The sequence below is a fragment of the Pseudomonas sp. SCA2728.1_7 genome (assembly GCF_018138145.1).
Classification (GTDB): Bacteria; Pseudomonadota; Gammaproteobacteria; order Pseudomonadales; family Pseudomonadaceae; genus Aquipseudomonas; species Aquipseudomonas koreensis_A.
Genome location: NZ_CP073104.1, coordinates 1482714 through 1713399, shown reverse-complemented (window position 1 = coordinate 1713399; position 230686 = coordinate 1482714). Strand labels below are relative to the sequence as shown.

At 59.9% G+C, this 230686-nt stretch carries 204 protein-coding genes and 3 pseudogenes (1 of these 207 running past the window's edge); 101 read left to right on the top strand and 106 right to left on the bottom strand.

What is annotated here, in order from left to right:
- On the top strand, positions 1-1080 hold the 3' portion of the coding sequence (gene gspF, locus KBP52_RS07590) for a type II secretion system inner membrane protein GspF (protein WP_016985711.1). 132 nt of this gene lie to the left of the window's left edge; the window shows 1080 of its 1212 coding nt (coding positions 133-1212); the start codon falls outside the window, past its left edge; the stop codon is at positions 1078-1080.
- 213 nt (positions 1081-1293) lie between these two features.
- Here the strand turns inward: gspF and KBP52_RS07585 are convergent, their stop codons facing one another.
- On the bottom strand, positions 1294-2436 hold the full coding sequence (locus tag KBP52_RS07585; protein WP_212622530.1) for a pectate lyase: 1143 nt from the start codon (positions 2434-2436) through the stop codon (positions 1294-1296).
- A gap of 198 nt (positions 2437-2634) precedes the next feature.
- On the opposite strand from KBP52_RS07585, the gene KBP52_RS07580 reads away from it, so the two are divergent.
- Positions 2635-3390, top strand: coding sequence for a FadR/GntR family transcriptional regulator (locus KBP52_RS07580; protein ID WP_038364752.1), 756 nt, complete (start codon positions 2635-2637; stop codon positions 3388-3390).
- Between the two features lie 4 nt (positions 3391-3394).
- On the opposite strand, the gene KBP52_RS07575 is transcribed toward KBP52_RS07580, so the two are convergent.
- From KBP52_RS07575 to KBP52_RS07565, 3 genes are all read right to left on the bottom strand, one after another.
- Positions 3395-4288: an SMP-30/gluconolactonase/LRE family protein gene (locus KBP52_RS07575; RefSeq protein ID WP_212622529.1), complete on the bottom strand. Its 894-nt coding sequence runs from the start codon at positions 4286-4288 to the stop codon at positions 3395-3397.
- Positions 4285-5127: an NAD(P)-dependent oxidoreductase gene (locus KBP52_RS07570; protein ID WP_212622528.1), complete on the bottom strand. Its 843-nt coding sequence runs from the start codon at positions 5125-5127 to the stop codon at positions 4285-4287. The genes KBP52_RS07575 and KBP52_RS07570 overlap by 4 nt, the downstream gene beginning before the upstream one ends.
- A 95-nt stretch (positions 5128-5222) precedes the next feature.
- A complete protein-coding gene (locus KBP52_RS07565; protein WP_212622527.1) occupies positions 5223-5948 on the bottom strand; it encodes an oligogalacturonate-specific porin KdgM family protein in 726 nt (241 codons plus the stop codon).
- Positions 5949-6309: 361 nt separating this feature from the next.
- On the opposite strand from KBP52_RS07565, the gene KBP52_RS07560 reads away from it, so the two are divergent.
- From KBP52_RS07560 to KBP52_RS07520, 9 genes are all read left to right on the top strand, one after another.
- On the top strand, positions 6310-7464 hold the full coding sequence (locus tag KBP52_RS07560; protein ID WP_008079679.1) for a mandelate racemase family protein: 1155 nt from the start codon (positions 6310-6312) through the stop codon (positions 7462-7464).
- A 72-nt stretch (positions 7465-7536) separates the two neighbouring features.
- Positions 7537-9147, top strand: coding sequence for an ABC transporter substrate-binding protein (locus KBP52_RS07555; RefSeq protein ID WP_212622526.1), 1611 nt, complete (start codon positions 7537-7539; stop codon positions 9145-9147).
- Positions 9148-9207: 60 nt separating this feature from the next.
- The gene (locus KBP52_RS07550) at positions 9208-10245 is read left to right on the top strand and encodes an ABC transporter permease (protein ID WP_212622525.1); all 1038 of its coding nucleotides are present in this window, start codon (positions 9208-9210) and stop codon (positions 10243-10245) included.
- A 45-nt stretch (positions 10246-10290) separates the two neighbouring features.
- Positions 10291-11901, top strand: a complete 1611-nt coding sequence (locus KBP52_RS07545; RefSeq protein ID WP_212622524.1) for an ABC transporter substrate-binding protein — start codon at positions 10291-10293, stop codon at positions 11899-11901.
- Positions 11902-11963: 62 nt separating this feature from the next.
- Positions 11964-12881 (top strand): ABC transporter permease, encoded by a 918-nt coding sequence (locus tag KBP52_RS07540; RefSeq protein WP_034152645.1) that lies wholly within the window; start codon positions 11964-11966, stop codon positions 12879-12881.
- Between the two features lie 11 nt (positions 12882-12892).
- Positions 12893-13732, top strand: coding sequence for an ABC transporter ATP-binding protein (locus tag KBP52_RS07535; protein WP_026000816.1), 840 nt, complete (start codon positions 12893-12895; stop codon positions 13730-13732).
- Positions 13733-13742: 10 nt separating this feature from the next.
- Positions 13743-14519 carry an ABC transporter ATP-binding protein gene (locus KBP52_RS07530; RefSeq protein ID WP_102902870.1) on the top strand — a complete coding sequence of 259 codons (777 nt, stop codon included), beginning with the start codon at positions 13743-13745 and terminating at the stop codon, positions 14517-14519.
- Positions 14520-14542: 23 nt separating this feature from the next.
- Entirely contained in the window at positions 14543-14911 is a 369-nt protein-coding gene (locus KBP52_RS07525; RefSeq protein ID WP_123595920.1) for a 5-carboxymethyl-2-hydroxymuconate Delta-isomerase, read from the top strand.
- 13 nt (positions 14912-14924) lie between these two features.
- Positions 14925-16742, top strand: a complete 1818-nt coding sequence (locus tag KBP52_RS07520; protein ID WP_212622523.1) for a glycoside hydrolase family 28 protein — start codon at positions 14925-14927, stop codon at positions 16740-16742.
- A gap of 8 nt (positions 16743-16750) precedes the next feature.
- On the opposite strand, the gene KBP52_RS07515 is transcribed toward KBP52_RS07520, so the two are convergent.
- On the bottom strand, positions 16751-17029 hold the full coding sequence (locus KBP52_RS07515; protein WP_212623114.1) for a hypothetical protein: 279 nt from the start codon (positions 17027-17029) through the stop codon (positions 16751-16753).
- A 100-nt stretch (positions 17030-17129) separates the two neighbouring features.
- On the bottom strand, positions 17130-18734 hold the full coding sequence (rtcR, locus tag KBP52_RS07510) for an RNA repair transcriptional activator RtcR (RefSeq protein ID WP_212622522.1): 1605 nt from the start codon (positions 18732-18734) through the stop codon (positions 17130-17132).
- Between the two features lie 204 nt (positions 18735-18938).
- Between rtcR and KBP52_RS07505 the strand changes: the two genes are divergently transcribed.
- The 5 genes from KBP52_RS07505 (at position 18939) to KBP52_RS07485 (ending at position 24368) form a co-directional block, all read left to right on the top strand.
- Positions 18939-20486, top strand: a complete 1548-nt coding sequence (locus KBP52_RS07505; protein WP_212622521.1) for an RNA-binding protein — start codon at positions 18939-18941, stop codon at positions 20484-20486.
- Between the two features lie 336 nt (positions 20487-20822).
- Positions 20823-22049: an RtcB family protein gene (locus KBP52_RS07500; protein WP_212622520.1), complete on the top strand. Its 1227-nt coding sequence runs from the start codon at positions 20823-20825 to the stop codon at positions 22047-22049.
- Positions 22050-22064: 15 nt separating this feature from the next.
- Positions 22065-22853: a nucleotidyltransferase domain-containing protein gene (locus KBP52_RS07495; protein ID WP_212622519.1), complete on the top strand. Its 789-nt coding sequence runs from the start codon at positions 22065-22067 to the stop codon at positions 22851-22853.
- An 8-nt stretch (positions 22854-22861) separates the two neighbouring features.
- Positions 22862-23887 (top strand): RNA 3'-terminal phosphate cyclase, encoded by a 1026-nt coding sequence (rtcA, locus tag KBP52_RS07490; protein WP_212622518.1) that lies wholly within the window; start codon positions 22862-22864, stop codon positions 23885-23887.
- Between the two features lie 151 nt (positions 23888-24038).
- A complete protein-coding gene (locus KBP52_RS07485) occupies positions 24039-24368 on the top strand; it encodes a hypothetical protein (protein ID WP_016987808.1) in 330 nt (109 codons plus the stop codon).
- A gap of 51 nt (positions 24369-24419) precedes the next feature.
- Here the strand turns inward: KBP52_RS07485 and KBP52_RS07480 are convergent, their stop codons facing one another.
- Both KBP52_RS07480 and KBP52_RS07475 read right to left on the bottom strand, forming a co-directional pair.
- Complete coding sequence (locus tag KBP52_RS07480) at positions 24420-24839, bottom strand: VOC family protein (RefSeq protein ID WP_212622517.1); 420 nt, start codon at positions 24837-24839, stop codon at positions 24420-24422.
- Positions 24840-24998: 159 nt separating this feature from the next.
- On the bottom strand, positions 24999-25691 hold the full coding sequence (locus KBP52_RS07475) for a hypothetical protein (protein WP_139353588.1): 693 nt from the start codon (positions 25689-25691) through the stop codon (positions 24999-25001).
- 19 nt (positions 25692-25710) lie between these two features.
- Between KBP52_RS07475 and KBP52_RS07470 the strand changes: the two genes are divergently transcribed.
- Positions 25711-27522 carry an ABC transporter ATP-binding protein gene (locus KBP52_RS07470; RefSeq protein WP_212622516.1) on the top strand — a complete coding sequence of 604 codons (1812 nt, stop codon included), beginning with the start codon at positions 25711-25713 and terminating at the stop codon, positions 27520-27522.
- Here KBP52_RS07470 and KBP52_RS07465 read toward each other — a convergent pair.
- From KBP52_RS07465 to KBP52_RS07455, 3 genes are all read right to left on the bottom strand, one after another.
- Positions 27519-28463, bottom strand: a complete 945-nt coding sequence (locus tag KBP52_RS07465; protein ID WP_077572049.1) for an alpha/beta fold hydrolase — start codon at positions 28461-28463, stop codon at positions 27519-27521. The genes KBP52_RS07470 and KBP52_RS07465 overlap by 4 nt on opposite strands.
- 112 nt (positions 28464-28575) lie before the next feature.
- Positions 28576-29574, bottom strand: a complete 999-nt coding sequence (locus KBP52_RS07460; protein ID WP_212622515.1) for an NAD(P)H-quinone oxidoreductase — start codon at positions 29572-29574, stop codon at positions 28576-28578.
- 61 nt (positions 29575-29635) lie between these two features.
- On the bottom strand, positions 29636-30835 hold the full coding sequence (locus KBP52_RS07455) for a YbfB/YjiJ family MFS transporter (RefSeq protein WP_212622514.1): 1200 nt from the start codon (positions 30833-30835) through the stop codon (positions 29636-29638).
- Positions 30836-30946: 111 nt separating this feature from the next.
- Here KBP52_RS07455 and KBP52_RS07450 point away from each other — a divergent pair, with 111 nt between their 5' ends.
- A complete protein-coding gene (locus KBP52_RS07450; RefSeq protein ID WP_123595900.1) occupies positions 30947-31822 on the top strand; it encodes a LysR family transcriptional regulator in 876 nt (291 codons plus the stop codon).
- A gap of 180 nt (positions 31823-32002) precedes the next feature.
- On the top strand, positions 32003-32488 hold the full coding sequence (locus tag KBP52_RS07445; protein WP_249122265.1) for a hypothetical protein: 486 nt from the start codon (positions 32003-32005) through the stop codon (positions 32486-32488).
- A gap of 48 nt (positions 32489-32536) precedes the next feature.
- Here KBP52_RS07445 and KBP52_RS07440 read toward each other — a convergent pair whose 3' ends face one another.
- Positions 32537-33259, bottom strand: coding sequence for a pirin family protein (locus KBP52_RS07440; RefSeq protein ID WP_212622513.1), 723 nt, complete (start codon positions 33257-33259; stop codon positions 32537-32539).
- Between the two features lie 215 nt (positions 33260-33474).
- Here KBP52_RS07440 and KBP52_RS07435 point away from each other — a divergent pair, with 215 nt between their 5' ends.
- Both KBP52_RS07435 and KBP52_RS07430 read left to right on the top strand, forming a co-directional pair.
- Positions 33475-34425, top strand: a complete 951-nt coding sequence (locus KBP52_RS07435) for a GlxA family transcriptional regulator (RefSeq protein ID WP_077572055.1) — start codon at positions 33475-33477, stop codon at positions 34423-34425.
- Between the two features lie 90 nt (positions 34426-34515).
- Positions 34516-35973 carry a winged helix-turn-helix domain-containing protein gene (locus tag KBP52_RS07430; RefSeq protein WP_212622512.1) on the top strand — a complete coding sequence of 486 codons (1458 nt, stop codon included), beginning with the start codon at positions 34516-34518 and terminating at the stop codon, positions 35971-35973.
- Here the strand turns inward: KBP52_RS07430 and KBP52_RS07425 are convergent.
- Positions 35950-38856 (bottom strand): winged helix-turn-helix domain-containing protein, encoded by a 2907-nt coding sequence (locus tag KBP52_RS07425; RefSeq protein WP_212622511.1) that lies wholly within the window; start codon positions 38854-38856, stop codon positions 35950-35952. The genes KBP52_RS07430 and KBP52_RS07425 overlap by 24 nt on opposite strands.
- A 125-nt stretch (positions 38857-38981) precedes the next feature.
- Positions 38982-39413 carry an AraC family transcriptional regulator gene (locus KBP52_RS07420; RefSeq protein ID WP_212622510.1) on the bottom strand — a complete coding sequence of 144 codons (432 nt, stop codon included), beginning with the start codon at positions 39411-39413 and terminating at the stop codon, positions 38982-38984.
- A 212-nt stretch (positions 39414-39625) separates the two neighbouring features.
- Between KBP52_RS07420 and KBP52_RS07415 the strand changes: the two genes are divergently transcribed.
- The 6 genes from KBP52_RS07415 to ycaC all read left to right on the top strand — a co-directional run bounded on the left by KBP52_RS07415 (position 39626) and on the right by ycaC (position 45250).
- Positions 39626-40549, top strand: coding sequence for a LysR family transcriptional regulator (locus KBP52_RS07415; RefSeq protein ID WP_077572059.1), 924 nt, complete (start codon positions 39626-39628; stop codon positions 40547-40549).
- 519 nt (positions 40550-41068) lie between these two features.
- Positions 41069-41428, top strand: coding sequence for a DUF6124 family protein (locus KBP52_RS07410; protein ID WP_016987821.1), 360 nt, complete (start codon positions 41069-41071; stop codon positions 41426-41428).
- A gap of 213 nt (positions 41429-41641) precedes the next feature.
- Entirely contained in the window at positions 41642-42055 is a 414-nt protein-coding gene (locus KBP52_RS07405; protein WP_212622509.1) for a DoxX family protein, read from the top strand.
- On the top strand, positions 42048-42674 hold the full coding sequence (locus KBP52_RS07400) for an antibiotic biosynthesis monooxygenase (RefSeq protein ID WP_212622508.1): 627 nt from the start codon (positions 42048-42050) through the stop codon (positions 42672-42674). The genes KBP52_RS07405 and KBP52_RS07400 overlap by 8 nt, the downstream gene beginning before the upstream one ends.
- A 43-nt stretch (positions 42675-42717) precedes the next feature.
- A complete protein-coding gene (locus KBP52_RS07395) occupies positions 42718-44556 on the top strand; it encodes an amidohydrolase (RefSeq protein WP_212622507.1) in 1839 nt (612 codons plus the stop codon).
- A 70-nt stretch (positions 44557-44626) separates the two neighbouring features.
- Entirely contained in the window at positions 44627-45250 is a 624-nt protein-coding gene (gene ycaC, locus KBP52_RS07390; RefSeq protein WP_007913541.1) for an isochorismate family cysteine hydrolase YcaC, read from the top strand.
- A gap of 207 nt (positions 45251-45457) precedes the next feature.
- Here the strand turns inward: ycaC and KBP52_RS07385 are convergent, their stop codons facing one another.
- Both KBP52_RS07385 and KBP52_RS07380 read right to left on the bottom strand, forming a co-directional pair.
- On the bottom strand, positions 45458-46885 hold the full coding sequence (locus KBP52_RS07385) for a mechanosensitive ion channel family protein (protein WP_212622506.1): 1428 nt from the start codon (positions 46883-46885) through the stop codon (positions 45458-45460).
- Positions 46886-46993: 108 nt separating this feature from the next.
- Complete coding sequence (locus tag KBP52_RS07380) at positions 46994-48013, bottom strand: alpha/beta hydrolase (protein WP_212622505.1); 1020 nt, start codon at positions 48011-48013, stop codon at positions 46994-46996.
- 129 nt (positions 48014-48142) lie between these two features.
- Between KBP52_RS07380 and KBP52_RS07375 the strand changes: the two genes are divergently transcribed.
- Positions 48143-49042, top strand: coding sequence for a LysR family transcriptional regulator (locus KBP52_RS07375; protein ID WP_212622504.1), 900 nt, complete (start codon positions 48143-48145; stop codon positions 49040-49042).
- Positions 49043-50369: 1327 nt separating this feature from the next.
- On the opposite strand, the gene KBP52_RS30655 is transcribed toward KBP52_RS07375, so the two are convergent.
- The 3 genes from KBP52_RS30655 to gspG form a co-directional block, all read right to left on the bottom strand.
- Entirely contained in the window at positions 50370-50990 is a 621-nt protein-coding gene (locus KBP52_RS30655) for a hypothetical protein (RefSeq protein ID WP_212622503.1), read from the bottom strand.
- Between the two features lie 76 nt (positions 50991-51066).
- Positions 51067-52254: a type II secretion system F family protein gene (locus KBP52_RS07365; protein ID WP_077572067.1), complete on the bottom strand. Its 1188-nt coding sequence runs from the start codon at positions 52252-52254 to the stop codon at positions 51067-51069.
- Positions 52255-52268: 14 nt separating this feature from the next.
- The gene (gspG, locus tag KBP52_RS07360) at positions 52269-52697 is read right to left on the bottom strand and encodes a type II secretion system major pseudopilin GspG (RefSeq protein ID WP_034152611.1); all 429 of its coding nucleotides are present in this window, start codon (positions 52695-52697) and stop codon (positions 52269-52271) included.
- Between the two features lie 206 nt (positions 52698-52903).
- On the opposite strand from gspG, the gene KBP52_RS07355 reads away from it, so the two are divergent.
- From KBP52_RS07355 to KBP52_RS07260, 20 genes are all read left to right on the top strand, one after another.
- Positions 52904-53512: a lytic transglycosylase domain-containing protein gene (locus KBP52_RS07355; RefSeq protein ID WP_077572069.1), complete on the top strand. Its 609-nt coding sequence runs from the start codon at positions 52904-52906 to the stop codon at positions 53510-53512.
- Positions 53513-53712: 200 nt separating this feature from the next.
- Positions 53713-59538, top strand: a complete 5826-nt coding sequence (gene mnxG, locus KBP52_RS07350; protein WP_212622502.1) for a manganese-oxidizing multicopper oxidase MnxG — start codon at positions 53713-53715, stop codon at positions 59536-59538.
- A 431-nt stretch (positions 59539-59969) separates the two neighbouring features.
- On the top strand, positions 59970-61892 hold the full coding sequence (locus KBP52_RS07345; protein ID WP_212622501.1) for a cytochrome D1 domain-containing protein: 1923 nt from the start codon (positions 59970-59972) through the stop codon (positions 61890-61892).
- Between the two features lie 14 nt (positions 61893-61906).
- Positions 61907-62557, top strand: coding sequence for an SCO family protein (locus KBP52_RS07340; RefSeq protein ID WP_116031129.1), 651 nt, complete (start codon positions 61907-61909; stop codon positions 62555-62557).
- Positions 62554-63174, top strand: coding sequence for an SCO family protein (locus KBP52_RS07335; protein ID WP_034152605.1), 621 nt, complete (start codon positions 62554-62556; stop codon positions 63172-63174). The genes KBP52_RS07340 and KBP52_RS07335 overlap by 4 nt, the downstream gene beginning before the upstream one ends.
- Before the next feature lie 9 nt (positions 63175-63183).
- A complete protein-coding gene (locus KBP52_RS07330; RefSeq protein ID WP_212622500.1) occupies positions 63184-64734 on the top strand; it encodes an ABC transporter substrate-binding protein in 1551 nt (516 codons plus the stop codon).
- A gap of 15 nt (positions 64735-64749) precedes the next feature.
- On the top strand, positions 64750-65511 hold the full coding sequence (locus tag KBP52_RS07325; RefSeq protein WP_212622499.1) for a SurA N-terminal domain-containing protein: 762 nt from the start codon (positions 64750-64752) through the stop codon (positions 65509-65511).
- A 219-nt stretch (positions 65512-65730) separates the two neighbouring features.
- Positions 65731-66261, top strand: a complete 531-nt coding sequence (locus KBP52_RS07320) for a response regulator (protein ID WP_034152602.1) — start codon at positions 65731-65733, stop codon at positions 66259-66261.
- An 81-nt stretch (positions 66262-66342) separates the two neighbouring features.
- On the top strand, positions 66343-68049 hold the full coding sequence (locus tag KBP52_RS07315; RefSeq protein ID WP_212622498.1) for a GspE/PulE family protein: 1707 nt from the start codon (positions 66343-66345) through the stop codon (positions 68047-68049).
- Positions 68030-68833 (top strand): hypothetical protein, encoded by an 804-nt coding sequence (locus KBP52_RS07310; protein ID WP_077572077.1) that lies wholly within the window; start codon positions 68030-68032, stop codon positions 68831-68833. The genes KBP52_RS07315 and KBP52_RS07310 overlap by 20 nt, the downstream gene beginning before the upstream one ends.
- A 1-nt stretch (position 68834) precedes the next feature.
- Positions 68835-69380 (top strand): PilN domain-containing protein, encoded by a 546-nt coding sequence (locus tag KBP52_RS07305; protein ID WP_212622497.1) that lies wholly within the window; start codon positions 68835-68837, stop codon positions 69378-69380.
- Positions 69367-69915 carry a GspMb/PilO family protein gene (locus KBP52_RS07300; RefSeq protein ID WP_212622496.1) on the top strand — a complete coding sequence of 183 codons (549 nt, stop codon included), beginning with the start codon at positions 69367-69369 and terminating at the stop codon, positions 69913-69915. Before KBP52_RS07305 ends, KBP52_RS07300 begins: the two co-directional genes overlap by 14 nt.
- Positions 69915-70427, top strand: a complete 513-nt coding sequence (locus KBP52_RS07295; protein WP_212622495.1) for a hypothetical protein — start codon at positions 69915-69917, stop codon at positions 70425-70427. Before KBP52_RS07300 ends, KBP52_RS07295 begins: the two co-directional genes overlap by 1 nt.
- A complete protein-coding gene (locus KBP52_RS07290; protein WP_212622494.1) occupies positions 70424-72271 on the top strand; it encodes a secretin N-terminal domain-containing protein in 1848 nt (615 codons plus the stop codon). Before KBP52_RS07295 ends, KBP52_RS07290 begins: the two co-directional genes overlap by 4 nt.
- Positions 72272-72273: 2 nt before the next feature.
- A complete protein-coding gene (locus tag KBP52_RS07285; RefSeq protein ID WP_212622493.1) occupies positions 72274-72747 on the top strand; it encodes a type II secretion system protein in 474 nt (157 codons plus the stop codon).
- Between the two features lie 5 nt (positions 72748-72752).
- On the top strand, positions 72753-73127 hold the full coding sequence (locus KBP52_RS07280; protein WP_007919395.1) for a type II secretion system protein: 375 nt from the start codon (positions 72753-72755) through the stop codon (positions 73125-73127).
- Complete coding sequence (locus KBP52_RS07275; protein ID WP_212622492.1) at positions 73102-73641, top strand: type II secretion system GspH family protein; 540 nt, start codon at positions 73102-73104, stop codon at positions 73639-73641. The genes KBP52_RS07280 and KBP52_RS07275 overlap by 26 nt, the downstream gene beginning before the upstream one ends.
- On the top strand, positions 73638-74030 hold the full coding sequence (gene csgE / locus KBP52_RS07270) for a curli production assembly/transport protein CsgE (RefSeq protein ID WP_008086660.1): 393 nt from the start codon (positions 73638-73640) through the stop codon (positions 74028-74030). Before KBP52_RS07275 ends, csgE begins: the two co-directional genes overlap by 4 nt.
- Positions 74027-74458 carry a curli assembly protein CsgF gene (locus KBP52_RS07265; protein WP_077572084.1) on the top strand — a complete coding sequence of 144 codons (432 nt, stop codon included), beginning with the start codon at positions 74027-74029 and terminating at the stop codon, positions 74456-74458. Before csgE ends, KBP52_RS07265 begins: the two co-directional genes overlap by 4 nt.
- Positions 74459-74487: 29 nt before the next feature.
- Complete coding sequence (locus tag KBP52_RS07260) at positions 74488-75348, top strand: CsgG/HfaB family protein (RefSeq protein WP_212622491.1); 861 nt, start codon at positions 74488-74490, stop codon at positions 75346-75348.
- Positions 75349-75678: 330 nt separating this feature from the next.
- On the opposite strand, the gene KBP52_RS07255 is transcribed toward KBP52_RS07260, so the two are convergent.
- Positions 75679-76980 (bottom strand): IS4 family transposase, encoded by a 1302-nt coding sequence (locus KBP52_RS07255; protein WP_077571455.1) that lies wholly within the window; start codon positions 76978-76980, stop codon positions 75679-75681.
- Positions 76981-77904: 924 nt separating this feature from the next.
- Between KBP52_RS07255 and KBP52_RS07250 the strand changes: the two genes are divergently transcribed.
- The 6 genes from KBP52_RS07250 (at position 77905) to KBP52_RS07225 (ending at position 80751) form a co-directional block, all read left to right on the top strand.
- Positions 77905-78276 (top strand): DUF6124 family protein, encoded by a 372-nt coding sequence (locus KBP52_RS07250; protein ID WP_212622490.1) that lies wholly within the window; start codon positions 77905-77907, stop codon positions 78274-78276.
- Between the two features lie 158 nt (positions 78277-78434).
- Positions 78435-78662 carry an antitoxin gene (locus KBP52_RS07245; protein WP_212622489.1) on the top strand — a complete coding sequence of 76 codons (228 nt, stop codon included), beginning with the start codon at positions 78435-78437 and terminating at the stop codon, positions 78660-78662.
- A 152-nt stretch (positions 78663-78814) separates the two neighbouring features.
- Positions 78815-79060: an antitoxin gene (locus tag KBP52_RS07240; protein ID WP_122610255.1), complete on the top strand. Its 246-nt coding sequence runs from the start codon at positions 78815-78817 to the stop codon at positions 79058-79060.
- A 35-nt stretch (positions 79061-79095) separates the two neighbouring features.
- Positions 79096-79602, top strand: a complete 507-nt coding sequence (locus KBP52_RS07235; RefSeq protein ID WP_095120174.1) for a PAAR domain-containing protein — start codon at positions 79096-79098, stop codon at positions 79600-79602.
- Positions 79602-80300 carry a hypothetical protein gene (locus tag KBP52_RS07230; protein ID WP_134667717.1) on the top strand — a complete coding sequence of 233 codons (699 nt, stop codon included), beginning with the start codon at positions 79602-79604 and terminating at the stop codon, positions 80298-80300. Before KBP52_RS07235 ends, KBP52_RS07230 begins: the two co-directional genes overlap by 1 nt.
- Before the next feature lie 91 nt (positions 80301-80391).
- Positions 80392-80751, top strand: coding sequence for a hypothetical protein (locus KBP52_RS07225; protein WP_224795170.1), 360 nt, complete (start codon positions 80392-80394; stop codon positions 80749-80751).
- A gap of 142 nt (positions 80752-80893) precedes the next feature.
- Here the strand turns inward: KBP52_RS07225 and KBP52_RS07220 are convergent, their stop codons facing one another.
- The 4 genes from KBP52_RS07220 to KBP52_RS07205 all read right to left on the bottom strand — a co-directional run bounded on the left by KBP52_RS07220 (position 80894) and on the right by KBP52_RS07205 (position 86527).
- On the bottom strand, positions 80894-82345 hold the full coding sequence (locus tag KBP52_RS07220; RefSeq protein WP_212622487.1) for a curlin: 1452 nt from the start codon (positions 82343-82345) through the stop codon (positions 80894-80896).
- A gap of 28 nt (positions 82346-82373) precedes the next feature.
- On the bottom strand, positions 82374-82838 hold the full coding sequence (locus KBP52_RS07215) for a curlin (RefSeq protein WP_077572090.1): 465 nt from the start codon (positions 82836-82838) through the stop codon (positions 82374-82376).
- A 72-nt stretch (positions 82839-82910) separates the two neighbouring features.
- Complete coding sequence (locus tag KBP52_RS07210) at positions 82911-85145, bottom strand: Ig-like domain-containing protein (RefSeq protein WP_212622486.1); 2235 nt, start codon at positions 85143-85145, stop codon at positions 82911-82913.
- Between the two features lie 35 nt (positions 85146-85180).
- A complete protein-coding gene (locus KBP52_RS07205; protein WP_212622485.1) occupies positions 85181-86527 on the bottom strand; it encodes a hypothetical protein in 1347 nt (448 codons plus the stop codon).
- 683 nt (positions 86528-87210) lie between these two features.
- On the opposite strand from KBP52_RS07205, the gene KBP52_RS07200 reads away from it, so the two are divergent.
- From KBP52_RS07200 to KBP52_RS07180, 5 genes are all read left to right on the top strand, one after another.
- Positions 87211-88659: an ATP-binding protein gene (locus KBP52_RS07200; RefSeq protein ID WP_212622484.1), complete on the top strand. Its 1449-nt coding sequence runs from the start codon at positions 87211-87213 to the stop codon at positions 88657-88659.
- A 370-nt stretch (positions 88660-89029) separates the two neighbouring features.
- Positions 89030-91837 (top strand): multicopper oxidase domain-containing protein, encoded by a 2808-nt coding sequence (locus KBP52_RS07195; RefSeq protein WP_212622483.1) that lies wholly within the window; start codon positions 89030-89032, stop codon positions 91835-91837.
- A complete protein-coding gene (locus KBP52_RS07190) occupies positions 91834-92934 on the top strand; it encodes an SCO family protein (RefSeq protein ID WP_077572097.1) in 1101 nt (366 codons plus the stop codon). Before KBP52_RS07195 ends, KBP52_RS07190 begins: the two co-directional genes overlap by 4 nt.
- 94 nt (positions 92935-93028) lie before the next feature.
- Positions 93029-94522 (top strand): ATP-binding protein, encoded by a 1494-nt coding sequence (locus tag KBP52_RS07185; RefSeq protein ID WP_116031395.1) that lies wholly within the window; start codon positions 93029-93031, stop codon positions 94520-94522.
- The gene (locus tag KBP52_RS07180; protein WP_212622482.1) at positions 94491-95921 is read left to right on the top strand and encodes a sigma-54 dependent transcriptional regulator; all 1431 of its coding nucleotides are present in this window, start codon (positions 94491-94493) and stop codon (positions 95919-95921) included. Before KBP52_RS07185 ends, KBP52_RS07180 begins: the two co-directional genes overlap by 32 nt.
- 124 nt (positions 95922-96045) lie before the next feature.
- On the opposite strand, the gene KBP52_RS07175 is transcribed toward KBP52_RS07180, so the two are convergent.
- Entirely contained in the window at positions 96046-96393 is a 348-nt protein-coding gene (locus KBP52_RS07175; RefSeq protein ID WP_034152578.1) for a hypothetical protein, read from the bottom strand.
- A 98-nt stretch (positions 96394-96491) separates the two neighbouring features.
- A pseudogene (locus KBP52_RS07170) lies at positions 96492-96629 on the bottom strand (transcriptional regulator); the annotation flags it as partial.
- Positions 96630-96878: 249 nt separating this feature from the next.
- On the opposite strand from KBP52_RS07170, the gene KBP52_RS07165 reads away from it, so the two are divergent.
- Positions 96879-97676, top strand: a complete 798-nt coding sequence (locus tag KBP52_RS07165; RefSeq protein ID WP_212622480.1) for a class I SAM-dependent methyltransferase — start codon at positions 96879-96881, stop codon at positions 97674-97676.
- A gap of 127 nt (positions 97677-97803) precedes the next feature.
- Here the strand turns inward: KBP52_RS07165 and KBP52_RS07160 are convergent, their stop codons facing one another.
- The 17 genes from KBP52_RS07160 to KBP52_RS07080 form a co-directional block, all read right to left on the bottom strand.
- Positions 97804-98496 carry an N-acetyltransferase gene (locus tag KBP52_RS07160; protein WP_212622479.1) on the bottom strand — a complete coding sequence of 231 codons (693 nt, stop codon included), beginning with the start codon at positions 98494-98496 and terminating at the stop codon, positions 97804-97806.
- Positions 98497-98610: 114 nt separating this feature from the next.
- Complete coding sequence (locus tag KBP52_RS07155) at positions 98611-99402, bottom strand: ChbG/HpnK family deacetylase (protein WP_212622478.1); 792 nt, start codon at positions 99400-99402, stop codon at positions 98611-98613.
- Positions 99374-100558, bottom strand: coding sequence for a GNAT family N-acetyltransferase (locus KBP52_RS07150; protein ID WP_116031385.1), 1185 nt, complete (start codon positions 100556-100558; stop codon positions 99374-99376). Before KBP52_RS07150 ends, KBP52_RS07155 begins: the two co-directional genes overlap by 29 nt.
- Before the next feature lie 4 nt (positions 100559-100562).
- Entirely contained in the window at positions 100563-101252 is a 690-nt protein-coding gene (locus tag KBP52_RS07145) for an N-acetyltransferase (protein ID WP_212623113.1), read from the bottom strand.
- A 68-nt stretch (positions 101253-101320) separates the two neighbouring features.
- A complete protein-coding gene (locus tag KBP52_RS07140; protein ID WP_212622477.1) occupies positions 101321-103240 on the bottom strand; it encodes a hypothetical protein in 1920 nt (639 codons plus the stop codon).
- Positions 103237-104544: an oligosaccharide flippase family protein gene (locus tag KBP52_RS07135; RefSeq protein WP_212622476.1), complete on the bottom strand. Its 1308-nt coding sequence runs from the start codon at positions 104542-104544 to the stop codon at positions 103237-103239. The genes KBP52_RS07140 and KBP52_RS07135 overlap by 4 nt, the downstream gene beginning before the upstream one ends.
- Positions 104541-105542, bottom strand: a complete 1002-nt coding sequence (locus KBP52_RS07130) for a polysaccharide deacetylase family protein (protein ID WP_212622475.1) — start codon at positions 105540-105542, stop codon at positions 104541-104543. The genes KBP52_RS07135 and KBP52_RS07130 overlap by 4 nt, the downstream gene beginning before the upstream one ends.
- Before the next feature lie 13 nt (positions 105543-105555).
- Positions 105556-106692 (bottom strand): glycosyltransferase, encoded by a 1137-nt coding sequence (locus tag KBP52_RS07125; protein ID WP_077572105.1) that lies wholly within the window; start codon positions 106690-106692, stop codon positions 105556-105558.
- On the bottom strand, positions 106685-107653 hold the full coding sequence (locus KBP52_RS07120; protein WP_077572106.1) for a glycosyltransferase: 969 nt from the start codon (positions 107651-107653) through the stop codon (positions 106685-106687). Before KBP52_RS07120 ends, KBP52_RS07125 begins: the two co-directional genes overlap by 8 nt.
- The gene (locus KBP52_RS07115) at positions 107650-109023 is read right to left on the bottom strand and encodes an O-antigen ligase family protein (RefSeq protein WP_077572107.1); all 1374 of its coding nucleotides are present in this window, start codon (positions 109021-109023) and stop codon (positions 107650-107652) included. The genes KBP52_RS07120 and KBP52_RS07115 overlap by 4 nt, the downstream gene beginning before the upstream one ends.
- Complete coding sequence (locus KBP52_RS07110) at positions 109020-110111, bottom strand: glycosyltransferase family 4 protein (RefSeq protein WP_212622474.1); 1092 nt, start codon at positions 110109-110111, stop codon at positions 109020-109022. The genes KBP52_RS07115 and KBP52_RS07110 overlap by 4 nt, the downstream gene beginning before the upstream one ends.
- Positions 110108-111700 (bottom strand): Wzz/FepE/Etk N-terminal domain-containing protein, encoded by a 1593-nt coding sequence (locus tag KBP52_RS07105; protein WP_212622473.1) that lies wholly within the window; start codon positions 111698-111700, stop codon positions 110108-110110. The genes KBP52_RS07110 and KBP52_RS07105 overlap by 4 nt, the downstream gene beginning before the upstream one ends.
- 16 nt (positions 111701-111716) lie before the next feature.
- The gene (locus KBP52_RS07100) at positions 111717-112742 is read right to left on the bottom strand and encodes a polysaccharide biosynthesis/export family protein (protein WP_034152566.1); all 1026 of its coding nucleotides are present in this window, start codon (positions 112740-112742) and stop codon (positions 111717-111719) included.
- A 21-nt stretch (positions 112743-112763) separates the two neighbouring features.
- On the bottom strand, positions 112764-113411 hold the full coding sequence (locus tag KBP52_RS07095; protein ID WP_077572110.1) for a CpsD/CapB family tyrosine-protein kinase: 648 nt from the start codon (positions 113409-113411) through the stop codon (positions 112764-112766).
- Entirely contained in the window at positions 113411-114157 is a 747-nt protein-coding gene (locus KBP52_RS07090) for a sugar transferase (RefSeq protein ID WP_034152564.1), read from the bottom strand. The genes KBP52_RS07095 and KBP52_RS07090 overlap by 1 nt, the downstream gene beginning before the upstream one ends.
- Positions 114158-114175: 18 nt before the next feature.
- Entirely contained in the window at positions 114176-115213 is a 1038-nt protein-coding gene (locus tag KBP52_RS07085) for an NAD-dependent epimerase (protein ID WP_212622472.1), read from the bottom strand.
- Complete coding sequence (locus KBP52_RS07080) at positions 115210-116562, bottom strand: UDP-glucose/GDP-mannose dehydrogenase family protein (protein ID WP_116031352.1); 1353 nt, start codon at positions 116560-116562, stop codon at positions 115210-115212. The genes KBP52_RS07085 and KBP52_RS07080 overlap by 4 nt, the downstream gene beginning before the upstream one ends.
- A 389-nt stretch (positions 116563-116951) precedes the next feature.
- On the opposite strand from KBP52_RS07080, the gene KBP52_RS07075 reads away from it, so the two are divergent.
- The 7 genes from KBP52_RS07075 to KBP52_RS07045 all read left to right on the top strand — a co-directional run bounded on the left by KBP52_RS07075 (position 116952) and on the right by KBP52_RS07045 (position 124302).
- A complete protein-coding gene (locus KBP52_RS07075; protein ID WP_212622471.1) occupies positions 116952-118649 on the top strand; it encodes a sulfatase-like hydrolase/transferase in 1698 nt (565 codons plus the stop codon).
- 174 nt (positions 118650-118823) lie between these two features.
- The gene (locus KBP52_RS07070; protein WP_212622470.1) at positions 118824-119477 is read left to right on the top strand and encodes an ABC transporter ATP-binding protein; all 654 of its coding nucleotides are present in this window, start codon (positions 118824-118826) and stop codon (positions 119475-119477) included.
- The gene (locus KBP52_RS07065; protein WP_212622469.1) at positions 119474-121945 is read left to right on the top strand and encodes an FtsX-like permease family protein; all 2472 of its coding nucleotides are present in this window, start codon (positions 119474-119476) and stop codon (positions 121943-121945) included. The genes KBP52_RS07070 and KBP52_RS07065 overlap by 4 nt, the downstream gene beginning before the upstream one ends.
- Positions 121935-123002: a lipocalin-like domain-containing protein gene (locus KBP52_RS07060; protein ID WP_212622468.1), complete on the top strand. Its 1068-nt coding sequence runs from the start codon at positions 121935-121937 to the stop codon at positions 123000-123002. Before KBP52_RS07065 ends, KBP52_RS07060 begins: the two co-directional genes overlap by 11 nt.
- Before the next feature lie 194 nt (positions 123003-123196).
- Positions 123197-123439, top strand: coding sequence for a hypothetical protein (locus tag KBP52_RS07055; RefSeq protein ID WP_116031342.1), 243 nt, complete (start codon positions 123197-123199; stop codon positions 123437-123439).
- Between the two features lie 10 nt (positions 123440-123449).
- The gene (locus KBP52_RS07050; RefSeq protein ID WP_212622467.1) at positions 123450-123632 is read left to right on the top strand and encodes a hypothetical protein; all 183 of its coding nucleotides are present in this window, start codon (positions 123450-123452) and stop codon (positions 123630-123632) included.
- A gap of 85 nt (positions 123633-123717) precedes the next feature.
- The gene (locus KBP52_RS07045; protein ID WP_077572119.1) at positions 123718-124302 is read left to right on the top strand and encodes a hypothetical protein; all 585 of its coding nucleotides are present in this window, start codon (positions 123718-123720) and stop codon (positions 124300-124302) included.
- 354 nt (positions 124303-124656) lie between these two features.
- Here the strand turns inward: KBP52_RS07045 and KBP52_RS07040 are convergent, their stop codons facing one another.
- Positions 124657-125460 carry a glycosyltransferase gene (locus tag KBP52_RS07040; protein WP_077572120.1) on the bottom strand — a complete coding sequence of 268 codons (804 nt, stop codon included), beginning with the start codon at positions 125458-125460 and terminating at the stop codon, positions 124657-124659.
- Positions 125461-125684: 224 nt separating this feature from the next.
- Between KBP52_RS07040 and KBP52_RS07035 the strand changes: the two genes are divergently transcribed.
- Together KBP52_RS07035 and KBP52_RS07030 are read left to right on the top strand one after the other, a co-directional pair.
- Positions 125685-126503, top strand: coding sequence for a VanW family protein (locus tag KBP52_RS07035; protein WP_212623112.1), 819 nt, complete (start codon positions 125685-125687; stop codon positions 126501-126503).
- 50 nt (positions 126504-126553) lie between these two features.
- Positions 126554-127528 (top strand): tetratricopeptide repeat protein, encoded by a 975-nt coding sequence (locus KBP52_RS07030; RefSeq protein ID WP_212622466.1) that lies wholly within the window; start codon positions 126554-126556, stop codon positions 127526-127528.
- Between the two features lie 70 nt (positions 127529-127598).
- Here the strand turns inward: KBP52_RS07030 and KBP52_RS07025 are convergent, their stop codons facing one another.
- The 16 genes and pseudogenes from KBP52_RS07025 to KBP52_RS06950 all read right to left on the bottom strand — a co-directional run bounded on the left by KBP52_RS07025 (position 127599) and on the right by KBP52_RS06950 (position 149148).
- Complete coding sequence (locus KBP52_RS07025) at positions 127599-128624, bottom strand: hypothetical protein (RefSeq protein WP_212622465.1); 1026 nt, start codon at positions 128622-128624, stop codon at positions 127599-127601.
- A gap of 319 nt (positions 128625-128943) precedes the next feature.
- Complete coding sequence (locus KBP52_RS07020; protein ID WP_212622464.1) at positions 128944-130329, bottom strand: IS4 family transposase; 1386 nt, start codon at positions 130327-130329, stop codon at positions 128944-128946.
- 270 nt (positions 130330-130599) lie between these two features.
- The gene (locus tag KBP52_RS07015; protein WP_150752176.1) at positions 130600-131001 is read right to left on the bottom strand and encodes a hypothetical protein; all 402 of its coding nucleotides are present in this window, start codon (positions 130999-131001) and stop codon (positions 130600-130602) included.
- 163 nt (positions 131002-131164) lie between these two features.
- Positions 131165-131596: a hypothetical protein gene (locus KBP52_RS07010; RefSeq protein WP_212622463.1), complete on the bottom strand. Its 432-nt coding sequence runs from the start codon at positions 131594-131596 to the stop codon at positions 131165-131167.
- Positions 131593-132522, bottom strand: a pseudogene (locus KBP52_RS07005) (RHS repeat-associated core domain-containing protein); the annotation flags it as partial. The pseudogene KBP52_RS07005 and the gene KBP52_RS07010, both read right to left, overlap by 4 nt.
- Positions 132523-132586: 64 nt before the next feature.
- On the bottom strand, positions 132587-132874 hold the full coding sequence (locus KBP52_RS07000) for a barstar family protein (protein ID WP_175554716.1): 288 nt from the start codon (positions 132872-132874) through the stop codon (positions 132587-132589).
- 6 nt (positions 132875-132880) lie between these two features.
- Complete coding sequence (locus KBP52_RS06995; RefSeq protein ID WP_212622462.1) at positions 132881-137566, bottom strand: RHS repeat-associated core domain-containing protein; 4686 nt, start codon at positions 137564-137566, stop codon at positions 132881-132883.
- Complete coding sequence (locus KBP52_RS06990) at positions 137566-138303, bottom strand: DUF4123 domain-containing protein (RefSeq protein ID WP_175554714.1); 738 nt, start codon at positions 138301-138303, stop codon at positions 137566-137568. The genes KBP52_RS06995 and KBP52_RS06990 overlap by 1 nt, the downstream gene beginning before the upstream one ends.
- Positions 138293-140335, bottom strand: coding sequence for a type VI secretion system tip protein TssI/VgrG (gene tssI, locus KBP52_RS06985; protein ID WP_212622461.1), 2043 nt, complete (start codon positions 140333-140335; stop codon positions 138293-138295). The genes KBP52_RS06990 and tssI (KBP52_RS06985) overlap by 11 nt, the downstream gene beginning before the upstream one ends.
- A gap of 91 nt (positions 140336-140426) precedes the next feature.
- Positions 140427-140942 carry an Hcp family type VI secretion system effector gene (locus tag KBP52_RS06980; RefSeq protein ID WP_007919523.1) on the bottom strand — a complete coding sequence of 172 codons (516 nt, stop codon included), beginning with the start codon at positions 140940-140942 and terminating at the stop codon, positions 140427-140429.
- Between the two features lie 431 nt (positions 140943-141373).
- Entirely contained in the window at positions 141374-142753 is a 1380-nt protein-coding gene (locus KBP52_RS06975) for a VOC family protein (RefSeq protein ID WP_212622460.1), read from the bottom strand.
- 88 nt (positions 142754-142841) lie between these two features.
- A complete protein-coding gene (glcF, locus tag KBP52_RS06970) occupies positions 142842-144062 on the bottom strand; it encodes a glycolate oxidase subunit GlcF (protein WP_212622459.1) in 1221 nt (406 codons plus the stop codon).
- Positions 144063-144064: 2 nt separating this feature from the next.
- Entirely contained in the window at positions 144065-145114 is a 1050-nt protein-coding gene (gene glcE / locus KBP52_RS06965; protein WP_212622458.1) for a glycolate oxidase subunit GlcE, read from the bottom strand.
- Positions 145114-146613, bottom strand: coding sequence for a glycolate oxidase subunit GlcD (gene glcD / locus KBP52_RS06960; RefSeq protein ID WP_212622457.1), 1500 nt, complete (start codon positions 146611-146613; stop codon positions 145114-145116). Before glcD ends, glcE begins: the two co-directional genes overlap by 1 nt.
- Before the next feature lie 132 nt (positions 146614-146745).
- Positions 146746-147672: an alpha/beta fold hydrolase gene (locus tag KBP52_RS06955; protein ID WP_123593962.1), complete on the bottom strand. Its 927-nt coding sequence runs from the start codon at positions 147670-147672 to the stop codon at positions 146746-146748.
- Positions 147673-147693: 21 nt separating this feature from the next.
- The gene (locus KBP52_RS06950) at positions 147694-149148 is read right to left on the bottom strand and encodes an NAD(P)/FAD-dependent oxidoreductase (protein ID WP_212622456.1); all 1455 of its coding nucleotides are present in this window, start codon (positions 149146-149148) and stop codon (positions 147694-147696) included.
- Positions 149149-149325: 177 nt separating this feature from the next.
- Between KBP52_RS06950 and KBP52_RS06945 the strand changes: the two genes are divergently transcribed.
- The 3 genes from KBP52_RS06945 to KBP52_RS06935 all read left to right on the top strand — a co-directional run bounded on the left by KBP52_RS06945 (position 149326) and on the right by KBP52_RS06935 (position 152825).
- Positions 149326-150399, top strand: a complete 1074-nt coding sequence (locus KBP52_RS06945) for a diguanylate cyclase (RefSeq protein WP_077572152.1) — start codon at positions 149326-149328, stop codon at positions 150397-150399.
- 214 nt (positions 150400-150613) lie between these two features.
- Entirely contained in the window at positions 150614-151852 is a 1239-nt protein-coding gene (locus tag KBP52_RS06940; protein ID WP_212622455.1) for a M20/M25/M40 family metallo-hydrolase, read from the top strand.
- A gap of 670 nt (positions 151853-152522) precedes the next feature.
- A complete protein-coding gene (locus tag KBP52_RS06935) occupies positions 152523-152825 on the top strand; it encodes a hypothetical protein (protein ID WP_212622454.1) in 303 nt (100 codons plus the stop codon).
- A gap of 133 nt (positions 152826-152958) precedes the next feature.
- Here KBP52_RS06935 and KBP52_RS06930 read toward each other — a convergent pair whose 3' ends face one another.
- From KBP52_RS06930 to KBP52_RS06895, 8 genes are all read right to left on the bottom strand, one after another.
- Positions 152959-153828 carry an oxaloacetate decarboxylase gene (locus tag KBP52_RS06930; RefSeq protein WP_212622453.1) on the bottom strand — a complete coding sequence of 290 codons (870 nt, stop codon included), beginning with the start codon at positions 153826-153828 and terminating at the stop codon, positions 152959-152961.
- 167 nt (positions 153829-153995) lie between these two features.
- On the bottom strand, positions 153996-155030 hold the full coding sequence (gene astA, locus KBP52_RS06925) for an arginine N-succinyltransferase (RefSeq protein ID WP_077572158.1): 1035 nt from the start codon (positions 155028-155030) through the stop codon (positions 153996-153998).
- Positions 155031-155091: 61 nt separating this feature from the next.
- Complete coding sequence (locus tag KBP52_RS06920) at positions 155092-156108, bottom strand: arginine N-succinyltransferase (RefSeq protein ID WP_212622452.1); 1017 nt, start codon at positions 156106-156108, stop codon at positions 155092-155094.
- Between the two features lie 118 nt (positions 156109-156226).
- A complete protein-coding gene (locus KBP52_RS06915) occupies positions 156227-157576 on the bottom strand; it encodes an APC family permease (protein ID WP_212622451.1) in 1350 nt (449 codons plus the stop codon).
- An 81-nt stretch (positions 157577-157657) separates the two neighbouring features.
- A complete protein-coding gene (locus KBP52_RS06910) occupies positions 157658-158410 on the bottom strand; it encodes an N-formylglutamate amidohydrolase (protein WP_212622450.1) in 753 nt (250 codons plus the stop codon).
- Entirely contained in the window at positions 158394-159725 is a 1332-nt protein-coding gene (locus KBP52_RS06905) for a glutamine synthetase family protein (protein ID WP_212622449.1), read from the bottom strand. The genes KBP52_RS06910 and KBP52_RS06905 overlap by 17 nt, the downstream gene beginning before the upstream one ends.
- On the bottom strand, positions 159722-160366 hold the full coding sequence (locus KBP52_RS06900; RefSeq protein WP_212622448.1) for an isochorismatase family cysteine hydrolase: 645 nt from the start codon (positions 160364-160366) through the stop codon (positions 159722-159724). Before KBP52_RS06900 ends, KBP52_RS06905 begins: the two co-directional genes overlap by 4 nt.
- Before the next feature lie 2 nt (positions 160367-160368).
- Complete coding sequence (locus tag KBP52_RS06895; RefSeq protein ID WP_212622447.1) at positions 160369-161223, bottom strand: MurR/RpiR family transcriptional regulator; 855 nt, start codon at positions 161221-161223, stop codon at positions 160369-160371.
- Between the two features lie 329 nt (positions 161224-161552).
- Between KBP52_RS06895 and KBP52_RS06890 the strand changes: the two genes are divergently transcribed.
- Complete coding sequence (locus tag KBP52_RS06890) at positions 161553-162107, top strand: histidine phosphatase family protein (protein WP_212622446.1); 555 nt, start codon at positions 161553-161555, stop codon at positions 162105-162107.
- Complete coding sequence (gene cobF, locus KBP52_RS06885) at positions 162107-162862, top strand: precorrin-6A synthase (deacetylating) (protein WP_212622445.1); 756 nt, start codon at positions 162107-162109, stop codon at positions 162860-162862. The genes KBP52_RS06890 and cobF overlap by 1 nt, the downstream gene beginning before the upstream one ends.
- 223 nt (positions 162863-163085) lie before the next feature.
- Here the strand turns inward: cobF and KBP52_RS06880 are convergent, their stop codons facing one another.
- From KBP52_RS06880 to KBP52_RS06870, 3 genes are read right to left on the bottom strand one after another with little or no spacing between them, the layout of a single operon-like run.
- Positions 163086-164267, bottom strand: a complete 1182-nt coding sequence (locus KBP52_RS06880; RefSeq protein ID WP_212622444.1) for an acetyl-CoA C-acetyltransferase — start codon at positions 164265-164267, stop codon at positions 163086-163088.
- 11 nt (positions 164268-164278) lie between these two features.
- Positions 164279-164944 (bottom strand): CoA transferase subunit B, encoded by a 666-nt coding sequence (locus KBP52_RS06875; protein ID WP_007919566.1) that lies wholly within the window; start codon positions 164942-164944, stop codon positions 164279-164281.
- A gap of 24 nt (positions 164945-164968) precedes the next feature.
- The gene (locus KBP52_RS06870; protein WP_007919568.1) at positions 164969-165667 is read right to left on the bottom strand and encodes a CoA transferase subunit A; all 699 of its coding nucleotides are present in this window, start codon (positions 165665-165667) and stop codon (positions 164969-164971) included.
- Positions 165668-165958: 291 nt separating this feature from the next.
- On the opposite strand from KBP52_RS06870, the gene KBP52_RS06865 reads away from it, so the two are divergent.
- A complete protein-coding gene (locus tag KBP52_RS06865) occupies positions 165959-166846 on the top strand; it encodes a LysR family transcriptional regulator (protein ID WP_116031283.1) in 888 nt (295 codons plus the stop codon).
- A gap of 925 nt (positions 166847-167771) precedes the next feature.
- Here the strand turns inward: KBP52_RS06865 and KBP52_RS06860 are convergent.
- A complete protein-coding gene (locus tag KBP52_RS06860; RefSeq protein ID WP_212622443.1) occupies positions 167772-168614 on the bottom strand; it encodes an NAD-dependent protein deacetylase in 843 nt (280 codons plus the stop codon).
- Positions 168615-168669: 55 nt separating this feature from the next.
- The gene (locus KBP52_RS06855; RefSeq protein ID WP_212623111.1) at positions 168670-169716 is read right to left on the bottom strand and encodes a class I SAM-dependent methyltransferase; all 1047 of its coding nucleotides are present in this window, start codon (positions 169714-169716) and stop codon (positions 168670-168672) included.
- A 407-nt stretch (positions 169717-170123) separates the two neighbouring features.
- Between KBP52_RS06855 and KBP52_RS06850 the strand changes: the two genes are divergently transcribed.
- Both KBP52_RS06850 and KBP52_RS06845 read left to right on the top strand, forming a co-directional pair.
- A complete protein-coding gene (locus KBP52_RS06850) occupies positions 170124-170963 on the top strand; it encodes a DUF692 domain-containing protein (protein WP_123593949.1) in 840 nt (279 codons plus the stop codon).
- Entirely contained in the window at positions 170956-171705 is a 750-nt protein-coding gene (locus KBP52_RS06845; RefSeq protein ID WP_212622442.1) for a putative DNA-binding domain-containing protein, read from the top strand. The genes KBP52_RS06850 and KBP52_RS06845 overlap by 8 nt, the downstream gene beginning before the upstream one ends.
- Before the next feature lie 102 nt (positions 171706-171807).
- On the opposite strand, the gene KBP52_RS06840 is transcribed toward KBP52_RS06845, so the two are convergent.
- Positions 171808-173115, bottom strand: a complete 1308-nt coding sequence (locus KBP52_RS06840) for an ATP-binding protein (protein WP_212622441.1) — start codon at positions 173113-173115, stop codon at positions 171808-171810.
- Complete coding sequence (locus tag KBP52_RS06835) at positions 173112-173852, bottom strand: response regulator (protein ID WP_007919579.1); 741 nt, start codon at positions 173850-173852, stop codon at positions 173112-173114. Before KBP52_RS06835 ends, KBP52_RS06840 begins: the two co-directional genes overlap by 4 nt.
- A gap of 296 nt (positions 173853-174148) precedes the next feature.
- Here KBP52_RS06835 and KBP52_RS06830 point away from each other — a divergent pair, with 296 nt between their 5' ends.
- The 3 genes from KBP52_RS06830 to KBP52_RS06820 are packed head-to-tail and all read left to right on the top strand — an operon-like array spanning position 174149 to position 175944.
- A complete protein-coding gene (locus KBP52_RS06830; protein ID WP_123593946.1) occupies positions 174149-174412 on the top strand; it encodes a DUF2790 domain-containing protein in 264 nt (87 codons plus the stop codon).
- 29 nt (positions 174413-174441) lie between these two features.
- Positions 174442-174696, top strand: a complete 255-nt coding sequence (locus KBP52_RS06825; RefSeq protein ID WP_077572184.1) for a hypothetical protein — start codon at positions 174442-174444, stop codon at positions 174694-174696.
- Between the two features lie 36 nt (positions 174697-174732).
- Positions 174733-175944 (top strand): cytochrome c biogenesis protein DipZ, encoded by a 1212-nt coding sequence (locus tag KBP52_RS06820; protein WP_212622440.1) that lies wholly within the window; start codon positions 174733-174735, stop codon positions 175942-175944.
- A 17-nt stretch (positions 175945-175961) separates the two neighbouring features.
- Here KBP52_RS06820 and KBP52_RS06815 read toward each other — a convergent pair whose 3' ends face one another.
- Positions 175962-176423, bottom strand: a complete 462-nt coding sequence (locus tag KBP52_RS06815; protein WP_212622439.1) for a GNAT family N-acetyltransferase — start codon at positions 176421-176423, stop codon at positions 175962-175964.
- Between the two features lie 225 nt (positions 176424-176648).
- Between KBP52_RS06815 and KBP52_RS06810 the strand changes: the two genes are divergently transcribed.
- Positions 176649-176921 carry a DUF4242 domain-containing protein gene (locus KBP52_RS06810; RefSeq protein WP_095047497.1) on the top strand — a complete coding sequence of 91 codons (273 nt, stop codon included), beginning with the start codon at positions 176649-176651 and terminating at the stop codon, positions 176919-176921.
- Positions 176922-176954: 33 nt separating this feature from the next.
- Positions 176955-177767, top strand: a complete 813-nt coding sequence (locus KBP52_RS06805; protein WP_116031269.1) for a class I SAM-dependent methyltransferase — start codon at positions 176955-176957, stop codon at positions 177765-177767.
- 124 nt (positions 177768-177891) lie between these two features.
- Here the strand turns inward: KBP52_RS06805 and pcsA are convergent, their stop codons facing one another.
- Positions 177892-178614 carry a phosphatidylcholine synthase gene (pcsA, locus tag KBP52_RS06800; RefSeq protein WP_007919592.1) on the bottom strand — a complete coding sequence of 241 codons (723 nt, stop codon included), beginning with the start codon at positions 178612-178614 and terminating at the stop codon, positions 177892-177894.
- A gap of 260 nt (positions 178615-178874) precedes the next feature.
- Between pcsA and KBP52_RS06795 the strand changes: the two genes are divergently transcribed.
- From KBP52_RS06795 to ligD, 4 genes are all read left to right on the top strand, one after another.
- Complete coding sequence (locus KBP52_RS06795; RefSeq protein WP_077572191.1) at positions 178875-179645, top strand: tellurite resistance TerB family protein; 771 nt, start codon at positions 178875-178877, stop codon at positions 179643-179645.
- 162 nt (positions 179646-179807) lie between these two features.
- A complete protein-coding gene (locus tag KBP52_RS06790; protein WP_212622438.1) occupies positions 179808-181184 on the top strand; it encodes an iron-containing redox enzyme family protein in 1377 nt (458 codons plus the stop codon).
- Positions 181185-181195: 11 nt separating this feature from the next.
- Complete coding sequence (locus tag KBP52_RS06785) at positions 181196-182149, top strand: class I SAM-dependent methyltransferase (RefSeq protein WP_212622437.1); 954 nt, start codon at positions 181196-181198, stop codon at positions 182147-182149.
- Between the two features lie 17 nt (positions 182150-182166).
- Positions 182167-184758 carry a DNA ligase D gene (gene ligD / locus KBP52_RS06780; RefSeq protein WP_212622436.1) on the top strand — a complete coding sequence of 864 codons (2592 nt, stop codon included), beginning with the start codon at positions 182167-182169 and terminating at the stop codon, positions 184756-184758.
- Here ligD and KBP52_RS06775 read toward each other — a convergent pair whose 3' ends face one another.
- The 3 genes from KBP52_RS06775 to sodC all read right to left on the bottom strand — a co-directional run bounded on the left by KBP52_RS06775 (position 184759) and on the right by sodC (position 186237).
- Positions 184759-185160 carry a hypothetical protein gene (locus KBP52_RS06775; protein ID WP_176091710.1) on the bottom strand — a complete coding sequence of 134 codons (402 nt, stop codon included), beginning with the start codon at positions 185158-185160 and terminating at the stop codon, positions 184759-184761.
- 80 nt (positions 185161-185240) lie between these two features.
- Entirely contained in the window at positions 185241-185555 is a 315-nt protein-coding gene (locus tag KBP52_RS06770; RefSeq protein ID WP_016983279.1) for a DUF2388 domain-containing protein, read from the bottom strand.
- Positions 185556-185715: 160 nt separating this feature from the next.
- Complete coding sequence (gene sodC / locus KBP52_RS06765) at positions 185716-186237, bottom strand: superoxide dismutase family protein (RefSeq protein WP_212622435.1); 522 nt, start codon at positions 186235-186237, stop codon at positions 185716-185718.
- A 245-nt stretch (positions 186238-186482) separates the two neighbouring features.
- Between sodC and KBP52_RS06760 the strand changes: the two are divergent.
- Positions 186483-188095 (top strand): annotated as a pseudogene (locus tag KBP52_RS06760) (methyl-accepting chemotaxis protein).
- Positions 188096-188236: 141 nt separating this feature from the next.
- Here KBP52_RS06760 and KBP52_RS06755 read toward each other — a convergent pair.
- The gene (locus tag KBP52_RS06755; RefSeq protein WP_038369331.1) at positions 188237-188668 is read right to left on the bottom strand and encodes a nuclear transport factor 2 family protein; all 432 of its coding nucleotides are present in this window, start codon (positions 188666-188668) and stop codon (positions 188237-188239) included.
- Between the two features lie 470 nt (positions 188669-189138).
- Here KBP52_RS06755 and mqo point away from each other — a divergent pair, with 470 nt between their 5' ends.
- Positions 189139-190785, top strand: coding sequence for a malate dehydrogenase (quinone) (gene mqo, locus KBP52_RS06750; RefSeq protein ID WP_212622434.1), 1647 nt, complete (start codon positions 189139-189141; stop codon positions 190783-190785).
- A gap of 164 nt (positions 190786-190949) precedes the next feature.
- Here mqo and KBP52_RS06745 read toward each other — a convergent pair whose 3' ends face one another.
- Positions 190950-191381 (bottom strand): nuclear transport factor 2 family protein, encoded by a 432-nt coding sequence (locus KBP52_RS06745; protein WP_007919607.1) that lies wholly within the window; start codon positions 191379-191381, stop codon positions 190950-190952.
- Positions 191382-191500: 119 nt separating this feature from the next.
- Here KBP52_RS06745 and KBP52_RS06740 point away from each other — a divergent pair, with 119 nt between their 5' ends.
- The 4 genes from KBP52_RS06740 to KBP52_RS06725 all read left to right on the top strand — a co-directional run bounded on the left by KBP52_RS06740 (position 191501) and on the right by KBP52_RS06725 (position 194265).
- Positions 191501-191731 (top strand): hypothetical protein, encoded by a 231-nt coding sequence (locus tag KBP52_RS06740; protein WP_249122264.1) that lies wholly within the window; start codon positions 191501-191503, stop codon positions 191729-191731.
- An 87-nt stretch (positions 191732-191818) separates the two neighbouring features.
- Entirely contained in the window at positions 191819-192265 is a 447-nt protein-coding gene (locus KBP52_RS06735; protein WP_212622433.1) for an NUDIX hydrolase, read from the top strand.
- Between the two features lie 121 nt (positions 192266-192386).
- Positions 192387-193598: a helix-turn-helix domain-containing protein gene (locus tag KBP52_RS06730; protein ID WP_212622432.1), complete on the top strand. Its 1212-nt coding sequence runs from the start codon at positions 192387-192389 to the stop codon at positions 193596-193598.
- Between the two features lie 31 nt (positions 193599-193629).
- Positions 193630-194265, top strand: coding sequence for a PQQ-binding-like beta-propeller repeat protein (locus KBP52_RS06725; protein WP_077572214.1), 636 nt, complete (start codon positions 193630-193632; stop codon positions 194263-194265).
- Positions 194266-194384: 119 nt separating this feature from the next.
- Here the strand turns inward: KBP52_RS06725 and KBP52_RS06720 are convergent, their stop codons facing one another.
- From KBP52_RS06720 to KBP52_RS06680, 9 genes are all read right to left on the bottom strand, one after another.
- Positions 194385-194576 carry a hypothetical protein gene (locus KBP52_RS06720; RefSeq protein ID WP_077572215.1) on the bottom strand — a complete coding sequence of 64 codons (192 nt, stop codon included), beginning with the start codon at positions 194574-194576 and terminating at the stop codon, positions 194385-194387.
- A gap of 216 nt (positions 194577-194792) precedes the next feature.
- A complete protein-coding gene (locus KBP52_RS06715; RefSeq protein ID WP_212622431.1) occupies positions 194793-196181 on the bottom strand; it encodes an amidohydrolase family protein in 1389 nt (462 codons plus the stop codon).
- A gap of 13 nt (positions 196182-196194) precedes the next feature.
- Positions 196195-197562, bottom strand: coding sequence for a nucleobase:cation symporter-2 family protein (locus KBP52_RS06710; protein WP_116031247.1), 1368 nt, complete (start codon positions 197560-197562; stop codon positions 196195-196197).
- Positions 197563-197795: 233 nt separating this feature from the next.
- A complete protein-coding gene (locus KBP52_RS06705; RefSeq protein WP_212622430.1) occupies positions 197796-198857 on the bottom strand; it encodes a GTP-binding protein in 1062 nt (353 codons plus the stop codon).
- 99 nt (positions 198858-198956) lie between these two features.
- Positions 198957-199574 (bottom strand): UbiX family flavin prenyltransferase, encoded by a 618-nt coding sequence (locus KBP52_RS06700; RefSeq protein ID WP_116031245.1) that lies wholly within the window; start codon positions 199572-199574, stop codon positions 198957-198959.
- Complete coding sequence (locus tag KBP52_RS06695; RefSeq protein WP_212622429.1) at positions 199571-200956, bottom strand: UbiD family decarboxylase; 1386 nt, start codon at positions 200954-200956, stop codon at positions 199571-199573. The genes KBP52_RS06700 and KBP52_RS06695 overlap by 4 nt, the downstream gene beginning before the upstream one ends.
- A 247-nt stretch (positions 200957-201203) precedes the next feature.
- On the bottom strand, positions 201204-202109 hold the full coding sequence (locus tag KBP52_RS06690) for an amidohydrolase family protein (protein WP_034152486.1): 906 nt from the start codon (positions 202107-202109) through the stop codon (positions 201204-201206).
- Between the two features lie 4 nt (positions 202110-202113).
- Entirely contained in the window at positions 202114-203043 is a 930-nt protein-coding gene (locus KBP52_RS06685; protein WP_077572225.1) for an amidohydrolase family protein, read from the bottom strand.
- A 374-nt stretch (positions 203044-203417) separates the two neighbouring features.
- Positions 203418-204341, bottom strand: a complete 924-nt coding sequence (locus tag KBP52_RS06680; RefSeq protein WP_212622428.1) for a LysR substrate-binding domain-containing protein — start codon at positions 204339-204341, stop codon at positions 203418-203420.
- 117 nt (positions 204342-204458) lie between these two features.
- On the opposite strand from KBP52_RS06680, the gene KBP52_RS06675 reads away from it, so the two are divergent.
- From KBP52_RS06675 to KBP52_RS06655, 5 genes are all read left to right on the top strand, one after another.
- Positions 204459-204923, top strand: coding sequence for a (2Fe-2S)-binding protein (locus tag KBP52_RS06675; RefSeq protein ID WP_212622427.1), 465 nt, complete (start codon positions 204459-204461; stop codon positions 204921-204923).
- Complete coding sequence (locus KBP52_RS06670) at positions 204923-207136, top strand: molybdopterin cofactor-binding domain-containing protein (RefSeq protein WP_212622426.1); 2214 nt, start codon at positions 204923-204925, stop codon at positions 207134-207136. Before KBP52_RS06675 ends, KBP52_RS06670 begins: the two co-directional genes overlap by 1 nt.
- A 6-nt stretch (positions 207137-207142) precedes the next feature.
- Entirely contained in the window at positions 207143-208033 is an 891-nt protein-coding gene (locus tag KBP52_RS06665) for a LysR substrate-binding domain-containing protein (RefSeq protein ID WP_212622425.1), read from the top strand.
- Positions 208034-208225: 192 nt separating this feature from the next.
- On the top strand, positions 208226-209722 hold the full coding sequence (locus KBP52_RS06660; protein WP_212622424.1) for a helix-turn-helix transcriptional regulator: 1497 nt from the start codon (positions 208226-208228) through the stop codon (positions 209720-209722).
- Between the two features lie 137 nt (positions 209723-209859).
- Positions 209860-210117, top strand: coding sequence for a DUF1652 domain-containing protein (locus tag KBP52_RS06655; protein WP_212622423.1), 258 nt, complete (start codon positions 209860-209862; stop codon positions 210115-210117).
- A gap of 141 nt (positions 210118-210258) precedes the next feature.
- Here the strand turns inward: KBP52_RS06655 and KBP52_RS06650 are convergent, their stop codons facing one another.
- On the bottom strand, positions 210259-211560 hold the full coding sequence (locus tag KBP52_RS06650) for an IS4 family transposase (protein ID WP_077573192.1): 1302 nt from the start codon (positions 211558-211560) through the stop codon (positions 210259-210261).
- 67 nt (positions 211561-211627) lie between these two features.
- Here KBP52_RS06650 and KBP52_RS06645 point away from each other — a divergent pair, with 67 nt between their 5' ends.
- Positions 211628-212110, top strand: coding sequence for a hypothetical protein (locus tag KBP52_RS06645; protein WP_212622422.1), 483 nt, complete (start codon positions 211628-211630; stop codon positions 212108-212110).
- A 211-nt stretch (positions 212111-212321) separates the two neighbouring features.
- On the opposite strand, the gene KBP52_RS06640 is transcribed toward KBP52_RS06645, so the two are convergent.
- Entirely contained in the window at positions 212322-213269 is a 948-nt protein-coding gene (locus KBP52_RS06640) for an IS110 family transposase (RefSeq protein ID WP_116033343.1), read from the bottom strand.
- Positions 213270-214113: 844 nt separating this feature from the next.
- On the opposite strand from KBP52_RS06640, the gene KBP52_RS06635 reads away from it, so the two are divergent.
- Both KBP52_RS06635 and KBP52_RS06630 read left to right on the top strand, forming a co-directional pair.
- A complete protein-coding gene (locus KBP52_RS06635; RefSeq protein WP_212622421.1) occupies positions 214114-214326 on the top strand; it encodes a hypothetical protein in 213 nt (70 codons plus the stop codon).
- A 5-nt stretch (positions 214327-214331) separates the two neighbouring features.
- Positions 214332-214961: a trimeric intracellular cation channel family protein gene (locus tag KBP52_RS06630; protein ID WP_249122263.1), complete on the top strand. Its 630-nt coding sequence runs from the start codon at positions 214332-214334 to the stop codon at positions 214959-214961.
- Positions 214962-215084: 123 nt separating this feature from the next.
- On the opposite strand, the gene KBP52_RS06625 is transcribed toward KBP52_RS06630, so the two are convergent.
- Positions 215085-215852, bottom strand: a complete 768-nt coding sequence (locus KBP52_RS06625) for an SDR family oxidoreductase (protein WP_034152479.1) — start codon at positions 215850-215852, stop codon at positions 215085-215087.
- Positions 215853-215874: 22 nt separating this feature from the next.
- Entirely contained in the window at positions 215875-216942 is a 1068-nt protein-coding gene (locus tag KBP52_RS06620) for a phosphotransferase family protein (protein WP_212622420.1), read from the bottom strand.
- A gap of 190 nt (positions 216943-217132) precedes the next feature.
- Between KBP52_RS06620 and KBP52_RS06615 the strand changes: the two genes are divergently transcribed.
- On the top strand, positions 217133-217528 hold the full coding sequence (locus KBP52_RS06615; RefSeq protein ID WP_007911072.1) for a DUF4280 domain-containing protein: 396 nt from the start codon (positions 217133-217135) through the stop codon (positions 217526-217528).
- A 391-nt stretch (positions 217529-217919) separates the two neighbouring features.
- Here KBP52_RS06615 and KBP52_RS06610 read toward each other — a convergent pair whose 3' ends face one another.
- From KBP52_RS06610 to tssB, 11 genes are all read right to left on the bottom strand, one after another.
- On the bottom strand, positions 217920-218462 hold the full coding sequence (locus KBP52_RS06610) for a toxin-antitoxin system YwqK family antitoxin (protein WP_212622419.1): 543 nt from the start codon (positions 218460-218462) through the stop codon (positions 217920-217922).
- Between the two features lie 12 nt (positions 218463-218474).
- Positions 218475-220484: a type VI secretion system tip protein VgrG gene (gene tssI, locus KBP52_RS06605; RefSeq protein WP_212622418.1), complete on the bottom strand. Its 2010-nt coding sequence runs from the start codon at positions 220482-220484 to the stop codon at positions 218475-218477.
- A gap of 91 nt (positions 220485-220575) precedes the next feature.
- Positions 220576-221487, bottom strand: coding sequence for a hypothetical protein (locus KBP52_RS06600; RefSeq protein WP_212622417.1), 912 nt, complete (start codon positions 221485-221487; stop codon positions 220576-220578).
- A 24-nt stretch (positions 221488-221511) separates the two neighbouring features.
- Positions 221512-222084 (bottom strand): hypothetical protein, encoded by a 573-nt coding sequence (locus tag KBP52_RS06595; RefSeq protein WP_212622416.1) that lies wholly within the window; start codon positions 222082-222084, stop codon positions 221512-221514.
- A gap of 25 nt (positions 222085-222109) precedes the next feature.
- Positions 222110-224650: a type VI secretion system ATPase TssH gene (gene tssH / locus KBP52_RS06590; RefSeq protein ID WP_212622415.1), complete on the bottom strand. Its 2541-nt coding sequence runs from the start codon at positions 224648-224650 to the stop codon at positions 222110-222112.
- Positions 224651-224652: 2 nt separating this feature from the next.
- The gene (tssG, locus tag KBP52_RS06585) at positions 224653-225678 is read right to left on the bottom strand and encodes a type VI secretion system baseplate subunit TssG (protein ID WP_212622414.1); all 1026 of its coding nucleotides are present in this window, start codon (positions 225676-225678) and stop codon (positions 224653-224655) included.
- Entirely contained in the window at positions 225642-227435 is a 1794-nt protein-coding gene (gene tssF / locus KBP52_RS06580; protein ID WP_077573414.1) for a type VI secretion system baseplate subunit TssF, read from the bottom strand. Before tssF ends, tssG begins: the two co-directional genes overlap by 37 nt.
- Positions 227419-227862, bottom strand: coding sequence for a type VI secretion system baseplate subunit TssE (gene tssE / locus KBP52_RS06575; RefSeq protein WP_123593913.1), 444 nt, complete (start codon positions 227860-227862; stop codon positions 227419-227421). Before tssE ends, tssF begins: the two co-directional genes overlap by 17 nt.
- A gap of 15 nt (positions 227863-227877) precedes the next feature.
- The gene (locus KBP52_RS06570; protein WP_007911046.1) at positions 227878-228375 is read right to left on the bottom strand and encodes an Hcp family type VI secretion system effector; all 498 of its coding nucleotides are present in this window, start codon (positions 228373-228375) and stop codon (positions 227878-227880) included.
- A 74-nt stretch (positions 228376-228449) separates the two neighbouring features.
- Positions 228450-229931 (bottom strand): type VI secretion system contractile sheath large subunit, encoded by a 1482-nt coding sequence (gene tssC, locus KBP52_RS06565; protein ID WP_212622413.1) that lies wholly within the window; start codon positions 229929-229931, stop codon positions 228450-228452.
- 30 nt (positions 229932-229961) lie between these two features.
- Positions 229962-230504 (bottom strand): type VI secretion system contractile sheath small subunit, encoded by a 543-nt coding sequence (gene tssB / locus KBP52_RS06560; protein WP_064390536.1) that lies wholly within the window; start codon positions 230502-230504, stop codon positions 229962-229964.
- Between the last annotated feature and the right edge of the window lie 182 nt (positions 230505-230686).

Genomic DNA, 230686 nt, shown 5'->3' with positions numbered 1-230686 from the left:
GAAAGCAACGTTGCCCAGCACGGTGGCGGTGGGTTGTTCAGCGCCAAGCTCTCGGACAACGACCTGGCCTGGGCCACGCGGCAATTGGCGAGCCTGCTCGGCGCCAGCCTGCCGTTGGAAGCGGCGCTGAGTGCCACGGTCGAACAGGCCGAGAAAAAACACATCGCCCACACCCTCAGCGCCGTTCGTGCGGATGTGCGCAGTGGCATGCGTCTGGCGGAATCGCTGGCTGCGCGGCCAAGGGATTTTCCCGAGATCTATCGCGCGTTGATTGCGGCGGGTGAAGAATCCGGCGATCTGGCGCAAGTGATGGAGCGGCTGGCGGATTACATCGAGGAACGCAACAACCTGCGCGGCAAGATTCTCACCGCGTTTATCTATCCGGGCGTGGTTGGATTGGTCTCGATCGGCATTGTGATTTTCCTGCTCAGTTACGTGGTGCCGCAGGTGGTCAGCGCGTTTTCTCAGGCGCGGCAGGACTTGCCGGGGCTGACCTTGGCGATGCTCAATGCGAGTGATTTCATCCGCAGTTGGGGCTGGCTGTGCGCGGGGATCATGGCCGGCGCGTTTTGGAGCTGGCGTTTGTATCTGCGTAACCCGGCGGCGCGTTTGAGTTGGCATCATCGGGTGCTGAAGTTGCCGTTGTTCGGGCGTTTCATCCTCGGTCTGAACACCGCACGTTTCGCCTCGACGTTGGCGATTCTCGGCGGCGCCGGTGTGCCATTGTTACGCGCACTGGAGGCGGCGCGGCAGACGCTGTCCAATGACCGCTTGAGCCTGAGCGTCACTGAGGCCACGGCCAAGGTGCGCGAGGGCGTGAACCTGGCGGCAGCGTTGCGGGTGGAAAATGTGTTTCCTCCGGTGCTAATTCACCTGATCGCCAGCGGCGAAAAAACCGGATCGCTACCACCGATGCTTGAGCGTGCGGCCCAAACCCTGTCGCGCGATATCGAACGGCGGGCAATGGGCATGACCGCGTTGCTCGAGCCGCTGATGATTGTGGTGATGGGCGGGGTGGTGCTGGTGATTGTGATGGCGGTGTTGTTGCCGATCATTGAGATTAATCAACTGGTCCAGTAGTGGTGTTGTTGCGCAGGGCCTCATCGCGAGCAGGCTCACTCCTACAGGGGTACGCATTTCAAATGTAGGAGTGAGCCTGCTCGCGATGGGGCCCGTCAGGGCAATAAATAATTCGGATTCTGTTTCAGAACTCCACCCCCGCACCATCTTCAAGCAGACATGAAAAAGCCCTCGTCACCGAGGGCTTTTCATTAACACGGTTACATCGACCAATCAGATCTTGCCAGCGCCAGCCTTGGCCTTAACGTCGGCCGCGACTTTGTCTGCGTTCAGCGGGGTGTAGCTGTAAGGCGGGGTCCAGCCGATGTTGGTGCCCCACTTGCAGGTCAGCAAGGTGCCATTGAGCGTAGAACCCTGATCAAGGTAAGTGCTGCCACCGTAGTCGCCGGCGATTTTGTCGCAGCCGCTGATGCCGGAGATTTCGAAGGCGTTTTTCTCGGAGAAAATCTTCGAGTTTTTGCCCACACCGTGCGCGTAGCTGAACGGGTAGACCTTATGGCTGGTGCTGCCCACGTGATAGTTGTTATACAGGTGCACCTGGCCGAAGCGAACGCGTGGCGCGCGGGCGGAGATGTTTTCGAACAGGGTATTGTGGATCGTGACCTTGAGCTTGCCATCATCGGTGGTGCGGCTGTCGCTGGAACCGATCAGGTTGTTCTTCTCGTGCGATTTGAACGCCGAGTAGGAAATGGTCACGTAGTTGGCACCGTTTTTCACGTCCAGTGCGCCGTCGTGGTGTTGCTTGGGACGACCGTTGGCGGTGCCGTTCTGGTCATCGGTGCGGCGGCCATCGGTGAAGGTGACATGGTCGACCCACACATTGTTGGCGCCTTCGATGGTCAGCCCGTCGTACTCGGAGTTCCAGTTGCCGGCGCTGCCGTCATTGGCATCCCAGATCGGCTCGGGATCCCACGGGTTTTCGATGGTGATGTTGCGGATGATCACATCGTTTTCCTTGGCATAGAAGAAACCCTCGCGGATCTCCGCCGTGCTGCTCGTACCGACGATGGTCGTCTTGCCCGGGATATCCAGACGACCGCGCTTTTTCATATCAGCGGTCGTCGTATAAGCTTTGCCTTCGCTGATGTCGATCGGCCCGGTAATCTTGATGATGCGACCGTTGGTGCCGACCGAAGCGCTGAGTGCGGTCTTCAGTTCGGCGGCGTTCTTCACGGTGTAGATGTTGTTGGCTGCCGCTCTGGAGCCACCCTTGGTGCCACCGTTTTGCGTGGCCCAGCCAGTCGTTGCAACATCCAGCCAGATATCGGCCGCTTGTGCGGGCAGGCTGGAAAACAGCAGGCTGCCGACGATGGCGCTGGCCAATTTGCAGGCCGTGAAGGTTGTTGGTTTTGTCATGAGTAATCAGATCCTTGATTAACTTGAGTGTTTTACACGCGATGTCTCCACGTGTTTCTCGAGCGGACGTCCTTATCGCCAGTGCAGCGAATCGAACGTCCGCTGCATGAGAAATCCTATCATTGAACTGGTGCGTTGTCGTACAACTGAATGGGCTATGATGCGTAATTATTCGAAAATTCGAGATTTTTGTTGCTGATGGACAGATCCAACGCCACACCCAATGTTCGTCGTCGGCATCGCAGCCTGGCGGAGGACCTGGTCACCGAGCTGTCCCGACGCATTTGCAGTGGCGAACTCGCGCGCGCGACGAAGCTGCCGACTGAATCTCAGGTCATGGCCGAGCACGGCGTCAGTCGCACAGTGGTGCGCGAGGCGATATCGCGTCTGCAGGCAGCAGGCCTGGTGGAGACCCGTCACGGTATCGGCACCTTTGTTCAGGACATTCCCAGCCCGAGCGGTTTTCGCATTGATCCAGACAGCATCGTCACGCTTCAGGATGTCTTGGCGGTGCTTGAATTGCGCATCACCCTTGAGGTCGAGGCCGCAGGCCTGGCGTGTGCGCGGCGTACCGATGAGCAGCTGCAACTGATGCGTGATTCGCTGGACGCCATCAATTCCCGCGCCGTCAGTGTCGACTACGCCGTGTCGGCGGATTTCCAGTTCCACCAGCAAATCGCGCTGGCCACCGGCAACCGCTATTTCACCGACATCATGCTGCACCTGGGCGCGAACATTCTGCCGCGCACACGCCTGCATTCCAAACGCCTGGAGAATGACCGCAAGGAGCCCTATCTGGAGCGCCTCAGTCGCGAGCATGAAGACATTTACATTGCGATTGTCCGGCGTGATTCCGACGCCGCGCGCGCAGCCATGCGTTTGCATCTGTCCAACAGCCGCGAGCGTCTGCGCCGTGCCTACGAAGCTGCAGACGCGGCGGCGTTGAACGTCTGAAGCCTCAGGCGCGGGCCTTGGGTTCGGGCAGGCCTTGAACGCCCGGGTTGAGGGCAAAGACTCCGCCCGCCAGTGGCTGATCGGCGAGGTCGATGCCTTGCGGGCGAATCGAGGTGACAAACAGGGTGTCGAGCCGAGGGCCGCCAAAGGCACACATCGTCGGTTTCTTTACCGGTACCGGCAGCGCGCGATCCAGTTTCCCCTGCGGGGTAAAGCGCAGCACCAGGCCGGCATCAATCGCGCAGATCCAGTAACAACCGTGTGAATCGACGGCGGCACCGTCCGGTCGACCGGGGTGATTGTTCATGTCGACAAACAAGCGGCGGTTGTGCGGCGTGCCGCTGTCGATGTCGTAATCGAAGGCCCAGATCAGTTGCCGGCTCGGGTGCGAGTCGGACAGGTACAGGGTGCGCCCGTCGGGACTGAACGCCAGGCCATTGGGCACCACAAGGTCCTCCAGTTGCGGCGCCAGCATCGATGCATCGTTTGGGTTTTGCGCGTCGTAGCGATACAGCGCGCCGACCGCGTCGGCGCCCATGGCGGTTGGCATCGAGCTGGCCCAGAAGCGTCCCTGACGATCGCAGCGACCATCATTGAAACGCATGCGCGGGCGGGCGTGCTCGACGCCGATGAGCTTTTCCGCAGCCAGACGTCCGTCAGCCTGCGGGCGCAATTTGAACAGGCCACTTTCCTGCGCGCCCAGCCAATGTCCCGCTTCACTGCGGGCGATACAGGCGAGCATTTCGTCCGCCTGCCAGCAGTCGGTCTGGCCATCGAGTTGCCAGCGATGCAAGCGGCCGGCCGGAATATCCACCCAATACAAGGCATTTTCGTCGGCTTGCCAGACCGGGCTTTCACCGGTGGCGTTGCGCGCATCGACAATCAGTTCGGCACTCATGAGCGCGTCTGCGCCGGCATTTCAAACGGACCTGCTGCGGTAAAGGCGCCGCCCTGATACAAGCGGTCGGGATGGTCGGCGGCGAGTGCCGGTTGTTGTTCGACCTTTGCGCGAAAGGCTTCGGAGCTGTCCTGCGGCGCAAAGCCCAGGTGCGCGGCGTGACGGTTGCTCCACCACTGATCACGGTTGGCGGACACACCGTAAATCACGCTGTGCCCGACATCGCTGGCCAGCAGTGCGCGGGCGATCAGGTGCTCCAGATCGGTATAGCTCAGCCAGGTCGCCAGCATGCGCAGGTTGCGCGGTTCGGGGAACGAAGAACCGATGCGCAGGCTCACTGTTTCGATGCCATAGCGGTGGAAATAGAACGTTGCCAAGTCCTCGCCGTAAGCCTTCGACAAACCGTAATAACCGTCCGGGCGACGCGGCGAATGGGCGTCGATCTGTTCGTCCTGCGGGTAGAAACCGGTGACGTGGTTGGAGCTGGCGAAGACGATGCGCTTGACCCCGTGCAGACGCGCGGCCTCATAAACATGAAAGGTGCCGCGAATATTCGCCTCGAGGATTTCTTCGAAGGATCGCTCTACCGAGATCCCGCCCAAATGCACGATGGCATCGACGCCCTCGACCAGCGCGGCGACAGCGGCCTTGTCGCTCAGATTGCAGTTGATCACTTCATCATGCGCGCCGCGGCTCGGCGCCATCACACTGATGTCCGAGGAGCGGACGATGTCGGCGTGAACCTGCAGGGTTTCGCGCAGAATCTGGCCGAGCCCACCGGCGGCGCCGGTCAGCAGAATACGGTTGAAGGGTTTGGCCTGCGTGGTTTGTGTGGTCATGGTCGGGTCTTCCATTACGCGGTGGTGAAAGGGGGAGCGGCGGGGTGTCTGCCCGACAAGCGATGCGCGCTCGCCAGGCAAAACCAGTGCGCGGCTTACATGAAGTTGTACTGCACGCCCAGACGCCAGCGAGCCTGGCGGTCGGGTGAGGTGGAGTCGACTTTGATGTCGCCGATTTCCATGAAGGGCGCCCATTGTTTGGTGAGCTTGTATTTGACGATCAGGTTCTGTTCGTAGTCGCTCTTCTTGTTGTCGTAGCGGATGTAGTCGGTCTTGAAATAGATGAACTGATATTCGTAGGCCCACTTGTTGGCGGGCGTATAGCCGAGCCAGCCTTCGAAGCGGTGGGTGGTCTGGTCATCCTTGTAGTGATCGGGCATGTCTTTGTTGACCTGATCGCGATCGAGTTTGCGCAGATCCAGGCGATAGCGCGTCGCTACGTAAAAGGCGTCGTCGATTTTGTAGTTGTACTTGAGGCCGAACTTGTAGGCGGTCGCATCCTTCGAGCTGTCCATCTGAAACGCCGGGGTCAGCGTCGACTGCGCGCTGAGCTTGTAGTTGTAGCTCACCGTGAACTCATGGCCGTTGTTGACCATGTTGTCGTAGGCGACATCTTTGCGGTCACCGGCCGTGCGGTATTTCATCTCCGCCTCAAACCCCAATCCACTGTCCAGGCGGTAGTTGAGCTTGATTCGGTCGGCGTGGGCGCTGTCCTCCTCGGTGTACTGATGGCGGTAGTTGAGGCTGGCAGAGTCAGCGTGGACAGCGAAGGGCAGGCCGAGGGCCGCGACAGTGACGAGCGTGCGTAGGGTGGTGTTCATACGGTCTTCTTTTTTTGTTTTTGTTAGGGTCGTTTGACGAGTACTACAGGCACCGCGATGTTGCGTATGGCTCTCATTTGAGGCGCAGATATAAGTTATCGTACGACAAGATGACTCGTCTACGTGATTTTGCTAGTTTAGAAACATATTGATACATATATGCCATATGAATAGGGTTCTAAAGCAAGTCCTGTTATTCTGTAGTCATCTTTAAATATGGCGCTTTGCTGGACGTTTAGCCGCAAAGGCTTCGATTCGAAGAGGTGTTATTGGGTCTTTTCAAGTGTTGTACGATGACCTATGATCGGTCGCAACCGACGACACTCCTGTCACAAATCCAATAAGAAGGCTCAAGACGTCCATGAGAATCACAGCAGTCAACGTCCAGGTTTTTTCCTATCCCACCCGCCGCGCAGTCGACAGCGCCGGTCATGCTCATCCCGGTGATGTCAGTCAGGCGCAAATGGCGTTGCTGCGCATCCAGACCGAAGACGGCAAGGAGGGTTACGCCCTCGGTGCACCCGAGCTGATTCGTCCTTATGTGCTGGATGGTTTTGTGCGCAAGGTGCTGGTCGGGCAGAACGCCTTTGATCGCGAAAAGATCTGGCATGACCTGGCGCACTGGCAGCGCGGCAGCGCCAGCCAGTTGACTGATCGCGCGCTGGCGTTGGTCGAGCAGGCGTTGTGGGATTGGGCAGGGCGCAAACTCGGCGTGCCGGTGCACAAGTTGATCGGCGGTTTTCGCGACAAGGTGCCGGCGTACGGCTCAACCATGTGCGGCGATGAACTGCCTGAGGGCCTGGCGACGCCGGAGGACTACGGACGCTTTGCCGAAACGCTGGTCAAGCGCGGCTACAAGGCGATCAAGTTGCACACCTGGATGCCGCCGGTCTCGTTCGCGCCGAGCCCGCGCATTGACGTCAAAGCCTGCGCGGCAGTGCGCGAAGCGGTGGGCCCGGACATCGCCTTGATGCTCGACGGTTATCACTGGTACAGCCGCACCGAAGCGCTGTACATCGGACGCGAACTGGAAAAACTCGACTTCGCCTGGTTCGAAGAACCGATGATGGAAGAGTCTGCCGAATCCTATGCCTGGCTGGCAGGGCAACTGGACATTCCGGTACTTGGGCCGGAAACCCTGTCCGGCAAACACCTGAGCCGGGCCAGTTGGGTCAAGCACGACGTTTGCGACATCCTGCGTGCCGGCGTCGCCGGGGTCGGCGGGATCGGGCCTTGCCTGAAAGTCGCGCACATGGCCGAGTCGTTTGGCATGGACTGCGAAATCCACGGCAACGGCGCAGCCAACCTGACGGTGGTCGGCGCGATCAAGAACTGCACCTGGTACGAGCGCGGCTTGCTGCACCCGTACCTGGATTACGACGAGGTGCCGGCGTACCTCAAGCGCCTGGTCGACCCGATGGACAGCGACGGTTTTGTGCATTTGTCCGACCTGCCGGGTCTGGGCGAAGACATCGACTTCAACTTCATCGAGATGAACACGCTTAAAAGCTTCTGACGTGTACGCGGGCTGCCCGGTGCATGCCGGGCTGTCCGAGAGCCCTATAAATATAAGAAAGGCACTCTCGCTATGAACATTCTTCCTTCGCTGTGGGCGCGGGTTCTGGCGGCTACCCTGACGGTGACCGCGCTACCTGTCGTCCATGCCAAAACCCCGGCCGATCAATTGATCGTCGGCATGAGCATGATCAATCTGCTGTCCCTCGACCCGGCGGCGGCCACCGGCCTGGACGTGTCGGAGATCAATGCCAATCTCTATGACATGTTGCTGGTGCAAGACGTCGCTGCGCCGGATCGGCTGTTGCCGGCACTCGCCGAGCGCTGGCAAGTCAGCGACGACCGCAAGACCCTGACCTTCAATCTGCGTCAGGGCGTGCAATTTCAATCGGGCAACCCGTTGAGCGCCGAAGACGTCGCCTGGTCGTTGCAGCGCGTGCTCAAACTCAATCTCGCACTGGCGTCGACCTGGAAGGCTTACGGTTTTACCGCCGACAATGTCGAGCGTTCGATGCGCGCGACCGATGCCAATACCTTCGTCATTGAATTGCCGCGACCCACCGATCCGCAGTTGGTGCTCAACACGCTGGCAACGTCACCAAGTGCCTTCATTCTCGACCGCAAAAAAGTCCTCGAACACCAGAAGAACAATGACCTGGGCGCCGCCTGGCTGGTGACGCACGCCGCCGGCAGTGGTGCCTTCGTGCTCAATGACTGGCGGGCCAACGACGTGATTCTGATGAGCCGTTTCGACGGCTACTGGGGCGGCCCGGCCAAGCTCAAGCGCATTGTCATGCGCAACATGACCGAGTCGCAGTCGTTGCGTCTGATGATTGAGCGCGGTGACCTCGACATCGCCAAAGGCATGTCGGCGCCGGACATCCAGGCCTTGCAGAGCAGCGACAAGGTCCGCACGCAAACTCTGCAACGCGGCACGCTGTATTACGTCGCACTGAGTGTGAAGCAGCCGATGTTCGCCGACGCGCGCGTGCGCAAAGCCGTGCGCTCGTTGATCGACTACCAAGGCATCAACCAGACTGTCATGCCGCACTACGGCGTGATCAATCAGCGGCCGATGCCGTTGGGATTGGCCGCGCGCCTGCCGGATCCCGGTTATCGACTGAATGTCGATGAGGCAAAAAAACTCCTCGCCGACGCCGGTTACCCCAACGGGTTCAAGACCAGTATTCGCGTGCTGGCCGAGCCACCGTTCATCAATATTGCCTCCAACCTGCAATCGACGCTGGCGCAGGCCGGGATCGAAGCCAGCATCATCACCGGCACCGGTAACCAGATCTACGGCGCCATGCGTGAGCGCAGTTTCGACATCATCGTCGGCCGTGGCGGTGGTGGCGCCGAGCGTCATCCCCATTCGAGCCTGCGCACGCTGGTGTACAACCCGGATAACCGTGACGAAGCCAAGCTGAGCAACTTCCAGGGCTGGCGCACTTCGTTTTACAGTCCCGAGTTGAATCAGTTGATCGAGAGTGCCGAAGTCGAGCCCGATGCGCAGAAACAGCAGGCGCAGTATCAGGACATCCAGCAGCAACTCGATCAGCAAGTCGGCGCGATTCTGCCGGTCTCGCAGATGACCGACACAGTGCTGGTCTACGCCGATGTTGCCGATTTCCAAGGGCACACGGCCGCGACCACGCGCTACAAAGACGTCTACAAAAAACGCTGAAATGCACGGATGAACTTCGCGTGCCGGGTGCACCGGTGACCGTTTTATCAGGAGCTGACTATGTTTGTTATGACTGCCTCTGCCATGGGAGCCCGCGCCTCCAATACTGCGCGGCGTGCCAGCACGGTACTGGTGACATTACTGGGCCTGCTGGCGCTGACGTTTATCATCGGTCGGGTGATGCCGATCGATCCGGTGCTGGCGGTTGTCGGGCCGGATGCCGACAGTTCGACCTACGATCAGGTGTACCGGGCGATGGGGCTGGACAAGCCGATCTGGACCCAGTTCGGCCTGTACCTCAACGACTTGTTGCACGGCAATTTCGGCAACGCGCTGTTGACCGGGCACCCGGTGCTCGATGACATCCGCCGGGTGTTCCCGGCCACCATCGAACTGGCGACCCTGGCCATCCTTTTCGGTGTGCTGATCGGTTTGCCGCTGGGCGTCTGCGCGGCGAGCAATCAAGGGCGACTGGGCGATCATGTCGCGCGAGTGATTACCCTGTTCGGCTATTCCACGCCGATTTTCTGGCTGGGCATGATGGGCCTGCTGGTGTTCTACGCCTGGCTCGGCTGGGCCGGGGGCGCTGGTCGCATCGACCTGGCGTACGACGGCATGGTGCCCGAAGTCACCGGGCTGTTGCTGATCGATTCAAGCCTTGCGGGTGATTGGGAAGCCTTCGCCAGCGCCTTGCGCCACATCGTTTTGCCGGCGCTGATTCTCGGGCTGAACTCGGTGGCTTACATCAGTCGGATGACGCGCAGCTTCATGCTCGAGCAACTGTCTCAGGAATACATCATCACCGCTCGGGTCAAGGGGTTGTCGCGCCGCCAGGTGGTCTGGGGTCACGCGTTTCGCAACATCCTCGTGCAACTGCTCACAGTGGTGGCGCTGGCTTACGGCTCGCTGCTCGAAGGCGCGGTGCTGATCGAAACGGTCTTTGCCTGGCCGGGTTTCGGCCAGTACCTGACCAGCAGTCTGATGCTCGGCGACATGAACGCGGTGATGGGCTGTGTGCTGGTGATCGGTTTGATTTTTGTCGCGCTCAACCTGATCAGCGATGCCTTGTACAAGGTCTTCGATCCGCGCACCCGTTAACACGCCTGGCGGCGGCACCAAAACTATAAAAACAAGGATTTTTCAATGACGACTGCATTTACCAAACTGCACGCTGGCCTGCTGGCGGCGATCCTGGCGCTGGTGCCGATGACCCAGGCCAGCGCCAAGACGCCGGCCGATCAACTGATCGTCGGCATGAGCATGGTTAACCTGTTTTCAATCGATCCAGCCAACGCACCGGGCCTCGACGCTTCCGGCGTCAATGCCAATCTTTATGACACTCTGGTCAAGCGTGATCAGGGCAATCCGGAACAGCATCTGCCGCAACTGGCCGAGCGCTGGACGATCAGCGACGACGGCAAGCAGATAACCTTTCATTTGCGTCAGGACGTGAAGTTTCACTCCGGCAATCCGCTGACCGCTGAAGACGTGGCCTGGTCGCTGTACCGGGTGATGAAGCTCAACTTCGGCCTGGCCACGACCTGGAAAGCCTACGGTTATAACGTCGACAACATTCAGTCACTGATCCGCGCCGGCGATGCCCATACGCTGGTCATCGACTTGCCGCAAACCATGGATCCGCTGTTGTTGATCGACTCGCTGGCGATCTCGCCGAGCGCGGTGGTGATCGATCGCAAAACAGCGTTGGCGCATGAGAAAAACGCTGACCTCGGTGCTAACTGGCTGGTGACCAACGAGGCCGGCAGCGGCCCCTTTGTGCTGAGCAAATGGACCGCGAACGACTCGCTGTTGCTGACCCGCTTCGACGGTTATTGGGGCGGTGCTGCCAAGCTCAAACGGGTGGTGGTGCGGCACATGACCGAATCGCAGTCGCTGCGCCTGATGCTGGAACGCGGAGACCTCGATCTGGCGTATGGCATGGCCGCGCCGGACATCCGCGCCATCGACGGTTCGGAAAAAATCCACGTGCAGTCACTGCCGCGCGGCACCATGTACTACGTCGCGCTGAGCATGAAACAGCCTGAATTTGCCAATCCCAAAGTGCGCGAAGCGGTGCGCAACCTGATCGACTACAAGGGCCTCGACGAGCAGGTGATGCCGTATTACGGCAAGCTGAATCAGCAGCCGATGCAACTCGGTCTGGCGGCGCGCCTGCCGGATCCGGGTTATCACATGGACGTCGCCAAGGCGAAAAAACTCCTCGCCGAAGCGGGTTATCCGGACGGCTTCACCACGACCATTCGCACATTGTCAGAGCCGCCCTTCATCGACATCGCCGCGCGTCTGCAAGCGACGCTGGCCGAGGGCGGGATCAAGGCCAGCATTGTCAACGGCACTGGCAACCAGGTGTACGGCGCCATGCGCGCGCGCAACTTCGACATCATCGTTGCGCGCGGGGCCGAGCGCTATCCGCATCCGTATTTCAGCCTGCGTACGTTTGCCTACAACCCCAACAACAGCGATGACGCCGGCCTGCCGAATTTCCAGGGCTGGCGCGCGTCGTTTTTCAGCCCGCAGCTCAATAGCCTGATAGATCAGGCCGGGGTCGAACGCGATGCCGGCCAGCGCCTGAACCTGTATCACCAGGCACAGAAAATCTACGACGAGCAGGTCGGCCCGATCATGATGATTTCGCAGATGACCGACACCGTGGTCAGCGCCGCCGACGTCAAGGGTTTCGCTGACGATGATGCCGAGGCGACGCGTTATCTGGGTGTCTACAAACAACGCTGAACGCTGCCCGGTGCGTCGGCGTATGCGCCGGGTGATCCTGAATTCAATCTGAGAACATGCCCATGATTGCCAACATGTCTTCTACTGATTCGAGCGCCAAGCGGCGGTCGGATCGTACCCCCGGATCCAGCTTCGACGCCTTCTGCAAAAGTGCCCTGAAAGTCTTGCGGCACCTGCTGCGCAACCCGATGACCCTGGCCGGATTGCTGGTCGCGCTGGTGCTGGTGGTGGTGGCGCTGTTTGCGCCGTGGATCGCCACCCATGATCCGGTGGCGCAGAACCTCGCCAATGCCCTGCAGGCGCCGGGCGCCGCGCACTGGTTCGGCACCGATGAATACGGCCGGGATATCTTCAGTCGGCTGGTCTACGGCTCGCGCATCACGCTGTACATCATCACCCTGGTGACCGTGATCGTCGGCCCGATCGGGCTGTTTATCGGCACCGTCTCCGGCTACTACGGTGGTGTCGTCGACACGGTGTTCATGCGCCTGACCGACATCTTCATCTCCTTTCCCAGCCTGGTGCTGGCGCTGGCATTTATCGCTGCGCTCGGTCCGGGCCTGGAACACGCGGTGGTAGCGATTGCGCTGACGTCGTGGCCGCCGATCGCGCGATTGGCGCGCGCCGAAACCCTGTCGTTGCGCAAGGCCGACTTCGTCGTGGCGGTCGAGCTGCAAGGGGCTTCGTCCACGCGAATCATCCTGCGGCACATTGTGCCGATGTGCATGTCGTCGGTGATCATCCGCCTGACCATGAACATGGCCGGGATCATCCTCACCGCAGCGGCTTTGGGCTTCCTCGGCCTCGGTGCGCAAGCGCCGTCGCCGGAGTGGGGCGCGATGATTTCCACCGGACGTCGCTACATGCTCGAGTGCTGGTGGCTGGTGGCTGTTCCGGGGGCCGCAATCATGTTGGTCAGCCTGGCTTTCAACCTGTTGGGCGACGGCCTGCGGGACATTCTTGATCCGCGCAGCGAGTAATCGGAGGCTGTATGTCTGCAATCAAATTGAACGTCGAAGGGCTCAATGTGCGCTTCGTCAATGCTCAGAAAGAAACCCACGCCGTGCGCGACGTGTCCTTCACCCTCGGGCGGGAAAAACTCGCCATTGTCGGTGAGTCGGGCTCGGGCAAATCGACGGTCGGTCGCAGCCTGCTCAAGCTGCACCCGGCCAGCGCGCGGATCACTGCCAAGGCCATGCAGTTCGGTGAAGTCGATCTGCTGTCGGCCGGCGAAAAGGTCATGCAGAAGATTCGTGGCCAGCGCATTTCGATGATCATGCAGGACCCGAAATACTCGCTGAACCCGGTGGTCAAGGTCGGCGATCAGATTGCCGAGGCGTATCTGGCGCACCACAAGGCCAGCCGCAGCGAGGCCCGCGAGCGGGTGCTGGAAATGCTCGAAAAAGTGCATATCCGTGATCCGCAACGGGTCTACAACCTGTACCCGCATGAGGTCTCCGGTGGTATGGGCCAGCGCATCATGATCGCGATGATGGTCATTACCCGTCCGCAAGTGATCATCGCCGACGAGCCGACCTCGGCCCTTGATGTGTCGGTGCGTCAGCAAGTGCTCAACGTGCTGGAAGAACTGGTCGAGCAGCAGGAAATGGGTCTGATTTTCGTCAGCCATGACCTCAACCTTGTGCGCAATTACTGCGACCGCGTGTTGGTGATGTACGCCGGCAGGGTGGTCGAATCGCTCGCCGCCGGTGACCTGCAACATGCGCAACATCCCTATACCCGCGGCCTGATGGCGGCGTTGCCGAGCATGGACAACCGTCGCGAGCGGTTGCCGGTGTTGCAACGCGATCCACTCTGGCTGACTTGCTGAGGAATCGACCATGTCCATGATCCAAGCACACGCGCTGAACCTGAGTTTCGGCGCCGGCCCGGCCCTCAATCAGGTGCTGCATGACGTCAGCCTCAGTGTCGCCGACGGCGAATCCTTCGGCCTGGTGGGGGAGTCCGGCTCCGGCAAGACCACCGTATTGCGCTGCCTGGCCGGGCAATACCGGCACTGGACCGGCGAGTTGAGCATTGCCGGCGCGCCGCTGCAGCACAAGATTCCCAAGGAACATTTCCGTCAGGTGCAGATGGTGTTTCAGGACCCTTACGGCTCGCTGCATCCGCGCCACACCGTCGACACGGCCCTGCGTGAGCCGCTGATTATTCACGGCGTGCGCGACAAGGACGACCGGATCAACGAGATCCTGCTCAAGGTCGGTCTGAACGACAGTTACCGTTTTCGCTATCCGCACCAGTTGTCCGGTGGCCAGCGCCAGCGCGTGGCGATTGCCCGTGCGCTGATTCTCGAGCCGCGCGTGTTACTGCTCGATGAGCCGACCTCGGCGCTGGATGTCTCGGTGCAGGCGGAGATTCTCAATCTGCTGGCGGATTTGCGCCGGCGCGAGAAACTCACCTACCTGATGGTCACTCACGATCTCGGTGTGGTCACGCACCTGTGTGATCGGGTAGCGGTGATGCAGCAGGGCAAGATCGTCGAGCTGCTCGACAGTCAGGCGCTCAGCCAGGATCTGGCAAGCCACGCCTACACGCGGATGCTGGTGCAGGCCAGTCGTGATTTCAGCCAGGAGTCGGTGCGCCAGCTCGCTGGTTAAGCCGATCCAACAAGGAGCGCGACATGCCGCATTGCCTTATCGATTGCCCGCAAACCCTGGCCCGACGTGTCGGCGAGCAAACCCTGCTCGCTGCCGTGCATGACGCTCTCGATGCCTTCGGCCTGTTCAAGGCCGGGGACATCAAGGTGCGCCTCAACATGTTCGAGCATTACCGCTGCGGTGCGGGCGAGGACGATTTTGTCCACGTCGTGCTGTCGGTGTTGTCCGGGCGCAGTGCTGAACAGCGCCGGCGTCTGGCCTCGGCCACCGTGGCGGCGCTGGTCGCTTTATTGCCAGACGTCGAGTCATTGTCGATGGAGGTTGTGGAAATGCCCCGCGAGACGTTCGTCAACCGCAGCCAATATCTGCAAGAAGCCGGATTGTCGGCCTGAACAAGGAGTGCTCATGCCTTATCGATATGTTGTTCCGACGCAGCGCAAACAGCCTTTGGCCTTGTCGCTGGCAGCCACGTTAACACTGGTTTGCAGTGCGCCGTCGTGGGCGCTGGAGGCGCCGGCAAAACTGCAGGTGCCGACCCTGGCCTACGATGATCAGCAGATTATCCTGGTCTGGGAAAAGCCCGCCGATCACGCCGACATCAGCGACTACCGGGTTTATGCCAACGGTGTGTTGCTGGGTGGCAGCAACGCCAACAATGACCGCGTCTCGCCGGCCAAACCTTACATCGACCGCTTCTACGAACAGGATGTTGCCGGTTTTCATCATCGCATCGGCATTCACAGTTACACCGCGCAAGGCTTGAAAGCGGATACGGCCTATCGGTTCACCGTGCGTTCGGTGGGCACCGATGGCAAGGAGTCGGCCGACAGCCCGCCCGTTGTGCAACGGACGAGCAAGGTCGCCGCCGTGTTCGATGTAAGGAAATATGGCGCCAAGGGCGATGGCAAAAGCCTCGATACCCTGGCGATCCAGAACGCCATCGACGCCTGCACCCCCGGCTGCAAAGTATGGTTGCCCAAGGGTACTTACAAAAGCGGGGCGCTTTACCTGAAGAGCAACATCACCCTGGAAATCGCCGAGGGTGCAACGCTGTTGGGTTCCGAGCGTGCCGAAGACTATCCGCTGGCCGGCTACATCCAGTATCCCTATTCGAGCACCGTGCGCCCGGCGTCGCTGATCAATGCCTTGCCGCGCGATCCGCGGCAGCACCAGTCGTTCGAAAACATCCGCATCGTCGGCAAAGGCACGATTGACGGCAACGGCTGGAAGCGCCGCGCCGACGTCGTCGACGAACGCGGTCAGCCATTGCCGTTCTACCTGCCCAGCGACAACATTCGCTACCAGCAGGATGGCATTCTGGCCAAGGCGCAAGTCGAGCAAGCGGTGGCGCGCGGCATGAACGTCAAGGACGCCTACGGACAAATGCGTTCGTCGTTGATCACCCTGCGCAACGTGAAAAACGTCTTCTACGGCGGTTTCACCGTGGTGAATCCGGCCTTCCACGGGATCATGAACCTGGAAACCGAGAACGTGGTGCTGGCCAATACCACGCATAAAACCTACGACGCCAACAACGGCGACGGCATCGAATTCGCCAATAGCAAGGGCGCGATGGTCTTCAACAACTTCTTTGATACCGGCGATGACTGCGTCAATTTTGCTGCAGGCACCGGGGCGGAGGCCGTGCAGCAAAAGCCGCAGGAAGATGCCTGGATCTTCAATAACTACTTCCGCAAGGGCCACGGCATGGTGGTTGCCGGCAGCCATACCGGCGCATGGATTCAAAACATTCTGGCCGAAGACAACGTTTCCGATGGCACCGATGCCGGCCTGCGCATGAAGAGCACCAACTTCATGGGCGGCGGCGCGCGTAACGTGATCTTCCGCGATTCGGCAATCCGCAATACGCTCAAGCAGGCGTTCATTTTTACCCTCGACTACAACGATCCGAACGCCAAGCTGGATTACCAGCGCTCAACCATTCCCGGACAGTTCCGCGATATTCGCGTCGCCGACGTGAGCATCGAAAATGCCCAGGGCAAGGCGATCGAGGTGAAGGGCGACAGTCAGCACAATGCCTGGCATCAGGGATTGGTGTTCGAGCGCGTGCGCTTCAGTGGCCCGGCCAAAGCGCAGATCGACGGGTTGAAGGATTCGCTGTTCGACCATGTGTCGTTCAGCGGGCACGGCGCTGCCAACCCGTGGCAAATCACCGGGAGTGTCGGGCTGACGTTCACGGAGGTGCAGCCACCACCTCCGTAGAACCCTGATCAAGGTTTCGGCGCTTTACCGAGGTCTTCCGAGTCGCTTGAAGTGGCTGCATCTTTTGCCGTTTCATGCGACTCGGCGCCGGAGTTCGAGCCCGACGCCTCTTCACCTTTCTTGTCGGCCTTGTCTGCGTTGGATTGAGCTTTGCCGGCCTGATTCACGCCGGGAAGCGCGGTGGGCGGCGCGGCAGATTCGTCAGCGGTCTTCGCGGCTGCCGAAGCGAAAAGCGGGCAGGCCGCGAGCAGGCCTGCGAGGGTGAACGCTGCAATTTTGCTGTTCATGATGGTCGTCTTCCGGTCGAAGCGGATGGTGATCATTGGAAGCGCCCGGCAAGCGAAGGTGCCGGCTGCTGGACGAGCGGTTAGCCGCCTGTCGTTCGCATCACGTGAGGTCGACGATCTGGCTCCACTCAAGCCCGAACCGGGCAAGGTATTTCCTCAGTCGATCGGCGTCGTTGGGTTGAGCCTTGGCCTGGCGCGAAATTCCGAACAGCCGGCGGCCGGCATCGGACAAGCTGTCCGCCTGCCGGCACACCTCGATCACTGCCTTCAATTGCAAGCGGTCAAACAGATCCATGCTTTCGGCGTCTCCCGGTAACTCTCCTGAAATCGCCTGCGGTTGCGCCAGGCCCCAGGCGTAGCGCAGCCGATCAATTTCTTCCTGCACCTGTGCCTCGTCGATACGTCCGCTGTCAGCAAGGGTCGCCATGCGCGTAATCGACGCCGACAATTCGCGGAAGTTGCCCAACCACGCCGCCTCGCGAGCGCTGGCGAACGCCAGATAACTGCGCCGGGCCTCGAGGTTGAAACGCACCAGTTGCCCGTGTTCGCGGGCGTGGCGTTCCAGCTCGAAGTCAATGTTCGGTTCGATGTCCTCGCGGCGGCCGGCGAGGCCGGGCAGGTCGAACGTCCACAGGTTGATGCGCGCGTACAAATCTTCGCGGAACAAGCCGTCAGCGACTCGGCTGCGCAGGTCGCGGTGGGTGCCGGCGATGATCAGGAAATCGCTTTCGACTTCCTTGTCCGAGCCCAGCGGAAAGAAGCGTTTTTCTTCAATCGCCTTGAGCAGCATCGCCTGTTCGTCTGCGCCCAACTCGCCGATTTCATCAAGGAACAGCATGCCGCCATCGGCGGCGCGCAACAGGCCGTCGCGAGCATTCTGTGCGCCGGTGAAGGCGCCTTTGACATGGCCGAACAACGCCGACATTGCGCCATCGCCACGCAAGGTGGCGCAGTTCACCTCGACGAAACGCCCATGCATCTGATGACGATTGCGTTTGAGTTCGTAGATGCGTCGGGCGAGGAAGGATTTGCCGGCGCCGGTCGGGCCGATCAGCAACATCGGTGCCTTCGAGCGCACGGCCACGCGCTCGATCTGTTCGATCGAGCGGTTGAAGGCGGCGTTGCGAGTAGCGATGCCGGACTTCAAGAACTCCAAGCCTTCGAGGCGTTTGTTGGCGAAGCGCGAAGCGATGCGATCGTAGCGCGACAGGTCGAGATCGATCAGGGCATGCGTGCCGATGGCGTGATCGCTTTCGCTGTTGCGCTTGGCGGGGGAGGTCTGGATCAGCCGCGCCGGCAAGTAGCGCGCCTCGGTCAGCAGGAACCAGCAAATCTGCGCGACGTGGGTGCCGGTGGTGATGTGGACGAGGTAGTCCTCGCGCTCGGTATCGAAGGTGTAGGCGGTGGTGAAGTCGTGCAGCGCACCGTAGACCTCTTCGAAATCCCACGGGTTACGCAGTGCCATCGGGTGCAAGCGCACCTCGGTCTCCGGCGAAACCTGCTGGATGTCGATGCGCACCCGCTCGGCGAGGCTGACGTCGCGGGCGTCGATGCCGTGAATCAGCTCGAGCCGGTTGATCAGCACGTCTTGCTGTTGGCACAAGCCAACACTGGGGCGCCAATGGCCCCAGCGATTGGCACCTTTGCCGACGCGATCGAGGGTGGCGCCGATAAATCCGATGGCGACGGTTTGCTTGTTTGGCATGTTTATCTCAAAAGATAAAAGACGATATCCAATGATAAATATTCGTTGAGCGGTTTGTCCTCAATTCATTCGATGAAAAATGCATTAGTAAATAAAAGCGATATAAATCAATAAGATAAAAATATTATTTGAGGGGAATCAAAAGCTGGCACGGCCGCTGCAGTAGCTATCGCAACGAACAGGACAACACAGCGAGACGCCAAGATGGCCAACTCAAATCTCTTCAACACGCAATCGAATCACCTGCCGGCCTGCGATACCTTGAATGCCTCCGGTGCCAGCGCTTATGCCTACAGCCCGAAGCACCAACTAGCGCAATTGGCCGTCACCGGTTGCCTGAACCAGACCTTTTACGCCTCCGCAGAAAGTCAGCTGGATCAAGTGCTGAAGCTGGTGGCCGAACTGGACAGTCGCTTCGTGGCGAAAGCTGCGATCTACGCTCGCAAGAAAGGTCACATGAAAGACATGCCGGCATTGTTGCTGGCGGCATTGACCGCGCAGCGTTCAAGTCTGGTGCCAGAGGTTTTCGAGCAAGTCATAGACAGCGGCAAGATGCTGCGCAACTTTGTACAGATCCTCCGTAGCGGTGCCACCGGGCGTAAATCCCTTGGCTCGCAACCCAAGCGTCTGGTGCAGAACTGGCTGAACAGCGCGACCGAGCGGCAACTGCTGCAAGCGTCGATTGGCAATCAACCGTCGTTGGCGGACGTGGTGAAGATGGTTCACCCGAAACCTGCCGAAGCGTGGCGCGAAGCGTTTTTCGCCTGGTTGATCGGCAAACCGGTGGAGGCAAAAGCCTTGCCGGAGTTGACTCGTGATTTGCTGGCGTTTCGCAGCGGCGCGAGTGACGAAGTGCCGGCGGTGCCGTTTCAGTTGCTCGGCAACGAAACACTGAGCAAGGAGCAATGGGCCAATCAAGCCCGCAACATGGGCTGGCAGGGACTGCGCATCAACCTCAACACCCTGGCGCGGCACGGTGCATTTGAAGTGCCGGGTTGCATCGAATATGTCGCGGCGCGGTTGGCCGATCCACAGGAAGTGGCGAAGGCGCGGGTGTATCCGTACCAGTTGTTGTCGGCTTATCGGATGATCGGCGAAAACACCCCGGCAGCGATCCGCGACGCCTTGCAGGAGGCGCTGGAGTTGTCGCTGGCCAACGTGCCCATGCTTGAGGGCGCGGTGGTGGTTTGCCCGGATGTCTCGGGTTCGATGGGCAGCCCGGTGACCGGTTATCGCCCTGGTGCGACCTCGCAGGTGCGCTGCATCGACGTGGCGGCACTGGTCGCCGCAGCGGTGTTGCGCAAACAGCCGGCTGCGCGGGTCATGCCGTTCGAGGTCGATGTGGTGGATATCCAGCTCAACCCGCGTGACAGTGTGATCAGCAACGCCGAGAAGCTCGCCGGGATTTTTGGCGGCGGCACCAACTGCTCGGCACCGCTGAAGAGATTGGCGAACAGCAAGGCCAGGGTCGATACGTTGATCATGGTCTCGGACAACGAATCGTGGATCGATTCGCAGCGTCGCGGCGCCAGCGAGACGATGCGCCAATGGGAGCGGATCAAGAAGCTCAACCCACAGGCCCGACTGGTGTGCATCGACATCCAGCCAGGCCATGCAACACAGGCGGCGGATCGCGATGACATCTTGAATGTCGGCGGTTTCAGCGATGCGGTGTTCGATGTGATCGAGCAGTTCACCAGCGGCCAATACAGCGCGCAGCACTGGGTCGAGGCGATCGAAAGCGCGTCATGAATTGATTGATCACCGGCGCTGAATGCCGATGGGACTACATCCAAGACGTCTCATCAAGCCCTTGTCAGCGCCAGTGACGGCACGAATGCCTGATGGCTGTACATCTTAGGCCGGTTAAGTCCGGAGCGCGGCAACGCGCAACAGTCATCAACTTTTGTCGTGCCACCTTTTTTGCGGTTATTGGCAGCGAATGCGACAGGTACTCCATCGGAACGCGGGTTCGACTCCCGCCCCGGCAACGGGGGCTCAACTGGCAGAGCCACAGTGCCTGTGTTTTTGTCGCTGCGACTTACAGAACAACGCCGAATCATCGGCCAATGAATAAAGAATGAAGACATGAAAGAACACACTTACCAACTGCTCGAAGTCGCCAACGGCAAACCGATCAAACTCTGGACCGAAGGCGTCCCGGTGGAAAACGAAGCTCGCGAGCAGTTGATGAACACCGCGAAAATGCCGTTCATCTTCAAACATCTGGCGGTCATGCCGGATGTGCACCTGGGCAAGGGCTCGACCATCGGCAGCGTGATCCCGACCGTCGGCGCGATCATTCCGGCAGCGGTCGGCGTCGACATCGGCTGCGGCATGATCGCCGCGCGCACGTCGCTGACCGCCGCTGATTTGCCGGACAACCTGCTCGGTTTGCGCAGCGCCATCGAGCAAGCGGTGCCGCATGGCCGCAGTTCAAACCGTTCGCGACGCGACAAGGGCGCCTGGGATGAAATCCCGCAGCAAGCCGATCAGGCCTGGGCGGGGCTGCAGCCTCGGTTCAAATTGATTACCGACAAGTACCCGAAACTCGCCAACACCAACAACCGTGGGCACCTCGGCACGCTCGGCAGCGGCAACCACTTCATCGAAGTGTGCCTCGACGAAGCCAATCGGGTCTGGTTCATGTTGCACAGTGGCTCGCGCGGTGTCGGCAACGCCATCGGCAACCTGTTCATCCAGATGGCTCAGGCGGATATGCGTCAGCACATCGCCAACCTGCCGGATCGTGACCTGGCCTACTTCGAAGAGGGCAGCCAGCACTTTGATGATTATGTGGAGGCGGTGGGTTGGGCGCAGGACTTCGCCAGGCAAAACCGTGAGCTGATGATGCGCGCGGTGATTCAGGCGACGCGGCAGATTATTCGCAAGCCGTTTGAAGTGGCGCTGGAAGCGGTCAACTGCCACCACAACTACGTGCAGAAAGAGCGGCATTTTGGTGAGGACGTTCTGGTTACCCGCAAAGGCGCGGTGTCGGCGAAGAAGGGCGAGCTGGGGATTATTCCGGGCTCGATGGGCGCCAAGAGTTTCATCGTTCGCGGTCTGGGCAACGAAGAGTCGTTCAGCTCCTGCAGCCACGGCGCCGGCCGCACCATGAGCCGCACCAAGGCCAAGAACACCTTCACCGTCGAAGATCAGATTCGCGCCACTGCCCATGTGGAGTGCCGCAAGGACGAAGCGGTGATCGACGAAATTCCGATGGCCTACAAGGACATCGACAAAGTCATGCACGCCCAGCGTGAGCTGGTGGAAGTGCTGCACACCTTGCGTCAGGTGGTGTGCGTCAAAGGATAAAAGGGAAAGCAAGTCATGGAACTGCAAGAGCGTCATCCGCTGTGCGCCACGATGCGTGCGCGGGTACTGGAAGAGCTGGCGCGCATAGAGCGTGAACGCAATGTCACCGTTTTGTATGCCTGTGAGTCCGGCAGCCGGGCTTGGGGTTTTGCCTCGACCGACAGCGATTACGACGTGCGGTTTGTCTATGTGGAAAAGCCTGAGTGGTTCGTCCAGGTCGATGCGCCGCGTGATGTGATCGAACGTCCGCTGGACGATGAGCTCGACGTCAGTGGCTGGGAACTGCGCAAGACCCTCGGGTTGTTGCGCAAATCCAATCCGACCTTGCTTGAGTGGCTCGACTCGCCGCTGGTTTATCGCAGTGAAACCGCTCAAGTAACACAACTGCGCGAACTCGCCGAAGCGTTCTACAGCCCGCCCGCCGCGCGCAATCACTATCTGTCGATGGCGAAGAAGAACTTTCGCGGTTACCTGCAAGGTGAAACCGTACGGTTCAAGAAGTACTTCTACGTGCTGCGGCCGCTGCTGGCGGTGCGCTGGATCGACCAGGGGCGAGGGCGGCCACCGATGACGTTCGCCGACCTGCTGACCACCGTCGACGACCGCGCGCTGCTCGCTGAAGTCGACGAATTGCTGGCCCTCAAACGCAATGCCGACGAGAGCGCCTACGGACCGCGTCGTCCGGCGTTGCACGGGTTCATCGCCGCCGAGCTTGAACGCGAAGTGCCCACATTACTCAGAACTCAGGAAGACTCGCGACGCCTGGATCGGTACCTCAGGGATACCGTCGGGCGGTACGCGTAAGGAATGCAATGAAACAGGAAGTGATAGAACTGGACGGTGCCATCGGTGGCGGCCAGGTGTTGCGCAGTGCCTTGAGCCTGTCGATGGTGACAGGCCGGGCGTTTCACATTAAACAGATTCGTGCCAAACGCAGCCGTCCGGGATTGCTCAGGCAACATTTGACGGCGGTCATGGCGGCGGCCGAGGTCTGTGGCGCGACGGTTTCCGGTGAGCACTTGGGCTCGCAAGCGTTGAGCTTTGAACCCGGCGCGATTCGCTCCGGCGATTACCAGTTCGCCATCGGCACGGCCGGCAGTTGCACGCTGGTGTTGCAGACCTTGTTGCCGGCACTGTTGCGGGCTCCGCAGGCGAGCCGGGTGCGCATCTCGGGTGGCACGCATAACCCGCTGGCGCCGCCGACCGATTTCCTCACGCGCAGTTGGCTGCCGCTGCTGCGGCGTATGGGCGCCAACGTTGAGCTGGACTTGTTGCGACATGGATTTGTCCCGGCAGGCGGTGGCGAGATTGAAGTGAGCGTGCAGCCGTCGAACCTGACGCGGTTGGACCTGTGTGAACGCGGCGAGGCGATTTCGCAACAGGCATCGGCGCTGACTGCCGGGCTGGCACCGACGGTGGCCGAACGTGAGTTGAGACAGGTGGCCAAGCGTTTGAGTCTGCCGCCTGCGGCGCTGCAACATGTCACGCTCGATCCGGCGCGGGGACCGGGCAATGTGTTGCTGTTGGAGTACGCATTCGAGCACGTCACCGAGGTGTTCAGCGCGTTTGGCCAAGTGTCGCTACGGGCTGAAAAAGTGGCCGACACCGCGATCAATCAGGCTGCCGACTGGTTGCGCAGTGGTGCTGCGGTGGCCGAGCACCTTGCCGATCAGTTGCTGCTGCCAATGGCGCTGGCCGGTGGCGGCTCCTTCACTACGCCGCGCATGACCGAGCATCTGCACAGCAATATCGCAGTAATAGAGTTGTTTTTGCCGGTTCGCATTGATTGTCGGGAGGAGGGCGCTGATCGATTGCGCGTTGAGGTCAGCGCCAATTGATAGTCCGCCTAGGGGCGGTGGAATTTCATCAGGAAATCCCATCGCCCTTTTTTACGTCCGTAAAAAACTCGCGAAAGGCGGCAAATTGCTGGCCCCCGGATTTTTGCTTCCCCGGCAAAATCGCCTTTTTTCAAAAGGTTAGGTTGGCTCTATGCGGACGATTGTCATCACCGTTGCAACGCTTTCCCTGGCTGTTTTCGCGGTGGGAGTGCAGGCAAAAGAACTGAGCAAAAGCCATCGCTTTGCCTGCACCTGGGGCTCGGACATTGCTGCCGGTGCCCAGCAATCGAAGTTGTCGGGCGTCTCGCTGTACGGCGCACGCAAACAATTGCAGGTGCGCCGCTTCCAGCAACCGTGGATGCGCATGACCGCGATGGGGATTACCGAGCAAACCTACAACAGCACGTCGAAGCTCAAGCCGGCGGCGGTCAAGCAGACGTATTACGAACAATGCGTACGCCACGAATTGGCCCAGCGATAACGCAAAAAGCCCAATCTTTTCAGGTTGGGCTTTTTCATGCCTGAGGAAATGTCAGGGTTGCTTTTCGCTCTCGCAATTGACCATCCACGACACGCCGAAGCGATCCACCAGCATGCCAAAACGTACCGCCCAGAAAGTCGCTTCCAGCGGCATCTCGATGCGCCCGTCCTTGGCCAGAGCGTTAAACACCTGTTCAGCTTCAGCAATGCTGTCGACATTCAGCGAAATCGAGCAGCCGCTCATACCTTGAGTCGGGCGGTCGGGCGTGGTGTCCGAGGCCATGATCATCTGGTCTCCGACCTTCAGACAGGTATGGATGATCAGAGAGTGATGCTCTTTGGGCACATGCTCGGCGGCGGGTGTCTCGCCGAACGTCATCATGGCCTCGAGTTTTCCCTGCAGGGCTTGCTCGTAAAAGGTGAACGCCTCGCGGCAGTCACCGTTGAAGATCAGGTATGGGTTGATTCTCATGTCTCTGCTCCCGGCAGTCTGGTGCGGAGCGTGGCGGGGGGGCGCCGGGTTCCGCGTAGGGCGGTTAAAACATAGCAGAGCGTTGGACGCCGGAAAGGCCAGAGTCTTCCAGACGTTTTTCTTATGAGAAGTGCTGGGCTTAGCACTGCACTGAGCTGCCTAATCGACGATGACGCGATCGTTGCCCAGGCAAATTGACAATTGGTGGCCTTGTTTATCGAATGCGCAACTCGGCAGCGGCTTTTGCAGGGCGTTGTTTATCGGAAACCCGACAAACAACAGGGCGATCAGCAGTGCCACGACGAACTGGCCGATGAGGAGAGGGCGGGACGGTAGAGCGGTGGTCTTGAAGCGCGGGCGCAGGAACAGCCCCAAGGCCAAAAAGGCTGCACCGGTCAACATGGCTCGGCCGATTTCGTCTGGACTGACGCTATAGATCAACTGATCCGCATTGTCTGGATAGTTGAGGTAGCAAAAGGAGCCAATGCCCAAGGTAGAAACGCCTGCGCCGACGCAGGCAAAAATCGATCCCGGCGCGCGCAAGATCAAGGTCAACAACAACCCCGTCACGGCCATGAGCCAGCCACCGTTGAGCACTAGCCCGTTCATGCCGCCCATCAAGGTGCCGCCGATGTCGGTCGGTTTCAACAGCTTCCAGTCAGTGAAAACGATGTGCGCCAGCAGTGACAGCGCGGCAAGCCAGCAGATCAGGTAGTAAATCCATAGAGCTTTGGGGCGGGTTAACACACGCAGTCCTTTTCGTGGTGTCGGGGAGGGCGCCAGTATGCCGAGGAACCTTTGCGGTGTGAAATTCAGTGGTGGCGCTGGAGTACCATGAGCCACTGTCATCATCTGCAGAGCTTATTACCGCATGCCTGATCTATCGCGTATCACCTCCTTGTTCGATCAGGCGCAGCGCGCCTTGCGTTTGGTTTGGGGGACATCGCGTGGCTTGTTTCTCGGGCTGGTGCTGGCAACGCTGGTGGCCGGGTTGCTGCCGGCACTGGCGGCGTGGTTGGGGCAGCGGATTGTCGATGCCGTGGTGGCAGCGATGCAGTTGCACGCGCAACACGGCAGTGCGCCGCTGTGGCCCGTGTTGCGTTATGTGTTGCTGGAGGCGGGGGTGTTGGCAATGTTGTCCGGCACACAACGGGCACTCTCGGTGCAGCAGTCGTTGTTGCGGGTGCAACTGGGGCAGAAGGTCAATACGCTGATCCTGGAAAAAGCGCAGACCCTGTCACTGGTGCAGTTCGAGAACTCCGAGTTCTACGACAAACTGGTGCGTGTCCGTCGCGAGGCTTCGACCCGGCCACTGGCGCTGGTGATGAAGTCGTTGGGACTGATTCAGAACCTGATCATGCTGATCAGCTTTGGTGTGCTGCTGGTGCACTTTTCCCCTTGGGCGCTGGTGCTGCTGGTGGTCGGCGCGTTGCCGGTGTTCTTTGCCGAGGCGCATTTTTCCGGTGACGCCTTTCGACTGTTCACCCGCCGCGCGCCGGAGAGTCGGCAGCAGAGCTACATCGAAACCTTGCTGTCCCACGAAACCTATATCAAAGAGGTCAAGCTGTTCGGCTTTGCACCGCTGTTGCTACAACGCTACCGCGACACCTTCGCCAGGCTGTATGCCGAAGACCGCCGTTTGACGTTGCGGCGCGACGGCTGGGGTTTTGGCCTCGGTCTGCTCGGTACTGCTGCATTTTACGTGGCCTATGCCTGGGTGGTGATCGATGCCGTGCACGGCCAGATCAGCCTCGGCCAGATGACCATGTATCTGGTGCTGTTCAAGCAAGGCCAAAGCGCTGTCAGCAGCAGTTTGAGTGCGATCAGCGGTCTGTACGAAGATGGCCTCTACCTGACCAGTCTTTATGAATACCTGGCCGAACCGGTGCAGGCCGATACCGGCCACCTGACGGTCGGAGCCTGCCCGGGCGATGGTTTGCGTTTCGAAAACGTCGGTTTCCGTTACCCCGGTGCCAGTCGGCCGGCCCTGGAAAACATTGACCTGCAACTGGTGCCAGGCAAGAGCATGGCGTTGGTCGGCGAGAACGGATCCGGTAAGACCACACTGATCAAGTTACTGACCCGGCTCTATCGCCCCGATCAAGGGCGCATCCTGCTCGACGGCAGCGATTTGCAGGATTGGCAGGAAACCGCGCTACGTCGACGCATTGGCGTGATTTTTCAGGACTACATCCGCTACCAGTTCAGCGTCGGAGAAAACATTGGCGTCGGCGATACCTTGGCGTTCAACGACGCGCAACGGTGGAAAGAGGCGGCTGCCCAAGGGATGGCGGCACCCTTTATTGAAGGACTGGACAAGGGCTATGCCACGCAATTGGGACGCTGGTTTGCCGGTGGCCAGGAATTGTCTGGCGGGCAGTGGCAGAAGATTGCCTTGTCCCGCGCGTACATGCGCCGTGAGGCCGACATTCTGATCCTCGATGAACCGACTTCCGCCCTTGATCCGGCGGCCGAAGCGGCGGTGTTCGAGCATTTCAGCCAGCACAGCGAAGGGCGCATGACCTTGCTGATTTCCCATCGTTTTTCCAGCGTGCGCAATGCCGACCACATCATCGTGCTGCAACAAGGCCAAATCCTCGAGCAGGGCGGCCACGATCAACTGATCGCCGCTGACGGGCATTACGCGCAACTGTTCGATTTGCAGGCTCGCGGCTACCGTTAAGTGTCCCGTCCGTTGCGAACAGTCGTAGGTCCGGCCACTCGAGGGGCCGGTTTACTCTGCATCAGGCTGTCGAGCGCCTTGCGATAATTCTGCCCGCCGAGCGCCATGCTGTTGTTATGCGTCGCGCCCGGCACCAACAGCAGCCGCTTGGGTTGTTGCGCGGCGTTGAACAGTTGCTCGCTGAAACGCGGCGGAACGAAAGCGTCAGCCAGACCGTGCACCACCAGCAGCGGCATGTGAATGTCGGCAATCTTGTCGATCGAATCGAATTTCTGCGACAGCAGCCAACGCACCGGCAGTGAAGTGTTGGCGACTGACGCGGCGACATCCGCCAGCGTGGTGAAGGTGGACTCGATCACCAGGCCGCGCACTGGCAGCGCGGAATGATCGCGGGCGGCGGTCTGCCCGAGTTCCGCCGCCAGATCGATCGCCACGGCGCCGCCCAGGGAGTGCCCATAGATCAAGCGTTTGGTCGGATCCGGTTGCAGCAGTTTGAAGCGCTCCCACGCCACCCGCGCATCTTCGTAGACACTGCTTTCGGATGGCAGATCACCGTGACTCTTGCCGAAGCCGCGATAGTCGATGGCCAGCACCGAATAACCCGCCGCGCGCAATTGTTCGATGCGGAACAGTTGCCCGGTGAGGTTCCAGCGCACGCCATGCAGATAGAGAATGGCCGGCGCATTGGCCTTTTCCGCCGGCCACCACCAGGCATGAATGTTCTGCCCGGCCTTGAAACTCTTCGGTTGCAGGTCGAGTTCCTGCACGCTACCGGGCAAGCCGTGATACCAGCCGGCCGTGCCCGGTTCGATGCGAAACAGCAGTTTGCGTTCGGTGTGTTCAAGCACGGCACAACTGGTCGGCACGCCGATAATCAGCGCGGCCATGCAGGCGAACGCCAAACGGCGGCGGCGCAGACGCGTCATGAAGGACAGGAACATTAAACGTTTCACTCAGGCGCAGACAAAGAAGGCTTTTTACCAGATGCCTCGCTCTGCGCGTGAGTTTTTCGACCACCGCCCCGGCGCAACAATTACCAAATGCTGCAAACACTCACACGACCTGCAGCACGATCTTGCCGATATGGTCGCCAGCCTCCATGTGCGCGTGAGCCTGAGCCGCATCGTTGAGCGAATAAACCTTGTCGATCATCGGCAGGCAGCGCCCGGCAGACAGTGCCGGCCATACGTGCTCACGCAGTTGATCGGCAATCGCGGCTTTTTCGGCAGCGGTGCGGGCGCGCAGGAGGGATCCGGTGATGACCGCGCGTTTGGCCATCATTGCCAGCAGATCAAAATCGTTGGCCCGCGCGCCGCCGAGGAAACCGAGCATGACCAGACGGCCATCCATCGCGAGGGCGCTGACGTTATCGTTGAGGTACGAGCCGCCCATGATGTCGAGGATCACATTCACACCTTGGCCAGCGGTTTTATCGGCGATGACCTCAGCGAAATCCTCATCGCGATAATTGATCGCTTGACCACCCAGTTCGCGAATCGCTGCGCATTTGTCCGGGCTGCCAGCGGTGGCGAACGCTTCTATACCGAATTCGCGGCACAGCATCAGTGCGGTTGTGCCGATGCCGCTGGTGCCACCATGAATCAGCGCACGTTGACCACGGCTGGCGCCACCGAGGCCGAACAGGTTGGCCCACACGGTGAAGAAGGTTTCCGGGATCGCCGCGGCGTGCACCCAGTCCAGGCCTTGTGGAATCGGCAGGGTCTGGCCGGCCGGGACGGCGCAGTATTCGGCATAACCGCCGCCATTGGTCAGCGCGCAGACTTTGTCGCCGACGGCGAACTGGCTGACACCCGCCCCGAGTGCGACGACTTCGCCGGCCACCTCCAGACCGGGGATCGGGTTCATGCCGGGTTTCATCGGGTATTTGCCGGCCCGTTGCAAGGCGTCCGGCCGGTTGATTCCGGCGGCGTGGACGCGGATCAGTACCTCGCCATCTGCGGCGACCGGCAGCGGCACGCGTCGCGGTTGCAAGACCTCGGGGCCGCCGGGCTCGGTAATTTCGATTCGGGTCATTTCATTGGGCAGGGACATATCGGTTCCTCTTGGCGTGAGTGGTGTAAGTGGGAGCGTGCTGCGCAGGCAATGATTCCCTTCAATGTGCACAGCAGTGCGGTTCAACAGGGGCGGGCAGCCATTTCATGGCTTGTTCCAGCAGCAGCGCCACGACGATCGCGCCAGCGGCAATGACGAATAACAACGCGTGGTGACCGCCGCTGGCATTGAACAGCGCCGAGTAGGCAAAACCGGCCAGCGCCTGAAACGTAGCGAACGACACCGTGGCGCGGCTCCAGGCGATTTGCTGGCGATGATGCTCCGGCACCAGTTCATGCACCCGCGCCAGGGCCAGCGGCACAATGCCGGGCGGAAATGAACCGAGAATCACCGCCAGCAACGCCAATGCCAGAAACGAGTGGGAGATCGCCAGCAGTCCGAGGGCAATCGCCTGCACAACCAGCACCAGACGAATGCTCGATCGTGCACCCAACTGATCGGCGAGAAAGCCATAAGTCACTGGCCCGACAATCGCACCCAAGCCATACATCACCCATACCAGCGCGCCGATATGCGCGCCGGCGCCGAGTCCACGCGCCACGTAATCCACCAGAAATACCATCGCCGGTACCAAGCCAGCAGCCATAAAGGCGTATTGAGCGAACAGCAAGTACACACCGCGCGGTGTCGGTTCTGCGGACACCGTTTCCTGTGCAACGACCGGGTGCAGGAAATCAGATGGCCAGCCAAACCAGCTCAGCGCCGTCAGCAACAGGGCCAAAGCCCCGAGGCCCAGCCACGTCGCCTGCAAACCCAGGCTCAACAGCGGCGGCACAAGCGTCCCGGAGCCGGCAATGCCGAGACCGATGCCGAGGAAGATCGCGCCACTGGCCAGCCCTTTACGCGCCGCCGGAACATGCGGCAGTACTGTCGCGGCGACCAGCACCATGATCGCGCCACCGGCAATCCCGGACAGCAGCCGCCAGCCGAAGAACCAGCTCACCGACAACGGAAACGCGCAGGCAAAAAATGCGGCGGTGACGATCAGCATCATCAGCCGCAAGGCATTTTTATTGCCGAGCTGACGCGCTGCCGGCCGGCCCAGCAGGGCGCCGATCAGATAACCCACCAGATTGGCCGCGCCGAGGTAGACCACATCATTGGCGCTGAACCACTGCGCTTCAATCAGCGCAGGAATCAACGGCGTGTAAGCGAAACGCGCCAGACCGATGCTGACCAGGCTGGCGCACAGGCCAGCAAAGATCGGCAACCAGATACCGGTGGAGGTTGAAGTGCGCATGATAGCGATCTCGCGGAAGGTTTATGGCGTTCAGCATATCGGCTATCGTTGCTGCGTTAATGCAGCGATTAAGCGGCACGCTGATGCGTATTTGCATCATACGGAGGCAGCATGAATTGGGATGACGCACGGGTATTTCTCGCCGTTTGCCGCGAGTCGACACTGCGGGGTGCAGCGAGGGTTTTGGCGGTGGATCAGGCAACCGTCGGGCGGCGCATCACGGCACTGGAAAAGTCCCTGAGCGCGACGTTGTTCCTGCGTACCTCTGATGGGTACGCTTTGACCGCCGTCGGCGAAGCAGCGCTTAAAAGTGTGGAGAAAATGGAGCATTCGGCTCTTGAACTGGAGCGGAAGATTCAGGGCCTGGACGATCGCCTGACCGGCACGGTGCGCGTCAGTACCACGGACTCGCTGGCCATCGATTTCCTGATTCCGGCGATCGCCCGTTTGCACGAGCAGCACCCGGACGTGCGGGTGCAACTGGATGCGTCCACGCAAATCCTCAGCCTGGCCAAGCGCGAGGCGGATATCGCCGTGCGCAACACCCGGCCGGACAATCCGGACCTGATCGCTCGGCGAATTGCCCGATGGCCGGTGGGGCTGTTTGCCTCCCAAGCCTATATAGACGCCAATGGCGTGCCGCAGCCGGACACGGCGTTCGAAGGGCATGACCTGGTTGTCTATCAACCGTATCTGCAAAGCAAAAAGGACCTGACGCTGGTGTCGGAGCCGTTGAGTCGCGGTCGGATCGTCGCCAGCCTCGGTTCCAGTTTGCTCGTCCGTCGTTCGATTGCAGCAGGGTTGGGTGTAGGAGAAATCCCGGTGTACATGGGCGAGCGCGATGGCTTGATCAGGCTCTGGTCGGAGCGCACTACGCCGCTCCCGTATGAGGTCTGGCTGGTAACCCATGCGGACCTGCGCCATACCGCGCGGGTGAGAGCGGTGATTGAGCAGATTGTCGACGTGTTCGCGTCGGAGAATGAGTAGGTAAAGGCTGTTTTGGCAGGGCTACAACCTCTGACGAAACGGCCTACACCAGAGGCAGAATCTGCCGGCTTGTCAGCATTCTGGATGCGGCCTATTGTTTTCGTCAGCTCGGTGAGGGACGTTGGACTCTCACCGATTTAATACCAGGGACGGTATCGGTAGACCCAGGAAGGTGTCGAATTGAAAACCACGGAATTCAGTCAAAATCCAGTCAGTGATCTGTCGAGTAAAAATCGGAATGCTAAAGCCATGAACGCTATAAGTCGTGAAGAGTTCAATGCCAGGATCGAAACCATCGAGACCAGGATGGACGCTCGGGTCGAGGGTGTGTCGGCGAGAATCGATGCTTACCTGTTGACTCAGGCTGAGCGAGACAAGGCTCAAATGGAGAGGGATAAACGATACGATTTGATGTGGGACGGCGTACAACAAATCGCCGAAGAGTCAAAAGAAGCCATCAAACAGGCCTCGACAGTGAAGGCGCATTGCTGGGCGACGACAGCCGTCCATTTCCTCGGAATGATCACCGTCGTTGTGGGGGCGCACTTTGCCAATCAGGCAGCGGTGTTAACTACCTTGCAGACGACACTCGCTGCGATCCAGGTAGGTAAGGATATAGGCGCACCAAGACCTGCTTCGCAACAAGCACCCGAATCAGCACAATAGAAAACGGCCTTCAAAGAAGGCCGTTTTTGTGGGCGTTGAAACGCAGCGTCATGGCATCTCTGGCAACTCCTGCGGCCGCAAATCGAACACCAACACCTCGGCATCGACACCGTTGCTCAAAGTCAGCAACTGTTCCTCGCGAACGCGCACGCCGTCACCTTCCTGCAATGGCTGGCCGTTGAGTTCAACACTGCCGCGCGCCACATGCACATAGGCATAGCGGTTGGCCGCCAGTTCCAGCGTGGCGCTTTCCTTGCCGTCGAACAGCCCGGCGAAGACCCGTGCATCCTGACGCACCTTGAGCGAACCGTGTTTGCCGTCTGGCGAAATGATCAATTGAAAACGACCGCGTTTTTTCTCGGCGCTGAAATGCTCCTGTTGGTAGCGCGGTTTGGCACCGGCGACCTCCGGCACAATCCAGATCTGCAGGAAGTGCACCGGTTTGCTCGCCGAGTGGTTGAACTCGCTGTGCGCCACGCCGCTGCCGGCGCTCATCAATTGCACATCACCCGGGCGGATAACCGAACCGGTGCCCAGCGTGTCCTTGTGTTCCAGCGCACCTTCCAGCACGTAGGAAAAAATCTCCATGTCGCGATGCGGGTGTTGGCCGAAGCCTTTACCGGCGGCAACTCGGTCATCGTTGATCACCAGCAGGTCGGAAAAACCCTGTTCGCGTGGGTCGCGATAGCTGGCGAAGGAAAAGGTGTGAAAGGACTTCAACCAGCCATGATTGGCGAGGCCACGATCGGAGGCTTTGCGAAGGGTCAGCATGATGAAATCTCCTTGCGGGACGTGAATTCGTCCGAGTGAGGAGAAGGTTACTGTTTACTGATCGACGCAATAAGTAGATGAAAATTGAAAGACTGTCCCTTTCAGGTTGACAGTTTTGCGATAGCCGTCACACAAAACTTTTGCGCTCAAACGGCTACAGTTGGCCATAATGTCTGGTCTGTATCATGTCTCTCTGATCTAAGTGATGTCTGCCCATGAAAACCGTGGCAATGGTGCTGTTCCCCGACTTTCTTCTGCTCGACATGGCCGGGCCATTGGAGGTTTTTTCGGTTGCCAATCGCTACCTGAAAGCCGAAGCGCATTATCAATTGATCACGCTTGGCACTGAACGTGGCCCACTTCGGGCATCCAATGGCGTGTTGGTGCATGCCGACGCGACCATCGATGACAACACCGAACATTATGATCTGCTGTTGGTGCCGGGCGGCCCGGGTGCCTACAACCAACAATTTCCGGCGCTGTTCGCCTGGCTCAAGGGCGCGGTCCAGCGCGTCGAGTATTACGGTTCGATCTGCACCGGCGCCTTCGTGCTCGGGCATGCCGGGTTGCTGGACGGTTACCGCGTAACCACCCACTGGAACTACACCGAACGCCTGATCAAGGGCTTTCCGAAAGCCCATGTCACCACGGATCAGATCTATGTCGAGGATCGCAATCTGATCACCTCCGGCGGCGTCACAGCCGGGATCGATATGGCGCTGGCTGTGATCGCCCGCGATCACGGGAAGAAACTCGCCCAGGATGTCGCCAAAGTCCTGCTGGTGGTGATGAAACGGCAGGGCGGGCAGGCCCAGTTCAGTCCGCTGATGGCCGCTGTGGCACCGCAGGAAACGCCGATCACCCGCGCGCAAAGCTACGTGCTGGAACATCTCGACGAAGCCTTTACGGTCGAGCGCATGGCCGCCATCGCCAACATGAGTGCGCGGCACTTTGCACGGGTGTTCACCCGCGACATCAACATGACACCGATGGAATTTCTGCAAAGTGCGCGCATCGACTGCGCGCGCAATCTGCTGGAAACCAGCGATCTGCCGCTAAAGACCGTGGCTTACAAAAGTGGTTTCGGCAGTGTGCGGCACATGCGTTCGCTGTTCGCTGAAAAGCTCGGCCTGACCCCTGTGCAGTACCGCGAACAGTTCAGCTAGAGCACTGGTGTCCGTCTGGCGCACCCGGATGTCCGTGTTGCGCCCCGTGTAGCGGTTGTCGCGTCATCTGAGGCTGCCAAGATAGTTGGTATGGATAGCCTCATTGATTTGAACACGGCGTCGGTGCTGCATTTCGGCCCTTACGCGTTCCACCTGCGCCAGCGGCTGATACTCGATGGAGATCGGCCCTTGCGCATGGGCGGTCGCGCGCTGGACATTCTGCAAGTGCTGGTCGAGCGTGCCGGTCGAGTGGTCAGAAAAGAGCAGTTGATTGCTTTGGTGTGGCCGACGTCGGTGGTCGAGGAGATCAACCTGCGTGTGCACATTGCCGCACTCCGGCGCGCATTGGGTGATGGTGAAAACGGTCAGCGCTACATCGTCAACGTGCCGCAATGCGGATACAGCTTTATTGCCCCGGTGCGTTGCGACAGCGCCGCGCAAGTGGTCTTCGAGGGCTTGCAGACACCCCAGCATAATTTGCCAGCTCGACTGACCTCGGTCACCGGTCGTGACTCGCTGGTTGGCGGGTTGGTGCGACAAATGCCGCTGTGCCGGCTGATGACCGTCACGGGGGCGGCCGGGGTGGGTAAATCCACTGTCGCGTTGCGGGTCGCGGAATTGCTGTTGCAGTACTACAGAGATGGCGTGTGGCAGATTGATCTGAGCTTGATCGACGACGACACGTCGCTGCTCGATCATGTGCTGCGCACCCTCGAAAGCGATTTGCCCGGACTGTCGACTCGCCATGCGTTGCTGCTGCTGGATAACTGTGACCACCGCCGCGACGCTTGCAGAGCAGTGGTTGAAACGTTGCTCGAGGCCGCTCCCCGACTGTCGATACTCGCCACCAGCCGTGAGGCCTTGCAGGTCAGTCTGGAAACCCTTAAGTGCGTGCCCCCGCTGACCCTGCCAAAACGCTCGGCAGGCGATTGCCTCACTGAAGCCATGGGCCATTCTGCGGTGCAGTTGTTTGTCAGCCGGGCTCGGGCGCGCCAGCATGATTTCCGCTTGCGTGAACAGGATGTAAAAGCCGTTCTGGAGATATGTCGGCAACTCGACGGCATACCGCTGGCGATCGAACTGGCGGCAGCGCAGATCGATGCGCTGGCGCTGGTCGGCTTACAGGCGCAAATGGCCAACGGCCTGCAAGTGCTCAGCCACGGCCGGCGCACCGCAGTGCCACGGCACCAATCCATGCAGGCCGCACTCGACTGGAGCTATCAGCGCTTGAGTGAGCAGGAACAAATCGTGCTGCAGCGCTTATCGGTGTTCAAACTGGCGTTTACGCTGGAGGCGGCGCTGGCGGTGATCAGTTGTCCGCAACTGGCTCCGCAGCGGCTTGCCGCGATGATCGAGGGCCTGGCGCAGAAGTCATTGTTGACGGTCGAGCGCGGCGGCAGTGCAGGTCGATACCGTTTGCTCAACACCACCCGCTGCTATGCCCGCGAGCAACTGGAGCGCAGCGGTGAAGGGATTGAGCTTGAACGCCGGCATATGCGTTACATCAACCGGACTCGCCAGGCTTCAGACGTGCAAGTGCTCGCGTAAATCGTCGATCAGCAAGCGTACCTTGCGCAGGTCTGGAGTCGCGTAGCCCTCGGTGAAGCGTTGATAGATCGGGCTGAGCAAATCCAGCGCCTCGCGATAGCGCGACTGGCGCTGCCAGAGTTGCGCCAGTGAAGTAGCGCTGCGCAGTTCCCAGGCAAGCGCACCTTGGGCGCGAGCGATGGTCAGGGATTGTTGCAGGAGTGCTTCGGCTTCCTGAATATTGGTGACATCAGGCAGGGCCTCTTCGCGAGCAAGCTCGCTCCCACAGGAGTTTTGGGTGTACTCAGAATCCATGTGGGAGCGAGCCTGCTCGCGAAGGGGCCCGCCCAGACAAACCATCTCTCCATTCAATAGCGTGTCCGCCCGAGCCCGCAGAATCTCCGCCGTGCTCCACCCCGCATCCCCACTCAACGCCCGCTCAACCAGCGTGTCATCCACAAAACGGCCATCTAGCGTGACCATGATTTCCCGAATCAGCCCGCTACTGTCCGTCGGCACCGGCGCCTTGGCTTGCGCGTCAATCACCTGCGCGTAGTGCCGCGCCCAGGTGTTGAACAGCAGCACCGAATGCTTCTGCGATTGCTCCAGCAACAGCTGCAACAGCGCCCGGGCGTTTTGTTGATCGCCGTTGTAATGGGCGATCAGGCAACTGGCCAGCGCCAGGGTGTAGCAAATCGAAGTGCCATGGTCGATCTGTACGGCGATGTCCAGCGCCTGCCGCGCCGTGCGCCACGCTTGCTCCGGCAGTCCCTGCATCCACAGCACACGCGCCAGCACCGTCAGTGACGCGACACTCTGGTCGTATTGCACGCCAAAACCGTGAGTGAAGCGGTTGACATGGCCGCTCTGCGCCATGCACTGAAGCACCTGCTCGGCATGCAGGCGGGCCTGCGGCTGGTCGCCGGCATAATGCAGCGCGAGTACCCGTAAACGATGGGTGCTCAATGACAACAACGGGTCGCCGTGCAGACCGAGCCGGTCGAAGTGCTCACTCTGTGCCAGCGCCATGCGGTAGTGGCCGCAGCTGAGGTTGACCGCCATGTGCCCGGACACCGCGCGCAACTGCCCGGCGACGTCATCGTTTTCGTGCGCCAACCGGCGGGCATCGACGAACGCTTCGATGGTTTCTGCAGTGCCGCCCCATGTGTGATAACAGGCACTGCCAAGCGCCAGTTTCAGCGCAACTTTCAGGCGCAGGCAGGGTTCGCCGAGTTCATCAAACAGGCTCAGCGCCCGGCGCACATAGGCGCCGTACTCCTTGAGCAGCGACAACTCTTGCCACAAGGGTGCCGACGCTGCCGTCAGGCGAATCCCCAAACCACCCGGGACGACACCGTTCAGGCACCAGTCCAGTGCTGCTCGCAGATCTTCCAGCCCTCGTGCGTAACGCTCGATCCACAATAGCGTCGGCGTGTTTTCCCAATCGTTTTGCGCCTGCTGCATCAACGCGAGGCAACGTTCGGCATGGCGCTCACGGGTTTCCTCGCATTCAGCGGCGTGCTCGAGTTTTTCCAGGGCGTAGCGGCGGGTCGTGTCGAGCAGGCGATAGAACACCTCTTCGTCACCGACTTCGACGCTGAGCATGGATTTGGCCACCAGTTGGGTGATTGATACAAACACCATGCTGGGGTCGATTTGTTGGCCGACGATAACGGCGGCCGCCGATTCCAGGGTAAAACCGCCGCGAAATACGCCCAGGCGGCGCAGGCAGGTTTGTTCGCAACGGTCGAGCAGATTGAAACTCCAGTCCAGCGTGGCGCGCAGGGTGAGGTGGCGCTCAAGACTGTTTTGATTGCCCGCTGGCAACGGCGGCAAGCGCCCCTGTAACTGGCTCAGCAGACCGTCCAGACCCAGTTCGGCGACCTGCGCTGCTGCCAGCTCAAGTGCCAGTGGAATGCCGTCGAGCCGATGGCAGATCTCGATCGCTTGGGGCAACTGGGTATCGCTCAGCTCGAAGCTTTCCTGCGCGGCTGTGGCCCGTTCGATGAACAATTGCAGCGCCGAAAAATCCAGCGCTTGCTTACGGTTCAAGGTGGCCGTCATCGGTGGGTATTCGAGGGAATCCAGACGCTGCACAAATTCACCTTCCGCCCGCAGGCTCTCGCGGCTGGTGGCGAGAATATGCACCCTCGGTGCGCCGCGCAGAATGCTTTCGCTGAGTGCCGCGACGGCATCGATCAGGTGTTCGCAGTTATCGAGCAGCAACAGCATCTGCCGATTTTGCAAGCCATTGACCAGTGCCACCAACGGATCGCCTTCGAGCAGGGCCTGATCGAGCAGCGCAGCCAAGTGTGAGCAAATCAACCGCGGATCGCTCAGCGGTGCCAGGTCCACCAGCCGAATACCGTCGCGGTAATGCCCGATCAACTGCTCGGCCACACGCAAGGCTACCGTGGTCTTGCCGATCCCGCCGGGGCCGACCAGGGTGATGCAGCGTTGGCGCGGCAACTGCGTCATCAAGCTGTCGACCAGTGGCTGGCGGCCGATCATCCGCGTGCGCCGCAAGGGCAGGTTGTGCCGACCGCCAACATCGCCCACAGGACGCTCCTCCATGGATTGCGGTAAAACCGGGGCGACGAAACTGTAACCGCGTTGCGCCACGGTGATGATGTAACGCTGGCCGGCCTGACCGTCACCGAGCGCCTTGCGCAGGGCTGCCATGTGCACCCGCAGGTTGATGTCTTCGACCACGCTGTCCGGCCAGACCCCGGCCATCAATTGTTGCTTGCTCACCACTTCGCCGGCATGCGCCAGCAGAATCAGGAGGATGTCCATTGCCCGTCGGCCCAGACGTAACGGCTGCTCGCCTTCGAGCACGCGCCGTTGTCCGGGATGAATCCGATAGGGGCCAAAACCGAGGGCCTGATTCGGCGAAAGACTCAACAGCTCACTCCTGCGGTGCTGCGGCGGACAGAGCGGAGTAGTGCCGCGCGCATGCGCAGGCCCTCTAATCCGGGGTGTCCCGGCATAATCCTCAGGTTTGAGCGTCAGTGCAACGGTTGCCGGGCTCAAAACACGGCAGGTTGTAAACGAGGAGCTTTCGGTTCCCGCATGATCTGGCAGCGCCAGGCAAACGGATTGATGCCTTCGCTGCGGGTGAACATATGGCAGAAATGCGCCTGATCGCAGAACCCGCATTCCAGGCTGATTTGCGTCAGGCTCAGGTCGGTGTGCTGGATCAGCAGCTTGGCCCGCGCAAGGCGCTGGGTGCGAATCCAGTCCTGCGGCGACAGCCCTGTGCTGCATTTGAAGGCGCGGGAAAAATGGCTGCGTGACAGTGAACAGGCGCGGGCCAGTTCGGTGACCTCGAGGCTTTCGCCCAGACGTTCGAGGATCAGTTGTTTGACCTGTCGTTCGCGCTGCGGACTGAGCCCGCCGATCCCGGTCTTGCGTGGTGCGTTGGCAGGGGCGAGGGCGACGCTGTGCTGTGAGTGAGCCATGGCCAAAGTCCGTGTCGATGGGGAATGCACGGTCGGCGCATCCCCTCAGGTCAAAAAAACAACGCTGCGCAGAGGGTTTCATTGTTGGCCGAGGGCTGGAGGCTGACGAGTTAATCGTTGTTAATTTCGCTGCGAAACGGCGCTAACAGTCCCGTTGATCGCGTAAAGTGCGCAGCACTGGCGTCTGACTGGCTAAAAAGGAATCTGTGCCCATGAACCGTAACGATCTGCGTCGCGTCGACATGAACCTGCTGGTGATTTTCGAAGCGCTGATGTTCGAAAAGAACCTGACCCGCGTCGCCGAAAAACTGTTCATGGGGCAACCGGCCGTCAGCGCGGCGTTGGGCCGTTTGCGCGATCTGTTCGATGATCCGTTGTTGCTGCGCAACGGGCGTGGCATGGAGCCGACCGCGCGGGCGCTGGCGATTCTCAAGGAGCTGCAACCGGCGATGGACGTCATCTCCGGCGCGGTCAGCCGGGCCAAGGAGTTCGAGCCAGCGAGCAGTTGTGATGTGTTTCGTATCGGTTTGTCGGACGACGCTGAGTTCGGACTGTTTCCGCCGTTGTTGCGTCAGCTTCAACAAGAGGCACCGGGGATTGTCGTGGTCGTGCGCCGCGCCAATTACTTGTTGATGCCGGCACTGTTGGCCTCTGGAGAAATCTCTGTTGGCGTCAGTTACACCACTGAGTTGCCGGCCAACGCCAAGCGCAAAAAACTGCGCGACATTCCCTGCAAAGTCCTGCGCGGCGACGACCGTCCGGGGCCGCTGACGCTGGACGAATACTGCGAGCGCCCACACGCGATGGTGTCGTTCTCCGGCGACTTGAGCGGCAATATCGACATGGACCTGGCCAAGGTCGGACGCAGCCGCCGCGTGGTGTTGGGTGTGCCGCAATTCAGCGGCTTGCGCGCCTTGCTCGCCGGCACCGAGATGATCGCCACCGTGCCTGATTACGCTGCCTGCGCGCTGGTTGAAGGGTGTGCGTTGCGCGCCGAAGATCCACCGTTCCCGATCGATGCGGCGCAATTGTCGATGGCCTGGAGCGGGGTGCATGACAACGATCCGGCGGAGAAATGGCTGCGCTCGCGGATCAGCCAGTTCATGGCGGCGCCGCTGGATATCCCGCCGATTTAAATCCCTGCGCAAATCTCACAAACACATCGATCCCCTGTAGGAGTGAGCCTGCTCGCGATAGCGGTTCGTCAGTCATAGATGATGGTGGCCGCTAAACCGCTATCGCGAGCAGGCTCACTCCTACATTGGTTTGGTGTGATGCTTGAGTTCTTGGTGCTTTAAACATCGCCGTTTAAGCAACACCCTCAGACACTCTTTCAGGCTACGCAACCTTGCGCCTTTGCCTACAGCTACGCCAGAATCCGCCGGCTTGTGCGCTTGTGGTCCGGTCTCTATCGTTTGGTGGTCGCTGAATAGTTCAGCGATCGGGTTTAGCGACCCGAATTGGATACAGGCGCACAGTGCACCCTACGTCTTTGCAGATTGTCTTTTTGCAATTGATGTTATGGCGGCTGCGCGCGGGAGGCCTTCGGGTCTGCCGGGTTCCTGTTCCTCCCGGTTCGCTAACCTGCGTGCAGCTGCCACCATTATTTGTTTAGCGACAGGTCATGGTGGTTAACCTAGGACAGGAGATTCACCATGTTCAAAGTTACACCCAACCCACCAGACATCGACCCCACATCCCCCTACGAATCCATCGATTCCCGAAAACTCCACGAAGCCGCCGACCGCGCCCTCGACCACTACCTCCTTCCACCCGGCTCCACACCACCTCCACGCAGAACTCGCGGCATGTATGCCGTAACCGCCGACACCAAAGCCGAAGAACTGCTGACCGACGCCAGCGAAACACTCGCCTCGGCCAAGACCATCGCCCAGGACGTCGCCCATCTGTTGCCCGCGCCGCAGCGCCGGGCGTTGTTGGGGATTGCGCAGTTGATCATGCTCGGTGAGCTGGCAGTGAATCGGGTGCTGGATAACCTCGAACCACCTGCCTAAGCACACCCCCTGTGGGAGCGAGCCTGCTCGCGAAAGCGGTGTGTCATTCAAGTATTTATAACTGACCCGACGCCTTCGCGAGCAGGCTCGCTCCCACAGTGTTCTGCGGTGTTTCAAAAATCCTGGCACGCCGTAGAACTGAGCACACCCATCCAATTTCCTCCCGACCATCATTGGCATGATTCCAGCCAATGACATTTCAAGGGTCGGGTCATGAATGCCTCAACAGATGAACGGGCACGCGACATCGGTTTGCTGTTCCTGCGGGTCAGCGGCGGGTTGTTTTTGCTGTGGGTCCACGGCTTGCCCAAGTTGCTCGACTTCACCGCGCAACTGCAACTGATCGAGGACCCGTTCCACCTCGGATCTCACCTCACCCTGATTCTGGCGATCTTCGCCGAAGTCCTCTGTCCGCTACTGATCGTCGCTGGGTTACTGGCGCGATTGGCCTGCGTGCCTATTCTCTTTGTGCTGCTGGTGGCACTGCTGGTCGTGCATCCGCAATGGAGTGTGGCCGAAGGGCAGTTCGGCTGGTTGCTGTTGATCGTGTTTACCACTGTGTTGATTGCCGGGCCGGGACGGCTGGCGATTTCTGTTCGTTTGCCCGGAGTGCTGCGTTATGCCTGAAGTCCTCAATCCACAGTCACCGGGGGCCGATGAGACGGTCACGCTGATCATCAAACACCGGGTCAAGGCCGGTTTCGAGTCGGCGTACGAGGCCTGGCTGCGCAATATCGTCCGGGTGGCGGGGCAGCGTGAAGGCCATCTCGGCGTGGACGTGGTGCGCGGCAAGCGCGGCCGTCTCGACTTCTACACCTGCGTACTGCGCTTCAGTTCCACCGAATCGATGCAAGGCTGGCTGGAGTCGCCGCAGCGTCAGGCACTGGTCGCCGAAGCAGCGCCGATGCTGGCTGACGGCGATCAGACCGAAGTCGCGCCGATCAATGAATTCTGGTTCTCGCCACTGTCGGATGCCGCTTCGCCGCCGCCGCGCTGGAAGCAAGCGGTGGTCTCGCTGCTGGTGATTTTGCCGCACACCTTGCTGGTGCCGCTGATCTGGGGGCCGCTGCTGGCGCTACATCCGATCCTGTCCAATTACGTAGTCGCCACGTTCCTGATCACCCTGACCATCGTTCTGTCGGTGGTGTACGTGGTGATGCCGCCGGTCACTCGTTTGTTTACGCCGTGGCTCGAAGCCAGTCAGGCCCATGAACACCTCGATTCCCAAGAGACCTCGCCACGCTGAGCGCGCGGGGTTTGCTCCTTTTCACTTTGCTTGAGGAACTGCGATGAGCGCCGATCTGATTCTGTTCAATGGCCAATTTCACACCGTCGACCGCACCAAGCCGCTGGCCAGTGCCGTGGCGATCACCGACGGCCGCTTCGTGGTCGTTGGCAACGACAACCAGGCCATGGCCCTGCGCGGGCCAAACACGCAAGTGGTCGATATGCATGGCCGCTGCGTCATTCCGGGTCTCAACGACTCGCACTTGCACTTGATCCGTGGCGGTTTGAACTACAACCTCGAACTGCGCTGGGAAGGCGTGCCGTCGCTGGCCGATGCGCTGCGCATGCTCAAGGATCAGGCTGACCGCACACCGACCCCGCAATGGGTGCGCGTGGTCGGTGGCTGGAACGAATTCCAGTTCGCCGAAAAACGCATGCCGACCCTCGAAGAGATCAACCAGGCCGCGCCGGACACCCCGGTGTTTATCCTGCACCTGTATGACCGCGCGCTGCTCAACCGCGCCGCGCTGCGCGTCGCCGGTTACACCCGCGACACGCCGAACCCGCCGGGTGGCGAGATCGTCCGTGACAGCAATGGCAACCCGACCGGCATGCTGGTCGCGCGACCGAACGCGATGATTCTCTACTCGACGCTGGCCAAGGGGCCGAAGCTGCCGCTGGAATATCAGGTCAACTCGACCCGCCAGTTCATGCGCGAACTCAATCGCCTCGGCCTGACCAGCGCGATCGACGCCGGCGGTGGTTTCCAGAACTACCCGGATGATTATCAGGTGATCGAACAACTGGCCAAGGACGACCAGTTGACCGTGCGCATCGCCTACAACCTGTTCACCCAGAAGCCGAAAGAAGAACTGAGCGATTTCCAGAACTGGACCGGCAGCGTCAAGTTGCATCAGGGCGACGACTTCCTGCGCCACAACGGCGCCGGCGAAATGCTGGTGTTCTCGGCGGCGGACTTTGAAGACTTCCTCGAACCGCGCCCGGACCTGCCGCAAACCATGGAAGAAGAGCTGGAGCCGGTGGTGCGCCACTTGGTTGAACAGCGCTGGCCGTTCCGTTTGCACGCGACTTACAACGAGTCGATCAGCCGCATGCTCGACGTGTTCGAGAAGGTCAACCGCGACATTCCGTTCAATGGCTTGCCGTGGTTCTTCGACCACGCCGAAACCATCACCCCGCAGAACATCGAGCGTGTGAAAGCACTGGGCGGCGGCATTGCGATTCAGGATCGCATGGCCTTTCAGGGCGAATACTTTGTCGACCGCTACGGCAAGCAAGCCGCCGAAGCGACGCCACCGATCAAGCGCATGCTCGCCGAAGGCGTACCGGTCGGCGCCGGCACCGATGCCACGCGCGTTTCCAGCTACAACCCGTGGACTTCGCTGTACTGGATGGTCAGCGGTCGCACCGTTGGTGGTCTGGCCCTATACGAAGAAGGTCTGCCGCGCACCACCGCGCTGGAACTGTTCACCCACGGCAGCGCCTGGTTCTCCTCGGAGCAGGGCAAGAAAGGTCAGATCAAGGTCGGGCAACTGGCGGATCTGGCAGCGCTGAGCGCGGACTTCTTCCATGTCGAGGAAGAAGCAATCAAGTGGATCGAGTCGGTGCTGACCGTGGTCGGCGGCAAGATTGTTTATGCCGCCGGCAACTTCGAAGACCTCGGCCCGCGTTCGATTCCAGTGCTGCCGGACTGGTCGCCGGTGGTGAAAGTCCCGGGCCACTGGCGGCCGAATTCGCCGTTGCAGGCGCAGGTTCACCAGTGCAGCGGGCCGTGTGCGGTGCACACCCACAGCCATGAAAAGGCGCGGATGTCGAACGCACCGGTCAGTGACTTCGCCGGTTTCTGGGGCGCGTTCGGCTGTTCCTGCTTCGCCTTCTGATTCCCCCTAAGGCGCCGACCATCCGGTCGGCGCTCAACGCTTCATCCATCCGTCCATCAGGAGTTTTCCCATGAGCGTTCCTTACACACGTCTGAACAAAGATGATGCGGTTGTATTGCTGGTCGATCACCAGACCGGCCTGATCTCGCTGGTTCAGGATTTCACCCCGAACGAATTCAAGAACAACGTGCTGGCGCTGGGCGACATCGCCAAGTTCTTCAAGCTGCCGACCATTCTGACCACCAGTTTCGACGCAGGCCCGAACGGCCCGATCGTGCCTGAATTGCGCGAGCAGTTTCCGGATGCACCGTTCATTCAGCGTCCAGGCCAGATCAATGCCTGGGACAACGAAGACTTCGTCAAAGCGATCAAGGCGACCGGTCGCAAGCAACTGATCATCGCCGGTGTGGTGACGGACGTTTGCGTAGCGTTCCCGACCTTGTCGGCGATTGCTGAAGGCTATGAAGTGTTTGTGGTGACTGACTCGTCGGGCACGTTCAATACCACCGTGCAACAAGCGGCGTGGGCGCGGATGTCGGCGGCGGGTGCACACCTGCTGAACTGGTTCTCGGTGGCGTGCGAGCTGCAGGGTGATTGGCGTAACGACATGGAAGGTTTGGCGCATCTGCTATCGGAGCGTCTGCCTAACTATCGCAACCTGATCAACAGCTATACCAAGTTCACTGCCAAGTAATTCGGTGTGAGTTTGAAAAGCCCCTCACCCTAGCCCTCTCCCAGAGGGAGAGGGGACTGACCGAGGGGCTCTTTCGGAATACACCGACCTGGGGAATCGAGTCGAACTCCGGACTTGAAGCACACGGAGATCGGCTCCCTTCCCCCTCGCCCCCTTGGGGGAGAGGGCTGGGGTGAGGGGGAGGCTTTTGATCTTGATCTTGCCGCTTCAGCGCTTCTGCAACCAACCCAAAAACCCACCTTTCCTCACCGCCACCGGTTTGCCCATCAACGCGAGGCGACTGTTCTGCTGACGCACCGCCTGCAATTTATTCAACGCCCGACCCACCTCCGTACGCTGCTCCATGCACTCGCGAGTGAGGCTCTTGTCGAGACGATAAATGATGCTCGAGGTCAACGCCGTGAACGTCGCCTGCGACGGTGTATCCGCGAGGATGCTCTGTTCACCCATGACCTCACTCGGCCCCATGCGCCCGGCCTCGACCTTGCTGTCACCGTCAGGCACAGTCGCGCTGACCACGCCGGTGGCAATCACAAACAGACTGTCCGGCACTTCATCCAGATCCAGCACCACTTGGCCTGCCGCGTACTGTTGCGCAACCATCGATTCGGCGAGGCGATCGCGCTCATCACTGCTCAGCGAGCGGAAGATTTTCACTTCATCGAGCAACGCGCGGGCGCGGCTCGACGGCTCGATCACGCCGTCCGGATGCCGCGAAATGCCCGCCGCTTCAAGATGCCGGTGGGCGAGGTCGAACAGTTGATTGCGCACTTCGCTTTTCTTGCCGAGCTCGGCGATGAAGCCGCTGGCGACGTACTCCGACATGGTTTCGCCGGCCTCTTTCAGCACGGCTTTCGGCGCTGGCGTCAGCAACAGAGAACTGCTGCCCTGCAAGGTGCGATCAAGCGCATCGAGTACCCGGCGCGGGCGGATGTGATTCGGCACCTGGATGCTGATCGACACGCCGTGCATGTTGTTCGGACGGCTGAGGTTGACGATCTTCGCCTTGGCCGCCACCGAGTTCGGCACCACCGCCATGGTCCCGGCGCTGGTCAGCAGGTGCGTAGCGCGCCAGTCGATGTCGAAGACCTTGCCTTCGACGCCGTCGATCACCACGAAATCATCCACCTGATACGGCTTGGTGGTGTTGAGCACGATCCCGGAAAACACATCGGCCAAGGTGCTTTGCAGCGCCAGACCGACAACAATCGCCACCACGCCGGAGGTTGCCAGCAAACCTTTCACCGGCAGCTCCAGCACGTAACCGGCCGCGGCGACGGTGGCCACCAGAAACACCAATGCGCCGATCACGTCCTGGAGCAAACGACCGCTGTGGCCGATGCGGCGCATCAGCGCCAGCCCGATCACTTCGGTCAACACGCGAGCGGCGTAGAGCCACCAGAGAATCCCCAACGCCGTCGCACCCAACTGCGCCACGCGGTCATCGGTAAATTGTGGTGCTTGCAACGGACTGACGCCGGCGTTGATCACCAGCGCCGTGAACGCCAGAAACAGCACCAACCGCACAGCGACTCTCGGGGCGCGATGGGTGAAGGGCGAGAAGTGCCAGAGCACGGCGTCGAGCAGCAGCAGGGCGGCGCTCCAGGACAGCAGGTGGGTGTAGAAAAATGTCATGACCTTGGCTCCGCGGTGTCTGCAAGTGAAAAGATCGCAGCCTGCGGCAGCTCCTACAGGAGAACGTATTCCAATGTAGGAGCTGCCGAAGGCTGCGATCTTTTGCCGTTAAGGCTGCAAGTGGGTTTTCAGCTCAGCCGCTGCCTGACGCACGGCCGCCTTCACTTCAGGAATCTGACTCAACGGATTGAGCAGGCCGAAGTCATGAATCATCCCGTTGTAGCGCACCGAGGTCACCGCCACGCCGGCCGCATCGAGGTGCCGCGCATAGCCTTCGCCTTCGTCACGCAGCACGTCGAACTCGGCAGTCTGCACCAGTGCCGCAGGCAAGCCTTTGAGCTGTTCTGCGCTGGCATTCAGCGGCGAGGCATGGATTTGCGCACGCTCGGCGGGGTTGGTGGTGTAGTTGTCCCAGAACCACTGCATCATGCCTTTGGTGAGGAAGTGGCCCTCGGCAAATTGCTGATACGAACCGTCGTCGAACTGCGCGTTGGTCACCGGCCACATCAGCAACTGGAAGCGCAGCGCCGGGGCTTTCTGTTCCTTGGCCATCAACGCCACGACCGCCGCCATGTTGCCGCCGACGCTGTTGCCGGCCACCGCCAGACGCTTGCCGTCGACACCGATGTCCTTGCCGTTTTCTGCCACCCATTTCGTCGCGGCGTAAGCCTGATTGATCGCGGTCGGGTACTGCGCTTCCGGCGACGGCGTGTAATCGACGTACACCGCGACGGCGCCAGAGCCCACCACCAAGTCGCGAATCAGGCGCTGGTGGGTCGGATAATCACCGAGGACCCAGCCGCCACCGTGGAAGAACATGAACACCGGCAACTCGCCTTTGACCTTGGCCGGCCGCACCACTTTCAGGTTGATCGTCTGGCCGTTGACCTTGATCGCCTTGTCGCTGACTTCAACTCCCGACAGATCCACTTTCACCGAAGCCTGGGCGCCGGTCAGTACTGCACGGGCGTCTTTCGGGCTCAGTTGCTCAAGGGGTTTGCCACCGCCGGCGGCGAGGGCGTTGAGGAAGGCTTGGGTGTTGTGTTCGACACCGGAGGTCTCGGCGGCGAAAGCATTGCCGATGGACAGGGCGAGGAGGGAAGCGGTGAGGGTTTTCGTGATGTTCATGTTCAATTCCATTTTTGAGTTTGTTGAGTGTGTGGGGGGTTGGTTTCAACACCGTGGACACAGATTAATAGGGTGCCGAGAAGTGAAAAAGCGGCTATAAAGCGTTTAACTGTCCACCAGAGAGTGACAATGAACCCGTTCGAAGACATGCGTATTTTCTGCCAGGTCATGGACTCCGGCAGCTTCACCTCAGCGGCCGATCAGTTGGGCCTGTCCAAGCAGTTCGTCAGCCGGCGTTTGATGCAGTTGGAAGAGCGTCTCGGCGTGCGGTTGTTGAACCGCTCGACTCGGCGCCTGGACGTCACGCCGCTGGGGCAGAGTTATTACGAATCGGCACTACGGCTGTTGGGCGAAGTCGAGCAAGTGGAGCAGGGCATCGCCGGGCAGACTGCCGAGCCGCGCGGAACGATTCGTGTGAGTGCGCCGCTGTCGTTTGCCGTGGCGCATCTGGGCTGTCTGTTGCCGCTGTTCTTGCAGCGATATAGAGAAGTCACGGTTGAGGTTGATCTGAGTGATCGGCCGGTGGATTTGCTCGGTGAGGGCTACGATCTGGCACTGCGCATTGGCGTGCTGGAAGACTCGACACTGATTGCCCGGCGCATCGCCTCGATCGAACGGGTGTACTGCGCCAGTCCGGCGTACCTCGCCGAACGCGGCACGCCGCTCAAGCCTGAAGATCTGCACAGGCATGATTGTCTGCCGTATGGGCATGGACGTTCGGTGCAATGGCGTTTCAATGCGGGGCAGGGCAAGCCGCTGTTGGTCAACGTCACTGGGCGCATGCGGGTGAACAACGGCGAGTTGCTCAGGGATGCGGCGGTGCAGGGGATGGGCATTACTTATCTGCCGACGTTCATCGTTGGCGCAGCGCTGAAGGATGGCCGGCTGGTGCCGGTGCTGGATGATTTGCGCCCGGAGCCGCTGACACTTTCAGCGGTTTACCCGCAACATCGTCAGGCCTCCAGACCGGTGCAGGCGCTGGTTGAATTTTTGCGTGAACGCCTGAACGAGAGCCACGTCGCCCTCTGATTTATACGCGGATAAAACAGTAGGAGTGAGCCTGCTCGCGATAGCGTTCTGTCTGTCACAGCTTCAGTGCCTGAATGACCGCTATCGCGAGCAGGCTCACCCCTACAATTGATGGTGGTTGTCTGCGAAATCTGCGCACGCCACAAAACCCTGTGGGAGCGAGCCTGCTCGCGAAAGCGTTGTGTCAGGCAAAACATCATTGACTGACCCACAGCATTCGCGAGCAGGCTCACTCCCACATTTGATAAGGGTCTTCTGCGGAATCTGCGTACGCCACAAAACCCTGTTGGAGTGAGCCTGCTCGCGATAGCGTTCTGTCTGTCACAGCTTCAGTGTCTGAATGACCGCTATCGCGAGCAGGCTCACTCCTACAATTTATGGTGGTTGTCTGCGAAATCTGCGCACGCCACAAAACCCTGTGGGAGCGAGCCTGCTCGCGAAAGCGTACTGTCAGTCAAAACATCATTGGCTGACCCACAGCATTCGCGAGCAGGCTCACTCCCACATTTGATAAGGGTCTTCTGCGGAATCTGCGTACGCCACAAAACCCTGTTGGAGTGAGCCTGCTCGCGATAGCGTTCTGTCTGTCACAGCTTCAGTGTCTGAATGACCGCTATCGCGAGCAGGCTCACTCCTACAATTTATGGTGGTTGTCTGCGAAATCTGCGCACGCCACAAAACCCTGTGGGAGCGAGCCTGCTCGCGAAAGCGTACTGTCAGTCAAAACATCATTGGCTGACCCACAGCATTCGCGAGCAGGCTCACTCCCACATTTGATAAGGGTCTTCTGCGGAATCTGCGTACGCCACAAAACCCTGTTGGAGTGAGCCTGCTCGCGATAGCGTTCTGTCTGTCACAGCTTCAGTGTCTGAATGACCGCTATCGCGAGCAGGCTCACTCCTACAATTGATGGTGGTTGTCTGCGAAATCTGCGCACGCCACAAAACCCTGTGGGAGCGAGCCTGCTCGCGAAAGCGTTGTGTCAGTCAAAACATCATTGACTGACCCACAGCATTCGCGAGCAGGCTCGCTCCCACATTTGTTAACGGTCGTTTGCGTAATCTTCAAACGCCGCAAAAACCCTGTAGGAGTGAGCCTGCTCGCGATAGCGTTCTGTCTGTCACAGCTTCAGTGTCTGAATGACCGCTATCGCGAGCAGGCTCGCTCCTACAATTGATGGTGGTTGTCTGCGAAATCTGCGCACGCCACAAACCCTTGGGGGAGCGAGCTTGCTCGCGAAAGCGTTGTGTCAGTCAAAACATCATTGACTGACCCACAGCATTCGCGAGCAGGCTCGCTCCCACAGGTTTTGCGGTGTGTCTAATGATTAGTTGGCGCGCTTGTCATCGCCAGGCTCGCCGCCGACATGCACGCCGCGATCATCGCCGGCTTCAGCCGCAGCATGGACGCCACGATCATCACCGACTTCGCCAGCGCGGTGGACGCCGTGGTCATCACCGACTTCGCCAGCGCGGTGGACGCCGTGGTCATCGCCGACTTCACCCGCGCGGTGGACGCCGTGGTCATCGCCGACTTCACCCGCCCGATGGACGCCGTGGTCATCTCCCGCTTCGGCGTGCGTGCCGTTGCGGCCGGATGAGGCGCTGTCGCCCGAGTGTCCCGAGCCGTGGTCGCTGCCGCTGTGGCCACTGTTGCCGCCGCCACCGCTGCCACTATTGCCGCCGCCCCCATGACTGCCGCCGCCACCGCTGCCACCGCCACTTCCACCGCTCCCACCACCGCTGCCACCGCCATTGCCGCCATGACCGCCACCGCCACCTCCACTTCCTCCGCCACCGCCCCCACCGCCCCCACTGCCTCCACCACCACTCCCACCATCCTTGGCATAAGCACTGGATACCCCGGACAAACTGTCCGGAATCAGCACCGTTGACGCTGACAGAACTGCGCCGATGGCCATTGCGAGCACGAGCTTTTTAATGTGCATATCGTTCTCCGTCTTTGTGGTTTTGTTTGGGAACGTAAAAGTGCGTTGTTGCAGGGACCGGACCCGTTCCCCGGGGTCAGTGAATACTCGAAGCCAGTTCGAAAATCGGGATGTACATCAGGATCACGATGACCCCGATCAGCAGGCCGATAAACGTCATCAGCAGCGGCTCGAACAACTTCACGAACCACTCCAGCCAGCGGCTGATTTCCTCGTCGTAGAAATCGGCGCTGCGTTCCATCATCTGCCCGAGGTTGCCGGACTGTTCGCCGGCGCGCAGCAGTCGTAGCGAGACCGGCGTCACCAGGTGATTGAGTTCCAGCGCGGTGGACAGCGATTGCCCCTCGCGCACCCGCTCGCACGCCTGATCGAGTCGCACCCGTGATGCCACGGTAAGCAAGCCGCGCACCATGGCCATGGCGGTCACCAGTGGAATCCCGCCTTGCAGCAGAATCCCCAGCGAGCGATAAAACCGCGCCAGTTCATACATGAAAATCCGTTGATGCACGGCCGGCAGTTTCTCCACCAGCCGATCCAGGCCACGGCGAAACGCCGGTTGCTTTTGCAGCACGGCGAGGGTGATGACAATGGCTGCCAATGCACCGAAGAACTCCGCCTGATGCGCATGCAAAAACATGCCGCTACTCATCAACACCTGCGACAGCCAAGGCAGGTTATTGCCCAAGCCTTCAAACACCAGACTGAAGCGCGGCACCACATAACCCATCAGGAACAGCACCACGCCACCGCCGACTATCAGCAACAGCATCGGGTAGATCGAGGCGCTGATGATCTTCTGGCGCACCTCGTCCATGCGCTGGCGATAACTGACATAGCGGCCCAGCGCATCGCCGACCGCACCGGTCTTCTCGCTGGACTGTACCAGCGCCACGTACAGCGGCGGGAACACCGCCGACAACTGGCCCAACGCCTGCGAGAAGGATTTGCCCTCGTAAAGCAAGCGAACCAGCTCACTCAAGGTTTTCCGGGCAGCGGGGGCGGATTCTTTTTCGGCGAGGCTTTCCAGCGCATCGATCAACGGTAGGCCGGCATTGAGCAGCGTGGTCAGTTCCTGGCTGAACAACACCAGATTGAAGGTCTCGCGCTGACGCAGTTTCAGCGAACGCCAGTGCTTGTCTACGTGCAGGCTGAGCACGCGCAAACCCTGATCCTCGGCGATGCGCCGCGCCTCGCTGTCACCCGGCGCCTCCACACTCAAGGACACCACCCCAGCCTTGCCAACCGCTTTCAAATGAAATCGCATGGGCCGCGCTCCGCTCACTGCCAGTTGGTCACTTCGGCGTTTTCGCCTTCGCCGCCGGGCTGGCCGTCCTTGCCCATCGACAGCAAGTCGTACTCGCTGTTTTCGCCGGGATAGCGGTAGGTGTAGTTACGTCCCCACGGATCCTGCGGGAGCTTTTTCTGCAGGTACGGGCCGGTCCATTTCGCCTCGTCGCTGGGTGCGGTGACCAAGGCCTGCAAGCCCTGTTCGGTGGACGGGTAATGGCCGACCTCCAGTCGATAGATGTCCAGTGCCTTGCTCAGTCCTTCGATCTGCGCCTTGGCCACTTTCACTTCCGAGCGGCCGAGTTGGGCGAAGTATTTCGGCGCGACGATCCCGGCCAACAGGCCGAGCACCACCAGCACCACGAGCAATTCGAGCAGGGTAAAACCGCGTTGGTCACGCGGACGAAATTGCAGCTTCATGATGACCTCCCGTGAGTGGCAGCCGTGTCGCGTAAAGGGCTTATGCAAATGCCATGCTCAGCCCCCACTCAAGAACGTCAACTTGGCTGAAGCCCTTGTGGTACGGGCTTATCAAGAGTCGGCACAGTGCTTGCGTATGGCTCAAACGTGATCGGCCATTGGGGCATTTCCCCCAATTTATCGGGGTCGATCCGGGGAGGCCCGACATGAAATTTATCGCCAGCGGATTGCTCGGTTGTGTGCTGCTCAGCGGCGCCGCGCAGGCCGATGTGTTCATCTCCGTGGACGCCAAGGGCAGCTACGTGCTGTCCAACGTTCACCGGCCCGGACGCACTTACGAACGGGTGATCCACGAGGCTGAAATGCCTGTGGCCAGCCTCGATCAACAGCCACAAATGATCGCCAACCAGCCCTACGCGGAACTGGTCTCGGCAGCCGCCAAAGTCAATCAATTACCCGAAGCGCTGCTGCACGCGGTGATCAATGCCGAATCCCATTACAACCCAGGCGCGACCTCGGCCAAAGGCGCCGGCGGACTGATGCAGTTAATGCCCGACACCGCACGCGAGCTGGGTGTGACCGACGTCTACGACCCCAAGGCCAACATCCAGGGCGGGGCCAAATACCTCAAGCGCCTGATGACCCTGTTCGACAACGACATTGCTCTCGCGGTGGCGGCCTACAACGCCGGGCCGGACGCGGTGCTCAGCCGTGGCCGGGTGATTCCGCCGTTCGCCGAAACCCAGCGTTATGTGCCGAATGTCTTGCGTCAGTACCGGCGTCTGCAAGGGCTGGCCATGGATGCGCCGTTGTGACCCCAACCCGGTTTTCCCCACTTTCGGGGCAAACGGCCAAGGCCCGAAAAGTGGGGGAAACGGGTGGGGAATATCCCCCGAACTCTCAAATCGTTGCGGTAACTGCTTGAACGGACATGTAATTTTTTGTGGCACGCGGATTGCTCCGGGGCATTTGTCGAGAAGTGTTCCCAAGAGCACCCACTACGAGGTTACTGATCATGGTTGGCATTCATCACGCTCCGTCTCTGTTGAACTGGCTGCTGATTCTGGCCTCGATGCTCAGCGTCGAACTGGCCGGCGCGGCTGTGCGTTGCGAGCACAATCTGGTGGCCAACGTCGTCGCCTTCGATCAACCGCTGATGTTCAACCGCCTCGGTGCGCAGAACGCCAACGGCATGATGTTCGCCTTGCGCCGCGACGTGGTGGATGAACATGACCAGTCGCTGGCGTACGGCGGCTCAGCGGCGCCGGGCAAAGTCTCGCTGCGTCCGGACAAGCGTCCGCGGCCGCTGGTGTTGCGCGTAGCTGCCGGCGATTGCCTGACGATCAATCTGCAGAACCTGCTCGACTATCAGGCCAACCCGAACAAGCACTTTGAAAACGAGGGCGAGGAAGGGGTCGAAAACGCCAACGGCGCCGAAGCCTTCAAAGTCGATGAGCAGGTGGCGGATCGTCACGTCGGTTTCCAGGTCAACGGCCTGCAAGCGGTGAACAGCATCGATGACATTTCTTCGTTCACCGGGCGTAACGCCAACAGTCTGGTGCCACCGGGTGCCAGCCGTTCCTACACCCTGTACGCCGAGCGCGAGGGCGCGTTTGCCGTCAGCAGCCGTGGCGCAACGTTCGGTGGCGAGGGTGCGGCCGGCAACGTTGCCAATGGCTTGTTCGGTCAGGTCGTCGTGCTGCCCAAGGGCGGTCGCACTTATCGCAATACCCTTACCGAAGAAGAAATGCGCCTGGCCACCACGGGCCGCGCGCCCACCGGCCAACCGATCGTCGATTACCAGGCGCGCTACCCGCAACGCGAACCGTGGTTGCGTGAAGGCAAGGCCGGTACGCCGATCATCAGCATGGTCGACGGCAATGAAATCATTTCCAGCGAAAGCGATGCGATTGTCATGGGCAGCAACGCCGACGGCAGTTTCCCGCCCAGCACCTATCCGCTGGAATCGATGGGCAAACGCAACCCGGCGATCCCCAACCGCCTCGAAGCGTTCCGCGATTTTGCCTCGCAATTCCAGGACGAAACCGCCGCCACCCAAGCGTTCCCCGCGTACTGGGCGGATCCGGTGATGGCCCATGTGCTGGAGCCGACCCGCGACTCGTTCATGATCAACTACGGCTCCGGCGGCATGGGCGCCGAAGTGGTCGCCAACCGCTTGGGCGTAGGGCCGATGCACGATTGCCTGTCCTGCGCCTACGAAGAATTCTTCCTCAGTTCGCACACCGTTGGCGATGTGGCAATGCTGGTGGATGTGCCGGCCAACGCCGGGCTTGAGAACATCGCCCCAGGCCAGACACCGCGCGCCGATCAGATCGGGGTGAAAGCCACCATGGCCCTGTATCCGTCGGAGCCGTCGAACGTCAACCACAGCTACATCGGTGACTTCGTCAAATTCCGCAATACCCACAATGGCCACGAGCAACATATCTTCCACTTGCACGGCCATCAATGGTTGTTCAACCCCAACGACGACAACTCCGATTATGTCGACGCCCAAGGCATCGGGCCGGGCGCCGGTTATACCTACGAAATCGCCAATGGCGGTTCCGGCAACCGCAACCGCGTGGCCGGCGATGCGATCTATCACTGCCATTTCTATCCGCACTTCGCCCAAGGCATGTGGGCCATGTGGCGGGTGCACGATGTCTTCGAAGAAGGCACTCGACTCGACGTGTCGCAGCAGGGCGCCGACGGTTATCACAGCGAACCGTTTGCCTTGCGCAGTGGCAAACCGGCGGCCGGTGCACGCGCCTTGCCGGACGGCGAAATCGTTGCCGGCACACCGATACCGGCGATTGTGCCGCTGCCGGGCAAAGCCATGGCGCCGATGCCCGGCAAAGTCGTGGTGGTGCCGAAAATCGGTGAAACCCTGGTCGCCGGTAATGATGACGACGAAGAAGAGGGCGATGACGACGGCGAGCACCACGGCGGCAACGCTGGCGGTCAAGCCATCGGCTCACTGGCGCTGGTCGATCGCAGTGAAGCCAACCGCAATGCCGACGGCAGCCTGAAAAACCCGGGCTATCCGTTCTGGATCGGTGGCATGGAAAGTTCGGTCGGCCAACGTCCGCCAACCCCGCCGCTGGACATGCTCGACGCGGCCACCGCGCAAGCGCTCAAGGCCAGCGGCAAAGCGCTGTGGGCCAACCTTGACCCGGCGCAGTCCGGTGGCTGGAATGGCGGCTTGCAGCGTCACGCACTGGATGGCGTTTCGGCCGGAGGCGAAGCGCACACCGTGACCACCTCGCTGGACTTCTCCAAGGAAGTCACCCGCGCCAAACCGATTTACCTGCCGGAAGAAGGCACCGAAGTCGAACAAGCGGCGATGGCCTTCCACGCGAAAAAAGACCATCCAAGTTATGCCTTGCTGCCCGGCAATCAAGTGGTGGCCAAGGCCTTTCGCACCAACGGCGCCTTGCCAATGGCCGGCGCGCCGTACTACGAACCGTGCATGGACGATCGGCAAAAACGCCTGACCAGCAGCGCTGGCAGCGGTGAGTTCGCCAGCGGTGAACGCATCGACGGCATGTCCTTTGTCGGCGCCTCGAGCTTCACCGCCGACCGCCCACGCATTTACAAAGCCGCCAACATCCAGTTCGACGCGGTGTACAACAAGGTCGGCTATCACTTCCCGCAAGCGCGCATTCTGGCGCTGTGGGAAGACGCCTGGCCGGTGATCACCAAGCAGCGTCCGCCAGAGCCGCTGGTGATGCGCATGAACACTTTCGATTGCGTGCAATACCAGCAAACCAACCTGGTGCCGGCCACCTACGAGATGGACGACTATCAGGTGCGCACGCCGACCGACGTGATCGGCCAGCACATCCACTTGCCGAAATGGGATCTGACCTCGGCGGACGGCTCGTCCAATGGCTGGAACTACGAGGACGGCGTGCTCTCGCCCGGCGCCGTGCAGGAACGCATTCACGCGATCCGTGAGTTCAACCAATGCGCCAGCACTGACCCGCGCGACGGCACCCAGGCTTGCCCGAAAGCCAAGAACCATCCGTTCTTCGGCCAGTACGGCCGCGCCGACTGGCTCGGTGCGCGCACGGCGATGCAGCGCTGGTTCGTCGATCCGGTGGTCAACGCCAAGGGCGTCGATCGCGGCCTCGGCACGATCTTCACCCACGACCACCTCGGCCCATCGACGCATCAGCAGATTGGTCTGTACGCCACTGTGTTGGCCGAGCCGGCCGGTTCCACTTGGTTCCACGCCGAAACCGGCGAGCCTCTCTACAGCGGCGCGCGTCAGGACGGTGGGCCGACGTCGTGGCAAGCGGTGATCAACACCGGTGACCTCGACGGCGACGGCAAGAACGACAGCTTCCGCGAGTTCTTCCTCGAATACAGCGACTTCCAGCACGCCTATGAAGCCGGTGTCTACGTCGGTGCCGGCCCCAACGGTGTGCCGAATGCCCAGGCGTTCCCGGCGACCGCCGACAGCTTTCGCTACGCGATCAATCCGCCCGTGCGCAACAACGCCAGCAACTTGCTAGAGGGTGTACTGGAAGTGCAGGGCGGTCAGGTCCCGGGCTGCCCGAGCCGGCCATGTCCGCAGGCGATCTCGGTGGATGATCCGGGCATGTTCGTCGTCAACTATCGCAACGAACCGCTGGCCCTGCGCGTGTACGACCCGAACAAGGTCGGCCCGGACGGCAAGCGCGGCATGCAGGCCGACGGCCTCGGTGGTGATCTGTCGTTCGCCATGCAAAGCCGCACCGACCGCGCGATTCCGGCGATGAACCTGGCGCCGAATCTGCTCACCTCGGCGACCGGACCCACCGGCGGCACCACGCTGTTTCCACCGCACATCAACAAGGGCGGCGCCGAACCGGGTGACCCGTTCACGCCGATGCTGCGCACCTATACCGGCGACAACGTGCGACTGCGTGTGCATGCCGGTGGCCATGAAGAAGAGCACAACGTCACCCTGCACGGTGTGAAATGGCTGCAGAGCGGTTCCGGTTTCGGCAACAGCTCCAACTCCGGCTGGCGCGCGTCGCAAATGATCGGCATCTCCGAGCAGATGGGCTTCATTGCGCCGGTGTCGATGCTCTCCAGTTCGGCGGCGACCACGGGCGATTATCTGTACTCGATGGACGCTTCGATCGAAGGCTACTGGAGCGGTATTTGGGGCGTGATGCGCAACTACACCGCCAAACGCGCCGACCTGTTCGCCATCCCCAACAACCCGAATCCGGCGGGCATGCGCAACACCGTGGCGTTCGAGGGCAGTTGCCCACGGATCAGCGCCAACCCCAATGGCATCGGCACGCGGCCGACGGTACAGCGCAACTACGAAGTGGTCGCGGCACTGGCCAATGACATCCTCGGCAATGCGCTGGGCCTGACCATCGGCGATCCCGAAGGGCTCGGTCAGCATGTCGGCGGGCCGCTGAATCCGGCGGGCGGCACCCTGGTGCTGAACTCGCGCACGGTGAGCATTCCACAAGTCACCGTGACCGATCCGGAGGATGGCGAAACCATCACCATCGGCGGGCAGAGCGGGCCGCTGCATGACCCGACTGCGATTCTGTATGTGCGCAAATCGGACCTTGATCCGCTCAGCGGCAAGCTCAAACCCGGCATCCCGGTCGAACCGCTGGTGCTGCGCGCAGCGGCGGGGGATTGCATCAACATCACCCTGGAAAACCGTCTGCCGAGCGTGATGCCTGACCTGACCCAGACGGCGGTGATGCAAGGCATGGTCAAGCGTGATCGCAACAGCGGTCTGGGCTCGACAACGTTCAGCAACAACCTGATGCGGCCATCCAGCCACGTCGGCCTGCATGCGCAATTGCTGGCGTACGACATCACTAAATCCGACGGCGCCAACGTCGGCGCCAACCCGATCCAGACCGTGCCACCGCGCGTCGGCAACAGCGGCGCGTACCCGACCCGTACCTATCAGTACTACGCCGGGCACTTGGAGCGTGAAGGCAAACCGGTGACGCAACTGGGCCGCAGCGTCGACAACATCAATGCCACGGCGGTCGAGTTCGGCGGTTTGAATTTCACCCCGGCGGACGTGATCAAGCAACCGCAAAAAGGCCTCGGCGGGGCGATGAGCATCCTGCCGATCGGCGCGACCTGGGTCGACGATGCGCGCAAGGTCAACGCCACGGTGACGGCGCCTGGGCAAACCAGCTACCGCGATTTTGCGATGGTCTGGCACAAGGCGTTGAACACCCGTTGGGCCAATGGCCGGCCGGTGGAAGGGATTGCGGCTGAGGGCTTCGGCGTGCCGACCGATCCGCAGGACAACTCGAGCATGGCGATCAACTACAAGACCGAACCGCTGTGGTACCGCTTCGGCCTCGCCCCGGACGCACCGTTCGGGCATGCCGATGGCGCGGGTTATGGCGATATGACCAACGCGCACATGGCTTACAGCAATGCGTTGGTGGGTGGCGATCCGCAGACGCCGGTGCTGTATGCCAAACCGGGGCAGCCGTTCCGTACGCATATTTTGATGCCGAGCGGTGGCAGTCGTGGCACCACGTTCCAGCTCGACGGGCACGTCTGGTCGGTGAACCCGTTCCAGGCCGAGAAGAGTGATGTCGGTGGCTATCCGATGGGCTCGCCGGGCGTCGGCTCGGTGCGCTTCGGCTACAACCCGATGTCGATGTACATCGGCGCCCACGAAAGCGTCCTGCCGGCCGCGCACTTCAGCTTCATGATCCCGAGCGCCGGCGGCAGCAATGCGATACCGGGGGATTACCTGTTCCGCGACTACGCCGCCTACGGCAACACCTCCGGGTTATGGGGACTGCTGCGCGTAACCAACGAACCCGAGCCGGCGCCGCAGGGGCAGTAGGCAAAACGACAATGTCCCGGTGGATGCAAATCCCCTGTAGGAGTGAGCCTGCTCGCGATTGGGGCTACTCGGTTTCGGATGGTGAGGCAGATGACGCCATCGCGAGCAGGCTCACTCCTACAGGGGCCGGTGGTTGGCAGTGAGGATGCGGTAGGAATGCAAATCCCTTGTGGGAGCGAGCTTGCTCGCGAATGGGAGCAATCCGGTTTTTGAGGGTGAGGCTGAAGACGCCATCGCGAGCAGGCGAAGGCCTACAGGGGCCGGTGGTGGGCAGTGAGGATGCGGTAGGAATGCAAATCCCTTGTGGGAGCGAGCCTGCTCGCGAATGGGAGCAACTCGGTTTTCAAGGGTGCAGCTGAAGACGCTTTCGCGAGCAGGCTCGCTCCCACAGGGTCGGTGTTTTGCCAGGTGAAGAGGTAGGGGAGAGTTAGATGAACAGGATCATCAACATCATCGGTATTTGCACGCTGGCCATGGCCGGTGCGTTGCTGACGCTGAGTGAGATTGCGCTGGCACAAACCGTTGCGGGTCAGACGCTGAACCGCGACGGCGTGGCGGTGGATTTCAACCTCAAGCCACTGGCCGCCGACGGCAAACTGCGCGAAGGCGAATTCGCCGATGTGCAGTTTCACATCACTGACAGCGCCTCCGGCCAGCCGTTGTCCGGGGTGGCGCCGGGCGCCTGGGTCGATCCGCAGACCCTCGCCGCGGATCAGGCTCAGGGCCGTGATCAGAGTTGCAAAGCCCGGGTTGGCGTGTTCCTCAAATCCAATATCGGCGCGCGGCCATTGTTGGATCTGAACAGCTATTTCCTGCTGGTGATGAACCGCGACGCGAGCATCGCCGTGGTCGATCCGTCAGTCTCAGTGGGCGGCATCACCAGCACCCTCGCGCGGATCGAACTCAAACAACCACCGATGGATTGGGTCACCCCGAAAGACAACAAACGCGTGTTCGTCTCGATGCCGACAGCGGGTGAAGTGGCCGTCATCGACAGCGAACAATTCAAAGTCATCGATTCGATTGCCGCCGGCAACCAACCCGTGCGCGTTGCGCTGCAACCGGACGAACGTCTGCTCTGGGTCGGCAACAACGCCAGCAAAGGCGAAGACTCCGGCGTGACGGTGATCGACACGCAAAGCCTAAAAGCCCTCAAACATCTGCAGACCGGGCGCGGCCACCACGAAATCAGCTTCAGCAAGGACAGCCGCTTCGCCTTCGTCAGCAACCGCGACGACGGCACCGTCAGCGTGGTCGACATCGCGAGCCTCACTATCGTCGAGCAAATCAAAACCGGCTCGCATCCGCTGTCAGTCGCCTATTCAGCGCTGTCGGGCGCGGTGTATGTGGCCGATGGCAAGGACGGCACGGTGACCGTGGTCGACGCCAGCACCCACGCCATCCGCCGGGTGATCAAGTTGCAACAAGGCCTGGGCCCGATGGGCTTCAGCGCCGACGGTCGCTTTGGCGTGGTGCTCAACACCGTGGAAAACCGCGCCACCGTCATCGATGCCGCCACCAACAGCGCCATTCATGATCTGGACGTCAGCGCCGAACCCTACCAGGTGGTGTTCACCCAGGCCTACGCCTACATACGCGGACTCGCTTCACCGAAAGTCACCATGATCAACTTGTCCTCGCTCGGTGAAGGCCGCCAGCCGATCAGCCAGGGTTTCGAAGCCGGCCCGCAAGCGCCGCGCCTGGCCGGCGATTTGCCGCTCGCTTCAAGCCTTGCGGTATCACGCGACGACAACGCGGTGTTCGTGGTCAACCCGGTCGACAACACCACCTATTTCTACGCCGAAGGCATGAACGCGCCGATGTCCGGTTACCCCAACCGTGGCCAGATCGCCCGCGCCGCGATGGTCATCGACCGCAGCCTGCGCGAAGTCTCGCCGGGGTTGTACAGCGCGCGGGTGAAGCTACCGGCAGCGGGGCGCTTCGACGTGGCGTTCCTGCTCAACCAACCGAACATCATTCACTGCTTTACCGCGCAGATCGAAACCAATGGCGCCCTGGTAAAACACTTCGGCGCACCGAAAGTCGAGTTCCTTCTCGACAAGACTGCCGTGGCGCTCAACGACCCCTACGTCGTGCGTTTCCGCATCGTTCAAGGCAAAGACAAAACCCAGCGCAGCGGCGTCAAAGACGTGCAATTGCGCTACTACCTCGCGCCCACCTCGCACCCCCGCCAAGTGGCGGCGCTGGAAGTCGCCGACGGCGTATACGAAGCGCCTATCACCCTTGACCGCAGCGGCGCCTGGTACCTGCACGTGCGCGCAGCGTCGCTGGGCGCCGGTTTCGATGACAAGACCTTTGCCAGTGTTCGGGTAGCCCCCGGCCAGGCCCGTTGAAGAGGAGTTTCGACATGAACCGATTTGCATCCGCTGGCCTGCTGACCCTGTGCCTGTTGAGCCTCGGCATTCAACACGCCAACGCTCATTCGGCAGATGAACACGCCGGGCACACGGCCCCGGCCAGCAACACGCAAGAACACGCCCAAGTGAAATTCGCCAACGTGCCGCTGCTCGACCAGAACGGCAAAACCGTGCGCCTCGAACAAGACCTGGTACAGGGAAAAATCGTCGTCATGAGCTTTATCTACACCAGTTGCACCACGGTGTGCCCGGTGGTCTCGTCGATCATGGGCAAGGTGCAGAAACAGCTCGGCGCGCGCGTCGGCAACGAAGTGCAACTGGTGTCGATCAGCATCGACCCGCAGCGTGACGACCCGAAACGCCTGCAGGATTATGCGCGCACCTTCCAGCGCGGGCCGGGCTGGAGCTGGCTGACCGGTTCGCCGCAGTCGATCAACGAAACCCTCAAAGGCCTCGGCAGTTTCAGCGGCGACTTCAAGAATCACCAACCGTTGATCCTCGTCGGCGACGGCAACAATCGTCACTGGATGCGCTATTACGGCTTCACCGACCCGGCGCTGCTGGCCAAGGAAGTGGAAAAACTCAGCGGCCTGCGCACCCACGCCAAACACACCGCCATCGCCATGGAGCAACAGCCATGAGACTGCTCGACTGGATCTCCCTGACCGTGTGTTTCTGGATCTTCAGCAACGTCGCATTCGCCCACGAAGGCCATGCCCCCGAAGCCCCGACAACGGTTGCCGCCGCGCCGGCCAAAGGCACCCACGACGCGAAAACCTGGTTCACCGACACGCCATTACAGGATCAAAACGGCGAAACCCTGCGCTTCTACAGCGATGCGCTGCAAAACCGCGTGGTCCTGCTCAACGTCATTTTTACTAGCTGCAACGATGCCTGCCCGCTGATCACCCAAAAGCTCAAAGAGGTGCGCGAGCTGTTGGGCGACAAGGCGCCGGACATCACCTTCATTTCCCTTACCAGTGACCCGCTGCGCGATACGCCGGCGGTGCTCAAGGCTTACACCTTGAAGCAGGGTTCCGATGACCCTCATTGGCTTTTTCTTACCGGCGACAAGGCGCAGATGGACCTGGTATTGAGCCGCATCGGCCAGATCGTGCCGACTCCCGAGCAGCACTCCACGCAGTTGATCGTCGGCGATGTCGCCAATAAACGCTGGAGCAAGATCCGCCCCGACGCCCCGGCCGCCGCCATTGCCCAGCGCTTGCAGTTGCTGACAATGCCCGTGGCTGGCCGCTGAGTCCGCGCCATGAAACGCTGCCGCGTACTCGCCCTGATCCTGCTCGCTGGCGTCAGCCTTGGCGCGGGCGCTGCGCCGCTGACCCCGGAAGAAGGCGCGGGCAAGCGCCTGTACCGCCAAGGCTTGTCGGCCAGTGGCGAGGCGATCATGGCGCGGGTCGGCGCGGCGGATGTGTTGCTGCCGGCGACCAGCCTGCCGTGCGCCAATTGCCACGGCGCCGACGGCCTCGGCCGACCTGAGGGCGGCGTGCGTCCACCCGAGTTGAACTGGGCGCGACTGACCAGCACCTACGGTCAGCAACAGGTCAACGGGCGCAGCTATCCGGCGTACACCGAGAGCAGTCTGGCGACCGTCATCGAGCAGGGCCGCGACCCCGGCCACAACCGCCTCGACCCGAGCATGCCGCGCTTTCTTCTGTCGATGAAGGATCAGCGCAACCTCAGCGCCTATCTCAAACGCCTCGCCGACGAACGCGACCCCGGCCTCGACGCCGAGACCTTGCACCTCGGCACCTTACTGCCCAGCCAAGGGCCGCTGGCCGAGGAGGGTAAGACCGTTGCGGCGGTGCTCAACGGCAGTGTCGCGCGGATCAATCAGGCCGGTGGCATTCACGGCCGGCAGTTGCGGTTGACGGTGATCGATCCCGGCCCGGACCGCGTCAGTGCAGAGCAAGCCTTGCAGCAGTTGATCGAGCAGGAGCAGGTGTTCGCCCTGATCGCACCGCTGGCACCGGCTCTCGACAGCGAACTGGGGCCGCGCCTGGAACAGGCCGGGGTGCCACTGATCGGGCCGATGTCGATCCTCGGCACCCTGCAGGCCAGCCCACAGATTTTCGAGCCATTGCCAGGCTTGCGTGAACAGTTGATCGCGCTGGCCGATTACGCCACGGCCAGTTTGCGCGTGCTGCAAGGGCCGACGCTGATCGCCTATGCCAATGACCCGATCCAGACGCAAGCCGCGCAAAACCTCGGTCAGTACTTGCAGGAACACGGCTGGCAGAAAGTCCATCTGCAAGCCTATGACCCGGCGGCGGATGCGCTGCCGCTGGGTTCGCGTTCAGTGTTTTATCTGGGCAATGGCGGCGGCTTCAGTCGTCTGGCAACGCGGCTGCAAAGCGCTGGGCAAGTGCCTTACCTGTTCGCCGCCTCAAGCCAGGTGGCCGGCGATCTGCTGCAAGTCCCCGACGGTTTCACCCGGCGGGTGTTTCTCGCCTATCCATTTGTGCCCAGCGACTGGACTCAGGCCGGGCGCATGGCCCTGACCTTGTTGCGCGAAGGCCAAGGCCTCGGCGCCCAGCACGCGGTGCTGCAAGTCGGTGCCTACGCCTCGATGCTGCTGCTCAGCGAAGGCATGAAACAGGCTGGCCGTGATGCCAGCCGGGAAAAACTGGTGGCGGCGCTGGAAGGCCTGCACGACTTCGACACCGGCCTGACCCCGCGCCTGAGTTTCGGCCCCGGCCGACGCCTGGGTTTGAGCGGCGCGCATGTGGTTACCGTGGATTTGCCCGATCAGCGTTTCTATCTGGTCGCGCCTTATAAACCGATTGTTGCCAGCCCCTGAACGGAGGGCCCGATCATGAAACGCACAACGCTGATCTTGCTGCTGACCTGTTGGCTGCCGCAGGCGTGGGCCAACAACGAACCGGCCGTGGCGCGGGTCAACGGCGATGAAATCTCCGGGTTTCGCTTCGAGCGTTTCTTCGCCGAATACCTGGAAGATCAGGGCCGCGCGGTAACCAGCATTCGCAGTCCCAAGGCCTATAAGGAACTGCGGCAGGCGGCGTTGCAAATGCTGATCGACAAAGAACTGCTGTGGCAGGAATCGCAGAAGCGTGGCCGACAGATCGACGAGCAAGCGCTGCGTCAGCAGATCGAGCAAACCCGCCTGGCCATCGGCGGCACGGATAAATTTGTCCGTCGCTTGCAGGATGCCGGTTTCGATGAGGCGTCCTTCACCGAGTACACCCGCCGCGAACTGGCGGCGCAGCAGATGTTCGCCGAACTGATCCGCGCCAATACGTTGCAACCCCGTCACCTGTTGATCCGCGTGCCCGCGCAAGCGGATGCAGCCACAGTGGCTCAAGCGCGTCTACGCTTGATGCAAATGCACGCCTCGATTGTCAGCGGGGCGAGTTTTGCCAGCCAACCACTGCGTTCACCGTTTGGCTGGCATGTGATTTATTTGCCGAACCACTTGGAGGCCGCCGATGTCCCAGATTTACAGGGGCTGGATACAGTCAGGGCACAGCTCGCCCGACAGCAACAGACCCAGGCTCGTCGCCAAGTGCTCGCGCAATTACGGGTGCAGAACAGGATCGAACGAATTGACGACGACTGAAGGTTCCCCCCCAATAGTGGGGAATGGCTTCGATGCCCATTCAGGTGCTTCCCCGTTTCTGGGGAACGGGGTACCGGGACGAGCGGGCATTGTCATTAATTTCAAGGACATGAAGACATAAAATTACCGGCACTCAGCCTGGCATGAAGTGTGCGTTACCCCTGGTAAGGCGCACTCTCAGGGCGGGGTCATCGGACCTGCTGTTTCAAGGAGTCGACCTTGGTTAACAAAGTACTGGTTGTCGAAGACGAACAGCTGCTTGCACAGAACCTTCAGGATTATCTGTCGGCGCAGGGGCTGGACGTCGCGATTGCACATGACGGAGCGACGGCTATCGGTTTGGCCGAAACCTTTGCCCCCGACGTGCTGGTGTTCGATTACCGCTTGCCCGATATGGAAGGCTTTGAGGTGCTCGACGCAGTCCGCCAGAACAGGACGTGCCATTTTGTGCTGATAACGGGTCACCCGACCGCTGAAGTCTGTGAGCGGGCGCGGCAACTGGGGGTCAGCCACATCCTGTTCAAACCGTTTCCCTTGGCGGAACTGGCGCGGGCGGTCTGCGACCTTCTTGGGATCAAGCGCGAAGCGAAACCCGGTGCGAGCCCTTCCGAGGGTTTTGTCGAACGACGCCAGAGCAGGACCGAGAGCTTCCCGTTGCAGTTGTACGATGGCAGTTGGGTGTTGGCGGATCGGCGACGACAGTTGCACGCCATGGCACCGGACGACGATCAAATGCTCACCGGGGAGTAATGGCGCGAACAGACGTTCCGGCACTTGCCGCCAAGGTTTGCCGCGCCGACAGGGCTCTAAGCCCCGGTTGGAGAGCAAGCCATGGAACGTCTGTCCGTTGTCGTCGAACCGCTGCTGGCCGAATGCGCCCCCGAGCGCTTTTCCAGTGAACAGCTTGCCCAGGCCCGGGCGCGGGCCGCCACCTCCGGCGAACGCGTCCTAGAAGCCCTCGGCGTACTCTGTGAACTGGCGCCGATGCCGTTCATTCACACCCTCGGCGTCACCCTGCATTACCCGGTGCTCGACACCGACAGCCTGTTTGCCGCGACGCCGGTGTTCGACCGGGTCACCCTCGCACAATGCCTCAAACGTGAATTCATCCTGCTGCGCCACAACGACGAAGTCATCGGCGTGTTTGCCGACCCCTTCGACCCGGCGCGCCTGGCCTGGATCGACGAATGCCTGCACGGCGCGCCGCTGCATCTGGTGCACGCCGATGACCTCAAGGCCTATCTGGCCCGCCACGAAGAAAGCTTCCACGCCGTCGAATCGCTGAACGCTCAGGGCGACACTCACCACGAAATCGACACCCTGCAAAGTCTGTCGCTGACCAGCATCAGCGAAGACGCCAGCAGCGTGGTGAAACTGGTCAACTCGACCCTCTACGACGCGCTGAAAATGCACGCCAGCGACATCCACCTCGGCACCACCGGCAATGGTCTGGTGATCAAGTACCGCATCGACGGCGTGCTCAATAACATCAGCAAAGTCCAGGGTGCGGAGTTCTCCGAACAAGTGATCTCGCGGGTCAAGGTCATGGCCGAACTGGACATCGGCGAGAAACGCGTGCCACAGGATGGCCGCTTCAAGATCGGTATCAGCGGCCGCCAGATCGACTTCCGCGTGTCGATCATGCCGAGCATTTTCGGCGAAGACGCGGTGCTGCGGGTGCTCGACAAACAGGACCTCGCCGACAAGGTCTGCGGTGTGCAGTTGCAGGCGCTGGGCTTTGAAGACGAAACCCTGCGCCAGTTGCGTCGCCTCGCCGCCGAACCCTACGGCATGGTGCTGGTCACCGGCCCGACCGGCAGCGGCAAGACCACCACGCTGTACGCGATGATCACCGAGATCAACCACGGCGTGGACAAGATCATCACCATCGAAGACCCGGTCGAATATCAATTGCCGGGCGTGTTGCAAATCCCGGTCAACGAGAAAAAAGGCCTGACCTTCGCCCGTGGCTTGCGCTCGATCCTGCGCCACGACCCAGACAAGATCATGGTCGGCGAGATCCGCGACCCGGACACCGCGCAGATCGCCGTGCAATCAGCGCTCACCGGCCATCTGGTGTTCACCACCATCCACGCCAACAACGTCTTCGACGTGATCGGCCGTTTCACCCAAATGGAAATCGACCCCTACAGCCTGGTTTCCGCGCTCAACGCGATTCTCGCCCAGCGCCTGATCCGCTTGGTGTGCAGCAGTTGCAGCGCGCCGGTCAATCCGAGCGATGAAGAGCTGCGTGCCTCGGGCCTCGATCCGCAGAAAGTCGATCACTACCACTTCGTCCACGGCAAGGGCTGCGGCCATTGCCGGGGCAGCGGTTATCGCGGGCGCACGGCGATTGCCGAGTTGTTGCACCTCGATGACGAGCTGCGCCAGATGATCGTCGAGCGCCAACCGATCAAAAAAATCAAAGCCCTGGCCTGCGCCCGTGGTTTGCGCCTGCTGCGCGAATCGGCGCTGGAGCTGGTGGAACAAGGTCGCACCACGCTGGAGGAGATCAACCGTGTCACATTTATCGCGTGAGCGTTTTGTCGCCGTGCTCGGCGCCAGCGGTGTTGGCCTCGGTCAGCGGCGCGGCAGCGACACCCTGTGGCGGGGCAGCGTCGGTTACATCGACGAAGGCTTCCAGAGCTACGCGGTGGCGCTGGACACCCTCGACCGCCTGCTCGGTGAACACGCCGGCGCCGGCGCCGAACTGAGCGTGGTCATCTCCGGGCACTTCAGCCGCTTCTGCCTGGTGCCGTGGAGCGCGCAGATCAGCAGCCCTGAAGAACTGCGTGGTTTCGCCCAACTGTGTTTCGAAGACCTGTTCGGCGCGCCAAGCCAAGCCTGGAGTCTGGTGCTATCCGCCGAACCGGCCGGTTACGACCGCATCGCCAGCGCCTTGCCGCAAGACTTGCTCGAACGCCTGCGCACGCTGGTCAGTGGTCGCGGTCTGCGCCTGCGCTCTGTGCAGCCGTACCTGATGGCGGCGTTCAACCGCTTCGACAAAAGTCTCGATGCCGGCGACTTCCTCTTCGTCGTCGCCGAGCCGCAGCGCAGCGTGTTGTTGCTGGCCAGGGAAGGGCGCTGGGCCGGCGTGCGTTCGGTGGGCGGCAGCGACAGCGATGCCGCGTTGAATGCCCTGATCGGTCGCGAACGGCAGCTGCAAGCTTCGACCAGTGAACGCGCCTTCAACGTTTATCTGCATGCGCCGGCGCGCCTTGATGCGCATCCGGACGTGGCGGGGGTGCAACTGCGCACCCTTGAAGACGACGCGATGACCGTGCGTGACGGCTTGTACGTCATGTCCCGGGCGGTGGCCTGAGATGCGCGCCCTGAATCTGGATTTTCAGCCACGGCCGCGTTCCGGCCCGTTGGGTTGGAGTTTGCTCGGCGGCGGCGTGCTGCTGGCGCTGCTGTGCTTCGGCGTGCAACAGCACCTCGACGCGCACACCGAGCAGCAACAAGGCCACCTGCAAACCACCCAGCGCCAGCTCACCGGTGACAGCGGTGCCAAGTCCACCCTGAGCCCGGCGGAAACCCGTGAGCAAGCGGCGAACCTCGCCGAGATGCGCAAGGTCTCGCAGCAACTGCGCCGCCCATGGGAACGCCTGTTCGCCATGCTCGAAGCGATGCCACGTGATGACGTCGCACTGCTCAGCCTGACCCCGGATGCGCGCAAAGGTCAGGTACGGATCAGCGCCGAAGCGCGGGATCTGCAAGCGATGCTCGACTTCCACAAACGTCTGGAAGCCAGCGACGAACTGTCCGACGTCTCGCTGTTGAGCCACGAGATCGTCGTCAAATCGCCGGAACAACCGGTGCAATTCAACCTGTCGGCGACTTGGGAGATAGGCGATGCGAATCCCTAGGCTGATCGTCCACGAATACCTGCAAGGCCTCGGCATTCCGGGCCTGGCCGGGCTGGCGTTGCTGCTGATCGCGGTGGCTTGGGCACTCGGTGGTTTGCTGCCGGGCTGGCAATCGTTGCAGCACTTGAGCCAGCAGACTCAGGAAGCCACCGAGTACCTGGCCAAGGTTGAAGACGGCAGCATCGCGCCACCGGTGGTGCCGCAGCGTCAGCTCGACGACTTCCGCAACAAACTGCCGGCGCAGCCGCAAGCCACCGTCGCCATCGACCGCATCTACGCCCTCGCAGCGCAGGAGCACATCACCCTGGCGCGCGGTGAATATGCCCTCGGCGTCGATCCGAAAACCCATCTGGCGCGCTATCAGATCCTCTTGCCAGTGCGCGGCAGCTACCCGCAACTGCGCCGCTTCGTGCACGCCTTGCTCGGTCAGTTGCCAGCGGTGGTGGTGGAAGACCTTGAGCTGCAACGCAAGAAGATTGGCGACACCGACCTCAATGGCCGGATCCGTATGACCCTTTACCTGTCGAGGTCGTGATGAATACCAAGCGCGTGACAGGGTGGCTAGCGTTCTTCGCTGTGGCGGCCGCGCTGGCGTGGTTGCCGGAATATTTCTCGCCAACCGTGGACGCCGATTCCAACGCAGTAGCCGTCGCCACGCCGGGGAAAACCCGGGGCGCGCTGCCGGCCAGCACCGCCAAGGCCAAAGAGGCACCGATCAGGGACCTGAGCCCGGCCGGCGATCTGTTCGCGGCGAAATCCTGGAAGGCCGCGCCAACCCTGGCCACGGTCACCGAACAAGCGATCAACCCGGCCACAGTGGTGCAAGCCCCGAGCCTCCCACCGGTGCCGTTTCAGTTCGTCGGCAGGCTGCACGACCGCAGCGACCTGCAAGTGTTTTTGCAGAACGGCGAAAAGATCTACGTCGTGCGCAACGGGGATGTGATCGACGACACCTGGAAGATCACCGGCATTTCCGATGTGGAATTGAGTCTGGTCTACCTGCCTTTGCATTTGTCGCAGACCCTGTCTGTGGGGAGTACGCAATGAACCGTTCCCGTTTGCTGATGAGCCTGGGCCTGTGTGCCGGGCTGGCCGCGTGCAGTTCCGCACAAGTGGCCAACAAGGAAGCCGCCGACCTGATTGAACAGGGTCAGTACGAGGCGGGGCTGGCGCGTATCGAAGAAGGCCTGCGCGAAAATCCGCGCGACACCGAATTGCACCTGCTGCTCAACACCGGTCGGGCCAAGGCGATCACGTCGTTGCTGACGGCCGGCGACACCGACCGCGCGCGTCGCGATTTTACCTCGGCGCGCACCGCCTACATGCGTGTGCTGACCATCGAGCCGAACAACCGCCGCGCGCAGGATGCCCTGAAGCAGATGGAATACCTGCGCAGCATGGATGAGAAACTCGAGCTGGCCCGTGGCGACCTGCGTCGCGGCGACATCTACGGCGCTGATCGTCAGGTCAAACAGATCCTCGAACTCGACCCGGCCAATGAAGGTGCGCTGGAGCTGCAAGGCAACATTCGCCTGGTGCAGAGCCGCAACGTCATTGCCTATCCGCAACTGCGCACCAAGCTCGATCGGCCAGTGACCCTGGAATTTCGCGACGCCAACCTCAAGACCATTTTCGAAGTGCTGTCGCAGGTTGCCGGGCTGAACTTCATCTTCGACAAAGACCTGCGTCCGGACATGAAAGCGACGATTTTCGTGCGTGACGTGCGCATCGAAGACGCCGTGACCCTGTTGCTGCAACAGAACCAGTTGCACCAGAAAGTGGTGAACGAAAACACCTTGCTGATTTACCCGGATTCGCCGCAGAAAGTGAAGGATTACCAGGAACTGGTGATGCGCACCTTCTACCTGACCAGCATCGACGCCAACACCGCGCTGAACATGGTCAAAACCATGCTCAAGACTCGCGACGTGTTCGTCGACGAACGCCTCAACACCCTGACCATGCGCGACACCGAAGACGCCGTGCGCATGGCCGAGAAACTCCTGCAATCGCAAGACCAGTCCAACCCGGAAGTGGTGCTTGAAGTGGAGGTGATGGAAGTCGCCACCCAGCGCATTCTCGACCTCGGCCTGCAATGGCCGAGCACCTTCGGCGTGGTCAACTCCGATGGTTCACCGGTCACCCTGTTGGGCCAGCTCAAGGGCATCAACTCTGACCGCATCTCCATCGGCCCTTCGCCGCAAGCCAAGATCAACGCGCAGGACAACGACATCAACACCCTCGCAAGTCCCGTGATTCGCGTCAGCAACCGTGAGCAGGCGCGCATTCACATTGGTCAGCGTGTACCGATCATCAGCGCCACCTCGGTGCCGTCGACACAGGGGCCGGTGATCACCGAAAGCGTGACCTATCTGGATGTCGGTCTGAAGCTCGAAGTGACGCCCACTGTGCACCTGAACAACGAAGTGGCGATCAAGATTGCCCTGGAAGTGAGTAACGCCACGCCGCTGGAACCGACCCGCCAAGGCACGATCCCGGTGCAGGTCGATACCCGCAACGCGCAGACCTCGCTGCGCCTGCACGACGGCGAAACGCAGATCCTCGCCGGACTGGTGCGCAACGACCACGGCGCCACCGGCAACAAGATTCCCGGCCTCGGTGACATTCCCGGACTCGGCCGCTTGTTCGGCAGCAACAAAGACACCATCGGCAAATCGGAACTGGTGCTGTCGATCACCCCACGGATCGTGCGCAACCTGCCGTACCAGAGCCCGTCGGACATGGAGTTCTCCACCGGTACCGAAACCAGCATGCACATCCAGGCCCCGGATCGTTCGCAGAGTTACGTGATGCCGTCGCCTGCCGCGCAGCCGCGTGCCGTCGGTGATTCGGCCGTGGCGACCACCCGCGTCACTGTCGAGAAGCCTTGACCATGAACACCTCCCAACGCGGTTTCACCCTGATCGAAGTCGTGGTGACGCTGGCCTTGATCGGCCTGTTGGCGAGCATGGCCGCGCCGCTGACCGAGACCCTGGTGCGGCGTGGCAAGGAGCAGGAATTGCGCAACGCGCTGTACCAGATTCGCGATGGCATCGACGCCTACAAACGCGCCTTCGATGCCGGGTACATCGAGAAGTCGCTGAACAGCAGCGGCTACCCGCCGAACCTGAAAGTGCTGGTCGAAGGCGTGCGCGATGTGCGCAGTGCGAAGGGCGCCAAGTTCTACTTTTTACGCCGCATCCCGCGCGATCCGCTGGTGCCGGCCAAACGTGATGACGAAGGGGGTTGGGGCGTGCGCGCCTACAACAGTTCGGCTCAAAACCCGCGCGATGGCGAGGACGTCTTTGACGTCTACTCCCACGCCCGGGGCAAGGGCCTCAACGGCATCGCCTACCGCGAGTGGTGAACCTCATGCGCCGGGAAAAAGGTTTTACCTTGCTGGAGCTGATGGTGGTGATGGCGATCATCGCCACGCTGATGACCATCGCGCTACCGCGCTACTTCAACAGCCTCGAAGCGTCGAAGGAAACCACGCTGCGCCAGAGCCTGTCGGCGATGCGCGAGGCGCTGGATCACTTCTACGGCGACACCGGGCGTTATCCCGATTCCATCGAGCAACTGATCGAGCAACGTTATCTGCGCAATGCACCACTCGATCCGATCACCGAACGCAAAGACCAGTGGGTGCTGATCGCGCCACCGGACGGCGTTGCCGGTGGTGTGGCCGACATCAAAAGCGGTGCTACCGGGAGGGCGCGTGATGGCAGCCAGTATTCCGAGTGGTAACCGCGCGCAGCAGGGTGGTTTCACTTACCTGGGCGTGCTGTTCCTGATCGTGGTGATGGGCATGGGTCTGGCCAGTGCTGGCGAGTTGTGGTCGACCGCTTCACGCCGCGACCGTGAACGCCAATTGCTCTGGGTCGGCACCCAATACGCGCAGGCGCTGCGCAGCTACTACCGCAGTTCGCCGGGACTGGCGCAGTACCCGAAAGAGTTGGTCGACCTGCTCGACGATCAGCGTTTTCCAGAAGCGAAACATCATTTGCGTCAGCTTTATCCGGACCCTATCGGTCAGGGTGAATGGGCAGTGCAACGCGGTTTCGATGGACGCATCACCGGCCTCAACAGCCCGTCGACCGAGCTGCCGTTGAAGCAGGCGGACTTCCCGACACAGTGGTCGGATTTCGAAGGCATGCAGCGTTATTCGGACTGGCAGTTCGTCGCCGAAAAAGCCTTTCTTGAGGGCACCAATGGTCCGGCCAAAGGGCAATCGGTTCTGCCGCAGGCGTTGCAGCCATGACCCGCCAATGGTGGTGCGCGCTGATCCTCACCGCTGTGGCGTGCTGCGCCAGCGCCGGTGAAGAGGACGAAATGATGGGCTTCATCGTCGACGACACGATCTCGCACATCGGCCACGACTTTTACTACTCGTTCAGTGAACGCCTGCGCGACACCAGCCCGATGGATTTCAACCTGGTGGTGCGCGAACGGCCCGATGCGCGCTGGGGCAGCCTAGTGACCGTGGAATATCAGCAACGCCTGGTTTATCGGCGCTTCCTGCCGCCGAACACCGTGGAACTGAAGGACGAGGCCTACGCGGCCGCCGACTGGGTTCGACGCCAGGTTGTCCAGCGCAAGCTGGAGGCTCTGTTGCAGGACACCACCGACCTTGAGAAGGACGAACTATGAACAGCACAACGTTCTCACGGCGCAGCGGATTCTGGATCTCGGGGTTGTTGATCGGGCTCGCCAGCGCTACCGCTGTCCAGGCCACTGAACTGGTCTACACACCGGTCAACCCGTCGTTCGGCGGCAACCCGTTGAACGGCACCTGGCTACTCAACAACGCGCAGGCGCAAAACGATTACGACGACCCGGACCTCAAGAGCCGTTCGACCGTGGCCGGCACGTCGGCGCTGGAGCGCTTCACCAGTCAATTGCAATCACGGCTGCTAGGGCAGTTGCTGGACAACATCTCCACCGGCAACGCGGGGAGCCTGTCCACTGACTCTTTTATCGTCAACGTCATCGACGACTCCGGGGCACTGAGCATTGAAGTGACCGATCGAGCGACCGGTGAAGTTTCGGAAATTCAGGTGAACGGCCTCAACCCATGACGGGCTGACAGTTCCGGGGAGTGATGGACATGAAAAAAATAATTGCGCTAGGGCTGCTGTTGGCGACATTACAAGGGTGCAGTCTGCGTGAGCCGATGTCGGCCGAGCAGGACACCGAAACCCCGACCCTGACTCCAAGGGCCTCGACCTATTACGACTTGCTGAAGATGCCGCGACCCAAGGGGCGGTTGATGGCGGTGGTGTACGGCTTCCGTGATCAGACCGGGCAGTACAAGCCGACGCCGGCGAGTTCGTTTTCCACCAGCGTGACCCAGGGCGCGGCGTCGATGTTGATGGACGCGATGCAGGCCAGTGGCTGGTTTGTCGTGCTGGAGCGGGAAGGGCTGCAGAACTTGCTGACTGAACGCAAGATCATTCGCGCGTCGCAGAAGAAGCCGAATACGCCGGTGAATATTCAGGGTGAGCTGCCGCCGTTGCAGGCGGCGAACATGATGCTCGAGGGTGGGATCATCGCTTATGACACGAATGTGCGTAGCGGTGGGGAAGGGGCGCGGTATTTGGGGATTGATATTTCTCGGGAATATCGGGTGGATCAGGTGACTGTGAACTTGCGTGCGGTGGATGTGCGTAGTGGGCAGGTGTTGGCGAATGTGATGACCAGCAAGACGATTTATTCGGTGGCGCGTAGCGCCGGGATTTTCAAGTTTATCGAGTTTAAAAAGTTGCTTGAGGCTGAGGTGGGGTATACGACGAATGAGCCGGCGCAGTTGTGTGTTCTGTCGGCGATTGAGGCGGCGGTGGGGCATATGGTGGCGCAGGGGATTGAGCGGCATTTGTGGCAGGTGGCGGGGGACGCTTCTGTGCCTGGGCAGGATGATGTGTTGAATCGGTATTTGACTCAGAACAAGGTTGATCCGGAGGCGGAGTGAACTGTTGGATCTTTGAGCTTGGCGGCCTGACAGCCGACCAGGCTCTCTCGGTCGAAACTGGTTTAAACCTGTAGGAGTGAGCCTGCTCGCGATAGCTATCTCTCAGACACAGTTGCTATTGCGGATGTACCCAAATCCTTGTGGGAGCTGGCTTGCCAGCGATGGCGGCCCTATAGCCGACCAACCTCTGGCAGATGTACCCAGTTCCAACTGTGGGAGCGAGCTTGCTCGCGAAGGCTTTCTGTCAGGCGGTAGGGTTCTTTCTGATTGAGTACATATCCATTCCTGCGGCAACGGCCACCTAGGGTTTCGCCCTTACGGCCATCCCTTTCAAGGTCTTTTCGTTTTGGCAGCCTTGATAACTCTGTCCGTTGAGACATGAGCATGGACCGCTGTACCTTGAACCCATGTCTTGGGTTTAGGCACCTTGGGGCCGCGGGGGCTTTTCGCAACTTGTTTGGGCTGGATGTTTCTGGCCAGCTCCAACAAGCGTTGGGCCAGTTGCTCCAGAGGGACAACGGGAAGATATTCCGAGGGCAGCGCAATCTGCATTCCCTCATAACCACTCCTGACCTGAACCGCCAAGTGATAGATGGAGGCTTCCCATCCTTCAGGCTGAGTCTCCCGGTGAGCTTGCTCGACACTTCGTTTGAGGACGGCCAGGACGTTGTAGGCCAATACCGCAGTGGCGAACCCGAGCAAGGCAGCCTTTGGGCTGCCAAGGGTTTCGATTTCACTTTCCAGAATCGCTTCCAGTCGCTGGAACATACCTTCAATGCTCCAGCGGCGGCGATAGAGCTCTGCGATCTGCTGTGCACTGACGCTTTGGGGTAGGTTGCTCCAGAACATCAAGCTGCTGTCTCCCGAGTCCGTTGGCGAATGAAGCGTCAGTTCGACACGCCGACATTGGTAACCGCCTCTGACCTGGATGATCTGCTCACGCACAGTGCCTGTTTCCACAGGCACCGGCTCTTGCCACTCACCTTCTTGAATCAAGCGTGGATGCTTGGCTTGCTGGCGAATGACAAAGGAGGTCTGGGCCTGCTCACAAGCTTCCATGACCGGGAGCGTGCAATAGAGTCGATCAGCCAACCACACTTGGCCCGGCTCGGCATCAGCCAACAGCGGCAGCACGCAAACACGCTCGCTTGCGTAGGCATCCTCACACGCCTGAAGGTCGATGACCTGATCGAGGTCGGGGTCGTAGGCCACCACCGAAAAACCGGGACGAGCGGCGCCGCGCTCGTGACGTAAAGCTCCCAGACGTTTCTCAGTGGATGCCAAGTGATTACCGTCCACTACCCGAACCTGCCAACCCGGCAGCATCGTCGTGCAACCCAGCTCTTTTATGGTTGGAGTCAGGCGTTGAGCGCAGCCCGTAACCAGGGCGCGCAACAGCGCCGGCTCGGTACGACTGATCTTGTCGTAGAGAGCCGCCAAACTGACAGGAAGATCTTCCAGTTGCCGCGCGGCGGCGTGCAGGGATGGCTTCAGGCCCAATGAAACAAGGGACATCAGCTTGATGATGGTCGAGAACAGCAGCTCACGAGAATACTGCCGTTGCCGATGCTCTTCGAAAACCTGATCGACCCACTCAGGGGCAATAGCCTGCTCCAGAGCCAATTTAGCCATGACACTGGCAGGTGCTTTTTTCTCGAAACGCGCTAGAACATCGGCCCACATCGTTTGGGGATCCCTGAATGAAATTTCAGGGGATTTTACCGAAGACCTTGAAAGGGATGGCCCTTACGGCGACTCACTTTTTTTCAAACGCCAAAAAAAGTAAGCAAAAAACGCTTGCTCCTGCGTGCGGCCCGCTCGCTGGGGCTCGGGGTTCCTTCGCTCCGGGACCGATCCGGGCGCAGCGCCTACGGTTTGCTTCGCTGCACCTCCTCTCGCTGTGTTTGGCTGCGCCAAACGGTCGCTGCGCTCCCACCCCCGGATCAATCCCTCCACTCAGCCTTCCGACGTCGCCCGTGGGTCAAGATCAAGAGCAGGCGAGCTGACACTCGGCCTATTGAGTGGTTAAGGGCCAAGCGGTGTTCGGGTTTGGTTTTGTGTTGGATTCGCCCCTCACCCCAGCCCTCTCCCGAAGGAGAGGGAGCCGATTTGTGGGCCTTTCAATACCTGAGTTCGACTCGGTATTGCACGTCGGCGTAGCTCTCCCAAACACCTCGGTCAGTCCCCTCTCCCTCCGGGAGAGGGCTAGGGTGAGGGCTGCGATCTGAAGTTTGTTTAAAGAAGTGTCTGAATCGGCGGAACCTTCCCACAAGGTTTTCAGGTTGTCCGTCGGACGTCCGCTCTCTAGCCTGTGTTCGTCGCTGCCAACTCAGCGACCGGGCATGGAAACCCGAAGACACGAGAGAGCAGGTACGCCTTTCATAACGTATGCTTGCGCACTTTCATTGTGTGCACTCTGTTATGGCGGTTGTGCGCGGGAGACATTCGTGTCTGCCGGGTTGCTCTCTCCCGGATTTCCAGCCTGCGTACAGCTGCCACCCATTTTTCCTGGAAGTCGAATGGGCCAGCTGCAACTATCAATGAGAGAGAATTACCATGAAAAAACCAACACCCAATCCCCCAGACTCAGACACCAACACCACATCCCCCTACACCTCAGTCGACAGCAGAAAACTCCACGAAGCCGCCGACCGTGCCCTCGATTTCTACCTCAACCCCACACCTCACATCATGTCCAGCACCAACGAGCCGGAACCCATGTACCTCGCCAACCCCAGGTACAACACCGAATCCCTGCTGGCCAACGCCAGCGAAACCCTCGGCTCGGCCAGCGAAATGCTGATCAACTTCGCCGCCTCGCTGAAAACTTCACACCGCAAGACAGCACTGGGCATCGCTCAAGTCGTCATGCTGGGCGAACTGGCGGTGAATCAAGCGCTGGATCACGTCGAGTTGAAGGATGGCTAATTAGATCGTTCCCACGCGCAGCAAAGGAATGCAGCCTTGACGCTCTGCGTCAAATTCGCAAGTTAGAACGCGGAGCGTCCCGAGAGGCATTCCCACGCAGAGCGTGGGAACGATCAAGAACAGAGATTGCGTTTTTTTACCCTCAGTCCGGAGGCACCATGGATCCCCTGTTTTCCACAACCATTGCAGAGTTCGAAAGCGAAGAGCAGGCCGCCAGCTACGACCGTTGGCTCTGTGCCAAAGTCCAGAAATCGCTCGAAGATCCGCGCCCCTGCATTCCGAATGAGCAGGTAATGGCAGATATGAAGGCATTGATGACGGAACGGCGAATCAAGCATGAAACTCAAGAGACGTTGCGCAAAGTAGACCCGGCGCTCCCACGTTGATCATTCCCACGCTCTGCGTGGGAATGCAGCCCCTGACGCTCTGCGTCAAATTTGCAATTTGGAACGCGGAGCGTCCCGAGAGGTATTCCCGCGCAGAGCGTGGGAACGATCAAGAACAGAGACCGCGTTTTCACCCTCAGTCCGGAGGCACCATGGATCCCCTGTTTTCCACAACCATTGCAGATTTCGAAAACGAAGAGCAGGCGGCCAGCTACGACCGCTGGTTCCGTGCCGAAGTCCAGAAGTCACTCGATGACCCGCGTCCGAACATTCCGCATGAGCAGGTAATGGCAGAGATCGAGGCATTGATGGAAAGGGTGCGGCGCAAGCAGGAGGCACTTGAGGCGTCTGACAACGATGAATCCTTGACCGTTCAGGAGTCATCAAAGATCAGGTAACATCGGTTGATTGTAATATTCAAAGGAGAGAAACGATGGCAGGAAAGCCAGTCGCAAGGCTCGGAGACCCAGGGAGTCACGGCGGAAACATTTCCACTGGATCAAGTCCTATTTTTGTTAATTCAATGCCCGTGGCATTGGTAGGAGATATCTATTCCTGTCCTCTTCACGGCAGCAACCCCATAACGACGGGCGCTCCCCATGTTTTCGGTTTGGGGAAAGACGTTGCCCATGTTGGCTCCCAAACAGCATGCGGAGCGACGATTACTGCCGGATCACCCGACACCTTCGTCGGTGAGTCTGGTGGTGGCGCTTCCACTAGCTTCTTCTCGCAGTTTCTGAAAGAAAAGACTTTTGTCGAGTTTCAGTTGCTTAACGAAAAAGATGAGCCCATCGCCAATGAGGCGTATGAACTGACGCTGCCGGATGGAACCTTGATGACTGGCGTCCTTGACGAAAATGGCTTTGTGCATGTTGCAAATATTCCTAGAGGGAGTTGCAGCATAAAGTTTCCGAAACTTGAAGATACGGAACATCTTTAATGGTTCAGCCTACTAAAACTAACAGCACCACACAGGCAGCAAAAAATACAGGCGCATCAGGAAAAACCACAAAGACTAATCAGGTAGTCGTGTCAGGTGCCTATATGGAAATACTGGTTGGTGGTCCCTATACCCGCGATAAAGAAGAGCATCCTTTCGGGCACGCAGCTTTACACGTGGTGGTTGGTAGCAAAGACATCACCTACGATTTTGGTCGTTATGGCAAAACATGGGGAACCTTCGATAGCGAGGGGGAGGGTGTGTTGAATGTTTGGACGTCCTTCAAAACGTATATCTCTGGTGAGAATAGTTTGGGGCGTACAACAACTGGTTTTGTTTATTTTTTGGATAATGCTAAGGCTGAGGCTGTTATCGCCCATTTCGACGGTATTGTCGCTCAACAAAAAGAACAGAGAAGAAAGACAGCGTCGTCAGCACGTTACGTCCTGCCTTCAAACTATCATCCAACTACGAATAACTGCACAACCGTAACAATTGCAGGAGCAAAAGTTTCGGGTAAGCCAATTGTGCATAATCCGGCGAAATATAATGAGATGCGCGGTCTTTCTTTCATTGAAAGACAGGCAGCGCGTACGCAAAGTAGTCCGCAGGACGGAATTTTTATGCCAGCGGATTTGCAAGCCATGCTCGAAGCGAATACCGAGGCACCTTATGATAAGAAAAATGTTTACAAATAGGCGACTTAGCCTTTGGCTGGTGGCAGTTTTATCCGTAAATGCGATTTTTTTGGCTTTTCTGATTTCTGATGATATTGCGAAGGGGCACGATATGAAAATGATCAAAACTAAAGAACCGTTGCTTATCGAAGGTCCAAATGGCGACGATAATTTCTATGTCCTGCCTCTGGGCACTACGCTCTACCACGATAAAAGCTTTCCTGAAGGTCACGATCGTTATGTGGTGTATCTGAATCATAAAGGCGCGATTGCTCACGAAGAAGTGCCCATGAAGCCTGAGTATGGTGGTTCTTTTATTGATCCGCTCTGGCTGGCAAATGTGGATGCAGATACTTTGAAAGAAATTTTCAAGCGTTTTCCGCTTTCCAAAAAAGATATCGCTGCCGCCATTAAGGCCAATGAATTAACCAAGGATGATCTGGCCGACATTATTCGTTCAATGCCAGATTGATCGACTATGAGCTGCCGAAGGCTGCGATCTTCTGATCTTCAATAGCAAAATCAAAAGATCGTAGCCTTTGACAGCTCCTGCATAGGCCAAAAAAACCGCGACCCCCCTCACCAGAGAATCGCGGCCCATCAACACCCAACCCCTACTGCTGCAACACCGTCGCCTGGTTAGCCGACCCGAACTGCTGAATATTCGCCGTCTGCGTAACCCCACTCTGATCGACATTGGCAATGTTCCCCGTCCCGCCCTGGGTCACATACGCCACGTTCATCGTATCCGCCTGTTTAACAGTGATCATGTTGTCACTGCCATACAACTGCGCGGTATACGCCTGGTTGCCCGACCCGGACTGATCGAACTCGGCGCTGTTACCCGTGCCATTCGAAGAACCCTGCACCAGGTTTCCAGTGCCGCGCTGATCCGAGATCAAAATGTTGTCGCTACCGTTCTGATCAAAATACAGCTCGTTATACGACTCCGCCTGACTGACCGTGGTCTTGTTGCCGGTCCCGGTCTGGTGCGTGGTCATCACATGGCCGACGCCATCCTGAGTGAAGCTGGCAACGTTGCCATTCCCTGCCTGAGTAACCGTCGCACGCTGGCCGCTGCCGAACTGGCCGCCGGATTGCGGGCCTTTCCAGTTGCTGGCGTAGACCTTGTTGTCGTTGCCCACGGAGGTGGCGCTGAGCGTGTGGCCGTCGCCGCTCTGGTAGGTGTAGTGGACGTTGCCGTTGCCGACTTGATACAGCGCCAGGGTCGAGTTGACCGATTCGAACTGGTCGGCGTAGATCGCGTTGCTGTTGCCGACCTGGATGACGGCGGCGGTGTTGTTTGCGCCGAAGCTTTGGTCGACCACGGTTTCGTTGCTGTCGCCGTATTGGTTGACGGTGGCTTGGCTGGCCAGTTGCGAGTCTTGCCAGATTTCGCTGCCGTTGAGGTTGCCGAACTGGTTGATGGTGATGTTGCCGCCGGTGCCGTTGCGTTGGTCGCTGTAGGCGTAGTTGCTTTCGCCGGCTTGGTTGATGCCGATCTGCCCGCCGTTGTGGGTGACTTGTTCGGCGGTGCCGTAGTTGGCGGTGCCGTATTGGGTGATCACCGAGCTGTTGCCGCTGCCTTCATAGAGTTGTTCGATGTTGGCCTCGTTGCTGTCGCCGAACTGGAAGGTTTTGCCTTCGCTGCCGTTCTGCGAATCCTGATAGATGAACGAGAAGTTGCCCGTGCCTTGCTGCTGTTGCAGCGCGCTGTTCGGTGCGCCGAAGCCCAGCGACTGGCTGGCGTGGGCGGTGTTGAAGGCACCGACCTGTTGCTGGGTGATTGTGGCGTTGTCTTCGTAAAGTTGTTCGGCGTAACCGGCGTTGTAATCGCCGACCGCGTCCTGGGTGATCACGCTGGTGGCGTGGTCTTGCACGGCGGCGGCGTCGTTGCCCTGGCCCAGTTGGGTCTGGGTGGCGGTGCTGAACGGAGCCTGGGTCTGTTTCACGTCGGCGATGTTGGCGGTGCCGACCTGGCTTTGGTTGGACAGGCTGTCGTCGGCCATGGCCTGGGCACTGATCATGACCAGCAGGGCGGCGGTGAGGGGCGTCAGTTTGAACATGATTGAACTCTCCGATGATTTGCAGTGCTTAGCGGTATTGCTTGACCGAAACGCTCATGCCGTTGCCCGACTGGGTCACGGCGCTTTGCAGCCCCGTGCCGGCCTGCTCGATGCTGGCGTCGTTGTTGTTGCCGTTTTGCGAAATCTGCGCGCGGTTGTGGCTGCCGTTCTGAGTGATCGAGGCGGCGTTGCCGGAACCGTTCTGGTTGATCAGCGCCATCAGGTCGCTGCCCTGTTGCAGGATGTACGCCTCCTGATTGCTGCCCGACTGCACGATCTGCCCGAGCAGCGACTGACCGTTCTGTTGCAGCAGGGCGACGTTGGCCTGGCCGAGCTGGTCGATCAGGGCTTGCTGACCCACCGGTGGGGGCAGTTCGCCGAGGTCGCTGCTGGTCGGGGCCAGGTCGTCGTTGTCCATCAGGTCGTCGGCGCGCACGCCTGCCGTGCTGCACAGCAGAAGCAGGCAAAGCAGGGCGGCGATCGGCGTGTTCATGGCTCACATCCTGTCAGGCGTTAACCGGTTTCAATTCAGCCCCAGCCACCCGCGAGTGGCTGGGGATCAGGCTTACAGCGTGGTCACCGAGACCGTGCGCACGGTGCCCTGGGACGAGCGGATCGTCGCGGTCGGGTTGGCCGATGGCACTACCGTCGTGTTGTTCAGCGTCAGCCGCCAGCGTCCGGTGACCGGTACGGTGGTGGTGCCGAGGGTGACCAGCCCGGTCGGGGTGGTGACCTGCACGGTGATGGTGTTGCCGGTGGTCACCGACGAGGTGCCGGCGAAGTCCCAGTTGAAGCGTCCGCCCGAGCGGGCCTGCACCGTCGAGGTGGTGATGGTGAAGGTCTCTGCCGCTGGCCGTGGCGACACTTGCACGGTGACCGTGGCCGGCGTCGACAGGGCGCCGAAGCTGTCCCGGGCGATGTAGGTGAAGGTCGTGGTGAATGCTGTGGTCACGGTGGCCGGTGGGGTGTAGGTGATTACCGTGCCGTCAGTGCTGACCGTGCCACGGCCGGCGGCCGGTTGGGTCAGGCTGGCGACGCCCAGCGGTACGTTGCCTTCCGGGTCGGTGTCGTTGGCCAGTACGTTGATCGGGATTGCCACACCCAACGTGGCGACGCTGTCGGCGACGGCGGTCGGTGGCCGGTTCGGCGCGACGGTGATCGTCACGGTGGCCGGGTTGGCCGAGGCCAGGCCTTTGGCGTCCTGCGCCTTGTAGGTGAAGGTGGTGGTCAGTGGCGTGTTGACCACGGCTGGCGGGGTGTAGACCACGGCGGCAGTGCCGCTGAGGGCGACGGTGCCTTGGCCGGCTGCCGGTTGGGTCAACGCAGTGATGCTCAGCGGATTGTTGCCGTCGGGATCGCTGTCGTTGGTCAGCAGGCTGAGGGTGATCGGCACGCCGAAGCTGGTGCTGCCGGTGTCGGCGTTGCTGATTGGCGCCTGGTTTTCACCGGTATCCGGTGCGGTACCGACCACGACAACGGGCTCGGTATCACTACCTCCAGCGGCGGACTTCACCGTCACGGTGGCCGGTGGCTGGGTCAGGTCGGCGACGGTGATGCGCTGCAGGGTGCCGGTTTTCGACAGGCGTCCGTAGCCTTGCGCAACCATGTCCGGGATCGCCACTTCATCGGTCGATGTCGCTTCGATCAACAAGGTTTTGTTGGCCCAGTTGTAGCGCGCAGTCTGCACTTTCACCACGTCGGTGAGCTTGGCCGACACCGACGTTGGACGGGTGGTCCCGGCCGGGTTGGTCGCGGTCACGACCACCACCGGTGGTACGGCGCCAGTCCCCAGGCGTTGGCCAAAGAACAAACCGGTGTTGTCACCCGCCAGGCTGGTTTGGCACGGCGTCGGCGGTGGGCCGGGCAACAGCGCCACGGTTTCGCGGAAGCACAGGGTCGAGCTGCTGTCTGCCTTGGCGAATACTTCGGCACGCACACCGGCCGAGGTGCGGCGATAGGTGGCGCGGTCGATGTCGACATGGGTTTGCTGACGGCTGTCGAGCACCTTGCCAGCGACAGTGAACAGGGTGGTCTGAATGGTGCCGGCGCCGGACGGCCCGACGATGCGCACGAAGTTGGTATTGAATGGGCTGCCGGTTACCGCTTCAGTGAGGTTCGGGTCGCCGACGAAGGTTTCGACGCCGCCGGTGTCCGGGTTCACTTCGGTGTAGGGGCCGTTGACGCTACGCAGGAACGGTCCGATGGCTCCATTGACTGCGCCAGTGAAGTCGCCTGGCGGGCCGATGCCAACGTCCTTGGTGATGTTGATCGCGCGGCGGCCGGGGGTAGTGACATTGACGGTTTCGACGCCATACGGGTGAGTGATGACGTAGGTGCCGGCCACAGGGACGTTCACCCGGATACGAATCCGCGCGAAGCTTTGTTGATCGCCGTCAGCCGGATTTTCCGAGGCAAACGCCGCTTCTATCCCGGCCACATAAGCGTCCATGCCAAAGCCGGCGCCGTTGTTGGCGATAGCGGTTTCGGCGAGGAACCAGAAGGCTTCCGGCGGCCAGTTGTCGGGGAACACCATCGGCAGGCTGTCATCGAAGATGCCCGGTTCCGGCAGCAGGGTGCACATGTAGGCCGGTGGCGTGGTGACGCCGACGCGCGAACTGGCGGCGCGCGACTGGCACAGTTCCATCGACAGGTTATTGCTGTCCTGATACCACATCGGGAATTTCCCGGTGGCGAAGGTGTAGGGGCCGGGGTCGACGGCGGCAAGTTGCGCATAGGCACTGCCGGTCAGCGAGAGAGCGAGCCCGAGCGCGTTGAGCGCAAAGCGTGGCCACTTGTTCATGATGCCTCCTGATGCGGATCTGGGCATGTGAGCGTTCATTGCACGATGACCACTTCTTCGGTGTCGCTGCCGCCGTTGGACGACGTCACGTGAACCTTGGCTGGCGGTATCGGCGAGATTCCGGTGGCCAGGCTTTTCACCGCGCCGTCGCCGCTCAGCGCACCGATGGCGGCGCCGCTGCCGGAGGTGGCGGTGAGTACCGGTGGCGAGGTTTCGTCACTGGTCGAGGCCACTACGGTCAGTTGTCCGGAGCTCAAGCTGTATTGGGCGCTCTGGATCACCACCAGGTCGGTCAGGGTCATGGGCAGGGTGGTCGGTGTGCTGCTGGCGATGGCCAGGTGGTTGTCGGCGGTCACTTGCAGGACACTCGGCACGGTCGGGTTGGTTGACGATTGCGCGTACCAGGCACCGGTGGAGTTGGCTTCGGTCATGTTCAGCACCGGGGTGAAACTGGTCACGGCGACGGTGCCGGGCGCTGGTGGCGCGAGGACAAAAACGTCCTGCTGGGCCACCGGCGCGCTGGTTCCCGCTTTGCGCGAGTAGGTGCTGCGTTGGGTGATCATTGGTGTGGGTCGAACGACCGCCGACAACTTGCCGGAGACGGCAAATATCGTCGTGCGCAGATCGAGGCCGTTGGGGCCTTCGATGCGGATGAAGTTGGTGTTGAACGGACTGCCTGTCACGGCTTCTTCAAGGTTCGGATCGCCGACAAACTGTTCGGCCGAGCCGGTCACCGGGTTGGTTTCGGTGTAGGGGCCGTTGAGGCTGCGCAGAAACGGTCCGACGTCGCCCTTGAGCGCGCCGTCGTAGGTTTTCGGTGTGCCGATGCCAATGTCGCGGGTCATGTTGATCGCGCGGCGGCCGGGCGTGTCGATGTTGAACACTTCGACGCCATACGGGTGGGTGATGACGTAGGTGCCGGCCGTAGGAATATCGACCCGGATGCGGATCCGCGCGAAGCTGATCTGATCGCCTTCCGCCGGGTCACCGCCACTGAACGCGGCTTCGATCGCCGAGCCGTAGGAAAGGTTGATGCCGCGCGCGGCGTCGACAATCGTGCCGTCAGCGGTGAACCAGAACGCCTCGTCGGGGAAGTTGCTGGGGAAGGCCAGCGGTTGAGCGTCATCGAATATGCCGGGGGCCGGCAGCAGCGAGCACATGTACGAAGGCGCACCGGGGGTGCTGGGCACGCGGGAGCTGAGCGCTTTGGACAGGCACAGGTCCAGGGTGCGACCGTGGGTGTCCTGATACCAACTGGCGAAACCACCAGTGGCCGGTGCGTACGGCCCCGGATCAACAGCGAACAAAGCGGCCTGAGCAATGCCCTGGGCCAAGGCGCTCACGACCAGGACGGTCGCGGTTTTGGACAGTAAAGGGTGCATGAGTTAATCCCTCTATCGAAGTACCTGCCCCTTGGGGATGGGTCAGTTGCACAGGGCCTGTACACCTTCCATGCCAAGGTGCGGTGGATGGGCGGGAGAGGGCCGGGATAGAGGGCTTGACGCGCAGAAGGGTCAGGTTTTTGGTCAGCGGGGAAAGGGCGTCATTCCCCAGGATTGGGGACGGTGGGGATGAACACTCATGGCCTGCCGAACACATATCCTTGTAGGAGTGAGCCTGCTCGCGATAGCGGTCTCCCTTTAACAAAAATGTCAGCTGACCCACCGCCATCGCGAGCAGGCTCGCTCCCACAAGTTTCTTCGACGAACACAAAACAGGTGAGCGAAACAGGCCACTGTGGGAGTGAGCCTGCTCGCGATAGCGGTCTCCCTTTAACAAAAATGTCAGCTGACCCACCGCCATCGCGAGCAGGCTCGCTCCCACAAGTTTCTTCGACGAACACAAAACAGGTGAGCGAAACAGGCCACTGTGGGAGCGAGCCTGCTCGCGAAAGCGGACTTCCTGTGACGAAAATGTCGATTGACCTGCCGCCTTCGCGAGCAAGCTCGCTCCCACAGGGATTTGTGGTGGTTTGGGCGGTCTTATCGGGTCGATATCCCCGCATCCGGGCAAACACCCAACGGTGGGCTATAACCCTATAGGGACGTATAGAGAAGTCGCCGCCATGAACATGCAGTCGAAATCGCTTCCGGTTGAGGAGGGCAATCTCCGATTGAGCTCGCGCAAGCAGTCGTTCAACCTGCTGCGTTGGTTTTCGCTGATCAGCATGGCGGTGATCGGCACTGTGGCCGTGGCGCTCGGGGCGGTGTCGACGCGGTTCGTGATTGAAGAAAGCGTGCAGCGCGATGCCTTGCTCACGGCGCAGTTCATCCAGGCCATCGCTTCGGCCGAAGTGCGCCATGTGTCCATCCCCAACATCCGCACGATGGGCGAATTGCTCGATCCACGTCAGGACAAGGATTTTCCCGATGTCGATCCGCAGGCCCGGGCGGGCGCGCGGGGTGAATTTCTCGACCACATCGAACACCTGCCGGACGTGATCCTCGCCAACATTTATGCGCCCGACCGCCAGGTAATCTGGTCGACCAACCCGGTTCTGATCGGTACCAGCATTCATGCCGACGAAGACCTCGATCGTGCCTTCAACGAAAAGATTCCGGTGTCGGCCAGTTATCACGACGTCGACAAGGCCCGTGAGGAGCAGAAATTCGTCATTCCGCCGGATTACATCTTCATCGAGAACTACATTCCGCTGTTCGACGCCGAGGGCAAGAATGTCACGGCGATGGTCGAAATCTACAAGGAACCGAAAGACCTGATCGCACGCATGGAACGCGGCTTGACCCTGATCTGGCTGGCTACCGCACTGGGCGGCGGGCTGATTTATCTGGGCCTGTACTGGATTGTGCGGCGCGCGGCGATTCTGCTCGCCGCCCAGCAGAAACAACTGATCGCCAACGAAACCTTTGTCGCGTTGGGCGAGATGTCCTCAGCTGTAGCGCACAGTTTGCGCAATCCGCTGGCGACTATCCGTTCCAGTGCCGAACTGGCGCTGGAATTCGACGCCGGTCCGGCCGAGAAGAACATCAAAGACATCATTGGCCAGGTTGACCGCATGTCGAAATGGGTGCGCGAGCTGCTGCAATCGCTGCGCCCGCTCAACGATGACCCGGAACCGGTGAACCTGGTGGCCGCGCTGCACGAAAGCCTCGTGGCGTTCGAGCAACAGATCGCCAGGGCCGGGGTCAGGGTGGTGTTTCATCCGCAAAATACGCCAATGGTCCTCAGTCAGCCGGTGCAACTGACGCAGATCCTCAACAGCCTTTTGGCCAATGCCCTGGAAGCGATGGACAAGGGCGGCACGCTGACCGTAAGCCTGGAACCGAGCGAAGACCGTGGTGTGTGCGTGGTGCTCAGCGACACCGGCAAAGGCATGAATGAAGAGCAACGCACCATGGCGTTCCGGCCGTTTTTCACCACCAAGTCCGGTGGCCTCGGTGTCGGCCTGGTGCTGGTCAAACGCATCATGGAACGCTTCGGCGGCGGCGTGACCCTCGACAGCCGCGAAGGCGAGGGCACCACCGTTCGTCTGGCCTTCCAACTCGTCCCCTGATTCACACATTCCCCCTGTAGGAGCTGCCGAAGGCTGCGATCTTTTGATCTTGATCTTGATCGTTCCCCCGCTCTGCGTGGGAATGCCTCAAGGGACGCTCCGCGTTCCAATGGGACGCAGAGCGTCCCAGGCTGCATTCCCACGCAGAGCGGGGGAACGATCAACGCGGCCCGAGCCTTCGTCAGTTGGTACGCAAGTTTATAAACGCCGCAAAAATTTATGAACTTCCCCCATCACTGGGTGTCAAGCCCCGGTCCCCGGGGAGTGGGGAAACCCGCAGACCTTCCAAGTCCCTGTTACAACTGGAAATAATTTCTTGGCGCACTAGTTGCAAAACACCATCACCCCTTCCTTGATGAGGCGGCTGGTGATGGACAGAACAACGCGTAACCCAAGCAATACCTTCTTGCTGACGCCGCTGAGCGTCTTTCTGATGCTGACCCTCGGCACCATGGCCGGCGTTCGCGCCAGCCCCATCGATGACGAGCGACAGCCTGAAACCTCCGATCCGTCGGCGTACTACGACGAGCCGGCAGACGAACCGACGGCGCTCAACGCCATCCTGACCATGCCCGAGGCCAACGAAGACTCCTTCGACTTGCCCGACGGCGTCAAAGGCACCCGTGCCGAAACGCGTATCGAAAACGTCCTGCCGCCGTCCGTGCAGACCAGTTTCAACTACCCCACCAACGGCAAGCCGAGCCCGCTCTATGGCGCGCAGCCGTTCACCCAGCAGTTGACCCTGTTCGAAGAGTTCGGCCCGGAAAAACTCGACCCGACCACCCCGGCCGCGCCGCTGCCATTTCCGCCGGCGGCGATTGGCCCGGCCCCCGCGCAGGACCCGAATAATGTCGCCCGCAGCGCACCACCCGGCACCGCCCTCGATGCGTTTCTGCGGCAACCGGGGCTGACGCCATTCCCCAGCCAATTCTCTAACGTGGTCGACCGCAACCCGTGGCAGGCGCAGATCGAAGTGTTCCTCAACCGGCACATCGGCTCCTCCGCTGAAGGGCGGCCGCCAGGAAAAGGCTGGGCCCATCAGCGCTGGAACGAGTTCTACCCGCAAGTCGCCTACAAAACCGCGCAAACCGGTGCGCGCCTCAATGGTGGCTTGCGTGACAACGTGCAAATGCACCATTACGCCGTGGGCGAGTTCGGCCCCGGCGGCCTGTACCACAACGTCGCTGGCGTACCGGCGACCGATGGCACCGCCAAAGGCGTCGATCCGCGTTTCCACCCGGCCATGCCCGTGCAAAACCACAACGCAGTGTGGACCTTCGACGGCACGCTGCCGCCGAAACTGTTGATGGTGCGTTACGGCCAACCGGTGATGATGCGCCACTACAACGGCTTGCCGATCGATCCGTCGGCCAACCGTGGTTTCGGTTTGCACACCATCAGCACCCACGAGCACAACGGTCACGCGCCGGCAGAAAGCGACGGCTATGCCAACGCATTCTTCTTTCCGGGGCAGTTCTATGACTATCGCTGGCCGATCCAGCTCGCCGGTTACGACAGCATCAACACCAAGGCTGAAGACCCGCGCGCGGCGTTCCCCTGCGCACCGGGTGAAACCCTGTGGGTCAACGACCTCGCACCGGCGAAGAAGACCTGCGACAACGGCACCATCAAGATCCGCGGCGACTGGCGCGAGACCATGAGCACCCACTGGTTCCACGACCACATGCTCGATTTCACCGCGCAGAACGTCTACAAGGGCAACGCGGCGATGATGAACTACTACAGCGCCCTGGATCGCGGTAACGAGTCGGTGAACGACGGCGTCAACCTGCGTCTGCCCAGCGGCAGCGCCTTGCCGTGGGGCAACCGCGACTACGACGTCAACCTGGTGTTCGCCGACAAGGCCTGGGATCAGGAAGGTCAGTTGTGGTTCAACCCGTTCAACACCGACGGCTTCCTCGGTGACCAGGTCCTGGTCAACTGGCAGTGGAAACCGACCCTCGATGTACGCGCACGCAGCTATCGCTTCCGCATCCTCAATGGCTCGGTGTCGCGCTACTTCAAACTGGCTTTAGTGCGCGAAATCAAAGGCAGCGGCGGCGAGTTCCAGGGGCCGAAAAACTCCGGCCTGACGTACAGCCGCGTGCCGTTCCACATGATCGCCAACGACGGCAACATCATGGAACACAGCGTACCGTTCGACGGCAGCATGGACCTCGACGCCGACGGCGATAAACAGAACCACAACGCGATCCTGCCGACCCAGGGCATCGCCGAGCGCTTCGACATCATCGTCAACTTCTCGAAAAACGGCATCAAACCGGGGGACAAGCTGTTCTTCGTCAACCTGCAGGCCCACGACGACGGCAAGGGACCCAAAGAGGTCATTCCATTGGGCGACATCCTGTCGGAGAAATACCTGGCGGTGATCAAGCAGACCAGCAAGGGGCCGCAATGGGACAGAGGCGATCCGGCGGTGGGCAAGGTCTTGCAGCTCAACGTCAAAGCTTACACCGGTCAGGATCTGGCGATGAACCCGGCAGCCTACGAACCGGCGAAACCGGGCAAGGCGGAAGGGCTAGTGATGATCCCGTTGAAACTCCATCGCGACAACGCCGCCGATAAAGCCTTGCTGGCCAAGGCTCGCCACCGCACCTTCACCTTCGGCCGTTCCGACGGCACCGATGAAGCGCCTTGGACGGTCAAGACTGACGGCGGTTTCGGCTTTCACATGGACCCGCGTCGCCTGAACGCTTCGACGCAACTGTCCAGTGGCCCGACCGATGCCGGTGTCACCGGGTTCGGCACCCTCGAAGTGTGGAACATCAAGGCCGGCGGCAAGGGCTGGAGCCACCCCGTGCATGTGCACTTCGAAGAGGGCATCATCCTCAGCCGCGGCGGCAAGGCACCGCCAGAGTGGGAAAAATGGGCGCGCAAAGACGTCTACCGGATCGGTTCCGAAGCCGATGGCCTGGACAGCGTCGAGATGGCGATCAACTTCCGCGAGTTCGCCGGGACGTACATGGAGCACTGTCACAACACCCAGCATGAGGACAACTCGATGCTGCTGCGTTGGGACCTGGAAAAACCCGGTCAGCTGCAACTGATGCCCACCCCATTGCCGAGCTGGGACGGTGTGCGCTACGTCAACTCCGCCGCGCTGCCAACCTTCCGCAACGGTGACGGTATGGGCCCTCAAGTGGTGGTCAAGCCATGAACCGCCGGCACGGCGATCGCCCCGTGCATACCTCGCGCTCCCGGGCGCTGGGCATGCACCTGGTGCTGGTGCTGGTGGCCTGTGTGCTCGGCAGCCGCGTGCTGCTGGCGCACCAGTCCAGCGTCGGCGAACCGCCTGCGGCCAGTGAATCCGCCACCCCGTGGGGTGGCGACTATTTCCCCAACACCTTGCTGACCGATCAGGACGGTCGGCAGGTGCATTTCTTCGATGACCTGATCAAAGACAAAGTGGTGGTGATCAACTTCATCTTCACCTCGTGCAGCGATTCCTGCCCCTTGGAAACCGCGCGCCTTCGCCAGGTGCAGAAACTGCTCGGTGATCGGGTCGGCCAGGACATCTTTTTCTACTCGATCAGCATCGACCCGATCAGCGACACCCCCGAAGTGCTCAAGGCCTATTCGCAGCGCTTCAAGGTCGGTCCCGGCTGGAAGTTTCTCACCGGCGAATTCGAAGACGTCACCGACCTGCGCAAGAAACTCGGGTTGTTCATCGAAGGCGTCGACAACGGTCGCAGCAAGGATCACAACCTCAGCCTGATCGTCGGCAACCAGACCACCGGGCGCTGGATGAAAGCCTCGCCGTTCGAAAACCCGTGGATCCTCGCCGATCAACTGGCCAACACCTTGCAGAACTGGAAGCAGCCGAGCATCGAAGAAAGCTACGCCAATGCCCCGGACATTCGTCCGCCGAGCAATGGCGAAGAACTGTTCCGCACCCGCTGCGCCTCCTGCCACAGCCTCGGCCCAATGGATGGCCAGGGCCTTGGCATGCGCAGCATCGGCCCGGATCTGATTGGTGTAACGCGTAATCGAGATCCGAAATGGCTGAACCGCTGGATTCGCGAACCGGATCGCCTGCTCGCGGAAAAAGACCCGATTGCCCTGCAACTGTACGAACAGTTCGAGCGAATTCCGATGCCTAACCTGCGGCTCGACGAGGCATCCGCGCAGTCGATCATCGATTTCCTCCGTGATGAAACCGAGCGTCAGCAACTGTCCACCCCGGCCGTCGCCGACGGCGCTTTGACGCCAGTAAAACCGGGCGATCCAGCCGCGACGGTGAGTCAGATGCGGTAGCGGCGAAATAGCATCATTGAACCGTGTGTCGTGGTCAGAGCCACCTACACTGATGGCTGTAACTGGCCCGATACAAAAACTCCAGGGCACTCCCATGCAGCGACTGGAAGCACAAAAAACATCTGCGCCGGACACGCCGGCGGCAATGGGCAAGAGTTGGCGCGAACAGTTCAATCTGCTGCGCTGGTTCTCGCTCGCGAGCTTTTTCATCATTGCCGCGGTGGCGGTGGGCCTTGGCTATATCTCCACGCGCTTCGTCGTCACCGAAAGCGTTGAGCGCGATGCGTTGCTGACCGCGCAATTCGTTCAGGCCATCGGCGCGGCGGAAATACGCCACGCCGGTATCACCCCGGCACGCACCATGGGTGAAATGCTCGACCCGCGCCAGGACAACAACTTTCCCGACGTCGATCCGGGCGCCCATGCGGCGGCCCGCGCCGAGTTTCTCGACCACGTTGAGCACCTGCCGGACGTTCTCTTGGCCACCGTGTATGCGCTGGATCGCACGGTGATCTGGTCGACCAATCCGGAACTGATCGGGGTCAAATTCGAGGATGACGACGAGCTCGACGAGTCGTTCGAGATGAAAGTCGCGGTGTCCTCCAGTTACCACAAGATCGACGATGAGAAGCCCGAGCAGCAGTTATTGCGCGAACCGAAATACCTGTTCATCGAGAACTACATCCCGATGTTCAACGCCGATAAAAGCAAAGTCATCGCCATGGTCGAGATCTACAAGGAGCCGGCGGATCTGGTTGACCGCATCGACCGTGGGTTCGCCTCGATCTGGGCGGCGACGTGTTTCGGTGGCGCGGCGATCTTCCTCGCCTTGTTCTGGATCGTCCGCCGCGCGGCGAAACTGCTGCAGAGCCAGCAGCAACAATTGATCAGCAACGAAACCTTTGTCGCCCTTGGCGAGATGTCGTCGGCGGTGGCGCACAGTCTGCGCAATCCATTGGCAACCATTCGCTCCAGCGCCGAACTGGCCCAGGAAGTGGCCAGCCCCGGCGCGCAGCGCAACATTGGCGACATCATCAGCCAGGTCGATCGCATGTCGCGCTGGGTCCGCGAATTGCTGGTATCGCTACGGCCGATGAATGACGACGGCGAGGCGGTGGATCTGGTCATGGCGGTCGAAGACACCTTTGGCGCCTTCGAAGCATTGATCAAACGCTGCAATGTCGAAGTGCGATTCAGTCCGCAGAATTGCGCGCCGGTCGTCAGTCAAAAGGTGCTACTCACGCAAATCCTCAATAGCCTGTTTGCCAACGCCCTCGAAGCCATGCCCAAGGGCGGTGTGCTCAGCGTCGAATTCGAATCGCCGCAACCTGACCGCGTGCGGCTGACCGTAAGTGACACCGGCAAGGGCATGAGCGCGCAGCAGCAACTGTTGGTGTTCAAACCGTTTTTCACAACCAAACAGGGCGGCCTCGGGGTTGGTCTGGCGTTGGTCAAAAGAATCATGGAGCGTTTTGAAGGTTCGGTCGTGCTGACCAGCCGCGAGCAGGAAGGAACCCGCGTCAGTCTCAACTTCAAAGTGGCATCGGGAGGGGAATATGGAACACAGCATTCTGCTGGTCGAGGATGACGAACTGCTGGCCGAGAATATTCAGACCTACCTGGAGCGCAAGGACTTCGAGGTGACCGTCTGCCATTCGGCCGAAGACGCGTTGGCGCAACTGGAAATCTTCATGCCTGACATCGTGCTGACCGACAACTCGCTGCCGGGCATGAGCGGCCACGACCTGATCCAGAAGCTGCGCATCAGCGCGCCGGATCTGAAAGTGATCATGATGACCGGCTACGGCAACGTCGAAGATGCCGTGGTGGCAATGAAGGAGGGCGCCTTTCATTACGTGACCAAACCGGTCGCGCTGCAGGAACTCAAACTGCTCCTCGACAAGGCCCTGGCCACCGAACGAATGGAGCGCACACTGTCGTTCTATCAGGAGCGCGAGGCACAGAAATCAGGGGTGCAGGCGCTGATTGGCGATTCGGCGCCGATGCAATATCTGAAAAACACCATCGGCCAGTTGCTCGACGCCGAGCGGCGCATGGCCAACACCGATCTGCCGCCCGTTTTAGTGGAAGGCGAGACCGGCACCGGCAAAGAGTTGGTGGCCCGCGCATTGCACTTCGACGGCCCGCGCAGCAAAGGTCCGTTCATTGAATTCAACTGTGCGTCGATCCCGTCGAATCTGGTCGAGTCGGAGCTGTTCGGGCATGAGAAAGGCGCGTTCACTGACGCCAAGGATCGCCGGGTCGGGCTGGTGGAAGCGGCGGATGGCGGCACGCTGTTTCTCGATGAGATTGGTGAAATGGACCTGTTGTTACAGGCAAAGATTTTGAAGTTGCTGGAGGACCGCACCATTCGCCGCGTCGGCTCGGTGAAGGAGCGCAAGGTCAATCTGCGGGTGATCAGTGCGACCAATTGCAACCTTGAGCAGATGGTGCAGCAGGGTAAATTCCGTCGCGATCTGTTTTTCCGTTTGCGGATCATTTCGATCAAAGTGCCGCGCCTGTTTGCCCGGGGCGACGATATTTTGCTGTTGGCGCGGCACTTCCTCGCCAGTCATGGCAAACGCTATGGCAAACCGAATCTGCATTTCAGTCAGCAGGCCGAAGAGTTGTTGCTCAGTTACACCTGGCCGGGCAACGTGCGCGAATTGCGCAACATGCTTGAGCAGACCGTGTTGCTGGCGCCGAGCGACACCATCGCCGCGCATCAGCTCAATGTGTGCATGAGCCTGGTCGACGAGCCGCCGCTGCATATTCATGAAGCACCCATGCACTACGAACCGCGCCCGGCGAGCAACACCGAATCGATGAACCTGCCGGAAGTCGAGCGCGACATGGTGCGCAAGATGCTCGACAAGACCGACTGGAACGTCACCAAGTCCGCGCGCCTGCTGGGCCTGAGCCGCGACATGCTGCGCTACCGCATCGAAAAACTCGGCCTGGCCCGCCCGGATAAACGCCAGTGGTAACCCGCCACCGATCCCCTGTAGGAGTGAGCCTGCTCGCGATAGCGGTGCGTCAGTCGACCTCTTTATTGCTGACACACCGCTATCGCGAGCAGGCTCACTCCTACAAGGGATCGGAGGTGCCGGATCAATGCTGCTGCCGACTCAAACACTCCAGCAAACAACCCGGATCCAGCACCTCGTCATTCACATAAATCCCGCGCTCGGCATCGTACGTGCGGATAAACACCCGCACCGTCGCATCCGCCACGGTCGGCAGTTGCGAATCGTAGAACTCATGGTCACCCGGGATCACCACAAAATCCTGTGGCGCCGTATCGTCGTAAGGTTTGGGCGGCGTGGAACTCAGTGAATACGGGGCAGGGTGGGCGAAGGGCTGGTTGGGCCCGTAATAATTGAAATTGCTGTCCAGCGCTTGCGCCTGTGTGGCAGCAAGTAGACAACCAGTCAACAACAGCCGAGCGAACATATGCATGGCGGCACCTGCGAGTGCGGTTTTCCCCAAGGCTATTAACTATAGCTGCCCGACATTCAAACAACCGGGTGATTGATCACATGCTCCGGTTGTGCGCAGGCCTTGAGCACATAGCCGATTGCGCAAAGAAACTCTTCGTTATCCCCATTTGCAAGAACCTGAGACATGTATTCGTTGATGGCTTCGTCACTGTCCAGCAGTGCTATCACGTCGAAATTCGTCAAAGTCTGGCTCATGGTTAAGCCTCCTTAGCCATTTTTGTGCGCGTCGGATGACTGCGCTTTGTGAGGGTATCCACGTGAGCAGAGTTGAATAGTCAGCCGTGTCCTTTATCTGTTTTGATAATTCGCCGACATTTGTAGGCCAGAACACCCTGATATGTAGGAGCTGCCGCAGGAATTGGCTTACAAGTTTGCAACAACCGCAATTGCCGGGCTGATCTAGACTCGGATCCGCTCAATCACGAGCATCGTCCGGAGTGCGCCATGGAAGTGCCCAACAATAAAACCGCCATCGAAAGCAATCGTCAGGCGTGGAACGATTCCGCCCGCCATCATCAGGATTCGCCTGACTGGCAGGCTTTGCTCGGCGAGGTCGCGCAGGCGGATTTCTCTTGCCTTGACGAGACCCTGAGCGGGTTGCTGGAGGTCGATGGCAAAGAGGTGATTCAACTGGGCTGCAATAATGGCCGTGAGAGTCTCTCACTGTTTGCGCTCGGTGCCAGACGCGTGGTCGGTGTCGATCAATCGGCGGCGTTTCTCGATCAGGCGCGCGAACTGAACAAGCGTTCACCGCACAACGCCGAGTTCATCGAAAGCGATATCCATCATTTGCCAGCGTCTTTGCACAATCGCTTCGATGTGGCGCTGATCACTATTGGTGTTTTGAACTGGATGCCGGACATCGGCGAGTTTTTCCGCCATGTCGCCTCGACCCTGAAACCGGGTGGCAAACTGGTGATCTACGAAACCCATCCGTTTCTGGAAATGGTCGACCCGAATGCGGAAGATCCGTATCAGCTCGCCAGTTCGTACTTCCGCACCGAGCCGTTTGTGCAGGAGGAGCCGATTGTGTATGTCGGCAAGGTTGAACAGCAGGCGGCGAAGTCGTACTGGTTTGTGCATACGCTGGGGGATATTTTCAGTGGCGCGATTGCGGCGGGGCTGAATGTTGCGCACTTCAAGGAGTATGCGCATTCGAATCGGGAAGAGGTGTATGACCGGTATCTGAATCAGCGAGCGCAGATGCCGATGTGTTTTACCCTGGTTGCCAGCAAGGCCTGAAGATAATCAGCGCGGCTAGCGGCCTCATCGCGAGCAGGCTCACTCCTACATTTGGAATGCATTCCCCTGTAGGAGTGAGCCTGCTCGCGAAGACGGCCTGACTATCGCCAGATATCTTGAGTTTGACTCAAGCCTGCGCCGCCGCACTCACCACCGGCCGCCCCGGTTTGCGCAGCGGTTCCAGCCGCGAACCCTGATACCGCGTTTCGCGGAAAAACTTCCAGCGCCCGAACAGGCAATACACGTGCATCACACGACCCTGCTCGTGGTAGCCCATGCGGATATGCAGCTTCAGCGCCGGAATATTGTGCGTCTCGCAAACATCCACCACCTTGTCGCAACCCTGCGCCGCCATCGCCTCCCACAGTGCTACCTGCACGTCCACCGACAGGCTGCTGCCGAAATACGCACGGGTCATCTCGCCGCCGAATTCAAAGAATTCACCGGGCTTCACCGGGAAGGTGCAGCCGTAATAGTGACGGTCGTGATAATCACGAATGCTGCCCCAGATAAACGCGACGGCGTGGCCGTCGGCATCAAGGTACATGTGCCCGGTGTGACCCTCAGTGGCCAGCTCGGCCATGGTCTCGACGCGGTCACCGAAATGCTTGCTGAACGCGATGGCATTCTCCGGGGTGATATCGACTTTGCGCAGTCCATCGTAAGGGCGCAGTTTGTGCGGTGGCACCGGGCTGACCAGGTCACGCTCCATCCACAACAGCTCCCAATGGAAGAACACGTAGCGTTTCCACAACGTGCCGAAGGTGCGGCCGAGGCCTTTTTGCCGGATGCGTTCTTGTAGTTTTTCGATGATGCTCATGCTGCCCTCCGTGGCCGAAGCCCGGGTGTTGTGGATGGTGCTTTGGTGGGTATAGATCACCCTTGCCAATTCATTTCAAAGTGCCATCTTGGAAAGTATTGCAAGGTATGTAACTCAGTCGAGTGCTGTCGCACCGCGTAGAAAATCCTTGTTCAGATCGCTGTAGGAAACCCGTGGAATACCCGCCAGCCGCAGCTCTAACACGCGGCTCAGGGATTGCTCGGGGTTGAGATAGGCGTCACCAAAATCGGCGCCGAGTTGTGTCGGGTGGGCGACGATTTCCAGCACGCCGTCGGTCGGCGCGCTGTCGTTGTGCAGGTCGATTGGCGTGCACACGTAGTCGGCGGTGACACCGGCCAGATTCTGCAAACGCCAATTGAGCAACCCCTTGAACACGCGCTTGGGCAGATTGAGGTTCTGCCCCAGGTTGCGCGCCAGTCGTACCGGCACCCCTTGATGCGCGGCAAACCGCGCGACAATCTCGCCGATCGGCCAGATGTTGTGCACGTGCTGATGCGAATCGATATGGCTGGGACGCATGCCGTGATCGACGCAACGCTGCCACTGCGCCTGCAACTCTTCACGCACCGCCTCACGGTCCTCGCGGCCCAGCCAGAAACTGTGGCGCGGCAGGCTGAGGTCAAACACGCCGAAGTCATCGCAAAAGGTGCGACGCGCCAGAATCCCCTGGCTCAGTGGTCGTCCGTAAGTCAGGTTGAAGTGCAGTCCGACCCGACCTTGCAACGTCGGATGCCGCGCCATGGCACACGCCGCTTCGAACGCCGGCATGTTGGCCATCGCGGTGGCAGAACTGATGACCCCAGCCTGAAACGCGGCGAAGATCACCGAGTTTTCGTTCGGACTGAGGCCGAAATCGTCAGCGTTGACTATGACTTGGCGAGGCATGTTCGCCCTCCGTAGTGATCGCGACAGGTTTCAGTACAGGTTTCGCTGGTTCGGCACGATGTGCCCGCCAGGCCTGCACGTGTGGTTTGAGTCGATGCCACAGGCGCAAACCCAGACCGAGGAGGAGGCCACTCGGGCGCCAGGAATAAAAACTCCAGCGCCAGTGCTCGAGTTGCCCGGTCATGCGTTCATGCAGTTGATGGCTGGAGTTTTCCAGGCTGACCCGCGAGGCATCGATCCAGCGCCAATTGTCGTCGAGTCCCCAACGAATCCATTCCTCCAGCAACACCCGGCCGCTGCCCAAGTCGGCGTATTGCGGCAGGAAGGCGAGGTTGTAATCGTAGAGTCGCCCCTGTTCGAGCAGGCCGAGACGATAGCTGATGCAGCGCCCGTTCAACTCCAGCGTCACCACCCGTACCAGGCCTTGGCCGGCGAGGGCGGTGAAGGCGCGTTCGATCAGTTGGCGGCTGCGTTCGCTGGCGAAAATCCCCACACCTTCATCGCCTTTCCAGCTCACCGCTTCGACTTCGCTGATGACCTGCAACAGCGGCCCCATGCTCAGCGCATCGGGAGTGATTCGCCGCACTTCGGCACCGCACGCGGCAATCCGCTTGCGCGCGCGCCGCAGCTTGTAACGCGGGTCGCCGGAGACCTCCTGATGATCGGCCTCGCTGATCAGATGCACCGGCACCCGACAACTCAGCCGTCGCTCACCGGTGGAGCTGCGCGCCATCCACTCGGTGAGCGCGCTTTCTTCACCGGCAGGCTCGGATAATTCGTTCAGCTGCAACAGCGCGTGGGGCAGGCGTTGGCGAATCACGTTCAGCGCCTGACGCATGTCCTCGCCGCCAAGCAACGACAGCAACGCCAAGCGATCGGCCAGCGGATATCCCAAGTGATGCAGAACCCGAAACGGCACGCCGGCAAAGCGCTCGCGACTCGCCACCAGCGGCAGACACAGACGCAATTCGTCTGCTTCCCAACCCAGCAGGATGTGTAAACGCTCACCCTCGCCAAGAGCCTGCTCGGCCGCGCACAACCAACCGAGGTGGTTGAACGGCGTGTGGTCCGTCACCCGCAGGCGCAGCGCTTCATAGGCTGCTTCCGGGAAATCGGCAGCGCACATTGATGTGCGCCATTCGAATCGCGTCACCATAAGCTCAGGCCGCCGTGGCTGTTACGGGTGGACGGGAAGGTTTGCGCAGCGCATCCAGACGCGAACCGCTGTAGCGGCTTTCGCGGTAGAAACGCCAGCGACCGAACAAGGTGTACACATTCATGATGCGGTTCTGCTCGGTGTAGCCCATGCGCAAGTGCAGCTTGAGCGCCGGGATGTTGTGGAATTCGCAGACGTCGACAACCTTGTCGCAACCTTGCGCGGCCATGGCTTTCCACAGCTCCAGTTGCAGATCCACCGACAGCTCGGTGCCCCAATAGGCGCGGGTCAGCTCACCGCCGAATTCGAAGAACTCGCCGGGTTTCACCGGGAACATGCAGCCGTAGTAATGCCGGTCGAAATAGTCCCGCGAGCTGCCCCAGATAAACGCCACGGCGTCGCCCTGATCGTCCAGGTGCATGTGCCCGGTGTGACCTTCGCTGGCCAGCTCGGCCATGGTGCCGACACGGTCGCCGAAGTAGCGGGCGAAGGCGCTGGCGTTGTCCGCCGTGATCTTCACCACCCGCAACGGCGGGTAGGGTTTGAGACTGTGCGGAGGCACCGGGCTGACCAGGTCGCGTTCCATCCACAGCAGTTCCTGATGGGAAAAAATGTAGTGTTTCCAGGCTTTCTTGACGGTGGCAGTGAGTCCTTTCTGCCGCAGATTTTCAGTCAGTTTGCTCAGCATGTTCATGGTCTTGGCTCCTGATGACGAGGCATCGCGCGGGCACAGGGCTGCGCGGCTGAACATCAACGGACGGTTCATGAAGCGTTCCAGCCGAGGGCGAAAAGGGTTTGCCCCGGCAGCTCGAAACGCACACGCCCGTCCTGGCAGGTAAATGGCGCGTCGCGACTGCGATTGTCAGCACCGAAGTAGCGCAGGGCGCCGTTGTTCAGCGGGCATTTGGCGCCGCTCAGGTCCACCCGTTGCAAACGCGTGCCTTTGTTCACCCCGAGCAGGCCGCGCTGATCGTCGCCGGCCATCGCCAGCACATCGACTTCGAAGGCATCGTTTTCCAGCCACAGCACCCGATGCAGCCAGTGCTGGGCAATGAACTGCTGGGCCAGACCGACCGGTTTCAGCTCGAAACGATCGCCGCCCAAGATCCGCAACATGCCCTTGGGATACTGCGGCTCATCGGCGGCCTGGAACCAGTTGAGCATGCTCAGCAAGCCGTCCTGCGAAGCGTTGATCACCACCGACGCCCACCACAGCGAAGCGTAGTGGGTTTCCTGATCGTAGGGGCTGAGGCTGGAGCCGCTGGACAGGTTGGTCTGGTCGAGCAGCAAGGCTTTGCGCGGCTGGCCTTTGCCGTCGAGGCCGACCAGTTCGGCGGCGCGGCGCACGCTGTCGCGATACACGCGGGTGGCGAGCAAATCGCGGATCATCCATTCGTGCCACGCCAGTGCATCGACCTGATCGCCGGATTCGCTGAGCAAGCGCCGCGCCCAGTCGATGCCACGTTTGTCTGCCGCGTTATTGGCAAATGGCCCGTTGACCAGTCGCGAACTGGCCGGCATGGCAATGCGCACGCCAGCCTTGGCATTCGCCGGATCACTGCGCACCTGCCGGGCCATGCTGGCGAAAATCGCTTGATACTGCGCGTAGCTGGAATAGTTGAGGTTCGGCTCGTCGGCAAAACCGATGTAGTGCGTGCCTTTGCCGCCGAGCGCGCGGGTGCCGGCCAGCCACGCATCGAGGCCGCTGTTGCTCTGCACATCGGCGCGCAGATCGGCCTGACGCTGACTGCCGGCCAGCAGGGTGATGTCCTGCTTGATGCCGAAACGCTCCTGATACACCTGACGGAACGCGTCTTCGAAATGCGCATTCTTCGCCGTCACATCAACAAAGCTGTAGTAACTCGCGGCGCTCGGTTTCAGCGCATCCAGCGCAGCATGACTGGCGGGCGGCGGCATCACGTAGGGCAGGGCAATGCCCAGATCCGGCGTGCGCCCGAGGATTTTTTCGTGCAACACCAGACGTGTCTGGCCGGCGTCTTCACGCAGCGGTTTCAGTTGTTGTGGTGTCTGGGCGAACAGGTTGGCTGTGCCATCGAGCCAGAACGCCGCTTTGCCGCTGCCTTGCAGACGCAGGCGCCAGACCTGTTCGCGTTCGCTGACGGGCAGGGCAACTTGATCGAACTGCCAATAGGCGCGATACGGTTTCAATGCCAGCGTCAGTTGCTGCTCATCGCCGACCCGCTGCGCCTGCAAACCACTGACACCACCATGAAACTTGCCCGCCAGCACCGCGTGTTCACCCGGCGCAATCTTGAAATACAACGCGTCGCCATTGTGCGTATCGGCGCTGAAATGCACTCTCGCCGGGGCGAACAACGCGACCGTGCGCTCGTCGTGTTCGACGCGATAATTGCGAAAGCTGTAGCCGGGAATCTCCAGTCGATAACTGGCCGCACCGGGCAACAGTGGCCAGCTCTGGCTGCCACGCACTTCACTGGCCTTGATGAACCGATCGCCTGCCAGTTTGCCTTGGCCGTCGAGCAGATACAGATGCTCTTCGTTGGCGTCTGCCTGCCACGCTGGTGTCCAGCGCACGGTCACCGTATCGGGGCGATCGGCTTGCAGGTACAGACTGCCGTCACGGATCTCGCCCCAACGCATCGACGCGGCGAAGGCGTCCAGCGACAGGCCGAGACCGAGCAGCAGGGCCAGGCCTTTCATGCGGTTTTCCGGCGTTGCAACATCAGCCACATCGGCGTGACATCGCGGGGCAGGATGATCAGCGTTTGCCAGAACGGCACGCCGCTCAGACGGCAGTAAAGCACCAGCATCGCCACGGTCACCGCCAGATAGGCAATCGACGAAGCCGCCGCTGCGCCGACGATGCCGTAAGCGGGAATCATCACCAGGTTTAATGCCAGATTGAGCAGGGCACCCAAGCCCATCAGCAACGACACCGTGCCTGGGCGATTCTTGCCGAGCAGGTCGAGACGCAAAATGCTCGCGTAGCACAGGCCCAACAGCCCCGGCAGCAATGCCAGCAGCGCCGGATACGCCGGTTGGTACGCTGCACCGAACAAGGTGACGATCAGCCACTCGCCAATCACCGCCATGGTCAGGCAGGCGCCGAGCATCACCGTGGCCGTCAGGCGCAGGGCCAGCGGCGTGACCTTGTCCATGCCTTCGTCCTGTTGCAGCAGGCGTTTCATCAGCGGTGTGGTCACCGCTTCCGGGACGATCAGCAGCAGCTCGGCGGCCGCGCTGGCCATGGCGTAATGACCAAGGGCGGTGCTGCCGAGCAGGGCGCCGATAAACAGATAATCCGAGCGCAGGATCACTTGCTGGAACAGCAGATCGGGATGGCTGCGCGCGCTGTAGCGCAGCAGTTCTTTCTGGCTGGCGCGGTCCCATTGCAGTTGCAACGGCTGCGCGCGTTTGAGCCAGACCCAACCGACCAGCACCACCAGACTGATGCCGGCCAGCCAACTGATCAATGCGGCTTCGAGGGCGGCGCTTTTCCACATCCAGAACAGCGCGAGAAACAGCAACAACGGCGCCAGCGATTCGACCAGACGCAAGGCGTTGAACGCAACCACACCACCGGAGGCGTTGTGCAGCGTCAGCAAGCCGCTTTTCAGTACGGTCAGCGGGACCGCCAGCAGCAACAACCAGGCGAGCAAGCCGAGCTGCATCGTCACATCCAGCTCAGTGCCGAATTCGCGCACCAACGCCACCACCAGCAAGGTCAGCAACGCCGCCAGCAAACAACCGAACACCAACACCTGACTGAGCAACAAGCCCATCGGCCGTTGCTTGGCCGCTTGATAACCGACCGCTGAATTCAGCCCGCCGCTGGTGGCGGCGCTGATCAAGTCCGGCAACGTGCTGAGCAGCGCAAACAGCCCTCGCTCGCTCGGCCCGAGAATCCGCGCCAGCAGCACATTGCGCAGCAAACGCAGGGCGATCATCGCCAGTTTGGTGCCCATGCTCAGCGCCAGATGCTTGAGATAGTTACTTCGGCTCATAGCCGCGCCCCGCGAAAAATCCGCCACGACAGCAACTCCGGATTACGCGCGGTGCGCTGACTGACACCGAAGCGCGGCAGGTTCAGCGGGTCGCCTTCGCCACGATAAATGCCGGTGCCGGTGCCCAGCGCAAACGGGTAGTCATGGCTGGCGATCTGTTGGCGCACGCGGTCATCATTGTCGCCATTGGGGTAGCAATACACCGGCAATGGCCGGTTGCAGCCGTTGTGCAGGGCATCGCGGCTGCGACTGATTTCTTCGCCCAGGCGCACATCGTCAAGGCCGGTGAGGATCGCGTGACTGGCGCCGTGCGGGCCGAAACGCACGAGGCCGGAGGCTTCCAGCGCGCGCACCTGATGCCAATCCAGCGCCTGCGGTTGCGACTCTTGCGGGCATTCATCGGTCAGCCGTTCCAGCTCCTGCGGGTCAATCGACTTCAGACTTTGCAGGTAATGCAGCAGCGCCAGGCTGCGACGGTCGACGTCGATGTCATCAAGCAGCACCGGCAACGGGTGATGCAGGGCATGGAGACATTCGATCAGGTGCATCCGCGCCTTGTCGCCATGGCTGCCCCACAGGGTTTCACCGAGGCTTTCCCACCAGAAGCGCTGACGGCTGCCGATGAAATCGGTGGAAAGAAAAATGCTCGCCGGCACTTGATGCTTCTGCAGCAGCGGAAAAGCGTTGACCGCGTTGTCGCGCCAGCCATCGTCGAAGGTCAGAGCCACTCGTGGGCGCTCGGTGCGCAGCGAATTGGGCTGAAGGATTTCCATCAGCGGTACGCAATCGAAATGTTTGCGCAGCCACACCAGCAAATGCTCGAAGGCTTTCGGCCCGACGCACAGTTCGTTGCGGTGCGGCAGGTCGGCGGCGCGGTCGTTCGACAGCACCCGATGCAGCATCAGAATCACCCCGGCGCCCTGCAATTGGTTGCGGCCCATGGACGAGTTGAGATAGAGCCAGCCACTGGTGCGTTTTAGTAATTGTTTGATCGCCATGGCTTCGCTCCTCTTAACGGTTCTGTTCCGGATTCCACTGGGCATACCGCTGACCGCGCAGGAACTGCCACAGGCCAAGACTCATCCCGGCGAGGGTGACCAGCAGAAACGCGGCGAGGCGGAAGGGTTTCGGCAAGCGGTGTTGCGAATCCAGCAAACCGGCAATCGCCACGGCATAGCCGAACAGTTGCGCGATCAGGGCCAGGCGATAGAAACCGTGGTCTTCCCACAGCCAGAAGTTGCTCAGCAGCAGCGGCAGCAACAGGACCGGCGCGAGACGGCGGATCAGTTTGTGGCTGATCAACGCGATCGAATACAGGCCATATTTCAGCGGATTGAGCAGTTCGCGGCGCTGGGCGAGGCTTTGCAGGCCGCCGACGGTGACGCGCTGACGGCGGCGGAATTGCTTGTCGGCCTCATCGACACCGTGATCGATCACTTGCGCTTCCGGCACATAGACGATGCGTTTGTGCGCGACCGGCGCGCAGGTGCTGATAAAGAAATCGTCGTTGACCTCGGCCGGTACGTTCTGGAACAACTCGCGGCGCAAGGCGAGCAGGGCGCCGTCGGCGGAGACCATGCAGCCAGTGCGGTTCTCGACCCGGCGCAGCCAGCCTTCGTAATGTCGATAGAGGCTGTCGCCGACGCTCAAGCCGCCGCCGGTGACCGGAATCACCATGTGCCCGGCACAACCGCCGACATTCGGATCACTCAGCGGCGCCAGCAGGTAACCGAGGGTCTCGCGTGACCATTGGTTGTCGGCATCGGTGAACACCAGAATGTCGCCGGTGCTGAGGGCCACGCCGGCATTCAGTGTCGCCGCTTTGCCTTGGCGCGGCAGGTCGAGCACGGTGATGCGGGGATCGACAACCTTGTGCGCACAGGCCACGGTGTCATCGGTCGAGCCGTCGCTGGCCAGAATAATCTGCAGGGTTGCTGGCTGATAATCCTGCGCCAGCAACGTGCGCAACTTGTGCTCGATGTGCCGGGCTTCGTTGTGCGCGGCGATCACGATACTGACGTTCAATGGCGGCGCCGGTGTGTGGCGCCACGCCGGAAACAGTGGCGCCAGAATTGTCAGCAGCAGCGGATAGCCCACGTAGGCATAGACCGGCAGCAACAGGCACATCCAGAAAATGAATTCAGCCACGGGCAGGCCTCCTGGCGTTCCAATGACACAGACTCAAAATGAACGCGGCACCGGCCAGGTGCAGACGCACCCAGTGCAGGCCCCACAGTTGCAGGGTCAGGCTGATGTCCCGATGTTTGGAGCTTTGCCGCAGGCTGAGCACCAGTCCCGGTAGGAGTGTCAGGCTGACCATGACGATCGCGTGATGCGGAAAGCCGTCGAGCAGCGCCGAGATCGCCAGAAAATCCAGCAACCACACCAGTAGCGACAGCATCGGGAAACGCAGCAGGCGCAGGCTGAAGCCATGGGTGCGCAGCAGTTGCAGGTGACTGCCCTGACGCCACAACTCCTTGCCCATCCATTCGCGCCAGTTCATTTCGTAACCCCAATGCAGGGCGACGTTGTCATTGATCGACAGCAGCCGCGCACCCTGTTCGTGCAGGCGCAGGGTGAATTCCTTGTCTTCGCCGGTGCGCAGGCTTTCGTTGAAACCGCCGACCTTGTCGAACCAGCCTCGGCGCATCAGCAGGTTTGAGCTGGGTAGCCAGTCAACGACGTGGGACGCCTGCGACGACGCGCGCGCGGTGCGGCGTTGCCAGGCTGTGGCGTACCACGGCGCTTCGGCGGGGGTGTGCAGATCAAGGCCGAAGACATCGGCCTGGCCGCTGGCCTCAATGTCGAACAACGGCTTGAGCCAACTCTCCGGCATTTCAATGTCGGCGTCGATGAAGGCCAGCCATTCACCCGTGGCGATGGCCGTGCCGCGATTGCGCAGGGCGCCGATCAACAAACCCGGCTGCACCAGCACCTGCGCGCCGAACTGGCGGGCGATGTGTGGTCCCTGATCGGAGGAGCCGTTGTCGACCACGATCAACTCGCACTCGACATTGGCGGCGAACGCGGCTTTTTGCGCAGCGAGCAAGGTGCGGCCAATGTGCCGCGCCTCGTTGAACATCGGGATGACGATGCTGATGCGGCTCATGCCTTTGCCTCCGTGCTCAGGGGCGCCTGCTCGGCTTTCAGGCGCAGGACGCTGGTCATGGCGAGCATGATCCACACGTATTTCTGGTTCGGTGCGCTGAGGAACATCAGGAACAAGGTCAGCGACAGGAAGCTCACACCCAGGTGGGTCATCAGATCTGTCTGATACGAATTGCCGCGCAGCATCCACGCCGCCCGTGCGCGAATCAGGTTGTACAGGCCGAGACCGAGCATGCCGACGAACAATAGCCCGGCGGGTACTCCCAGCTCACTGAAGATTTCCAGATAGGTATTGTGCGCGCGACGATAGAGGTCGCCGATCTTGCGGTTGGCTGAAAACGCCTTGGCGTAACCGGTGGTCGCGTAGTGCAGCGGGAAGGTGCCGGGGCCGGAACCGAGCAGCGGGTTCTCGCGGATCATCTGACTGCCGACGACGATGTACGAGGCGCGGCGACCGAGGGATTCGTCGTTGTGACCCTTGGCGCCGGCGCTCAACACGCTCAGCGACTGGATGCGCGCGAGATACCCGGCGGGCATTGCGTAGATCGCCAGCGGAATCACGATGGCCGCGCCGAGCATGGCGAAACCCAGATGCCGTGGCCGAATACGGGTCAGTTGCGTGCGGTAGTGCCAGCAGCCGATCAGCAGGCTCAAGGCCAATACCACCAGACCCGAGCGCGATTCGGTTTTGGTCATGCCGCCCAACAGCAACAGGCAGCAACCACCCCAGAACAAGCGGTGCAGCAGGTTCGGGCTGCGGATCACCAGTAGCAGCCCCAGCGGAATCGCAAAGGCGATCAGCAGGGCGAACGCGTTGGGGTCTTCGAGCAGGCCGGCGGCGCGACCCTGATCCTGAAATTTGGTCGAGAACATTGCCATCGCGCAGGTAGTGCTGACGGCGAGGGTGACCAGACGGGCAAACAGATCAAGGTTCAGCTCGCGGCCTATCAACAACGTGATGACAAACAGAATCAGCCCGACACTCAACTCGCGAAGGTGCCCGAGCGACATGCCCATGTCATCGGTGTTGAGCAGGCTCAGGAAGTACAGAACCATGAACCACACGAGGTAGCGCCAGATATTGCTGCGCAGGCGCTCCGACGGAATCTGGTGCAGCGCCAGTTGCAGCATCAGGATCACCGCCAGCGAAGCGCCGATGAGCTTGCTGCCGGAGAACGACGTGTCCTTGAAAAAGCCCTCGAACGGCACCAGTGCGGCAATGCCGAGCAAACCCCAGGTCGGCTTGCGGTACAACACCGCAAAACCCACCAGGCCCAGCACCGCCCCCGGCGCCAGAAATGGATAAGGGCTGGCCAGCAAACCGATGCAGACCAGACCGAGCAGACTGACGATCGAGAGCGGGAAAATCATGCGCGTGCCTCCCGTGCCGTGCGGATGTACAGCTGCGACCAGCGTTCGGCCAGAGCCTTGAGGTCGTAGCGATCCTGTTGCGTGCGTTTTGCGTTGTCGCGCAGTTGCCGGGCCAGCTTCGGCTCGCTCAGCAGGGTGTCGAGCTGGCGGGCGAGGGCGGCGCAGTCGGCCGGTGTGGCGAGTAGGCCGTTGTGCCGGTGTTCGAGCACATCGGGAATGCCGCCGACGCCGAACGCCACCACCGGCACCCCGGCCTGCATGGCTTCAAGCAAAATCATTGGTGTGCCTTCGGTGCGCGAGCTGATCACCAGCGCATCGAGTTGCCGCCACCACGGTTGCATGGCGATCTGGTAACCGGGCAAACGAATCCGTTGTTGCAAACCGGCGTTGTCGATCCGCGCCTGCAACGCCTCGCGTTCTGGGCCATCGCCGAGCATCACCGCGTCCAGTTGCGGATGCTGATGACACAGCGGGATCAAGGCATCAAGAAACAGGTCCGGGCCTTTCTCGCTGCTCAAGCGGCCGACGTAACCGGCCAGCCAGCGTTGCCGATCCGCATCCGGCACCAGCGCCGCAGCGGCTGGCAAACCATTGGGGATCACCTGCAACTTCTCCGCGCGGACGCTGGCCTGACGGTGCAGCACCGCGATGCTTTCCGCCACGCAGACCACTCGATCCACAGACGCGGTGCGGCACAGTTGCAGGCTCAGCCAGGTGTAGAACTTCTGCTTGCGACTGCGCGGTGTGAAGCCGTGCTGGGTAATCACCAGCGGCAGGCGCAAGAGTGTCGCGCCAACCCAACCGAACAACAGACCTTTGAAATTGTGCGTATTGATCAGCGGTTTTTCACTGCGACGCTGGCGTAGATGCCGGAGCAATTCCCCCAGCCCGGCACAGCCGCGACAGTCCACCCCGGCCTCGCGAAAGCGTTGGATCAATTCAGGCGGCGCGTCGAGGAACAGCACCTGATGCTGCCCCGGCGTCGCCAGACAATGATCCAGCAACATGCGCTCGGCCCCATAGAAGCCGCCGCTGCTGAGCAAATGAATGATCGGCAGCGCGGCAGTCGGGGAGGATGCGGTGCTCAATTGCGCACCCAGTGCAGGAAGCTTGGCACTGTCCAGTTCTTGTGCGGATTGCTCGGCAGCGCGTTCTGGTCGTTGATCACCAACAGCACCGGCAGACCCAGTTCGTGGCTGATTTGCGCCGGGTGTTTGAAGCGGTGATCGAAGAACTCACGCACGTAGACCAAGGCAATCGCCAGCAACAACCCGGTGAACAAACCAAACGGAATGATCAGGCCCGGTTTCGGGAACGCCGCTTCGGTCGGTTCGAACGGCGGGCTGAGCACCCGGGCGTTGGACAGATCGTCGTTGAGCGCGCCGGTGGTGCTGCTTTCGGCAAACCGCTGAGCGTAAGTCGAGAACGCGGCGTGCAGCGCATCGATTTCGGTGTCCATCTGCCGCAGCTTGCTTTGCGTCTGCTGCAACTCGTGGATGCGGTTCTTGAACTCGGCGATGCGCGCGGTTTTCTGATCGATTACCTGCTTGACCACCGCCAGATCATTAGTGCGTTCCTGAATGCGGTTGCTCACCACTTTGAGGAACTGGCCACGGGTGCGGGCAATCTGCTCGCGGGTCAACAGCATCGGTTCGCTGCCAGGCTGGAACACCGCCAGGTCATTCATGTAGCGGCTGACCTGGGTGGTCAGTTGCTCGCCCATCTGTTTGATTTCCCGATCCTCGAACGCCACGTTGTCGACGGTGGTGGTGAAGGTGTAGGGGAAGGTGTAATCGTTGAGCTTGTTATTGCTGGCAGCGGCCAGCGCGGTTTTCAGGTATTCGAGCCAGCGCTGGCTCTGCAACAGGCGATCCTGATACAGGTTCAGGGCTTGTTCTTCGGTGTTGATCGCGTTGAGACGGAAAGTGATTTCTTCCTTCGGATCCGACGAGCCGACACTTTCCAGCAAGGCTTGGCGATTGCCTTCCAGGCCATCGAGGCGCACTTGATAGAGGTGCTTTTTCGACTCATAGAAGGACTGCGGCAAATCGATCGACTGCAAGGCCTGACGGCTGAACAGATAGTTCTGCAGCAAGGCTGAAACAAACGTCGTGCCCTGATGCGGATCGGGGAAGCTGTAGACGATCGAGATCACGTTGGAGCCGGGCAGGGTCTCGATTTTCAGGCTGTCGATGGCTTGCTGGGTCAGCGCGTCGAGCGCGGTGTCGCGCACCGGATCAGTCTCAAGTCCAAGCACGTTGCGCACGGGGTTGATCACGTACTGGCGCAGCGGCGAACTGACGTAGCGCTTGAACGGCTCGGCCACCAGTTTGCTGAAGATGCCCGGCGAAGGTGTGTATTCACCTTTGTCGCGCAGTTCGCTGATGGTCTGCCGGATCAGTGCTGGCGAACGGAGGATATTGCTCTCGGTTTCCATGTCCGCGAGCGACGGCGGAATGAAGGTGGCGTTGTCCACCGTGAGCGACGTGGTGGCGTCACCCTGAGAGAGTTTTTTCGACTGCACGATGACCTGCGCGGTGATATCGAAGCTCTGTTTGAGCACCAGCGGCAGGAGCAGGGCGATGACTGCAAAGATCAGGAAGACCCGTTTCACCAGTTGCTTGTTGGCGAAGAAGATCCTGAAGAACTCATGCAGGTAGTTTTCCTTTGGATTCATGTCGGTCACCTGAGAGTCAGTTGTTGTTGCTGTCTTTGTTGTCGACGCGGTAGCCGAAGCTGAACCCGACGCCCTGGAACAGCACCACGTCAGCCAGTTGCCGGGCGAGTTCGCCGGCGCTGGCCAATTTGGTTTTTGGCACGAACAGCATGTCGTCCGGTTGCAGGTAAGCGATTTGCGAGGCATCGCCGGACAGCGCTTTTTCGACGTCGTAATGCACGGCCTGCACCTGATTGCCGTTGCGACGCATGATCACCACCGAATCCAGACGCGCCTTGACGTTGGTGCCACGGGCCAGGGTCAGCGCTTCAAGTACCGAAACCGGCCGGCGGATCGGGTAGGAACCCGGCTGGCCGACTTCGCCGAGCACATAGATTTCGTTGCCGGCGGTGGATTTCAGCAGCACGTCTACGGTCATCCGGCCCGGCAGTTGCGCGTATTTCTGGTTGAGGAAGGTTTCCAGTTGATTGACGGTCATGCCTTGCAGCGGCACGGCGCCGATTTCCGGGAAACTCGCGTAGCCGTCAGTGCCGACGGTGATCTCGCGGCTCATGCCGGTGGCCGGGTGATTCAGCGCGCTTTTCAGGTTCTGCTCATTGGTCAGCGGGCTGATGATCTGCACGGTCAACTGATTGCGGTTGGGCTGGAACAGTTGCTTGCGCTGATAGGCGCGCTGGATTTCTTCGCGCGCCTGATCACTGGTCAGCCCGGCGATTTTCACCGAGGTGTTGGCGCCCGGCAGTTCGATGGTGCCATCCGGCAGCACCAGCTGATTGCCATTGAGCTGGCTGGCGGCGGTGAAGTTCAGGCCGATCTGGTCACCCGACTGCACGCGGTAGGCGTCCGAGCCGCTGGTGCTGATATGGAAGATCACGTCGAGCACATCCTGCGGACGCAGGGTCTGCTCGATCTTCGGCATATCGGTGGCCTGGGCATTGGCCGGGGTGGCGGTGAGAATATTCACCGGCATGTTCTGGGTTTCGGAGGTGCTTGAGCAGCCTGCAAGCGGCAGCATCAGCAGCACAAGAATCTTGGCGTTCATGGCGTCATCCTTCGCGTTCGCTTAGAGGTTTTTGTAAAGCCATTTGGGCATGTAGTACTTGCGCCGGTTGAACACGCTGCCGACCACTTTTGCCCCGGCCTGGGTCAGGCGTTGCACGGCGGCCTGGGCGACTTCCCAGCGGGTGTCCTCGGCGCGCACGACAAACACCACGCCATCGACCTGAGTGCTGATCACCAGCGTGTCGGCGGCGGAATACACCGCGTCGCCGTCGATCACCACGAAGCGGTACTGACTGCCCAATTGATCGAGCAACGGGCTCAGACGCTCGGCGGTCAGGTGTTCCATGGTGCGGATCGGCCGGCCGTTGGGCAGCACGTGGAACGGCAGGCTCGAGACCTGCACCACGCAGTCCTGCAACAGCGGCGGGCTGTCCGGGTTGAACAGCAAGTCGCGCAGGCCGCGCTCCTTGCTCAGGTTCAGCTGCTGCGTAAGGTTGTTCGCCGACTGGCTGGCGTCGACCAGCAGCACCTGGCCGCTGCTCATTTGTGCCAGTTGGCTGGCCAGCGCCAGGGCACTGGTGGTCGTCCCCGCGCCAGGGTTGGCGGCGGTCAGGAACAGGATCCGCAGATCGAGATCCAGCACGGTCGAGGTCAGGTTCGATTCGCTGGGATTGGCGATGCTCAGGCTTTTGTTGGTTGAACCGTCCATTAGCTTGCTCCGTGGCCGCTGAATACTTTGAAGGGGGTTTTCAACAGAATCTTCAGATCAAGCAAAAGGCTCTGCTCGGCGATATAGCTGAGGTCCAACTCAACGCGCTGGTCGAAGTCGATATTGCTGCGTCCGGAGATCTGCCACAGGCCGGTCATGCCGGGGTAGATCGCCAGACGGGCAAGGTGGTTATCCTTGTAGCGGTAGGCGTTGAACGAGGTCGGACGCGGGCCGACCAGGCGCATGTCGCCGGTCACTACATTGATCAGGTTGGGCAATTCATCGAGGCTGGTGCGCCGCAGAAAACCGCCGATGCGGGTGATGCGTGGGTCCTGGTCAATCTTGAAGTCGATGGCGTCGGCACCGTGCTTGTTGAGGTGACGCAGCGACTCTTTCAATTCTTCGGCGTTGGCGACCATGGTGCGAAACTTATACATGCCGAACTTGCGGCCACGGTAGCCGGTGCGTTTTTGCACGAACATCACCGGGCCCTTGCTGGAGTATTTGATGGCCAGTGCCAGGCCCAGCAACAGGGGTGAAATCAGTACCAGAATCATCAGCGCACCGAGGCAGGCGACCACGCGATTGGTGCGCGACAGTTGCCATGGGCGACCGCCATCGCGACCGGTGAACCAGCCGCGACCTTGACGATGAATCGCTGCATCGAGGCGCATGCGCTGTTCAGGATCCATGCGCTTGTCACGCTGCAGTTGTTGGATCGGTACACCTTTTTCATGTCCAGTCATGGAGTCCTCCACATAAATTCAGCCGCGAGCGGCGCGTGGGCGATAGGCAGTGGGGTAGTAGTCGCGGAACCAGGCGATAAAACGTCCGAGTCCCTCATCCAGCTCTATCCGGGGCTGAAATCCGGTGGCCTGGGCCAGATCGCTGGCCTCGGCGCAGGTGTTGAGCACGTCGCCCGGTTGCAGTGGCAACAACTCGACAAGGGCTTTCTGGCCGAGGTGTTTTTCCATCAGGGCCAGATAGGTTTTCAGTTCCACCGGGTGCTGGCCGCCAATGTTGAACAGGCGCCACGGCGCCATGCTGGTGCTGGCGTCGGGGTGTTCGCGGTCCCACTCCGGTTGCGCATGCGGCGGTTGACCGGCAAGGCGGGCGATGCTTTCGACGATGTCGTCGATGTAGGTGAAATCGCGTTGATGCTCGCCGTAATTGAACAGTTTCAGCGGTGTGCCGTCGCTGATCGCCCGGGCGAACTGAATCGGCGACATGTCCGGCCGACCCCACGGGCCGTACACGGTGAAAAAACGCAAACCGGTGCTGGGAATGCCGAACAGGTGGCTGTAACTGTGCGCCATCAGTTCATTGGCCTTTTTCGTCGCGGCGTACAACGACAGCGGGTGATTGACGCCGTCCTTCACTGAGTAAGGCGTGTGCTGATTGGCGCCGTACACCGAGCTCGACGAGGCGTAAATCAGGTGTTCGACCGGGTGATGCCGGCAATTTTCCAGAATGTTGAGGAAGCCGCTGAGGTTGCTGTCCAGATACGCCCGTGGATTTTCCAGCGAGTAACGCACCCCGGCCTGCGCGGCGAGATGGATCACCACTTGCGGACGTTCGCGGACGAACAGCGCTTCGATGGCCGGGGCATCGGCCAGGTCAACCATCGCGAGCTGGAAATCGCCGACCTGCTCGCGCACCCACTGCACACGGTCGTGCTTGAGTTGCGGGTCGTAGTAGGCGTTGAAATTGTCCAGACCTACCACTGAGTGTCCGTCGCGCATCAATCGCAACACGCAATGCGCACCAATGAAACCGGCCGCACCGGTGACCAGCACCTTCACGGCCGCAGTCCTTCAGGGGCAATGTGACGCAGACCGATGCCGCTGTAATGCAGGCCGGCGGCCGCCACTTGTTCCGGGTTGTAGAGGTTGCGGCCGTCGATGATCACCTTTGAGCGCAGTTTTTCGGCAAGCAGTTCGAAATCGACCACGCGGAAGTTTTTCCACTCGGTGCAGATCACCAAGGCGTCGGCATCTTCCAGGGTGTCGTCACGGGTGGCGCACAGGTGCAAGTCGTTACGGTAACCGTAAATGCGTCGGCACTCGGACATCGCTTCCGGGTCGTAGGCTTGCACGCTGGCGCCTTCAGCCCACAGGGCATCCATCAAATAACGGCTGGGGGCTTCGCGCATGTCGTCGGTGTTCGGTTTGAACGCCAGGCCCCAGACCGCAATGGATTTGCCGGCGAGCCCTTGCGGGAACTGTGCTTTGAGTTTGCTGAACAGGATGTGCCGCTGCAGGTCGTTGACGTCGGTGACGCTGCGCAGCAGTTTCAGCGGCATGCCGTTGTGTTCGGCGGTGTGCAGCAGGGCGCGCAGGTCTTTGGGAAAGCACGAGCCACCGAAGCCGCAGCCCGGATAGATGAAGTGGTAGCCGATGCGCGGATCAGAACCGATGCCTTTCCGCACCGCTTCGATGTCGGCACCGAGCAGTTCGGTGAGGTTGGCCAATTCGTTCATGAAGCTGATGCGGGTGGCGAGCATCGCGTTGGCCGCGTACTTGGTCAGCTCGGCGCTGCGGTTGTCCATGAACATCAGTTTTTCGTGGTTGCGGCAGAAGGGTGCGTACAGCTCGCTCATCTGCTCGCGGGCTTCGTCGTCGCGGGTGCCGACAATGATCCGGTCGGGGCGCATGCAGTCGGCGAGGGCGCTGCCTTCCTTGAGGAATTCAGGGTTGGAGACCACGCGCACGGTCAGACCGGTTTTGTCGCGGCGTTGCAGTTCGCTGTTGGCGGTGGCGAGCACTTGATCGGCCGTGCCGACTGGCACCGTGGATTTGATGATCAGTGTGCGATTGGCTTCCATGTGCGAGGCGATTTGGCGGGCAACGCTGAGTACGTGGCTGAGGTCGGCGGAGCCATCCTCATCGGCCGGGGTGCCGACGGCGATGAAGATCAACTCGGCGTGTTCGACGGCATCACTGGCCTGGGTGCTGAACAGCAGACGGCCGGCCTTGATGTTTTCCTCAAGCGTGCTGGACAAACCTGGCTCGCTGATGGGCGGCACCGCTTGTTGCAGTTGTTTAATCTTGTTTGGATCAATATCCACGCATAAAACGCGATGACCGACATCTGCTAGTGCGGCGGCTTGTATTAATCCAACATAACCCGTGCCAAATACGCTCACGTCCATCTGCGCACCCTCGATAGAGCGAAAAGAAGAAGTTCGGAAGAAGACTGTAAAAGGGGTATAGCGCAGGGTTTGAAAAGCGTGTCAGCAAAATGACATGTTGCATCTGTATAACACTTAAGCATTTTTTGGCGATTGGCCATCAAGTCATTGCTGCGATTGAATTTGTTGCTTGCTTGCAGATTTGTTCAGATTCAAATTAAGCGATAAACGGTCGTAAGCCTTTAATTTAAAGGCTTCTGGCGTTCGTTGTGTGTCAGATTTGAGTCATCGGTTTTTTGACGCTTTTCACAAAAGGCAGTCAATTCTTGCGCTTTGAGGGCCGGGTGCTAGTGTCAGGTTCTGAATGACAAACCTTTGACTCCTGGCCGTTTGGCAAGACCGGTATCGCCATGTTCAGATATGCGAAAGAATTGCTTTTAATTATTTATTTGTTGCTTTATGCCGAGTATTACATTGACCGGTTAAATGCTATCGGTCTCGGTTTTCCTGTACTTCTTTTTGGCGCGATGTTTTTGGCGCTGACTTTAGCATTATATCTAACGGCGTATATAAGGCAGACTCTCATTCGCCACGTTTTCGCGTTGGCGATGTTTGCTTCGGCGGTGTTTTTCGATGTCTATACCCGCGTCACGGCGGATTACCTGAGCTACAGCAGTTTCGTCTCATTGGTCTACTCCGGCGGTTTCATTCAGGAAGCCGCGTATCAGTATCGCGATGCGATCCTGCACGGCGCCCTCAGCGGTTTGCTGTTGCTGTTCGGCATCGGCCTGAAACCCCGTCATGGGCTGGCGGTTCCCAACGCGTTGCGTGTGGCCGCGCCGTTGTGTGGCGTGCTGCTGCTCAGCGCCGTGCTGTTCTTGCGTGCGGGTGAGGGCGCGCGCGGTTTGCCGATCATGTACACGCCGCTGGCCTACCTGAACCTGTTTAGCTACGAAGCCCTGCACAACACGGTCGGCCCGCGCGAACCGGTGACACTGGCGCGCACGTCGCAAGCCGTCGGCCATGACATCGTGCTGATCATCGACGAAAGCATTTCTGGCAATTACCTCGATATCAACGCGCCGTTCGGTGTGCACAGCAATCTCAAGCAGACGCATCCCGGCGTCGACATCTTCAATTACGGCTACGCCGCCTCCATCGCCAATTGCAGCGCCGACACCAACGTGACTTTGCGCTACGGCGGCACCCGCGCCGATTACATGCGCATCAACAGCACGCTGCCGTCGATCTGGCAGTACGCCAGGAAGGCCGGACTGCGCACCGTATACATCGACGCCCAGCGCACCGCCGGCAATCTGCAGAACCTGATGACCGACACCGAGAAGAAGGACATCGACCAGTTCGTGCAGTTCGACCAGACCAGCGTGCGCGATCGCGACATGGCGGCAGCGGCGAAGCTGATCGAATTGCTCAACGATGACACGCCGGAGCTGGTGGTGATCAACAAGGTCGGCGCGCACTTCCCGGTGCACGACAAATATCCCGATGCGTTCATGGCCTACCGCCCGACCTTGCCGCGCGGGCAGTTCACCGAAGTGGCCGATACTGGCGAGCGCACCGGTTTCAATGGCCAACCAGATGACTGGGTGCTGTACCGCAATGCCTACAAGAACACCGTGTTGTGGAATGTCGGCGAATTCTTTGCGCGAGTGTTCGCCGAGGCCAATCTGAGCAATGCGCTGCTGATCTATACGTCTGATCATGGCCAGGATTTGCATGAACGCGGTAATCCGGGGTTGAACACGCATTGCGGCGGCGACCCGGTGGAGGAGGAGGGCCTGGTGCCGCTGGTGGTAATTCAGGGCAGCGATCTGAAAACCCTGGACTGGTCAGCGCAATTGGCCGCGAACAAGGATCGCTCCAGCCACTACAACATCTTCCCGACGCTGTTGCAGTTGATGGGTTATGACCTGGCGGGGATCGAGGCTGTTTATGGCAAGCCACTGAGTGTCGCCACGGCGGATGAATTCACCTTCAACTACCGGTTCAATGCGCGGTTGGGGGCCAAGCCTGAGTGGAAGCACATTGATCTGGGCAGTATTGTCACGCCGTCGCAGGCGCCCACCAGTGTGGCGGCCGGGCAGTGAGCTTTGGGTTGGCCGGGTCGACGCTTTCGCGAGCAGGCTCGCTCCCACCTTTGTAATGCGATCAACCTGTGGGAGCGAGCCTGCTCGCGAAGGGGCCGGTCAATTCAACGCTGAGTTCAAGTCTGTCATCGGCATCCGCTATCCTTGCCCCACACTGACCGATCAGGTGGCGGCATGCTTTGTGTTGAAAACGTCTTCAAAAGCTATCTCACCCCGCAAGGCCCATTGCCGGTCCTGCAAGGCGTTGACCTGACGCTCGAAGCGGGCAGCAGCCTGGCGTTGATGGGCGAATCCGGCAGTGGCAAAAGCACCTTGCTGCACTTGGTGGCCGGTCTCGACAAAGTCGACAGCGGCAGCATCCGCAGTGGCGAGCATCGATTGGAAGCGATGAACGAGGCGCAACTGGCGAATTGGCGGCGCACAGAAATTGGTCTGGTGTTCCAGCAGTTCAACCTGATCGGCAGTTTGCGTGTCGAGGACAATCTGGCCTTTCAGGCGCGTCTGGCCGGACGTCATGAGCCGTGTTGGCAGGCGCATCTGGTGCAGCGTCTGGGGCTGGGCGATTTGCTCAAGCGTTATCCCGAGCAGCTTTCTGGTGGCCAGCAGCAGCGCGTTGCGTTGGGCCGGGCGTTGGCGTCGCAGCCGAAATTGCTGTTGGCCGATGAGCCCACGGGTAGCCTCGATGAGGCGACCAGTGATGAAGTGTTGCGGCTGTTGCTCGAATTGCTCGACGACACACCGACCACTTTGTTGATGGTCACCCACAGCCAACGGGTTGCGGCCCGTTTAGCTCAGCGAGTGATGTTGTCCAACGGGCGGCTGACGTGAACGTTTTCCGTCAGACCCTACGTGCGCTGCTCAGCCATTGGCGGCGCCATCCGGTGCAGTTTTTCAGTGTGCTGACCGGGCTGTGGCTGGCGACCAGTTTGCTCACCGGCGTCGAAGCGCTGAACAGTCAGGCGCGCGACAGTTACGCGCGGGCGAGCCAGTTGATCGGTGGCGAACCGCAGGCCAGTCTCAGTACGCCGAACGGGGCGACTTTTGCGCAGCAATGGTTCGTTGATCTGCGCCGACAGGGCTGGCCGGTGTCGCCGCTGTTGCAGGGTCGGTTACTGCTCAAGGGCTTCGACAATCAGCGGCTGCAATTGATGGGCATCGAACCGGTGTCGCTGCCGGCCGATTCGGCGGTGGCCGGGCAGGCGTTGCCGATTGAGCGTGTGGTCGAGTTTTTCACGCCGCCGGGCAGCACTTGGATTTCACCGGAAACCTTGCAGGCGCTGGATCTGCGTGAAGGCGACACACCGCAAACAGTTAATGGACTGCGATTGCCACCGCTGCTCGCGCAAAAGGACATGGCGCCCGGCGTATTGCTGGTGGACATCGGCGTCGCGCAAACCCTGCTGGAACAACCCGGACAATTGTCGCGGCTATTGCTGCCCAAGGATTTCCACGCCGAGTTGCCTGCCGTGTTCAAGGGTCAATTGCAGCTCAAAAGCAGCGGCGAGGAAAACAATCTGGCGCGGTTGACCGAGAGTTTCCACCTCAATCTCGATGCCTTGGGTTTTTTGTCATTCGTGGTTGGCTTGTTCATCGTCCACGCCGCGATTGGCCTGGCTCTTGAGCAACGGCGCGGTCTGCTGCGTACGCTGCGCGCGTGCGGGGTCAGCGCGCGGATGTTGATCTTTTGCCTGATCGTTGAGCTGGGTGTGCTGGCGCTGATCGGCGGGCTATTCGGCGTGATCAGCGGTTATTGGCTGGCGAGTGTCTTGCTGCCGGATGTCGCCGCCAGTCTGCGCGGTTTGTATGGCGCGGAAGTGGCGGGACAGTTGCGCCTCAGTCCTTGGTGGTGGTTCAGCGGCATCGGTTTGAGCCTGCTCGGCGCCTTGCTCGCCGGGTCCAACAGTCTGTTGCGCGCCGCCCGTTTGCCGTTGTTGGCTGTGGCGGATCCGCAAGCGTGGCATCAGCAATATGCTCGGTGGTTGCGTCGCCAAGCTTGGCTGGCAGCGGTGTTGGGCTTGATTGCCTTGGCGGCATTGATCGGCGGCGACAGTCTGGCCAGCGGTTTTGTCTTGATGGCCGGATTGCTGATCGGCGCCGCATTGGCGCTGCCGGTGTTGCTCAGCGCGCTGTTGAATCAGTTGCTCGGGCGCAGTCGCTCGGTGCTGGGGCAGTGGTTTCTCGCCGATTGCCGTCAGCAACTGCCGGCACTGAGTCTGGCGTTGATGGCTTTGCTTTTGGCGCTCGCCGCCAATATTGGTGCGGGTAGCATGACCGCCGGTTTTCGCCAGACCTTCAACGACTGGCTAGAACAACGCCTGAGTGCCGAGTTGTATATCAACCCGAGCAATCCGGCCCAGTCGCGGGAAATGTACAGCTGGCTCAAGCAGCAGCCGAACGTCTCGGCGATTCTGCCCAACTGGCAGGTCGCGGTCACATTGCAGGGCTGGCCGGCGGAAGTGTTCGGCATCATCGATCACGCGCACTATCGCCAGCACTGGCCGTTGCTCGATTCGATGGGCGGCGATCCGTGGGCGCATCTGGCGTCCGATGATGCGGTGATGCTCAGTGAACAACTCGCCCGGCGCCTGAAACTGCACGCGGGCGAACACCTGGCGATTCCGACGCCAAACGGCACATGGTCGCCACGCATCGTTGGCATCTACGCCGACTACGGCAATCCCAAGGGGCACTTGCTGGTCAACATCCACCACCTGCTGCGCGGCTGGCCGCAACTGACGCCGAACCGTTTCAATCTGCGCATCGAACCGCAGAACATTCCGCCGTTGTTGAATAGCCTGCAGGCGCGCTTTCAACTGGATGACAGCCGCATCGTCGATCAGGCGCGGCTCAAGGGCTGGTCAGTGCAGGTTTTCGAACGGACCTTTGCGGCGACGGCGGCGTTGAACAGCTTGACCCTGGCGGTGGCGGGCGTGGCGCTGTTCATCAGCCTGCTGACGCAAAGTCAAAGTCGCCTCGGCCAACTCGCACCGCTGTGGGCGCTGGGCGTAACGCGGCGGCAATTGATGTTGCTCAATCTCGGTCAGACCTGGCTGCTGGCGGTGCTGACGCTGGTGTTGGCGTTGCCACTGGGGATTGCGCTGGCGTGGTGTCTGGACGCGGTGATCAATGTGCAGGCGTTTGGCTGGCGGCTGCCGTTGCGGGTGTTTCCGTGGCAATTGCTGCAGTTGATGGGGTTGGCATTGTTGGCGACGTTACTGGCTTCGGCATGGCCGCTGTACTCGCTGTACCGCACGCAACCGGCGGACCTGCTGAGGACGTTCGCCCATGAGGATTAACTTCGTTGTGCTCATGGTTTTGTTGCTGCTCGGTGGTTGCGATCAATCGGCTCCGGAGCAAAAAGGCTTCGCCGGGATGGGCGATCAGGCGTTGGCGTTTACGCCGGTAGTGCCGGGGCGGGTGTTCAGTTTTCCCGCAGATCACGGGGCGCATGACGGTTTTCGCATCGAGTGGTGGTACGTCACCGCCAATCTCAAGGATCAGCAGGGCAATGAATTCGGCGTGCAGTGGACGCTGTTTCGCAGTGCGCTGAAACCGCTGGCGGAGCAGGCCGGTTGGGCTGATCAGACGATCTGGCTGGGGCATGCGGCGGTAACTTCGAGCACGGTGCATCACGCCGCCGAACGTTACGCTCGAGGCGGAGTAGGGCAAGCCGGTGTGCGGCTGGCGCCGTTCGAGGCGTGGATCGATGATTGGCGGTTTGCCAGTCAGGCGCAGGATCCGTTGAGCGACCTGCAACTCAGCGCTCGCGACAAGGATTTCGCCTATCAACTGCACCTCACCTCGAGTCGTCCGTTGGTGCTGCAGGGCGACAAGGGTTTCAGTCAGAAATCCGAAGAAGGTCAGGCGTCGTATTACTACAGCCAGCCGTTTTTTCAGGCCAGCGGCACGTTGCAGATTGACGGCCAGACCTACACCGTCAGCGGCCCGGCGTGGCTTGATCGCGAATGGAGCAGCCAGCCGCTGACCGCCAATCAAACCGGTTGGGACTGGTTTTCCCTGCATCTGGACAGTGGTGAACACGTGATGCTGTACCGCATGCGCCAGAAGGACGGCGCGCCGTATCTCACCAGCACGTGGATCGCTGCTGACGGTCAGACGCAAACCCTGCGTAGTTCGCAGATCCAGCTCACCCCGCAAGACACCGCAAAAGTCGCCGGCCGGGCGATGCCGGTGAAATGGTCGATCAGCATCCCCGACAAACACCTCGACATCACCCTCGACGCGCTCAACCCCAATGCCTGGATGAACCTGCGCATCCCTTACTGGGAAGGTCCGGTACGCATCAGCGGCAGCCATCCCGGCCGGGGCTATCTGGAAATGACCGGGTACTGACAGCACCTCGTAAAAACTGCGAGTTGTAACGGGCGCAGAATCCGGATCTGACCGAGATCAAAATGTGGGAGCGAGCCTGCTCGCGAAAGCGCCCGCCCACACACCACAGAGAAATTGGCCGGAACTCCGCTACTTCTCAACCCCTCTACCAAATATCTCTCACACCTTTGCGAAACGCCGTCGAGGATTTCCCCATGAGCGACGACCTGCAACCCCCAGACATGACCACCTGGCAGCGCCTGTTCGACGACCAGACCTACTGGCAGCAATCCCCCGACGCGCACTATTTCGACCTGCAACGCATCGCCGACGACCTGCTCGGCCAGGGCGCCATCGACCTTGAGCAATGGCAGATCCTGCGCGCCAAGGCCGACGACCTGCACAAGGATTCACCCGCGATCAACGTCACCCGTGAACTCGACGACCCCGAAGCTTGAGGACCACTCCATGAAACCGATCACCCAAGGCGAACACCCCGACGAACCCCGGCCACCGGGCGAAACCGAACGCGACAACGACGCCCTGCGCCCCACCGACCCGAAACAACGTGAAAACGCCGGAAAAAGCACGCCCAGCGGCGAATCCACCGCGCAGGACACCGCAAAACAACAAACACCCGCCAAGCCCTGAACAGCGTCTATGCTCAGTGGCACGCCCGGCGTCGAAGTCGCTTCAACGCCGGGCGCTGCCATTCATCACAGGGAAAGTATTGATTATGAAGCTCGACGCACTGGCCAAGGCCATCACTCTCGCAACCGTACTGTCCGCCACCAGCTTCGGCGCTCTGGCTGCCGATATTCCGCTGTCTGCCACTGTTGAAGCCGATCAGGTCACCACCAAAGTGATCTCCGTCGACGCCGCCAACCATCAGGTTGTGCTCGAAGGCGCCGAAGGCAAGCCGGTTCATGTTCAGCTCACTGATAAGGCGAAAAACCTCGCCAATCTCAAGGCCGGCGATCAGGTCAAAATCCAGGTACAGCGATCCGTCGCTGCTTACCTGGACACCGATGTGGATAAAGGTCTGCCTGGCACCACCGAACGTACCGGTGAGTTGCGTAAGGCTCCGGGCAGCGATAACCCCGGTGGCGAGGCGTACCGTCAGGTTCAGGTGCAACTGAAAATCACCAAAATTGATTTGAAGACAAATCAGGTGACCCTGCAAAACCCGGCGGGCGTATCGAAAGTTCTCGATGTGAAAAAGCCTGAAATTCAAGCCAAGCTGAAAGATCTGAAAGAAGGGCAGAGCGTTATTGTCACTTACACCGATATCTTGAAAGTGACTAGTCAACACGAAAGTTGAGTATTAGCTCTACAGAGTGGCTGCTCTTGTACAGTTTTTGTATGAGAGTAGTCATACTATTAGTTATCTTTGGTGTTATTGAAAGTTTCGCGCAAGAATTCGTCGATAAATATCTATTAACTTTTTCGTACATAATTTTTACATTCAAGAATGAGGACATAAGCGCCAACTTCTATTAAAATCCTACCCGTTCGCCCAGTGTCAGGGCTCTTTACCGGTGCATGGATTGCCAGGCCATTACACTGGGCGAACACCTCTTCGGAGTAGATGTATACAATTTCTGCAAACAAAAAGGGCGACTTTATAGTCGCCCTTTTTGTTTGTCGGAAATTAAACCGAGGTGTTCGCTGCAGGCTAGCCTTGCTGCCCTTGAAAGCGCTTCAGCGTGGCCTGATACATTTTTGTCCTGCGGTGATTTTCCCCGTAGGTGCCTGCAGCCGCGACGGTTCCTGACTGAATGTGATCCAGATAGCTGAAAATCTTGCGCGGCGACAGAAACTTGATGCCATAGCCCAGACTGCTCATGCGGTCTTGCAGCGCATAACCGGGCACCTGCTCATCCATGCAGAAGTGCAAGCCCTGGGACTTCATCAAACGCGCATTCCACAATGTGCAGAAACTTTTCAGATGAGTTTCCTTGTAGGGTCTTGGCATTTTCGAGCGCAGGCCCAGACGCACTTTCGCTTTACGAACATAGTGCTTGCAGAAACGCGAAGTTAAACGCCAGGTGTCACGCACAATCCCGCGATTGAGTTGTTCGACACAACCGACTGCAGCCATATCCGGGGTTTTCGTGCATTCACGCATCATCATGGCAAACACTTCTTTGTCGTAGACAAAGGTGTCGGTGTGCAACAGAAATAGATAGTCGGTCTCGACTTTTTCCAGTGCCAGATCCAGTGCTTTACCGTGCGCAATATGCCCGGCTTCCTTGCCCGGCGAAGGCCGTTCGATCAAGTTGATCCAGTCGAGCGTGCGCAAGTAATCGAGACTCGCATCCGCCGAATCGTTATCCACCACCCACACCGGAATGCGCTGCTCCTGGACGTGCTCACGCAAAAGCTCGAGGCACATTCGGGTGATGTCCGGGGTTTTGTAATTTACCAAGACAAGGCTGAAATTCGACGCTGGCTGGGCTGGTAAATCAAACGCTTTCATGTCGGAAGGACTCATCTGCGATTCAAGGACAACAGGGTTTCGTGGTTGCGATCGTAGCGAGGCAACCTTAGTCGAACCTTAATTTGTGGATGTGACGGTAGATGTATGCCGAAGAGAGGCTGCTGGTCTAATGAAATGCATGGGGTGCTGCCGGTCATTACCGGATAAAATGCGTGCCCCCCTCACGGCTCAAGGAAGAAACGGCGCACGCCGTTGTGTCACGGATGAAACCACTCTCCCTCTACCACCCAGCCCTCTACTGGCTGCGCGTGTGGCAAAAAAGACTGTTCCGCCAGATTGCCTGGCGCTGTTCCAGCAAACGCTACGCACGCCCCGTCACCACGGCCGAGCGGCTGCCTTATCGCTACCTCAAACACACCTCGAAACTCATCCGCAAACTCGGCGACTCCGACCTCGCCCTGCAACACAACAAAGTCATCAACCTCAAACTCGCCGTCGCCGCCATCGACAGCGTCATCATCGCCCCCGGCGAACACTTCTCCTTCTGCCGCCTCGTCGGCCGCCCGACGTTGAAGCGCGGCTACGTTGAAGGCATGGAACTGTCTTTCGGCGAGGCACGACGCGGGGTAGGCGGTGGCATTTGCCAACTGAGCAACCTGATTCACTGGATGGCCATTCATTCACCGCTGGTGGTGGTCGAGCGCTCCAACCACAGCTTCGACCCGTTTCCGGATGAAGGGCGGGTGCTGCCGTTCGGGTCCGGGGCGGCGATTTTCTACAACTACGTTGATCTGGTGCTGCACAACCCGACGGATCGGCACTTTCAGCTGAAGTTGAACGTCGGCGAGACGCAACTCGAAGGGGAGTTGTTGTGTGATCGGGTGAGGGAATATCGCTATCACGTGTTTCAAGAGGCGCATCGGTTTGTGCGGGAGGGGGCAAGGGTGTATCGGGAGAATGAGATTTGGCGGGAGGTGAGGGAGAAGGGGCAGGTTGGGGAATTGGTGGAGCGGGTGAGGTTGTATCGGAATCGGGTGGTGGTTAAGTACGAGGTGGACGAGCGGATGTTCGAAGCGAGCTAGTATTTTGCGCAAGGTTTTCGTTGGATTTTTAAGCCACAAGGAAGTAACAAATGATCAAGCGTTTCAAAACTGTCGGTGCGGCGAGCACTGCACTTTTTTCAATATTCATCGCCTGTAATACGTGGGCACAAGCGCCGCGTGATTACTACGACGGTATGAAGGCAGGGAAGTGCGCGCCAAATTCTGAGCGGCTGCATGAACAAGCGGTCGCAGGTGATCTCGACGCGCAGACGCAGTTTGGCAAAGCCATTCAGGAGAACCTCTGCGGGGTGGTTGAGCAGTGGTCACCGGGCATGCCGGAAGCGTGGTTTCGCAAAGCTGCAGAGCAAGGTAATGCTGAAGCGCAAGTCGGATTGGCTGAGGAACTTCGTTGGGATCGAAGCGTAGAGGGTGAAGACGCAAGTGTTTACTGGGATTTGAAAGCTGCGGAGCAGGGGAACGCCAAGGCCCAGTTCAGTTTGGCGCAGATCTACCATCGCGGTGGCCGATCGATCAAAAATCTCAAGGACATGGACAAAGCATTAGCGTACTACCACCAATCCGCCGAAGGCGGATATCCCTCAGCCTACATGCTGCTGGCAAGCCTTTATGAGAAAGGGGACGGAGTTACACAGGACGATGTTGTTGCCGCTCAGTGGTATCGCAAACTGGCTGAAACCGGTGACGACTACGGACAGCTTCACCTCGCGGAAATGATCGCCGCTGGACGTGGTGTGGACAAGGATGAAGCGCTGGCTTTTACCTGGTTCGGCAAGTCGGCTGCGCTCGGCAATAAGTACGCGCAGTATGAAATGGCGCAAATGCTTGAACAGGGGCGAGGCACCGTAAAAAACCAACGTGAAGCAGCCAAGCTTTACCGCAAGTCTGCTGATGCCGATTTTGGCAACGCGCAGTTGGCGCTTGGGAAAATGTACGCACAAGGACGTGGCGGCTTGCCAAAAAGCAAATCCAAGGCCGAGTACTGGATGCTCAAAGCAATTGATCGCGGTGCTCCGGGAGCTAAAGAAGAGCTGCAAAAGCTTTAATGTGCAAAGGAAGGGTATCTTGATTTGAAAGAGGGCGATCATGGGATCGCCCTTTTTTTATTTGGATAAATCAGACTTCTTGTCGCCAAGCAGAGAGTGTGATCACCGTGCCTTCATCTTTTCTATTACTGATTTCAATCTTGTAGGTGCCGCCACCAATATAGCCTTCAACGAGTGCCTTTCTCTGGTTGCCGCTGATTTCGGCATCCTTCGCATGCTGCTGATAGAAGTCGATGACGTCCGCGTACTCTGTAAAAGTCCGGAGAATGACTTCGAACTCATGTTGTGGACGGCCGGCTATTTTGTCCCAGTCACCTTCAATCGGCGTGCCCTCCATCCCCGGTGTCGTGAAAACACCGTGTGCGCCAGCACCTATCAGGTGAGCCCGCTGCGGAAGCACCGCCAGCATGGCTTTGGGAAAGTCGGAAGGTAACTGTGCCGCTGTCCACGCTCCCTGTTCCGGTTTGGTTGCAGCGTATTCAACGCTGGCAATTTTCTGCGCGTTGGCTCGGCGCTCCGGATCATCACTTTCCGCCCATATCGCCATCATCGGAGGCAGTTGTTTACTCCAGCCAATCAAAGATTCGGCATCAGCTTGTTTAGCGCCTTGCGGTTGGAAAATGGTCAGCACGGTTTGCGGGGCATCATTACAGGTCAAAGCCTCCTCACGCGACTTGACCGTACAGTGGCCATTGACCAGCCCGACAGCGACCAACTGGCCCTTGTCGTTAAGCAACAATGCGCCGCGCTCAAACCCATTGTTGCCATCATCCATGGCAGTAATCATTTTGCTGCCGGCAGGCACACCGTCCGCAAACGTCGACATTTCCGAATCAAGCGCTTCCAGAACCTGCTGCACAATCATTGTGTTGTCGTTGGTGTAGCTACCGGTCTGATAGCCAAAAAAATCAACCAGTGCAGAGCGCACCGCTGGATCCTGGTTGAGCTTTGGCGCTCGTTCTGCGGCGGGTTCGTTTGAAAGTAACAGGGCTGTGGTGCCGTCGGGGCGTTGTTCGGAGCGAAGGGACAGTGCAGTCGCATTAAGGGAGAAGGTGAGGGCGAGGAGGATGGAAAATGGGCGATTCAGGCGTTTCAAGGGTACAGTCCTTTGATTGTTCAGTCCGGGGGAGTAGAGGTTAAACAACGAGATTTCTCAGGGGCTGCCTGCGGTTCTCTCGTTTTTTCTAAAGCAAATACCAGGCTTGTCGGGATTAAAGTTTTTAGTCCTCGTTGAGCCACTCGGCATTTTGCACCATGGCTTCTTCTAGCCACTTATCGAAGCTAGCGTAGGTGGCGTGAAGTTCCCAGCCCTCTGACGCATAAGCATGAATTATCAACACATGGGGCTGCCCAGAAAGATCCTCTCCATCAAAACACGCGATATAATAAGAAAAGGGGACAGATTTGAATGGCACTTACTTAACATGTTTTGGGTGCCCGTTTTTTCTGACCTCTGCCCTTGCTGACCGACGTGATTTGGTCAGTAAGGGGTAGGCTTGAGGTCTTCGTTTTATGGCTCGCGGCTCGATACGACCAGGTCGGTTTCCAACGCGCCTTTGAGCGATCAGCGTCAATAAGTTTGACAGGCCATCCTCGTCTTCGGGGCTGCCATATTGTCGCAGCGCCAGCCATAGCTGAAGGCTGTGTTTGAAGCTCAGTTCGCGAGGTAAACAGTCAGCTAACAGAGCCGATTGTGCCATCAGCATTCGGATCAGATTGTGAGCTAACAGATAGACCCATAACTCCTTTACTGCCATGCCTGGGGTTTTGCAGCTTAACTTTCCAAGCCCCAGCGTAGCTTTGAGATTGCGCAGATCCAGTTCAACATGCCATCGCCCCTTGTACAGCGATTTCAGGGCTGTTTTAGGTGTCTGCTTTGGGCAATGCAACGTGGTGACCAAAGTTTTCCCACCCGCCTTCAACTCCCGCACGGTCAGTCTTTCAGGCGCCTTTTCGTAATGCGCCTGACTCATCCACAGTGGTCTTCTTGCAGGCTTTTTCAATTCGATCAGATGATCTTCCGAACCGAGACTTTGACCCAAGCGAAAGTCCGTGCTGCGCCGTCGAGCGCCATATTGTTCGAACACGCCATCGACACCTCTTCGTTGCAACTCGCACAGCAGGAAATAGGTAGCGTAGTAAGCATCGCCCAACAAAATGTCACCTGTTTTCAACGTGTCTAGCATTGATCTGAGCAGTGTCTGTTCATCGCCGCCCTTGCCTCGGAAACGCCCAAGGGCAGCATCTAAAACGGCGCCGCTGGAGAGGCAGACGATGCCCACCACTCGACACAACGGAAAACCAAGACCGACTTTCTGGCCGCGAGATTGCGGATAGGCGTCCTGATTAGCCGCTGTGTCGGGCATGCTGACCGTCGTGCCATCCACCAGCCGCACCGGCCGTCCCCTCCAGCGCCACGACGAGGGTGCGTTATCACTTATCGAAGCACCGGTGTGCCTGACCAGCGTGGAAACCATTTCCACAGGCAGGCGTTTTCTGGCTTTGCAGTAGGCGCCCGTGCGAGTGCTATTGGGTTTCATGCCGCCACATGACCGTTTAATCGACAGGTCGTTCACAGCATTCTGGCAGGAGCGGTCGGCGCTCATTGCTTGAGCCAGAAACATAGACAACGTTTCAATTGGCGGAAACAGGCGTTCCCGATGTTCTGGCAGTTCAGACTCGACGCGTTGTAAGAGATCGGGAGACGTGAGGAGATTGAAAAACGCATAGGCATCGCAGTCCGAAGCGTGTCGATGAAAACGTTGCTGTTGATGCTGAAGAATTTCACGTCTACGATCCATTTGGGGCTGTGTCCTTGGTTTGTCGGGGTGTGTTCGCAACTATCACCGTAGACCAAGACCAGCCCTTCTTCATTTTTTGCTTTCAGATCAGGTGGTTAGCTGTTAAGTAAGTGCCATTCGGGACAGATTTATTTTCAGTTTGTAGAAAATAAATCTGTCCCCTTTTTGCTTTTAGTCGGTTCCATTTTTGTCTGATCTGCCCCGTTTAAAATAAGGAATCGTGGTCTGTCCCCGTTTTATTTCTTTCGGTTACCTAGAGTCGATTTGTGTTTATTGAGTGCTATAACTGGTATGAACGCAATCATGATCGTCCATATAGATTAGCACTTCGAAGTTGTCGTCGACTATCCAGAATGGGAATCCAGTCGATTCGAAAAATAGCGTTTTAAGATCTGCAGAGGTCACTAGTTTCCAAGCGTGAATCTTACTGTCTTGAACTATTAGGAAGGGGTTCTCAAAATTTTCGAGAGTGTTTACTTTTTTCCAGAAGTCTGGATCGTGTTTTTTTTGTGGCTTCCTCAAGTAAAAAGGGTCGAGGCCCTTTGTTTCAGAAGAAAAAAATGATGCCGTTAGCTTCATGATCAATTTAGATAGTTCATTCTCGCGTAATTTCTCATGCGCTAAGTTCTGCTCTGATAATGCCGAATCGATTTCTTTTTCTAGGTAGTTCATTGAGGATCTTCAGTTCTCGCGCGTTAGACAGGCAAAGATTCCAATAATACAGAAAAAAGTGGCGGATTTATTTTCAGTTTGTAGAAAATAAATCTATCCCCTTTTCTGGTTTTTTTGTCATTACAATTGTAGTTTTTCTCATTTGAGTTGTAGGTTTGATTTTCTAAATTTTCTGAACTGGATACGTGTCGCCCGTGATTGTAATTGATCTTCCATCTGATTTTATGTCTTCGATACTGTTAATAACCAACTTAAGTTCTCTTGAGTTGGGGAATAGGAAGTAAAAAAGCTCGAAGTAAAGATAATCTTTTATAAGGCTGGCAGCCAAGTTGTGATGGTCGTTTAAAATTTCATTAAAGGCTGGGTAGCCTATTTTTTTTAGTTCGGGAATGTCAGCGTAGCCTTGCTCAGAGTCATCAATTTTGCATTCGGCAATAAAAGAGTTTGCATGGTTGATGAAGTTTTCCGGGAACTCATCGTTGTTTATCGTCATTTCGTATTTTTTTGTTTCGAGAATTGATTTCTCACCGAAGCCAAGGCTCCTGTAAGTGACCGTGTTTAGATTGACTTCTGTGCCGGCTGATTTAAAAATCATGGAAATTCTCCAGGTGGTATAAGCGTGATCGTACCATCCTCTTTAAGCGTTATTGAACCCGATGGTCTATAAGCTTCACCTGCTTTCTGATCCTGCTTAGAACGTTTACCTGAGCGTTGGAAAAATTCTTCTGGAGATTTTATTTCTTCAATGGATGCAGTTTTGTTGCCGGGCGCGATTTTAGTTTCTTCGAGCGACAAAAAGCCTTCCTTTCCCTCAAATGATTTTTTAAGGTCTTTAAGTATTTTGCCGGCTTTATTTGCATTGACATCTCCGAATCCAACATCCAAGTCGCTACCGGGGTGACTGTCCCCCCTTACTCGACTTCCGCCGATGACAACGGACGTTCCTTTTTTATACGATTGTTCAAGGATCATTTGAGCCTGCTCCTTAGGCAGTCCAGGCAAATGTTCTTGTAGGAAAGCGGCTTGTTCCTCTGGCCCAGAGGTTTTTATGACCGTTTTCTTTGGGTATTTATTAAATACTGAATTTTCAGTCCATTTGGGAGGCTCGGCATCAGGACATTGTCCTGGCGTACAATTTAAACCTAGCGGATCTACCCAGCCCGTTGGATTCGGCACGTATTGGTAACCGTTCAATCCACCGACTAACTTTATCGGATCCGGCGTCAAAAACCGTCCAGTCCCCGGATTGTAGTAGCGGTGGCGGTTGTAATGTAACCCTGATTCGGTATCGAAATACTGACCCTGGAAGCGCAATGGGTTATCGATCTCGCTGACGTCCAGCGCTGCGAGGTTACCGTAGGCTCGGTACTTCGCCGACCACATGATTTCACCACTGTAGTCGGTGAGCTCCTGCGGTGTGCCGAGTTGGTCGAGTTGGTAATAGAACGGCGTGGCTTTACGTGGGCCATCGAGCATCGCCAATGGGCGGAAACTGCCAGGTTCGTAGATGTAGCTGCGGTGTTATTCAGGGACAGACCACCTTCAGACAAAATAAAACGTGGTCTGCTCCCCGTTTACAGCTTTACTATTTCAGTTGGTAACTAAATTTCTCATCCAGTCCAAAGTTTTCATCTTGAGTTTTGACTCGATCAAGAATAATTAATATTTTTCTATATGAGTCGCCCATTAGTTCTTCTGAATGTTTTGAGTTTGTCCAAATTAATTCAATTGGGCGCTCTACATCGGTGCTGAGTAGATCCCAAAGCGCATTAAGATTATTTCCATAGTATTGAGTAACAGAAAAAGCAGACGCTATCCGCTTATGGAATTCTTGCTCAGATGAGATGGACAATCCATCAAGCTCAACTATCATTTTGATTCACTTCCACTTTCCAATAGGGGTAACAGTTTCGTAATGATCACTAGTTATGTAGAGGAGTCCGTCATCTGAGTAGAGTAGCCTGGTCCCCGGCTGATTGCTCCGCGACATCGTGTTATTGAGACCGACGTCAGCTTCATACCAGGTTCGGCCGGGGGCTGAAGGAAGTACGTTTGTATCATTGTAAAAAACATCACCGCCTAGCTGCCCGCCAGGAACGCTATTGTTGACTGCTTTACCTTTTTTCCATCCGCTTTGTGTTGCCTGAGCTTTTGTAACGTAATTTGGGGGAAGATCACCAGTGGCCCGCAAACTTTCGACTAAGGGATTCGCAGCCTCAGTCGTTCTAAGATCACGCTTCATGGCTTCGTATTTGGCGGCGTTATGAGCGGAGTTGTTATAGGGTTCAGGCTCATCACACTCTTTACTTGCTAGCCCCAACGGATCCACCCACCCCGTAGGGTTCGGCACGTACTGGTAGCTATTCAAACCACCTGCAAGTTTGATCGGATCCGGAGTCAAAAACCGTCCAGTTCCCGGATTGTAGTAGCGGTGCCGGTTGTAATGTAACCCTGTCTCGGCATCGAAATACTGACCCTGGAACCGCAACGGGTTATCGATCTCGCTGACGTCCAGCGCGGCGAGATTACCGTAGGCTCGGTACTTCGCCGACCACATGATCTCGCCGCTGTAGTCGGTGAGCTCCTGCGGTGTGCCGAGGTGGTCGAGTTGGTAATAGAACGGCGTTGCTTTACGTGGGCCTTCGCCATCGAGCATCGCCAATGGGCGGAAGCTGCCCGGTTCGTAGATGTAACTGCGGTAACGGTTTTCGGCGCTTTCGGCAATCAGGCGTTCGCCTTGCCACAGGAATTCGGTGATGTGGCCGTCGACGGTTTTTTCTATACGTCGACCGAAGGCATCGTACTTGTAGGTTGCAGTGCTGCCACCCGGTAGGCTAACGCCGATCAAGCGGTGCTGGCAGTCGTAACGATACTCGGTGACGAGTTTCTGTCCTGTGCCACGGCGTTCGCGACTCAGGTTGCCGTACGCGTCGTACTCGTAGTGACGATCACCCTGCATCAGCAGGCGGTTGCCTTTGACGTTGGCGAGGTTTGCTGTGCCTTCATTGTTTTGGCCCAGCAGGTTGCCCGCCGGGTCATGGGCGAAGCTTTCCGGAGTAGCACCGCGCACGCTGATGAGTCGATCGAGCGGGTCGTAGTGGTAGCTGCGATTGCCTTTGCGGCTGTCATCAATGCCAGCGAGGTTGCCGTTGGCATCGTAATTATAACGACGCTGGAACAGGTTCTTGTCTCGCTGGCCAACAGTGTGGGCTTGCAGGCGGCCTTGTTCGTCGTACTGGTATTGGCTGAGCAGCAAACCTTGCTGACGTTTTTGTTCGCGCCCAGCACTGAACTGGTGAGAGGTCAGGCGCGAGCCATTGAGGTCGATGCTGCTCAGTTGTCCGCCCGGTTGGTGACGGTAATCGAGTTTGCTGCCGTCAGGGAGGCGGCAGTGTTTGAGCTGACCAACGCTATCGTACTCGTAGCGCAGGGTGCCCCAACCTTGGTGTTCTTCGATGAGGCGGTCTTGCAGGTCGTATTTGTAGGCGAGCGGCCAGTTGCCGTCATCGACGTTTACGAGGCGACCGAGGGCGTCGTAGCTGTAGTGGATTTCTTCGCCATCGGCCAGGGTTTTCACCAGCAGCCGGCCAGCCGCATCGCGCTGATACTCAGTGACCAGTTCGCTGCCATCGTCGCCGAACTCGGTTTTCTTCAGCAGTTGGCCGTTGAGGTCATACTCGTAAGCCGTGCGACGACCGTCGAAGCCTGTTTCCTGCTGGATCAGGCCGTTCGCGTAGTAGTCGAGGTGGTATTGCTCGCCGCGCTCGTTTTCGATTTCAGTCAGCAGCAGACGAGAGTTGTCATAGCGATAGCGAAGTTGGCTGCCGTCCGGATTGATGCGGCTGCAGACCAGATGCAGGTTGTCGGCGTATTCGTACCGAGTGATGCGGCCGAGTTCATCGCGTTCAGCGGTGACATTACCGTAGGCGTTATAGGTAAACGCACGGGTTGCACCGCCCGGCAGTGTAACTTGGGCGAGGCGATTAGCGGCGTCCCACTGGTATTGGGTAATGGCGCCGGACTCTTCCTGGCGGGTAATCTGCCGACCCAGCGCGTCGTAGCGATACTTGCGCTGGCCGCCATCGGGTAGGCGTTCTTCCAGCAACTGGCCGAGGTTGTTCCAGCCGAGTTGATGACGGCTGCCGTCCGGGTGGCGAATCTCCAGCAGACGCCCCTGGCCGTCGTAGCTGTATAGCGTGGCATTGCCGTCCGGATCGATTTGCTGGGTGATATCGCCTTGACGGTTGCGTTGGTACTTCCAACTGGCTTTGCCGCGATGAACATCACTGACGAAACCGTTGACGTATTCATACGTGGTGGCTTCGTCTTCCGGCGGGATGACGGCAGTCATCAAGCCGTTGTCGTTGTAGCGGTACTCGGTGACGGCACCCAACGGATCCTTTTCCGCGATCAATTGGCCTTTGTCGTTGTAGGCCTTGAGATGCTCGGCACCGTCCGGGTCGATCTTGCTGATCAGTCGTGCCTGATCATCGTGGGTGTACACCTCTTCGCTGCCGTCGGCGTTGGTGACAGTCACGCTGCCTTTGTCATCCCAGGCGTAGTGCGCCTCCATCTGCGAGAAGTTGGCCCAGTGATGTGTGCAACGAGACAGTTTGCCTTCGTTCTCCCACTCCCAGTAGAACGCAGCGCCGCCCGCCAGTTGCCGCTCGAGAATGACGTGCTGTTCGTTGTAGCGATAATGTTCGGCTTCACCGGCCGCGTTCTTCGCCTCGATCAGACGATGCTGAGTGTCATAGCTGTAGGTGACCAGCGTTTGCACCGTATTCCAGGCGTCTTCCAGATTATCCGCGGGCAGGAACTGCTGATAGTCGATCGCGACGATGTGTTTTCGGTCGTAGCGCAGAAGCAAGGCGCGACCGGCGCCGTTGTCGAGGCGTTTGATACGACCATGGATATCGCGTGTGACGTGCAGTCTATTGCCATAGCTGTCGCTAATGGCGATCAGGGTGGCGCCTTTGCTGTTAAAGCGGAAGTGGTAGAACGATGGTCGCTTGCCGGCTTGGGCCAGAATCAGTTCCGATGGATCGTCACCGAGGAAAATTGCCGCGCGCGAGAGGCTGTTGGTGATGGCCGGGCGTTGTTCGGTTGGAAGTGGGAAGGGGGTTGAGCGGTTTTCGTGGTCGGTCCAGGTGACTTCATCGCCATTGATTTCGATGCGATGAGCCAAGGCATGGCTCCAGCCATAACCCAAGCCGCAGTCGATTTCCACCGCGCTGGTTCTGTAGAGACGCGTCCACTCAAATGGCAGTAGCCCGTCGAGTTGACCGTCGGTCAGCGTCAATAACTCTTCGCCGGTAACCATCGAAACCGGGCACTTGTCGACGCGCGTACAGGACACAGGCTCCGCGCTTTTATTAGCGGGGGTCGTGGCTTGTCTAGATGCATCGTCAGCGTGCGCCGCAGTTCCTATCCGAGCATTCGATTTTCCATCGAAGCGAACTTGCACTGTTCCTTGCTTAATCTGCCTTCCTATTCCGCGCGCCGCAACTGGAACATACTTGGTAACGTATGCCATGAAGCCCTTAATAATTTCGAAGATCGACTTAACAAAATTAACTACGGCGTTGAGGACGATTTCTCCATATTTCTTTATGCGTGCGACCAGATAAATCAGGCCAGTTCCTTCAGCGGCCACCGTCAAAACGATCGAGATGACGATATCGATGGCAATGCCGACGACTGCCGCCGTAGTCATTTTCGCGGCATCACCTGCTGTTTTCATTGGGGGCAAGCTAGCCAGCCAAATAACCGCTGTATGCATCATCAGGAAAAGCGCTGCTTCGTCACTGGCCAAAAGCATGGCCTTTTTCATGACTTCAGGGGCGGTTTTTGCTACTTCGATAAGCTCTTGTGCACCTTCGCCGAGTTTTTTACCAAACTTGCCGGGGTCCTGAAGGATATCCAGGACAAGTTTGATCCCATCCCAAACGCCTTTAATTGCCTCCCAACCACCGTCAAGGATGCCGCTACCAATAGCCATGACCGTGCCGGAAAGAGATAGGCTTGACCACTGCTGGCGATATCCGCCAGGCCCGGTCCATTTGTTGCGCAGAAAACCTTCGAGTTCACTGTTGAGTCCCTTGTACGAGTCAAACAGTGTGTCAATCTGCGCTGGCGTTACTTCGTTATGAACACGGATTACGTATTTTTTACCCGGGACCCCACCTGACCAACTGGCTTTACCCTGAGCATCAAGCTTGACCTTGTTGATGGCGCCGCCACCCTCTGGAACGATCTCGACTTCAATATTCCCCACGGGAATATCATAAAGAGATTCGAATTTGCTCTCGATCAGCATAGGGCCTTTCAGCGGGCATTGAGCCACGACGCTGAAATTGTCATCTGTCATGCTTACCGCGGTCGAGGATCTGCCGGCTTTGAGGATCCGTTCCATACCCAGCAGGGAAGGTTTATCGGTCTTGTGGCTGACTTCATCAGCCAGACTTGCGTACCAGGAATGGGTTTGCTTCTGGTAAATCGTCAGGCTGTTCTTGAAATTCTTCAGTTGGTTGTCAACGAAGGCAATGCGTTCCTTTGCGACCATCAGCCTTGCTCCAGAATCAGGTGGTTTAACAGTGCTTCTTTAAGGTTTTTCGGTGCGTCCGGACGGCGCACGAAACGGCTGATTTTCAGCTTCAGGTTGTTTTCGGGCCAAGCGGTGTAAATGTCCGGACGGTCTTCTTCCAGCCACTGCATCAAGTTGCTGATCAGCGTCGTCGGATTTTCCTTGGCTAAGCCATCCAGTAACGGCTTCGGCACCTCCCACCACGGCCAATCTTTCACCTTCGGCACAACCCGCGTCCCAACCTCCAGCGCTTGCCCATTAATCAGATACCGCTCAAACATCGACATCACTTCCCCAGCCTTCTCCCCCAGCCCATGCAGAATCGGATAGATATGCCGCCCATCCCAAAACCGGAAAAACACCTCGGTCCCGTCCGGCATCTTCACCTGCGTCAGACTGCGCAGATGCTCGAACACTTCATTCGGCTCGGAACGCGACACCGCCAACCATCCCCAATCGAGAGCATCGGTTTCAGCGATCCACGGCAAGAATGCCGAATTGGCTTTGAGCTCGGTGACGTAGGGCATCACCGGTTGCCAGGTGGAGTAGGGCGTGCCGCCCCAGATCGGGATGAGCTGGGCGGTGGGTTCGGTGAGATAGAGGTTTTTCAGTGCGTCGGAATCACTCGCCGCACTAATAACCAGATACAAACGCTCGCCAGTCTGCAACGGCTGTTGCGCCAGCCAATCCTTGGGCGTAATTCGATCAGATGGCACAGGCACCTGCCTTGCATTTTTCGCATTCTTCGCAGAACGGCGCGTTGCGTTTGAGGGTGTTGATCTGGGCCGGGGTCAGGACCTGGCCGGCCTTGTCGGCGTCGGCTTGTTTCAGGATGCCCGGCATCAGCGGGGCGGCGCCCGTGCCGCTGCCGGGGCTGCCGCCGGAGTTCATGTTGATCACCGGGCCGCTCAGGGTCACGCCGCCGGCGTCGATCTTGATGAAGCTGCCGCCGCCGATCAGGGTCAGCTCTGCGCCGGCTTCCATCACCACTTTCATGCCGCTGCTGAGGTGGATTTCCTGGCCGGCGTCGATGAACTGGCCGGTGCCGATCTTGATGTGCTGATTGACGCCGACGGTCAGGTGGTCGTTGGCGCGGGTTTCGACTTTGCGGTCGGCGTAGACGGTGTGGTGTTCTTCGGCCTTGAATTCGCTGTAGCTGTTCTTTTCGACGGTGTCGTGGCGTTCGTTGCCAACGCGGATTTTCTGGTCGTGCTCGACGTTTTCGTCCCAGTCGCGCTGGGCGTGCAGGTAGATCTGCTCCTGACCTTTTTTGTCTTCGATGCGCAGTTCGTTGTAGCCGCCACCGCCCATGGAGCTGAGGGTCTTGAAGGTGCTGCGGGTCTTGTTCGCCGGCAGTGGATAGGGGACGGTGTTTTCCTTGTGGTACAGGCAGCCGCTGATCAACGGTTGATCGGGGTCGCCTTCAAGGAAGGTGACCAGCACTTCCATGCCGATGCGTGGGATGGCGATGCCGCCATACTGGGCGCCGGCCCAGGCGCTGGAGACGCGCAGCCAGCAGCTGGTTTTGTCGTCGGCCTGGCCTTCGCGGTCCCAGTGGAACTGCACTTTGACGCGGCCGTATTCGTCGCAATGGATCTCTTCGCCTTTCGGGCCGGTGACCACGGCGCTCTGGCTACCGAGGATGCGCGGTTTCGGGTGGCGCAGGGGCGGGCGGTTGGGCACGTCCCACGGCGTGGCCTGGAAGCGGTTGCGATAGCCCTGATGGAAATCGTCTTTGAGTGCAGTGGTGTCGCTGGTTACCGACTCTTCGAGGACTTGCGGCTGCTTGCCTTCGTGGTGGACTTCGGTCAGTAACCAGAGGTCATTCCACTTGGCTTTCGGGTGCGCGGTGAGCGCAAGGAAGTGGCCGCTGACCAGCAATGGCTGATCGCTTTTGCCTTCGGCCAACTGGAAGTCGCTGCGATGACGTTCGAGGGCGCGCTTGGCCAGGTGTTTGCCGCGCTCGCGGTCGATGAAACGACCCGGGTAGTCGTAGTCTTCGAGGTCGGGCAGGGCGTCGCCACGGTTTTCGCTTTCGAGGGTGAGGCGTGGTTTTTCGAAGTCGTAATCGCGACGGGTGGTGCGGCTGGTACGGGTTTCCAGGCGCAGGTCGAAGCGCTTGATCACCGGGTCGCTGGCGACCATGCCGGAGTCTTGCTGATAGGCCACAGGCTTGAGTTTCGGGAACACCGTCTGGTCATCGCCGAAGATCAGTTTGTGCGCCGTTGCCGTGTGCTCGAAGTGGTAGTGAATACCTTCTTCCTCGCACAGGCGCTGGATGAAATGCAGGTCCGATTCATCGTACTGCACGCAGTAGATGCGCTCGGGATAGATCGAACCGGTCTTGAATTCGTAGGCGTTGCTTTGAATACCGTGCTCTTCGAGGACCTTGCCGATGATTTTCGGCACGCTGAGGTTCTGGAAGATGCGCTGGTTGACGCGATGCGCCAGGTAGGACAGTTGCGGGCGCAGGGTCACCGAATAACGGGTCAGGCGTTTGCCGGAATCGCCTTGCGCGGCGCGGTAGATCTGGCCGTGAATGCCGCTGCCGTCGGGCGACAGCTGCAGGAAGGCCGGTTTGTGCAGCAGGGTTTCGAGGTCCAGCGACGGCTGCTCACTGACCAGCTCCACCTCGAACACAAAAGGCTGGCTGATGGCTTCGCGACCTTGCAGGGTGAATACCTGAAAGTCAGCAGAAAGACCTTCGATGGTCAGGGCAAAGTGGGTTTCATTGGCCGGCGCGAACATCCCTTGTTCCTCGTGCTGTCACAAAAATCTGGAGTTGCGAAAACAACATCGACCAGCAGAGCTGGCCGATGCTTGTAACGATCAGCCGTAATTAAACGACTGGAGCACGCCAGTCATCGGAACCCGAAGTACCGGATACTTCGTGGGTCCAAGTGATTTTACGGTAGGTGAACTGCACTTCTTCCAGGTGGGTGAAGTGCGAGTTGCCTGGATCCTGGCAGTTGTGCATTTTGTTGTTGATGGCGACGATGATCGCGTCTTCCAGTTTGGTGGTGTAGTAGTGCTCTTGGGTGCCTTGAGCAGAAGTACGGAACCACTGGATAACGATTTCGCTCATGCGCTCGCCGGAGGTCAGAGCGGCTTGCAGCAGAGGCGAAGCCTTGTCGTAGACCTTGGTGATCACAACTGGCTTGTGAACGCGCTGACCGGTTGGCTGACCGGATTGTGGGTCACGCGGGATGATCACGTCGTGGCTGAAAGCCTGAACCATAACCTGGTCTTCGTGGCCTTCCTGGTAGGTGTTGCCTACGGAGTCAGCGGTGAAAGCGCCTGCAGTGATCAGGCCTTGTTTTTCGCCGGTAACCGACATGTACGCTGGTGTTGCCATGGGGTGCTCTCCTTGCGGAATAATTTAAGGTGCCCGGGAGGCGAAATCGCCCGGTGGGTGCCTGACTGTTATCAAGGAGCGTGCCAACAATTGTGGCGGCCATACGGGCCGGGGTGTTTGACTGATTTTTCAGGCGCTTGTGCGAAATAAAGCGCTCGCTCAAGGCAAAAGTGCGCAAGAAGTTGCGCAGTACTGCGCAACTTCTTGCGCACTTGGCTGCAGGCCTTGTACGACGTGGCTTTCAGCGGTTTTATCAGGTTTTTTTGCAAAACAAGTGCGCAACTTCTTGCGCACAATGGCCACGCGCCATCATTTGGTCGAGGCGGCTGCTTCAAGTTTTTCAGATCAAAAGATCGCAGCCTTCGGCAGCTCCTACATTTGGAATGTATTTTTCCTGTAGGAGCTGCCGAAGGCTGCGATCTTTTGATTTTTCAACGCGCAAGTTGTGTCAGGCACTCATCGATCGAACGCTGCTGCGTCGCCGCATACAACCCCAACTCATCAATGGTCGCGCGCCCCAGCGCCTGCTCGAAGGCCTGCCGATTGGAGTGCTCGCCATAGTGCGCCTGCGCCGCATCCCCAAGGTTCGACTGAAAAATCCCCGCTGCGCTCACCGGCAGGAAGTCTTCGTACACCAACGGTTCCGCTTTCACATAACCATCGCGCAACAAGTCCTCCAGAGACGACTGCCCAAGCCCTCCAGCAGCCAGCCCTTTTTCCGTAGCGAAATAGCGAAAGTACGCCAGCTCTTGTTTCCGCATACCCTCGACACTGTCAGGAAATTCGCCAAAGTGCTGAGCCATCAGCGCGTTGTAGCGTGCGGCATTGGCTTCGTTGGGAAAGTCGCCGAGTTCATCGCGTGCGGCATTCAGCAAACGGTCATACAGCGCCCGACCTTTGGGCGTGAGTGCCGCGCCGCGCTGTTCGATTTCGCCGAAACGCGCGCTGTGACTGCCACGGGTCTGGTTCTGATCGGTGAAGGCGATCGGCTCGTCCAGCGCCTTGAAACTGGTCTGGCGCAAGAGGATCGGGCATTGCCGGCGCGGCGGGCCTTCGATGACCGCTTTCGGGGTGATGCCATGGGCTGGCATTTGCTCCTGGACGCGGTCGATGTCCAGCGTGCGCGGCGTCAGGTGATTGATGTGCGGGCCTTTGAACGCCACGACGTCGGCGATCAAGCGGTGTTGGGCGCTTAAAGTCTGGTATTGCGCGGCAGTAACCGTGGCGCTGTGATGCCAGCGAAAGGTTTCCAATGCCTGTAGGACGAATGCCTCGGCCTCGCTTTCATTCAATCCACCCGCGTTTTCAGCCTGCGCGATCAGGCGCAACGCCTCCGAGGTAAATATCGAACGCTTGGCCAATACCGATTCGGCAAAGGCGCGCAGTTGCGCATCCTCAATCAACTCCAGGCGCAACAGCGACGTAAACACCCGAAACGGGCTGACTTGCAGTGCTTGTTCATGCACCGCGCGAAACGCTGTGGAATGCACCGGCACGCCCGCCGGGGTCAGGTCGTAATAACCCACCGGTTGCATGCCCATCACCGCAAACAGGCGGGCGAGGGTGGCCAGTTCCGTCGCGGTGCCGACGCGAATGGCGCCATGACGCTCCATGTCCAGCCGTTGGATTTCGCCGGTGCTATCGAGCTGCCGGGCGATGTCCGGCTGACGTGCAAGCACCTCGCGGTTGGTCTGCTCCACCAATTGCATCAGCGCGCCGTACAGCGGCACTTCTTCGCGGTACATGTCGGACATCGCTTTGGAGAAGCGTTGGCGGATCAGGTCGGGGCTGACGAACGGCTGCACGGTCATGAAAAAAATTCCTGCCACGGTCACGGAATGGATGAGGGAAAAGATCGCAGCCTTCTCGCACGCGGGCAAACGAAGAATCCTACGAACTTCATTCTGCCAACGACTGATCCACCAGTTCGATCCAGTGCATCACCCGCGTGCGCCCGGCACTGGCCAGATGGCTCTGGCAGCCGACGTTGGAGGTGACGATCAGCTCTGGGCGACCGCTCTCCAGCGCATTGAGGCGGTGGTCGCGCAGTTGCCGGGCCAGCAGCGGTTGCGTCAGCGAATAGGTGCCCGCCGAGCCGCAGCACAAATGGCCGTCGGGCACGGCGGTAAGATTGAAACCGAGGCGCGTCAGCACGGCTTCCACCGCGCCGCCCAGTTTCAACGCGTGCTGCAACGTGCAGGGGCAATGCACGGCAATCCGCCGTTCAGTGGCGGCGCAGATCTGTTCGAGCGGTTCCTGCGCGAGTATCTGCACCAGATCCACCGTCCGCTCGCTGATTTCCTGTGCCTTGGTCGCATACAGCGGATCGTTTTCCAGCAAATGCCCGTAATCCTTGATGAATGCACCGCAACCGCTGGCGGTCTGCACAATCGCTTCGGCACCGTTTTGCAGGTGCGGCCACCAGGCATCGATGTTCTGCCGGGCGCGGTCGAGGCCTTTGGCCTGGGCGTCGAGATGATAGTCCAATGCGCCGCAACACCCGGCCTCGGCCACCGGGGTGACACTGATGCCCAAGCGATCCAGCACCCGCGCCGTGGCGTCATTGGTGTTTGGCGACAACCCCGGTTGCACGCAGCCTTCCAGCAACAACACGCGACGGGCGTGGCGAGGGGCAGGGCGCGAGCCGTTAACCGGCAAGTGCTGCGGCAGTTTGCTTTCAAGCAAACGCGGCAACAGCGGCCGGAACGTCGTGCCCACCCGCAGCAAGCCTTTGAACAATCCCGGATTCGGCGCCAATGCGCGCAAGCCCTCACGCAACAGACGCTGCGCCGCCGGGCGTGGCACCGCGTGATCGACCACCGCGCGGCCGATGTCGAGCAGGTTGTGATAGTCGACGCCCGACGGGCAGGTGGTTTCGCAGTTGCGGCACGACAGGCAGCGGTCCAGATGCAGTTGTGTCTGCGCCGTTGCCGGCGCGCCTTCGAGCACTTGCTTGATCAGGTAGATGCGCCCGCGCGGGCCATCGAGTTCATCACCGAGCAATTGATAGGTCGGGCAGGTCGCGTTGCAAAAGCCGCAATGCACGCAGGTGCGCAGAATCTTTTCCGCCTCGGCGGCGCGGGGCAGTTGTCGCGATTGTTCGCTGAGGGTGGTTTGCATGGCTAGAACTCCGCGTACATGCGCCCGGGGTTGAACAGCCCTTGCGGGTCGAGTTGCGCCTTGAGTTGTCGGTGATAGCGCAGCAGTGTCCAGGCCAGCGGCTGGAACGGCGAAGAGCTGGCGCCGTGGCTGAAGCAGGTGGCATGGCCGCCGAGTTCCTGAGCGAGAATATGAATGTGCGCCGCGTCGGATTTCAGCCAGCGTTGTGCCCCGGCCCAGTCGATCAGTTGCTCGCCGGGCAGATCCAGTGGCCCGAGATTGTTCGGCAACGACAAGCGCCACAGCGGCAGACCCTCGTTGAAAAACCCTAGACGCTGCTCATTCAGATCCCGCCAGAACCCTGAATCCAGCGGCTCACCACCGAGTCGTTGATGCGCCGCCGTCACCGAACCTTCGCCGCCCTCAAGACGCAAATACAGGCTCTGGCCATCGTGGCAGGCGGCACTGATTGGCAGCGGTTGCTGGCCCCACTCGGCAAGCTTGGCCAGCGCCCGCGCGCATTCCATGTCGAGGCGAATGCTCAGGCACTGGCGCGGTTTGGGCAGGACTTTCAGCGACACTTCGGTGAGCACGCCGAGGCAGCCGTAACTGCCGGCCATCAGCCGCGACAGGTCGTAACCGGCGACGTTTTTCATCACTTCGCCGCCAAAACGCAGGTGCTGCCCGAGGCCAGTGATCACCCGCGTGCCAAGGACGAAGTCGCGCACCGAGCCCGACCACGGCCGCCGAGGCCCGGATAAACCCGTGGCGATCATGCCGCCGACAGTGGCGCCTTCACCGAATGCCGGCGGCTCGCACGGCAGCATTTGCCCGGCAGCGTCCAGCGCCGCCAGCAGCTCGGACAACGGCGTGCCGGCGCGCGCCGTGATCACCAGTTCAGTCGGCTCGTAGCGGACGATGCCGCAGTGGGCGCGGGTATCGAGCACTTCGCCGGCCACCTCGCGGCCGAGGAAGGCTTTGCTATTGCCACCCTGAATCTTCAGCGGCGTGGCGTTGGCCCGCGCCTCGTTGACCTGATCGAGCAGGGCGCTGGCGGCGTCGACATCGGCCATCAGAAGCGCTCCAGTTCGGGGAATGGCAGTTGCCCGGCGTGAATGTGCATCGCGCCGAATTCGGCGCAACGGTGCAGGGTCGGAATGTTCTTGCCGGGGTTGAGCAGGCCTTGCGGGTCGAACGCGGCTTTTACTGCATGAAACAGGCTCAGTTCGTCACTGTTGAACTGCGCGCACATCTGGTTGATTTTTTCGCGGCCGACGCCGTGTTCGCCGGTGATGCTGCCGCCGACCTGCACGCACAGTTCAAGGATCTTGCCGCCCAAGGCTTCGGCGCGATGCAGTTCGCCGGGTTGGTTGGCGTCGAACAGAATCAGCGGGTGCATGTTGCCGTCGCCAGCATGGAACACGTTGGCCACGCGCAAACCGTATTCTTTGCCGAGGCGGGCGATGCCTTGCAGGACGCCGGGCAATTCGCGGCGCGGGATGGTGCCGTCCATGCAGTAATAGTCAGGTGATAAACGGCCAATGGCCGGAAAGGCATTTTTGCGTCCGGCCCAGAACCGCACGCGTTCGGCTTCGTCGCGGGCCTGACGCACTTCCGTGGCGCCGGCCGCGGTCATGACCTCGCGCACCCGTTGGCAATCGTCGTGGACATCGGCTTCGACACCGTCGAGTTCGCACAGCAGAATCGCTTCGGCATCGACCGGGTAACCGGCGTGAATGAAGTCTTCAGCGGCGCGAATGGCGAGGTTGTCCATCATCTCCAGACCGCCGGGAATGATCCCCGCCGCGATGATTTCGGCGACCGCGCGACCAGCCTTTTCCACGGAATCGAAACTGGCCAGCAGGACTTTCGCGACCTGCGGTTTGGGCAGCAGTTTGACCGTGACTTCGGTGATGATCCCCAGCAAACCTTCGGAACCGGTGAACAACGCGAGCAAATCGAAACCTGCTGAGTCGAGGGCATCCGAACCGAGGGTCAGGCGTTCGCCTTCGATGGTCAGCACTTCGATTTTCAGCAGGTTGTGCACGGTCAGGCCGTACTTGAGGCAATGCACGCCGCCAGCGTTTTCGGCGACGTTGCCGCCGATCGAGCAAGCGATCTGCGACGATGGATCCGGCGCGTAATACAGGCCGAACGGCGCCGCTGCCTGGGAAATCGCCAGATTGCGCACCCCCGGTTGAACCCGCGCGGTGCGCGCGGCGGGGTCGATGTGCAGGATATTGTTGAAGCGCGCCATTACCAGCAGCAGGCCCTGTTCCAGCGGTAAGGCGCCGCCGGACAAGCCGGTGCCGGCGCCACGGGCAACCACCGGGACGTTCTTCTGATGGCAGAGTTTGAGCAGGCTTTGCACTTGCTCGAGTCGACGGGGCAGGGCGACCAGCATCGGCGTGGTGCGGTAGGCGGAGAGGCCGTCGCATTCGTAGGGTTTGAGTTCTTCTTCACGCCACAAAATGTCGAGGTCAGGCAGCGCGTGCTGCAGGGCCTTGAGAAATTCGGCTTTGTTCACCTGCGGCAGCGGGCCGTCGAGGCGTTCGTCATAAAGAATATTCATCTAAACCTCAGACCTCGTCACTTTGTAGGAGCTGTCGAGTGAAACGAGGCTGCGATCTTTTGATCTTGTTTTTTACAAGCAGAATCAAAAGATCGCAGCCTTCGGCAGCTCCTACACAGGATGTGTTGAGTGTCATTTCTGGCTTCCGAGGAATTCGCGATACAGCCGCGCAGTATTCCCCGGCTGTTCGACCATCGGCATATGCCCGACGTGATCCCAGACATCCACGCGCAGATTGGCGATGCCCTTGCTCCACACCGGCACGCTGCTGACATCGATCAGCCGATCCTTGCGCCCCCAGAGCAACAGCGCCGGGCATTTGATGTCGGCGAGTTTCGGCTCCATCGGCGGGCTGGCGCGGAAATCGCGGAAGATCTCTTCCAGTTCATCGCGTTGTTGTTCGTAGCGCTGGGCGATGGCGTCCAGCACCAGGTTCGGCACCCACGGCGGCGATTCCATGGTCATCGCGTAAAACTGGCGAAACTCCTCCCGGGAATTGATCAGAAACGGGTTATGCCCGCGCGCCAGATGCCGCTCCATGTCGCTGGCCTCGGGCGCGGTGACGCCCGCCGGATCGATCAATGCCACCGAAGCGATGCGGTCGGGATAAGTCGCCGCCAGCCACGCGGCAATATAGCCGCCCATCGAGTTGCCGATCACATGGACTTTCTCCACGCCGCAGACGTCGAGCAACTGGATCATGCGTTTGGCCTGCAACGGAATGTCGTAGCCGCCGCCCGCCTTGAAGCCGGTTTCACCATGGCCGGCGAGGTCCGGGATGATCACCCGATACTGGCGCACAAAGTGCCGGGAAAAGCGCAGCCACAGGTTCTTGTCGGCGCTGTAGCCATGCAGCATCAGAATCGCGCTGGCCGCTTCGTACGGCCCTCCTTGCCAGGTCGAGACGGTCATCTCGGCGATCGGCACTTCGATCTTGTGCAATTTGTACAACTTGGCCTCGATGGCCATGTTCAAGTCGTACAGCCAATGGCCGACCGCCGGATAACTCAACCAGCTCCAGGCCACGAAAACCGCGAGGGCGACAAACAGCAAAAGCATCGACGTCTTCCTTTTACGTGTTCAGGACAGAATGTGGTCGGCCGGTTTCAGCGCCCGGGTCAAGCGGTGATAGCTGAAACTGAAGCCGGGAAACATTGCGATCACATGACCGCTCTTGCTTTGATACCAACTGTGGCAGCCGCCGGACTTCCAGACCGTGCGTTCCATCTCCCGATGAATCATCTCAGTGTAGGTACGTTCCGCTTCGGGGCGCACTTCGATGCTGCGCAGGCCTTTGGCCTGCACGGTGCGAATGCAGTCGAGGATGTAGTTCATCTGCGATTCGATGATGAACAGCGCCGAGGTGTGCCCAATGCCGGTGTTGGGCCCGGTGACGATAAACAGGTTGGGAAAGTCCGGCAGGCTGGTGCCGAGATACGCGCGCGGGTATTGCGCCCAGACCTCTCTGAGTTGCACGGCGTTTTTTCCGCTGACCGGGTAGGAAATCACCCCGTCGGTGGCGTCGTAACCGGTCGACCAGACGATCAGATCAACATCGATGTGCTGACCGTCCTCGGTGTTGATGCCGGTTTCGTCGATGGAAGCGATGCCTTGTTCGCGGGTATGCAAGGTGACATTGGCGCGACTCAGCGCCGGGTAATAGGTGCTGGACACCAGTACCCGTTTGCAGCCGATGGTGAAGTCCGGGGTGAGTTTTTCTTGCAGGACCGGGTCCGGTACCTGGCGTTTGAGAAAACGCAGGGCGTGCTGCTGGACCATGTGAATCGCCGCTTTCGAGTATTTGAACGCGATGACCCGGGTTTCGAATTGCCAGTAAATCAGCCAGCGCAACAGCTTGTAGGCGGGTTTGCGGCCGAGCAGCCAGCGTTGCAGCGGCCCGAACTGGCGATCGGCGCGGGGCAGCACCCAGTGTGGCGTGCGCTGAAACACGTGTAGATGATCGACTTGCGGCGCAATCGCTGGAATCACCTGCACCGCACTGGCGCCGCTGCCGACGATGGCCACACGTTTACCGCGATAGTCGTAGCTGTGATCCCAATTGTTCGTATGAAAAGTCTTGCCTTGAAAGCGATCCTGGCCGGGGAAGTGTGGGATGACCGGTTGGCTCAATGGTCCGGTGGCATTGATCAGGAACTGCGCATAAAAGGTGCCTTTGCTGGCGGTATGCACGGCCCAGCGTTTTTCCGTGTCGTCCCATTCGACGCGCTCGACATTGGCCTCCAGCTCAACGCGTTCGCGCAAACCGAATTCCTCGATGACATGTTCGGTGTAGCGCTGCAGTTCGGCCTGCCCGGCGAACATCTGCGACCAGCGGTACGGTGCGAACGACAGCGAATACAGCGGCGACGGCACGTCCACTGCTGCGCCAGGGTAGGTGTTCTGGCACCAGGTGCCGCCAAAAAAGTCCCTTCGCTCCAGCAGGCGAAAATCGTCGATCCCGGCTTTGAGCAGGTTGACCGCAGCACATTGACCGCCAAAACCGCTGCCGATGATCAACACGTGATAGGTGTGCATGGGCCTCCTTCTTATAGTTGTTTTTCCATTTTGCTCCTTTCATGTATAGCCAAATATTTGCACTGTGTGCGGCCCTGATGTCGCTCTATTCAGCCCGCTGGCCGGTGATGGCTATTTAACGTCGCCCTGTTAGACTTCCAGCACATCCGTCCTGCGGTGTGCGTGATCGAGGTCCTTATGGGAAATACCGGAGGAAAGGGACTTTCATTGGCCAGGAGGCTTTATACATCGCGCATCCTCGGGTTGATTCTGGGGCTCGTGTGCGTGAGCGTGGCGATGTACTCGCTCGATCCGCCGCTGTGGGTCTGGGCGCTGATGTTCTTCAACGGCTTGGTCTGGCCGCATCTGGCGTTTCAATGGGCGCGCCGCGCCCGGGTTCCTTACCACGCTGAACACCGCAATCTGTTGATCGACGCCTTTTTCGGGGGCTTTTGGCTTGCCGCCATGCATTTCAATCCGCTGCCCACGGCCACGACCATTTCGATGATGGCGATGAACAACGTCGCTATCGGCGGTTCACGTTTTCTATTGGCAGGCTCTGCTGCGCAGTTGCTCGGGGTTGGCGTCGGGCTGGTGGTCTTTGCTCCGGCCTTCGTTCCGCAGACCACGCCTGCGCAAATGTACGCCTGTTTCCCGTTACTGCTGCTGTACCCGTTGGCGCTGGGCTGGATCTGCTTTCGCCAGGCCTACACCCTCGGTCGACATAAACGCGAATTGCTTGCCCTGAGCCGCACCGACAGCCTGACCGGGTTGCTCAATCACGGCGCCTGGAAGGATCAACTGGAGATTGCTTTTCAGCGCTGTAAACGGCAGAAGCAGGGCGCAGCGATTGCGTTGATCGACATCGATCACTTCAAGGCGATCAACGACACCTACGGCCATGTTGCCGGCGACATCGTATTGCGGCAGTTGAGCAAGTTGCTCAAGCAAAACCTGCGGGCGACAGACGTTGCCGGGCGTTATGGCGGTGATGAGTTCTGCGTGATTTTGCCGGATCTGCCGCTGTTCAACGCCGCGCAAGCCATGGAAGCGTTGCGCGAGCGCTTTGCGATTCTGGGTTATGAGCAGAATCCGGCGTTGAAGGTCAGTTTGAGTATTGGCCTCGCGGCTTACGATCCGGCGCATGCCGACGCGACGCGCTGGCTCAATGATGCCGATCAGGCGCTGTACGAGGCCAAGGCGAGCGGGCGTAACCGGGTCATCTGCAATTGCGATGGCAAGCCCCGCCGGACATTGCTGGATTCGGTTTGATCCGCATCACCACAAATCCCTTGTGGGAGCGAGCCTGCTCGCGAAAGCGCTGGGTCAGTCAATATTGATATCGCCTGACACGACGCCTTCGCGAGCAGGCTCGCTCCCACAGGGTTTGTGTGTTGTCGGTTAGATCAGTGTCGCATTCGGTGTAGAGCCTCGCGCCGATGTCGGGTACGGTTAAATCCCCCCGACGCGAAACAAGGATCGCTTCATGACGTTCTCATTTTCTCGCTCCCTGCTGGCCGTCAGCCTCGGCTTGTCTCTCGCTTTCTCCGCTGCCCACGCGTTTGCCGAGCCGCACAAACAAGTACTCGCTGATGCCGAGCAGTACCAGCCAGAAGCGCTGAAATTGCTGGAGCGGCTGGTCAACATCGACTCTGGTTCCGGCTATGAACCGGGCCTCAAGCAAGTCAGCGACATCGCTATCGATGAACTGAAAAAACTCGGCGCCACCATCGAACTGGTACCGAACACGCCGGAAAAATCCAACCATGTACTGGCGACGCTGAAAGGCACTGGCAAGGCAAAAATCCTGCTGATGGCGCACATGGACACGGTGTTCAAGGAAGGTTCGGCGGCCGAGCGGCCGTTCCACATCAAGGACGGCCGTGCTTACGGGCCGGGGGTGATGGATGACAAGGGCGGCATCGTCGCCGGGATCTATGCGCTGAAAGTCCTGAAAAACCTCGACTTCAAGGACTACGCGCAAATCACCTTCCTGCTCGACGCCAGTGAAGAAACCGGCTCGGACGTCGCCACCGACCTGATCAAGAAAACCGCCAAACAGCACGACGTGACCCTCAACCTTGAGCCGGGGCGCCCGGCTGATGGCTTGGTGGTGTGGCGCAAGGGCAGCGCGACGGCGCTGGTCGAGGTCAAGGGCAAAGCCGCGCACGCCGGTGTCGCGCCGGAACTGGGGCGCAACGCCGCGATGGAGGCCGCGCACCAGATTCTGCAACTGGGCAAACTCGGCGATGAGGCGAAGAAAACCACCATCAACTTCACCGTGCTCAAGGCCGGCGACCGCACCAACGTGATTCCCGATCAAGCCACGGCCAAGGCTGACGTGCGCGCGGCAGTGCCGGAGGAGTTCGACCGGATCGAGAAGGATCTGGCGCGGGTGTCGCAGGACAAGCTGATTGCTGAAACTGAAGTGAAGACTTCGTTGCAGCGCGGCTTGCCACCGATGCCGCAGACGCCGGAGTCGGACCGTCTGATGGCCATGGCCCAGGGGATTTACGGCGAGATTGGCCGCAAGTTGACCGAGGAGGGCAGTGGCGGCGCGGCGGATGCGAGTTTGTCCGCCGGGGTTGGCACGCCGACGCTGGATGGTTTCGGGATTGTTGGCGGCAATATTCACACGCCAGAGGAATACGCCGAAGTGGCGAGCGTGGCGCCGCGGATTTATCTGTTGTCGCGGATGATTATGGAGTTGGCCAAAGGCAAGTGAGTGGGTTTGTGGCGTGACTGATGCGGGTGGGGTGTCAGGTGCATTTGCCCTCACCCTAACCCTCTCCCAGAGGGAGAGGGGACTGACCGCGTTGTTTGTGGTCCATGTGGCAACCGGCAGATCAAGTTGAATTCAAATTTGCATTCAACGCGATCTCTCACGTCGGCGTAGATCCCGAGCATCCCCCAATCAGTTTCCTCTCCCGAGGGGGAGGACTGACCGTGTTGTTTGTGATTAACACGGCGACCTGAAAGATTAACTTTGAATTCAAAATCGGATTCAGCGCGGTGCCACAGGTCGGCGTAGCTCCCGAGCATCCCCCAATCAGTTTCCTATCCCGAGGGGGAGGACTGACCGTGTTGTTTGTGATTAACACGGCGACCTGAAAGATTAACTTTGAATTCAAAATCGGATTCAGCGCGGTGCCACAGGTGGGCGTAGCTCCCGAGCATCCCCCAATCAGTTCCCTCTCCCTCTGGGAGAGGGCTAGGGTGAGGGGCTTTTGTGGGAAAAGTGGAAGGCGCGGACGCCGTACAAAAAATACCGAAAATTCCGACAGAAGCTCTCGTTGCAGCCGTTGAGCGCTGCTCTTATAGTCTCGGCTCGCAGAAAACTCTGCGACGATCTTGGCCGGTCGAATACAGAACCTGACCTTTCTGGAGTGAACTCTATGACCGACCAAGTAATGCCCCGTTTCCTCCCCATCGACACCTACGACGCCGAATCCCCGGTGCTCTTCCTCAACACCCACTCAGAACTCAGCGACATGGCCGCCTGTGCGATGCACCGGTTTGTGGTTGTGCGCGATCTGGCTGACACCTTTGCCAGTCTCAACCTCAAGGGCATTTCAGATTGTGATCTGACGCGGGTGACCAGCGCGATGCATCTGTTGATGCGCGAGGGCTGTGCGATTCTGAATGTGATTCAGGCGCGGGCGGTGCAGCGGGAGGAGGCTTACAAGACGCCGGTTTAGCGGTGTAGCGGCTGTTGCTATCGCGAGCAGGCTCACTCCTACATTGGATCTTCAGTGCACACAGCATTTGTGTTCAACACTGATCAATTGTAGGAGTGAGCCTGCTCGCGATGGCGTCAGCCCGGCCAACCCATCACTCCTTGACGCTCATGTATTCCTTGGCCCAGAGAATGTATTCCTCCGGTTGTGTATAGGTGTGCGTCAACTCGGTCGCGCTCAGATCGGACGCTTGGGTAAAGATCTGCCGCTGTTCACGCAAGCTGTCATACGTCGCTTTGATCGCGGCAAAGTAAGCGCCATGGCCATCAATGGTCACGCGCACACCGAGTTCGGCCAGACGCTTGTCGTCGCGCAGTGCAGGGTTGCCGTAGGTCACCAGCATCAGCGGTACGGTCAGGTGTTCGGCGATTTGTTCGAGCTGATCGAAATCCTGAATTCCGACCATGCAGATACCGTCAGCCCCGGCCGCCTGATACTGGCGAGTGCGGCTGATGATTTCCTGATTCGGCAGGATGCCGGCGTTGGTACGGGCGATGATCGCCATTTCCGTATCAACCCGGGCTTCCAGCGCCGCGCGGATCTTGCCGACGCCTTCGGCAACGGTGATCAGGTCGGTGGATTTGCGGCCGAATTGTGCTGGCAGCAAGGTGTCTTCGATGGTCAGGGCGGCGACGCCGGCGCGTTCCAGTTCAACGATGGTGCGCATCACGTTGAGGGCGTTGCCGTAGCCGTGGTCGGCGTCGGCGATCACCGGCAATTGGGCGACGCGGCCGATGCGGGTGGCCTGTTCGGCGAACTCGCTGAGGGTGATCAGGGCAAAGTCCGGGGCACCGAGCACCTGCAACGAGGCCACGGAACCGCCGAGGATCCCCACTTCAAAACCCAGGTCAGCGGCAATGCGCGCGGACATCGGATCGAACACCGACGCCGTGTGATAGCAGGTGTTGGAAGCCAGCAGTTGACGGAAGTTACGGCGCAAATCTTGATGGGAAAGCCTGGTCATACGAGTTCCACCAATACAAAGGAATGGAAAGGCTTGAACAAAGGTGTCAACGCCGAAGAATGAAAAGGCTATCACGCGAATGGGTCAATGATCATGACGAATTTGCAAGGGACAGGTTGTCGCGGACCCTTTTGCTGAAAGGATTTACCTTTTTGCGGTGATGACTGTCAGGCCGCCACCGCCTGTTGCTGTTGATTGGGCAGCATCGCCGCGCGCACCGAATTGCCCGGTTGCAGTTGCAGGCGCTTGGCGGTGAGGCGGTCGATCACCAGGCTGCTACCGACACGGCGGGCGCGGGCGACGGTGATGCGGCAGTTTTCCAGGCGCCGGTTGTGAATCAGCCACAGCGGCGCCTGTTCATCCGGGCTGCCGAGGCTCAGGGTCAGCTCAAGGCTTTCGCGTACGGTGCGGATATTGCGCACCGGCGCTTCGATTACCGGGCCGCCGTCGAAGATGTCGATGTAGCCTTTGTGGGTAAACCCTTCGGCCTGGAGAATTTTCAGCGCCGGTTCGGTATTGGGGTGTGCCTGGCCGATCGCCGCTTGGGCTTGTTCGGTGAGCATGCAGGTATACAGCGGCTGGCGCGGCATCAGTTCGGCGATGAACGATTTGTTGCCCAGCCCGGACAAGTGATCGGCATGGCTGAAGTCCATTTGAAAGAAATGCCGGCCCAGACTGTCCCAGAATGGCGAACAACCGTGTTCATCTGCACTGCCGCGCAGTTCGGCAATCATCTTCTCACCGAACAGGTGCGGGAACTCGGCAACGAACAGCAAACGCCCCAGTGACAACAAGCGGCCATTGCTGCCGTGACGCTGATCATGGCCGAGAAACAGCGAGCACAGCTCCGATTGGCCGGTCAGTTCGTTGTTGAGGAACAGTGTCGGTATCTGCCGTTGAATGCCCAGGTCCGGCGCCGAACTCACGGTCAACCCGACCCGATAGTTGTACCAGGGCTCGCGCAGGCCGACCGCCCCGGCCAATGCGCTGACGCCGACCACGCGCATGTCGTCGTCTTCGAGCACAAACAGATAGTCCGCGTCGGCCCGTTCGACCTGTTCGGCGAACGCCCGTTGTGCCCAACGGACCCGGTGGGACAGGCGATCTTCGTTGGCCGGCAGGGTGGTGAACCCCGGGCCGGCCTGTTGCACCAGCGCCATCAAGGCTGGCAGGTCGCTGACTTTGACCGGGCGGACAATCATGCTGTAACTCCTTCTGCGCGCCTGTTCGGGCACTGTCGTTGACTGCGCAACCGCGCGGGTTTCACAGGGCAATCAGCCGGATCGGGCTGCCATCGGTCACGTTCAGCGCCGCACACATTGCAGGGGTGAGGGACAACGGTTGATCGGGTTGGTAATCAAGTTCGGCAATCATCGCCCGGAAGCCCGACAGTGCGTCATTGCTCAGCAAGAAACGGCCACGGGCATCGATCTGTGGCCGTTGCTGCACCGTTGCAGTCTGGCTGCGGGCAATCGAACGGATATTCGAGGTGCGCGCATACAGGGTCGGGCCAGCGTCGAACAGGTCGATGTAGCTGTTGGTTTCGAAGCCTTCACGCTCAAGGATGTCGAACGCTTCCTGACCGTCCGGGTGGATGCGACCGATGCAGTCCTGCGCCGCTTGCGGCAGCATCGGCACGTAGATCGGGTATTGCGGCATCAGTTCAGCCAGGAACGAGCGGCTCTGCAGGCCGCACAGGCGTTCGGCCTCCGCGTAGGGCAGGTCGAAGAAATGTTTGCCCAGCGCATCCCAGAACGGTGAATTGCCGGCCTCGTCGCTGTAGCCGACGATTTCGGTAATCACCGCCTCGGCAAAGCGCGGCGCATGGGCGGCGATGAACAACAGGCGCGCCCGTGACAGCAATTCGGAGAACGGCGTGCGCACCAGCGCGGCGTCGATATGAAAACCGCGCAGCAGCGTGTGGTCGTTGAGGTCGTGGCACAGCGACAGCGCCGGCACGCCGTGTTCGATGTTCAGCTCGCGTGACGCGCTGGTGAAATGGCGGTTGCGCAGGCTGTAGAACGGCTCGTCGAAGCCAGCTGTGGCGAGAATTTCCGAGCAGCCAACCAGTCGCTGTTCGTCGAGGTCTTCCAGCACGAAAAAGTAGTTTTCCGGACCGTTAGCCTGTGCCGCGCTGGCGAACGAAGCGCAGGAACCGGCGATTTTCTCGCGCAGGCGCTCGCTGTCGTCCGGCAGGGAGGTCACGCCCACCAGACTGTCGCGGGCCAATTGTTGGAGCTGGGGCAGGTCAGTCTGTTCGACTGGGCGTAAGACCAGCATGGATGTACTCCTGTATCAAAAGGTTCGGCAAAGTCGCCGAACCTGACTATCACTGTCGGTTTCCACGCGATAAATCGGCGGTCGCCTGATTTGTTGTCAGACGCCGCTCTTTTTCTTGTCAGCCGTTGCTCGGGTCAGGCAGCGCGGTGCTGGCGCCGAGTTTGCTGAGGAAGAACAGGTACACCAGACCCAGGGCAATCCAGATCAGCCCAAGTTTCTGCGCATCGACGCCCATGTTGTACATGATGGCCGCGACGATGATGAAGCCGACCACCGGGCAGATCAGGTGACGCACGACCTGACCGGACTTCTGCCGACGCCAGTAGTAGTTGATCACTGTCAGGTGCAGCAGCATGAAACCGCTGAGCGCGCCGAAGTTGACCAGCGAGGTCAGGGTGTCGACCGAGTTGATGAACAGGTAGCAGATCACCAGCGACAGCACGGCGACCAGATAAATGCTCAGGTACGGCGTGTTGTGTTTCGGGTGCACCTTGGCCAGTACTTTCGGCAGTTTGCCGTCGCGGGCCATGCCGAACAGCAGACGCGAGACAGCGGCTTGCGAGGTGATCGCTACAGCCACGCCCCAGGCCAGCGCCGTCGCGACAGCGGTCAGGGTTGCCAGCCAGCTGCCGGCTGCGATTTCGGCGATTTCATAGAACGCGGTGTCGGCTGACTTGAAACCCATGCCCGCTGCCAGATCGGTGGCGATCCAGGTTTGTGCAACGAAAATCACGCCCATGACCACCAGGGTGATCAGCGCGGCTTTGCCGACGCTTTTGCCCGGATCGCCCTTGATTTCTTCAGCGAGGGTGGAGATCGCATCGAAGCCGAGGAACGACAGCACCGCAATCGACACCGCTTGCATCAGCAGGGCGAAGTTGAAGGTTTCCGCGTGATACAGCGGCGCCAGGGTCAGCTCGCCGTTACCGCCACCGTTGTGCAAGGCATTCCACGCGTAGAACAGGAAGATGCCGAGTACTACCAGTTGCGCCAGCAGGAAGATGATGTTCATCCGCGCGGTGAACGTGATGCCGCGCAGGTTGACGAAGGTCGCGCTGACCAGGAACGCCAGAATAAAGCCGACTTTCGGAATGTCCGGGTACAAATGGTTGAGCGCCATCGCTGCGTAGACATAGAGCAGCGGCGGAATCAGCAGGTAATCGAGCAGCATCAGCCAACCGGCGATGAAGCCGACATGTTGATTGAGGCCGCGTTGCGCGTAGGAATACACCGAGCCGGCAATCGGAAACGCCTTGGCCATGCTGCCGTAGCTCAGCGCCGTGAACAGCATCGCCACCATGCCGATGATGTACGCCAGCGGCACCATCCCCGGGGCCTCGGCGTTGACGTAGCCATACACACCGAACGGGGCGATGGGGATCATGAAGATCATCCCGTACACCACCAGGTCGGTCAGCGTCAGGCTACGTTTCAACTCTTGCTTGTAGCCGAATTCTTCAATTTCCATGAAGCGCAACTCCTTGTCAGCCAGTCGGTCGTTTTAGTTGTTATCGGTCCATCGTTTACAGCGTCAGCAATCTTTCATTCATTACAGCAATGGCGCGAGGTATCCGGCCCAGCGTGATACGGCTTCGGGGCTGCGCAGCAAGTCATTGCGCACCTCGATCAGCACCGAGTCGAGGCCACGGGCGTCGCCGTGCACCGGCACGGTCATGTCGCCCAGCGGATCGATCTTGTAGGGCTGGTTGCCGGCCACTTTCAGCGGATGTTCGCCGAGGCCATCGAGCAAACGTTGCGCGTAAGCCTTGGCCTGACCGAACAGCACGCCGACTTCCAGCGGTCGCGGCTGGCCGTAATACACTGGGGTGAAACTGTGAATCCCGACCACACGCACTGCCTGGCCCTGAGCAACACGTTCGTCGATCAAGGTCTGCAAGCGCGCGTGAAACGGTTTGAACAAGGTCTGGCGCCGGTATTCGCGGGTGGCTTCGTCCAGCTCGCGGTTGCCCGGCACCTGATAAATCTCGCTCTGCGCCGGAATGCTGTCCGGGGCGTGGCGTGGCCGGTTCAGATCGATCAGCAGGCGCGAATAATTGGCGCTCAACAGGGTGGCGCCGAGCATCTCTGATAGTTGCTCGGCCAGTTGCAGTGCGCCAATGTCCCAAGCGATGTGTTCAGCAGCGGCGGCAGCGTCCAGACCCAGATTGTTCAGGGCTTCGGGGATGTAGCGGCTGGCGTGTTCGCACACCAGAATCAACGGGTGCGTCGAATCTTCGCGGCTCAGGTTGTAGGCCGGGCGGGTGTACAACCCCAGTTCGGCGGATTCAGTACAGGCGTGCATAGTGCTCACACAAGTCAGCGGGCGAGAGCTGTTCCGTCAGCGCCAGTTCCTCGGTTTTCAGGGCGTAATAGGTGTCGAGCAACGGCTTGGGCAGCCATGCAGTGAAGGCGCCACTGTTGCGCAGGCAATCCAGCGCCTGGGCCAGCGAGGCGGGCAGGGCAATGATGCCCCGCGCCTGGCGTTGCTCGTCGTTGAGTGAATCGGGAATTTCATCGGTGATCGCGTTCAGTGCCAGACGCTGTTCGATGCCCAGTCGTCCGGCGATCAGCAGCGCCGCCATGGCCAGATGCGGCGAGGCAGTGGCGTCCATGGCGCGGAATTCGAGGTTGAACTGCTGGGCCACGGATTTACCGCCGAGGGTTACGGTCGGGCAGATGCGCAGCGCCGCCTCGCGGTTCTGTTGACCCAGACAAGCGTAAGACGCGCTCCAGTGATGCGGCTGCAAGCGCTCGTACGACACCGGCGTCGGCGCAGTGAACGCACAGAGGGCCGGCAAGTAATGCAGGATTCCCGCTGCCCAATGCTGGCCGAGGCTCGACAGACCATTGCTGGTGCCGGCGTCGTAAAGCATCGGTTGACCAGCCAGATCGAGCAGGCTGATGTGCAGGTGCACGCCGTTGCACACCGCGTCGGCGGCGGTCTTCGGCGCGAAGCTCAGGTCGAGGCCCATTTGCCGGGCAATCTCGCGGGTGATCTCGCGCACGTTGACGGCGCGATCTGCCGCAGCCACGCCGAGCGTCGGGCGGCAGGTGATTTCGTATTGGTGCTTGCCGTATTCGGGCAGAAACATTTCCGGCTCGACCCCACCGGCGCGCAGGGCACTGAGCAGCCAGCCACCGAACTCGGCGCCCTGACGCTGGGCTTCGAGGGAAAACGCCAGATGCTCGGCAAAACCGGCGTGCAGGTTGAATTCATGTTCGAACGCGGCGTTGACCTGCAAGCCCAGTTCATCGCGATAACGTTCGATTTCGTCACGCAACAGCGTGCGCGGGCAGGCGCCCCACGGGCGGCCATCGGTTTCGCGGATATCGCCGTGAATGAAATCCAGCGCCGGCGCGTCGGCGTCCGGGCCGTTGCCGACGGTGACGCGGCTGCCCAGATCGGGAATCAACCGCAGATCGCCATAGGCGCCCCACGGATTGGTTGAAGCAATGATGTCCTGCGGCGTCAACGCGCTGTTCGCCGGTACCCAGCCGCACCCGGCGGCTTGATAGTGCTCAAGCTCATCAGTGGGAAACGAACGGCCACGGGTGATGCCGATCAGGTCGGTGGTAACCAGCGTGGTCATCGGCAGTGGCGTCAGGCGCGCGCTCATGGCCGCATCTCCTGCAAGCGGGCGAGCACGGTGTCGGTGTCGGTGATCCAGCAGTAACCCTTGATCGCATTCAGGCAGGCGTGATGGCGTTCGGTACTGTAGGTGGCGCAGGCATCTTCGACCAGCGTGACCAGATAGCCGCGATCGGCGGCGTCGCGCACGGCCATGTCCACGCACTGGTCGGTGACGATGCCGGCGATGATCAGATGACGGGTTTGCAGGTTGCGCAGCACGTAGTCGATGTTGGTCGAGTTGAAGACGCCGGACGAGGTCTTCGGCAGGACGATTTCGTTTTCCACCGGGCTCAGGTCTTCAATGATCCGCGCCTGCACGCTGCCTTTGGGCAGGTGCATGTCCGAGAGTTTGTGGTCGAGCGAGCGGTCGCGGCCATCAGCCGTAAGGCTTTCGATAATGGTGTGCAGCACGTTCTGCCGCGCTTCGCGAAAAGCGCTGAGCAGGCGACGTTGGTTGGGCACCACCTGCATGTGCGCGCGGGTCAGGAAATACTCGGCTTCAGGACCGTTGAGGTGCGCATCGAACTGCGGCTCGAGCCAGGCACGCTGCATGTCCACCAGCAACAGCGCGGTGTGATCGGTGACAAACGGCAAGTCCCGCGGCGAGCGGTGGGGAAGGCTGAACATCCTTATTTATCCTCCAGCAGGTGGGTGTTGAAGTCATTGCGCAGGGCATCGATGCCTTCCAGGCGATCGGCGAGGTTTTCGGTGCGCAGGGTCAGGCAGGCGATCAGTGCTTCGACCTGCGCCAGCGCCGGCACCATGGTGTCGAACGGCGAGGCCGATTCCACCGGCGCGCTGATGATCAGGTCGGCCAGTTCGCGCAGCGGCGAGGCATAGATGTCGGTGAACAGCACCACGCGCGCGTTGTTATTTTTCGCCGCACTGGCGACCCGCAGGGCCTGAGTCTGATAGCGGCGATAGTCGAACAGCAGGACCACGTCCTGACGTTGCAGATCGAACAGGCGATCAGGCAGTTGCGCGTTGTCTTCCAAAGCGAAGCAACCGGAGCGCAGCAGGCGCAAGTGATTGAGCAGATAAGTGGCCATCAGGCTGCTGAAGCGCCCGCCGAAACAGTACACCTGATGCCGGGCATCGAGCAGCCAGTCGGTGAGAATGCGCACGTCTTCCGGTTGGGTCAGCGATTGGGTTTCGACCAACAGGCGATGGCTGTCGCCCAGATAGTGGCTCCAGGCGTCGTCCTTGTGCTGATGGGCGCGCGGTTGCAACAGCGTGCGCGGCGAGCGCAGGCGGTGATCCATGTCGCTGAGCAGTGCTTCCTGGAATTCGGCGTAACCGCCAAAGCCGAGTTTTTTCACCAGCCGCACAATGGTCGGATCGCTGACGCCGGCATGTTCAGCCAGACGTGCCATCGGCCCCAGACCGTTGCGGGGGTACTGATCCAGCAAGGCGCGAACGACTTTGCGCTCCGACGGCGTAAGATCCAGGCCGGGATCGGTGATCAGGTCTCTGAGAGGGGGCATCCGGGCTCCTGCTGGATGAGGGTGTTGAATTCGCTTCATAATCCGTTAAAACAGTATTTATGTAACTGGCGTTACATGTCTAGTGAATTTTTCAGCGTGTTGAAAAGGCGCCAAAATGGCGCGCGGTGCCCGTGTAACAAGGGCTACACGGAATTCGACCGTCCTTGTAGTCCATTGCCTACAACGGTGTCAGATATTGCCGTATTCCTGGCGTCGTCCGTTTTTCCGGTGGCTATCCGGCAGCCCCGCAACCCTCGGTTTACGGCACAATTGCCAACAGAACGGCTTTACGTCGTTGATTTTCATCAAGGCCTACCGGAGCGATGCCTGTGCAGACCACTCGTTTGACATTGATTTGCCATGCGCGAACCGTCGCACAAAAATTGGCGTGTTTTCCTACGAATGAGCCTGTTGAAAATAGTGGGTTGGCGTCGGGTGAATTGGCCCAGCGTTTCGACGCCGCGCGACGCTTGATTTGCGCGCCGGAATTGCGCACACGGCAGACAGCGGCGTGGTTTGGCGCGGATGCGCAAGTGGATGACGCGCTACGCGATTGTGACTGGGGCCGTTGGCACGGGATGTCGATCAAGGATCTGCAACGCTCGGAAGACGCCGCGCTGCAGGCGTGGCTGGAAGATCCCCACGCAACCCCCCACGACGGTGAGTCGGTGGCGCAGTTATGCGAGCGTGTGGCGATATGGTTGAGCAGCCTGCAAGCCATGCCGGGACAGGTGGTGGCGGTGACGCATCCGTTTGTCATCCGCGCCGCGCTGATCCACGTGATGCGCGGTTCGGCATTTCATGACATTGATGTCGAACCGCTGTCGATGGTCGAACTACGCTTCACCGGGCGCTGGCGCCTGTGCCTTAAAGGAGCTTTGTGATGAAACAACTGCTGGTGATCGGTATCGGCGCCGGTAACCCCGACTACATCACGATGCAGGCCGTGAAGGCGCTGAACCGGGTCGACGTGTTCTTTTTGATTGATAAAGGCCAGAGCAAGGGCAAGCTGATCGACTTGCGCCGAGAGATCTGTGAGCGCTACATCGACGACCCCGACTATCGCTTCGTCGAAGCCCACAGCCCGGAGCGCGAGCGCGGTGATGTCGACTATACCGCCAGTGTCGATGAGCTGAACCGTGCCAAGCAGCAGATCTTCGAGCGGCTGATCAATGACGAAATGTCTGACGGCCAGTGCGGCGGTTTCCTGGTGTGGGGCGACCCGGCGTTGTACGACAGCACCGTGCGTATCCTTCAGGCGATTCTGGCCTCGGGTACGTGTGCCTTCGAGTTTGAGGTGATTCCCGGGATTACCAGCGTTCAGGCGTTGGCGGCGCAGCACAAGGTGCCGTTGAATACGATCGGCCGCTCCATTGAAATCACCACCGGGCGGCGTTTGGCAGCGGGGCAGGTGAGTGATACGGACAGTCTGGTGGTGATGCTCGATGCTGAAGATTCGTATCAGCGGGTCGCCGATCAGCAGACTCAGATTTATTGGGGCGCCTACCTGGGCACGCCGGATGAGATTCTGATCAGTGGCCGGCTGGCGGATGTCGCGGATGAGATCGAGCGGGTGCGCAAGGCGGCGCGGGCGGAGCATGGGTGGATCATGGATACCTATTTGCTGCGCAAGCCTTAGATTGTTGGTGCTTTGACTGGCCCTATCGCGAGCAGGCTCACTCCTACAATTGAATGGGTTCACAATTCCAATGTAGGAGTGAGCCTGCTCGCGATAGGGCCGGAACAGTCAAAGCCGATTTCGAACAGGCAAAAAAACACCCGGTGCAACGCAAGTCGCACCGGGTTTTTGTTGCCAGCAAGCGGCGGATGTCGTGGATCCGCCATTCACTGTTGAACTCTGGTTATGCGCGTTCCAGCGCCAGCGCCACGCCCTGGCCGCCGCCGATGCACAGGGTCGCCAGACCCTTTTTCGCATCACGCTTGATCATTTCATGCAGCAGGGTCACCAGTACGCGGCAACCCGAGGCACCGATCGGATGGCCCAGCGCAATGGCGCCGCCGTTGACGTTGACCTTGTCCAGATCCCATTGCAGATCTTTGGCCACCGCCAGCGATTGCGCGGCGAACGCTTCGTTGGCCTCGATCAGGTCGAGTTGGCCAATGTTCCAGCCAGCTTTGTCCAGGCAGCGGCGGGTGGCGGACACCGGGCCGATGCCCATGATTGCTGGATCAACGCCTGCGTTGGCGTAGGCGGCGATTTTTGCCAGCACGGGCAGGCCGAGGGCTTTGGCTTTCTCGGCGCTCATCAGGATGACCGCAGCAGCGCCGTCGTTCAGCGATGAAGCGTTGCCAGCCGTGACGCTGCCGTCCTTTTTGAACGCCGGGCGCAGTTTCGCCAGGGATTCGGCGGTGGTATCGCCGCGTGGTTGTTCGTCGACCTTGAACGCAACCGGATCGCCTTTGCGCTGCGGGATCAGGATCGGCGTGATCTCATCGACAAAGCGACCCGCCTCAATCGCTGCAGCGGCTTTCTGCTGCGACGCGGCAGCGAAGGCGTCCTGCTGCTCACGGCTGATCTCATATTTGTCGACCAGATTCTCGGCGGTGATGCCCATGTGGTAATCGTTGAACGCATCCCACAGACCATCGCTGATCATGGTGTCGACGATTTGTGCGTGGCCCATGCGCAGACCGGTGCGTGCGCCCGGCATCACGTAGTTGGACAGGCTCATGTTTTCCTGGCCGCCAGCGATGATCACGTCAGCGTCGCCGCAACGGATCGCCTGTGCGCCGAGGTGCAGGGCTTTGAGGCCCGAACCACAGACCTTGTTCAGGGTCAGCGCCGGTACCGCGTGGGGCAGACCGGCCTTGATCGCCGACTGACGCGCCGGGTTCTGGCCGGCGCCGGCGGTCAACACCTGGCCCATGATCACTTCATCGACCTGCGCACCGTCCAGACCGGTCTGCTCGAGCAACTGGCGGATCACCGCCGCGCCCAGATCAACGGCGGACACGCTGGCCAGCGAACCCTGGAAACTGCCGATCGCGGTACGCGTGGCGGCAACAATTACGACGTCTTGCATTTTCGAATTCCTCACTGGGCAGCGAACTGCATTTCCGGTACGTGATCCGGGACGATCAGTTTACCAGCGGTTTTGGCGACGATTTCCTCGACGCTGACGCCAGGTGCGCGTTCCTTGAGGACAAAAGCGCCATTTTCGATTTCCAGGTAGGCGAGGTCGGTCAGCACCCGCTTGATGCAACCGGCGCCAGTCAGCGGCAGGCTGCATTTGGCGAGTAGCTTGGACTCACCGTCCTTGGATGCGTGGGTCATGATCACGATGATGTTGTCGGCACCGGCCACCAGATCCATCGCGCCGCCCATGCCCTTGACCAGTTTGCCGGGGATCATCCACGAAGCAATGTTGCCTTCGACGTCGACTTCGAACGCGCCAAGCACGGTCAGGTCGACGTGGCCGCCACGGATCATCGCGAAGGATTCAGCGGAGTTGAAAATCGACGCGCCGATGCGTGCGGTCACGGTCTGTTTGCCGGCGTTGATCATGTCGGCATCGATGGTTTCTTCGGTCGGAAACGGACCCATGCCGAGCAGGCCGTTTTCCGATTGCAGCATGACTTCCATGCCTTCAGGAATGTAGTTGGCGACCAGGGTCGGAATGCCGATGCCGAGGTTTACGTAGAAGCCGTCCTGCATTTCGCGGGCGACGCGCTGAGCCATTTGTTCGCGGGTAAGTGCCATGTTCTTGTTCTCCGTCAGCCTGAATTATTTGCGGATGGTGCGCTGTTCGATGCGTTTTTCGAACGTGCCGCAAATGACCCGATCGACGTAGATGCCCGGGGTGTGGATCTGCGAGGGGTCGAGTTCGCCGGGTTCGACGATTTCTTCGACTTCAACCACGGTGATCTTGCCGGCGGTGGCGGCCAGCGGGTTGAAGTTCTGCGCGGTGTGACGGTAGACGACGTTACCGAAGTGGTCGGCTTTCCAGCCTTTGACGATGGCGAAGTCGCCGGTGATGGATTCTTCCATCAGGTACTTGCGACCTTTGAACTCACGTACTTCCTTGCCTTCGGCGACCGGGGTGCCGACGCCGGTGGCGGTGAAGAAGGCCGGAATGCCGGCGCCGCCTGCGCGCATCTTCTCGGCGAGGGTGCCTTGCGGGGTCAGGATGACTTCGATGTCGCCCTTGAGCAGTTGCTCTTCGAACAGCTTGTTTTCGCCGACATAGGAGGCGATGACTTTGCTGATCTGACGGTCGGTGAGCAGTACGCCGAGGCCGAAACCGTCGACGCCGCAGTTGTTGGAGACGACAGTGAGGTCGCGGGTGCCTTTGCGCTTGATCTCGGCGATCAGGTTTTCCGGAATGCCGCACAGACCGAAGCCGCCGGCGATGACGGTCATGCCGTCCTCAAGCCCGGCGAGGGCTTCCTCGTAGGAACTGACGCGCTTGTCGAAACCTGCCATATGCACCTCTTTTATTATTTGCGGGCGGCTGGCTAGCCGAATGGTTGGAGTGTCGCGCTGGTGGATATATTTGTTAAGTTGATTTTTAGGGTCGATTGATTGATAAAGCTCAATAGTCGCGTTACCGCGTGCTGCTTTGATCGTTCCCCACGCCCCTCGTGGGAATGCCTCTAGGGACGCTCCGTGTCCAGTGACGCGGAGCGTCACGGGCTGCACTCCCGCGCAGAGCGTGGGAACGATCATCAGGCTTGTCGCTTAACGCTTGTAGCTTACAACTGGAGCGAAGCGAGCATGACCATCAAACAGATCCGCGCCTTCCTCGCCGTGGCCCAGAGCCTGAGTTTCGCTGTGGCTTGCGAGCGCCTGCACCTGTCGCAATCAGCGTTGAGCCTGACTATCAAAGCGCTGGAGGAGGGCCTGGGCGGACGCCTGTTCAGCCGCAACACACGCAACGTCGCGCTGACGGCCGAAGGTGAATCCTTGCTGCCACTGGCTCGACGGCTGATCGCCGACTGGGACAACGCCGAAGACGAAATGCGCCAACGCTTCAGCTTGCAGCGCGGGCGGGTGACGCTGGCGGCGATGCCGTCGTTTGCCGGCAACCTGCTGCCGCCGATCCTCAAAACGTTTCGTGCGCGCTATCCGAACGTCAACGTCACGGTTAATGACGTGATCAACGAGCAAGTGCTGGAAATGGTCCGTGATCGCCAGGTTGAGCTGGGCGTGGCGTTCGAGCCGATGCAAAACACGGCGATGACGTTTACGCCGTTGTACACGGATCGCTTCGTCGCTGTGGTGTCGAAGGATTCCCCTCTGGCCCGCCTTAGCGAGATCGACTGGCAGACGTTGTTGCAGGAGCCGTTTATTACCTTGCAGCGGCCCTCGACGGTGCGGGTGATGCTCGAAGAGCACTTGCAGGCGCGCGGCATGAAGTTGCCGGTGGAGTTTGAAAGCCATCAATTGGCGACGGTCGGGCGCATGGTCGCCAGCGGGCTGGGCGTCAGTGCCGTGCCGGCGTTGTGCGCCGGGCAGATGCAGGAGCTGGGCGCGCATTGCCTGACGCTGGACGACTCGGTGGAGCGGGCCATCGGCGTGCTGACCGAGCCGGGCAATGAACTGTCGGCAGCGGCGCAGGCGTTGTTCGACATTCTCAAGGCTGAAGATCTGGGGCGACTGTGAGATCTCCCCCCTCACCCCAACCCTCTCCCCCAGGGGGGCGAGGGGGCAGGGAGCTGATCGGGGGCATTTCAGAAAATAGGTTCGACTTGAAATTTTCAGAACGGTGTATCGCTTGACAACAACTCGTCAGTCCCCTCTCCCTTGGGCGAGGCCTAGTGCTAGCGGGCAGGGGGCTGATCATGGGTTATGCAGATTGTGAGCTCGACTCAGCATTTTCAGGTCGCAGTATTCAGCGCAGACAACTCGGTCAGTTCCCTCTCCCTTGGGCGAGGCCTAGTGCTAGCGGGCAGGGAGCTGATCATGGGTTAGTCAGATTGTGAGCTCGACTCAGCATTTTCAGGTCGCAGTATTCAGCGCAGACAACTCGGTCAGTTCCCTCTCCCTTGGGCGAGGCCTAGTGCTAGCGGGAAGGGGGCTGATCATGGGTTATGCAGATTGTGAGCTCGACTCAGCATTTTCAGGTCGCAGTATTCAGCCCAGACAACTCGGTCAGTCCCCTCTCCCTTGGGCGAGGCCTAGTGCTAGCGGGAAGGGATCTGATCGTGGGTTATGCAGATTGTGAGCTCGCCTCAGCATTTTCAGGTCGAAGTATTCAGCCCAGACAACTCGGTCAGTTCCCTCTCCCTTGGGCGAGGCCTAGTGCTAGCGGGAAGGGAGCTGATCATGGGTTATTCAGATTGTGAGCTCGACTCAGCATTTTCAGGTCGCAGTATTCAGCCCAGACAACTCGGTCAGTCCCCTCTCCCTTGGGCGAGGCCTAGTGCTAGCGGGAAGGGAGCTGATCGTGGGTTATTCAGAATGTGAGCTCGACTCAGCATTTTCAGGTCGCAGTATTCAGCCCAGACAACTCGGTCAGTTCCCTCTCCCTTGGGAGAGGGCTAGGGTGAGGGGGCCGGGTCCTGAGTCGAGCGCAGAGTGCAGCAACTCACCGAATCAGCTGCTGTACCAGTAAAGGCAACAGCTGTTCACACGACGCTTCAATCTTCAAATCCAGCAAATCATCCGCGCGGGTCTTGCCCAGATTGATCGCTATCAGCGGCTTACCGCGATCGGCAATCACCCGGCACAAACGAAACGCCGAATACGCCATCAACGAAGACCCCACCACCAACATCCCCGCCGCATTTTCTGCCGCCGCCATCGCCCGAGCCGCCGTGGGCTGCGCGACGTTTTCACCGAAAAACACCACGTCCGGTTTCATCCGCTCACCAAAGCAATGCGGACAGTGCGGTACCTGAAAGCGCGCCTCGAACGCCGGGTCGAGCAGGGTGTCGCCATCCGGTGCCTGCACGGCATCGACCCCGGCCAGATACGGATTTTGTCGTTCCATCAATTGCTGAATCGAATCACGCTCACTGCGCTGGCCACAGTTCAGACACAGAACCCGATGCAGGCTGCCGTGCAGTTCGATCACGTCGTGACTGCCAGCCTGATCGTGCAGGGTGTCGACGTTCTGGGTGATCAAGTCGTGGATCAGCCCATGGCGCTGCAAACCGGCCAACGCTTCGTGCGCGGCATTCGGTTGCGCCTGACGCACCCTTGGCCAACCGAGCATGGCCCGCGCCCAATAGCGGCGGCGTGATTCAGGGGCGGCGAGGAATTCCTGGTACATCATCGGTTGCCGCCCACGGCGTACACCGTCGCTGTCGCGGTAGTCCGGAATGCCCGACGGCGTGCTGATGCCGGCCCCGGTCAATACGATGAAGTCGCCATCAGCGATCACCTCTTGCAGGGTGTCGAGGTGTTCGCGGGTCGGGCTGTCGAGCATGGTCAGCGCTCCGGGGAAGGACGTTGCCAGCAGGTTAGCACGCGACCCGCGTGGCTTACTTGCGCGCCTCCAGAATCAGGTTGAACGGCGTTTGCGTGGCCCGACGGAACTGCTTGAACCCGGCCTCGACAAACACTTTGCGCAAACGCATTTCCCCCGCCTGCGCACCCAGACCGAGGCCGACTTCCTGAGACAGCGAGTTCGGTGTGCAGATAAACGTCGAGGCCGCATAGAACAGCCGTCCGACCGGGTTGATGTTGTCGTCCAGCGTGTCGTTGGCAAATGGCTCGACCAGCAACACCGTGCCGTCGTCCTTCAGTGAATCATAGGCGTGACGGGCGGCGCCGACCGGATCGCCCATGTCGTGCAGGCAGTCGAAATAGCAGATCAGGTCGTAGTCATCGCCGGGGTAGCCTTTCGCCGAACCCTGGAAGAACTTCGCCCGGCTGCTGACGCCTCCTTCCTCGGCGCGTTGGGTGGCGACGGTGATCGACGGCGCGTGATAGTCGTAACCGACGAAACGCGAGTTGGGAAACGCCTGGGCCATGATCACCGTCGACGCGCCATGACCGCAGCCGATGTCGGCGACTTTGGCGCCTTCTTCCAGTTTGGCCACCACGCCGTCGAGCGCCGGCAGCCATTCGGCGATCAGGTGACCTTTGTAGCCGGGCCGGAAGAACCGCTCGGTGCCGCTGAACATGCACGGATGGTGATCACCCCAAGGCAGGGCGCCGTTGCCGCGCATGGCTTTGACCAGTTTGTCTTTGTCGTGGAAAAACGACGCCACCACGCCGAGACCCCCGGCAACGTACACCGGCGAGTCCTCGACGGCCAAGGCCAGCGCCTGTTCTTCCGGTAAACGAAACTGGCCGTCGTGGTGCTCCATGTAACCGGATGCCGCGTGAGCGCTGAGCCATTCGCGCACCAGACGCGGGTTGCAGGTGGTTTTGGCGGCGAGGGCATCGGCGCTGATCGGCTGACTGTCGGCCATGGCCCGGTACAAGCCGAGTTCTTCGCCGACTATGACATTGGCCAGCATCGCCGCGCCGCCCATGTCGTTGACCAGTTTGCCCATGAATTGGTTGAGCTTCGCCTCGTCCATCATGTGTGCTCCTGAAACAGGATCACGGTCCGGCGGCGTCGAAGGTCGAGGAGTGCGCCACCGGGCGGTGGTCACGGAGTTGGGCAGGGCACGGCTGACGTCCTGCGGCCCCCTCGACTGGGTCATAAAAGAGTCTAGCCCCGGTCCCGGTCTGCCGCTGTATTTGTGAACACTGAAAACCTCGGTGGGAGCGAGCCTGCTCGCGAAGAGGCCAGCCCAGTCGCCATCGTTGTCGACTGTTCGGCAGTCTTCGCGAGCAGGCTCGCTCCCACAGGTTTTTCGGTGTGTATCACTGTGTATCGCGGTGGTTGGAGGATACACAGCGCTGCAAATGCCCTGTCATGTGTACACAGCAGTGATACAGCCAGCGGTTCAACTCGGCAAAACCCACTGCTGAGGTACATCCCATGCACATTCCTCCCTTATTAGCGCAACCCAGCGTCGGCCTCGGCCTGCGCCGTGGCTTGCTCAAAGACCTGCAAGCTGCCCGCAGCGGCGATTTCGACTTTCTCGAAGTCGCTCCGGAAAACTGGATCGGCGTCGGCGGCGCCCACGGTGCGGCATTGCGTGAACTGGCCGAACTCTACCCGTTGTCCTGTCACGGTTTGTCGCTGTCACTTGGCGGACCGGCGCCGCTGGATGTCGGCTTCTTGCAGGAAGTGCGGGTGTTTCTCGACCATTACAACGTGCCGCTGTACAGCGAACACCTGAGTTATTGCAGCGATGACGGGCATTTGTATGACTTGCTGCCGTTGCCGTTCACCGAAGAGGCAGTGCACCACGTTGCCGCGCGAATTCGTCAGTCCCAGGACATTCTCGGCCGGCGTCTGGCCGTGGAAAATGTCTCCTACTACGCCGCACCGCGCCAGGACATGGACGAGGTGAGCTTCACCAATGCCGTGCTGCGTGAGGCCGATTGCGACCTGCTGCTGGACGTCAACAATGTCTACGTCAACGCGATCAACCACGGATTTGATCCGCAAACCTTTCTCGCCGGCATCGAGCCGGGGCGGGTGGTCGGCATGCATGTGGCCGGGCATTTCGATGAGTCCGATACGTTGAAAATCGACACCCATGGCGCCTCGGTAAAACCGCAGGTCTGGGCATTGCTGGCGGAGGCCTACGCGCGGTTCGGCGCGCAGCCAACGTTATTGGAGCGGGATTTCAATTTCCCGGCATTTTCCGAACTGGTCGACGAGTTGCAGACCATTCGCCACTTGCAAGCGGGAGGTCGCCATCGTGGCTAACCTGCTACAGCAACAACAGGCGCTGACCCGATATCTGCGCGATCCCGACCATCAGTCGCCGCCCGTCGATATGAATGTGCAAAGGGTTAACGTCTACCGGGACCTGGTATTCAACAACCTGTCGCAATTGTTGAGCGGCACCTTCCCGGTGCTGATCCGGATTATCGGGGAGCAACGCTGGCGCTTGCTGGTGCGAGGTTTCTTGCGCGACTGGCGGGCGCAGACGCCGAAGTTTGGCGAGATTGCCGAAACCTTTCTCGACTATCTGGCCACGCAACCGCAGGTGTTGCGCGAAGGTGAGTGGCCGGCGTTTTTGCTGGAGCTGGCGCATTACGAATGGGTCGAGATGGTCTTGCAGCAATCCGATGCTAAAGCGCTGCTGCCCACAGACCCGGCGTTGTTGCTGGAGCGGCCGCTGCAAATCTCGCCGCTGGCCTGGCCGTTGGCGTATGTGTGGCCGGTGCATGAGCTCGATCCGGACAATCAGCCCGCCACGCCACCGGACCAACCGACGTTTTTGCTGGTGCGGCGTACGGCCGACTGGAGTGTGAAGTTTTCCGAACTGAGCCCGCTGGCCTGGCGCTTGCTGCAGCGCATTGACGAGTTTGCGCCGTTGACGGGGCGCGAGCAGTTGCAAGCTCTGGCGCAGGAGGCCGGACAGTCCGCCAGCAATTCGTTCATGGATAACGGCCTGGTGTTGTTGCAGCAGATGCATGAGGACCAGGTGATCGGCATAGCTTGAATGTATAGCAACCCATTGTAGGAGTGAGCCTGCTCGCGATCGCGTCCTTCATGGAAGGACGCGATCGCGAGCAGGCTCACTCCTACAGGGGTTATGTAGCGTTCAAAGATTGAGGGGGAGTTTCAGTTCCGCACACAATCCGCCACCCTCACGGTTGCTCAAGATCAGCGAGCCACCCAACGCCATGGCCAGTTGCTGGGCGATGGCCAGTCCCAGTCCGGTGCCGCCGGTATCGCGATTGCGTGAGTTTTCTACGCGGTAGAACGGTTGCAGCACTTGCGCCAGTTCGGCGTCGGCGATGCCCGGGCCGCGATCCATGACGGTGATCGCCAGGCTGCCTTTGTTGGCTTCGACCCAGACTTCGGCGGCGCCGGCGAATTTCAGCGCGTTGTCGGTGAGGTTCACCAGCACTCGGCGCAACGCATGAGGACGGGTGTCGATAACCGTTGCACTCTTGCCAACCAGTTGCACCTGCTTGCCCATGTCCTGATAGTCGAACACCAGGCTTTCGAGGAAGGAATCCATGTTGGTGCGGCGGCTTTCTTCGGTCGAACCATGGATGCTGCGCGCGTACGCCACGCCTTCGCGCACCAGATGTTCCATCTCGCTGAGGTCATTCCACAGTTTGTCTTTCTCGGTGCAATCGTCCATCAGCTCGGCGCGCAGTTTCATCCGCGTGATCGGCGTTTGCAGGTCGTGGGAAATCGCTGCCAGCAGTTGCATGCGCTCTTTGAGGTAAGCGGCGATACGCGCCTGCATCGTGTTGAATGCACGGGCGGCGTAGACCACTTCGGTCGGGCCTTTCTCGTCGAGGTTGATCGGATGGGCGTTGGGGTCAAGGGTTTCCACGGCGTTGGCGAGGCGCGTCAGCGGACGAATCGCAATACGCACCGCCAGCCAGGTGCAGGCGATCATCAGGGCCAACTGGCCGAGCAAGACCACCGGCAACCATGGCGACAGCGGGGCCATCGCCGGGCGCACGTCGATGGTCACCGGGCTGCCGTCGCTCAGGCGCAGGTGGCCCTGAAAGTGTTTCTTCGGCCCGGGAATATCGGTGAAGGTCAGCGGATAGCGTTCACCGATGGCTTCGGTGATCGAGGTAACGGCCACCGGCACATCCCCGACCTCGATCGGCGTGCCCGGTTCGCCTTCGCTCAACAGGTAGCGATAATTTTTTCGCGCCAGACGCTCGAGCCAGGCAGGGCGCTCTTCGGCAGGCAGTCGATCGAGGATCGCAATCGAGGTCGAGACGTCGGTCTCGAGATTGCCGAGCATGGTGTTCTTGGCGCTTTGGTAACGCTCGTAATACTGCGCGCCGAACGACAGCGCCTGAGCCAGCAGCAGGCCGATCAGAAAGATCAGCGACAGGCGCGAGGCGAGGGTGCGCGGCCAGTGCAGATTGACGCTCATGCCGGGGCACCGAGAATTTCGACTGGCAGCGAGAACACGTAACCTTCGCTGCGCACGGTCTTGATGTAGGCCGGCTCGCGCGCATCATCCAGCAGACGCTGACGCAAACGGCTGACCAGCAAATCGATCGAGCGGTCAAACAGATCCGCATCACGGCCCTGGGTCAGATTGAGCAGTTGATCGCGGCTGAGCACCCGTTGCGGGTGATCGAGGAACACTCGCAATAAGCGGTATTCGGCGCCGCTGAGGGCGACCATGGTGCCGTCCTTGTCCAGCAAGTGACGGGCCGAGGTGTCCAGTTGCCAACGGCCGAAGGCCAGCAAGCGGCCGGCTTCGGTGACCACCAGATTCGGTGGCAGCATCCGCGTGCGGCGCAGCACGGCGTTGATCCGCGCGAGCAATTCGCGGGCGGCGAACGGTTTGGTCAGGTAATCGTCTGCGCCCATTTCCAGGCCGATGATGCGGTCGGTTTCATCGTTGCGCGCGGTCAGCATCAACACCGGCGTGGCCTTGTGTTTGCCCACGCGCAGTTCGCGGCACAGCTGCAGGCCATCGTCGCCGGGCATCATGATGTCGAGCACGATCAGGTCGACGGTGTTGGCCTCGAGAAAGCTGCGCATCTGCCGGCCATCGGCGACCACCGTGGTGCGCAGGCCGTTTTTCTTCAGGTAGTTGCCCACCAGTTCACGGATCTCGCGGTCGTCGTCGACGATGAGAATGTGATCGACATGATCCATCGGTGCAAACCTCTATCAAAAGGGACTGCGGTGCAGTGTATCGAGCCTGCGGCGGCTCGCCTGCCTGCCTTTGTATTGCAGTGTATCTGCCGTGTCGGCGGATACACGGGAACGCAAAAACGCCAATTTTCCTGGGTTTTGTATCGCTGTGTATCCCCCGCTGGCAGGGATACACAGCGATTGAAACGCGCCTGTTCCTGACACAGACGCGATACCTCGCGAGCCTCAAATAGGCTCCATCGAGGCCCACACAGATCGCCTCGGCTCAAACCCACTGACGCCTTGAGGAAAACCCCATGAACAACAAATCCGTAATCGCCGCCTGCCTGTTTGCCGCGTTGAACATCTGCACGCTGTCGGCCCGCGCCGAAGCCGCTGTCACCGCGCAAACCTACACCTACGGCACCCACCTGGATATCCAGAAAGTGATCTCGCTGAAACAGGACAACTCGGTGACTTGCGGGATTGTCGAGGCGCGCATGACCTACCTCGATTCAGCCGGTCAGACCCGCGTGCTCGATTACAGCAAATTCGCTGATGGCTGCAACAACGACAACTGAGTCATCACTCTTTATAGAAGGAAACAACCATGAACAACGTATCGCGCTTTTTGACCGCCATCGCCTTCTCCCTGGCTGGCGTCGCCGCCCATGCCAACGCCGCGGTTGAACAGCATAGCTGCCACAGCGGCAGCTGCTTTCAACTGACGCCAGTAGCCAAGCAGGGCAGCGATGGCCTGATTGCCGCGGACGGTTCCAGCCGCACGCCACAGGGCCAGATGTTTGCCGAGAACGGCGCGAGCCGTACGCCGCAGAGCCATTGGCTGGACAGCCAGAACGTCTGAATGCTCGTCACATTCATTGATCAAGGGTGACTCACTATGTACCTCATCGCATTCCTCGGCGGTCTGCTGACCGTGCTCAGCCCCTGCATTCTGCCGGTGGTGCCGTTTCTGTTTGCCGGCGCGCAACGCAGCCGCGCTTCGATACTGCTGACCCTCGGCGGCATGGCGCTGACCTTCGCGCTGATTTCCAGCCTGGCGGTGGTCAGCAGCGAGTGGGTGATCCAGGCCAGCAACAGCGGACGTTACGTCGCACTGATCGTGATGAGCGTGTTCGCCCTGTCGCTGATCTCGGCGCGCATCGGCGACTGGCTGACACGACCGTTCGTGATGCTCGGCAACCGCCTCGATCCGGATACCCGGAAAAAGGCCGGGCCGATGGCTTCGATCATGCTCGGCGTCGCTACGGGGTTGCTGTGGGCACCGTGCGCCGGACCGATTCTCGGTGTAATCCTCACTGGGGCCATGCTGCAAGGCGCCAACGCACAGACCAGCCTGTTGCTGCTGGCCTACGGCGCCGGCAGTGCGCTGTCGCTGGGCACGCTGATCTCCACCGGGCGCAGCTTGGTCAATCGCCTGAAGCCGTCGATCCCGTTTACTGGCTGGTTGCGCCGAGGTGCCGGGGTTGCGGTACTGGCGACGGCAGCGGTGATTGCCACGGGCGCAGATAAAACCTTGCTGGCGAAGACCTCCTCTGAAGGCGTCGCCAGCGTGGAAAAAAGCGTGTTGGAAAACGTGCCGAAAGTGCTCGACTACTTCATCAGCAAAGTCCGCGCGGACTCGCCGATGGAGCAGGGCAAAGGCGCGATGCCGTCACTAGCCGGCGCCGTGCAATGGCTGAACTCGCCCGAGCTGAGCGCTGAAGCCCTGCGCGGCAAAGTGGTGCTGGTGGACTTCTGGACCTACGACTGCATCAATTGCCAGCACACCCTGCCGTACGTCAAAGACTGGGCGAAGAAATACGAAAAAGACGGGCTCGTGGTGATCGGTGTCCACACCCCGGAATACGGCTATGAGCGGATCATCGACAACGTCAGGGATCAGGTGAAAAAACTCGGCATCACCTATCCGGTGGCCATCGACAACAACTATGCGATCTGGCGCAACTTCGACAATCAGTACTGGCCGGCGCATTACCTGATAGACGCCAAGGGGCAGGTGCGTTACAGCCACTTCGGCGAAGGTCGCTACCAAGCGCAAGAGCAGATGATCCAGCAGTTGCTGCAGGAGGCAAAGGCGCCTGCGGCCTGATCAGCAACAGCAATGGCTCAGAGGTCACGCACCATGAGCCATTGTTCGTTATCCCAGGCGCGAAAACGTTCCAGCACCTGCCAGCCGCGTTTGGCGTAGTAGTCCTGCTTGTTTTGCGTGTGCAGATACAGGCGCGCAAAGCCGCAGTCTTTCGCCTCCCGGCAAATACCCTCGATCAAACGTTCCGCCAGCCCTTGCCCGCGTGCCTCAGGGCTGACGAAGACGCAGGCCAGCCAAGGGCCGAGATCGGGGCGCAGGGCGAGGTCATCGCGTGCCAGCGCGGCGCCGCCGAGCAGATGTTCACCGTCCATGGCGATCAGGCAGGACCAGTCACCATTGCCTTGGCCCTCGGCAAATTCACGCTGCCACTCGGTCAGCGGCTGGTCGACGTATTCGTCGGGGAATTGTTGGTGGATCCATTGCGCATAACGGTCGCTGTGGTGCAGGTGATGCGCGAGCCAATCGAGTTTCAGTGACATCAGTCGAGTCCTTTCCAGAAGCGAGAACGCATCAGAAACCAATCCCCCAACCTTGGCAATCCTCAAGGTGTTCCGGACGCTTTACAGATTTCCACCGCTCATCGGCAAACCCCCGGTTTTACGGGGTTGCCAGACGATTGGCAGGGACGCCGAGCGGTCTCGGCGCGATAGTGCTTGAGCAGGGTCACTGCCGGCCTTGCCTCATAACAAGAGCGCGAGGTTGCCATGCCTAAATTCGTCATTGAACGCGAGATTCCAGGGGCCGGAAAGCTGTCGGAAGCAGAACTCAAAGCTGTGTCGAAAACGTCCTGTGATGTCTTGCGCGAACTCGGTCCGCAAGTGCAGTGGCTGCAGAGTTACGTCACCGCTGACAAGATCTATTGCGTGTACATCGCACCTGACGAAGAGCAGGTACGCGAACACGCCAGACTCGGTGGGTTTCCGGCCAACAGTGTGGCGCGGGTGATGACGGTCATCGATCCGACGACGGCCGAATGATCACCGACCCCACTCGCAGCGGAGTTCACGCTTATGAGTACCCCGATTGACCTGACTGCCCTGAAGGAACGCCAGAAAGTCGCCTGGGCCAGTGGCGACTACGCCGTGATTGGCACGACGTTGCAAATCGTCGGCGAAAACCTCGCCGAAACCTGCGACCTGCGTTGTGACGAGGAGGTGCTGGATGTCGCTGCCGGCAACGGTAATGCAACGCTGGCGGCGGCGCGGCGCGGTTGCCTGGTCACCTCGACCGATTACGTCGCGGCTTTGCTGGAACGCGGCCAGGATCGTGCCCGCGCGGAGCATCTCGACGTGACGTTTCAGGTGGCCGATGCCGAAGCGCTGCCGTTCGCCGACGAGAGCTATGACGCCGTGCTGTCGACCTTTGGCGTGATGTTCGCACCGGATCAGGACAAGGCTGCTGTTGAACTGGGCCGGGTTTGTCGCCGTGGCGGGCGGATCGGTCTGGCCAACTGGACGCCGGAAGGTTTCGTTGGCCAGATGTTCAAGACCCTCGGCCGTCATTTGCCACCACCTGCCGGTGCACAACCGCCCTCGAACTGGGGCTCAGATGCGTGGCTGCACAAGCATTTCGATGACCGCGATTTTCTGCTGCGCGTGACGCGACGCGAGTTCAATTTTCGCTATCGCTCGGCCGCGCATTTCATCGATATTTTCCGCCATTGGTATGGGCCGGTGCACAAGGCCTTTGCGGCACTGCCGCCGGAGAGCGGGCAGGCGCTGGAGAGTGATCTGGCGGATTTGCTCAACCGGTTGAATCGGGCGGGGGAGGCTTCGCTGGTGGTGCCGAGTGAGTATCTGGAGGTGGTGATCACTAAACGCTGAATGAAGATCCCTGTAGGAGTGAGCCTGCTCGCGATAGCGTTCTTTCAGTCAAAAATATTCAGCTGACAGACCGCGATCGCGAGCAGGCTCACTCCTACAATGGATTTGTGTTGGGCTCTGGAGCCTATTTCACCTGCGGCCGATCAAACCACTCCAGCGCCGTGCGCCAGATGCAGATCCCCAGAAAGTATGCCGACATAAGTAACCACAAGCCCATCACCAACGGGTTGATCACCGGGTGGTTGAGCACCAGCGACAAACTGCACAGCAGCCAGATTGCCGTCACCGCAATGTTGATCGGCATGAACCGGCGCACACGGAACGGGTGGAGGAATTTCATCCGCGTCACCGTCAGCAGCGCCAGGCCAATCACCGTCAGGAAGGTAATCCACGGCCCAGGCCCAATGATGTACAGACACAGCGCGACCACATTCCACGCCGCCGGAAACCCGACAAAGTAGTTGTCCTTGCTCTTCATGTTGACGTTGCAGAAGCAGAACAGCGACGACACCAGAATCAGCGACACGGTCAGCAGCAGGGTGTAATCGGGCAATGGAATGTAGCGATAGATGAACAGCGCCGGAATGAACACGTACGTCAGGTAATCGATCACCAGATCAAGGATCGAACCGTCGAAGCTCGGCAACACCGATTGCACGTTGACCTTGCGCGCCAGTGCGCCGTCGAGGCCGTCGACAATCAGCGCCACGCCCAGCCACATCAGGCAGTGGGTCGGCTGGTTTTCCAAGAGGGCGAGGGTGGCCAGAAAAGCAGTGACCACGCCAGTCGCGGTAAAACCATGGGCGCCCCATGCTTTGAGCCTGGCGATGTGTACGGTCGATATCACGGGGGCGTTCTCCAGAAAGTGAAGCAAGCCGGGTATCACCCTTGGGCAACAAGGGCGCCGGCAAACCGGGTCGGGGTTGCAGCTATCGACCGGTCTGGCCGGGATAAGGTTCACCATTGATCAATCTTAGCTGGCCGGCGAAAAAATACGCGGGCGAAATCCGCCAGACCCTTGAGTGTCAGCCAAACGGTGCTGGCGCTATGGCTTAAGGGGTCTATCGTTGCCAGACGCAGTCACTGCCAATGCTTGAGGATGACGTCATGAACACCAGCGATTTGCTTGAAAAACTGCTGCGAGGCCAGGCCTCGACCGGCCAACAATCTTCAGCGTCTGCCGGCGATGGTTTGGGTGGTTTGGGTGGGTTGCTGGGTGGACTGCTCGGTGGCGGCTCGGGCGCGGCCAGCGGCGGCGGATCTGCCGGTGGACTTGGCGGCTTGGGCGGCTTGCTCGGTGGTTTGCTCGGCGGCGGTGCCGGTGGTGGTCTTGGCGGCGCATTGGGTGGGGCGCTGGGTGGCGGTGGCGGCACGCAAAGCCGCTCCGGCGGCACCAACTATGCGGCGCTGGCATCGCTAGGGATGATGGCGTTTCAGGCGTATCAGGCCTGGCAACGCAGCCAGGCCAGCGCGGCCCCGCAACAGATTCCCCAGACCGCGAATCTCCTTGCAGGCCCGGACATCGAAGAACACAGCCACGCGGTGCTTCGTGCGTTGATCGCGGCGGCGAAGGCTGACGGTGAGATCGACGCCCGGGAACAACAGTTGATCAATGGGGAAATCAGCAAACACACCGACGACCCACAATTGCAGCAATGGTTTGAGGACGAAGTCTCGAAACCGCTGGACGCCAACGAAGTCGCGCAGGCGGCCAAAGGCGATCCGGCCATGGCCGCTGAAATGTATCTGGTCAGCGTAATCCTCGTGGACGACCAGCAGGACGCCGAGCGCAGTTATCTTGATGAGCTGGCAGCAGCCTTGCAGATCGATCCGGACTTGCAGGTGCATCTGGAACAGCAGGCCAAAGGTCAGGCCTGAAGTCACGTTAAAAAATCATTGCCACCAGCAGCTCCGCCAAGGAGCCGCTTCGCCGTCCGTCCGGGCAATTTTCACGTCGATTGAATTTTTCGCAGGCGCCGCCTCTCTGCTGCTGTAGAGGCGTGTGGAACAGCGTCCTGCCAACCGACCGAGAACTTTGCCATGACTGTCCTGACACACCTGCAGGCCGCGCCTGCACAACCGCATCTTATGAATGCCGCCGGGAATATCCGGCAGGTCTATGAAGCGTTGTTGCGCGATGACGATTCACAGGACCTTGCGCAGGCGTTTTTGCAGGAACAACTGCAACACGCCGCGCAACTCTCCGATTCCCTGCCCGAAGATCCGACGACGTGGCACGCCTGGGTAGCCGAACATTGCGCCGATGTCGCCCGGCAATACGCTGACTATCTGCAACAACGCAAGGCTGGCGGGCCTCGGCAATTCTTCCGTGGCAAGGCGCAGGCGCTGTATTTCCTGCAAGCGGTTGCACCGACCAAACTGGTTGATGGTGCCTGGCTTTCTGGGCTGTTGCCGCGCTGGCGGGACCCACGTTTCCAAGGCTTGCTGCGCACTTTTCTCGAAGAACTGGGCGAGGGCAATCCAGCGCAGAATCACGTGGTGATCTACCGCAAACTGCTCGCCGAACACGATTTGCAAGACAGCAGCGCCATCGACGATGAACGCTACCTGCAAGGCGCGATACAACTGGCGCTCGGTGTCTGTGGCGCGGATTACTTGCCCGAGGTGATCGGCTACAACCTCGGCTACGAGCAGCTGCCGTTGCACCTGTTGATCAGCAGTTACGAACTCAGTGAGCTGGGGATCGATCCGTACTATTTCACCCTGCATGTGACCATCGACAATGCCAGCACCGGCCATGCGCAGAAAGCCGTGCAGGCGGCGCTCGATCTACTACCGCTTGAGGCCGATCGCACCGAGTTTCTGCGCAGGGTAGCGCTGGGCTATCGGCTCAACGATCTGGGGCAGGGCAGTCGCGCGATCATCGAAGGTTTCGACCTTGAGCACGAATTGCTGGCGATGCTTGAGCGCAAATGCCCATTCGCCCAGCACATGCATTCCGATTACTGCCGCTTCGAAGGGCAGACCGTCAATCAGTGGCTGGCGACGCCGGAGCAATTGCCCGGTTTCCTCCAGGCATTGCAGAACAAAGGCTGGATCAAACGCCATGAAGACCCGCAGGCGAGCCGCTTTTGGCAGCTGATCGCGGGCGATGGTGCGGCGATGTTTGGCGTGTTCAATGCCTACGAGAAACAACTGGTGCACGACTGGATTGCGGGTGACTGGACCTCTTCGGATAAGACCAAACCCGCTCGACGGCACAGTCAGACCGCAGCGGCCATCGAAGGGCTTGAACAGGATCCCGATGTACAGGCGCTCAACGCGGCGCTGCAAGGCCAGGACGAACAGGCGCAGATCGCGACTTTGATCCCGTGGCTCGCACCGGCCCGCCATGCACACCCCGCCGGACTGCTCGCCACCCGGCGCTTTATCGAACTCAAATCCCGCTTGCCTTAAGGACATCACCGATGAATCAGGAAGAACAACTCTGCCCCAACGATCTCGTGCTGCTGCAATTGGGCCGACGCTTGGTGGCAGACGGGTATCGGTTCATCACCCCGACGCCGTTGACCCACCAGCGGGTCAACCAGCGTGACGAGGGCCAGATGGCCGACTCTTTGCGCGATGTGTTCGGCTGGTCGCGGCCATTCGCGCCGGGGTTGTTGTCGGCCGATGAACAGCGGCAACTGCAAGATGCGCAGGTCATTGATAATTACGAAGGCCACCTGAAGAGTAGGGTGCGCTGGTCAAGTCTGGATGATTTGCTGTTCGTCCATTCGGCATTCCCCACCGAGGCGGCTGACGCGGTGTTTTTTGGCCCCGACACCTACCGTTTTGCGCAACTGATCCACGCCCACCTGCAACAGAACTTTGCGCCGATTCATCGCGCGGTGGACATCGGCTGTGGGGCTGGCGTCGGTGCGATCCTGATCGGCCGTGCCCGTCGCGAGGCAGAGGTGCTGGCGCTGGACATTAACCCTGCAGCGCTGCGTCTGACCGCGATCAACGCGGCGCTGGCGGAAGTTGCCAACGTCGACGTACGCGCCAGTGATCTGTTGCAGGGCGTCGAGGGCGAGTTCGATCTGATTGTCGCCAACCCGCCGTACATGGCTGATCCGGCAGAACGCGCCTATCGCCATGGCGGCGGGACGCTGGGAGCAGGACTCTCACTGCGCATCGTCGAACAGGCCTTGAATCGACTGGCGCCGGGCGGCTCGCTGCTGCTCTACACCGGCGTGGCGATGGTCGATGGTCGCGATCCTTTTCTCGACACCGTGCTACCGCGACTGGATGAAAAACGCTTCGGCTGGACTTACCGCGAACTTGATCCGGATGTCTTTGGCGAAGAACTGCTCAACCCCGGCTATCAACGGGTCGACCGCATCGCGGTGGTGGCGCTGACCGTGACGCGGATTGGCTGAAACAAGGCAGGTGGACGATGAACAGGAACCTCGACGACTACAACCGCATGCGCGATTTTTCAGCGACGTCGGAACCGGCCGCCGTCAAGCGCTCGGGACGTAAAACCGCCGCCGAGCATGCTTTGCAGTTCTGCATTCAGAAGCACGACGCATCGCACCTGCATTACGACTTTCGCCTGGAACTCGATGGCGCACTGAAAAGCTGGGCGGTACCGAAAGGGCCGTCGCTCGACCCCAAGGTCAAGCGTCTGGCGGTGCATGTCGAGGATCATCCGCTGGATTACGCGACATTCGAAGGCAGCATTCCCGAAGGGCATTACGGCGCCGGGGATGTGATCGTCTGGGATCGTGGCGTGTGGATTCCGCTGGAAGATCCGCACAAGGCCTACGAAAAGGGCAAGCTCAAGTTCGAGCTGCAAGGCGAAAAGCTCGGCGGCATCTGGAACCTGGTGCGCACGCACATGCCGGGCAAGAAGGAACAATGGTTTCTGATCAAGCATCAGGACGATGCCGCGCGGCCGCAGGATGATTACGACGTGCTGCTGGCCGAACCGGACAGTGTCCTGAGCGAACGCACGATAGTGGGCAAACCCAAACTGGCCGCCGAGCAAAGCAAACCGCTGAAAAAACCTGCGGCGAAAACCCGCAAGCCCGCGAGCGGCAAGCTCACCGGCGCGCACAAGGCCAAATTGCCGACGCAACTCAAGCCGGAACTGGCCACGCTGGTCGACAGCGCGCCGGAAGGGCAGTGGAGCTACGAGATCAAGTTCGACGGCTACCGGATCATGGCGCGCATCGATCATGATCAGGTGCAATTGTTCACCCGCAACGGTCACGACTGGACGCACAAGTTGCCGCAACAGGCCGCAGCCTTGGCGGCGCTGGGATTGGAGTCGGCGTGGCTGGACGGGGAAATGGTCGTCGCCAACGAACAGGGCGTACCGGACTTTCAGGCCCTGCAAAATGCTTTCGAGGCCGGGCGCAGCGGCAACATCCTCTACTACCTGTTTGATCTGCCTTATCTCAACGGTGTCGACCTGCGTGAAGTGCCAGTTGAAGAGCGGCGCGCCGCGCTGGCCACGGTGCTCGGCAGTCATGAGCAACCCTTGTTGCGTTTCTCCGAAGCCTTCGACGAAACCCCGGATGCACTGCTCAACAGCGCCTGCCAGATGCAGATGGAAGGCCTGATCGGCAAACGCCTCGGCTCGCCGTATGTGTCGCGGCGCAGCGGTGACTGGATCAAGCTCAAGTGCAAACATCGTCAGGAGTTTGTGATCGTCGGTTACACCGATCCGAAAGGTTCGCGCAGTGCTTTCGGTGCCTTGTTGCTGGGGCTGCATGATCGCGACAGCGGCGAGTTGCGCTACGCCGGCAAGGTCGGCACCGGTTTCAACGAGTCGACGTTGAAAAGCATTCTGACCCAGCTCAAACCGTTGCAGGTGAAGAAGCCGGCGGTGGTCAATCCACCCAGTGGTTTCGAGGTCAAAGGCGTGCACTGGCTCAAGCCGAAACTGCTGGCGGAAGTCGCATTCGCCGAAATGACCAAGGACGGTTCGGTACGCCACGCCGTGTTCCATGGCTTGCGCGATGACAAACCAGCCAAGGGCATCACAGAGGAGCGAGCGAAACCGGTGAAGATTGCAGAGAAAAAAACCGCCACGAAAAAACCGCCGAAAAAAGCTCCGGCGAGCAATCCGGATACCGAGCCGTCACAGCTCGGACTGGCCAACGGCAAAGTGCGCATCACGCACCCGGATCGGGTGATCGACACGGTCAGCGGCACCACCAAGATGCAACTGGCCGAGTACTACGCCAGCGTCGCCGAATGGATCCTGCCGCAGCTCAAGGATCGTCCGGTCGCGCTGGTGCGTGCCCCGGACGGCATCGCCGGCGAACTGTTCTTCCAGAAAAACGCCGAACGCCTGGCGATCCCCGGCATCACCACGCTGGACAAGGACGTTACCGGGCAGCCGGTGATGTTGATCAACAACGCCGAAGCGCTGATCGGCGCGGTGCAGATGAGCACGGTCGAACTGCACACCTGGAACGCGACCACGGTCGATCTGGACAAGCCCGATCGCTTCGTTCTCGACCTCGACCCGGATCCGGCGCTGCCGTGGAAAAGCATGGTCGAAGCGACGGCGCTGACATTGACCGTGCTCGATGAGCTTGGCCTCAAGGCATTCCTCAAAACCAGCGGCGGCAAGGGTATTCACCTGGTCGTACCGCTGACCCGCAAACTCGGCTGGGACGAAGTAAAAGACTTTAGCCACGCTATCGTCAGTCATATGGCCAAGCTGTTGCCGGAGCGCTTTTCGGCGGTGTCCGGGCCGAAGAATCGCGTCGGGCGGATCTTTATCGACTATCTGCGCAACGGCCTCGGCGCGACTACGATCTGCGCTTACGCCGCGCGCACCCGCGAAGGTCTGCCGGTGTCGGTGCCGCTGTTTCGCGAGGAAGTCGCCGAGATCAAGGGCGGCAATCAGTGGAACGTGCGTAACGTTCACCAGCGGCTGGCCGAGGTCGGTGACGAACCGTGGGCCGACATGAAGAAAACCCGGCAAAGCATTACCGCCGAGATGCGTAAACGCCTGGGTCTGAAAAAGTGATCAGGTGTCGCGCAGCAAGTCGTGGGCGTTGAGCAGTTCGAAAGCGATCTCCGGGCGATTTTCCAGTCCGCGGCGAATGGCCGCCGGAATCGCTGCGCGGGTCTTGCGGCACAGGCCCGGTAACTCGTCGATCTGAATGGCAATGCCGCGCATGGTGCGCACTTCGTTGAAACCGGGGGCGACGTCGACGCGAACGCCCAGTTGCTCGAACATCCGCTGTTGCAGATGCTTGAGATCATTCAGGTCTTTGAGCATTTCGAGGCGAGCGAGCAGGCGTTTTTCTTCCTCTCGTGTCAGGCGCAGGATGCGCAGATCTGCGCCGGGCATTTCCAGCAACGGGTCGCGCCCGCAATTGCAGGCGCCGGGCGGGCAGGGTGAGCGCAAGGGCACAGAAGTCGTCATGGCCTCCATCATAGAGGCCGTCGGACAGTTTTGCCTATGCGCCGTCAGCGGCCATCCATCGGCTGCTTTATCCGTGACGGCTACTGATTCAGGCCTTCGTAATGCACCAGAATCGCGTTGGCCAGATCTTCATCGCTGGCGTTGATGCCAGGATTGTCCTGGCGAACCTGTTGCAGTACCGATTCAAGATAAACCCCACGAATGGCCCCGCCACTGGCGACAAATGCAGACAAGTCGTCACGGGCTGGAATCACCATTTTGTGATCCTTGAAGGTCGAGTACAGCGACGCGGAGACACCGGCCGAGGTGGCGACATCACCCGCATCGACGCGGGCCAACGCCGAACCGACGGGCAGGCATAAGAGTAAAGAAGAAACGAGCACTAACTTGCGCATGACGGTGTTCCTCCACAAGCGCGAAGCAAAAAGGGAAGGATTACATAATGTGAGAGGCGCGCGGCGGGCGGGAGTTCCGTGGGGCTGGAAAGTCTGCGTTATTGCAAGTCAGACGCGGGCAACGCCATGGCGGGCTGCCCGGTCTTTATTTCGCGAGGGCTCAGATCACCCCGCAGGCCATGCGATCACCGCCGCCGCCCAGCGGTTTGGGCATGTCGGCATGGTTGTCGCCACCGGCATGGATCATCAGCGCGTGGCCCTTGATCTCGGCGATCTTTTTCAGGCGCGGCGCCAGTACCGGGTAGTTGGCGATGCCATCGGCAGTCACGTAAACCGCCGGAAGGTCTCCCAAATGACCATCAGCGTAGGGGCCGAGGTGCTTGCCGGTTTTCTCCGGGTCGAAATGTCCGCCTGCGGCCAGCGCAGCGCCTTTCACGCCATCCTTCATGCCCGCCTCGCAACTACCGTTTTCATGCACGTGAAAACCATGGATGCCGGCCGGCAGGGATTTCAGATCCGGGGTGAACAGCAGGCCATACGCGGTTTCACTGATGGTGACCGAGCCGATCGCTTGCGGTGCACCGTCGGCGCTGACCAGATTGATGGCAACTTTTTCCGGCGCCGCGTGTGCGGTGCCGATGGCGAAGGTGCCGAGCAAACCCAACCACAATGCGCGTTTCATAGGCGTTTCCTTTTGCTGTACGAATGTTCAGAGCGACGGACTCAATAGCCTGACGGCATTAACCGGCGATGAAGGCGTTGGCCGTGCGCGTTGAAAAGTGAGACTTGCTGCGCAATCCGAAAGTTTTGCTGCCTTTAGCCAGCATGCCGACACCTGCTGACACGCTCTGGCGCGGCAGACCTGCGCAAATAGGCTTAACTGAAGGCTGACAAGCGCTTACGGGCGTAACGAGAGAGGAAAATCCGGTGTCGATCAAACTGCGTTTAGTGTTGCTGATTGTGACAAGTCTGCTGACGGCGTTGATCGTGAGTCTGGTCAGTTACGTCGGCAACCAGCGGATGGCCTCGGCGGTCAGCGATAACGCGGTCAGCATGAGCGCGCTGCGCAACCACATGGAAGCCGACATGATGCACGACGCCCTGCGCGCCGATGTCTACTCGGCGATGCTGGTCGGGCTGGGCAAAAGCACCAACACGGCGAGCGAGGTGCGCGATTCGATCAACGAGCATGCCGGGCATTTTCGTGAGGTGCTCGAGGAGAACCTCAAGCTGCCGATCAACCCGACACTGCGCACGGCCCTGGAACAGATCAAACCGAGCCTCGATACCTACATCAACGCGGGCGAGCGGATCGTCGGGTTGGCGCTGGACAATCCTGATGCCGCTCAACAGGAACTGGGCACCTTCAACACGGCGTTTGGCCAGTTGGAAGAGCAAATGGCTGCGTTGAGCGAGTTGATCGAGTCCAATACGCAGCAGACCAGCGCAGCAACCGAATCAGCCATCCGCAGTGCCAACGTCGCGCTCGGCGTGGTGTTGATTGCCAGTCTGGTGCTGCTCTTGATCCAGGGGCGCTGGGTCATTCTGAGCATCATGGGGCCGTTGAAAACTGCCAGTCGCATCGCCGAAAGCATCGCCCACGGCAACCTCAGCGAGCCGATCGCCGAGCCGTCCGGCAAGGACGAAGCCAGTGTCTTGATTCGCACATTGGCGACCATGCAACGCGACTTGCGCAACATGATCGATGTGGTGCGGCGCAATGCTCACGGCGTCAGTGGCATGAGCGAACAACTTAGCCACGGCTGCCATCAGGTCGCCGACAGCAGTCAGCAGCAAGTGTCGCCGCCGGCACCATGGCCGCCGCCGCCAGCCAGATGACCGCGAGCATCGAGGAAATCACCCGCCACGCCGAACGTGCCCTGAGCATGGCCAATCAAGCCGAAACCCTGGCGAAAGAGGGCGGTGGTGTGATTCATCAAGTGGTCAGCGACATGGACGATATCGCCCGATCAGCCCAACAGTCGGCACAGGTGATCCGCACGCTGGATCAGGAATCCGAAGCCATTTTCAACATCATTCAGGTGATCAAGAGCATTGCCGACCAGACCAATCTGCTGGCGCTCAACGCCGCCATTGAAGCGGCCCGGGCCGGCGAGCAGGGGCGGGGTTTTGCGGTGGTGGCGGATGAAGTGCGCAGTCTGGCGGCACGCACCAGCGCTTCTACCCAGGAAATCGCCGCGATGGTCGCGCGCATTCAGCACAGCACCCGCGAGGCGGTCAGCAGCATGGAGGCGGGTGTCGCGCAGGTCGACAAGGGCATGGCGGTGACGGCGGATGTCGAGAGGGCCATCCGCGAAATCCTCGAGGCGACGTTGAGCACGACGCAACTGGTCAACGACATCACCCGCACGATTGGCGAGCAGAGTCAGGCCAGTAACGAGATTGCCCATCAGGTGGAAATGATTGCCGGGATGTCCGAGGGCAATAGCCGGGTGATCGGGCAAACGGCGAATACCACCGATGAGTTGTCGAGCCTGGCGGGGCAGTTGGCGCAGTCGGTGGATCGGTTTCGGTTGTAACCAGAAAGATGTGTAGTGCCTGGGCTGCCGCCTTCGCGAGCAGGCTCGCTCCCACCTTTGGAATGCGTTCCCCTGTGGGAGCGAGCCTGCTCGCGAAGAGGGCAGCCCAGTCAACATCTATTCAGAGTCAGTTAACCCCGATCAAAACTTGAACGCCTGCCGCCCCACCAGCAACCACTTGCCGTCCTGCTTCTGCCAGATCTGGAAATTCTCGATCTCGGTCGGCACCACCTCGGTCCCCTTCAACGCCTGTGCGGAAAAGTGGTGGCGTACCAGCGCGGTATCGCCGGACAGGGTGATGGTCTGGTTCTGCATCTCTAGCGTCTTGAAGGCGCTCTTGCCGGTTTCAATGTCGGCGATGAATTCTTTCTTGTCCTGAATCTTGCCGCTGGAATGGCCGTAGGTCAGGTTAGGCGCGGTGAGGGCGTTCAGTTCGGCGATGTCTTTGTGCAGCATCGCCTGGGTCAGATGATCCACCGCTTGGGCGACATCTTTTTCCGCCGGGGCCGATGCGGCCATGGCGTAACCGTTGAAGGCACAGAGAAAGCCGATCAGGAGTCGGGTCTTGGTCATGACATGTGTTTCCTTGTTGTTATGAGTGATGACTGCTTTGTCAGTCATCGTACAACCTAGCAGATAATGAATAGATAAGGCACTGCTCCAAAACGCTAATCGTCGGGGTCATGTTCAGCTTTCATCTGCCGATACCGTCCAGAGCGGAAAAAGACTCTCAAGTCGGGAACAGACGCGCGGGTTTGCCCTGACGTGATATTCTTCGCGCCAACTTGGTTTGACCTTATTCAGTTTGCTTGCCTTCGGGCGGGCCGACGGAATCCCTGTCGCTCAAGTAGCTGAGCCAATAATGATAAGAAGTCAGTTCAGAAGGGACATTAACTGAGGTCGATGCAGCATGTCGGCCTTGTGTGCCCACCCGTCAAAATTGAAGTGTGCCGGAATCTGCGACGCTAGCCTGAGCGTCATCAAAGCGGATCGCATACTGATAACAGCGGCGGGCGGAAGGCGTTTTATCATAGGTGCAACAGATGTATAAAAAAGTGAACACAGCCCTGCTGGGTCTGGCTTTGGCGATGGGGATGACATCCGCCAATGCTGACGAAGCAAAGAAAGTCGACGTCCTGCTGATCGGCGGCGGCATCATGAGCACCACCCTCGGTGTGTGGATCAATGAGCTGGAGCCAAGCTGGTCGATGGAAATGGTCGAGCGCCTCGACGGCGTCGCCCTCGAAAGCTCCAACGGCTGGAACAACGCCGGTACCGGTCACTCGGCACTCGCTGAGCTGAACTACACCCCGGAAGACGACAAAGGCAACGTGACGATCCCGAAAGCCGTCGAGATCAACGAAGCGTTCCAGGTCTCCCGTCAGTTCTGGGCCTGGCAGGTTCAGCAAGGCGTTCTGAAGAACCCTCGCTCGTTCATCAACACCACTCCGCACATGAGCTTTGTGTGGGGCGATGACAACATCAAGTTCCTGAAAAAGCGCTACGAAGCCCTGCAAGCGAGCCCGCTGTTCGCCGGCATGCAGTACTCCGAAGACCCGGCTGTGATCAAGAAGTGGGTCCCGCTGATGATGGAAGGGCGTGACCCGAACCAGAAAATCGCGGCCACCTGGAGCCCGCTGGGTACCGACATGAACTTCGGCGAAATCACCCGCCAGTTCGCCACGTACCTGCAGACCAAGCCTAACTTCGATCTGAAACTGTCGAGCGAAGTGCAGGACATCACCAAGAATGCCGATGGCACTTGGCGCGTCAGCTACAAAAACCTGAAAGACGGCACTAAAACCGAAACCGACGCCAAGTTCGTGTTCATCGGCGCGGGCGGCGGTGCTCTGCACCTGCTGCAGAAGTCGGGCATTCCTGAAGCCAAGGAATACGCTGGCTTCCCGGTTGGCGGTTCGTTCCTGGTGACCGATAACCCGGCCATCGCTGAACAGCACCTGGCCAAGGCCTACGGTAAAGCGTCGGTTGGCGCCCCACCGATGTCCGTTCCGCACCTGGACACCCGTGTCCTGGACGGCAAGCGCGTCATCCTGTTTGGCCCATTCGCGACCTTCAGCACCAAGTTCCTGAAAGAAGGCTCGTACCTGGACCTGCTGACCAGCACCACCACCCACAACATCTGGCCTATGACCAAGGTCGGCATCAAGGAATACCCGCTGGTCGAGTACCTGGCTGGCCAGCTGATGCTGTCGGATGAAGACCGTCTGAACGCGCTGAAGGAATACTTCCCGAACGCCAAAGCCGAAGACTGGCGCCTGTGGCAAGCCGGCCAACGCGTGCAAATCATCAAGCGTGATGAAGCCGCTGGCGGCGTGCTGAAACTGGGCACCGAAATCGTTGCTGCACAAGACGGCTCCATCGCCGGCCTGCTGGGCGCATCGCCAGGCGCGTCGACCGCTGCTCCGATCATGCTGAGCGTGCTGCAGAAAGTCTTCAAAGACAAAGTTGCATCGCCTGAGTGGCAAACCAAGCTGCACCAGATCGTGCCAAGCTACGGCACTCAGCTGAACAGCGATCCAGCCAAAGTGGCTGCAGAGTGGGCCTACACCGCCAAAATCCTCGAACTGCCGACACCTCCAGTGATCGGTCAGGTGGCTGCTCCGGCTGCACCTGCAGCTGAAAAGGCTGAAGCTCCGAAGGAAAACGCTGCACGTGACATGGCGCTGTAACTAGCCGCCTGACACATAAAGCCCACTGAACCGGCGACGGTCAGTGGGCTTTTTTATGGCAAATAGTTTTGTAGGAGCTGTCGAGTGAAACGAGGCTGCGATCTTTTGATCTTGATCTTGCTTTTGAAAGATCAAGATCAAAAGATCGCGGCCTGCGGCAGCTCCTACAGGGCTTTGGCGGACGCCAGATAAGCACCGAGCCGCCGGCCCATCTCTTCGCCCAAGGCTTGCAATCCGCTCAGCGGCCGCACCATCACCTCGAACTCGACAATCTTGCCGTTCTCATCAAAGCGAATCATGTCGATGCCTTTCAGCTCTTTCGAACCCACCTTGGCGCTGAACTCCAGAATCACATTCAAGCCATCGGCAGTCGCCAGCTCACGGTGATAGGTGAAGTCTTCAAACACCTCAAACACGGTATTGAGGATCATCGACACTACCGGCGCGCCCGGGTATGGCGTGTGCGCCATCGGCGAGCGGAACACGGCTTGCGGGTCAAGCAGGCCGGGCAGGGCACTTAGGTTGCCGGTGCGGATCATTTCGTGCCATTTGCCTAGCGATGCGGCGACGTTGGGTTGCAGGTTCAGGTCGGTCATGTTCACTCCAGGATTTTTCTTGTTGTTGTCGCGACGGCAATGACTCTAGATCAACCTCGCCGAAATTGAACCCTTGTGCCGCGATCTGAATATCGGCCCATGGCCCATGCGGATCAGATGTGCATCTGATCCGTATTTTTTCACTGGATCTGCCTCTGTTACCAGCTCAGTCATCCGCTCAAAATAGCCCCACGGTTCGGTACTCGCGGCAGTCCTTCATCCCGAAGCGCCCAGTGCACCGCAAGCTCAGCTTTGAGGAGAGCAACATGAACAAGATGGCGTTTTTTCTGGGTGGCTTTCTGACACTGACCATTCTGATCGGCCTGCTCGCAACGATTTCTCCGGTCTGAGGCGAGCCTTTTCCAGTGACGTCCACGGGTGTGTCGCGCAAAGCATGTTTAAATGCCGCGCCCCACACCTGTAAATGGACTTCAGTCATGGCCGAACACCGCATTCGCGCGCTCGCACTTTGCGTTTTTCATCACAACGGCAAAATTCTGGTTAACGAATTTCGCGACCCGGTCAGCCAGCAAATCTGCTTTCGGCCTATTGGCGGCGGTATTGAATTTGGCGAGACCAGCGCCGAAGCGATCGTGCGCGAAGTGCAGGAGGAGTTGGGCCTGTCCATGAGTGACGTGCGTCTGCTCGGCACACTCGAAAGCCTCTTCGTCTACAACGGCAAACCGGGTCATGAAATCGTTCAGGTGTATGACGCGACGTTTGTCGATCAGGGCGTATACGACCACGCACAGATCGATGGCCATGAAAGCGACGGCGCGCCCTTCACCGCGCGCTGGCATGACAGCTCAAGCTTCAGCGAGCAGGCGCCCTTGGTGCCAAAAGGCTTGCACGATCTGCTGAAGAGCGTCGGATTGCTGGCTTGAGGGTGGGCCCCGTGCTCGACTTCCTGCGTTTCCCGTCCCCTATCAAATGTGCTGCGACGTCGACCGTCCTTCCAGGTATTAGACTCAACTGACGATTCGCTCGCCGGGAGATGAATTTGCCATGGATTCGCTGATCAACGCCGCCGGTCGCGCGCTGTCTGCTGGTGACCCGCTGGGCGCGTTGAATTACGTCGCTCTGCGTGATGACCCGCCGGCGCTGGCCCTGCGCGCAATTGCCATGGCTCAGCTCGGTGATCTGTCCCGCGCCAAGGCGTTGTTGCAACGGGCGATAAAGGCGTTCGGCAGCAATGAACCGCTGTCGCGGGCGCGTTGTGTGGTCGCCGAGGCGGAAGTCGCGCTGGCGGCGCGGGATCTGGGCTGGCCGGTGAAGGCGCTGGAGGCGGCGCGACGGATCTTACAAGAGCACGGTGACGGCGTGAACGCGGCGCACGCGCGCTATGTGCAGATTCGTCGGCTGCTATTGATCGGCGAACTGGAGGAGGCAGAAACGCTGCTGGCTGAAACTGACCCGGCACCGTTGCCGCCGGCGCTGCGTACCGCTCATGAGTTGATCGCCGCCGGGATTTCCGTGCGTCGAGTCCGGGCGCACAAGGCCAGCGCGGCGCTGGCGCGGGCGCAGGCTGCGGCGCAACAGGCCGGGATCGCCGCACTGAGCGCCGAGGTCGATCACGCCAGTCACATGCTCGCCGCGCCGGCAGCGCGGCTGATCGTTGCCGGTCAGGCGAAATCTGTGAATCTGGCGCAGGTTGAAGCTTTGTTCAACTCGTCGACACTGATCTTCGACGCCCGCCGCTATAGCGTGCGCGGTGCCGGCATGACGGTGGCGCTGGCCACTCGGCCGGTGCTGTTCAATCTCGCTCGATTACTCGCGCAAGCCTGGCCGGCCGATGTGGCGCGCGAAACGCTGTTCGTCACAGCCTTTGGTTTTCCCCTCACGGATGAATCGCACCGTGCTCGCCTGCGGGTCGAAATTGGCCGCTTGCGTGCGGCACTGAAGCCGCTGGCGAATATCGCCGCAACGCCAAGGGGCTTTGCGCTGGTGGCCGAGGATGTGGCGTTGCTGACACTGCCGGTCGAAGACAAATACGCGGCGTTGCTCGCTTTACTCGCTGACGGTGAGGCCTGGTCGAGTTCGGCGTTGGCACTGGCGTTGGGCAACAGCCAGCGCCAGGTGCAACGTGCCTTGGAGGTTCTGGCGCAGGCGGACAAAGTGCAGGCGTTCGGTGTCGGCCGGGCGCGGCGCTGGATGACGCCGCCGCTGCCGGGTTTCGCGACGATCTTGTTACTCCCGGTGTCGCTGGGCAATGGCTAGGCTGGACCCACACATCCACGAGGAAGTTGCCATGAAACAAGCAAATGCAGAAGTCCTTCGCGAGTACGGTCCTTTTGACGACATCAAGGGCATTCACGGCGTGACATTCGATGGCCAGCAGGTCTGGTTTGCCAGCGACGGTCAACTCAACGCACTGGATCCGGCCACTGGCGAAACCGTGCGCACGATCAAGGTTGGCGCTGATGGCGGGACCGCTTTCGACGGCCAGCATCTTTACCAGATTGCCGACCGCCACATTCACAAGATTGACCCGGCCAGCGGCCGCGTTCTGCATACAATTCCGGCACCGGGCAATGGTGGTGACTCAGGCATGGCCTGGGCGGACGGCTCGTTATGGGTAGGCCAGTATCGCGAGCGCAAGATTCATCAGATTGATCCGCAGACCGGCGAGATCCTGCGCACGCTGGAGTCGAACCGGTTTGTCACCGGGGTGACCTGGGTGGATGGCGGATTGTGGCATGGCACTTGGGAGGGGGATGAGAGTGAGCTGCGACATATCAATCCGCAGGACGGCAAGGTCCTGGAGTCGCTGAAGATGCCGGCGGGGCAGGGCGTTTCGGGTCTGGAGGCTGATGGTGCGGATCGCTTTTATTGCGGTGGCGGCGACAGTGGACGGGTAAGGGCGGTGCGTCGGCCCAAGTCGTGAGGGTGACTGCACCGGCCTCTTCGCGAGCAGGCTCGCTCCCACAGTGATTGCGGGTGAATACACATTTTGTGAACCACTCCAAACCTTGTGGGAGCGAGCCTGCTCGCGAAAGCGCAGTGTCAGGCACCGCTGTTTCGACGACGTTCAATACCCTCCGGGCCGCCGATGTCCAGCAACCTCCTTTCCAGCAAAACATTCTCAAGTGCCTGACGCTCGACCGGCGCCATTTGGTGCTCACGCTTTTTCAGCTCCAGCAGAATCGGGCTGGACCAGGTGCGGTAGGTCTGTTCGATGTTGCGACGCGACGTCATCAGTCTCTCCTTGATCAAGAGCCCGGTGTTGCGGGCGGGGGCTCTGTCCGATGAGGTAATAACGTTAGTCGAGAAAGCCGGAAGTCGCGAATGCGACGGCTTTATGTGGGAGCGAGCCTGCTCGCGAAAGCGTTGGATCAGTCAATGTTGCAGTGGCTGACAGTATGCCGTCGCGAGCAGGCTCGCTCCCACATTGAAGTTGTGGTGGATTGGAAATCAGTCGTCGACGTTCATCAGTTGTTGGACTCCTTCCCACGCCTCGGCGCGCATGCGTTCGATATCCAGACCCGGAATCACGCCGTTGTCGACTACGATCCTGCCGCCCACCAGACTGTATTTCACCGTGATCGGTTCACCCGCCACCACCGGTGCAACGGCACTGTCGTGGAAGCCATAGAACCGTGGATGGTCGAGGCTGTAGATCACCAGATCCGCCGCCTGACCGACTTCAAGTGTGCCAACGGCGCCGAGGCCAAGCACCTGCGCGCCACCCGCCGTGCCCCAGTGAATGACATCTTCCGCCGTGGTCGCCGAGGCCCCTTGTTCGGCGCGGTGGATCAGCCACGCGGTGTTGGCTTCGCCGACCATGCTCCCGGACTCATTGGAGGCCACACCATCCACGCCAAGGGAAATCGGCACGCCGGCTTCGTACATCTGCGGCACGGGCGCGACGCCGCTGCCCAGTCGGGCATTGCTCACCGGGCAATGGGAGATGCCGGTGCCCGTCTGCGCGAGCATGCGGATTTCACCCGGTTGCAGGTGCACGGCGTGGGCGAACCAGACGTCGGGGCCGAGCCATTCGTGTTCGGCGACGAACTCCACCGGCAGGCAGTTGTATTTTTCGCGGCAGAAATTCACGTAGTTCTGCGTTTCCGACAAGTGCGTGTGCAGGCGCAAGCCGAGGCCGCGCGCGGTGTGAGCGAGTTCGCGCAGCAGCGTCGGCGGCAGCGAGAACGTCGGCGTGGTTGGGGCGACAACCACGCGGCGCATCGCGTCCGGGGTGTCCTGGTGATACAGCGATTTCAGCCGCTCGATATCGCCAACCATCTGGTCGAGGCTTTCCGGTTGCAGCGCGGTTTTCGAGAAGCCCGGATGCGCGCTCGCCGACTCCAGCGCGCCGCCACGGCACAGCACAAAACGCAGGCCGAATTCATCGGCCATCTCGAACAGCAAGTCACCGGTCTCGGTGCTGCCGTGGGCGTGGTAGAGGTAATGGTGGTCGGCGCAGGTGGTGACGCCGGACAGCAGCAACTCGACCATGCCCAGACGCGCGGCGAAGCGCGCCAGTTGCGGGGTAAAACGGTTGAGGCGCGGGTAGGGCACGCTCGCCAGCCAGCCTTGCAGATCCTGATTCAGTCCTGCGGGCACGGCTTTGAGCAGGTTCTGGAACAGGTGATGGTGGGTGTTGATCCAGCCCGGATAGACCACGCAATGGCGCGCATCGATCACCCGTTCGCCGGGTTGTGGCTCAAGGTTAGCCGCCATTTCGGCGATGCGACCGTTGACCACGCGGATGTCCACGGCCCCGGCCCGCGCGCGGGGGCCACGCAGGCCGGTCATCACCGCGACCGGGTTCTTGATCAGGATGTTCTGAAGTTGAGTCATGGGCAGCTCCAAACTAAAGGATGTGCGAGGCGGATTTGCTGGCGGTGGTTTGCGCCACGCTGACGCCATTCAGCGCGGCGTTGAGCAGCACCGACACCAGGCACGCGATAACCACGCTGCTGTGCAGGAACGGCTGCGACCACTCGGGGAGTTGTTTGAACAGGGTGGGTGCGAGCACCGGCACCAGCGCGGCGGCGATGGTGAAACCGACGATCAGCACGTTGTAGCGATTGCGCTCGTAATCGACTTTGGCGAGGGTCTGAATGCCCGCCGCCGCGACCACGCCGAACATGGCGATGCCAGCACCACCGAGGGCAGCGGTTGGCATCGAGGCGATGATCGCGCCGGCCTTCGGCACCAAGGCAATCGAGCACATCAGCAAGCCGCTGACCGCGACCACCCAACGGCTGCGCACGCCAGTGAGGATCACCAGACCGACGTTTTCCATGAAGGCGATAAACGGAAACGCGGCGAACATGCCGGCGATGGTGCTGGCCAGACCATTGGCGCGCAGGCCGTTGATGACCTGTTTGTCTTCCACCGGTTTTTCAACGATGTCGCCGATGGCCACGAACAGCCCCATCGACTCGACCATTTGCACGATCATCACCACGACCATGGTCGCGATGGGGATCAGGCTGAAGGTCGGCAAACCGAAGTAGAACGGGTAGGGCACGGTCAGCCATGGCGCTTCTTCGACGCTGTGAAAACTGCCCATCCCGAGACCGTAGGCCAGACCGGCGCCGATCAGCATGCCGATCAACACTGCCATGTTGCGCAGCAGCGGGCTGCCATAACGGTTGACCAGCAGAATCGTCAGCAACACCACCACCGCCACACCGAGGAACGCCGGGGCGCCGAAGTTGCTCGCGTTGCGCCCGCCACCGACCCATTCATAGGCAATCGGGAACAGCTGCAAACCGATCACCGTGACGATGCAACCGGTGACCACGGGCGGAAAAAATCGCCGCAATCGCCCCACGAACGGCGCCATCAGCATGGTGAACAACCCTGCACCGATCACCGCTCCGCAGACTCCGGCGAACCCTACTTCCGGGTTACTGCCGATAGCGATCACCGGGCCGACGCTGCTGAATGCCACGCCTTGCAGAATCGGCAGGCGCACGCCGAATTTCCAGAAGCCGACGGTTTGCAGAAGGGTGGCGATGCCGGAACAAAACAGCGTGGTGCTGATCAGCACCACCGTGTCGGCGTGGGACATTTTCAGAGCACTGGCGACAATCAACGGCACGGCGATGGCGCCGATGTACGAGACGGCCATGTGTTGCAGGCCGAGGGTGAGCATCTGTCGTACCGGCAAGATTCGGTCGACGGGGTGTACGGTGGATGCGGTTTTTGATGGGGATGTGGCTGACGACATGGGGAAACACCTCTGGCTGTTTTTATGCGGTAGAGAGGGGTATTCGTCTGATGCCTTTGGATCCGGAAACACTGAGATCCCCTGTAGGAGTGAGCCTGCTCGCGATAGCGGTGTGTCATTGAACGATGATGTGACTGATTCACCGCTATCGCGAGCAGGCTCACTCCTACAGGTTTTGTGGCATCAGTCATTCGTGCTGCGAAGCCGCCATCCACCGGCTTCGATGCCTTGTTTCAGCCTGCCAGGCAGGCGGCGAAGCCTTGGTTCAACGCCGCGCGATCCAGGTCGCGGCCGATGAATACGATCTTGCTCAAGCGGGGCTCCGTGCCCCACGCGGTCGAGGCACGAAATTCGACCAGGCTGTGCACGCCTTGCAGCACATAGCGCTGGTCTTCATTGGCCACCGCGAGCACGCCTTTCATGCGGTACAGGTTGTCGGCCTGGGAGGAACGCAGTTCGCTGATCCAGCGATGGAACGCCATCAGGTTCACCGCACCGTCCACGGCGATGCCTACCGATGACACGCTTGGGTCGTGTTGGTGATCCTGCTCTTCAATAGAGTGCTCAGCGTGATGCTCATGGTCGTGGTGATCGTGATCGTGCTGATCCACGCCGATTTCCATCAGCTTCTGCGTGCATTCGAATGCGCCGATGCCGAGAATTTTCGTCAGGTCGATTTGCGCATGGGTCGAGGTCACCAGATCCGCCGTGGCGTTCAAACCACGGATCTTGCCGCGCAGGGTTTCAACTTCTTCAGGGCTGACCAGATCGACCTTGTTGATGACGATCCGGTCGGCACAGACAATCTGGTCCACCGCCTGATTGTCGACGCCGTCGAGCTGCAGATCTTCCAGATGCTGGGCAATGTGCTTGGCATCGACCATGGTCACGATGGCGTCGAGTTCCACTTCCTCGGCAATCGGGTCATTGATGAAAAAGCTCTGCGCCACCGGGTACGGATCGGCCAGACCGCTAGTCTCGATAAGAATGTGATCAAGGCGTACCGGGCGTGCGACCAGCTCGCGGACGATGCGCACCAGGTCCTCGCGAACCTCGGCGGTGCAGCACACGCAGCCGTTGACCATCTCGTAGATTTCTTCGGTCTCGGAACTGAGGACGAGGTCGCCGTCGATGCCGACCTCGCCGAATTCGTTTTCGATCACGGCGATCTTGCGGCCGTGGTTTTCCTTGAGGATGTAATTGAGCAGGGTGGTTTTACCCGCGCCGAGGAAGCCGGTGAGGATGGTCACGGGGATTTTGGTGTTGCGGGTTGGGGCGTTGAATGGGGTGTTCATGGTGAGGCTCCTTTGATTGACCGGTGCACACTGAATTCGGGTGATGCTGCTTTTTTGTAGGAGTGAGCCTGCTCGCGATGGCGGTGTATCAGCCGACATTTATGTGATTGATACAACGTCATCGCGAGCAGGCTCACTCCTACAGGGATTTGGATGTTCTCTCCAGCGGGTGGCGACGCCGGCATCGAGGCCAAACAGATCGAGCACGCGGCCGAGGCTGTGGTCGACCATTTGCGCCAGATTTTCCGGGCGGGCGTAGAAGGCCGGCACCGGCGGGGCGATGATCCCGCCCATCTCGGTGACGGCAGTCATGTTGCGCAGGTGGGCGAGGGTCAGCGGGGTTTCGCGGGCCATCAACACCAGCGTGCGGCGCTCCTTGAGGGTGACGTCGGCGGCGCGGCCGATCAGTCCCGAGGAAGTGCCAGTGGCAATCTCCGCCAGCGTCCTCATCGAACACGGCGCAACCACCATCCCCAGACAACGAAACGAACCGCTGGCGATCCCGGCGGCGACGTCATCGGCGCGGTGGTAATGACTGGCCAGCGCAGTGACGTCAGCGAGTTTGTAGTCGGTCTCGTGGGCCATGGTCAGCAGCGCGGCACGGCTGATGATCAGGTGGCTTTCGATGTCGAGTTCGGCGAGCAATTGCAGGAGTCGCACGCCGTAGATAAACCCGGACGCGCCGCTGATGCCGACCACCAGCCGTTGCCGGTTCACGATTCAAGCCCTTTGAGCAAACTCCGCGCGCGCCCCAGAACTTCCTGATCGAGCTGCGCCTTGATCCCGTCAAACCCGGAACCGCGAGTCGCATCCAGGCCCATCCGCGAGGTGGTGCCGTTGACCGAGGACGACGGATCGAGCGGACTGCCCGGCAAGCCATCGATGGTGAAAATATCCAGGTGCGGCTGAAAGTGCGTGGCCAGCGCCCACAACACCTGGCTGTCATCGCTGATGTCGATATCGCTGTCCACCGCGATCACGGTTTTCAGGTACGGATCCCAGCCGAGCAAGGCCAGCATGATCTGCCGCGCCTCGCCATCGCGGCTCTGATCCAGCGCCACGTAGCAGTGAAAATGCGTGCCGGAATTGGGGTAATGCACAGCGGTGACGGCAGGGAAACGCGCTTTCAGTTTCTCGCTCATCTCGGCTTCGCGGGGCAGGCGGGCGAGGGTTAGATGCTCGGCGTAGCGGCCGCCCATAACGTCGACCAGCCAAGCGTCTTTGCGCTTTAACAAGGTGTCGACACGCAGGACATTGTTGGTCGAGCGATCCGAGGAATAACCGCTGAATTCACCGAACGGACCTTCTTCGGCATAAGCGGCCGGGTCGATGGCGCCTTCCAGCACGAACTCGGCATAGGCCGGGACACCGATGCCGTAGCGCGGGGTTTTCACCAACTCCAGCGGCGCGCCGAACAGTCCGCCAGCCACAGTGCGTTCATCGCTGCCGTAGGGCAAACGTGCAGCGGCGGCGAGCATGAACAGCGGATGCGCGCCAACCACCATCGCCACACGCAATTCTTCACCACGTTCGCGCGCGGTTTGCAGCATCCGCCACAGGTGACCGCGTGAATGCAGGCTGGTGGCGAGGGCCTGGCGGGCGTGGCGCATCGAGCGGTGATAGCTCATGTTGGCGATGCCGGTCAGCGGGTCTTCGGCAACGATGATCGCGTTGGTGATGTACGGGCCGCGATCACTGTCGAAATGCTTGAGCATCGGCAGCAGCGCCAGATCCAGCGCTTCGCCTTCGAACACTTCATCGAGGATCGGGCCGGTCTCTACATAACGCGGTGCGATGGGCTGGTTGGCGCGGGTTTGAAAGGTTTCGTGTAACTGCGCAGGCGTTACGCCGAACAGCCGGGCGATGCGGGTTCTGGAGGCAAACAGATTGGTCGCCACCGGCACGCCGAGGTTGCCGACATTTTCGCAGATCAGCAGCGGATCTCGGCCCTGGGCGGCGAGGGCATCGACCAGGGCGGTGACGTCCTGATCGGCGGAAATCGCTTGGGTAACAGTCAGCACATCGTCCGGGTACTCACGGCGATAGGCGTCGATGAACACGTGAAAGTCCTGAGAATCGCCGAGCGTCGAACGGGTCATGGTGTCACCTCGTAAAAAGCAGGCACGCAGGGGTGAGAGGGCGTTCAAACGGCCAGCCGTTGGCCTGCCGGTCGAGCGAAACGCCGGGTCATCTTCGTGCCTGTAAAGTCGCTGTGTGCTCTGTGTTGAACACCGCTCCCTTGTAGGAGTGAGCCTGCTCGCGATAGCGGTGTGTCATTTAACGGTGATGGTGATTGATCCACCGCTATCGCGAGCAGGCTCACTCCTACAATGAGATTGGCGTTAGCTATAGGTACGTGGTGGTCAGGCGTATGTCGGCCTCGACCAGATCCTTCGGCGGAGGCGTCGGTTCGATCCCGCACAACCGGGCGATGTTGTTCCCCAGGTAGTCCTCGAGATGATCCTCATCAATCCCCAGACCCTGCGGTGCCGGCGAGCACAACACCTCCAGTTCCCTCAGCCACATCCCCGGTTCGTTCGGTGGCGAGTCCGTGCCAAAGACGATCTTGTTGCGCGGCAGTTCCTTGGCGAATTCGACGATCCGCGACTGGAAGCACCAGCCCGATTCGCAGTACACGTTTGGCGTGTCCATGGCCATCCAGAACGCTTCGAACGAGTAGTTGCCGCCGGTCTGGATGCCGAAGTGGCCGATGATGAAATTGACCATCGGGAACTCGCGGATGATCGGGTAGAACATCGTCGGAATCGTGTACGGGCCGTCGCCGGTGTGGATCAGCACAACGATGTTGTACTTGGCGCAGACCTTCATCGCCGGGCGCAACCAGTCGAGTGCGCGATCCGGGCGATAGCCGTGCATGTTGGCGTGCAGCTTGAGCATCTTGAAGCCGTATTCCTTGATGTGGAATTCCAGCTCCGCCGCACCGTTTTCCGGTCCCCAGCGCGGGTTGAAGTTGAAGTTGCCGATGAAGCGATCCGGGTATTTCATGCACAGTTCGGCGATGTACGACATGTAGTCGCGTACGCCTTCGCGGCCTCGGCGGTTGCCGTCGCGATAGCCGGTGTTGCCCGGTGGCGGCTGGATGAAACCCATGTCGATGCGGCGCGGTTTGCCGTTGATCATGTACGGGCCGTCCATCAACTTGAGCATGCGCTCGCCGGTGAATGGTTCGCCGGTGTGGCGCCAGGCCTCGTCGACCAGGTTGGTAGGGTGCAGATGGGTGTCGATGATCATCGGTTCAGCTCCTGGCCAGTTGAGTGGTGACGGGGCGCTTGAGTTGCGCCTCTGCTTCGGAAACGGAACGCGGTGGCGGGGTTGGCTCGAGGCCGATCATCCGCGCGGTGTTGTTGCCCAGGTACTCTTCGAGAGTGTCTTCGTCGAGGTTCAGGCCTTGTGGTGGTTCGTGGCAGAGCACTTCGAGCAGGCGCAGCCACATGCCCGGTTCGTTAGGCGGCGTGTCGGTACCGAAGAGGATTTTGTGCGTCGGCAAGACCTTGGCGAACTCGACGATCCGCGATTGCAGGCACCAGCCGGATTCGCAGTAGACGTTGGGCAATTCCATCGCCCATTGCATCGGTTCGAACACGTAGACGCCGCCAGTCTGCACGCCGAAGTGGGCCATGATGAAGTTGACGTTGGGGAATTCCTTGATCATCGGCACCCACTCCGACGGGATGCTGTAAGGGCCGTCGCCGGTGTGCAGCTTGACCGGGATGCCCAGTTCGGCGCACTTCTCGAAGCATGGGCGCACCCAGTCGAGTGCACGGTCAGGACGGTAGGCGTGCATGTTGGCCTGCATCTGCACCATGCCGAAACCGTGTTCCTTGACGTAGCGCTCGATCGCCTCGACGCCGTTTTCCACGCCGCAGCGCGGGTTGTAGACGAAGCAGCCGATGAAGCGGTCCGGGTAGGTCTGGACCATTTTCAGGGTGTAGGCCATGTAGGCGTCAATGGATTCGCGGCCGCTGAGGTCGCCGTCGGTCCAGGTGTAAATCGTGTTGCCCTGCGGCGGCTGGATGAAGGCTTTGTCAATGCGGCGAGGCTTGCCGTTGACCATGTACGGGCCATCCATCATCTCCAGCAGACGCTCGCCGGTGAACGGGTCACCGTCATGCCTCCAGGCGAGGTCCACGAGATCCGTGGGATAGCAGCTGATATCGATGATCATTGCAGTCGATCTCCTGATAGCGGGGAAGGGAGCCTTGCGGCTCTCGGCATCCACGTCCCGGGCAATCGGCCGTTTCTATGCGCAGGATTCGCGCATTCCCTCGCCTGTTCGCATCCGGCCCGGGTGGGTGGCTGCTGAGGGCGAGTATTGGAAAGGGGGGGCGGGTTCGTACAATATTAATTGGGCGCGGTGGTGATACTTGTTCGATATGGGCAGGTCAAAAGCGACCCTCACCCCAGCCCTCTCCCGGAGGGAGAGGGGGCCGACCGAGGTGACTTGCCTTGTACATCGACCTGAAAGAACCAGTCGATTATGGATTCACAGCAGGAGGTGCACGTCGGTGTCATTCGCCAATATTCCCCGATCGGTCCCCTCTACCTCTGGGAGAGGGCTAGGGTGAGGGCAGGGTTCTCAAGCGTACACAGGACTAGCTGCCTAACCGCATCAACCACCGGCGCCACACGCTCAGCCTGCCCATGCGGCCACACCGCGTAGAGGTTGTAATGCGCCGCAATCTGCGCCTCGTTCAACACCACCAACCGCCCACTGCGCAGCGCATCGGCCGCCAATAATCCACGCACCAGTCCTGCGCCAACGCCTGCTTCAGCCGCCGCAATCAAATTCGCCGCATTATCAAAAATCACCCGCGCCGGCGGTTCGGTCGGTGTCATTCCGGCCGCATCCAGCCACGGAATCCACGAGCGCCGCGTATACCCCAACAACGGCAACGCCAAAATCTGCGCCGGGCTCAACGGCGCCTGCAAACCATAGCGCTCCAGCAACGCCGGCGAAGCCACCGCCAACACCCGATCGCCACAAATCTGCGTCATCTCACAGTCATCCCAATCGCCATAGCCATAACGCAGCGCCAGATCGACTCGCTCAAACGTACTGCGATCACTGCGCGGCATCGACAGCAGTGTCACCTCGTAATCCGGCAGCTCATCAAGCAACTGCGGCAGACGCGGATTGAGCCAGCTCTGCGCCAGTTCGCTGTCCACATCCAGGGTCAAACGCTGCGCCACGCTACGGTTTTTCACGGAGGAGATCGCCCGGTCAATCTGCGCCAGACCGTCCGACAACACGCTGGCAAACAACTGCCCGGCGTCGGTCAGGTTGCTGCCGCCACCTTCACGCACGAACAGCGGCTGGCCGATGAAATCTTCCAGCGCACGAATCTGCTGGCTGATCGCGCTGTGGGTCAGATCAAGTTTGCGCGCAGCGCTGGAGAAACTGCCGCTGCGCGCCGCGTGGATAAACGCGCTCATGGACTGCACCGACGGGTATCGCTTGTACATGTTGTTAGTCCTGCTTACAGCGGTTGGCAGAAATCGTCGCTGGCCGCGTGTTGCTCAGGGTTCCAATAATCGGTGACAGGCCCGCACAAAGACGGGCCGCTCTTCTGGAGCCTGACAATGATTGCATTCACGGTTAACGGCGAACGATGCGAGCTGGATGAAGCGTCCTCCTCCATGCCCTTGTTATGGGTACTGCGTGATCAACTGAAGCTCACCGGCACCAAGTTCGGTTGCGGCATGGGCCTGTGCGGTGCCTGCACCGTGCATCTGAACGGCGTCGCGGTGCGTTCCTGCCAATTGCCAGCGGCCGCCGTCGCGGGTCACAGCATCACCACCATCGAAGGTTTGTCGCCGACGCAAAGCCATCCGTTGCAACTGGCCTGGGTCGCCGAAGATGTGCCGCAATGCGGTTACTGTCAATCCGGGCAGATCATGTCCGCCGCCGCGTTGCTCAACACCGGTGCGGCGGTGACCGACGATTCGATCCGCAATGCCATGTCCGGGAATATCTGCCGCTGCGGCACTTACGGACGCATCAACAAAGCGATCAAGCGCGCGGCGAATGCGCCGAAGGAGGCCTGATGAGCCTTATCGACGACACTCGCATCGAACTGCCGCGCCGGGTTTTTCTCAAGCAAGCGGTGACGGTTGCTTCAGGCTTGGCGATTGCTCTGTATCTGCCGGGAGGCATCGCCGCCACTGACCCGAAAGCCATGGCGCCGGCCAACGAGTTCGAACCGAATGCCTGGGTGCGGATCTTTCCCGACGGCACGGTGAAACTGGTGGTGCACAAGCACGATTCCGGCACCGGCACGCAAACCGCATTGGCCGCGTGCGTGGCAGAGGAGCTGGACGTCAACCCGATGACCGTACAGGTCATCACTCCAGAAGATCCGTTTTTCGAGACCTACATTCACCCGGTCTGGAAGGTGTTTTCCACTGGCGGCAGCACCAGCGTTTCCCTCGAATACGATCGCTTGCGCATGGCCGGTGCCACGGCGCGGGCGCTGTTGATTGCGGCGGCGGCAAAACAGTGGAAAGTCAGCCCTGACAGCTGCGCCACTGAAGACGGTCGGGTCGTTCATATTGCGAGCAAACGCAGCCTCGGTTATGGCGAACTGGTCGGCGTTGCGGCGAATCTGCCAGCGCCGACCAACGTCACGCTGAAGGATCCGGCGCAGTTCAAATACATTGGCAAGCTGCGCCACAAACGCGATGCGGCAGCCAAGGTCTGCGGGCAATTCAAGTACAGCATCGACGTGCAATTGCCGGACATGCTGGTGGCGGTGATTCAGCGTGCGCCGGTGGTCGGAGCGAAAGTGCTCAGCGTCAATTCTGCAGCGGCGCTAAAGGTGCCGGGCGTGCGCAAAGTGCTGGCGATTCCGGGGCGTCCGGATGTGCTGGGCGGCAACCTGGAAGGTGTCGCCGTATTGGCGGATACCTTCTGGGCCGCGCAGCAGGGCCGCCAAGTGCTGGATATCACATGGAGTGATTCGCCGCTGGCCGGGTTCGACAGCGAGCAACTGGCCAGCGCGCAGGCTAAAGCCATCGGCGATCCAAAAGCTCAAACCGTCAACGCCATGACCCAAGGTGATGTCGCCGGGCAATGGACCGGTGCGGCGCAGCTGATCGAAGCCGATTACACCATGCCCTACAAAGTGCAAAACCCGCTGGAACCGATCTGCATCACCGCGCAGGTCAAGGACAAGGCAATCACCTATTGGGGCGGCGTGCAGGTGCCGTCCTCGGCGCTGGAAGCGGCGCAAACCGTGTGCGGGATCGACAAGGCCAACGTGACCATTCATGAGTTGGTCTCCGGCGGCAGCTTCGGCGCGCGGGAGGCCAAATACTGGTTGTTCGAAGTCGCGTACCTGGCGCAGAAAACCGGCGTGCCGGTGAAATTGCTCAACAGCCGCGAAGATGAAATGCACGCACTGTTCAATCATCCGGCGACTCTGCATCGGGTCAAAGGCGCGCTCGACGCTCAAGGCAAACTCAGCGCGCTGCAACTGCACGCGGTATCGCCAGCCTCGCCGGAACAGTGGGAGCCGGGCTATTTCGAGCGCCCCGACAAGATGGATTACAGCACCACCGAGGCAATCACCGCGTGGGACTTCGCCTATCGTCCGCCGCATCTGGAGCTGAACTGGGTCAAGCACGAAAGCGACGTGCCCAGCGGCTGGTATCGTTCGGTCAGTTTCATCCCCAACGTGTTTGCCGTAGAAAGTTTCATGGATGAGCTGGCTCATGCAGCAGGCTCTGATCCGCTGGAATTTCGTCTCGCCAATATGCAGGAAAGACCTCGCCATGTGGCAGTGCTCAAGCAAGCTGCCGAGCGCGCCGGTTGGGGTAAACCGCTGCCACCCGGCACGGCGCAGGGGATCGCGACCAATCAGGGTTACACCAGTTTTATCGCCATCGTCGCGCGCGTGGCGACGGTCGATGGCAAGGCGAAAGTCGAGAAACTCACCTGCGTGGTCGATTGCGGTCTGGCGGTCTCGCCGGGCGGTGTCGAAGAGCAGATCTATGGCGGTCTGATGTGGGGCTTCGGCCACGCGTTGTTCGACAGGCTCGACATCAAACAGGGCAGGGTGGTGCAGAGCAATTTCCACGATTACCGCGTTACGCGCATGTCGGACATGCCGGCCATCGACATCCTCGTGCTCGACGGTGAGCCGAGCAAACCCGGTGGCGTCGGCGAATTGGGCAGTCCGTCGGTGGTGCCGGCCATCGCCAACGCGCTGTTCGCGCTGACCGGCGTGCGCCAGCGTTCGACACCGCTGAGTCTGGGGTAAGCGACCATGGACTTGCGTCTGCTCCGCTACTTCATGGCGCTCGCCGATGAGCTGCATTTCGGTCGCGCCGCCGAGCGCTTGCATATCTGCCAGCCGCCACTGAGTCAGCAGATTCGTTTGCTGGAAGAAGAGTTGGGCACGCCGCTGTTCGAGCGCAGCCATCATCGGGTTGAACTGACCGCAGCGGGGCAGATGCTCAAGGAGCAGGCGCCGCTGGTGTTCGAGCAACTCGAGCGGGCGCTGGACCTGACGCGACAGACCGGGCGCGGGCAATTGGGCGAGCTGGAAATCGGCATGATCAGTTCGGTGATGGTCGGCGTGTTACCCAAGGCCTTGCACCTGTTTCGAGAGCGCTATCCGCAGGTCAACTGGCGTTTGCATGAAATGACCCCGGCAGCGCAGGTCAAGGCGTTGAAGGAGAAGCGTATCGATGCCTGCGTGTTTCGCGTCGGTTATGACGATCCGCTGTTGCGCAATGAATTGCTGATCTATGAGCCGATTCATGTGGTGATGCCGGCGGATCATCCGCTGGCTGAGCGTGCGGTACTGGCCCCGGCGGATCTGGCGCAGGAGTCGTTTGTGGCGCTGGAGTTGAAGCAGTCGCGGTTTGCCAATTTTCTTTATCAGTGCTGCATTCAAGCCGGGTTCACCCCGCAGATTCGTCAGCAAGTAATCGAGGTGCAGACCTTGCTGAGTCTGGTGCGCGCCGGGTTTGGTGTGGCGCTGTTGCCGGCGTCCATCGAGCAATTGGCGCCGGCGGGGCTGGTGTTTAGGCGGTTGACCCCGGCGTTGCCGGAGGTGCCGTTGTATGCCACTTATCGGGCGGACGATGCTTCGCCAGTGCTCAAGCTGTTCCTCGACACGTTGCGTGAACTGAAAACCCAATCTCCCGGTTAATCACTTCTTCCCTGTGGGAGCGAGCCTGCTCGCGAAAGCGTAGTGTCAGTCGGCATCTGCTTCGAATGACATACCGCCTTCGCGAGCAGGCTCGCTCCCACAGGAGAATGGTGATCGAGTAGAAGTAGTCGGCACGATCAGAGGCCGCCGCGGTCGTACTCTTCACATGGGCGTATCACTTGTGGAGATCCAATGAGCCAGGAAGTCCTGACCACCGAAACCAACCGCCGCCAGTTGCAGCAGATCATCGCCGGGCTGTCCGACGGGGTGATTCTGCTGGAGCTGGATCAGAGCATTCTCTGGGCCAACGAAGCCGCGCTGGCCATGCACGGTGTCAAGCGCATCACCGATCTGGGCCACAATGCCGACGAATACGCCAAACAGTTCAACCTGCGTTATCGCAACAATCACTCGATCACCGCCGAAAACTACCCGATCAGCCGCGTTGCGCGCTGTGAAAGTTTCAATGACGTATTGATCGAAGTGTCGCCCGCTGACGATCCGGAGCGCATCTGGGTGCACAGCGTGCGCAGCATGATTCTCACCGATCGCGAAGGGCAGCCCGAGTCGCTGGTGCTGATCATGAGCGACGTCACCGACTGGGCCAATGCCGAGCAGCGCTTCGAAAGGACGTTTAACGCCAACCCGGCACCGGCAGTGATCTGCCGGCTCAGTGATCTGCGTTACATCAAGGTCAATCCGGGGTTTCTGGAAATGACTGGGTACACCCGCGAGCAGGTGATTGGCACGTCCTCTTATGAAATCGACATTTTCGAGCAGGCCGAACACCGCGATCTGGCTATTCAGCGCCTGCGCGACGTCGCGACCATCCCGCAGATGCAAGCCGAGCTGCGCCTGCCCGATGGCAGCAGCAAGCAGGTGATCGTGGCCGGCCAGCCGCTGACGCTCAACGATGAGGATTGCATGCTGTTCTCCTTTGTCGACATGGAGCTGCGACATAAGGCGGAAGTGGCGTTGCGGCAGAGTGAGGAGCGTTTTGCCAAGGCGTTTCGCCTGACGCCGGTGCCGATCCTGATTTGCAGTGCCGACGAACAGCAGGTGATCGACGTCAATCAGGCGTTCCTCGAAACCCTGGCCTATGACAGCGACGACGTGCTCGGCAAAACCGTGCCGCAGCTGGACTTTATCGATGACAGCGGCGCGCGCTCGCGGTTGCTGGCGGCGCTGGCGAAAAACGGGCGGGTGGATCGGGTGGATGTGCGGGTGCGCAAGAAGGATGCGGACCTGCTCGAATGTGCGCTGTCCGCCGACACCGTGAATATTCAGGACACGCCGTGTTATTTGCTGGTGTTGATGGACATCACCGAGCGTAAACGCACCGAGCTTGAGTTGGTGGCGGCGATTGAAGAGGTGATGAAGGACGCTTCCTGGTTCAGCCGTACGTTGATCGAGAAGCTGGCCAATGTGAAGAAGGTCAATTCGCCGCAATTGCCTAGCGTGTCGTTCACCGATCTGACGGCGCGCGAGCGTGATGTGCTGGGGTTGATCTGCGAAGGTTTGGCGGACAAGGAGATCGCGGCGCGGCTGAAACTGGCGCCGAACACCGTGCGTAATCATGTCGCCACGGTATATTCCAAGCTGGATGTGCACAGTCGCAGTGAGGCAATTGTCTGGGCGCGGGAGCGTGGCTTGTTTGCCGGGGATTCCGGCGTCAAGGGCCAGCGATAGGGTGCAAATGCACTAGTTGATCTGGTGCAATTTGAGGTGTTGGTGTCGGGCGGCTGTTCTTAGTCTGTTGGGGTGCGGCGCGAGCCTTTTGAGGTTTGTGGTCGCGTCCCTTCGAAGTTGCTAAAGGAACAGCCGCAATGATGAATCTTGCGCAGTTGCGCGCGCAGCTTGAGCGTAGTTTTTCGCCGCTGGCGTGTGAGTGTCTGGTGGATGGTGAACATTCGCTGACGGTGAAGCTGTATCACCCGGTGTCGGGGCAGGTGGATCTGGTGATCAGTGGGTTGAAGCTTGATGCGTTGCGTACGGCTGAGTCGGTCGAGGCGTTGGTTGAAGAGTTGCGGTATGAGCTTGAGAGCAACTCTTTGCGTTCTTCTCGGGATCCGGATTTGGCTTAGGGCTTTTGGGCTTGGCGGCCTTTGGGCTTGGCGGCCTTTGGGCTTGGCGGCCTTTGGGCCGACCATGCTCTTGGGGTTTGGGGGGGATATCCGTTTTTTTGGGGGTTGCGGCTGGCGGTTCCGCTCTTACAGCCATCCCTTTCAAGGTCTTTTCGTTTTGGCAGCCTTGATAACTCTGTCCGTTGAAACATGAGCATGGACCGCTGTGCCTTGAACCCATGTCTTGGGTTTAGGCACCTTGGGACCGCGGGGGCTTTTCGCAACTTGTTTGGGCTGGATGTTTCTGGCCAACTCCAACAGGCGTTGGGCCAGTTGCTCCAGAGGGACAACGGGAAGATATTCTGAGGGCAGTGCAATCTGCATTCCCTCATAACCACTCCTGACCTGAACCGCCAAGTGATAGATGGAAGCTTCCCATCCTTCAGGTTGAGTCTCCCGGTGAGCTTGCTCGACACTTCGTTTGAGGACGGCCAGGACGTTGTAGGCCAATACCGCAGTAGCGAACCCGAGCAAGGCAGCCTTCGGGCTGCCAAGGGTTTCGATTTCACTTTCCAGAATCGCTTCCAGTCGCTGGAACATACCTTCAATGCTCCAGCGGCGGCGATAGAGCTCTGCGATCTGCTGTGCACTGACGCTCTGGGGTAGGTTGCTCCAGAACATCAAGCTGCTGTCTCCCGAGTCCGTTGGAGAATGAAGCGTCAGCTCGACCCGCCGACATTGGTAACCGCCTCTGACCTGGATGATCTGCTCGCGCACAGTGCCTGTTTCCACAGGTACCGGCTCTTGCCACTCACCTTCTTGAATCAAGCGTGGATGCTTGGCTTGCTGGCGAATGACAAAGGACGTCTGGGCCTGCTCACAAGCTTCCATGACCGGGAGCGTGCAATAGAGTCGATCAGCCAGCCACACCTGGCCCGGCTCGGCACTGGCCAATAGAGGCAGCACACACACTCGCTCGCTTGCGTAGGCATCCTCACACGCCTGAAGGTCGATGACCTGATCCAGGTCCGGGTCGTAAGCCACCACCGAAAAGCCGGGACGAGCAGCACCGCGCTCGTGGCGTAAAGCCCCCAAGCGTTTCTCAGTAGATGCCAAGTGATTACCGTCCACTATCCGAATCTGCCAACCCGGCAGCATCGCCGTACAACCCAGCTGTTTGATGGTTGGAGCCAGGCGTTGTGCACAGCCTGTAACCAGAGCGCGCAACAGCGCGGGTTCGGTACGACTGATCTTGTCGTAGAGGGCCGCCAAGCTGACAGGAAGATCTTCCAGTTGCCGCGCGGCGGCGTGCAGGGATGGCTTCAAGCCCAATGAAACAAGGGACATCAGCTTGACGATGGTCGAGAACAGTAGCTCACGAGAATACTGCCGTTGCCGATGCTCTTCGAAAACCTGATCGACCCACTCAGGGGCAATAGCCTGCTCCAGCGCCAATTTAGCCATGACACTGGCGGGTGCTTTTTTCTCGAAACGCGCTAGAACATCGGCCCATATCGTTTGGGATCCCTGAATGAAATTTCAGGGGATTTTACCGAAGACCTTGAAAGGGATGGCTCTTACAGCGGGTCACTTTTTCAAACGCCAAAAAGTAACCAAAAGGCTGGGCCCCGGCGTTCGGCCCGCTCGCTGGGGCTCGGGGTTCCTTCGTTCCGGGATCGATCCGGGGGCAGCGCCTACGGTTTGCTTCGCTGCACCTCCTCTCGCTGTGTTTGGCTTCGCCAAACGGTCGCTGCGCTCCCACCCCCGGATCAATCCCTCCACTCAGCCTGCCGAAGGGGCCAGCACGGCAAGATCAAGAGCTGCAGCCGAGCTAACGCTCATCCTGTTGAGTGGTGAAAAGCAGAAGCGATGCGAGGTGGGAGCTGCCTTGTTTTTGCTTTTGCTTTTCTGTGGGAGCGAGCTTGCTCGCGAAGGCGGCCTGACAGCCGACCTGTTTCTTGCAGATGTACTCATTCCAACTGTAGGAGTGAGCCTGCTCGCGAAGGCGGCCTGACAGCCGACCTGTTTCTTGCAGATGTACTCATTCCAACTGTAGGAGTGAGCCTGCTCGCGAAGGCGGCCTGACAGCCGACCTGTTTCTTGCAGATGTACTCATTCCAACTGTAGGAGTGAGCCTGCTCGCGATGGCGGTCTGCCAACCGACCAATTTTTTGCTGGCGGCACTCAATTCCACTGTGGGAGATTCTATGGTTCATGCCTAGCCCCTAAACGGCTTTAGGTGAGTATTCGCTCTGGTTTTTCAACAGAGCAAATACCACCCGAGCAAGCTTGCGGGCTAGTGCGACCAGTGCTTGGGTAGTGCTCAATCCGCGCTCTCTCAAAGCCTCATAAAATCCTTTCCACGCCGAGGTCCGGCTCGCCGCCATTGCAGCGTTGTGCAGCAACCGACGCGCCTCTGAGTCGCCTCGTTTGGTCAGGCAGCGACGGCCTTTCTTTTTGCCTGAGTCAGATATGCGCAGATCCAGGCCTAGAAAGGCGATGAAAGCGTCGGCATTCCTGAAATCCCCACGCTGAAAGGATGCGAGCAAGCGGGCGCCGGTCAACGTACCGATGCCTTCTACCTTCATGCAACGCTTGAGCTGAGCGCCTAAACCAGCTTCGTCTATCTGCGTCAGGATCGTTTTCTCCAGCAGGATTTCCAGTCTTTGCATGGCGTTTATCTGATTTTTGAAAGCGGTTTTGAGCAACGGCTCATTCTCCCAACTCTGCTTGAGGCTGACACGAGCCTGGACCAGAGCCGCACGGCGCCGGAAAAGACTGATGAGCCGGCAATACAAGGGCGACGGCGGTGTCCAAGGGCGTAAGTGGTCCCCTTCGTTTGTCAGATAACGGGCCAGTAATCGGGCATCCAGCGCATCAGTTTTAGCGCGAACGTTCACGCCTTTGCGGTAATGGCTGAGCTCATAACCGCCAACCATATAGATCACGCAACCATTGGCATACGCCAGATCAGCAAATTCCTGGTGATAGATATTGGTGGCTTCGATGGCGATAGCCACTGGCTTGGCTACAGTTTTGAGCCATTTTTTGATTGCTGCTTTGGTGTTAGAGATTGTCTCGAGTTGATCTGATTCGGTGCAATAAATCACCAGTTCATCCTTGGCGACATCAACCCCGATGATCGACTGAGTAGTAACGACGGGCATTGCCATGAGAAATCCTCCGGGCTAAGGTTTGAACACTTGAAGGGTTCACCCAGAGGCGCAGGCTTGTTCCTATCGTCGGTCTAGGCCAGATGCATTCTTTATCGGCGCTTGGGTGAAAGGAGGAGGGTGAAATCTCCCACGGTCTGTACTGCGCTAACAGTCAGAATCGAGCCTTGTCCCTCCTCCTCCCTTCAAGTCCTACCATACAAGCGAGCCTGCTCGCGAAGGCGGCCTGACAGCCGACCTGTTTCTTGCAGATGTACTCATTCCAACTGTAGGAGTGAGCCTGCTCGCGATGGCGGTCTGCCAACCGACCAATTTTTTGCTGGCGGCACTCAATTCCACTGTGGGAGCGAGCCTGCTCGCGAAGGCGGCCTGACAGCCGACCTGTTTCTTGCAGATGTACTCATTCCAACTGTAGGAGTGAGCCTGCTCGCGATGGCGGTCTGCCAACCGACCAATTTCTTGCTGGCGGCACTCAATTCCAATGTGGGAGCGAGCCTGCTCGCGAAGGCGGCCTGACAGTCGACCTGTTTCTTGCAGATGTACTCATTCCAACTGCAGGAGTGAGCCTGCTCGCGATGGCGGTCTGCCAACCGACCAATTTCTTGCTGGCGGCACTCAATTCCAATGTGGGAGCGAGCTTGCTCGCGAAGGCGGCCTGTCTGGCAAAGCGAATCCAAGCCTGCCGACCCTCGCTGATTCCAACGCAAAATCGACAGCCATACCCCTCCGGTCCTGCCGATTCACTGGCGCTTGCGGGGGTCTCGGCTATAAAGAATGAGTGGTCAGGTCTTCCGTGGTCGGTTGGGTCGCGGGAGTTGCTCTTCCATTCATCGCGGGTCGTCCTATGAACAATCTTGGGAAACGCGTGTTGCCGTTGGCTTGTTTTGCCGTTTTGCTGGCGGGTTGTGCCAGTCCACCGCCACCTCCGCCGGTAGCGCCACCTCCGCCACCGGAACGTACTTGCCAGGTGCTCGAAAACACCGAGGTCGCCGGTGACGTGTACGCCGACGGTCAGGTCACTCGTCACATCACCACCACCCGTTGCGTCACGCAATAGCGCCGGTGGGGCGTAAGTCCCGGGTTGAGCGGATTGTGCTGGTGGCCGACCTGGTCGGCACGGCGGTGTTTGCTGTCGAGGGTGCGATTGCGGCGATGCGCAGTCAGCTCGATCTGCTCGGGGTGATGGTGATTGCGTTTATCGTCGCCCTTGGTGGCGGGGTCACCCGTGATCTTTTGATTGGTGCGACGCCACCCAATGCCGTGGCCGATTGGCGCTACCCGGCGCTGGCGTTTTTCATGGGTGGGTTGGCGTTTGTCTTTCATGAGCAGGTGCTGGGTTGGTCTGGATCGACGCTGATTGTGCTCGACGCTGCGGGGTTGGCGCTGTTTGCCGTGGCGGGTGCGCAGAAGGCGTTGAATTTTGGCATCACGCCGTTCGTGGCGATGTTGATGGGCACGATCACGGGGGTTGGCGGCGGGGTGATTCGCGATATTGTGCTGGCGCGGATTCCGGTAGTGTTGCAGGCGGATTTGTATGCCAGTTCGGCGTTTGTTGGCGCGGCGGTGTTGATCGGCGGGCGCAGGCTGGGTGTTTCGCCGGTCGCGGCGGCGCTGTTGGCCGGGGCGGCGTGTTTGATCCTGCGATTGCTGTCGGTGCATTTCGGCTGGCAACTACCGAAAGTCATTGCCTGATACAAAACCCTTGTAGGAGTGAGCCTGCTCGCGATAGCGGTGTGTCAGATCATGAATGTTGACTGACACACCGCTATCGCGAGCAGGCTCACTCCTACAGGGGGTATGTGTTTGCTTTGGGGATCAGGACAGGAACCCGCCATCCACATTCAGCGCAACACCCGTGGTGTAGCTCGACGCATCACTGGCCAGGTACAACACCGCACCGGCCATCTCACTCGGATCCGCCACACGCTTGAGCGGGATCTGCGTCAGCGCTTGCTTGAGGATCGCATCGTTCTTCACCAGTGCCGAGGCGAATTTGGTGTCGGTCAGGCCCGGCAGCAGGGCGTTGCAGCGGATGCCGAATTGCGCGCATTCCTTGGCGAAGACTTTGGTCATGTTGATCACCGCCGCTTTGGTCACCGAGTAGATGCCCTGGAAGATCCCCGGCGAAATACCGTTGATCGACGCGACGTTGATGATGCTGCCGCCACCGTTTTCACGCATCAGCTTGCCGGCCTCAACCGACATGAAGAAGTAGCCACGAATGTTCACGTCGACAGTCTTCTGGAACGCACTCAGATCGGTGTCCAGCACGTTGCAGAACTGTGGGTTGGTCGCGGCATTGTTGACCAGAATGTCGAGGCGGCCGAACTGTTCCTTGATGCCGGCGAATACCTGGCTGATCTGTTCCATTTCACCGATGTGGCACGCCACTGCGGTGGCTTTGCCGCCCGCAGCGATGATCGCGTCGGCGACATGTTGGCAGCCGTCGAGTTTGCGGCTCGAAACAATGACATGGGCGCCTTGCTGGGCGAGCAGTTTGGCGATGGCTTCACCGATGCCACGGCTGGCGCCGGAAACGAAAGCGATTTTGCCGTCGAGGTCGAACAACTGAGTCTTGGACATAAGGGTTCCTGGGTGTGGGCCGTCAGAGGCTCGATTTCGCAATGACCTGCAAGCTCATCTGCTCCAGCAATTTGTTCATGTGAATGAACTGCGCGAAGCGTTTGTCCTGGGTCTGGCCATGGTAGAAGCGGTAGTAGATCTGCTGCACGATGCCGGCCAGGCGGAACAGGCCGTAGGTGTAGTAGAAGTCGAAATTGTCGATCTGGATGCCCGAACGCTCGGCGTAGTAATCGACGAATTCGCGGCGGGTGAGCATGCCCGGTGCGTGGCTCGGCTGGCGGCGCATCAGTTGCACCGGTGCCGGGTCATCGGCCTGAATCCAATAGGCGAGGGTGTTGCCCAAGTCCATCAGCGGGTCGCCGAGGGTGGTCAGCTCCCAATCCAGAACACCAATGATCTGCATCGGATTCTGCGGATCGAGGATGACGTTGTCGAAGCGGTAGTCGTTGTGGACGATGCTTGAGGTCGGGTGGTCGGCCGGCATTTTGTCGTTGAGCCAGGCTTTGACCTTTTGCCAGTGTGGCGCGTCGGGGGTCAGGGCTTTCTCGTAACGCTCGCTCCAGCCTTTGATCTGGCGCGCGACATAGCCTTCCGGTTTGCCCAGGTCGCCGAGGCCACAGGCGTTGTAATCGACGCGGTGCAGTTCGACGAAGCGATCAATGAAGCTTTTGCACAGCGCTTCGGTTTTTGCCGAGTCGAGGCCCAGCTCCGGCGGCAGTTCCGAACGCAGGATGATCCCTTTGACCCGTTCCATCACGTAGAACTCGGCGCCGATCACCGATTCGTCGGTGCAGTGCACGTAGGCCTTCGGGCAATACGGGAAGCCGTCACGCAATTGATTGAGGATGCGGAATTCACGGCCCATGTCGTGGGCGGATTTGGCCTTGTGGCCGAACGGCGGACGGCGCAGGACGAATTCCTGTTCCGGGTATTCCAGCAGGTAGGTCAGGTTCGACGCACCGCCGGGGAACTGGCTGATCGCAGGTGTGCCGCTGAGGCCCGGAATGTGCGCCTTGAGGTACGGATCGATCAAGCTGGCATCGAGTTCTTCGCCAGAGCGGATACGGGTGGACTGGTCAGTAAGCGCCATGCTTATCCCTTCTGCTTATTTTGGAGGCCAGACATCATTGGCTAATCTAATGGCGCGCCCGATTGCTCACAAGCGCGGTGCGGTCTTATAGGTTAGCGTGTTGCCGGATAATCACCTTTGAGAATGTGCGCGAAGGGCCGTGGCAGACTAAGGTTTAGCGGGTATGCCATGGGCAAAAAGGAGCGTTGAAATGGGCTGTCCGCAAGTCTGTGCCACGGCCACGTTGCAATGCAGCTTCGGCGCCGCGCCGTCGATGCTCAACGTGTTGCCGGTCAATCGCACGCTGACTGGCGGGATGCCGGCGGCGAACATCATGGATCACATTCCGCTGGTCAATATCCTGCCGTTCGGTGTGTGCATGAGCATGGCTAACCCGATGGTCGCCGCGGCCACCGCTGCGGCATTGGGGGTGTTGACGCCGATGCCGTGTATACCGGCGACGGCCACGCCGTGGATCCCGGGCGGGGCGCCGACGTTGTTGTTGGGCGGGATGCCGGCGATCGATGCCAACTCGACGTTGATGTGCAACTGGGCGGGGGTGATCAAGATTGTGGTGCCGGGGCAGATGCAGATGCTGATTCCCTGAACCGTTGAACCCTCACCCCAGCCCTCTCCCAGGGGGAGAGGGAGCCGACCGAGGTGTCTTGCGCTGTACATCGACCTGAACGACCGAGTCGATTATTAGCTCTGCGCATCGAACCGAGTTGATTTTGGATTCAGCGCATATCCTTCACGTCGGTGAAGCTCTTAAATCTCTCCCAATCGGTCCCCTCTCCCGGAGGGAGAGGGGGCCGACCGAGGTGTCTTGCGCTGTACATCGACCTGAACGACCGAGTCGATTATTAGCTCTGCGCATCGAACCGAGTTGATTTTGGATTCAGCACATATCCTTCACGTCGGTGAACCTCTTCAATCTCCCCCGATCGGTCCCCTCTCCCTCTGGGAGAGGGCTAGGGTGAGGGGCTCTTCAAAGGTTCTCAGGCCTGCTGCGGATCCGCCCACTGCCGATACCACCAGCGCACCCGCGAAATCGGCTTGCCATCCGCCCCCAGCGGCCGCCCGTCCTCGGCAAACCCTTGTTCCGGCTCCAGCAATTGCCCGTTCACATAGCGCGCTTCCAGCGCCGGCTTGCCATTGGGATGAAAGCGCTGATAACGCCCCTCACGTACGCCATCGCGATAGAACTCAGCCTCCGCCACCTGGCCATCAGGGAAATAGTTGAACGCTTCGCCATGCAGCAGCCCGCGTCGATACGTCGCCTTACGCTGTAAAAATCCCTCCGGAGCGTAAAAACTCGCCACGCCCTGCAGTTTGTCGCGCACAAACGGCATTTGCGCCGAGACCTTGCCGTTGGGGCGATAGAGCAGCGACGTGCCCTGTAACTCGCCCTGGCTGTAATTCAGATCGGCTTGTTTGTGTCCGCCATCCTTGATGTTCAGCGCGCCATCAAGCTGACCGTCCTGCAAACGTCCCTTGAGCTGCTTGTCATCCTGCTGCAGATCCAGTGGTGTGATCGCCATGGCTTCTCCTTGTCAGTTGACCTGCACCAGACCGCCCTTGATGGTCAGCATGCCGCCGCCATCCACAGTCTGCGAGGCCGCGCCCTTGTTGGTCAGGCTGATGCCGGCGTCATTGGTCAGCGTGGTTCCGGCCTTGTTGTCCAGTGACGTGCCGGCCTGATTGGTCAAGGCAGTGCCAGCCTTGTGCGTGATCGAGGTGCTGGCGGACGTCGCCAGATCGGCGCCGCTCTTGATCGTGAAACTGCCGCCGCTTTGCAGGGTGAGGGTGCCGCTGACCTTGATCGTCAGGTTGCCATCCACCGTCAGGTTGTAATCGCCGGTGACCTTGTCGGTGTAATTGCCGCCGGTGCTGTGATTCTGGTCGGCGCCGACTTTCACCGTACGGCTGTCCTTGACATCGAGGCTGTCGCTGCCGGTCTGAATCGTCACGCTGCGTTTGCCTTTTTCCAGCGTCACCGTCTCGTCGCCGTCCTTCACTGTGCGGGTGCGCGCATTTTGCACCGTGAGGGTTTCGTCGTGGCCGACGGTGGCAGTGGTGTCGTTGAGCACGTTGATGTTGAAATCCTTCTGCGCCTGCAAGAACACCTCTTCAGCGTCCTTTTTGTCCTCGAAGCGCAGTTCGTTGAAACCGCCGCCGCCCTTGGACGATTGGGTCTTGATCCCTGATTGCGTCTGATTGGCCGGGAGGGCGTAGGGCAGGGCGTTGTCGCCGTTGTACACGCAACCGGTGACCAGTGGCCGGTCCGGATCACCGTCGATAAAGGTGACGATGACTTCCTGGCCGATGCGCGGGATGAACTGCATGCCGAAACCTTTGCCGCTCCAAGGCAACACCACGCGCACCCAGCAGGAGCTGGTTTCGTCATTCTTGCCGTCGCGATCCCACGGGAACTGCAGCTTGATCCGGCCGTATTCGTCGGTCCAGATTTCCTCGCCGGATTTGCCCACGACAATGGCCGTCTGCGGATGCATGCGCGGCTTTGGCGTCATACGTTGCGGACGAAACGGCGTAGCTTTGGGGATCGCTTCGAAACGGTTGCGATAACTTTCGTGGCTGGCGTCATGGGTGACCCGCGTCACCACCCAATCGATGTTCAGACTGGCATCGTCGTGCCCTTCGAGAGTGAACCAGTGCCCCGGAACCAGCCAACGGCAGTCGCTTTCGCCGACAAAACGTTTCTCCTCGCTGCGCAAGCCATCGACCCGTTGCTTGGTCAACGCATCACCGCGCGCCTTGGCGTTGTAGCCGCCCGGATGCTCGTAGATCGAACGCGGCCCGGCCACTGCTTCGGCCTGCCCGTACAGTGAAGTCGTCGGCGTGGTGAACTCATAATCCGTCGCCCGATACACCCCGGCCACCGCCTGCAGACACACCTGCCCGGAGCGAATGCCATGCAATTCACGCTCGCCCAGGCCCTGGCCCAGGTACTTGACCGTCGGCCCGTTGGGTATCTGTACGAAGGCATCGTTGCTGTCGCCGAGCACCAGCGTGTGCTTGCCTTCATCGTGGGTGAAGAACCAGAAGATGCCTTCCTCTTCCAGTAACCGCGAGACGAAGGCGAAATCGGTTTCTCCGTACTGCACGCAGTACTCGCGTGGGGTGTAACTGCCGGTCAGCGACAGCTTGAAGTCGGTGAAACCGTGAGCTTTGAAAATCGTCGTGACGATGTCCGAGGTGGCGAGGTTCTGGAACACGCGGTTGTTGCTGGCTAGCGTCAGCCACCATAGCCATGGCCTGAGCAGAAGCTGATAGCGCTCTGCGGTCGCATCGGCAGGCAACTGGCGTATCTCCGCGACCAGCGCGTCGAACGGGCGCAGTTGTGCGTCATTGTGCAGAGTGGTGGTGACGTGTGTAGCGACGGCTGAAGTCAGGGTGAGGGACGTGCCGTCGTTGAGGCCATTGAGCGTTTGCACGCCTAACATGTTCAGGGATTCGTCGCCAGACAACGACTCCGGGTAAAGCGCCGACAGCGAATTGGCGGTGAGGGAGAGGCTAGTGTTGCTGTCTATGGCGCGGGGCATAGAAACATCTCCGCAGAGAAACAGAGAGGGATGGCTGCACGATGTAATTCTGTCGAGTAAAGACGATTACCGGACGCCAACGCTGCCAGCTTCATTTTTTATCTTTCCGTGGAGAAATTTTGCGCAAGAACACTTGTTGATTGAGGAATACAAACTCGTAACCGGCGCGCAACAGGGTGGCGATTTCCAGTGCTGTCCAGGTCGGCCGATTTTCATCGCCGGCGTCGTACCAGAGCAACGTCCCGCTCCCTTGTTCTCTACAAAGGACAAGGAAATCGTCGCAGTTTATGCTGGGGCGCCCCTGAAGGATGGTGAGAATACCGGGCGGTATAGTGTGATATGGGTTGTCAGGATTGAGGACAAGTTCGAAATCCGCTTTCCCGTTAACGCCGCCTTCGACCCATGAGATATTCAATCCCCATGACCAGTTGGCAGCATCAAGGATCTGCGCCGGGGAGAGTACCGATACAAATTGCCGGTTGCCCAAAACCAATCCGCCCGAAGCATTTTTTTTCGCATGACCTGCAACCACTGCCGCGTCCCTTTCAATGACGTCAGGGTTAGTCATTTCATTCAGTCTTCTGGCCAGTCCGGCCAATTCCTCTGTCATGGAAACAATAAGGTCAAAGCACAGTTGAATTTCTGTGTGCATCATCAGAAACGCCTCGTTCGCAAAGGCTTTTGCTTCTGATTTGAAGCGTTTTCCGAAATTCAGCTCAAATTCCTTTTCTTTGTTTTTCCGCGTTTCACCGAGGCCTTTGATGACTGTTTCTTTTTGTTTATAGAACACCACCGTTTCTTCGTAGGTGTGTCGTTCCTTCGCCAATATCGTCGGTGCAAGAGGCCCAGTGTAGTCGAGCCATTGATTTTCAGTACCGCATTGAATGCAGTACGCCCCCTTTGGTAATCCAGGTGATCGATTTTGATGAGTGGTATTTAGCTCCCAGGAAGATTTTGAGGATTCCCTGATATAGCGACATCTGGAACATTGCACCCATGGCATACTCATGTCTCCTGGATAGTTGTATTACATGTCGTCGTTATTTCCGCTTTTCGGTGGAGTCACCACAGGGAATGCAGTGATGATCGGATGAACCTCATCGTGTTCATCAGAAATAAACATAGGGCGGGTGACAACGCGAATATCGCTAGTATGTTCGTGGGTTTTGTAGATTTCCCCCTCTTTGACCGGCCCGGTACCGATATGGGCGTCGTAGTAGAGGCGAGCATCCTGAACATTCGTGCCATGCTTTTGGGTGAACTGGTTCAGGGGCCTCCCGTCTTTTGCTCCGCCGAACATAATGTCGGCCATTCGCGCCAAGTTGCCCAGGATCGATAGATTCGCAATTTTATAGTCGACGTCCTTTATACGAAACAGGCTGTCGTAGTTTGCTTCTATATCCTTCATGGCCTGAAGCTTTTCTGTTTCCAGGAAGAAATGGCTTTTGCCCAGTTTTGCAGGCCCATAAATAGAATGGTCGCGAATGTGTTGAATGGCTCGGTCTGACAGGAAGTATTTTTTATAAAGCAGACCAGTCTGCTGATTAATAATGACCCTCTGCCATTTTGGTTTATACAAAACTGGAATATATCTGCTCATGATCGCTCCCTGAATTAAGTTGTGCTCACTCCAATACCCACTCCGCCAACTTCCCCGTCACTTGCGTCATCAACACATTCTCGACATCCCGCGCACCCGCCGCGCTGCACTTGGCGAGCACCGCTTTGACAATCCCGGAATCAAACTCGAACTGCTTGCCGGTCGCCGCTTTATAGCGGCCACGCAACTTCTCAAGCTTGGCCAGCACAATCCCTTCCAGCGTCGCCTCATCCAGCGGCCGATAGGCAACCACGGTCATGCGCGCCAGAAACGCCGGGCGGAAGGCTTGCAGCAAGACCTTATGCAACGCCTCGTTGAAAGCCTCGGAACCCAGTTGTGCAACCGGCGTATCAAGTAAAAGCTCGGCGCCGACGTTGCTGGTGGCGAGCATCACGGTGTTCTTGAAATCCACCACCAACCCCGTGCCGTCCTCCATCAAGCCTTTGTCGAAGACGTTGTAGAACGCTTCCAGCACATCCGGATGGGCCTTTTCGATCTCATCCAGCAACACCACCGAATACGGTTTGCGCCGCACCGCTTCGGTCAGCACGCCACCGCTGCCATAACCGACATAACCCGGTGGTGCGCCTTTGAGTTGGCTGACGGTGTGGGCTTCCTGATATTCCGAAAGGTTGATGCTGATCAGATTGCGTTCGCCGCCGTACAACGCATCGGCCAGGGCATAAGCGGTTTCGGTTTTACCGACGCCGGTAGGGCCGACCAGCAGGAACACACCCACTGGTTTTTGCGGATCGGTCAGTCCCGCGCGGTAGGCCTGCAAGCGCTGGGCGATGGTGTTGAGTGCGGTGCTCTGGCCCATCACCCGTTGGCCCATACGCGTGCCGAGTGTGCGCACCGCGTGGGCTTCGTCGGCGAGCATTTTGCCGACGGGGATGCCGGTCCAGCCGGCAATCACGGCGGCGACCGTTTTTGTGTCGACCTGCTCGGGTACCAGTGGATCGTCCTGGCGAATCGCGTCGAGTCCGGCCTCAAGGCGCAACAGCTCGGCGGCCAGATGATCGATGCGGCTGTCGGTGGCTTCATCGGGTTTGTCGCTGTCGGCACGTTCGCTCAAGGCCAGCAGTTCGCGCCGGGTATCGAGCAGTTCGCGTACGGCCACGCGCTCTTCGCTCCAGCGGGTTTGCAGTTCGCGAATCGCCTGCACGTTGCTCTTCGACTCACTTTCCAGCAGCGTGATGCGTTCGCGATGGTCCAGCCCGGTGGCCTGTTCGCGGCGCAGACGGTCGACTTCCTCTTGCAGACTTTGCTGGCGGTGGCGCAGGCTCTCCAGCGGCGGCGGCACGTCGTGCTGGCCGAGGGCGACCCGGGCGCACGCGGTGTCGAGCACGCTGATGGCTTTGTCCGGTAATTGGCGGCCGGAAATGTAGCGGTGCGAGAGCTTCACCGCTTCATGAATAGCGGCATCGAGCACCTGTACGCCGTGGTGCTGTTCAAGTTTGGCGGCCACGCCGCGAAGCATTTCCACGGCAGTGATTTCGTCCGGTTCTTCAACCTGCACCAGTTGAAAGCGGCGGGCGAGGGCCGGGTCTTTCTCGAAGTATTTTTTGTACTCCAGCCATGTCGTGGCGGCGAGGGTGCGCAACTCGCCACGGGCCAGCGCCGGTTTCAGCAGGTTGGCCGCATCGCTGCCACCCTCGGCACCACCAGCGCCGATCAACGTATGCGCTTCGTCGATAAACAGGATGATCGGTTTGTCGGCACTGCGCACCGCGTCAATCACGCCCTTCAAGCGCTGTTCGAATTCACCTTTGACCCCCGCGCCGGCCTGTAACAGACCCAGATCCAGCACGCGCAAACTGACTTCCTGCAACGATGGCGGCACGTCGCCGGCGGCAATGCGCAGGGCCAGGCCTTCGACCACGGCGGTCTTGCCCACCCCCGGCGCGCCGACCAGAATCGGGTTGTTTTGCCGGCGGCGCAGCAGAATGTCGATGCATTGGCGAATTTCGCCGTCGCGACCCACGATCGGATCAATACGCCCGGCATGGGCGTCGGCGGTCAGGTCCTGGGTGTATTGATCGAGCACCGAGTCCTGACGTGTTGCTGGATTTGCCGATGACACCGCGCGCGGGCCGACATGCTCGCGAGAGTTTTCCGTCCATTCCAGCAGATTCGCGCGCAGTGCTTCTTTGGGAATCCGCAGTAGCGACGAGGCACTGTTGAGCAACAGACTGCGGCGCTCATCGCGATCAACCAACGCCAACAACAGCAACCCGGAACGAATGCTGTCGAGCCCCAACACACTGGCCTGGACCACCGCGTCTTCGAGCAAACCCAAGGTGTGCGACGACAGTGCTGGCGTGCGCGTGCTGCCGGCCTTGAACAGATCCAGCGCCTTGTTGATCTCCGCCGTCAGCGCATCACGTTCGAGGCCGAAACGCGGCAACAGAAAAGCCAAGTCGCCGCCCTCGATGTCGAGCAGTTCGAGCAACAGATGTTCGATCTCGACAAAGTGATGGCCGCGCTGCAAGCAGCGCTGGGCGGCGCGTTCGAGAGCGCGACGATTGTCCGGGTTGAGGCGTCCGATCAGGCTGGCCAGTTCCATGTTCAGGTGATCTCCAGCTGACGAAGTCGGGTTTCGATCGTTTGCACGGTGAGGCTGGCCTGACGCTGCAAACCGCCGTTCCAGCTGACCAGGGCCGGCGCCTGTCGACTGAGTTTCAGCGGCACGGCACCGCGGACCCGCAGCACCAGTCTGACCTCCAGATCCGGGCCGAAATACAATGCTGCGAGGCTGGCCAGTGCCGGGTGCGCTTCGCCATCCGGCAAGAAGCATGCGGCCTGCGCCGACGGCAACGGTCCGAGGGTCAGGCGAATGCCGGCATGTTCATCCCAGACCCGGGTGCCGGCCACGGCGCTGCGGCCCAGTTGCAGGTTGCGTCCACCCGGTTTGATCACGCTGCGGCTGGTCGGCGGGATCCGCCGCCAGGCGCCCTCGTAGGCGCTCAACTCGACTGGCACGGCAAACTGCTCGCGCACAATCGCGGCGAACCCGGCCAGCGACCGGCGGCCGTCGGCAAACAGCGCGGTGCAGGCCAATACCGCGCAATCGGGCACCGCCTGACGTTCCTGCAAAGCCTTGGGCAGCAAACCGGTCAACGCGCGCAATTGCGCCTGCACCGGTGACGCCCCCGGTGTGACGAAGCCTAGCGCCACCCGGTGTTTGCGCATCACTTTGTAAAGCAGGCTGAGCAAGCGATGCTGGAACAGATCGAGAAACGCCGCCGGCGCGTGATCCTTGGCCCGCGCCCGTTGTTGCAGCCAATCCTGATAAGCGTAGGGGAGTGGGCCGTCAGGGCCGCCGAGACCGAATATCGGCGTGTCGATCGTCAGCGGCTCGCCGGGTTCTTCGTGCAGGGCTTCAAGCTGGCTGATGGCAAACATCGGCGTCAGTGGTCCGCGCAGTTTCACCGCTTCGGCCTGAGGCGAGGTACCGCTGCCGAGGGGTTCGGCCTGAGGTTGCTCGCGTTCCAGCACCAGCAACGCCTGCAACAACTCGAACGCCTGTGGATCGCGGCGCAGACGTTGGCTCAGCGTCAGAGCGACAGAGGCATGCCGGCTTGGGGTTGCCATGCCTTGACCTCCTTGTCGGACTGCATCAGGACGGTGCGCACAAAGCGATTGGCCGTGGCGTACAGGGAAAAGAATTGCGCCAGCACCGCCGAAAACAACACCGCGCTGCTGCCGACAAAGTGCTGCGGATCGAGCTGCAACTGCACTTCAAGACCATTGCGCCAGCCGCGCCAGGCATCGGCGCCGACATGGCCGATCACGCGTTGGCAATTGAGCTGCAGCAAGCCTTCGATTTGTCGTAAGGCGCTGGCCTCATCACGCAGGTTATGCAGATGCAGAATCTCTTTCAGTGCGTCCAGCGCCTGGGGGCCTTCGACCAGTGACAGGTGATTGAGGGTCAGTTGCGACACCAGTCGCCAGCGCGAATCACCGTCCAGGCGCGGCAGACTTTGCGCGCTCGGCGGATTGCGCAGGCGTGCCCAGGCAACCGGGCCAGGGCGCTCGAAACCCAGCGGCGTACCGGCCGGCAGACTTTGCGCCAGATGACGGTTGGTGCAGAGCAATTCTGCCGTGAGGCTGTAATCGGGCAGGTCGGTCTGTGGCTCGAAACGGGTGTCGACCACGCTCACCAGCAAATCGCTGCCGAGCCGGTTCGGCGTCATGCCGTTGACCCGCCGCGCATGCCAGTAACGCTGTTGATCGCCGCCGCTGTGCTGGCTGCCGTAATACGCCGGCAGACGTTGCACGCCAGCACTGGAGCTGGCGCGCATGCCGCGAATGCTGTGGATCTCGACGCTGTTTTCGCGGTGGCTGTCGGCGATCAACCGATACTCGCTGCGCGTACCGTCGGGGCGCAGCGGCTCGGAAGTACGCGGGAACAGGTTGATCACCGGCGCGCAGCCCAAGGCGATGTCGCTGGCCTGCAAGTGCACGCGGCTGCCTGGGGCACGGTCGAAAACGATGTACAGATAGAGCGTCTGACTGTCGCTGGAGACACCGCCCAGTGGCAGATCGAAGAAGTGGAATTTGTCCGGGAAAGCAAAGTATTCGGCGAGCAAACGCATGCCCGGATGGACCCCGTCTTCATCCGGCAACAGCGCTTCGTCATCAGCGAAACCGACGATCTTCGGCAGGCCTTTCAGCGCTGTCGGAACGCTGCCCGGCGATCCCGCCAGCACTTGCACCGCATGGGCGCCGAGCAGGTCATACAGGCAGGCATTGACCACCGGTGAGGCCGCCAGATGAATGCGCAATTGCTCGATGCCCAGCGCCGACCATTGGCTTTCACCGCGGCAGCGCAGACTCAGGCGCAATGCCGAACGCGACTGCGCCACTCCGGTCAATGCCTGGGCTTCATCGCTGCCGAGCAACAACGCCTCGGTGACTTCGATCGGCCACAAACGCACGGCGGCCGACGTGCGAAAGTGAATGCTTTCACCCTTGCTGGTGGTCACGAACAGCGGCGTGTCACGGGGCAGGGGATAGCCGTCATCGAGATTGCCTTTGCTCGGATCAGGCTCGAACTGCACGATGGCGCAGGACGGCAGCGGCCGCATCGCCAACGGATATAGTTGCTCAAGCAGTGCATCGCTGAACTCGGCGTAGTCGTCATCCAGACGCCGTTGCAAGCGTGCGGCGAGCAGGGCGAAACCTTCCAGTAAACGCTCGACGTGCGGATCGGGGCACTCGCCCGGTGACAGCTCCAGACGCCGCGCGACTTTCGGATAGCGCTCGGCAAACTGGCTGCCGGCGTGGCGCAGCCAGGTCAGTTCGCGTTGGTAGTAGTCGAGCAGTTGCGGGTCAATCGAGTCGCTCATGGCGCACCTCCAGCCCTTGGCCACCGGGCTCGATGACAAAGGCCACCGGCCAGTGTTGCTGGCCGCTACGCAACTCACCGAGCAGGCGAATGCTCATTTGCTGCGGGTGCTCGGGCAAGGGATTGACCTGAACGTCGGCCAGCAGCAGGCGCGGTTCAAAATGCGTGATGGCTTCGCGGATGTCCCGCGCCAGCCGCCGACGGTCGTCGCTGCGCTGTTGTTGCAGAGCGCTCCAGTCGGCGATGCCATAGTCGATCACACTGGGTGGCGTGGTCAGCGTGCGCGGGCCACGTCGCGTATTGAACAAGCGCCCGAGCTCGGCGTGCACCGAGTCGAGCAAGTCCTGCCGATCGAACTCGCGCGCGCCTTCGGCCTCGCTGGACGCGAGGCGTTCGAACAGTGGCGCGCGCATGCCGGTGCCTGCCATGGCCAGAGCGCCGGGTTAGCTGACAAGCTTGTTGGCGGCCATATCCCAGGTCGACGCGGCGGTGCCTTCCTTGGTGCCGTCGTCTTTCTGTGCGGTGAGTTCCCATTTGATCTTGGTGAAGTTCAGCGACACGGTTTCCACCGGTTTGCCGCCGGTGCCGCCGCTGACGCTGACGTTGGACAGCACCACGTTGGTGAGCGTGTAGACGATAAAGGGCATCAACTGCCCGCTGCCTTCGGCGGCGTTGCGGCCGATGGTGATGATGGCTTCGGGGATCGGTTTGCCGGCGCAGCAGTATTCGTTGAGTGACGGGGTCGAGCTGTCGATAAACTTGGTCACGGTGAACTCGCCGACATGGGGTTTGCCGGAGGTGCGTTCCGAGTTGCTGACGTCGTTGGTGACTTGCATCGCCACGTTGTGGCTGTAGGACATGACTTCGATCTTGTCCGCAAAACCTTCGAGCAGGCTGTCGCCTTTGATGTCGCCGCCGAGGTCGAGAATGATTGCATCCATCGCTTGAAACTCCTGAAGGGTGTCGCGCTAGATAGAGAAAACCCCCACCGCAGCGGCGGCGGGGGCAAAGCAGGTCAGGCAGCAACCGGTGGCGGCAACGTCGCCACCAGGCGGATCGACGCGGTCAGCTCTTCGAGCTGGAAGTGCGGCCGCAGGAACACCGTCGCCCGGTAGGCGCCAGGCTTGCCGGCGACTTCGGTGACGTCCACCCGCGCTTCACGCAACGGATACTGCGCCTTGATTTCCTGCGGCGCGTTGTCGTTGATCAGCACGTAGTCGGCGATCCAGTTGTTGAGGTAGGTCTGCACGTTGTCGCGGGTCATGAAACTGCCGACCTTGTCGCGCATGATCACCTTCAGGTAGTGGGCGAAACGCGAGGCCGCGAGCACGTACGGCAACATCGCCGAAATGCGCGCGTTGGCGTTGGCCTCGTTGGTGTTGTAGACCTTGGATTTGTTGGTGGTCTGGCCGCCGAAGAACACCGCCACATCGCTGTTTTTCTTGTGGCACAGGGCGATGAAACCGAGGTCGTTAAGTTCTTTTTCGCGGCGGTCAGTGATCGCCACCTCGGTCGGGCATTTCAGCGACAAATCGCCGGAGCTGGTGCGGAACGTATGCGCTGGCAGACCTTCCACCGCGCCGCCGCCTTCAGCGCCACGAATCGCCGCGCACCAGCCGTACTTGGCGAACGCTTCGGTGATGCGTTGCGACAGCGCCCACGCGGCGTTGCCCCACAGGTATTTGCTGTGGTCGGTGCCGTTGACGTCTTCGACGTAGTTGATGCCTTCCACCGGCGAAGTGTCCGGGCCGTAGGGCAGACGCAGGAGGAAATGCGGCAGCACCAGAGACACGTAACGCGAATCCTCGCTCTCACGGAACGAGCGCCACTTGATCAGTTCCTGGCTCTCGAACACCTTCGACAGATCACGCGGCACCGCCAGTTCGGTGAAGCTGTTCATGTCGAACAGGCGCGGGCTGGCGGCGGCAATGAACGGCGCATGCGCAGCGGCGGCAACGTTCGACAGTTTCTCCAGCAGGCCGATGTCCTGCGGGTGCCGGCCAAAGGTGTAGTCACCGACCAACAGGCTGAACGGGTGGCCGCCGAAGGTGCCGTATTCTTCTTCATAGATCTTCTTGAACAGTGCGCTCTGGTCGAACTCGACGGCTTTTTCCAGGTCGTTCTGCAACTCTTTCTGCGTGACGTTGAGCAGGCGCAGTTTCAGCCGCGTGCTGGTTTCGGTGTTCTGCACCAGCAGGTGCAGACCACGCCACGAGGCTTCGAGTTTTTGCAGGTCGGGGTGATGCAGGACCTCGTTGAGCTGGGCGCTGATCAGCTCGTCGATCTGACTGATGCGGTCGTTGATCATCGCCACGGTGTCCTTGTCGATGGCCATGCCTTCGTCGAGCACCTGGGTGGCGAATTCCGCGAGCATGTCGCGGGCGTAATCCTGCTGACTGTCATCGTGGGCCATGCGGCCGTCGAGAATGATCTGGTCGAGCAGGGAAAGTGTCTCGGTCGTACTGCCGCTGGCTTGTTTCTGAGCAGAAGCGGGCATGGCGAATTCTCCCCTCGATTAAGTGGACGATCAGGCTTGCGGTTCGGCCGGTGCCTCGGCGTCAGCGGCCGGGGTAGCGGTGTCTGGGCGGGCCGATTTGATTTCCTGCAGGCCTTCGGTGTTGGCGATGACGTCGCGCAACAGCTTGTCCAGGTCATCGTTGCCGTCGAGTTTGGTCAGCAGATCGCGCAGACGCTGGCGGGCCTCGAACAGGCGCCGCAGCGGCGTGACTTGCTCCACCACTTTGACCGGGTCGAAGTCGTCGATGTGTTTGAAGTTGAGTTCGATATTGAGCTTGCTGTCGTCGCCGCTGAGGGTGTTGTTGACCTGCAGCGTGGCTCGCGGGCTGATCGAGGCGAGCACTTCGTTGAAGTTGTCACGGTCGATTTCGGTGAAACGCCGCTCGGTCAGTTTTGCCAATGGCTCAAGCGGTTTGCCGGAGAGGTCAGCGAGTATCCCGACCACCAGTGGCAATTCCTTTTTCTCGATGGCGTTGCCGATTTCGACGTCGTAAGTGATTTGCACTCGGGGCGGGCGCACCCGGTCGAGCTTGTGTTGAGTACTTTCTGCCATGTCGGCGGACTCCGATGCGATGAGCGGGCGCAATGCATCGGGGTGGCCCGTTCATCGCTTTCCCTTGCTGGACCGTAGGTTAGAAAGGGAGGCAGATGACCTGTCGTTCCTTTGACAAACCTTCCTCATTCGGCTGTAGGAACCGAACTACCCAAGACGCTAGAACAGGTCTATAAAAATGC

Excerpts from the sequence above, each read along its gene's own strand:
- KBP52_RS07300 (WP_212622496.1), top strand. The coding sequence starts at position 69,367 with ATGCGAATCCCTAGGCTGATCGTCCACGAATACCTGCAAGGCCTCGGC.
- KBP52_RS07140 (WP_212622477.1), bottom strand. The coding sequence starts at position 103,240 with ATGAAAGGCCTGGCCCTGCTGCTCGGTCTCGGCCTGTCGCTGGACGCC.
- KBP52_RS07580 (WP_038364752.1), top strand. The coding sequence starts at position 2,635 with ATGGACAGATCCAACGCCACACCCAATGTTCGTCGTCGGCATCGCAGC.
- KBP52_RS06675 (WP_212622427.1), top strand. The coding sequence starts at position 204,459 with ATGATTGCATTCACGGTTAACGGCGAACGATGCGAGCTGGATGAAGCG.
- KBP52_RS07440 (WP_212622513.1), bottom strand. The coding sequence starts at position 33,259 with ATGCTGACCCTTCGCAAAGCCTCCGATCGTGGCCTCGCCAATCATGGC.
- KBP52_RS07080 (WP_116031352.1), bottom strand. The coding sequence starts at position 116,562 with ATGGACGTGAGCGTATTTGGCACGGGTTATGTTGGATTAATACAAGCC.
- KBP52_RS07265 (WP_077572084.1), top strand. The coding sequence starts at position 74,027 with ATGAACAGCACAACGTTCTCACGGCGCAGCGGATTCTGGATCTCGGGG.
- KBP52_RS06815 (WP_212622439.1), bottom strand. The coding sequence starts at position 176,423 with ATGTCACTGAAACTCGATTGGCTCGCGCATCACCTGCACCACAGCGAC.
- KBP52_RS07015 (WP_150752176.1), bottom strand. The coding sequence starts at position 131,001 with ATGAACTACCTAGAAAAAGAAATCGATTCGGCATTATCAGAGCAGAAC.
- KBP52_RS06610 (WP_212622419.1), bottom strand. The coding sequence starts at position 218,462 with ATGGCGATCACACCACTGGATCTGCAGCAGGATGACAAGCAGCTCAAG.
- KBP52_RS07055 (WP_116031342.1), top strand. The coding sequence starts at position 123,197 with ATGAGCGACGACCTGCAACCCCCAGACATGACCACCTGGCAGCGCCTG.
- KBP52_RS06865 (WP_116031283.1), top strand. The coding sequence starts at position 165,959 with ATGACCATCAAACAGATCCGCGCCTTCCTCGCCGTGGCCCAGAGCCTG.
- tssC (WP_212622413.1), bottom strand. The coding sequence starts at position 229,931 with ATGCCCGCTTCTGCTCAGAAACAAGCCAGCGGCAGTACGACCGAGACA.
- KBP52_RS06935 (WP_212622454.1), top strand. The coding sequence starts at position 152,523 with ATGACCGACCAAGTAATGCCCCGTTTCCTCCCCATCGACACCTACGAC.
- KBP52_RS07275 (WP_212622492.1), top strand. The coding sequence starts at position 73,102 with ATGGCAGCCAGTATTCCGAGTGGTAACCGCGCGCAGCAGGGTGGTTTC.
- KBP52_RS07355 (WP_077572069.1), top strand. The coding sequence starts at position 52,904 with ATGAAATTTATCGCCAGCGGATTGCTCGGTTGTGTGCTGCTCAGCGGC.
- sodC (WP_212622435.1), bottom strand. The coding sequence starts at position 186,237 with ATGAAACGCGCATTGTGGTTGGGTTTGCTCGGCACCTTCGCCATCGGC.
- KBP52_RS07285 (WP_212622493.1), top strand. The coding sequence starts at position 72,274 with ATGAACACCTCCCAACGCGGTTTCACCCTGATCGAAGTCGTGGTGACG.
- KBP52_RS07315 (WP_212622498.1), top strand. The coding sequence starts at position 66,343 with ATGGAACGTCTGTCCGTTGTCGTCGAACCGCTGCTGGCCGAATGCGCC.
- KBP52_RS07195 (WP_212622483.1), top strand. The coding sequence starts at position 89,030 with ATGGACAGAACAACGCGTAACCCAAGCAATACCTTCTTGCTGACGCCG.
- KBP52_RS07155 (WP_212622478.1), bottom strand. The coding sequence starts at position 99,402 with ATGCCTCGCCAAGTCATAGTCAACGCTGACGATTTCGGCCTCAGTCCG.
- KBP52_RS07305 (WP_212622497.1), top strand. The coding sequence starts at position 68,835 with ATGCGCGCCCTGAATCTGGATTTTCAGCCACGGCCGCGTTCCGGCCCG.
- KBP52_RS06915 (WP_212622451.1), bottom strand. The coding sequence starts at position 157,576 with ATGGAAATTGAAGAATTCGGCTACAAGCAAGAGTTGAAACGTAGCCTG.
- KBP52_RS07145 (WP_212623113.1), bottom strand. The coding sequence starts at position 101,252 with ATGAACATGCTGAGCAAACTGACTGAAAATCTGCGGCAGAAAGGACTC.
- KBP52_RS06880 (WP_212622444.1), bottom strand. The coding sequence starts at position 164,267 with ATGCAAGACGTCGTAATTGTTGCCGCCACGCGTACCGCGATCGGCAGT.
- KBP52_RS07060 (WP_212622468.1), top strand. The coding sequence starts at position 121,935 with ATGAGGATTAACTTCGTTGTGCTCATGGTTTTGTTGCTGCTCGGTGGT.
- KBP52_RS06975 (WP_212622460.1), bottom strand. The coding sequence starts at position 142,753 with ATGACCGTGCAGCCGTTCGTCAGCCCCGACCTGATCCGCCAACGCTTC.
- KBP52_RS06830 (WP_123593946.1), top strand. The coding sequence starts at position 174,149 with ATGAACAACAAATCCGTAATCGCCGCCTGCCTGTTTGCCGCGTTGAAC.
- tssH (WP_212622415.1), bottom strand. The coding sequence starts at position 224,650 with ATGGAACTGGCCAGCCTGATCGGACGCCTCAACCCGGACAATCGTCGC.
- KBP52_RS06745 (WP_007919607.1), bottom strand. The coding sequence starts at position 191,381 with ATGACCGACCTGAACCTGCAACCCAACGTCGCCGCATCGCTAGGCAAA.
- ligD (WP_212622436.1), top strand. The coding sequence starts at position 182,167 with ATGAACAGGAACCTCGACGACTACAACCGCATGCGCGATTTTTCAGCG.
- KBP52_RS07185 (WP_116031395.1), top strand. The coding sequence starts at position 93,029 with ATGCAGCGACTGGAAGCACAAAAAACATCTGCGCCGGACACGCCGGCG.
- KBP52_RS07245 (WP_212622489.1), top strand. The coding sequence starts at position 78,435 with ATGGATCCCCTGTTTTCCACAACCATTGCAGAGTTCGAAAGCGAAGAG.
- KBP52_RS07280 (WP_007919395.1), top strand. The coding sequence starts at position 72,753 with ATGCGCCGGGAAAAAGGTTTTACCTTGCTGGAGCTGATGGTGGTGATG.
- KBP52_RS07340 (WP_116031129.1), top strand. The coding sequence starts at position 61,907 with ATGAACCGATTTGCATCCGCTGGCCTGCTGACCCTGTGCCTGTTGAGC.
- KBP52_RS06770 (WP_016983279.1), bottom strand. The coding sequence starts at position 185,555 with ATGCGCAAGTTAGTGCTCGTTTCTTCTTTACTCTTATGCCTGCCCGTC.
- KBP52_RS06715 (WP_212622431.1), bottom strand. The coding sequence starts at position 196,181 with ATGACTCAACTTCAGAACATCCTGATCAAGAACCCGGTCGCGGTGATG.
- KBP52_RS07160 (WP_212622479.1), bottom strand. The coding sequence starts at position 98,496 with ATGAGCATCATCGAAAAACTACAAGAACGCATCCGGCAAAAAGGCCTC.
- KBP52_RS06730 (WP_212622432.1), top strand. The coding sequence starts at position 192,387 with ATGGATTCGCTGATCAACGCCGCCGGTCGCGCGCTGTCTGCTGGTGAC.
- KBP52_RS07575 (WP_212622529.1), bottom strand. The coding sequence starts at position 4,288 with ATGAGTGCCGAACTGATTGTCGATGCGCGCAACGCCACCGGTGAAAGC.
- KBP52_RS06710 (WP_116031247.1), bottom strand. The coding sequence starts at position 197,562 with ATGTCGTCAGCCACATCCCCATCAAAAACCGCATCCACCGTACACCCC.
- KBP52_RS06995 (WP_212622462.1), bottom strand. The coding sequence starts at position 137,566 with ATGGTCGCAAAGGAACGCATTGCCTTCGTTGACAACCAACTGAAGAAT.
- glcD (WP_212622457.1), bottom strand. The coding sequence starts at position 146,613 with ATGAATATTCTTTATGACGAACGCCTCGACGGCCCGCTGCCGCAGGTG.
- KBP52_RS06640 (WP_116033343.1), bottom strand. The coding sequence starts at position 213,269 with ATGGCAATGCCCGTCGTTACTACTCAGTCGATCATCGGGGTTGATGTC.
- rtcR (WP_212622522.1), bottom strand. The coding sequence starts at position 18,734 with ATGCCAAACAAGCAAACCGTCGCCATCGGATTTATCGGCGCCACCCTC.
- KBP52_RS07515 (WP_212623114.1), bottom strand. The coding sequence starts at position 17,029 with ATGAACAGCAAAATTGCAGCGTTCACCCTCGCAGGCCTGCTCGCGGCC.
- KBP52_RS07075 (WP_212622471.1), top strand. The coding sequence starts at position 116,952 with ATGTTCAGATATGCGAAAGAATTGCTTTTAATTATTTATTTGTTGCTT.
- KBP52_RS07135 (WP_212622476.1), bottom strand. The coding sequence starts at position 104,544 with ATGAGCCGAAGTAACTATCTCAAGCATCTGGCGCTGAGCATGGGCACC.
- KBP52_RS07210 (WP_212622486.1), bottom strand. The coding sequence starts at position 85,145 with ATGAACAAGTGGCCACGCTTTGCGCTCAACGCGCTCGGGCTCGCTCTC.
- KBP52_RS07375 (WP_212622504.1), top strand. The coding sequence starts at position 48,143 with ATGAACCCGTTCGAAGACATGCGTATTTTCTGCCAGGTCATGGACTCC.
- KBP52_RS06900 (WP_212622448.1), bottom strand. The coding sequence starts at position 160,366 with ATGTTCAGCCTTCCCCACCGCTCGCCGCGGGACTTGCCGTTTGTCACC.
- KBP52_RS06665 (WP_212622425.1), top strand. The coding sequence starts at position 207,143 with ATGGACTTGCGTCTGCTCCGCTACTTCATGGCGCTCGCCGATGAGCTG.
- KBP52_RS07450 (WP_123595900.1), top strand. The coding sequence starts at position 30,947 with ATGAATTGGGATGACGCACGGGTATTTCTCGCCGTTTGCCGCGAGTCG.
- KBP52_RS07480 (WP_212622517.1), bottom strand. The coding sequence starts at position 24,839 with ATGAGAATCAACCCATACCTGATCTTCAACGGTGACTGCCGCGAGGCG.
- KBP52_RS06825 (WP_077572184.1), top strand. The coding sequence starts at position 174,442 with ATGAACAACGTATCGCGCTTTTTGACCGCCATCGCCTTCTCCCTGGCT.
- KBP52_RS06645 (WP_212622422.1), top strand. The coding sequence starts at position 211,628 with ATGAAATTTCAGGGGATTTTACCGAAGACCTTGAAAGGGATGGCTCTT.
- KBP52_RS06950 (WP_212622456.1), bottom strand. The coding sequence starts at position 149,148 with ATGCACACCTATCACGTGTTGATCATCGGCAGCGGTTTTGGCGGTCAA.
- KBP52_RS06980 (WP_007919523.1), bottom strand. The coding sequence starts at position 140,942 with ATGGCAACACCAGCGTACATGTCGGTTACCGGCGAAAAACAAGGCCTG.
- KBP52_RS07555 (WP_212622526.1), top strand. The coding sequence starts at position 7,537 with ATGAACATTCTTCCTTCGCTGTGGGCGCGGGTTCTGGCGGCTACCCTG.
- KBP52_RS07000 (WP_175554716.1), bottom strand. The coding sequence starts at position 132,874 with ATGATAGTTGAGCTTGATGGATTGTCCATCTCATCTGAGCAAGAATTC.
- KBP52_RS06945 (WP_077572152.1), top strand. The coding sequence starts at position 149,326 with ATGGGAAATACCGGAGGAAAGGGACTTTCATTGGCCAGGAGGCTTTAT.
- KBP52_RS07180 (WP_212622482.1), top strand. The coding sequence starts at position 94,491 with ATGGAACACAGCATTCTGCTGGTCGAGGATGACGAACTGCTGGCCGAG.
- KBP52_RS07175 (WP_034152578.1), bottom strand. The coding sequence starts at position 96,393 with ATGCATATGTTCGCTCGGCTGTTGTTGACTGGTTGTCTACTTGCTGCC.
- KBP52_RS06625 (WP_034152479.1), bottom strand. The coding sequence starts at position 215,852 with ATGTCCAAGACTCAGTTGTTCGACCTCGACGGCAAAATCGCTTTCGTT.
- KBP52_RS07345 (WP_212622501.1), top strand. The coding sequence starts at position 59,970 with ATGAACAGGATCATCAACATCATCGGTATTTGCACGCTGGCCATGGCC.
- KBP52_RS07400 (WP_212622508.1), top strand. The coding sequence starts at position 42,048 with ATGCCTGAAGTCCTCAATCCACAGTCACCGGGGGCCGATGAGACGGTC.
- KBP52_RS30655 (WP_212622503.1), bottom strand. The coding sequence starts at position 50,990 with ATGCACATTAAAAAGCTCGTGCTCGCAATGGCCATCGGCGCAGTTCTG.
- KBP52_RS06785 (WP_212622437.1), top strand. The coding sequence starts at position 181,196 with ATGAATCAGGAAGAACAACTCTGCCCCAACGATCTCGTGCTGCTGCAA.
- KBP52_RS07260 (WP_212622491.1), top strand. The coding sequence starts at position 74,488 with ATGAAAAAAATAATTGCGCTAGGGCTGCTGTTGGCGACATTACAAGGG.
- KBP52_RS07330 (WP_212622500.1), top strand. The coding sequence starts at position 63,184 with ATGAAACGCTGCCGCGTACTCGCCCTGATCCTGCTCGCTGGCGTCAGC.
- KBP52_RS07455 (WP_212622514.1), bottom strand. The coding sequence starts at position 30,835 with ATGCGCACTTCAACCTCCACCGGTATCTGGTTGCCGATCTTTGCTGGC.
- tssG (WP_212622414.1), bottom strand. The coding sequence starts at position 225,678 with ATGGCAACCCCAAGCCGGCATGCCTCTGTCGCTCTGACGCTGAGCCAA.
- KBP52_RS07570 (WP_212622528.1), bottom strand. The coding sequence starts at position 5,127 with ATGACCACACAAACCACGCAGGCCAAACCCTTCAACCGTATTCTGCTG.
- gspG (WP_034152611.1), bottom strand. The coding sequence starts at position 52,697 with ATGAAGCTGCAATTTCGTCCGCGTGACCAACGCGGTTTTACCCTGCTC.
- KBP52_RS06805 (WP_116031269.1), top strand. The coding sequence starts at position 176,955 with ATGAGTACCCCGATTGACCTGACTGCCCTGAAGGAACGCCAGAAAGTC.
- KBP52_RS07205 (WP_212622485.1), bottom strand. The coding sequence starts at position 86,527 with ATGCACCCTTTACTGTCCAAAACCGCGACCGTCCTGGTCGTGAGCGCC.
- KBP52_RS07405 (WP_212622509.1), top strand. The coding sequence starts at position 41,642 with ATGAATGCCTCAACAGATGAACGGGCACGCGACATCGGTTTGCTGTTC.
- KBP52_RS07215 (WP_077572090.1), bottom strand. The coding sequence starts at position 82,838 with ATGAACACGCCGATCGCCGCCCTGCTTTGCCTGCTTCTGCTGTGCAGC.
- KBP52_RS07565 (WP_212622527.1), bottom strand. The coding sequence starts at position 5,948 with ATGAACACCACCCTACGCACGCTCGTCACTGTCGCGGCCCTCGGCCTG.
- mqo (WP_212622434.1), top strand. The coding sequence starts at position 189,139 with ATGTATAAAAAAGTGAACACAGCCCTGCTGGGTCTGGCTTTGGCGATG.
- KBP52_RS06670 (WP_212622426.1), top strand. The coding sequence starts at position 204,923 with ATGAGCCTTATCGACGACACTCGCATCGAACTGCCGCGCCGGGTTTTT.
- KBP52_RS06920 (WP_212622452.1), bottom strand. The coding sequence starts at position 156,108 with ATGCTGGTCTTACGCCCAGTCGAACAGACTGACCTGCCCCAGCTCCAA.
- KBP52_RS06895 (WP_212622447.1), bottom strand. The coding sequence starts at position 161,223 with ATGCCCCCTCTCAGAGACCTGATCACCGATCCCGGCCTGGATCTTACG.
- glcE (WP_212622458.1), bottom strand. The coding sequence starts at position 145,114 with ATGGCCGATGTCGACGCCGCCAGCGCCCTGCTCGATCAGGTCAACGAG.
- KBP52_RS07030 (WP_212622466.1), top strand. The coding sequence starts at position 126,554 with ATGATCAAGCGTTTCAAAACTGTCGGTGCGGCGAGCACTGCACTTTTT.
- KBP52_RS06940 (WP_212622455.1), top strand. The coding sequence starts at position 150,614 with ATGACGTTCTCATTTTCTCGCTCCCTGCTGGCCGTCAGCCTCGGCTTG.
- KBP52_RS06835 (WP_007919579.1), bottom strand. The coding sequence starts at position 173,852 with ATGGATCATGTCGATCACATTCTCATCGTCGACGACGACCGCGAGATC.
- KBP52_RS07365 (WP_077572067.1), bottom strand. The coding sequence starts at position 52,254 with ATGCGATTTCATTTGAAAGCGGTTGGCAAGGCTGGGGTGGTGTCCTTG.
- KBP52_RS06650 (WP_077573192.1), bottom strand. The coding sequence starts at position 211,560 with ATGGCTAAATTGGCGCTGGAGCAGGCTATTGCCCCTGAGTGGGTCGAT.
- KBP52_RS06735 (WP_212622433.1), top strand. The coding sequence starts at position 191,819 with ATGGCCGAACACCGCATTCGCGCGCTCGCACTTTGCGTTTTTCATCAC.
- KBP52_RS07150 (WP_116031385.1), bottom strand. The coding sequence starts at position 100,558 with ATGGTGACGCGATTCGAATGGCGCACATCAATGTGCGCTGCCGATTTC.
- KBP52_RS07585 (WP_212622530.1), bottom strand. The coding sequence starts at position 2,436 with ATGACAAAACCAACAACCTTCACGGCCTGCAAATTGGCCAGCGCCATC.
- KBP52_RS07335 (WP_034152605.1), top strand. The coding sequence starts at position 62,554 with ATGAGACTGCTCGACTGGATCTCCCTGACCGTGTGTTTCTGGATCTTC.
- KBP52_RS07070 (WP_212622470.1), top strand. The coding sequence starts at position 118,824 with ATGCTTTGTGTTGAAAACGTCTTCAAAAGCTATCTCACCCCGCAAGGC.
- KBP52_RS06720 (WP_077572215.1), bottom strand. The coding sequence starts at position 194,576 with ATGACGTCGCGTCGCAACATCGAACAGACCTACCGCACCTGGTCCAGC.
- tssB (WP_064390536.1), bottom strand. The coding sequence starts at position 230,504 with ATGGCAGAAAGTACTCAACACAAGCTCGACCGGGTGCGCCCGCCCCGA.
- KBP52_RS07470 (WP_212622516.1), top strand. The coding sequence starts at position 25,711 with ATGCCTGATCTATCGCGTATCACCTCCTTGTTCGATCAGGCGCAGCGC.
- tssI (WP_212622461.1), bottom strand. The coding sequence starts at position 140,335 with ATGTTCGCGCCGGCCAATGAAACCCACTTTGCCCTGACCATCGAAGGT.
- KBP52_RS07485 (WP_016987808.1), top strand. The coding sequence starts at position 24,039 with ATGCGGACGATTGTCATCACCGTTGCAACGCTTTCCCTGGCTGTTTTC.
- mnxG (WP_212622502.1), top strand. The coding sequence starts at position 53,713 with ATGGTTGGCATTCATCACGCTCCGTCTCTGTTGAACTGGCTGCTGATT.
- cobF (WP_212622445.1), top strand. The coding sequence starts at position 162,107 with ATGAAACAACTGCTGGTGATCGGTATCGGCGCCGGTAACCCCGACTAC.
- KBP52_RS07290 (WP_212622494.1), top strand. The coding sequence starts at position 70,424 with ATGAACCGTTCCCGTTTGCTGATGAGCCTGGGCCTGTGTGCCGGGCTG.
- KBP52_RS07100 (WP_034152566.1), bottom strand. The coding sequence starts at position 112,742 with ATGAACGCCAAGATTCTTGTGCTGCTGATGCTGCCGCTTGCAGGCTGC.
- KBP52_RS06655 (WP_212622423.1), top strand. The coding sequence starts at position 209,860 with ATGATGAATCTTGCGCAGTTGCGCGCGCAGCTTGAGCGTAGTTTTTCG.
- KBP52_RS07010 (WP_212622463.1), bottom strand. The coding sequence starts at position 131,596 with ATGATTTTTAAATCAGCCGGCACAGAAGTCAATCTAAACACGGTCACT.
- KBP52_RS06810 (WP_095047497.1), top strand. The coding sequence starts at position 176,649 with ATGCCTAAATTCGTCATTGAACGCGAGATTCCAGGGGCCGGAAAGCTG.
- KBP52_RS07035 (WP_212623112.1), top strand. The coding sequence starts at position 125,685 with ATGAAACCACTCTCCCTCTACCACCCAGCCCTCTACTGGCTGCGCGTG.
- KBP52_RS07130 (WP_212622475.1), bottom strand. The coding sequence starts at position 105,542 with ATGGCGATCAAACAATTACTAAAACGCACCAGTGGCTGGCTCTATCTC.
- KBP52_RS07475 (WP_139353588.1), bottom strand. The coding sequence starts at position 25,691 with ATGATGACAGTGGCTCATGGTACTCCAGCGCCACCACTGAATTTCACA.
- KBP52_RS06685 (WP_077572225.1), bottom strand. The coding sequence starts at position 203,043 with ATGATCATCGATATCAGCTGCTATCCCACGGATCTCGTGGACCTCGCC.
- KBP52_RS07465 (WP_077572049.1), bottom strand. The coding sequence starts at position 28,463 with ATGTTCCTGTCCTTCATGACGCGTCTGCGCCGCCGCCGTTTGGCGTTC.
- KBP52_RS07435 (WP_077572055.1), top strand. The coding sequence starts at position 33,475 with ATGAAAACCGTGGCAATGGTGCTGTTCCCCGACTTTCTTCTGCTCGAC.
- KBP52_RS07240 (WP_122610255.1), top strand. The coding sequence starts at position 78,815 with ATGGATCCCCTGTTTTCCACAACCATTGCAGATTTCGAAAACGAAGAG.
- KBP52_RS07325 (WP_212622499.1), top strand. The coding sequence starts at position 64,750 with ATGAAACGCACAACGCTGATCTTGCTGCTGACCTGTTGGCTGCCGCAG.
- KBP52_RS06705 (WP_212622430.1), bottom strand. The coding sequence starts at position 198,857 with ATGAACACCCCATTCAACGCCCCAACCCGCAACACCAAAATCCCCGTG.
- KBP52_RS07050 (WP_212622467.1), top strand. The coding sequence starts at position 123,450 with ATGAAACCGATCACCCAAGGCGAACACCCCGACGAACCCCGGCCACCG.
- KBP52_RS06755 (WP_038369331.1), bottom strand. The coding sequence starts at position 188,668 with ATGACCAAGACCCGACTCCTGATCGGCTTTCTCTGTGCCTTCAACGGT.
- KBP52_RS07525 (WP_123595920.1), top strand. The coding sequence starts at position 14,543 with ATGCCGCATTGCCTTATCGATTGCCCGCAAACCCTGGCCCGACGTGTC.
- KBP52_RS07165 (WP_212622480.1), top strand. The coding sequence starts at position 96,879 with ATGGAAGTGCCCAACAATAAAACCGCCATCGAAAGCAATCGTCAGGCG.
- KBP52_RS07020 (WP_212622464.1), bottom strand. The coding sequence starts at position 130,329 with ATGGATCGTAGACGTGAAATTCTTCAGCATCAACAGCAACGTTTTCAT.
- KBP52_RS06570 (WP_007911046.1), bottom strand. The coding sequence starts at position 228,375 with ATGGATGCAATCATTCTCGACCTCGGCGGCGACATCAAAGGCGACAGC.
- KBP52_RS06875 (WP_007919566.1), bottom strand. The coding sequence starts at position 164,944 with ATGGCACTTACCCGCGAACAAATGGCTCAGCGCGTCGCCCGCGAAATG.
- KBP52_RS07230 (WP_134667717.1), top strand. The coding sequence starts at position 79,602 with ATGGTTCAGCCTACTAAAACTAACAGCACCACACAGGCAGCAAAAAAT.
- csgE (WP_008086660.1), top strand. The coding sequence starts at position 73,638 with ATGACCCGCCAATGGTGGTGCGCGCTGATCCTCACCGCTGTGGCGTGC.
- KBP52_RS06910 (WP_212622450.1), bottom strand. The coding sequence starts at position 158,410 with ATGCACGCCTGTACTGAATCCGCCGAACTGGGGTTGTACACCCGCCCG.
- KBP52_RS06775 (WP_176091710.1), bottom strand. The coding sequence starts at position 185,160 with ATGACGACTTCTGTGCCCTTGCGCTCACCCTGCCCGCCCGGCGCCTGC.
- KBP52_RS07385 (WP_212622506.1), bottom strand. The coding sequence starts at position 46,885 with ATGACATTTTTCTACACCCACCTGCTGTCCTGGAGCGCCGCCCTGCTG.
- KBP52_RS06840 (WP_212622441.1), bottom strand. The coding sequence starts at position 173,115 with ATGAGCGTCAATCTGCACTGGCCGCGCACCCTCGCCTCGCGCCTGTCG.
- KBP52_RS06930 (WP_212622453.1), bottom strand. The coding sequence starts at position 153,828 with ATGACCAGGCTTTCCCATCAAGATTTGCGCCGTAACTTCCGTCAACTG.
- KBP52_RS06725 (WP_077572214.1), top strand. The coding sequence starts at position 193,630 with ATGAAACAAGCAAATGCAGAAGTCCTTCGCGAGTACGGTCCTTTTGAC.
- KBP52_RS07535 (WP_026000816.1), top strand. The coding sequence starts at position 12,893 with ATGTCTGCAATCAAATTGAACGTCGAAGGGCTCAATGTGCGCTTCGTC.
- KBP52_RS07380 (WP_212622505.1), bottom strand. The coding sequence starts at position 48,013 with ATGAACATCACGAAAACCCTCACCGCTTCCCTCCTCGCCCTGTCCATC.
- KBP52_RS06795 (WP_077572191.1), top strand. The coding sequence starts at position 178,875 with ATGAACACCAGCGATTTGCTTGAAAAACTGCTGCGAGGCCAGGCCTCG.
- KBP52_RS06635 (WP_212622421.1), top strand. The coding sequence starts at position 214,114 with ATGAACAATCTTGGGAAACGCGTGTTGCCGTTGGCTTGTTTTGCCGTT.
- KBP52_RS07090 (WP_034152564.1), bottom strand. The coding sequence starts at position 114,157 with ATGACTGGACATGAAAAAGGTGTACCGATCCAACAACTGCAGCGTGAC.
- KBP52_RS07495 (WP_212622519.1), top strand. The coding sequence starts at position 22,065 with ATGGAACTGCAAGAGCGTCATCCGCTGTGCGCCACGATGCGTGCGCGG.
- KBP52_RS07410 (WP_016987821.1), top strand. The coding sequence starts at position 41,069 with ATGTTCAAAGTTACACCCAACCCACCAGACATCGACCCCACATCCCCC.
- KBP52_RS07415 (WP_077572059.1), top strand. The coding sequence starts at position 39,626 with ATGAACCGTAACGATCTGCGTCGCGTCGACATGAACCTGCTGGTGATT.
- KBP52_RS06620 (WP_212622420.1), bottom strand. The coding sequence starts at position 216,942 with ATGGCGCTTACTGACCAGTCCACCCGTATCCGCTCTGGCGAAGAACTC.
- KBP52_RS06855 (WP_212623111.1), bottom strand. The coding sequence starts at position 169,716 with ATGGACGAGGCGAAGCTCAACCAATTCATGGGCAAACTGGTCAACGAC.
- KBP52_RS07095 (WP_077572110.1), bottom strand. The coding sequence starts at position 113,411 with ATGGACGGTTCAACCAACAAAAGCCTGAGCATCGCCAATCCCAGCGAA.
- KBP52_RS07540 (WP_034152645.1), top strand. The coding sequence starts at position 11,964 with ATGATTGCCAACATGTCTTCTACTGATTCGAGCGCCAAGCGGCGGTCG.
- KBP52_RS06850 (WP_123593949.1), top strand. The coding sequence starts at position 170,124 with ATGCACATTCCTCCCTTATTAGCGCAACCCAGCGTCGGCCTCGGCCTG.
- KBP52_RS07115 (WP_077572107.1), bottom strand. The coding sequence starts at position 109,023 with ATGATTTTCCCGCTCTCGATCGTCAGTCTGCTCGGTCTGGTCTGCATC.
- KBP52_RS07220 (WP_212622487.1), bottom strand. The coding sequence starts at position 82,345 with ATGTTCAAACTGACGCCCCTCACCGCCGCCCTGCTGGTCATGATCAGT.
- rtcA (WP_212622518.1), top strand. The coding sequence starts at position 22,862 with ATGAAACAGGAAGTGATAGAACTGGACGGTGCCATCGGTGGCGGCCAG.
- KBP52_RS07460 (WP_212622515.1), bottom strand. The coding sequence starts at position 29,574 with ATGTCCCTGCCCAATGAAATGACCCGAATCGAAATTACCGAGCCCGGC.
- KBP52_RS07200 (WP_212622484.1), top strand. The coding sequence starts at position 87,211 with ATGAACATGCAGTCGAAATCGCTTCCGGTTGAGGAGGGCAATCTCCGA.
- KBP52_RS07520 (WP_212622523.1), top strand. The coding sequence starts at position 14,925 with ATGCCTTATCGATATGTTGTTCCGACGCAGCGCAAACAGCCTTTGGCC.
- KBP52_RS06790 (WP_212622438.1), top strand. The coding sequence starts at position 179,808 with ATGACTGTCCTGACACACCTGCAGGCCGCGCCTGCACAACCGCATCTT.
- KBP52_RS07255 (WP_077571455.1), bottom strand. The coding sequence starts at position 76,980 with ATGGCTAAATTGGCTCTGGAGCAGGCTATTGCCCCTGAGTGGGTCGAT.
- KBP52_RS06660 (WP_212622424.1), top strand. The coding sequence starts at position 208,226 with ATGAGCCAGGAAGTCCTGACCACCGAAACCAACCGCCGCCAGTTGCAG.
- KBP52_RS07560 (WP_008079679.1), top strand. The coding sequence starts at position 6,310 with ATGAGAATCACAGCAGTCAACGTCCAGGTTTTTTCCTATCCCACCCGC.
- KBP52_RS07235 (WP_095120174.1), top strand. The coding sequence starts at position 79,096 with ATGGCAGGAAAGCCAGTCGCAAGGCTCGGAGACCCAGGGAGTCACGGC.
- KBP52_RS07430 (WP_212622512.1), top strand. The coding sequence starts at position 34,516 with ATGGATAGCCTCATTGATTTGAACACGGCGTCGGTGCTGCATTTCGGC.
- KBP52_RS06860 (WP_212622443.1), bottom strand. The coding sequence starts at position 168,614 with ATGCTCGACAGCCCGACCCGCGAACACCTCGACACCCTGCAAGAGGTG.
- KBP52_RS07500 (WP_212622520.1), top strand. The coding sequence starts at position 20,823 with ATGAAAGAACACACTTACCAACTGCTCGAAGTCGCCAACGGCAAACCG.
- KBP52_RS07530 (WP_102902870.1), top strand. The coding sequence starts at position 13,743 with ATGTCCATGATCCAAGCACACGCGCTGAACCTGAGTTTCGGCGCCGGC.
- KBP52_RS07105 (WP_212622473.1), bottom strand. The coding sequence starts at position 111,700 with ATGAATCCAAAGGAAAACTACCTGCATGAGTTCTTCAGGATCTTCTTC.
- KBP52_RS06905 (WP_212622449.1), bottom strand. The coding sequence starts at position 159,725 with ATGAGCGCGCGCCTGACGCCACTGCCGATGACCACGCTGGTTACCACC.
- KBP52_RS06955 (WP_123593962.1), bottom strand. The coding sequence starts at position 147,672 with ATGCTTTTGCTGTTTGTCGCCCTCGCGGTTTTCGTGGCCTGGAGCTGG.
- tssI (WP_212622418.1), bottom strand. The coding sequence starts at position 220,484 with ATGCCCCGCGCCATAGACAGCAACACTAGCCTCTCCCTCACCGCCAAT.
- KBP52_RS07395 (WP_212622507.1), top strand. The coding sequence starts at position 42,718 with ATGAGCGCCGATCTGATTCTGTTCAATGGCCAATTTCACACCGTCGAC.
- KBP52_RS06690 (WP_034152486.1), bottom strand. The coding sequence starts at position 202,109 with ATGATCATCGACACCCATCTGCACCCTACCAACCTGGTCGACGAGGCC.
- KBP52_RS07295 (WP_212622495.1), top strand. The coding sequence starts at position 69,915 with ATGAATACCAAGCGCGTGACAGGGTGGCTAGCGTTCTTCGCTGTGGCG.
- KBP52_RS06615 (WP_007911072.1), top strand. The coding sequence starts at position 217,133 with ATGGGCTGTCCGCAAGTCTGTGCCACGGCCACGTTGCAATGCAGCTTC.
- tssF (WP_077573414.1), bottom strand. The coding sequence starts at position 227,435 with ATGAGCGACTCGATTGACCCGCAACTGCTCGACTACTACCAACGCGAA.
- ycaC (WP_007913541.1), top strand. The coding sequence starts at position 44,627 with ATGAGCGTTCCTTACACACGTCTGAACAAAGATGATGCGGTTGTATTG.
- KBP52_RS07250 (WP_212622490.1), top strand. The coding sequence starts at position 77,905 with ATGAAAAAACCAACACCCAATCCCCCAGACTCAGACACCAACACCACA.
- tssE (WP_123593913.1), bottom strand. The coding sequence starts at position 227,862 with ATGGCAGGCACCGGCATGCGCGCGCCACTGTTCGAACGCCTCGCGTCC.
- KBP52_RS07040 (WP_077572120.1), bottom strand. The coding sequence starts at position 125,460 with ATGAAAGCGTTTGATTTACCAGCCCAGCCAGCGTCGAATTTCAGCCTT.
- astA (WP_077572158.1), bottom strand. The coding sequence starts at position 155,030 with ATGATTGTCCGCCCGGTCAAAGTCAGCGACCTGCCAGCCTTGATGGCG.
- KBP52_RS07420 (WP_212622510.1), bottom strand. The coding sequence starts at position 39,413 with ATGGCTCACTCACAGCACAGCGTCGCCCTCGCCCCTGCCAACGCACCA.
- KBP52_RS06870 (WP_007919568.1), bottom strand. The coding sequence starts at position 165,667 with ATGGCAGGTTTCGACAAGCGCGTCAGTTCCTACGAGGAAGCCCTCGCC.
- KBP52_RS06600 (WP_212622417.1), bottom strand. The coding sequence starts at position 221,487 with ATGCCATGGGTGCAATGTTCCAGATGTCGCTATATCAGGGAATCCTCA.
- glcF (WP_212622459.1), bottom strand. The coding sequence starts at position 144,062 with ATGCAAACCACCCTCAGCGAACAATCGCGACAACTGCCCCGCGCCGCC.
- KBP52_RS07225 (WP_224795170.1), top strand. The coding sequence starts at position 80,392 with ATGAAAATGATCAAAACTAAAGAACCGTTGCTTATCGAAGGTCCAAAT.
- KBP52_RS07120 (WP_077572106.1), bottom strand. The coding sequence starts at position 107,653 with ATGAGCCGCATCAGCATCGTCATCCCGATGTTCAACGAGGCGCGGCAC.
- KBP52_RS07545 (WP_212622524.1), top strand. The coding sequence starts at position 10,291 with ATGACGACTGCATTTACCAAACTGCACGCTGGCCTGCTGGCGGCGATC.
- KBP52_RS07045 (WP_077572119.1), top strand. The coding sequence starts at position 123,718 with ATGAAGCTCGACGCACTGGCCAAGGCCATCACTCTCGCAACCGTACTG.
- KBP52_RS07190 (WP_077572097.1), top strand. The coding sequence starts at position 91,834 with ATGAACCGCCGGCACGGCGATCGCCCCGTGCATACCTCGCGCTCCCGG.
- KBP52_RS07505 (WP_212622521.1), top strand. The coding sequence starts at position 18,939 with ATGGCCAACTCAAATCTCTTCAACACGCAATCGAATCACCTGCCGGCC.
- KBP52_RS06695 (WP_212622429.1), bottom strand. The coding sequence starts at position 200,956 with ATGACCCGTTCGACGCTCGGCGATTCTCAGGACTTTCACGTGTTCATC.
- KBP52_RS06820 (WP_212622440.1), top strand. The coding sequence starts at position 174,733 with ATGTACCTCATCGCATTCCTCGGCGGTCTGCTGACCGTGCTCAGCCCC.
- KBP52_RS06595 (WP_212622416.1), bottom strand. The coding sequence starts at position 222,084 with ATGAGCAGATATATTCCAGTTTTGTATAAACCAAAATGGCAGAGGGTC.
- KBP52_RS07550 (WP_212622525.1), top strand. The coding sequence starts at position 9,208 with ATGTTTGTTATGACTGCCTCTGCCATGGGAGCCCGCGCCTCCAATACT.
- KBP52_RS06680 (WP_212622428.1), bottom strand. The coding sequence starts at position 204,341 with ATGTACAAGCGATACCCGTCGGTGCAGTCCATGAGCGCGTTTATCCAC.